Origin of the sequence: Propionispora sp. 2/2-37 (assembly GCF_001298735.1) — a bacterium.
Classification (GTDB): Bacteria; Bacillota; Negativicutes; order Propionisporales; family Propionisporaceae; genus Propionispora.
In genome coordinates, this window is the sequence record NZ_CYSP01000002.1 from 173015 (window position 1) to 335380 (window position 162366).

Genomic DNA, 162366 nt, shown 5'->3' on the forward strand with positions numbered 1-162366 from the left:
AGCTTTTCCCCGGCTGCCAATTGCCCCGCCTTGCGCACCGTTTCCACAAACAAGCCTACCGGACGGATAATATGATCAGACGGGGTGACAAACAATACCTCATCCGCCGCCGTTCCCAGGTTATCCAGACAATACCGCACCGCCAGGGCAATGGCCGGCGCCGTATTGCGCGCCACCGGCTCCAGCACAATATGGGCGCCATCCGCGCCACACTCCACCAACTCATTTTTTACATGGTGGATATATTCCTGATTGGTAACCACAACGATATCCGCAGGCCGCACCAACGGCAAAAACCGCATGACGGTCTGCGTCAACAACGAATCCTTACCCTCGATTTTCAAAAACTGTTTCGGATATTTCGTCCGTGACAATGGAAACAGCCTGGTTCCGCCACCCCCGGCTAAAATGATGATTTTCATAATCCGCCTGCCTTTCTTCCAACAATATTTATTTCCTGTATTCCTATAATATGAATCTGCCCGGAAGTTGTAACGGCAGCAGGTCAATAAGTCCAGCGCAGCCCAGCACTGGCAAAATGATTGGTTTGCTTGTTGCCGGGAACAAACCCGGCATTATCCAGCCTGGCTAAACCAACAGCCATATCCAGGAACATGGTTTTTTCCAACTGCTTTTTATAACCTACCCAAACAGAATTAACCTGCTGCTGTACGTTTTGATTCTCGCCCATATCGGTCCGTCCCAGATTAAAGGACACCTGAGAGTTATTATCCAAATACCGGTTAATCGCTATATAATATTGCGTAGCGGCAGTCCCCATCGGGTCACCAATAATATTTCCCTTATAAATATAACCGCTGGTATATAACTGGTGCACATACCAGGCATACGTAGTATGCGCGTATTCTATCCGCATATCCCACGCCCCGTCCCGGCTGAGGCGGGGAATGACAATCCCGGCCCGTTCAGCTACCCGTGACGGCATATAGTTAGCCTGATCTTCGCCGTATAACTCTCCATATAATTGTACCCCGCCCCATTTAGGCAGACGCCATTTAAAATCCAAACCGGCAATATTATTCCACTTGTCCCCGGCAGCGTCGGCATTACGGCCTAGAAGCCAGTCCCAATAGTCGCCTCCTGCCAACGCTCTGCCGTCCCCTCCCAGCATCGAAGCAAAGGACAGCCCGAAGGTGAAGTTTTTCTGCGGAGTAAAATCACTGCGCAGCGCAAAAAATGAAGGACTGTTGACTTCATGCGGTGTGTTATCCGTCCTGTCGTCTTCCAGTACGCTGTATAACCCGGTGACATTCATTTCCCCTAAAAACCGGAAAAAGCCCCGTGTTTTATAAGGTTCCAAATTACTGATTTTAACGGAAGTAAGCGGTTCCATGTTGTTGCCCAAAAGCAAAGAGCCCGTAGCACCATGTCCCCAAAATACCGGATCTTTGCCAATTTGTATGGAGGTGCCGTTCCATCTGGTTTTAATGTAGCCGGATGTTATATCAGCCTGCCCTCTCTGCTCTTCATCATAGCTGAAACGCGGTTCAACAACGGCTACCAGATTATTATCGAGCTTTCCACCCAACCAGGCTGAAGCAACAAAATTGCCATTTTCACCATACCGGTAGCCGTTATTGTTAATATTAAGCGGCTGATAGCCTGCCTTGGTTCCCTTATAGCCGAAAGCAGCGCCGTCATAGTAGGCAGCCTGCAGGCGGACCTCTTTAAGGCCAACCCCCGTATCGGCCTTCTCTCCCGCCAGTACGTTCAGCTCCGGCTCCAAGTCCCGTTCCATTTCCTTCAAACTGCCGGCTAAATACTCCGGCAGGGGCAGTTCCTGAGATTTTGTCCTGATTTCCTCCACCCACTTTGCCATTTGCATGCGGGTATACGGTTTTGTTCCCGTTGGCAGCGACTCCAGATAGCCCATACCGTCAAATTTCTCAATGTACTCATAAAACGGGCTGGATAACGGCACATTGGGAGACACCCAGTCAGCCGGTGAGGCTTGGACACTGGCCGACAAAACCGTCAGCAGGGCACCTGTAATTACCGATTTCCGCCATGACATGAATGGTCACCTCCATCTATTCTAGTCCTGTGCCAGATATTCCTGCAACGCTTCCTGCCATGAGCGCATCGGATCGCCAATCGTCATCTTCAGCATGTGATTGTCCAGTACGGAATGGGCCGGCCGTTTGGCAGGACGTGGAAACTGCTCTGTCAGGACCGGTTCAACCAAAACCCGTTTTCTATCCTGACGAAAAATCTCGCAGGCAAATTCATACCAGGAGCATTGCCCCTGGCAAGTGGCATGATAGGTGCCATAGGCATCGCTCTCCAGCAACTTATAAATCACCCGCGCCAAATCCACAGTAGAAGTCGGCGTGCCCACCTGGTCATGCACTACCTTCAGAACCGGGTTGCCGGTTGCCAGCTTACGCATTGTCCGGACAAAGTTATTTCCGTCGCCGTACAGCCAGGCGGTCCGCACAATATAGTGGCGCCCCAGAATCTGTCGTACGATTTCTTCCCCTTGCCATTTCGTACGGCCATAGACGGTTTGAGGATTGACCGCATCAAATTCGCGATAAGGCTGCCGCTTGGTGCCGTCAAAAACATAATCGGTACTCACCTGTACCAGGCGGGCGCCAATCTCCAGACAACTGGCCGCCAAATTCTGCGACCCGATGACATTGACAAGAAATGCCCCGTTTTCGTCGGTTTCCGCCCGGTCCACCTGTGTATATGCGGCGCAGTGAATGACCGCATCCGGTTTATGCGCTTTCAAAAAAGCAGTTACAGCAACCCGGTTAGAAATATCCAGAACATCCCGTCCTGCCAGAAGCAGTTCATGCTTTCCCCCTTGCCTTGCCACTTCACGCCCTAACTGACCGTTGGCACCTGTCACTACTAATTTCAATATCACTGCACCTCCTTTTATTGCGCGGCTGTCCAACCAGCAGCGAGGGGTTTTCCACTGCCTGTTGCTGGCTGCTTGCCGTATACCGGAAGTCTGTGTTGCGGCACATCGCCAAGGCAAGGATATTTCGTATCTTTTTCAGAAAGGTTCACATCCGCTACCGGCCATTCAATACCAATTGCCGGATCATTCCAAAGAATGCCCCCTTCCGCCTGCGGCGTATACAAAGCGGTGCACTTGTAGGCAAAATACACAGTATCGCTGACTACGCAAAACCCATGGGCAAATCCCGGCGGAATCCAGAGCTGCCGGTGATTTTCATCCGATAAGTACACACCTGCCCATTGACCGAAATGCGGCGATCCCACACGGATATCCACCGCTACATCAAACACCTCACCCTTTACCACCGCTACCAGCTTACCCTGACCATGGGGGTTTTGGTAGTGAAGTCCTCTCAGTACGCCCCGCGTCGAAAAGGACAAATTATCCTGTACAAAGGTATCGGTAATACCGGCCTCTTCATATCTAACCTGATTCCAGGTTTCCTGAAAATATCCCCTGGCATCGCCAAATACCTTGGGTTCTATAATCAGTACACCCGGCAGCTTTGTTTCAATTACCTTCATCTTTCTTCCCCCGCCAGCTGCAGCAAATATTGTCCGTACCCGTTCTTGTTCATATCCGCTCCCAAGGGAGCCAGTACTTCCCGCGATATATAGCCCATACGGTAGGCGATTTCCTCCGGGCAGGCCACCATCAACCCCTGACGGTTCTGGATGGTGGCAATATAATTGGAAGCCTGCAGGAGCGATTCATGCGTCCCGGTATCCAGCCAGGCATAGCCGCGGCTTAGAGTTTCAACCCGCAGAGTTTTCTCCTCCAGATAGATCCGGTTCAAATCGGTAATTTCCAGTTCCCCCCGCGCCGAAGGTTTTAAGGTTTTTGCATACTCAACCACCTTACGATCATAAAAATAAAGGCCGGTTACCGCATAATTCGATTTGGGCTGAGGCGGCTTTTCCTCCAGACTTACCGCCCGTCCGGCAGCATCAAACTCAACCACGCCGTAGCGTTCCGGATCTTTGACCCAGTAGGCAAATACGGTGGCGCCCTCTTGTTGGGCTGCTGCCTGCTGCAGCTTTTGGTTAAACCCATGGCCATAGAAAATATTGTCCCCCAGCACCAGAGCGCAACTATCACCGGCAATAAAAGACTCACCAATGATAAACGCCTGTGCCAGCCCATCCGGCTGCGGCTGCACAGCATAGGAGATAGAAATGCCCCACTGCCTGCCGTCCTCCAGCAAATTCTCGAAAATCGTCTGATCCTGTGGTGTGGTAATCACCAAAATTTCCCTAATCCCGGCCAGCATTAACGTCGTTAACGGATAGTATATCATCGGCTTGTTATACACTGGCATCAGCTGCTTGCTTACTGCTTTCGTCGCCGGGAAAAGGCGCGTGCCTGCTCCAGCGGCTAATATAATCCCCTTGGTTATTGACATTGGCATTCCCCTCCTAATTTTCCAAGCCTAAACGCTCACGCCGGTAGCTGCCGTCTGTTACCCGTTGGCACCACTCCATATTCGCTAAATACCACTCCACCGTTTTTACGATACCGGTCTCGAAGGTTTCAGCAGGTACCCAGCCCAGTTCGCGTTTTATCTTGGAAGCATCGATCGCATAACGCTGATCATGACCTGGCCGGTCTTTTACATACGTAATTTGTTCCCGATAGGATTTTCCATCCTGACGGGGCCGTTTTTCATCCAGAATCTCACACAAAGCATGTACAATGCCCAGATTTGTTTTTTCATTGTGACCGCCAATATTGTACTTTTTACCGGCTGACCCTTCTTCCAGCACTCTCAGAATTGCCCGGCAATGATCCTCCACATACAGCCAGTCCCGCACATTAAGCCCATTACCGTATATGGGAAGAGGCTTTTCCTCCAGCGCATTTAAGATCATAAGAGGGATTAACTTTTCCGGGAACTGGTATGGTCCGTAATTGTTAGAACAATTGGTTATTAATATTGGCAGGCCGTAGGTATGAAAATAAGCCCGGACTAAATGATCAGCGGAAGCTTTTGATGCCGAATACGGCGAATTCGGCGCATAAGGAGTGGTTTCCGTAAAATACCCCGTTTCTCCCAGCGTGCCATACACCTCATCCGTGGATACATGCAAAAACCGGAAAGCGTCTTTCCTTTCCCCCTCCAGACTGCGCCAGTATTTTCTGGCTGCCTCCAAAAGAGCGAAGGTCCCATTGATATTGGTTTCAATAAACGCCGCCGGCCCTTCTATCGAACGGTCCACATGTGACTCGGCCGCAAAGTGGACAATAGCATCCGGCCGGTACTCGGAAAATAGCTGCTCGATCAATGGCTGGTCACAGATGTCGCCCTGCACAAAAGTGTACCGCTCCTCCGTCTCTGCCTCCCGCAGCGAATCCAGATTTCCCGCATAGGTAAGCTTGTCCAGATTCACGATCCGGACCGCATGATTTTTTAAAGACAATTGAATAAAGTTACTGCCGATAAACCCGGCACCACCGGTAACAAGTAAAGTTCGCATGATGACCTCCCGCAAATTTCTTAGGGACATATTTTATTGTAGAATTTTTGACAAATTTTTTAAGTTCAGGTAAAATATTATCTAGATTTTACGTATCACTTCCTTTTACGACATGATTTATTACAGCACTTTTTTTGCTTCAAGCCGAGGCTGCCGTCGTTAGCTTCTTTCTGCAGTCTCCGGTTGAATAACCAGATGAACATAAGAATGGCTGCGGAATCGAGAAGAATATCCCCCAACCGGCTGGTACGCCCTGCGGTAAAAGACTGGTGAAATTCATCCAATACCGCATAGCTGATAGCCAGCCCGGCTCCCCAGGGAAAGGAATATCTCGTTGCTATAAATGTGGCAATGCCCAGCATTCCAAAAAACAAAATATGCCCGGCCTTATGTAAGATAAAGTTAGGGTCCAGGCTCATAGCATAGGAAAAAAAACCACCTTCCCCTATTTGCAGGCTATATTGTTGTATCCATACTTGAATGTTCCTCGGCAACCAACTATTGCTAATGGGATGCAAACCGGGAATGCCGGAAAAAATATAAATTGCCAGCATTACGGCAAGTGCCGGCAGCCATCGTAATAAATCCCTCATTTACTATCCACCCATATTATTTCCTGGCGTTTTCAGGCGATTTTCCCCTTTCAAAATGCAGGAATTCTGTTGCCAATAACGACGGTGCATGCTCAATCGCAGCTTCAGGAATACAGGTAATGTTTGTTCCTGCATTCCTAACCTATAGCCCAGATACTTCAAAGCGGTTCGAATAAAAGCCGAAGGCAGTAAATACCAATTTCCGGTATGGAATAAATATTTCAGCTCGGATAGTACGAACCTTGCTCCTTCGCCTTCTGCCTGACCAAATTGTTCTCTTATCCACGCCTCTTTCGCGTGAAAGACACCAATATCAAAATACCGTTTGAACTCTTGAAGGTAGGTATAATCATGCGAATGATACACCCTGGCATCGGCACAATAGGCAATTTTCCAGCCTGCTAACAGCATTTTGGCTGCTACATACGTATCTTCACTTAAAATGGTATTGCTCGGAAATCCTCCGACTTTTAGTAAGGCGGTACGACGATAAGCAGCAAAAGAATTCGATATAAACGCGGCTTTTATGCCCAGTTGTTTGGCATCTTCTCGCGATTTGACGCTGCTTTTATCAGGATAGTTAAAAAACCGGGCATGCGCCCCTAACGGGCCGGCGCCGCGATGCGGCAATTGGCGCCCGAACGCAGCTCCAACCTGAGGATCGTCAAAAGCTCTGATCAATTCCTCCAGGGAAGCCTGATCAGCTAATATGGCATCTTGCGTAAGAAATATAATAATCTCTGCATTCGGACACAACGTTACACCGTATTGTCTTGTAGCACCGTGATTAAAATCCGGTCTTTTAATTTCAACTATGCGTAAGCCCGCTTCTCTGGAATCGAAAACCGTATTATCATCGGATTCCGAATCCAATACTAAAATATCCTCGATAGCTCTCTTCTGAATTTTTATTCCTTCTATCCATCGTTTCCACATAGTACCGGCGTTTAAAGTCGGGACAATTAAAGTACATTTATGTTTATTTCCCATATCCCATCCTCAAGTTTCTTTATAGAGTAAGAGCTGCAAACTTATTTATGCAGCTTTCGGCATCATAACATGTACTGATCCACTCTTTGGCACGCTGTGCCTGTTTCCATGCTTCCCGGTAATTGTCGTGGATCCTAAGCAGGCTGTTGGAAAAATCATTAATCTCATCATTAATCCACACCAGACGCTGAAGCTGATCATCGGTTCCTTCAATTCCCACCGAGGTGGTTACCAGGGGTTTGCCCCAGGCAATGGAGTCAATCACTTTTATTTTTACGCCTGCGCCATTTTGTATGGGAACGATCAATACATCCAGGCCATTTATAAATTCATCTAGATCCTCAACAAAACCGTGGGTATAGACGTGTTCATACCCTTTAAAAAGCTCACTGTTATGCCCGGCTATATGGAGTTCAGCATATTTCACCGCCTTACAAATAGTAAGCCAGCCGGAGTTTAAAAACCATTTTAAGCCTTCTACATTTAACGCAATATTGAGATCTCCAAAATATCCTATTTTGTAATTTTGCCGGTTGATGGGTAGCTCTTTATCGGTAATTGCCATATTATTTCTGCCGTCTTTCTGTTCTTTTATATCTACTAAGGGCGGAACCCATCTAAGTTTATTGGCAATTTGGGGATACAGGTCAGTTAAAACCTCGATCTCCTGACGGGATATTACATGGATCTCATCAAATAGAGGAAAAACTTTTGCTTCAAACCACTTGTATTGCCAGCTTGTCAGAAGGTGAATATACCGGGTGAAGTCCATTACGGTATTTGCCAGCGCTTTATGATAGTTGCTTTCGATATTATGAAGCCTTAGGATTGAATAATGCTGCGCCCGTACGCGGTGGGGAATTCCCAGCCACAGTAAACAACTTTGTAAACCTTCGATAACGTTCACTTGTTTTTCATCAGTTTCCAGCCGCTCCTTTAATTCTTTTATCAACGAAGCGTTATATCTCGTAAAAACCGGGATCGGCATCAGCCATTTCGCTGGATTTAATATAGTTTTTCTCGGGTAAATGGTTAAATTTATCTTCGGTGGAACTTTTCTGTGTGGAGTTTGCTCACTGATATTATCAACTGCCAGCACGTCCACATCATATTCACGGGCAACTGCCGCTATACGCCTGCGGATATCTTCGCTCCCTCCGGTAACAATTTTTCTATAGGGATTAACCAGTGAAATAAAATTGATTTTCATCGTACCAAACCACCTTTGCAAGAAGCACTGTTCTTCTCTGTTCTGACATAATACCAAGCCACGCCAAACGTTATCCAATATTCGAAAAACCGGAATGAGTCAATATTAAATCCCGTTAAAAACGTCCCCACTATACTTACCAGCAGGGAAATCCCCAGTACATCAACTTCTTTCTCAGAAGAATATTTGTCTTTGATCTTCCTGTAGCATAAATGCAATAGTGTTATCCAGATCAGAGCCCAAAGCACCAGCCCTATACCCCCGGTTTCAGCAAAGATCCGCGAATAAATACCATGTACCGGAGGCCACTTGGAGCCGGTAGCGTTGGTCATCCAGTCCTGGATTTCATAGCTTTGATAAGCCCAGTCGGGCATGTAATCAATCGAATAGAAGCCATAACCGCCAAAACCTACTCCGAACACAGGATTGCTGAGCCCCATATGGATTGCCGCGACCTGAGAGCCGTACCGGGCAACATTGGAAAGATTATCCGAAGAATAGATGGACATGAGTACACCGGAAAGCCCTTCAAAATCCATATTGAGTTTAGAAGTCAAACCCAGGGCGATTACCAGCAGAACAATAAAAACACCGTACAAACCAGATATTAATTTCGCATTTTTTGAAGAGTAGAATTGTAATACCAACACCGTATACACAATGAATTCGAAGATGGTTATCAAATACGCCGTACGTGACAGGGTGAAAATCAATAGCATAACCAGGTACCCTACACTTAAAAACGCGATGAATTTATGTTTTGTTGTAAAAAGATACGACATCAGCCAGGGGAACAAAATACTGCAGTAATTGGCAAACCACGATGCTTCTGCTGAAACCGATCGAACTTTGGCGTATAGCCCCGGCATATTGGGATCGCGTATCCACTCATTAATCACCAGGAGAACATTTGCGGAAACGCTGTTATGCGTGAATATATAGGATAATTCAAAAATGGAATACACGCATACCAGGATAAAGGCATATAAATGAAATCGTCTGATGCTGGTTAGTGGCACATTCTGTGATTTCATAGCGTAATAAATTGCATGAGAAGTACTGGCAACAGTTAAAAACAATAGGATTTGAAGGATATTTTTTTCAATTCCTACCCTTCCTTTAAATTCCGCAGTTAAAAGTTCGGGGAAATTAATTAAGGAAGAAATCAAAATCCATATAAAAAAAGCTTGAAGAAAGTAGGTACTGGCATTACGCGGGATAGTAAGCTTTCCCCTCAGCGCCATGGTAAATGCCCAAATGCCCGTAAGGATGATCAGCGGATAAAACGCTCCTTCACCAGCTATTTCATTAAAAATATTTTGGAAATAGGGCAACCCGTTAAACGGAAGCAATACAATGGATAAGCCTAAAAAGAACTTTATAAAATTAATTTTCATTTAGCCTGACCTCATCATGTATACAGGATTCTACTCATGCAGCATGTACTTAACAGGCAATCACCTCCTTGATTTCAGCCATTCTTTTATCCTCAAAAACCACTAAGGTTTACGGTATAGCCTGACTTTTTCGCAGGCAGTCCATCATGATCTTAATAATCATAGGTATTCGATTCCACTGCCTTCTTCTAATCCGGTTAAGCAGAGCCAGGACTATGCCGATATATACCGTCACTAGCTTCCTGGGATAATACTTCCGCGTAAATACGATACGATTTCGAATGATATAATAGTCGGCAATGCTGCTTTGCTCCTTAGGATCGCTGGCCGACCCGATACTGGCGCCTTCTTTATGGTACACAATGCTTTGGGGCGAAAATGCTAATGTAAACCACTCCTTGCCTCTTGTAGCCCAATCGATTTCTTCATAATAGAGAAAGTAAGCCTCACTCATTAAGCCCACAGTATCAATAAAGGCTCTGGAGACAATCATTGACGCCCCCATTACATAATCCATCGTCTCTTCTACCTGTTGCTGATTCAGGTTTTCATTCTTATACTCCAGGAATGTCCCAATGTGTTTTGAGGTGCCAAAACTCTTGTTGTAGGTAGCTCCCCCCAACGCTTGTATTTTGTCAGGACAATGGTAATATAATATGGTCGACCCACCTATTCCGGCTGTCTTTTTCGCTGTCATTTGCCCGACCAAATTAGTTAACGCATCCCCTTCAACGACAGTGTCATTATTTAAAAACCAGATATACGCAAAATCCCCTCTGGCCAAGGCATATCTGATCCCTACATTATTTCCCCCCGCAAACCCCAGATTGCCGCCTGTTCGAATTAAAACAAGCGGGGAATCCATTTCCCCATTCCCTCCGGCTTCCGCAGTGCATCTATCATATTCAACATAAGGAATCGGTTTGGGTTTATAAGGATATGTATTGCGGGCGATCCTGGAATGACTGCTTACATGGGCAAATTCCTTACCGTCTGCCCACCGCTTTATATGGTCCAGGGAATGGTCTCCCGAAGCGTTATCGCATACCACAACGGTATAGTTGGGATAATCACTGCGGAAAACGCTTTCCAAACACTCGATGGTATCTTTCCAGCCATTCCAATTTAAAATCACTATATATACCTTTTTATTGACCATTCATTGATTCTCCCAACACTTTTCCTGGATAGACTTTAAGCCTGGTACAGAAACCACCTGAATAGTACGGCAGCTAATCAACCGCTAAGCTCTCAGCAATTGTCCTGATTTTATAGGTGACGTTAAACATATTCTCTTCCGTTTGCTCCTTAATTTTCTGGCGTGTCTGTATTCCGCTGCGAATCACCTGTAAAATTTCTTCGCTACTTTGCTTGCGCGGGTCGGCCACCCAGCCATCCAGAGAAAACATTTTCCAGACGCCAATAAACTTTCTGCTATACGCAATGGGCACGGTTGGAATCCGCATCGCAATGGCACCAATACAGGAATGCATCCGTGATCCAATAAAAAAATCACATTGTCCGATAATGGCTTTTATTTCATTTTCTTTATAGGCTTTTTCCAGGCAATATACTTTGCCTGGATATTTTTTTTTCAGCTCCTTTTGCAGCTGCCGGCAAACCGTTAAATCGTCCTCAACCCATTCTTTCCCGGAGGTAATGACATGAGGTATAAATAGTACTGCAGCATTGCGGTTTTCATTTAAAATCATAGCTACCGCATTCCTAACCAGTGTCTTGTAATCTAAATTAAGGCCAAACATATTATTTTTTGTGTAACCGCCATTCCAGAGCAGCCCGCTAACGTTAAAACCAACCAATAACTCCTTTGACGCTTTTATTTTATTTAATTGCTTATTAAAATCTGTCGTAAGGTGCGGTTTCATGAAAAAAGCCATGTCGGGCACCAACGTTACTTGATTGTGATCGATCCCCAGAACATCACAACTAACCCTAAAGCTTACTTCATCTCTGACATACGCATGCTTTGATCTGGACAAAAGATAGGCTGCGATTCTCTTTATATACCCCCGCTTAAACGGCCCGATAGTTTGGGGTAAAATGACTAACGGTTTTTTCAACAGCAAAACAAGGTATTTATTCACAGAATGAATCAAAAAGCGTTTTATCCCATAAATGTCGCTAAAACTATCCCCCTCGCTCAAATCTAGTACGTAATCCGCCTGCTTCATTACGTTGATGATTTGATTGTGCCTTAGAAAACGCATCCCCAGCGATCCCAAAAAGTATTTGTTAATAAACACCAAAAGCGTCAATAGCAACAGGTTCTTCCCGCGAATCACCTCATCTTTGACGGCTATGCGGTTGCCTTCAGTCTCGATATAAACCGTTTCGCTTTTCATGTTGGATACTTTCAGGACCGTTATATCAAGCTCTTTAAACTGTGATGCCAACAATTCAATAGTTCCTCTGGTCAAAGCATTAACACCCAGGTTGCCGGAACGCAACGACCCACCCATCAGCAATATTTTCACATGCTCCTCCTCTTTTCCATTAATATGAATACTTTTTTTAATACACTTAGTTTTTTCTGCAGGGGTATTTCTCCACTCAGCAGTATCTCCCTCAAGGTTCGGTTTAGCTTGTTTTTACAGATCAGATAGGCTGCTGTCCACAGCTTCTTTGCTTGCACTTTTTTCGACAAATTCTGTTGATACGCCAGCAAACCGTTTTTATCGATTGCCCTCCCCCGGATTTTGCCGCTAATGCACAAAGAGCGATAGATGGCTTCAGCCTTACGGTTTTTTATGATGATCAGGGAATAACCATCTGTTTCCGACTTAAATTCTTCTCCCCAGGGATCGCCAACCGTAATATCAGCCTGCCCGGCCCAAATATCCCCACACAATAAACAGCGGGTGGGAACATACTTTATATTGGAAAAGTACTTATCCCAGGCTTCACGATAGGGCAGAGTAAAAGCTTGCCCGTTTTTTAACTTGACAGAAAACTTTCCCGGCCAGCCGTCACCGCGATAGCGCAGGGAAGCAACCTCCGACGCCGGTATTGCATTTCGCTGCAATAGATCATATAAGGCAGTTCTTGAGGGTGTATGGTGACAAAGAATTCCAATTTTGATATATATTTTTTCTTTCAAGACCGGAATTTTTTGTTCTAACCGAACGATTCCATCCAGATCGCAGGGTTTTCCGACAATCATATATTGTCCCGGCAAAGTCAGCAGCTCTTTCATGATTAATGATCCGGAAACCGGTGAATAACGCGACCCCATCGCTTTATTTAATTCCTCTTGCGTTCGCGCAATGAAGCATTCGCTTAGCAATGGCTGCTGTACGTTCTGACGTACACAAACAACGCCTTGAATTTTTTCCGTTTCCAATAGCTCTAACGCCAGAGCTGTAATAAAACCGCCGGATGCAGCTTGTCTTTGTATTGTCTTGTCTGCCGCCTTACCTACATAGCAGCTTAGCGCTCCGGCGGCCATTTGCTCATTCCCGCCGGCTCCGGCCTGATGAATATCCTGATAATAACGATACCCGGAACATACCTCTAAGCATTTTTTACAATGTACACAACGACTGCCGTCAATGGCCGGTTTGTTGTATTCTGCTTGAAAATCAATCCGGATACACTGCCGGGGACAAATGACCGCGCACGCACCACAGCCGCAGCATAATAAATCATCGACAATGGAATGTATATTGTGCAAACTTTTCCCCTTCCCTCATTTTCACGTAAATTCCGCAGTTGACGTTAGTTCTGTAATATTTCTTCCAGATTTTGTTTTTCTGCAATCAATTTGCTTCGATCGTATTGCCACCACCGCTGTAGTTCCAGTTTATTCAGCTTTTCATCCGCAAACCTTACACCAATCACTCTGGCAGGATTTCCGGCTACAATATGATAAGGCGCAACATTCTTGGTAACTACAGACCCGGCGCCGACAATGGCCCCATTGCCAATTTGATTTACTGCCGGTAAGATGATGGTGTTTGCACCAATCCAGACATCATGCCCTACTGATAAACTGTTACGCTTAATCCTGTCGGCTTTCACATATCCCAGCGCCGGGTTGTAAAACAGCGGATGGGTTGAAAAATATTCTTTAGGATGGTTTCCATTAAAAACCCAAACATTTTTTGCAATCGAACAGTAGCGGCCAAACGCTGTGCCCGGCGGGATTTTTTCCAAATCAAAGGCTCCCCCGTAGGTACCATAGCCAACCGTTATCCCATGATATGTCTTATAAAGCCTGCGAATGGCCTTAGACCAATACCAGCCACCATCCAGCCTTACAATAACAAGACGACAAACGTTTCTTACCATAGGGATAGCGCTTATGCCGTATAGGAGAAAAGCAAGTTTTATCATCAACTTCTTTATCATTTGCCGCACCTTCTACCATAGTTTAAATTTGTACACGCCATAGCTTCTATGGCACAAAACTATAACTTGTGACAAAACGGTGACTATGATCAAACTAACTACATTGAACTCCCGGTAAATCATTGCCAGGCTTATCAGATAGAAAATAAAACCTATTATATTGCTGCCGTTAAACCACTTATAATGTCCGAAAGCCACTAACAGGGGAAGACCCAATAGGGCTGACGGAATAGTAACCAGAACTTCCAATAAAAACAGCTTAAAAAGATAAGAGCTATGCAGAAACGCATGTCCAAAAACAAGCCCGAATAGGGAATCGCTTACGATAAACACGACAGCTACCATAAGAACGGTAATGGCAGTCGCCCTTTTTATCATTTTTTTTATAAAGGCTTTGTTGCGGGTACGTGCCATATACGGATAGACGGCATCCGTTAAAGGCTGCACCAAGCCTTCCATCGCGCGAACCAGTTTTTCTGCTACGGCATAGTATCCCGTGACCTCATTCGTCGTCACAAAACCTAAAAGCACGGTATTGGCTACCGTATACAGCGAAAGGCACGCTCTTGACAAAAACAGGTGGAAACTGTCTACCAGATACCCTTTCAACACAGTAACTTTCGGAATAAAAAACACAATATCAAATTTCGTAAAGATAATGTATAAACTGACCGAACCAATAATGAACTGCCCCAGCGAATTAAACAGAGGAACAAGCAAATAATCGGTTTCCACTCTTACAACCAAAAAAATCAGTAATGTAAAAATAGTTTTGGCTACGACGTTCAGAATGGTAATATATTGCATTCTTTCCTGGCCCTGAAAAAACCACACCGGAAATAGAGCATTGCCTACTACCATTCCGTAGGTATATAAGTGTATTAAGTAATAACTTCGGAATTTATCTATCGAAAAAACCATGCCACACAAAACTACGAAAAAAACCAACAGTAAGCTCATTTTGATAATTAATACACTACTGACGATTTCCGACAGCTTTTCCTTATTGCTGCGGTATATGGAAACATCTTTGGTAGCGGACAAATTAAAGCCAAAATCCACGATTATGATGAAATATTGAATAAACGCCTGTGAAAATGCTACCAGGCCAAACATTTCGGCATTTAAGACGCGTACTAAATACGGCATGGTCAGCAAAGGCAGCAGATAGTTAAACATTTGCAAAATGGAAAGATAGCTTACGTTCTTATATACTTTTTGCTCATCCCTGTTTTTCATGTTGATTTAATAGGCCCCTTTTTTCCCTGCTACAACCCCAATCGTCTTGATTAATAACACGATATCCTGCCACAACGACCAATTGCGCACATACCAGGAATCCATCTGCAGTCTTCCTTCAAAATCAATTTCATTACGCCCGCTTACCTGCCAAAGACCGGTAATTCCCGGCACGGTTTCCAGAATGGTAGGTGCCATATAACCCATCCGTTCCTTCTCACGGGGCAGGTAAGGCCGTGGTCCTACCAAGCTCATATTGCCGATTAATACGTTTAGAACCTGCGGCAGTTCATCCAGGCTGTATTTACGAAGCCATCTGCCCGTTTTGGTCACCCGGGGATCGTAGCCTTTTAGCTTGGCGTATTTGTCCCACTCTTCTTTGGCATCCGGATATTTCGCAAAATACGCCGCCAGCATACTGTCGGCATTGGGATGCATAGTCCGGAACTTGAAGCAGAGAAATTCTTTCCCTCCCTTGCCTAAACGCTTGGCAATATATAAAACCGGGCCGGCCGATTCCGCTCTTATCAATATGGCTAAGAGGAATAAAACCGGCAAAATCAGGACAAAAATCATACTGCCCAGCGCCATATCAAACAGGCGTTTTAAAAGACGATTACGCAGTTTTGCCAAGTTGTTTTGGATTTTTAACATGACGGTTTTATCTTTATAGAGTGTTTCCACTTCCATATTGCTCAGGGGAATGCCAAACAAATCCGGGACAACAGTCAGGTTACGCACATAGGGTTGAATCCGGTATATAAGGTTCAACATGGTCTGCCGGTCAAGACCCGGTGCCGCAATAAATACGTCCTGCACACCGCTCCTTTGAATAGCCTGTTCGGCATGGATAAACTTACCAATATTGGGATACTTATTTACCAAAGGACGTTCTCTGCCATGGTCTTCAATCAACCCGACAATTTGGTAACCCAACTGCGGCTCTTGCGCAAAATTTTCCGCCAATATTTCTGCCGTCTTTCCCGCACCGACCAAAACTACCGGCTTCTGCCATAGTCCCAGCCGGATCAGGAACCGCTTCGCAAAGTAACGGAGGAGTACCAGGTAGACAAAGGCAAACACTCCATTAAACAGGATAAAAGCATGGGATATTGGAATCTCCTTTTTGGTGAAAAACAAAATACCGGCAATGACCATGGTGGAAAATATCACGATTTTAAAAATGGCTTCGGCGCATTGATCCACCGGAAGTCTTTTGTGGTACATTCCGCTGTATATCAACAATAATAAATAGATGAACGGGACAACGATATAGACCAGCTGTTCAGGCAAAACAAGCGGCGCTGCCGGCATAAACCATCTGACCACAGTATCCCAAAGGAAAAAAACAGTAAGCAATGCAGCAACAATGGCAACATAGTCTAAGCTAAACAGAATGACCGTGGAAAACCATTTACCAATACGGGTGCCGAAAAAATCGCTCCGGCTGATACCCTTGAGCGCTGTTTCACTTACCTCTAATGACATGCCAACCCCCCCTTAATCACTCATTACCATAGTAGTAGTAATAATACGCATGTTCCGCCTCGACTTCCACCCGGTTCATAATCACCCCCAGGATCTCCCCCTGTGCTTTTATCAGAAGTTCTTTCGCCTTCCGCGCCATGTCCGGACGCACCAGCCCCGCGCCCAGTACCAGGATAACGCCATCTACTTTGGAGGCCAGTACACAGGCATCGGTTACGGCAATTGCCGGCGGAGCATCAATAATGATCACATCGGCTGTTTGTTTAAGCTCTTCCAACAGCTTCGTCATGCTCTGTGAGCCTAGTAACTCCGAAGGGTTTGGTGGAATCGGGCCACTCGGCAGCACCCTCAGGTTAGGGATTGTCGTATCTACGATAAGCTGGGCAGCCGTAATATTCTCCTCAATTAAAATATCTGTCACACCGCGATTTTTCTTGGCAAATATCCGGTATTGCACCGGTTTTCGCAAGTCGCAGTCAACAATGAGTACGCTTTTGCCCGACTGCGCCAGCGCAACAGCCGTATTGGCCGCCGTTGTCGACTTTCCCTCATCCGGACCGGCACTGGTGAACATGATCACCTTCAGTTCTCCATCCAGTTTGGCAAATTGCATATTGGTCCTGAGGGTACGGTACGCTTCGGCAATAGGCGACTTCGCATCCTCATGTACGACAAGTTTTTGTTCCATCTATGAGTACAACCTTTCTCTTAGGTATGGTGCTGCTTGTTGCGGCTGAAACGGTTGTTAATCCGCATGAACAAGCCCTGCTTTTTCCGTTCCTGCTTCTCAGCAAAATCCGGGATACTTCCCAGTATCGGCAAATCCAGGTACTGCTGTACATCTTCCGCCGTCCGGATGGTTTTATTCATATGCTCCAGTACAAAGGCCAGACCCGTACCAAGAAACAGCCCCAGGACTGCTCCAACCAGGGTATTCAGCATTTTTCTGGGTTTAACCGGTTTTTCCGGCATAATGGCAGCATCCACAATCTGTACATCGGTTGGTTCCATGACTTCGCTGATGCGGGCCTCTTCATGGCGTTTGGCAAGCATGATATAGATCTCCTGGGCTACATTCGCGTCCCGCATTGCCTTGACCAAACCGTGCTGTTTGGCCGGTATGTCCGCCAGCTGTTTTTCATTGTCTCCCAATATCGCATCAATGGCATTTCTTTGGGCAGAGTATACGGAGGTTTCCGCTTCAGCCTCCAGCTTAGTCTGCAGCAGTCCCTGATGAACCGGATTCACGGAAGGCGCATCCGCACTCACTACCCGGGCTATTTCAGCATTGAGCCGGCTGTGCGCCTCGGCAATGGCCGCATTGACCTCCTGTAGCTTCGGATGCTGATCGGTGTAGTTTTGCATCAGGCCGACCCGCTGGATTTCCAGATCGGCCAGCTTGCTTTTATATTGCTGAATGACGGCATTGTCAGCGATAAAGCCGTCCTTCTCCTCCCCTAGCTGTTGGTTGGCACTGGCCAATTTGGCTTCGGCTGCTGCCAGGGCCACCTTATTATCCGCCGACAGCTTGTCTATCGTGGCCATTCTATCCACCAGCGCCTTGCTCTCCGCATCGGCATCTACAATCATTTGCTCCCGCTTATATTGTTCCAGCGCAGCTTCGGCCGTTTCCAGCTCCTGCTTGGAATCGGCGAGGCGCTCGCCGATGAACTGACGTACTGCCCCCTGCTCGGAACGAACAAGGGTTGTGAGTCGCTTTAAAAAGGTATCAACCAACACATTGGCCACATTTTGCGCTTCTTCCGGAGTGCTTGCCTGGACACTGACATCCAAAATTTCCGTATCTTTTACAGGTTTTGTCGTAATGGTTTTTATAAAGTCTTTATACTCAGGAATTTCTTGTTTTTCCGACTGGGTTTTATCAATGACTTCCTGAATCACGGTACGGCTCTTGATGATTTCCGCATAGGTAGACATCAGTTGTTTTGTGTTCATGGGGTTGATTACCGCAAGATCACTAAGGAGCGAGTCGGATAAACCCTTGGACTGTTTAATTCGCAGTGTCGTTTCCGCTTCATAGGTTGGCGGCAAAAGAAAACTTATTATCAATGCCACCAGGCTAAACCCGGCGAAGATACTTAGTATCAAGCGGCGGCGTTTTTTTAGTACTTTGATTATGTTGCGTAAATCAATCGTTGCTTCATCCACAGCGAAGTCCTCCACTAGTTAATTTGTCACGCATCTATTCAATTCTGGTCATGTAGTATAATGAAGAAACCCATGGCAGGATATCCCTGGCTATATCAATGCGTCTATTTTTGCTCAAATACACGACATCTCCGTCCCGCAATGCGTAGTTCTGGGTCATATCTCCCTTTTGCATCAACTGCAGCAGATTGGCCTCCAGGGGTTTGCCGCCCTGATTATCCTTACGGATGATAAACACTTTCCTCTTAGCGGCATCTTTCGTGTAACTTCCGGCGGAGCCGATGGCATCCAGCAGATTGTGCTGCTTCGTAAGCTCATACATCCCCGGCTTGGCCACTTCGCCGAGAACATACACCCGGGTGGTGTGATATTCCTCTATATTCATTGTCACCTTCGGATTCTTCACATAGTTGCTTAATGCTGCCGTAATATTCGCGACCACAACTGCCGAAGAACTGCCGGAAACCGAAAGTTCACCCACCAGGGGAACAGCAATTTTGCCGTCCGGACGGACCACCACTTTTTCTACCCCAAGCTCGTCCATACCCCAGACCCGGATACTCAGGACATCACCCGGCGCAATTAAATACTCTTGTTCCTGTGCGCCGGCAAGTCCTGAAACTGCAAAGAAAAAGAACAAAAATAAACTAAGAATGCTGCTGAGTGCCTTCACTTATATACCTCCCAAAAAGCTGGCTTCTCCATAAAAAACAGAATAGACCAATTTATTTACCGGAACGCAGGCATCTTTGAGCAAAACTGATGTGGTATTCTAAAGCGGAAACGATAACGTCTAGTTCTTCCTGTTCTGCCTTTTCCATCATGTCGCCGTCGATTATGTCATTAATTATTGTTTGAATCTGAAAGGTATGGTAGCCCATACTTTCCAGTTTTGTGGTCAGCTGTCGAATTTGGTTTAAATTTTTGGTCACCATAACGCCTCCCCTGGGATTTGTTTTTAATATTAGCAAATCTTTCCTGTTAGGATACCTACTTTAGGGATAGGCCATGAAAAGAAAAAAGCATAGCCGTTTGCTATGCTTTCAGGCAGTGTCAACTATACTTAAGACAAGGCAATCAAAAGAAAAAGTATAGTCGGCACTATACTTTTAGCTAGTGCCGACTATACTTTAGACTAGTATCTTGTCAACCCTTCCGTGACGCGTAGGCAATCAACTGGGTACGGTTAGTCAAATGCATCTTGGTGATCATTTCCTTAACGTGATACTTTACTGTGACTTCCTTCAACTCCAGCCGATTGGCAATCTCCTTGTAGGTCAAGCCTTCGACCAGTAATTCCAAAACCTCTCGCTGCCGGTCGGTCAATTCCTGCTGTATCCCGTCAGCGGCCTTATCAGCGCTTTGCCTGCGGCGGCTAATTTCCTGCAACATTCTTACGGCCAGGCCCGGTGCAAACGGCGGCTCACCGGCAGTCAGTCCCGTAAGCTGCCGGATAAAGGTTTCCGGCTCCATGCTCTTTAACAGATAACCCGAAGCTCCCGCCTGAATCGCCGCAAAAAGGCTTTCATCATCCTCTCTGGCTGTAAGCATGACAACCTTCACTTCAGGATGCTCTTTTTTAATCATTTGTGTAGTCTGTATCCCGTCATACCCCTCCATCCGGATATCCATTAGTATCAAATCCGGTTTCAACATCGCAAATTGACTCAAGGCTTCAGCCCCATTTCGAGCAGTTCCTACAACCTCAATGCCGTTGGCCATAAGAAAATGCCGCAATCCTTCCAGGACCAAAGCATGATCATCCACCAACAGCGTTTTCAATGCTTCCACCTTACTTTACACTTTTTTTAAGTAAATGGGATTATCACCTTTGTTCCTTCGCCTGGTTTTGATTCTATCCACAAGTATCCTCCTGTCCCGCTCTTTCGGCCAGAACCTTTAAGCCACAGAGCGTTCCCGTCTCAGGGAATGACCGCCCGGTTGACCCACAGCTTTATCCTCAACAATGGCCGTTGTCTCTCTATCCGTTTTTTTAAAACTCAGCTTTACTTGCCGGATTTGTCAGAATAATTCATTCTATATTTTTGTTTAATTTTAACAATTTTTCCCTTTTTTAACACCTACCTTAAGGATAGTCGATAAAAAGAAAAAGTATAGTTAAACACTATACTTTTAGCTAGTGTTTAACTATACTTAGATCAACCTGGAAACGAATTACTATGTATCTACCCGTTTATCTTTTGTCAAACCTTGTCGCGATGCGTGCGCAATCAATTGCGCACGGTTAGTCAAGTGCATCTTGGCGATTATCTCCTTGACGTGATACTTTACCGTGGCTTCCTTCAAATCCAGCCGACTGGCAATCTCCTTGTAGGTCAAACCTTCGACCAGTAAATCCAAAACCTCTCTCTGCCGGTCGGTCAATTCCCGTTGTGCCCCGCTGATCTTGCCACCACTTTGCTTATGGCGGCTAATTTCCCGCAACATTCGCTCGACCAGGCCCGGCGCGAGCGGTGTTTCTCCCGTGGCCAGTCCTGTCAATTGCCGGATAAAGCTTTTAGGCTCCATATCCTTTAACAGGTAGCCCGAAGCTCCCGCCTGAACCGCCGCAAAAAGGCTCTCTTCATCCTCCTTGGCAGTGAGCATTACGATTTTTACTTCAGGATACTCTTTTTTGATCATTTGTGTAGTCTGTATTCCATCATACCCTTCCAACTGGATATCCATTAATATCAGGTCCGGCTTCAGCATCGCAAATTGATTCAAGGCTTCAGCCCCATTCCGGGCAGTCCCTACAACTTCAATGCCGTTGGCCATAAGAAAATTCCGCAATCCCTCCAGGACCAAAGCCTGATCATCCACCAACAGCGTTTTCAATGTTTTCCACCTTACTTTCCATCTAGTTAAGAAAAATTGACTATCACTCTTATTCCTTCGCCTAGTTTTGATTCTAGCTGCAGGCGTCCCCCTGCTTTCTGAGCCTGTTTTGGTCATGATTTGCAGTCCAGGTATCCTCTCCCTTCAGAGAATACCTATCTGTCCCGCAGCCATCATCCTCAACAATGGCTATTATCTGCTGGTCTAGCTTTTTGATTATAATTTTCTTTGCCGGGCTTAGGCTATTCCTGATTACCCCAATCATGCCACACACTTCACTTAACAAGAAATTTAACTAAATTATTCTTGTTTGCCATGACTCAATAGCCTGTCGGTAGTGACAACAACATGACTGGATAAGATTGTCCTATGTTAGTTCGCAATGGCCCCCCTGTTATCGGTATTCAAATTGTCGATTGTCTTCATCACCTGTCCAGTTGTTCCCAATCTCAATCCGCCAGCCGGTATTCGTAACTCCAAGTTAAGGTAATCCCATAGCTGCAAACAACCATTGGTGCAGCCTCTCCCCCATTAATTCATCTAAAATGGACACTTCCGCTTGGAAGAACTTCCTGCCATCGATATTCAAATCGACGACTATCGCCTGTTCGGCCCTAATTTCTCAGTCTGCCAGCCTCTATTCGCAGCCCAAGATTAAGATAAATTCTATAACTGCACATAACCGGCATGCAGTTTCTCCCCCATATGTTCCCTGCTCGCCCAAGATGGACGGCATTTTTTATTTTCAGTATTTTACCTGCTTCTATTTCTTACGTGCAATGCCCTTAGACACGTAACCTTTCTCTCGGTGGCCCCCATATGCAATAAAATTACACCCACTTGCCAATAACCACTACCTTCAGGAATTCCCACACCACTTCTATTGAATCCGGGGCCGGAATTACCGCCAGCTTCGGCACTGGCCAGACCAAGCAATTGCCTCAAGGTTACCGTCTATAAAAGGCGTCAACCTGCTGCAATAGTATAATTTTACCATTAAAGGAAATTAATTTCTAGTATTTTTGTCAACTTACCTACAATGCAAAAAAGCGACCCTTCATGAAAAAGGCCGCTCATTTATATTTAATCGTTTATCCCCATAACATCCGAAACATTTTTGTTATGGCTCCGGGTTTATGTGACTGGTCCGCAAGCTTTATTTCCGGTATGTCCACATCCCGGCTATGAATCATATTAGCAGGATTATGCCTGGTTAACCTGGCTACGTTTTCCTGACCCACTATGCTGCCAATCTTTTGCCGTACTTCCCCAAGCCGGGGATTGCGGGTATGGGCACTATGGGCGTCTGAGCCGATACAATGCACCATATTGCTTTTTAGCAGCAGTTCCGCCGTTTCCATTGCTTTTTTCCCAAAACGTCCGGTAATACTGGCTCCATTTACCTGAACTAATACACCGGCACGAATCCATTCCGCCAGCCTGTTAGGATTACCGGCAATCCGCGGATGCCGTTCCGGGTGGGCCAGGATTGGCGTTATTCCACGGGTTTGCAGTCTAAAAAAAAACTCTTCCGTAAATGAAGGAATTTCCATAGCCGGCAGTTCCACCAGAAGATACCGCCCGCCATTGATACAATAAGGACCCGGACCTTGAATTTCTTTCAGGATATCCATATAGACGGCTACTTCCCCGCCGGGATAAATCTCGATTGACAGACCTTCCTGCTCCGCCGCTTGTTTCACTTGCTCACATCCGGCAATAATCCGCTCCCAGGAAGGCAGCCACTTTCCCTCAATAACATGGGGTGTAGCGACAATATGCCGTGTACCGCTCTCCTGTGCCATCCTAAGCATAGTCAGCGACGTATCCAGGTCTTTGGCACCATCGTCAATTCCAGACAGAATATGGCTGTGCATATCAAACATAGCTTGTCCCTTCCCTTACAGCTTTCTGCTCACTTTATATACTCTTTTAATGCTGTTTGCCACTCCCGCATCGGGTCTCCCACCGTCATACGCAGCATATAATTATCCAGTACCGAATAAGCGGGACGTTTGGCCGGACGCGGAAATTCACCGGTAGCCACCGGAACAATCTTTACCTGCTTTCCTGTCTGGCGGAAAATCTCGCAGGCAAAATCGTACCAGGAGCACTGCCCCTGACAGGTAGCATGATAGGTACCATAGGAATCACTTTCCAGAAGCTGAAAAATAGCTTTTGCCAATTCCACCGTCGAAGTCGGTGTTCCTATTTGATCATGCACAATCCTTAGCGTATCCTGCTGCCTCGCCAGCCGCAGCATCGTCCGCACAAAATTGTTGCCTTCGCCATACAGCCAGGCGGTTCGCACAATGTAGTGACGTCCTAGAATCCGTCGTACCATTTCTTCGCCCTGCCACTTGGTACGGCCGTATACGGTCTGAGGGTTCACAGCATCGAACTCACGGTATACGTCCCGTTTTTCCCCATCGAAAACATAATCGGTGCTGACATATACCATCCGGCCCCCGGTTTCCAGGCAGCCGGCGGCTACATTCTGCGCCCCCACCACATTAACCCGGAAGGCTCCGTCCTCATCCGACTCAGCTCCATCCACATTGGTATAGGCTGCACAATGAATAACGGCATCCGGTTTGACCTCCCGCATAAAAGAGGAAACCTGTGATGTGTTGGTTATATCCAACTTATCCCTGCCAGCCAGAACGAGATCGTGTTGTATGCCTTGCCTGGCTACCTCACGCCCTAGCTGACCATTAGCTCCCGTTATTAATATTCTCATTAACATCATCTGCCCTTCAAATACATCCATATCATACCATACGATAGAAATATCTACAAATATGTAAAGAGATGGTTTTTACCATCTCTTTCATTTTCCATACAAAGGAAGTCTGTCAGGTTTTACATCTTTTAACTGCGGATATACTTTATCCTTATCTGAAAGTATTACTTCCTGCAAAGGCCACTCGATTCCAACCTCCGGATCATTCCAAAGAATACCGCCTTCCGCTGCCGGATTGTACAAACCGGTACATTTATAGGTAAAATAAACTGTATCACTCATAACACAAAAACCATGGGCAAATCCAGGCGGGACCCACAACTGGCGATGATTTTCACCGGACAGATGCACCCCTACCCATTCACCAAAGGTAGGTGAACCCCTTCGTATATCTACGGCTACATCGAAAACTTCCCCCTGTACCACCGATACCAGTTTCCCTTGCGTATTAGGATTTTGATAATGCAGCCCTCGCAGTACTCCACGCGTAGAAAATGATAGATTATCCTGTACAAACGGCTCTTTAATACCAATGTCTTCATAACGCATCCTTTGCCAGGTTTCCTGAAAAAATCCACGGGCATCACCGAAGACCTTGGGTTCAATAATAAACACTTCCGGAAGCTTAGTTTCTATTACCCTCATGCCTACCTATTCACTCCTAATTGTGGCGATACTATCACTTCTTCAGACAGTTCCAAGAGGTATTTGCCATAACTGTTTTTCTTCATTAAATCTCCTAATCTTTGAAGCTCACTTCGAGAGATATAGCCCATCCGATAGGCTATTTCCTCCGGGCAGGCTACCATCAAGCCTTGCCGTTCCTGAACTGTAGAAATATAGTTTGCTGCCTGCAGAAGAGACTCATGCGTTCCGGTGTCCAACCAGGCAAACCCCCGTCCCAGGATTTCCACCCGAAGCGTTCTCGCTTCCAAGTATAAACGGTTTAAATCGGTAATCTCCAGTTCGCCTCTGGCTGATGGCTTTAACATTTTGGCATATTCTACGACCTTATGATCATAAAAATAAAGCCCGGTTACTGCGTAACTGGATTTAGGCTGAGACGGTTTTTCTTCCAGACTGACAGCCTGTCCGACAGCATCAAACTCTACAACGCCATAACGCTCAGGATCTTTCACCCAGTAAGCAAATATCGTGGCTCCACTATCCTTGCAGGCCGCAGCCTGCAAGATCTGACTGAAGCTATATCCAAAAAAAATATTATCCCCTAAAATAAGGGCACAACTATCATCGCCAATAAAGTTTTCACCAATGATAAAAGCCTGCGCCAACCCATCGGGACTAGGCTGCACAGCATAGGATAAAGTAATGCCCCATTGTTCGCCAGTACCTAAAAGCTGATAAAAGCTCTCCCTATCCTCCGGTGTTGTAATAATCAAGATATCCCGTATACCTGCCAGCATCAAGGTGGTTAAGGGATAGTAAATCATAGGTTTATCATATACCGGCATGAGTTGTTTACTCAAGGCTTTGGTAATTGGATAAAGACGGGTACCTGAGCCACCAGCTAAGATTATGCCTTTTCTTACTGCCAACTTTCTTCCCCCTTATTCTCCAGTTCCTAGCCGTTCCCGCCGGTAACTTCCATCCGCAACCCGGCGGCACCATTCCAGGTTATTAAGGTACCAGTCGACCGTTTTAATAATCCCGGTCTCAAAGGTTTCCTGTGGCACCCAGCCTAGTTTTCGCTGTATTTTCGAAGCATCAATCGCATAGCGTTGATCATGGCCGGGACGATCTTTTACAAAGGCAATCTGCTCACGATAGGACTTACCGTCACTGCGTGGTTTTTTTTGATCTAAAATATCACATAATGTATGAACAATACTAATATTTGTCTTTTCATTATGTCCGCCGATATTGTATTTCTCCCCCGGCACTCCGTTTTCTAAGACAGTCAAAATGGCACGGCAATGATCCTCAACATATAGCCAATCACGCACATTCCGGCCGGTGCCGTAAACCGGCAACGGCTTTCCTTCCAGTGCGTTTAAAATCATGAGTGGAATGAGTTTTTCCGGGAATTGATAGGGTCCGTAATTATTGGAGCAGTTCGTTATTAATACCGGCAATCCATAGGTATGGTAATAAGCGCGGACTAAGTGGTCAGAAGAAGCCTTGGATGCTGAATAAGGCGAATTGGGTGCATAGGGGGTTTCTTCAGTAAAATAACCTGTATCTCCTAAAGTACCATATACTTCATCCGTTGAAACGTGCAGAAAGCGGAATTTAGATTTTTCTTCTTCGTTCAATTGCCGCCAGTATTTTCTGGCAGCTTCCAACAACGCGAAAGTCCCGTTGATATTGGTTTCAATAAAAGCGTTCGGACTGTCTATCGAACGATCAACATGAGATTCGGCTGCAAAATGAACAATTGCACTGAAAGAACATTGCATAAGTTTCTTTGAAACAAATTGTAAATTACAAATATCGCCTTGAACAAATTCATAACTGGAATTATTTTTTATATCTTTTAATGAATCAAGATTTCCCGCATAAGTCAGTTTATCAAAATTAACAATATTTATATCTTTTTGCAGAGCTATACGGATAAAATTACTGCCAATAAAACCTGCGCCACCGGTGACTAATATAGTATTCATATCTCCTCCACAATTCGGTCATAGCAATAGAAGTATCTCAATTCAAAAACAAATAATTTATTTCTGTGAAATTCATCGCTTTCTTTATTTTGGAAATAGCTTTTACTAGATTACTTCATTAATCTTCCAACATTAAATCAATTAAATTTTCATATTCCGCTTTAAACTTTTCATTGCCAAAATAATTATTGTATACTTTCCTATTCAATTCTTTCAACTGATTTATATCTGCAGATAGAATCTTTTTTGCAGTTTGCCGATAATCATGTTCATGGAAAATAATATTATCTTCTTTATTAAATTCTATATTTCCCCCAATGTTTGATAATACGATTGCTAACCCTTTATTCATAGCTTCTAATGTCGCCAAATCGAAAATAGAAATTCTGTGCAACATAATATAGACATCCGCAATCTCTTGTAAATATTGAACTTGTAAAAAGGAACATTGTTTTATATAAATAAATTTAAAATTATCAAATTCTTTTTCTAATCTCCTGCTGTATTCCAAAACTTTCTCTGAAAGAGGTCCTTTCCCAACTACAATCCATCTTATCTTTTTCTTATATTCTAATTTAACGATTTCCGCTATAGCTTTAAACGACTGGTCTGTCCCCTTTGCATAAGTCATTGTCCCTACTGATAATAGAGTTAAATATTCATTATCTCGTTCAATACCAGGAATTTTCTCCGGTAAAACTTCAGCATATAAAGTATTGTATAAAGTTGGTCCTAGTGCAACTTCACTCTCATTAATTATATTATATTTACTGGAAAAATAATAATCTTTAGCACCTATACTTGGAAAACAAACATATACCGCGTGTTGCAAAGCATACTTCTCACACCTTTGAATAACTTTCTTTTCAAAGATAGACATTTCTTCTCCCAAGTTTATCTTTTCTTCCACTCTTGGTCCTTGCGAATGTAAAACAAGTGTATACTTTTTCTTTAAGAGGGCTAAACCAAAGGCTGTTGCATAATCATGGCATACATATATAGCATCTGTTTCATCTTTCGTTTTCTCTATAGTAAATGCAATCGCCGCAAATAGCATCAATAGAAGAGTATTTTCCATAAAAAAATTCGGATATTTGTGTTGATTGTAATAAGAGTTCCTTCCCGTATGCCATATACCATCTCTTTCACTAAAGCAAAATTCCAATGCTAATCTTTTATACGAAGATCCCATAGTTTTTTTTAATGCTGATAATACAGCCCCAGCTCCTCCACGCCCGCCACTAGGCGCATATGGACGATACGATATAAATTTAACCTTGTTAATCTTTCTAAGATCTTTTATATGATGACCTGCCAAAGATTTAAATTTATATAAAGCAAGTAAATCACTTATCTTTCTAAATCCTCTGGTTTTCATAAAAAAGTTACGATTTATATGATATACTACCTTTTTAATCAAACCTATATCTTCATTCGCAATTAATCGATTTGTATTGTCTTCTAAATGCCGTATTCTTTCATCTAAATGCTTTTCTACTATTCTTACAGCTGGATCTAAAGGTGTCTGGCTCCAATAATCATTAAATGCAGCTCTAATTTTATTCGCTCTCGGCGGTAAAACAACATTGGGGCAATTTTCATTTACAGGAATCAAATCACTCAAAACATCTTTCCAAAAAATAGGATTTAAATATGCATCATATATAGATAAATAAATATCATCTGAAAATGTGCAATTTTTATCATAATTATAATTTAAATATCGCTGATGAAATGCTTCGATTTCTTTTCCAAAATACACCGACTCGTATAAAATACCGGAAGAAATTGCACATACTTTTTTAATATTATCATTAGAAATAATTCGATAAATATTATCATTTATAATTTTTATAAAATTAAACTTTTCTAAGAACTCATATACTTGTTGCAAATTTTTATTAAAAGGATGCGGCTTATAATATACGGTATTGTATTCTTCTCCCAGTCTTTCAATTTTATCCTCATAATCAAATATACTTAGACATCTTCCCTGAGAGTAAAGTGCTCTATCCACATCAATTTGTCCAGCAATTAAAACTGAATTCTCATCAATATTAACTGGCGCATGATCTGCAGCAGCTTTAAATAATCCTGCATAAACAAAAAATATATTATCATCAATTTGATATCTTTTCATTTTATCGAATAGACTTTTTGAGTTTGTAGCAAAACCATAAAAATTATCATCTAAAAACCTAATAGGATGAATAACTAAATCTATATAAGGAATATTTAGCAAATCATGGATCTTTTTTAAAATCAGGGGAATTTCTAAATAGATAACTAAAGAATTTTTTATATAATCTCTATAATATTCTATCGCTTTTTCAGGAATATTTTCTAAATCTAATATTTCTAACCATCCCATTGTATTAAATTCACTAATGCCACAGAGCTGATAAAAATATTCAACATTGAAATCAGTATGATCACAATTCAGTCTTTCAATTTTTATACTTGTAGCTTGTTGCAATTGCCAACATAAAAAATGAAAATATTTGTTAACTCTTGTATTATTAAAGACTTCTATCTTTTCATTTCTTATACTAGGTCTCAGTAAATCACTTGTTATAATTATTTTTTCAATCATTATATCTCCTTTTCAAAAAGTAATTTTACAAGATTTTTACAGCAACTTGTTCTTTGTAAGTATAACCAATATACTCAAACTTAATTTGATTTTCATTTATAAATTCTTGAAATGCCTTATATTCTCCATTTTGCCAATCCGGATAATTAAAGAATTCATCAAATACTATAATTGTTCCTGATTTAATTCGGTCTTTTAATTTTTCAAATATTGTCTTAGTTGATGAGAACAAATCACAATCAATATGAATAAAAGCACATTGCTGATCGTGTTTATTTAAAAAGTCAGGTAATGTCTGATTAAACCATCCCTTAATTAATACTACATTTTTATTAACTTCTGGTAAATTATCTGTTTTAAATGTGCCTATTTCAAATCCAGTTCTCCAATTTTCAGGCAGCCCCTCAAAGCTGTCAAAACCAAAAATTATTTCATTATTCTTGATAGCCGAAATAATATTAATTGTCCATCCATTATATACACCAAATTCTAAAAACAACCCATTTGTAGTAAAAGACAGCGCATGCGTTAATAAATCTTTTTTATTATTAAATACTAAAGCTTTAGGCATATTTTTAATAATAAATTCCGCAGTTTCAAGTCCTACAAAATTGATTAAATGCCTGTCCAAATTTTGGTTAGGCAAATTTATTTTTTTTTCTAATTTCTGCAAGCTTATTTCTATTTCATTATTTAATCCAGTTACTATTTTTTCTAACCTTTTATATTTTTCATCATTTTCCTGTCCTATTTTATAAATTTTCTCTTCTATTCGTAAAGTAACACGATAAGCAGGATTAATACTTCTCAGTATTTTTTTTATTATATTTATAAGCAAATTCGCTTCTCCCCCATTATATTAATGAGACCCTTACATTTGAGCTAAAAATTGTTCATATTGATTGCAAACAGCTTTTGTATCTCCAAAAGCCATTTGTTTTCCATGATCTAGCCAAAGAACTTTGTTACACATTCTGCGGATCTGTTCGATCGAATGAGAAACTAAAATCGTAGTTGCTCCCCCCTTAATAACCTCCAACATCTTGTTTTCACTTTTTTTTCTAAAGGATCCATCACCAACAGACAAAACTTCATCTAAGATCAAAATATCCGGATTGACCAAGCAAGCTATAGAAAAAGCTAATCTCGATTTCATTCCGGAAGATAATTGTCTAAATGGTCGATCTTGAAAATTTTCTAATTCGGCAAACTCAATAATATTACTATATTTTTCATTCATAAAAGAACGTGTATAGCCAAGCATTGCACCTCTAAGATAAGTATTTTCCTGTACAGTCAAATCGCCGTCAAAACCGCTTGCCAATTCCAGCAAAGCTGCAATCCTTCCATTAATGTTAACCTTGCCTTTAGTCGGAATCATAATGCCAGAAATAACTTTTAGCAAAGTAGATTTCCCTGCGCCATTTCCCCCTACAATTCCAAGCATGTCACCCTTGTTTAATGAAAAAGAAACATCTTTTACCGCCCAAAACTGTTTCTCTTGATATTTACCGTGTATGCGGCGCATTATATATTCTTTTAATCCAATTTCCTTAAAATCACCAATCTTATAGCAAATAGAAATATCATTCAGTTCAATGATCATATTATATAACCCCTAAACATAATATAGAAATTTGTAGTTATATTTTTTATATATATAACCACCAATTGCTAAAGACAGAAATGCATAAAAAAATGCTAACAAATGAATATATATATCGGGAATTATATTTTGAAGAACAATCATCCGGAAATAAGATATATACACATATACAGGATTTAAATAAAAAAGCCATCTAAGCTGCGCATCAAAAATTTCTATGTTATAGAAAATAGCAGAGCAATAGACCAGAAGCTGAGTAAAAACTGAGTATAAGTATTGAATATCCCTAAAAAAAATGTACAGGGCAGATAGAATCATTCCTACTCCAATATTAAAGGCAATTAAGCAAATAATCGGGAAGAGCAATAAAAAGATTTTCCAACTGAAGAACAAGCCGTCATATAAAGCAAATAAGAGAAAAATAATAAACGTTAATGAAAAATTCATTAAGGATGATATATTTCTGGATAATAGAAACATATATTTGGGGACATTCACTTTAGTAAATATATGTGAATTAGCCATTAAAGACCCCATTCCTCCATGAGTAGCATCAGAAAAATAAGAGAAAACAATCTGTCCGGCCAAAAGGTACGAAATATAGTGCGGAATAGTTCGTCCAAAAAACTGCCCAAAAACCATACTCATCACCAGCAAGGACAATAACGGCGATAACATACTCCAAAATACGCCCAGTACAGTTCGTTTATATTTATTTTTAAAATCTCTTTTTACTAATTCTTCGAAAAGAAATTGGTGTTCTAAAAAACGACGTATCATAGAATTCTCCCTTTAAGCTTCATTTAAATAATAGTTATTCAATTCTTCAATATGTTCATCTACCTTTTTTAAGATTAATTGCTCGTTCCAATATTCGTTAAGCAATTCTGGGTTCTTCACCAACATTTCAATCCGCTTATTAAAATCGTCAACATTTCCAGCTTGAAACTTAAACAAATCGCTTTTACTCAATTCAGAAGCTCCCCCCCTACTGCTTGCAAGTACAGGTATTCCCATACTTTTTAGCTCGATAGCTACCTGAGGAAGATTATCTTCCCATAAAACAGGAACAATGCCTAAATTAACCTTAGCTAAGATTTTGGGGATATCCTTATGGGTATAACCATCAAAAAGTATCATTTCTTTAAACTTAGTACGTAGCCCCCTGATTTCCTCAACTATTTTATCATCTCTAAAAGCAGCAGCAATAACCACTTCTAGACTCTTAGCAATATCATCATTTAATTTTTTTAGCGCATCAACAAAAAAATAGAATCCCTTATCTTTCCGCATATATCCCATATATACAATTCTTAACGATTCGTTATCAATAGGCGAACTCAAGGAAATTCGTTGGTTTTCAGCAAATTTTGTGCCAATATAGCTCGTAGAAACCTTGCTCCCTTCAATTCCCATGTTAATACAGATTTCTTTTACTCTATCAGAAACGGTAAAGATATGATCTACATATTTATTTATAAGCCGGATATTATTTTCACGGAATAAACGAAAAGCTGTATTTTCGTGGTACTCTTCTGTAAATGCAGTCTCTTTTTGAAATCGTAGCTTTTTCAGAATTCTATAAGCCATTTGAGCAGTACTTTTTATTTTGGAAAATAAAAAACTATCAGGATAGATATTCATTTTCCCTAAATAATAATGGAGAATATAGTATTTTAAAATGGAATTATAAGGCGGTATATACGGCAAACATGTTATACAGTCATTACCATTATGGAAATCTTCACAGTTCTCCTGTTCATTTTTCCACAAATTCACTTGAGGGCAAAAATAATGATAATTATGGACTGATAATATAAATTTAGTCTCCGCAAATTCTTCTTTTAATTCTAAAACTTTACAAGTTAATCCTTCTAATACCTGGAAATGGATAATATCAAATGGTCCATTTTCTTTTAAAAATTCTCTTAGAATTTCTTTTAAAGAAATATCTTCAAGAAAAACGTTTTGTTGATTAAACGAACATCCGCTAGGAGCCATCATGGGAGAATTTACTATTCTATATTGTCTTACATTATCTTTTTCTTTTATTTTTTCTATATACGTACCTTTCCGTAAAGAATAATCCACTCCAGAATTCAATGTATAAATTTCTATATTTTCTTTATTTGAAAAATATTGTATTAAATTTTCCAAATAAACTCTAACTCCGCCACCTCTTCGTTCTTTGTCATCATATTGTACCCAATAATAATAAAGGATTTTCATTTTTTACTCCTTTTTTTATCTTTTCCTATATTTTCTTTCCAGAAATAGGTATCCTTTTTTTAACCAATTTTGATGCTCCATAAATACAAAATCAATTTCTTTATACGCAAACTGATTTTTCTCTATCCAAACATCTAGTAATAATTCACTAATAAAACCGAACACTCTTGCTTGATAACTATCATAAGTTGAAATATCTATGCGTTTTTCCAACGTAAACAGTATAGAGAATAACCATTTGCAATAAGCATGGAATTTTTCTCTTTCCATAATAAACATATTAAACATATGCGCCCAAGTTCTATTCATTACAATATGGAAATAAAGTTTATAATCAGGATAAAGTTCTTCAATAATTTGTTCTGTCATATCTAAGTCAAGCTTATTATGGGCATGATTATAATGCGAGCGATTCGTCTCAATATAATATTTTCGCTTATTAGGTAGAACAATATCTGTTCTCAACAATACATTTTCAAGCTGACCTCGTGATAAAACTGTATTTCTTTTGCTTTCTACAGACAAACCATATCTTTTAGCAGCAAAATGCCGTCGATAATGTACCAGACCTATATACTTTGCCTCTAAATTTTTCCAAGCCCAATAAGCCGCTGTTAACTCGCAATAATTGGGATTCTTATAAGATATATGATCTCCAGTATCATCACCCATATAGCCAATACTCTCCTGATTAGCCATTCCTACATGAATGGGCAAATACATGTCTTCCTGCGGCATCCAATATTCTTTATGTGAAGCTATAAGGATTTTTATATCCAAACTAATTAAGCTCCCTTTGACACGTTTCTAAGGCTGACTCAATTACTTTGTCCATGTCATAATACTTGTATTCTGCCAACCGACCGCCAAAAATAACATTTTCTTCTTTTCGTGCTAATTTTTCGTATTCTTTATAAAGGGCTTGATTTTTAACATCGTTTACAGGATAATAAGCCTCCTGGCCTTCCTGCCATTCACAGGGATATTCTTTTGTAATATAGGTAACAGGCTGTGTTCCGAAATCAAAATGTTTATGTTCAATAATCCGTGTATAAGGTATCTCTCTTTCTGTAAAATTCATTACCGCTATTCCTTGGTAGTTTTCTATTTCTAATCTTTCCGTTTCAAATCGTAATCCACGATACTCCAGCTTTCCTAGAGCATAATTAAAATAAGCATCAATTGCACCGGTGTAAATAATTTTAGGTGCTAATTTTTTATAATACTCTTTTTTTAGATTGAAGTCATCATTCAGAATAATTTCGCAATTATTAATCATCTTTTCAATGATTAAATTGTAACCACCAATTGGAATTCCCTGATAGCGATCATTAAAGTAATTATTATCATAGGTATAACGTACAGGTAAACGTTTAATAATGAAGGCTGGTAATTCTCTACAATCACGTCCCCATTGTTTTTCCGTATATCCTTTTATCAATTTATTGTAAATATCCATACCTACAAGACTAATTGCTTGCTCTTCTAAGTTCTGCGGTTCTTTGGTAATAACAGCTCTCTGTTTTGCAATTTTTTCTGCCGCCTGCTCAGGCGTCGAAATTCCCCACATTTTACTAAATGTATTCATATTAAAAGGAAGATTATAAATCTCCCCTTTATAATTTGCTACGGGCGAATTGATGTAATGGTTAAATTCTACAAAAGTATTAATATAATCCCAAACTTTTTTATTACTAGTATGGAAAATATGGGCACCGTATTTATGAATATAAATATTGTCTTTTAATTCACAATAAATATTGCCGCCAATATGATTACGCCGTTCAACAATAAGTACCTTTTTCTTTTTTCGCATACATTCATATGCAAAAATAGAACCAAAAAGTCCGCTTCCTACAATGATATAGTCGTATTGATAATTCATTTCTACCTTCCTTTTTCAAATAATTTATGTTAATATGCTCCTTTTCCTTCAACCACTACTTTTAACGTTTTTAAAAGAATCACTACATCATGCCATAAAGACCAGTTACGTACATACCAAGAATCTAGTTGTATTCGTCCATTAAAATCAATACTGTTCCGCCCGCTTACCTGCCATAATCCGGTAATACCTGGAACAGTTTTAAAAATTGTATGTGCAGCATATCCCATACGTTCCTTTTCACGTGGCAAATACGGACGCGGCCCAACTAAACTCATATTTCCTAACATCACATTAACAATTTGTGGCAATTCATCTAAACTGTATTTTCTAAGCCATACTCCTACTCGTGTAATGCGAGGATCATAGTTCTTTAATTTAGCAAATTTATTCCACTCAGCTTGTGCTTCCGGGTTATCAGCAAAATATGTTTCTAATATACGATCTGCGTTTAGAAACATAGTTCTGAATTTATAACAGTTGAATTTTTTCCCATCTTTTCCCAATCTTTTTGCAATATGCAAAATAGGTCCGCGGGAATCCAGCCTAATCGTCAATCCGACAGCTAAAAAAATCGGCAGACTCATCAATAAAATAGCCGCTCCAACCACTACATCAAATATACGCTTGATTATGCGATTTCGTAATGATGTGAGATTATTGCGCATTTTAAGCATCACTGTTTTTTCATTAAACAGAGTTTCCACTTCGATGTTACTTAAAGGTATACCAAATAAATCCGGAACAATCGTCACGTTTTTAACATGAGGTTGTATTCGATATATCAGTGCAAGCAAATTCTCACGTTCTAGTCCAGGTGCCGCAATAATAACATCCTGTACTCCACTCTTCAAAATGACATTTTCCGCATTTGCAAAAACACCAATATGAGGATATTCTTGTATTAAAGGCCTGTCCATGTAATTATCTTCAATCAAACCAACAATCTTATAACCTAAATAGGGTTCACTGGCAAAACTGGTTGCAAGAATTTCAGCGGTTTTCCCTGCACCTATCACTACTACCGGTTTTTTCCATAGACCAAAATAAGTTAAAATATATTTTGAAAAATACCTGGAAACAGCTAAATAGAAAAAACTAATACTCCAGACTAATAGTACAAATATCCGGGATACATCATTACTTTTTTCTGTAAAATACATTATCACAATGGTTAAAGCACTGACATAACTGCATATTTTAAAAAGCAATTCAGCACTTTTCCAAAATGGCAAACGTTTAACATACAATCCTTCATATGCTAAAAAAACAATATATGTGATCGGTACAATAAAATAAAGGTATTTATTGCTGAGATGAAACGGATCTAATGACTCGAAAAATCTTGGTAATAGATTCGCGCGTAAATACCAGGATGTTATGATAGCAAAGGTTATAGAAACATAGTCAGCACCCAATAATATAACCGGTGCTAAATATCTCCCGATACGCGAAGTAAGACTGACTGTAGGGATTTGGTATTGCTCGACAGATACACTTTTAACAGAAGAGGGCATATTTGTCACTCCTCAAAACCGACAATAAAAGTTAATATTTATATAAATTCGACAATATAGGGGGAATTCCCTGCCTTTATCGTAATATGGCAATACTTACATCAAAGAAAAAGCTCTTTTTTTAAAAAAAGGTAGCGTCACAAGACTTTTTCGAAAATTAGTTTGCAGCCGGGTTTCATGCATGATTTTCTGCACGTTCATTGATAGACTCCCTTCGATTTTTTTATCATCCAAAACAATTCGGACTTTCTATCCGATTGTTTTGGATGCTTTTCTCATATGAAAGTCGGTTTGCATACATGTGCTGGTTTATTTGACGCTTATTTTGAAAAAAAGGTCATCCAAAGGGTTTGGGCGACCTCTTAACCTACTATTTAACTTTTACGGCTTTCATATTCTGAATTCATTGCCGAAAAACTGAGTCCTATAAGGAACCAATACATGCGAGTCACTGCAGAGTTTCCCGCATTATACTCAGTCAGTCCCTGCAGTAAAAGGCTAACGGTAACTAAAAAAATTCCTATTGCCCATAGATTTTTAGTCTTGGAATAATTCCTGTAAGAACTATATAGTATGTATCCAAATAAATAAATAAAGCCTAAAAAACCGATAATTCCCCTATCTGCCAGCACTTGTAAAAAATTATTATGCGCATGGCTTTGTTTTCGTTCTTTAGCGTCCGGTGAAATATATTGCTCCTGATATGCTTTTTCGTAGTTTCCTATCCCCACCCCGGTAATAGGATGATCTAAAAACATATTCCACGCACTATGCCACATCAAAAGACGTTCCGAGTTGGACTGGTAATGCTTGTCAACAATTGAGTCAATTCGATGTTTTAAACTAGGAACATTAAACGCAATGATCCCTATAATCATCAGCAAAGCTATGAATCCAAATAAATATTTCGGATTTCTTTTTATATTAAGAAGCCCATAAAAAAATAATGTTAAGCTAACGGCAATCCAGGCCCCTCTTGTCCCGTTAAACAATAAAGCAACGGTAGACACACCTAACACAATACCAAAAAGGGTACGATATTTTCTTGGCAATGTTTGATCCTCAATAAAAAAGACCAAAAGCAGTGGGATCATTTGAAGCAGATACCCAGCCAAAGTCATAGGGTGCTCACTAAATGCAGCAGCTCTAAAATTACCATAAAAACCTTGCCAAATTGCGTACAAGTCAGCAATAAAAAGCGAAACAGCCATAGCAACAAGTATACGAAGAAACTGTCTGCGTTGTTTAATAAAGCCTACTACCAAGATGAACGGGAGCACCATACGTTGAAGCAAGGTTGCTGTCATGCCAACACCTTCCATTGGTCGCTCGGAGAAAATAATAGAAATAAGAGCAGTTAAAAAAAATAGTGCAATTGCCCTTACTAGACTTTTATCGGCTGCAAATATTATAGGTTGTTTAAAATGGTGAATGACAGCACATAATGTTGCAAGATACAAGGAAAAAGCAGCTACCTCCTTGATTGTGGCTGAAAACAACGCATAAAATAATAGAAGGGAATAAACGCTATAATCCAAACTATAAATTTTCAAATGTGTTAACTCCTTTATTTAGTTAAGAATCAAATATCGGGAGATACTCTTCTCTATCCCAAGTCGAACTGAAAAACGGTATTATTCAATGTCTGGCTTTACCTGCTGCGCAAACTATCCCAAACCGTCAAACTATGTATGAGAGTTCTATCACTATATCCGAATGAAAAAAGGTCTTCTGTATTTGTTTGTGTTATCGAGTGATATAGCCGCACATTGTGGACTATGAACTAACTGGCAACGGGCTAGATTTGGCTTATCTGTACTCATTATTTTTTCTTCATCAAGCTTCTTCCATTCACCAAAATTTTAATTCTACCGAAAAATTCCAAGATTGTAGTATATCCTATTTGTCCATGTATTCGTCCATACTTTCCCAAAAAGATTAATCTCTTATTGAGAATCAAAATATAGATAAGGATATTTTTGAACTAAAGCTTTTACCGATTCAGGAGAAATTTCAGCAAAGTCGATAAATTCATATTCGTGCTCCTGGCCTTTACGTCCATAAATGTCTAATCCGTTAGTTATACATTGTTTTACATAATCTGCTGAATATGCATTAGTCTTTGATTCAACAATTGAATTCATTTTAAGGAGTATTTTATCAACTCCCCCTAAATAAGAGAAATGCCAACCACTATTTCGGATCCGAGGAAATTTGTCTCTTCTATTTCTTAATTTTTGAGGAGTGGAAAGATTTTTGGCTTTAGTTATAACCGTTCCGTTCCAGCTCCCTTTAGAACGACAATTAACAAAATAGTAAAATAAAGTTTGTTCTAAGGCAAGAGGAGTTTTATCTAATAATTTCATTCCATGATATCTAAGCATACTTTCCGGAAACTTTAGTACTTGGATGAGATCCAGCTGAAATCTGCCTCGAGTCTTGAAGGTCACACAGCTTTTATTGTTGTTTAACAAAACTAAGACGTTAGGATCTGGAATTTCATCTATATCTGAGATAAAAACAATATCGTCAGGATCAATATTCTGTAGACCTCTTACAATACAATTACGTTGGTAATTTTCAAGTTTCCACTCATTGTTCGGATCAAAAGCCGGCATATCATCCACTTTGATATAAATTATTTTATTGAGATATTCCATAAATCTATTTTTATTTTTTTCGAAATTAAATTTCTTAGTTTCATTTTTATGAGTTTTATTTGCTTCAACCAATACAAAATAGTCAACAACATTGTTCAGTAAATTTATTCTTAATTCCAATAATTCAAATTCGTTAAAGAAGGTAAAGCAATCGTAGACTTTCATTTAGTAAACACCATCCACTGCTTTTTTCATTCACTCAACTGCCGATAAGATTACGCCATAATTACGATAATCGGATTCATTTAAAAAGATTTTCTATTCCCCCCAATTGTCAATATTGTTCTATAAACACTTCCTTAAACTTTTCCATAACGACTCTGGCATTAAATTTTTCGGAATAAGCATCCCAATTTTTACCGACTTCCTTTTTGAACTCTAATATTACTTTTTTTAAGGTTTTGTAATCAGAATAATATATGCCTTTATCACCCAATATTTCAATATGACTACGTTCTTTTATATAAGGAGCATCACAGGTAATCACCGGCTTATTACAAATAGAAAATTCGCCACAAGTAAGACCAAAGCTTTCCCCCTGCCGCCTTGCATGAAGCATGGCATCACAAGTTTGAATAAATTTTCTTTTATATGTTAAATCGGCTTGCCCGGCTAAAAAAATGATGTTATCCATTTTAGTTTTTGGGAACATCATCGGACTTACAATTTTATTCAACCATTTGTTACGAAAGAAGCATTTCTCTTGCAAAAAATGCTCAGTATTCATAAATAAAAAATAAATATCTTTTCGTTTTTCAGCTATTTCATAAATTAACCGTTTAACAAAAGGAAGATCAAAAGTATCTTTACCACCGTACCGTCCAAAGACAATGGCACGTTCCGGTATTCCCAGTCGAAAACGTAAATCACCATCTACTTCGGGAAGTTGTATCATATGTGGTACATATGGGCTTCTTCCCTCTGTCATCTCTTGGCTTAGCCACTCAGAAACATAAGCATATACATCACCATGAAAATCGCGATGCTTAAATACTGCATGAATGCAGCTCTTTATACAATTAAGGACTACACCATCATTTTTTCTTAATTGCATAAAAGATATCTATTTTTTCATCCTTTGCATATTGCTGCAGTTCTATCAAATTATCATAATAAATCACTTTAAATCGTTTTGCGAATTTTTCAACCACCATAGGATGATGATTTCCAACTCGTCTTGTCGCCACAACAGACTCATTATTTAAATACACTTCATTAAAATGAGCATAATCATATAACGCTATTTCAGTCCCCCGTAATGATAATTGATTGGAATGAAATAGAATTTTCATTATTGTGCCTCCCTAAAAGAGCAAACAAATTACTCCGTCGAGCTATAAGCTTGTTCAATTTAATAATATAAAGCCGATATTTTTTCGGAATAGTCTTGCAAATTAATCTATCTATCATACCGATTAAAATATTTCTTTATTAAAACATGATAGTCTAATGGATATATTTTTTTAGCCATTTTTAGGCTTTGAAGAAAATATCCTGTTCTTATGCTCTTGACATTGCTAAAGCTCACTTCTGTAGACATATGTTCCTTATGGAAAATATGGGTTATATGGACAAATTTTTTTGCCAAACCTACTTTATGAGTCAATGTAGTAAGAATTTCCTCTTCAAAGTACAGAAACGTTTCAGGAAAAAGATAAGGGTAATATTTAAAGTAATCCCTGGTAAGCATAAAGCATGCTCCGTGTAACACCATACCTAGAGAGGTAACAGTAGTAAGAGCTAGCTCATTATGCTTGATTTTGGGTTTTCTTATCTTTCTAAATACATTAATTTTCCTTAATATTCGATAATAACTAGTTTGTTTAAATTGTACCTTTATAATTCTGCGTGTATAATGCCAATTCTGCCGCCTTTTACTCCTAATTACATCGTATTTTGCAGGGTTTTGCTCATAACCATCGGCGGTTATAATGCGCGGGCCCAATACGCCTACCCCCGGCTCATAAGCTTCCATCAAAGCGGTTATCATGCGGGGATCCCTAAATAAAGTGTCATTATTCACAAGTAGCACAAAGCTACACCCCAAAATAACCGTTGCGTAGCGAATACCCAGGTTGTTTCCCCTGGCAAAACCTCCATTTTGCTCACTAAAAACTAAATGAATGCCCTCGCAATTTCTATACTTTTCTTCAAGCCGTTCTCTTGAGTCATTAGTCGACCCGTTATCTACAATAACTATTTCTTTTTCTGGATATTGATCAACAGAAATGCTCTCAACACATTCAATTGTATCATTATAATTAAGGTAATTTAATACAATAATCGCGACTTTATCCATAATGCCTCCTCTCATTGAGTCAGCTAGATTCGAACTAGATGCCAGACCAGCAGAATCATATATTCACTACTCCCAAATTATCTTCCCTATTGCTCTAATCGACAATAGCTTGATACAGTATATCATGATAAATTTTCCGGGTATTTACCACCATATTGTTAATATTATATTGCTTTGCCCGCTCTATTCCGCCTTCTTTTAATTTAGTTGCCAATTTGCCATCGTTCAATATCTTTGCCACAGCTTCCGATAACTTTGCAGGAGTCTCAGGAGGGATAAGCAAGCCACTTTTGTCGTCAAGTATGATTTCCGCAGTCCCCCCCGTGTTAGTTGCCACAACAGGTGTACCTGCAGCCATGGCTTCCACTGTCACTAAACCAAATGGTTCATTCTGCGATGCCATCACAAAAACATCCAGATCTTTCATGACTTCCGGAATATCACTGCGTTTACCTAAAAAATGCACATCACGATTCATTTCTTTCAATTGCGAAATATATTCGCCGCCCCCAACAACGACGAAAACTGTATTGGGATGCTTAGATAATATTTCCGGAATACTTTGAAGGAAAGTTTCATGCCCTTTGCTCGGGTGAACGCGGCCTACCATACCAACGATTTTTGTCGCAGCGGGGAGATTCAATTCTCTCCGCAATGTGCCCGTCTCTGCTTCAGAAAACTTGTCTATATCTATTCCATTATGAATCACGGTTATCTTTTCGGGAGGAAAGACCGAAATTCTATTTCCTACAATATGAGATACAGCAATAACCTGATCGATTTTTTTATATAACCAGCGATGTAGAATACTGTCTTTTAATGGACTTAGTATATGCCTGGTTATGACAATTTTTACCCTAGGGTAAAAAAACTTAGCCAAACTTGCTAGCCAATAATCCCGCCCGTTATGCGCATGAATAATGCCAATAGAGTTTTCTTTGCAGTAGTTGGCTATTGCCCAGGCACTCTTTATATCAATGGCTCCCTTAAGTGGTAAATTGAAAACCGGAATATGATCTTCTCTTGCCTTTTGGTCAATAGCGCTGCCGGAACGACAGACCAATACCACGTCATCTCCTAGTGACATCAAATGCCTGCATAGCAAAAGGACATGCACTTCGCCGCCGCCCCAGATTTTCATAGAGTTCATCTGCAGCACTCTTATTGATTTAGTCCGTCCCACGAATATTCCTCCTATTTTTTATTCGTTTAACATCCCTGTATACAAACGGACACTTCGCACCATTCTCTATTTGAAACTCGATATTTCACTAAGCGCTGCGCTTGTGGCTTCTAACACCTGTTCGACACCGATATCTTGTATGACATTTCCACTTTGCGGCCTCACCGCCCATTCCGGGTGTTGATAGGGACCAATTCTTTTGTAATTCGTAGGGCCGACAAGCATGACCGTTCTCCGGCCTGTAGCCAGCGCCGCATGCATTAAACCGGTGTCGCCGCCCACCACGATCGAAGACAAAGATGCCAGACCAACGGAGGTAACAAAGTCAGCCTGACCGGCCGCAACAGGATACTGGGCGGCTACAGTGTTTAATTTGTCCCTCTCCGACGGTCCTCCCCCAAAAACTACTTGCAATCCACGTTCTTTCCAATAATCCGCAAGAGCCACATAACGTTCCAGCGGCCATATTTTACCGGTTACACCGTTACCGGTAAAGGGTTGAATAAATAACGTAGGCTCTTGAAGGGAAAGCCCCCAATGTTGGAACAGCTTTTTGGCCTTGTCCATATGTTCACGTGGTACAACATATTGATTCTTAATCGGTAGCCGGGTCAGCCCGCCTTTTTCCAGCAGCATTAAATGTTGATCAATAAGGTGAACATTATCTAACTCTCTTATAAAATAATTGGTGTAAAACCACTGTCGCAATGGTTTTCTAGTTTTAATCGATCCCCAGCGATGTTTTATTCCACTAAGCCATAGAAAGAAAGCCTGTTCTCCATGCCCGACAAAATCAATGGCTAATTGATAATTATTCCGTTGAATCGTGTGATACAAATCAGAACTCATTGCCCATAGCTTGGCTATATTTTTTGACGCAAGATCTTTCTTTTTAATAATCAAAATTTCATCAAGATTAGGAAACCCTTTTAGAACCTCAGCATAATTATCCTTAACCAAAAAACTGATTTTGCTGTTGGGGAAATTAGCCTTAAGCATATAAAAAGCAGGAAGAGTGAAAATAATATCACCGATAGCTCCCCGTCTGATCATTAAGATGTTTTGTATATGATCTTTCACAATAAATATCCCCTTATGTTAAGCATTCTGAAGCACATATTACATCCAGTTTTTTTTATTGTCAAGCTAATTCGCATTGGTTATCAGGAAAACTTTTCTAGAAAAAATCGGCACTATTATATGTTAAATAACCAAAATAAAGATTCTATTTTAACCGGTAATACTCACAATACCAATCAGCAAATTTTTGAAGCCCCTCTTCAATCGTCGTGGTAGGCCTAAAACCTGTGGCCTGGTACAATAAATCGGTCGACGCATAGGTAGCAGGTACATCGCCAGGTTTCATCGGCTCAAATTTCTTATCAAATACAACCTCTCTGCCAATGGACCTGCTCAGGCATTTTTCTAGTGTTGTAATAAATACCATCAGTTTTTCCGGCCGGTTGTTTCCAACGTTAAACACTTGATGCGGTGCCTCATTCTCGCCGCCGGGAGGAGGATTACATAAAAGGTGTTCCATCCCTTTTACAATATCATCAATGTAGGTAAAATCACGATAAAGATCGTTTGCAAAATCACCGTTATTAAAAATTGTAATCGGTTCACCGGTAAAATATTTCTGTGCGAATCCAAAATAGGCCATATCCGGGCGCCCTAATGGCCCGTACACAGTAAAAAAACGAAGGCCGGTAGCCGAAATGTTATAAAGATGACTATAGGTATAGGCCATCAATTCATTCGATTTTTTAGTCGCTGCATAGAGTGAAACCGGATGGTCGACAGAATCTTTTTCCGTAAATGGCACTTTTTTATTTGCCCCGTAAACCGAACTGGAGGATGCATAGACAAGGTGTCCTACAGAATGATGCCGACAGGCCTCAAGAATATTGAAAAAACCCACTATATTACTCTGGATATATGCATCCGGATTCTCTATGGAATACCGTACACCGGCTTGGGCTGCCAGATTGACAACAATATCCGGTTTATACTCTGCGAAAATCTTAGTAATCATATCTTTATCAGAAATGTCCCCATGGACGAACACAAATTTCTCAAAAATCTTAAGTTGATTCAAGCGGGCATATTTGAGATTAACCTCATAGTAGTCATTTATATTATCAATGCCGATTACACGACAGCCTTTTTCCAAAAGGTTACGGGATAGAAAACAACCAATGAATCCTGCTGCTCCGGTAATAAGGTATGTTTTACTAATATCTAATGATTCGCAGGCTGGCATGTAGCCCCGCCTCCTTTCACGCTATTTCCTGCCAACAGAGCAATACTCTACTCCTGCATCTTTCATCACATCAATTTCATAAATATTTCTTCCATCATAAACTAAAGGCGTTCTCATATATTTTTTATATTCTGCCGGCTTCACAGCCTTTATCTCACCCCACTCGGTGAAAATGAAGCAGACATTCGCCTCGGACAAAGCTTCCTCTGGTTTGTTAACATACCGTATAGTTCCCCTGCCGTTTCTCCCTTCCGGGTATTTCCTCTTGAAGTTATTGATACCAACAGGGTCATATGCGTAAATTTCGGCTCCCTGTTCCAATAATAACGGTACATTTTCTAAAGACGGAGCTTCCCGCAAATCGTCCGTTCCCGGTTTAAAGGTCAGCCCAAGAACAGCTACCTTTAAACCATGAAACGTAATGAGTCTTCTACTTGCTTTTTTAAACAGTATTGTCTTTTGATCTGTATTGACATCAATAGCGGCTTTTACTGTCCGCAGTTCATAGCCATTTTGCCTTGCCAAATACTCCAGTGCTTTAGTATCTTTCGGGAAACAGGAGCCACCATAGCCGATACCGGCATTGAGGAACTTCGCTCCAATGCGCTCATCAAAGCTCATGCCTTTTGCGACATCCTGAATATCCGCGCCGACCAATTCACAAAGGTTAGCAATATCATTCATGTAAGATATCTTAAGTGCTAAGAAATCATTGGAAGCATACTTGATCATTTCTGCCGAACGGCGGGTAACAGAAACGATCGGAAGATGAAACGGTTCATATATCTTCATAAGTATATCTTTAGCCCATTTACTCTCCGTACCGATGATAATTCTTTTGGCATGCAAAGTATCATACACTGCCGTGCCCTGCGCTAGAAACTCCGGATTGGAAGCTACTTCAACCTTTACGTCATGCACTAGAAAGTCTTTAATAAATTGCTCGACTTTATCATTCGTCCCTACAGGAACAGTGGATTTTACTACAACAAGGCAGTCTTTTTCAATATTTTCCGCAATTTGCCTTGCTGCCGTCGCTATATAGGATAGATTGGCAGAACCATCAGGCTGCTCAGGGGTTCCCACACCAATAAAAATAGCATCGGCCTCTTTGTATGCCGAAGCATAATCCGTCGTATAATGCAATCTGCCGGCTTCATAATTCTTTCGCATCAATTCTTCGAGACCGACCTCAAAAATAGGAGAAATCCCCTGTTTCATACTTTGTACTTTATTTTCATCAATATCCACACAGGTGACATGATGACCAACTTCCGCGAAACAAACCCCGGCAACTAAGCCGACATATCCGGTTCCTGCCACTGATATCTTATACATAGTTACCTTCCCTTTAATTTAATTTATTGCAAATTTTGACTTAACACTGATATTAAACTATACCAAACAACAACCTTTTTTTCTCCTATGGCTAAATTATACCACTTGTGTATCCATGCTTGTAGAGAATAGTTATCTTCAACCTTCTTTCTTCCCGCTATAGCGAAAGCTTGGCGGAGTTTACGATCTATGATAAGATTTCGCAACCTCAACACCCATTCTTCATCCGTAGAAGCCAGATACCCACTGATTCCATCCTGCACCACTTCCGTATTCATGCCAACCGGAGAGACAACTACCGGGATTCCTAATGCCATATACTGAATGGCCTTAAACGAACATTTCCCCCTGGTCCACTTATCCTCAACCAGCGGCATTACTCCGATATCCATACTGAGCATATCTTCAATGTACGTTTCTCTTCTCCACTGCTTATTTACAGTAAAGTCATCCAAAACAAACGGCTTATCACATATTACAAGCAACTTTAACTGAGGAAATTCCTGTCGAAGTACCCGTAACGGCTTCACAAGCATTTCTAAAAATACTAGGTTTTGCGATGTACCAATCCAACCAATTGTATAATTAAAGTATTGAGTGTTTTTTAACGCACAATAATTATCCAGATCGATTACAGTTGGAGTTATTTCACAATCAGGACGAAATTGAGTAGCATATTCCCCTAGCACCCGGTTACCTGCCAAAACTGTATTAGCATGCTTCAGCATAAACGCCAGAGCTTGAATTTTACTTTTCCTTTTTTTCTTAATTTCTGAGAAAGAAGCATATATAGCATCATCAAAGTCAAAAAGGAAGGGAATATTACGAAATTTAATCAGCCTAATAATAAATTGAGGAAGAATAGTTTTTTGGATAAATACACTGTCCGCATATCTAATAACATAATAGCATATGAGATAATAAAATTTAACCAAATTCAATGCATGTACCAAGCCACGCAATATTTTCGGATAATGTCTTACCGCGGGCTTTTGCGGTGTAGTAAGCATTTCATATACAAAGTCCTGCTTCGACTCATGTATTTTATTAAGAAATTGTACGACCCTATAGTACGTACTTGGTTTATTAACTCCGCCAAATACAATAAACAACACTTTTTTCATAAGCAGGTTCTACCCCCGTTTTATTTTTTGCTACATACACATTTATGATATACATTCTCTAACGTTCTATGTTAATATGTTTTTGTCACCCTATATTGGAGGTTTATTATGCATATCTGTATGATCGTAACTAGTTATAAAGAACCGGGAAGAACCCATACCGGCGCAGAACTGCAGGCTGATACCCAGCTTCACGCCTTGCAAGATTTGGGACATTCTATTACGGTTATCGCAAAAAAGAAGGTAAAAGAAAGCAAGTTTCATGAAGAAATAGACGGCGTGAACGTCTATCGGGTATGGCCTACTGGATTTCGCAGTATCATTACGGCTTTCCTGTTGTGGCGAAACAAGGAACACTTCGATATCGTTCATCTACATGGCCAGCATGTATTTACTGCAGTAGCCGCTTTTATCTGCAGGCTGTTAAACATTCCTTCAGTAATGAAAATCACGATTGGCGGTCAAGTCTTCTCTCCTACTTCTTTGGACAGGATTTTGCCTAAGAGTTTCATTCCTTTTCGAAGGTTCATCAATTTGCTTTCCCGTCAGGCATCCGCCTATATTACCATTAGTAAAGAAATTGCGGACGAGCTTATTCACTGCAAATTTTTACCGGAAAGAATTCATTCCATCACCAACGGTGTAGATATGAAAAGATTTCACCCTGTTTTAGCGGAGGAACGGCATGCACTTCGAAAAAAACTGGACTTGCCTGAAGATCAATTAATTGCACTATTTTGTAGCCGTCTGATTCATCGGAAGGGATTTGATCTGCTCGTCAACGCCTGGCCAAAGATATGGGAGAAACATAAAGACCTTCATCTTGCAATAGTCGGCGATGGCAGTGCGGAAGCACAGTCCCATATTCAGGCATTAATGGAACGTACTTCGCCTACTGCCATCACTGTTTTTGGTCAGGTTCCCGATTCCGCGCCGTATATGCAAGCGGCCGATATTTTTTTGTTTCCCTCACGGAAAGAAGGCTTGCCCAATGCACTCATAGAAGCCATGTCCTGCGGCTGCGCCTGTATCGCTTCCGACATCGGCGGAAATACCGATCTCATATCTCCTGAAAAAGCAGGCTTGCTGTTTACCAGCGGCGACTATCACGATTTTAGCCATAAGCTGACCGAGTTATTAGACAACAGGGATGAAATCGGCAAACTTGGTGCAACAGCCAGCACTTATATGAAAAATCATTACGATATTCAGGTAATTGCCGCAAAGCTTGATCAGTTATATCAACATATCTCTAACTGAAAATAGCTACTTATACATAACGCAGCAGCCACCACAAAAATTTATTCCTGGATTTGACTGCACTGCATTTCAGGCGATGAATAAACTTTACTCTGTCCACTTCCAGTTTTTCCAGTGACCGAACATTTTCTTCGTCATTCATTAATTCCAGAGCCTCTTGTTCATATCCGTTTTTTATCATTCGCCACAGCAGTTTATATAGATTAAACGCCTCCCGCACAGCCAAATCCCGGGCCAGCTGCTGCTTATCATAGTGAATCAGACTCTGCAACAGAATAAACTTTGCAGAACGGCGAAAAGCATATACTCCATGGATATGCTTCTTCCAGTCCCATTTCGCTCTTATTGCCGAACCGGTACGAATCCGGTAAATCATAAGTTCCCTCGGAACTGCTCTTACCGCTACAAGAGAAACCAGTTTTTTGACAAACTCCTGGTCTTGCGCTACTAAGCAGCCTTCAGTAAAACTCAGATTGTGCTGGTCGATAACGCTCTTGTCAACGAGTATAGCACCAATGTGAATTTGTGTCTTTTTATTGATCACGTCATGCAATATATGTCCATTTACATAGGGGTATGTGAATTTCCGCCTTATCCCGCCGGTATACAAGTGAGAATAGCCGCAATACACCATAGGCACATGATATTTCTCTTTTGCCGCGATCATTTCTTCCAGAAACTCAGGCTCCCACATATCATCCCCATCAAGAAAAGCAATATAAATACCTGACGCCTCTCTTATCCCCGTGTTTCTCGCACTGGATACACCGGCATTTTGCTGATTAAATAAATGGATGCGGGAATCCTCCGCCGCCACTTTCTCCACAATAGCAGCGGTAGAATCCTTTGATCCGTCATTTACCACCAGCAGTTCCCATTCCGGATAAGTCTGCTGTTGTACCGAGCGAATGCAATCCTCAATCTCCGTCTCTACGTTATAAGCCGGAACGACGATAGACACTAACTTTTTCAAAATATTGTCATCCTCCAACATGCATTAATCAACTATAGTCACACTTCAACCCATTGAGCAATAATTGTTTTTAACGAATCATATACTGCATCAACCGGAATTTGTGCCAGGCAGTCTATATTCTTCGGGCATTGCCGCCGCCAGCAGCCGGCACAGTCGGCGCTGATGGTGATGGACTGATGACCGGTGCCGTAAGGGCCATTCCGGTTGGTATCAGTGGGGCCATACAGTGCCACCACCGGTGTTTCCAGTGCCGCCGCCAGATGCATCGGCCCGGTATCGCCGCCGACAAAAGCCCGGGCTGACTTTATAATGGGTGCCAGTTGCTTCAGTGTCGTTTTGCCAACCAGATCAACCGGCGGGATAGAAGTTTTAGCGGCAATCTCCTCAAAAGCCTGGCGCTCCTTGGGGCCGCCGATGATTACCGGTATAAGCTGCTCGGCATATAACCGGTCGACCAACTCTGCAAAATAGGGGACAGGCCAGCATTTATTCGGCCAGTTTGCTCCCGGCGCCAGAATCACGTACGGATTATCCGGCGTAAACCCTGACTGAGCGGCAATCGCTGCCGCCTGCCCGGCTTCTTGGGGAGTAATATGTACTGGGAATCGTACTTTTCCCACCTTACACCCTAAAAAACGCGCAACATCCAGATAGCGTTCCACGACATGGCCTGAACTATATTTCCCGCATACACGCTTGCTCACCAAATGACTGCCTTCCCGGGCATTGCAGTATACCAGCCTCTCACGGGCGCCGCTCAGCCAGCTTATCATGCTGCTTTTGAACAATCCCTGCAAATCAATGGCCAAATCAAAACGATGCTGTTTCAACTGTTTGGACAACTCCGGAGCATGGCAAATTGCTCCCTTTAAGGATTTAAATTTGGGTTTATCAAATATTATAATGTCATCAATATCCGGATTATTCGTCAATAAATCGTAAGCCGGTTTTTCAACAACCCAGGTGATGCGCGCTTCAGGATAAGCTTGCTTTAAAGCGTAAGCTACCGGCAAAGCGTGGACCACATCACCAATGGCGCTTAGCTTGACGATAAGAATATTGCGGTAGGACATTTTTAACCAACCTTTTCTGAACCACAGAGTACGCAGAGAACGCAGAGTTTTTCCGTGCAATAATATCGCACCGTACCAATTTAACCTTGTATCCTCTGCGTACTCTGTGGTTGATCATTATGCTTTTATTTTATTAATAATATTCGTTGACGAACTGCCCTCCACCATAGGGACGAGGACGGTTTTGCCGCCATGCTCCGCTACAATTTTGGCTTCCGGCAGGTCTTCAATCACATAATCGCCGCCTTTGACATAAATATCAGGTTGAATCGCACCGGCTAATTCACAGGCCGTACTTTCTCCAAACAGCACCACATAGTCAACGGCAGACAAGGCAGCCAGCACTTCGGCCCGGTCATTTTCGTTGTTAACCGGACGTGACGGACCTTTCAGCCTGCGTACAGAGTCATCCGTATTCAGCCCTACAATCAAACAATCCCCCAGCTTACGGGCCGCAGTCAGATAGCGGACATGACCAACATGCAATATGTCAAAACAGCCGTTGGTAAATACAACCGTTTTACCAGCGGCTTTTAAGTTAGCCGTTATTGATTGGACTTGATCGCGTAATATAACGGACATACTGAATTCCCCCTGCGCTGCTGTTAAGCTTCGTGATTGCCAATGGCCTCTTGCAGTTCTTCCGGATTGGTCGTAGCTGTGCCGGGTTTCCTGACAACAATACCGGCGGCAAAATTGGACAGTCTGGCGGCATCACGATACGGCGCCCCGGCTGCCAATGCTAAAATCATGGTCGCAACCACCGTATCCCCGGCACCGGTCACATCATATACATCACTTTTATTAGTTACCGGAATATCACTTATCTGACCATTCTTTTCGAAAAGCAGCATCCCATCCGGGCCGCGCGTAATGAGGACAGCCTCGGACCCTAACCGTTCCAGTATGGTCCGGCCTGCCTGCAGCAGCGTATCCGTATCCATTGCTTTTAAGCCTAAGGCAGCAGCAGCCTCGGTTTCATTTTGTTTTACCACCGTCACCCCGGTATAGGACATGACATCATAGCGGGAATCAACCATACAGGGAATCTCCTGGGAACGGCAATAGCCGATGACAAACTCCCTGATACGCGGCGATACGGTATGACTGCCATAGTCACTCAGGACTACGGCAGTCATATGCTGTATGGTCGCCTTTATATATTCCAACAATGTGTTTTCTGTTTCCGGCTGGACGGGTTCTTTGCTTTCCTTATCAATACGTACGATCTGCTGGCGTACAGTAGCCTGCCCACCGGCCATAACCCGGGTTTTTGTAATGGTCGGCCGGACGGTGTCAGTCATCAGACCATCGGCATGGATACCCCTGTTTCTTAAATCTTTCTGCAGTTGGCTGCCGGCATAGTCATTTCCGACTATCCCCACTGTGTATACATCACCGCCCAGAGCGGCGGCATTATACGCAGCGTTGGCCGCTCCACCCGGCAGCACCTGTTCTGCCGAGTGCTCCAGAATCAAAACCGGCGCCTCCCGGGAAATGCGGGATATTTTCCCTTCCAGGTATACGTCGGCTACCATATCGCCGATGACCATAATATTTTTATTCTTTAACTTAGGCACAAGGCCTAACAATGTCTGCAACGAAACCGTCTCCTTTAAAAGTGAGCCATGTCAATCTCGAACTTGATTTGATCCCTTTTTGCCCGGTACGTAATATGCGCATCCCAGCAGTGCAAATTGTGGGTCCAGGTATAGTCGACATCCTTCACTCTATGACCGTCAATTTCATAGGTGTAGTTGTACGCAATCGCGTTTAACCGGTCGATTTTATAGTTGAACCCGGTACGCAGTTCCTGCTCCGAATTCGGCTGGTTATAGCTAAAGGTAGTATCATAGTCATGATTGTAGGAATAGCCGACCCAGGTTGAAAAGCGGTCGGATACCTTCTTGTTAACACGGACATCAAACCGAAATGGTGTCCAGGTAGAGTCATCGTAGCTTTCTTTAATATAGCTAATGCCTGTCCCAAAATTGAGGGTCGTAGAATCACTGAGCTTAATGGGATCCCGGGAAAAATATACATGGTAATCCTGCCGCCAGCTGCTTTTACGGGAATCTTCCCACTGACCATAGGAAGCACCGTACGTATAACTGAAAGGAGAACTTCCCAACCGTTTACGTGCCGTGTTAAAACTCAACTCCGGTTTTACTTTGATCCATGAATCGTCATCGTCTTTCAAATAACCTTGCTGTAATTTTATTTCATAATCCTCTTCCACATCCCTAAAGCCGTACAATGGTCTAAACCCTTCATTGGAATAATAACGCAAATCAGCAAAAGCCAATAGCTTATTATCGTTTCCAATGGGAGCTTCTAAGTGTTGTTTTAACGTGATGCCGTCACTATCATAGCCGATTTTGGGAAATTCCATCCCTCCTTCACCCTTCTTGAGTGAACCCCGATAAGTCGGCATCGAATAAATAACCGTATTTTTGATCCAAAACTTTGCGTTATAGGCAATATAATGATCCCCGGGCCAGATTTCGATGCGTTCGGCACTCATGCGGTAGTCGGGGACTTTGGCCGGACAGCGGGTCATATAGCCGTTTCGTATGACATTCATTTCCGGATCCAGCTCGATCTGGTTGCCATATACGTGTTCGTCGCCAATTTTCCCCTTGGCCTCTTCAATATGGCCGGTATGGTCCTGATAGTTATAATCTAGCGCATGACCTTCCATATAAAGGCCCGGCTGCATAAAGAGAGCATTATCCTGGACCCACACTTTAAACTGCTGGGAATTGCCCTGCACTTCATTAGCCAGAAGCTTGCTTTCGAGCTGAGTCACATTGACATTGCCCTGGGCCAGAAAATCACCTGTGGAATCCACATATTTCAGTTGATCGGCGTCAATGACAATAGGAGCCTTTTGTTCCGCTTTTTTATTCTCTTTCGTATCCGCACTTGTCTTGTCCTGTTCCTGATTATCCGCAGCGAAGGCCGGGAGATAAGCAGCGACAGCCAACAGTATGCCTGCTGTGCATGCTGCCAAGTGTTTTTGCTTTTTCATGTAAAAGTACTCCTGTCTATTTGTTGGCATTTAACTCTATTATAGTTTACTCTACAGCCTGGAATAATACAATATCCTTCCAGAATTTTGCAATAGCGACATATTACCTCAAATTTCTTTACTATTATGTATACTATTCTACATCATTAGCCTTACTCCTGCCGGAAAACCGGCGGGAAAATATGCAAGGACCCGCAAGGTCTGCGGGTCCTTAAATAAAAACATATTGTTATTGCGCACTAATCCCTGTTACACCAGCATCTTCCCGGGTTTGCACATACATGAGTGCTCCCGGTTTAATCGTAATGTCTTTTCCCTTGATAAACGCACCGCCTACAACCCCAATCGGCCCTAAAATAACCATGCCGGCCACACTGGCTCCGGCGGCTTTCGCCAGGGACTGCGTCTCGGCTTTTGCCTTCTCGCCAACATAGGTAGGCAACAGCGAGCCGTCAATGGCCGTAATACTGTCAAACGACATCTCCAGTTCGGCATCCCGGCCAAAATTTCTCGACCGTTCTACTTTCGTAACTTTGCCGGTGCCCAAAGCGCCTTTGGCAACAATCAGTACACCGCCAAAATAGACATCCTCGGCCACCTGAAACACCACTTCATCCCCCACCCGGCTGGACTTGGAATTCAGTTCTGAAACCATCTCAATTTTAATCAGCGAATCTTTGTTAACTGTCGTGGTCACGGTATTCAGTTGACCTGACGTATAGGTCATATTTAACAGTTTAGCCAGCCGCTCGTTGATGCCGCCTTGTTCATTGGTGCCATAAATCGACCGTTCCAAATTATCCAGACGCTGCAGTGCCGGTCCCGAGGTGACGGCATGGCTGACACTCCATTCCGCCGCATTCAATTTTAAAAGCAGGGAAGGTTCAGCAACCGAAGCGCCATATACATAATCATATAGTTTATCAATCTTGACCAGCAGGGCATCCTCTGTCTCCATGCCATAAATATCGGTTTCCAGTTTTTTAACCCGGTCCAGCAGCGCACCGGTCTGTTCTGCACCATATATCATTTTTTCCACAGCTATTGTTCTATCCAGAGAGTTCAGTTCCCGCGGAATTTCTGCAGAAACAACAACAGTGGACAACATAAAGACAACGACAAGCATGGCAGATAATATTTTGCGAAGCATAATCATCCTCCTTGGTATGTGATCTTAGTTATATTCTCGCTATAAGAAAAAATATCCTGCCGGACGGCAGGATAAAGAAAAAGTCTTTATATCTTTACGTCAATCATAGCCGATACGCCGACACCCTGCACACGGGAAAACTTAACCGCATTCTTGCTGTCGATCGGAATCAGCGCCTTAACCCGGAACTGACTGCCGTTAAAATTTCCTTCGATCTGTACAACCGCCTGCACTCTGTTCACCAAATCCTGAGAACCGGTTACCTGAGCGGCGCCGACATAGCCCCCGCTGCCGAAGGACAAGATGGGAACAACCTTGGTTGCATAGTCATTGCCCGCCCCATGCTGCATGGTTAAGGTATTGATAAAGTTGTTCAGGGGTCCGGCGAATTTGTTGATGACAAAGCCTATGCCACCCACCTTCAAAATATCTCCCAGCCCAAACGCCTGTGCAGCGGGAACTAAGCCGACGGATAACATACAGATAACTAGCAAACCGGCAACAAATTGCTTTTTCATGTGTTCATTCCTCCCTGTTTTTTTCTTACAAACTATTTGATAATCCGATATGTATATCGGGACCGATTTTTAATAAAATACAGCAAAAATAGCGCTGTCAGTATAGCCAAAATCAAATAGGGGACGTTGGCACCTGTAACACTGAGAATATCCACGTTGGAATATGGCGTAGCCGGTACGGCTACCTTCCGCCCAATCCGTGACGCAAATACTATGCCGGCATGTATGCCAATGGGAACATACAGGCTTCCCGAATGTTCATAGCCATAGATAAGAAGCAGCCCCAACGTGGTAATGAGCAAAAACATGCCCACAGAATCAAGGGTCAGAAACTCCAATGACATGGCTTCCCTTATGATGCTTTCCTGTCCCCCGGCCCAGCGTAACAGCCACTTGAAGCTAATCCAGTGCAAACTGCCGAAAAAAGCTGCCGCCATAATGGCCGCCGGAAATTTCCTGCGAAAATCCTGCCAAAACGCTTTATAGACAATCCCGCGAAAAAATACTTCTTCAAGAAAAGCAACGGTAAGTGCCCCCACCAGATACCATAACACATTACGAAAAAAACGGTCATCAATAAAACGGCCCCACTCCATGATTCCGTCTCCGGAAAGCCATTTTGCTATGTAATATACTATAACGGCCGCACAGCCGGCTGCAAAACTATATACGAGCAGTTTTATGCGCTGCCGGTTTATGCTGCCAAGCTGCATGGAGGGCAGCTCCATGCGCGGATATAAATACCATACCAGCAAAGCAACTACCAACATGACCACACGTGATAATACGTCATCCGTATCGGTATGGGCTAATGTCGGGAAATAAGCAAGCAGTATCGGATATATCCAGGTAAATGGCCAAGCAACAGTAAGCAGCGATCCAAACACAATCAATAGCAAAAAAAATCCCAATACAGCCCCTCCTTATTGACTATATAGTCCATTTTACCATAAACCTCGCAAAAATGTGAAGTAATTCACCAATTTTTTGGATTACTGTTTGAATGCAAAGTCTGATAAGCAAAGAAGCAACAGAACCGTCCCCATTGGCAATGAAAAAACTAACCAAGCATGCCTCTGAGGGTACTTGGTTAGTGCTACCGATCTTAAAATGGACTATGTAAGGGTTGCCAGTCGTATAGTTTACCTTCCAAGGCCCGTTTGGCATTGTAGGCGGAAAAGCGTTCGATGGTAAACTCTTTGATATAGGTATCGCCGTTGATCATGTCAGGGTGATTGATAAATTTCCCCTCATTTTGCACATTGAAAGCAAGCAGCGTAAAATAACTGCCTTTTTGTTTTGCGTTCTCCTTAACAATTACGCCTAAGCTTACCGGCGATTGTGGTTCGAAGAAATTATTGGTAATTTCTCTTTTCGATGTAAAGCTTTGTGCTTCTGCAGAAGTTGCCAGTTCATAGGCTTCCGGGAAATACGTTTTCAGATCCTTTATTTTTATGGCATAGTTAAAACTAAAATGCTGAATTTGGACATACGCACCGGGCTTATTGTTTTCGTACATGACCGACATGCGTACCGGGAGATCTTGCGAAACAAAAGAATATAGATAAGTCGGCTCCTTGGAGTATTTATGCCCTTCCTTATCCCACTCTTCCCTCGTCCAGTGATTTTTGCTCTCATCAATGACCGTGCTGTATTCGCCGTATTTAGCGGCAATGATCGCTTGCGTATCATTCAGATTGGCGTAAGCAGCACCACTCAATAGCGTGGTTGCCAGGGCAAAACATAGCCATATTTTTTTCAAAGTTATCCCCCCATGACTTATTTTTAAAGATAAATTGAAACCAAGTGCCATAAATATTACTTTGGTATAATTCTCCTTTCGCTGACTAAACCCCTTCAAAGAAGAATAATTTATTTGAAAATACAAAGAAAGAGATGAAAAAGATCCATTCTCATTTTATGACACAAAAAGACCGCTAACATAAGCTAGCGGTCTTTTGCAGTTTAATCTTAGAAGAAGAATTCAACCTGAGTTTGGAAGAATTTGGATTTTTCACTACCAGCGCCATCAGTGGTCGGTTTCAAGTTTACATACTGTACTTTCCACAAAGCGTTTTCGATTGGAGCATAACCGAAACCAACTTCAAAGCCTTTTGCACCATTTGCTTGATCATTAAAAGCATATGCACCATCAAAAGTTGTTTTAGGTGCAGCATATTGTTCTAAATGACGGTAGTTAACCCAAGCACCGAAGGAACCTACATTTTTAGCGCTAGCGCCTTTATAGCTTACTTGAGTAAACCAGGCAGTATCGTCGTCGTTAGCATCGGATTGACCATAAGAAGCTTGTAACCCAAAGTTTTTACCAAGCTTAGTATCAAAGCCAGCTTCCCATACTTTTACGGAATCATCGCCAAAATCAGTTTCTACATAGTCGCTACCTTTGTTGTCCTTAAATTGATAGTAACCAGCATTGATATTAGACTTATCAGATAGTGCATAAGTTACATCAGCACCCATAACTTGGAGCCTATTTACCGTACCGTAAGAACTCCAAATATCATCATTATTATCTTTACCATAGAAAACATTAGCTTTTACTTTGTCGCCGCCAAAGGCTAAGTTAGCGCCATTCAGTGTGCTATCAATCATCAGACCATAGCCTTTGAAATAGTCAAATTTACCGGCAGTAAGAGTAGCACCACCAATAGGACCCTGTACATATACATTGTCCATGGTAACACTATCTTCTCCACCATTGCCATTCAATCTGTTTTCTGCCTGTAAACGACCATAGTAGGACCATTCGTCATTAATTTTGCCGTTTACATGCAAACGAGTACGAAGTTTCAAGCTGTTACGATCAGCAGCAGGATCAGCGACTTCATCCCAATTATTGTATCTCAGACGAGCTTCACCAGTGATGTTTACGCTGTCAGCAGCAGCTTTCTTTTCCAAAGCGCCAACTCTTACGCCAAGGTTGTCAAGTTCTGCGGAATATTCAGCAGCCAGTTTTTCGATTAAAGCTTTTTGTTCGGCATTGGCTTTGTCTTCTTTAGCCAAAGCTTTTGCTACGATAGTAGCCATTTCATAACGGGTGATGGTTTTGTCACCTTTGAAAGTGCCGTCGCCATAACCGTCAACGATGCCATCAGCAGCCAATTTGGATACTGCATCATAGGACCAGTGTTTTGCAGGAACGTCTACGAACGGGTTAGCAGCAAATGCAGTGCCAGCAACGCTGAACGCAAATGCAAGAGCTAAAGCGAGTAATCTTTTTTTCATTCTTTTTCTCTCCTTAGGTTTGTTTTTTGTTTTATACATGAGCACTCCCCAAGGAAAGGAAACAGTAGTGAGTTTCCACGTTGCCTCAATCATATTTCCTTTTCAAAGAGCTTTGCTCACATCTATCACTTACTTCGAGAACTGCTTTGCGGGTACCTAAGGTTGCACCTCCTTTCTTCCCATTCAGCCCTCTTCAGTGAGAGATCCATTTATATCAAGTATAAGAAAATAGCAAGTAAAAATTTCCTACGTATGTAGTATATTCTGCTTTAGCAAAATAATTCCTGCCTGATTGTTAAATTTTTCTGCTGTTTTTTTAATAATTTTTAATGTCGTGTTAACAGGATTTTCAACTGTTCTCATTATATTCCAAGCCATCAGACCTGTCAAGGGAATATCTGTAAGCAGTATTGAAAAATACAGAAACCACTGTGGATGCCTACTACTCAATACATTCGGCATCCCTTTAGATAACAAAAAACCGCCGGCAGCATTTGCCGGCGATTCCAAGTAATGAAGTTGTTTAGAAAAAGAACTCGACCTGAGTTTGGAAGAATTTTGTTTTATAGTCCGATCCGTCCACAGTCGGTTTCAGATCGACATATTTCGTTTTCCAGAGAGTGTTTGCCACCGGTACATAGCCAAAACCGATTTCATAGCCTTTACCACCTTTTGCCTGACTGTCATTGGCATAAGCACCGTCAAAGGTAGTCTTAGGTGCTACGTTGGCTTCAAAATGACGGTAGTTGACCCAGGCACCGAAAGATCCGGCCTTTTTCTTGTCGGCTTTTTTGTAATCCAATTGCGCAAAATAGGCTTTATCCTCGTCATCCGCATTGGAAGATCCATAAGCGGCAGTAAGCACCAGATTATCTACCAGCTTGGTATCAAAGCCAACTTCCCACAGTTTACCGGAATCGTCCGTACCGGTTGCAAAAACCGCTTCATCATGATTGCTTTTAAAGTTATAGTAACCGGCATTAATATTGCTGTTGGGGCTTAAAGCATAGCTGGATGTAACTCCGTACATTTCCAGTTTTTCAAGACTTTCACTACGTCCAAATAGTTTATTATTATTGTCTTTTCCATAGAATAAATTCGTTTTTAACTTATCGCCAAAAGCAAAATTCACCCCATTGAGCGTGCTATCGATAAGCATGGCGTAATTGGGTTTATAATCAAACCGGCCGAAAGTGACCGTGCCATTAAATAAAGGTCCCTGAACATAAACGTTATCCATGCTGAGCGATTTCTCTTCTTTGCCGTCGCTGCCGTTACGCAGGTCATTTTCAGATGCCAGTCGTCCGGTATAGGTCCACTCATCGTTGATTTTACCGGTTGCATACAAACGGGTACGCAATACGTTGCTTGTTTTGTTTTCTTTGGCGGGGTCATCAAAATCAAAGGTTTTAAAACGAAGCCGTGCTTCGCCTTTAAAGTTGATGCTGTCGGCAGCCGCTTTCTTTTCCAGCTTGCTCACGCGCACGCCTAAGTTATCCAGTTCCTCGGAGTACTCGGCCGCCAGTTTTTCGATCAGGGCTTTCTGCTGGGCGTCAGCCTTGTCTTCTTTGGCCATGGCTTTTGCCACAATGGTTGCCATTTCATAACGGGTGATGGTTTTGTCGCCCTTGAAGGTGCCGTCGCCGTAGCCGTCAATAATGCCGTCGGCAGCCAGTTTGGATACCGCATCATAGGACCAGTGTTTTGCCGGAACGTCGACAAACGGATTGGCGGCCAAAGCCGTGCCGCCTACGCCCAGCGCTACCGTCAGCGCCAGGGTTACTGCCAGTTTCTTCTTCATGTTCATTTTCGCATCTCTCCTTATGTATGTTTTAAACCCTTTGAGAGAAGAACGGGCAGCAAAGTATCCAGGTTTCCTTTACCATGTTTCTTCCCTCCGGCCTGCTCCTATTCCGCGTATGCAAGGACCGGTTCCGTCCATGCCCGCGATAAGAACGAAGCCGGAACGGATTCTCATCCATTCCGGCTTCAGCATACCATAAGTATTTTCCCTAATCCAGCAAGTTAACCAACTCTTAATCTACTGTTAACTTTACCCTCGTTATGTAAAAATTTCCTAACAAAAACCCCACTTCCGGTTAAGGTACTAGTCTTACATCCCTAAAAACCGTTCGGCCAGAATAACGGCCACATAGTCATCCACCGGCACGGGCGGCACCTGCATGGTTACCGGGATCAGCCGTTTCCAGCCGCGGGGCGGATGTTCCTGCCAGTACCGCTTCCTGGCAGCGTCACTGGAGCGATGCTCATCGACGGCAAGGATATCCGGCTTATTGCCGTTGACGGTGATTTCCGCCAGCCGTTTCCGGGCGCTGCGGGACGAGGTCCGGTCACCTACGATCACCCGGTTCAGTTGGTGCTCAGCGATAAGACGTTCTACCGTTCCGGCCAGTTCCGGTGTCGGCACAACCGCCTTATACAAAATTCCCTTTTGTTTATGTACTACAGCCACCCCGCATTTTTCGCTTCCCGGGTCCACAGCTACCACACAATCCTTCAAACCCCACACCCCTTAGGTTAGACTTACATAGTATATTCTGCCAAAAGCAACCAATACCTGCTGTTTACCCGGAAAAGGAAAAGACGCCCCAGCGGGGCGCCTTTCCGGTTCAGGATATTAGAATTTTACGCTAACAGTAGCAGCGGTACGGTGTGCCATGTTGTCAAAGTCTTGGTATTTAACATTCAGGTTCACGTTTTTATCAAGATCTTTGTCGTATTGGTATTCCATGCCTTTAATAGCACCGGTAGCATCGAAATCGACCAAACCTTCGTTAAGAGTGGAGTAGCTGGTGAAAGCACCGGCTTCAGCATCTCTATAGGTTGCGCTTAAGCCCAGCTTGTTCAGTTTGATGCCATAGGCTTTAGCGTCTGCACCTGTGGTATCGTTTTTCACATATTCGACGTTAGCCGATACGTTTTTCCCTACACCAAATTCTGCGTTAGCACCATATTGTTTTTCGTCAGTGGTATCATTTTTCAGGAAGTCGGCAGTCAATTTGGTACCCAGAATTTCAGTGCCATATTCAGCGGCATATACACGGTCGTCTTCTTTGGTGTTACCGGCAAATACGGTTAAACCACCTACTTGGGAAGCAATACCATTTAAGGTTCCATCCATGATGGCGCCTGAACCCAGGAAGATGTCCTGACGGCCAATGGTATTATCCAGGCCGATCGCATGGAAGCCGACATTAGCGGTATCCAGGGCAATGCTGGTAGAAGAATTGTCTTCTTTGGCATTAATGTTGCCGGTAGTCAGACGGGCATTGAATTTTATGTTGTCATTGATCTTACCGTCAACACCGAAACGGGCACGGTAGTCAAGTCCGCTCACACCATCTTGCACGTCTCCGTAACGGACACGGGCATCACCGGAAAGCTTAGTCATGTCTTCCATTTTGTTTTCCAGAGTTTCCACTCTCACACCCAAAGTATTCAATTCACTGGCAAATTCCTGAGACAATTGATCAACAGTTGCTTGTTGATCGGCATTCAGATTTTTGTTCATCGCTTTAGCAACGATTTGGGCCATTTCATAACGGGTCATAGTCTTGTCACCTTTGAAGGTGCCGTCGCCATAGCCTTCAACAACACCGGCCTCTGCCAATTTGTTTACGGCATCATAAGCCCAGTGTTTTGCCGGAACGTCGGCAAACGGGTTCGCAAAGGCAGGAACTGCGAAAGCTACTGTCAATGCTGCAGCAATAGCTGCTTGTAAGAGTCTCTTTTTCATCTGAGAAATCCCCCTAAATATGTTTGTTACGCGGGTGTTGCCACCGGCTTTCCATTCATAACCCGAACGGGAGGAGGATGTTGATGAGTATCCACGTTTCCTCACGGTCCTGCCTCACTTCCGGCTTATTCCTGTTATTGCCCCTGCCGCTTCCGCAGGTTTTATAGTTTACATAATTCTACGTTTCTTTTCGTTATCCTGCTTGATATTCAGGTGTAAATTTTACCATAAATCCCTTATTATCAAGCATAGACTGATCAGTCACGCAGACTGCAAACCATAAATACATTTTACATAATGTATTTATAAATCATTATTTCGCCACATAAAAAAAGAATCCTGCTTATATAGCAGGATTCCCGGCAGGTATATTATGTTAATTAACTGCCCGTACCCGGATATCAATCTTAAGTGGCCCCATACTGGAGATATCGGTAGTAGCCACCGCCGTCATTTCGATTTTACCGGAGCTGTATTTTTTTACTTTGTTAACGGTATCGTAGAACTGAGCCCCGCTGATGGAACCCACCGTTCCCTGCAGCGGATCGGCCAAAATTCCTTGCTTAGTCGCCGCGGCATTTACCTGTTGCAGGAAGTGCAGCACCAGTTCCTCGGTTCCTTTTCCCTCTTCTTCCGGAGCCGTGAAGACCTGGCTGTACACTACGGCACCGCTATCGTACAAGTGGCGGTTGGGGAAAGTATCAATGCTGGCAATAATCGGCTCTCCATATACCGTATTACCGGTAGAAATAATGCGTACTACAACGGTCTGTTTGTCGGCAACAATGGTGTCTACGGCATGATCAAAGTCCTTCTGGGCAACCCAGAGCAGACTAACGTTTTTCCCGGATAGCCCCAGCCTGCTTTTCAGCATTTCATCGGTATTATACATGATACCGCGCAGGTTGTTCTCAATGCTGGCCCGGTCGGCATTGCCGGAAACCATGGCCGTAGCCAGCACTTCGCCGTTCTGGAAGAGAATGGATCCCTCCCTGACCATCTGAAGCCCTTCTTTCAGGTTGCCGGTAAGCTCGTTGAGGCGGTCTACATCATGTTGCAGGGTGGTTTTCGCCTCATTAAGCGAAGTGATGCGGGTATCCAGTTCCTTTTTGGTCGCCTCCAGTTCACGGATTTCCTGGGCCGCTTTGGTCAGATCGCCTTTAGCCGCAGCATAATCAGCCTGTACCTTCGCCAGTGAGGCTGCCGCCCGGTCGCGTTCGGCAGTGACACTGGCCAGTTCGCCGGTGATGGCGGCCAACTGCGCCGTAGTCTCTTTAATCTTGGCGGTCAATCCGCTGTACTCCCGGGTTTTAGCCTCCAGCTCAGCCCGGCTGGCTTCCAGTTCCTGATTTTTGTTCGCCACATCAGCGGATAAGGCGGTCAGTCTTGCCTTTAACTCCTCCATGCCGAATAAGGCCGTACGCACATCGCGGGATACCAGGCTAAGCACGCCGAGGGTGGAGGAAACAATGAGAATGCCGGTAATAATGGTTACCAAAATGGAAGTATGCTTGGGGCGCAGGCCGAATATTGTCAGCTTGCGCTTCCCTACCTTTGTTCCCAACCGGTCGCCAATATAAGCAATCGCCCCTCCGGTAACCGCTAATACGGCAATCAGCACAATACCGTACATACTGCTTCCTCCTTCCCTCTGCACTGCTCTACTGTTATACCGTCATTACCTTGAAGCCCTGCGCACCAGATAAATGCCGGCAGCCAAGGCGATCAGGTTCGGCAGCCAGGCACTGAACAGCGGCGGCAGCGCTCCGCCCTGGCCAAGTGCACCGGATATCGTCATGATAATGTAATAGATAAAGATAATGATGATGCTGATTCCCAGTCCGATCGAGGAACTGGAACGGTTTGGCTGCAACCCCAGCGGTGTGCCGACCAGCGCAAAAATAAAGCTGGCCATGGGTATGGAAAACCGCTGATGCATTTCCACTTCATATACACTGGTGTTTACATATTCCCTCTTTAATGCTTTGATGTTTTGCCTCAATTCCCGGATGGTCATTTCGTCCGGTTTTTTCTGCTCCTGGGAAATGGCCTTCGGTGTTTTGTCCACAGGCATCAGCTGCTGGTTAAAACGCATGGTTCTCTCCACATTGCCCTCAGCGCTAAGATCATTGATGACTCCATTATACATGATCCAGCGTCCGTCTTTCCACTCTGCTTTTTCCGCACTTTCTACGCGGACCATCCGGCCATTGTCAAATTCCTGCATGGAAATTCCCTGCATGCTTTTGCTATTTTCATCATAACGGCGGGCATAAGTTAACCGCTCAATGGTATCTCCCTTAAGATCCTTGATAATGATATGCTCCTGCGACTTAGGGGTTGTGTTTTTCATAATTTCATTTTGGATGATCTGATTATAAGCCACTGTCGACTGCGGAACCACCAGTTCGTTAAAAGCCACCGAAAATAGGCTGACTCCCAGCGCAACCACCAGTACCGGCGCCGACAAACGGAAGAAGCTGATACCACCTGAACGCATGGCCGTAACCTCGCTGGCTCCGGATAAGCGTCCAAAAGCCAGCAGGGACGCCAGCAGCATGGACATGGGAAAGGTGAGAACCACGATCGACGGCAGGCTGTAAAAAAACAGCTTGGTCACCGACAGCAGCGATGCACCGTATTTGGTCACATACTGGGCAATACGGAACAGCGTGCTTGTCCCGATAAAAATACTGGAAAACGAGGCGACACCAAAAAGGAAGGGTCCCAGTAGTTCTTTAATAATATATTTGTCGAGTATCTTCATGCAGTTCTCCTTTTGTCTGTCCGCACCGGCAGCGAATCACTAATATAATATAAACCGCAGAGTACGCAGAGAGCGCAGAGTGTCTTTATTTTTTATAAAATTCTCTGTGTCCTCTGCGTGCTCTGCGGTTCAAACTCTTAATCTATTCTTAGCCTTTATCGTAAGGAAGGCATCTGCTTAACGAAAGACGTGGTATTATCTTCATAATACCACGTTGCCTGTCCGTTTACTCTTCTATTATACCATACCTTTGGCCAAACGCGTCTGGCAATGTGTTCCTAAAGGGCAAATTTTTCACCTAAATAGAATTTTTTAGCAATTTCGCTCGAAGCTATGGTATCCCTGTCACCGGCCACCAGAATCCGGCCTTCGTTGAGAATGTAGGCATGATCGACTATGCTCAGCGTTTCGCGCACATTATGATCGGTAATGAGAATGCCGATGCCGCGTTCCTTCAGATAACTGATGATGGCCTGAATATCGGCTACCGCAATCGGGTCAACCCCGGCAAAAGGCTCGTCCAGCAAAATAAACTTAGGGTCCTTGGCCAGACAGCGGGCAATCTCCACCCGGCGGCGCTCACCGCCGGAAAGTTCCGATCCCTTGCGCTGCCGGACATGAGCAATATGAAACTCCTCCAGCAAACTCTCCATTTTGTCCCGGCGTTCTCCAGCCTTTTGATCCGTCGTCTCCAAAATAGCCAAAATATTTTCTTCTACCGTCAATTTGCGGAAAATGGAGGCTTCCTGCGGCAAATACCCCACACCATGGCGGGAGCGGCGATACATGGGCATCGCCGTAATATCCTCGCCGTTAAGGATAATCCGCCCCGCATTGGGCTGCTCCAGCCCGACAATCATATAAAAGGTGGTCGTTTTGCCGGCGCCGTTCGGCCCCAGCAGGCCGACAATTTCGCCCTGGCTGACTTTGACCGTAACCCCGTCGACTACATTGCGTCCTTTATAGGTTTTCACAAGGTTCGTCGTTTCCATATACATGCCTTGTATATCCTCATTTCCTGGTTTATTGCGGTGTCACGACCAGCCGCGGACGACCCGTGGCTGACATGGCCTTGTCACCCATAGTAATGGTAAGTGTGCTGCCGGTCAGCACATTGCCCTCCTGCACCGCCCGGGCATTGCCGGTCAATACGGCCTTGCTATCCTCGCCGCCGTAATATACGGCATGATCGGACGTTGCATCCAGCTTGCGCGCCTCGCTGACAATATGCACATTGCCTTTCCCTACCGCACGGTTTTCCTTAATAAAGGCTTCCAGATAGTCTGCGGTCATTGTGCCGTCAGGCGTGGTTAGTGTACCACCCGCCGGCACAACGGCGTAATCCTTATCGGAATAATAATCCACGCTGTCACCGGTCAGGCGGCTGTCCTCCTTGGTCAGCACGACATTGCCGCCGGAAGCCACCAGATGATTGTCGCCATAGGACCACACCTCCGGTGCGGTAAGTGTGGCCGTGTCTTTGACCACATGTACGCCGCCGGTGATATGGCCCTCCTTGGTCTTGGTGTTATATTCGGCCCGCTGACCGGTCATCACGGCGTTTTCCTGGATAAATTTAACCCCGCCGCTGGCCTCCATAAGCCCGGTCGTGGAATTGTATTCAATGGTATCGGCTTCCATCTCCACCGGCTTTTGCGGCGCCGCATCCGTCTGCAGCACCGCGCCGGAGAGTAAAAGCACTGTTACAGCGGTTACGATACCCTGTTGTAGGCGATATGGTTTCACGGTGCCACTCCTCCCTGCTGTATGCGGGCATTGCCCGATACTTTTATTTTTTCCAGATTGACATCACTGTCCAGTTGATCACCGGTAAGCACGGTGTCATCACGGGTCACCCTGACACCGCCCGACCCGTGGTAACGCTGTTCCGCCGCCAGCCAGTCCACGCGGGCCGCAGTGAAGGTTGCCCCATCATCGGCAACGGCCTTTACCTCGGTTTCAATGCGCACATCGCGGGTCTTGCCGTCCATCCAGCCCTGCTTGGCGGTCACTATGATTTTGCCGCCGTCCCTTTGATAAAAAGTACCCTGCAGGTTTTTCAGCGTAACATTTTTCGTTTCCGGGTCAATTTCTATCGTCTCGGCAGACAGTTCCCATAACCGTTTGCCGTCATGTTCCTCCACAATGGAACTGCCGGAATACGACAGTTGATTTCGTTCGCTGCCGGCCTCGGCCGCCGGCTCCTGGGAAGCAGGCGGCGCGCTTAGCAGATAGTAGATGCCTCCCGCCAGCAGCAGGGCGACACAGGCTGCCACGGCAACTATTTTTTTGTTCAAGCCTGTTCACCCGCTCCCTTGTCTTTATTATCGTCAGCGTTATCCTTGGTTGCCGCAATCTCACGCCCGTCCAGACTCTCGTCGTCAGGCTTTGTATTCCAGCGCTTTTGAAACCACAGCCACTCGTCCGGATAGCTTCGGATAAATGTTTCCAGATGGTTGGTCATGGTCACGGTAAGGCGCCGGATATCTTCACTCTCATTACCGGTATCTTCATAATAAAACGGTTTATGGATGATCAGGCGATGTCCGCCCTCTTTCTTCCTCACAATATAACACGGCACCACCGGCGCTTTAAAGCGTCTGGCAAAAACCGCCGGTCCGATAGGCGTCGAAGCCGGTTTGCCAAAAAAATCAACAAAAATTCCGCTTTTACCGGCATCCTGGTCGGCCAGGAAACCCAGTCCCTTGCCCTTTTTCATGGCCTTGGCCGCAGCCACCAGTTCGGTTGTACCGCGGGCAAAAATTTCTATGCCGACCATCTCGCGGTATTCGTTCAAAAGCCGGGTGTGCTGATCATTCGGCTGCCGCTTAATGACACTGGTGATAGGCAGACCGGACAAAGCCAGTCCGGCGCCCAGCCACTCCCAGTTGCCGACATGGGCGGTCAAAATGACCACTCCACGCCTTTCAGCCAGCGCTTCTTTAAAATAATGCATATTTTCAATGCTGACATATCGCTGAAAGTTTTGCGGTGTAAGCGCCGGCGTATACATAATCTCCAAAAAGGTCTGTCCGATTTTGGTGAATAAGCTTTTGATAATGGTTTCACTTTCGGCTGCCGATAACGACATGCCTTCCATAATCTGGGCAATCGCCCTGTTGCGCTGGCGCCCGGCCAGCCGGTAATACAATTTTCCCAGCCATTTCCCTGCCTGTAAGACAAAGGTGTACGGCAGCGACGAAATCATACGGCTCATTGTCTTTAAGGTATGATATTGCCAATTTGATACCACGCACCGCACCTCCGTTTCCCTCTGAGTCGCTTTGCTGCTACTGCGTCATAACTTCATTGCCTGTCGCCACGTACGTGGCGACAAGGGCTTCCCATTTGCCTTGTGCTTTTAAAATCATCTCGATAATTTCCCGCACTGCGCCCTGGCCGCCGGAATGCGTGGCCACATAGTGCGCCCGTTTCTTCACTTCCGCCACGGCATTGGCCGGTGCACAGCCGAGCCCTACCCTGGTCAGTACCGGCAAATCATTAATATCATCACCCACATAGGCGATTTCCTGCAAGTCCAGTTTGTGCTTGTCTGCCAGAGCTGTCAGCGCCTCCGCCTTGTCGGCGGCCCCCTGATATACATCCTGTATTTTTAATTCTTCGCCGCGCCAGCTCACCATAGGGCTTTGGCGTGCCGTAATGATCGCCGTCCTGAGCCCGGCCTTATGCGCCAGGGAGATTCCCAGTCCGTCATGGCAATAGAACACCTTCATGACTTCCCCTTCCGGCCCTACCGGAAGGGTCCCGTCGGTAAGTACACCATCCACATCAAAAATCAGTAATTTGATATGGGCTGCCCGTGACCTATAATCCATTATACCACTCCTTGGCGTAATAAGTCAGTAAGGTGAATAATACCAATTGCCCGGGCCTGTCCATCCACTACCGGCAGTACGGTAATCGGACGCGGCTGATTTTTTTCCATGATATGCAGCGCCTGTGCCGCCAGTTTGTCCGCCGTAATGGTGCGCGGAGTTCTCGTCATCAGCTCTTCTACCGGCTTATCCAGAAATTCATGCCCCTTTTCCAGCCCGCGGCGGATATCACCGTCGGTTATAATTCCCAGCAGTTTCCCGGAGCCGTCCACTACTGAAGTGGCGCCAAGCCCCTTGTCGGTAATGACAAACAAGGCTTCTTTCACTGTTTTATCCGGAGCGACCACCGGGTTGTCCTCCCCTTGGTGCATAACGTTTTCCACCGTCAACAGCAGCTTCCGCCCCAGAGCGCCGCCAGGATGATAAAGGGCAAAATCTTCCGGTGTAAACTTGCGGGCGGACAACAGGGCTACCGCCAGGGCATCGCCCATCGCCAGGGTGGCGGTCGTACTGGCCGTCGGTGCTAACCCCAACGGGCAGGCTTCTTTTTCCACACTGACATCAATAAAGAGGTCGGCGGCATTGCCCAGGGTGGATTTTTCCCGGCCGCTCATGGCAATCAGGGAAGCACCGATGCGTTTAATGGCCGGTAAAATATTGATGATTTCCTGTGATTCACCGCTGCTGGAAATACCGATGACAATATCCTCCGCTGTAACCATGCCCAAATCACCGTGGATGCCCTCCGCCGGGTGCAGGTAAAAGGCCGGTGTACCGGTGCTGGCCAGTGTTGCCGCCATTTTCCGGCCGATAATCCCGGATTTGCCCATACCGGTGATCACAATCCGTCCCCGGCAGGCTAGAATTTTATCCACAGCGGCCATAAACCGGTCGTCAATGCGCGGAATCAAATTTTCCACAGCCGCAGCTTCGATGGCTAACACCTTTTTGGCTTCTTCCTGAATATTCATGCTGATACCTCCTGATAAGTTAGGATAAAAGCTTGTCTCTGCGGTTTATCTTTATATTTTTTAATGGCACTTATGCCGTTTAACAATATTGTCGATGGCAATGACGTCTTTTAACAGGTCTTCCAGCTGATCGACGTACAGCATGTTGGGTCCGTCGGACAGTGCTTCCTCGGGATTATCGTGGATTTCCATAAATAATACGTCAATACCGGTGGCAACCGCCGCACGGGTAAGGTAGGGCACGAACTCCCGCTGTCCGCCGGAGGAAGTACCGGCGCCGCCCGGCAGCTGCACGCAATGCGTGGCGTCGAAAACCACCGGGTACCCCATAGCCCGCATCATCGGCAGCGAGCGCATATCGGCTACCAGATTGTTATAGCCAAAGCTGGCGCCCCGTTCGGTCAGCAGGATATTTTCGTTGCCGGCTTCCCTTATCTTATTGATGACATTCTTCATATCGTTCGGGGCCAGAAACTGGCCTTTTTTTACATTAATTACCTTGCCGGTCAGGGCCGCTTCATGCAGCAAATCGGTCTGGCGGCTTAAAAAAGCCGGAATTTGCAGAATATCCAGCACCTCGGCGGCGGCTTCAATCTGGTTTACGCAATGAATATCGCTCAGCACCGGTACATTCAGTTCGTTCTTAATATGCTTCAAAATCTTAAGGCCTTCCTCCAGGCCCGGCCCGCGGAAAGAGCTGTGGGAAGAACGGTTGGCCTTATCAAAGGATGCCTTAAAGACATAGGGCACCCCCAGATGCCCGGCGATGGCTTTAATGGAGCGGCCAATTTTCAGCGTGCGCTCCGGATCTTCGATCACACAGGGTCCGGCAATTAAAGCAATTGGATTTTGTCCGCCAACAGTGATTGGTCCGATTTTAACAATATTCATCGATTAAGATGCCTCCTTATTTTTCCCGTTGCAGGATATGTCTGACTTTTTCCAAATCTTCCGGCGTATCCACTCCTACCGGACGGAACGAGGTCTCCAGTACCTTGATGCGGTAACCGTGTTCCAAAGCCCGGAGCTGCTCCAGCGATTCCGCCCGTTCCAGAGGCGTGGGCGGCAGTTTGGCATAATGCAGCAAAAAATCGCGCCGGTAGGCATAGATGCCGATATGCTTATATACCTTGTAGCCTTCATGCTTTACCCGCGGATACGGCAGCAGCGAACGTGAAAAGTACAGCGCATAGCCGTCCAGCCCGGTGATCACCTTAACGGCATTGAGATTATCATACTCATCCGCTGCCGCTTCCGTCATCAAAGTCGCCATGACCAGGCCGGAATCGCCGGTAAAAGCCGCGGCCAGCTGATCGATTACTTCCGGTGCAATCAGCGGTTCGTCGCCCTGTACATTAATGATGACGTCCACCGCCGGAAAAGCCGACGCCACTTCGGCCAGCCGGTCGGTTCCGGTGGGATGATCGGGCGATGTCATCATAACCTTGCCGCCGAAACGGTTCACGGCTTCCACTACCAGCCGGCTGTCGGCGGCAACCAGCACTTCCGACGGGGAAACAGCCCGGCTGGCCCGTTCATAAACATGCTGAATCATCGGTTTGCCGGCAATATCGGCCAGCGGTTTGCCCGGCAGACGTGTGGAAGCATAACGAGCCGGAATTACACATAATATATTCACTTGCTAACCCCCTCATTAATCGGTAACCGTCTCTCCCTGCACAAAGGCAGGAGTAGTTTGCTGATCAGCCACCCGGTTAATTAACTCCATCATTTCCGGGTAGCCCTCGGTAAACCTTAGTTCAATATCCAGCATATATATTGGTAAGGGACGCTGGGAATGAATAAATTCGGCCGGAATTTTCACGGCATCTTTTCCGGTGGTGATCACGGCATATACGCCATTTTCCACAGCCCGCTGCATGACCTGCTGCATTTCCACCATAGTATAGCTGTGATGATCGGGATAACGGGCGGAATACACCACTTCGGCCCCAATATCCACAATCGTTTGTTCAAAGGAAGAGGGATTGCCGATAGCCGACAGGGCCATGACCTTTTTCCCCCGGACGGTTTCCAGCGGCTCCATGTTTTTATAAACATCGCCCTTATACCATTCCTCCACTTCGATAAAGCAGCGCGGACTATGAAGGCTTTCCACCACCAGGGCATGGGGGTTATAGTGCCGGACAACGTCGCGAATACTGCTCCGGGCATCTTCGGTGGACTGATCGGCCTTGGTCAGCAGGATAGCCTGTGCCCGGTCCAGATTTTCCAGCGGCTCACGCAATGTACCGCGCGGAAGCAGAAAATTATTCCCAAAAACATTAATGGTGTCAATAAGTACAATATCCAGATCACGCTCTAACTGCCAGTGTTGATAGCCGTCATCCATAATGATCACTTCGGCCTGAAAATGCTGAACGGCATAATTACCGGTTATGGCCCGGTCTTTACCGATTAATACCGGTACTCCCGGTAAATTCTTGGCCAGCAGAAAAGCCTCATCACCGGCTTCAGCTGCCGACATATAGATCTTGCTGCCGTCGGACACCAGCCCGATTTTCCCCTTATATTGAGCCCGGTAACCCCGGTTCAGGATAACCACCCGGTGTCCCGAATCCCGGATGATGGCCGCCAGACGTTGTGCCGTCGGTGTTTTGCCGGTTCCCCCCACCGTAATATTGCCCAGACTGATCACCTGGCATGGCAGTTTATGGCGTTTTAACAGATTATAGCGGTATAAGGCCAGTTTGACGTCAACACCCAGGCCATATATGAAGGAAAGAAACCGCAGCACGGAGAGCAGCACGTCTGCCAAGGGGCCCTGTTTTTCGCCATGAATTAACTTATAAAAATAGCTATAGAGATAGAGTTGCGATGTTTCACGCGAAAAGGCAGCGGCCTTGCCGGTCTCTTTCTTTTTCCGGGCGTCCTCCAGCAAATCCCGCAAATGCAGGGCACTTTTGCGGGCCGCTCCCTGATTTTCTTCAATAATCGCCAGCGACCGGCGCGACATATCCTCCCGCAGCCCCTCGTCCTTAAGCAGTTGCAGCATGCTCTGCTGCAGTTCTTCGGCATTTTTGACGGTAACACAGGCTTCCCGTTCGGAGAACAAGGCATAGGTGTCTTTAAAGTTAAACATATGCGGCCCGGTGAGAATGGGTTTGCCGTGCGCTGCCGGTTCTAAAATATTGTGCCCTCCGCGCGGAACCAGACTGCCGCCCACATACACGATATCACCGATGCCGTATATTTTACCCAATTCGCCAATAGTGTCCACCAGGACGACATCATGGCCGATGCCGGGCTGCTCCTTAAGGACGGTGCGCTGCGCCGCCTGCAGCCCGTATTGGACAGCCAGGTCGATAATTTCCTGAGTCCGTATGGTATCACGGGGAGCAATGATCAGTTTGGCAGCCGGAAACTCCTCCCGTATTCCGGCAAAAGCGGTAAAGAGCGGTTCTTCTTCTCCTCTATGCGTGCTGCCGGCAACGACAATGGGCGAACTGCCGGCAAGGCCCATCTCCCGGAAAAGTTTCTCCTTCTCTTCGGCGCTGACTGCGGTATAAGTCTGATCATATTTGGTATTGCCGGTGATAATAACCCGTGCCGGATTGGCACCTAACCGGATAATATAGTCGGCATCCACTGCCGACTGCATGCAGAACCGTCCCACCGTCCCCATCATATCCCGCAGTATTCCCAGCAAATAACGGTACCGGACGACGCTCTTATCGCTAATGCGGCCATTAGCCATCATAACCGGAATTTGATTTTCCCGCATGGTCTTTAAAAACTCAGGCCACAATTCGGTTTCCACCGGAACAAATACCTTCGGCTGGATTCTCGTTACCACCGACCGGCTGATCCAGGGTAAATCCAGCGGGAAATAGATAATAGCCGTCGCATCTTTGACAATTCGTCTGGCCATCTCATAGCCGCTGGAAGTTACCACCGAAACCAGAATCGGCGAATCCGGCATCTCCCGGTGGAACTCCTTGACAATGGGGCTGGCGGCCACAATTTCCCCTACTGAAGCCGCATGCACCCAGATGCAGTCCTTATGCGCCACCTTATTAATTTCTTCGCTTGGCAAAATGCCCATACTTTGACGCAGCCGCTCCCCAAACCCTTTTTCCCTGACAGTCCGGAAAATAAAAACCGGAGTAGCAGCCAAAACGAGCAATAAGCCAAGTATATTATACAAAAAATGCATAGATTAACCTCTTTCCCATAAAGTGGCGGCCCTATTACTTACGTTGTACCGCAGCCGCGTTGCCGGGATTGCCGGAAAACTGCACCTGGTGCAGCTTATGGTAAACCCCGTTTAATGCCAGCAGTTCGTCATGCGTTCCCCGTTCCACAATCCGGCCTTTCTCCAGGACCAGAATCATATCGGCCCGTTTAATGGTGGACAGGCGGTGGGCGATCACAAAGGAAGTACGCCCCGCCATCAGTTTGTCCAGGGCTTCCTGAACCAGCTTTTCACTTTCCGTATCCAAAGCCGAAGTGGCTTCATCTAAAATCAGCACCCGGGGATTTTTCAAAATAGCCCGGGCAATGGCAATGCGCTGGCGCTGTCCGCCGGACAGCTTCGAACCGCGTTCCCCGATCTGCGTATCATATTCTTCCGGCATCTGGCTGATAAAATGATGCGCGTTAGCCGCCTTGGCAGCGGCAACTACTTCTTCCTCGCAAGCATCCAGCCGGCCGTACAGAATATTTTCATAAACCGTACCGTTAAACAACACGGTTTCCTGCGGCACAATGCCAATTTGTTCCCGCAGGGAGTCCAGGGTTACTGTCTTAATATCGATGCCGTCGATGCTAATGTAGCCGGAACCGGGATCATAAAACCGCGGAATCAGGTTGGCCACCGTGGTTTTGCCGGCACCGCTGGGGCCGACAATGGCCACCATCTGCCCCGGTTTAGCTTGCAGCGATACCTCCTGCAGGACCGGTTCACCGGTTTTATAAGAAAAATTGACCTGGTGAAACTCCACTTCGCCCTGAATCCGCGGCATGGACACCGCATCCGGCATGTCTTTAATGTCCGGTTCGGTGTCCAGCACGGCAAAGATGCGCTGAGCGGCTGCCAGCGACCTTTGCACGCCGCCGTATACCCGGCTGAGACGTTTAATCGGGTTGGACAGATTGACGGCGTAAATCAAAAAGGCAACTAATGATCCGGCTGTTAGATGGTCATTGATGACTTCCCAGCCGCCATACCAGATAATCAGGGTAACAGCGACGGCGGCCAAAAATTCAATAATGGGTGTTAACAGTGCCATTAACTGCGCTGTTTTCATCTGGGCCCGGAAGTTTTTATAATTTTGTTTATCAAAGCGGTCTATTTCATGTTCTTCACGTACAAAAGACTTAATCACCCTCGCGGCGGAAAGTGTCTCCTGCAGAATGGAGGTGATATCCGCGGCCCGTTCCTGCATTACATGACTGGCTTTTCTCAGTTTTTTTCCGAATATATTAATAGTCTGCGCCACCAGCGGCACAGTGACAATGGTAAGCAATGCCAGTTTCCAGTGAATATAAAACATAGCTCCCAGTGAACCAATCAGCGTCATGCCTTCCGTAACGCCCTCAATGACATTATCCACTAAGGCATTTTGCAGGGCAGCCACATCATTGGTGATATAGCTCATCAGCGTACCCGTCTGCCGCTTTTCGTAATATGACAAAGGCAGACGCTGCATATGACGGTAGACAGCCCCCCGGATATCAATGATCACCTTCTGGCCGATATAAGCCATCAGGTAGGTTTGACCGTAAAAGAAAATTCCCCTTAAAACAAACACTACCACAATCCCGCCGGCAATGATATTCAGCATGGTCATGTCTTTTTCAGCCAGCACTTTATCAATAACGTCCTGCATAATCCAGGGTATATACAAATTGGTGCCGGCAGCAAACATAATACAGAAAACGGCCAGGATCAGCCGGGGAATATAGGGACGGATGAAGTTGAGCAAGCGTATATAGGTATTCATGAATGTCCTCCAGCATGGGTATGGGCAACCTGCAAAATGAGTTCGGCCGTTCTTTGCACGGCTCCGCTATCACCTAATTTTCTGCGCATATCCGTCAAATCCTGCAACATTCGCCCGCGAACACCGTCATCCTGCAAAATAGCCAAGGCCCGCTCGGCAGTCTTTGCCTCATTGGCATCTCCCTGCAGCAGTTCCGGCACAATCTCCCGGCCGGCAATAATGTTGGGCAGGCTGACATGGGGAATGCGGATTAAAAATTTCCCCAGAAAATAAGTGAGCGGTGACATTTTATAGACGACTACGGTAGGCAGTTGCATCAGCGCGGTTTCCAATATGGCCGTTCCAGACGCCGCAATTGCGATATCGGCAATATTCATCAAATCATAGGTATTTTTGTCGGTCAGGGTTACCTGAATGCCGGCATGGTTTATTTTATCCTGCAACATTTCCCGGGAAATTGTCGTAGCCACCGGCAGGAAAAATTGACAGCCGGGCAGCTCTTCGCTAATTTTTTCCCCGGCAGACAACATGATGTCGGTCAGTTGCTCCACTTCCTGCTTTCTGCTGCCGGGCATAAATAATACCAGCGGGCGCTGCGGGTCGGCTCCGAAATGGCGATACGCTTCCTCCTTGCTTAGCGACGGTTTTACAATATCCAGCAAAGGATGACCGACAAAGGTCACTCTGGCTCCCGCCTGCCGGTAGACTTCCGCCTCAAAGGGAAAAATAGCAGCCACCTGCTCGGTAATTTCGCCAATATCTTTTGCCCGGCCCTTTCGCCAAATCCAGACCTGCGGACTAATATAGTAAACAACCGGAATGCCCAGCTTTTTGGCTTCTTTCGCCAGACGCATGTTAAAATCCGGATAATCAATGACTACCAGTACATCCGGCTGTTCCGCCGCCAGCACACCGGCAAGCATATTTTTTAGCCGGAATAAGCGGGGCAGGTTTTTCACCACTTCCACCAAGCCCATGACGCTGATGTCGGCAATATCATAAAGAATATCCACACCCTCGGCCCGCATGGCCTGTCCGCCCATTCCCAGCAGCCGGATATCCGGCTGCAGTTTTTTCAGAGCCCGGACCACACTGGCCCCATGCAGGTCACCGGATGCCTCGCCAACGGAAATCATGATTTTTTGCATAAACAGTGTCCTCCGTAGTGTGCAAATACATGATTAGTATAATTCATTGATATAATAATAAACCTAAAAGATAAATGTAGACTTAATTCAGCTGGACTTTGATCCCGTCTGAAGTTTAGCCGCTCCTATCCCGGGACTTATCCTCTTACAGAGGTATAACTTCCACTTGTAGAAGCCGGGAGTCTTAAAGCGGGTAAATCACCGGCTAAAAAAGTTGCCTGCCCATACGACAAAAAGGCGCTTACGCGCCTTTGGGCTGCCTGCGGCACCCGTTTTACCAGAATTATATGGCTACAATAACCAAATTATGGCTGTTGGCCAAATCCAGCACGGCATCTCGCTCAACCAGAAGGGTTTTACCGGCTTCAATCGCCAATGCCGTTGCACCGGCCTCAATCATGGAACGGATGGTGGCTAAGCCGACGCCGGGCACATCAAAGCGCATATCCTGCCGCGGCTTGGCGGTTTTAACCACCGTAACGCCGCCGCGGCCCAACTGACCGCCGCGTTTAATACAGGCATCGGTGCCTTCAATGGCTTCAACCGCCATAACGGCACGGTTCTTGACAACCACCGTCTGTCCGATATCCAGCCCGCCGATATGTTTGGCCATAGTAAAACCGAAATCCATATCGGCCTTTTCCTGCTCCGACGGCTGACGTTTCGTCAACACGCCGGGAGCCGGCATCAGCATTCTGATCAGTGCGGTCTGATCCAAAACCCCGATTCCCTCGGCCGCCAGTTCCCTGACAAAAGCCAGCATTAAGGTATCATCCTGGTGGTTCTCCAATCCGGCCAGCAGTTTTTGCATGCGGGCATCCGGACGCTGTGTCCCGTCAAAAACAAGTTCTTTGGTAACTTTGCCGATCATAGTGGCTTCCGTAACCCCTTCGTTTTTCAGGGTGGTAATGATCCGGTCCAGTTCGCCGACGTTAATGGGATGCGTAGCAGTCGCCGCCGTGGAAAGTTCCGCATCAACCTCCGGCAGCAAGGCTATAGCAATCACGGCAAAGCCCATGCCGCGAGCGGCACGGGCAAATTCTACCGGCAATTTCCCTAGACCAGCCAATAAACCAATTTTTTTCATCAGCCATACCCTCTCTATTCCGCTGTGTCCTTGCGTCCGCGGCAGATGCCCCGTTCAGCGTTACGCAAAAAACGCATAAAATGTTCGATTTCCTCACAGGATTCCAGTTCCTGCTCCATCACGGCAATAGCCTGATCCAGGCTCAAGCCCGAACGGTACAGCAATTTATAGGCTTTCTTTAAGTTGCGGCGCGCCAGCAAACCAATTCCGGCACGCGACATGCCCACATTATTCAGGCCGGATACCTTAGCCGGATGACCGTCGACAGTTACATACGGCGGTACGTCCTGCACCACTTTGGAGGCACCTCCGATCATGGCGTTGCGGCCGATTTTCACAAACTGGTGCACTCCCGACAAGCCGCCGATAACAGCCCGGTCCTCCACCGTCACATGTCCGGCCAGCGTGGCGGCATTGGACATAATCACATTATTGCCCACAACACAGTTATGCGCCACATGAGTGTAGGCCATTAACAGACAATTGGACCCCACCCGCGTCTCCTCGTTTTCACCGGTAGCCCGGTTTACGGTGGCAAATTCACGGATTTTGGTATTATCGCCAATAAACACATAGCTTTTTTCACCGGCAAATTTTAAATCCTGCGGTTCGGTACCAATGGAGGCGCTGTGAAAAATCACGCAGTTCTTGCCAATACTTGTCCAGCCGTCAATTACCGCATGAGCCCCAATGACCGTACCGTCACCGATCAATACGTTTTCACCGATCACGGCATACGGCCCGATTTCCACATCTTTGCCTAAACGGGCTCCGGGATGAATGACTGCGGTTTCATGTATTTTACGTAATGAAATTACGACAGATTCAGGTTTCATCCTATATCAACTCCTTTAAAAATGAGTACAATGTTGTACATCGTCTGTACTGACCACTCTATACCTATAATCCGACTATGCAGTCACAGTATGGCAGTCCGTTTTAGAGCAAAAACAGTCTTTATTCAGATATTTTATCACTTATGACGATTTTTCAAACAACTTTCACCATTTTACTCATTAATACATCATGATCCATAAACAATCCGTAACAATCCGTTTGATTATACATTACCGGCTCGACAGCGCAAATAAAAACTCGCCTTCCGCTACCAGTTGATTGTCCACGAACGCTTCTGCCCATAATTTGCCCATGCTGCTGCGTACTTTCAACAATTCGGCCACCATTTGCAGCTGGTCACCGGGAACAACCGGTTTCCGGAATTTAACCCGGTCCATGCCGGCAAACAGCGCAAGCTGCCCCCGGCGGTCATCCGGGCACAGCAGGGCCACACCGCCGACCTGCGCCATCGCCTCCAGAATAAGCACACCGGGCATTACCGGTTTACCGGGAAAATGCCCCTGAAAGAAGTTCTCGTTAAAGGTTACGTTTTTAATGCCTACAGCACGCTTCATAGGCTCCAATTCAGTGATACGGTCCACCAGCAGAAACGGATAGCGGTGAGGCAGTATTTTTTGAATATCGGTCGAAGATAACATTTGTATAATCACTCCTAAACTAGAGTCTGGTAAGTAGTCCATCAATCCTGATCCTTTGGATACCAGCGGGTTATTTTCCGTATAGCTTCGTTGTCGTCAGCCGGCATACGTCCGGTATGACTCCCTCTCCGCCTTGCTATACGGAAAATTCCCGCGCCACTATCCTCACAGTTTTAGAGTTGACGGCCTACTAGCCTCCAGTATTTTCTTGGCTAACGCCGTATTTAGAGCATGGCCTGATTTCACAGCAATTACGTGTCCACGCACAATCCCGGCCAGGGACAGGTCGCCAATGACGTCCAGTATTTTATGCCGGACCAGTTCGTCGGAAAACCGCAGCGGATTGAGTGGTTTCCCGTTCTCATACACCAGGGCATTATCCATGCTGCCCCCCAGCGCCAGCCCTTGCTCCTGCAAAGATTTGATCTCATGCATAAAACCAATGGTCCGGGCCGGGGCAATTTCCCGGATAAAGGTATCCGGATTAATTTCGTAATCCCCGAATTGCACCCCCAGCTCCGGATGGGGATTTACGGAAGTAAAGCTGATACGCAGACCGTCATAAGGCAACAGGGCAATGAATTTATCCTCCACCCGTATACTATATTCCCTGTCTACCGCAATAACCCTGCGTGGCGCCGCCAGTTCAAGCCTGCCCGCCTGCTGCAGCAGGTTGACAAACGTAAGTGAACTGCCGTCACCTACCGGCGGTTCAGCGGCATCCAGCTCCACCAGGCAGTTATCCACTTCCAGCGCCGAAAAAGCAGCCAGCAGATGTTCCACGGTAAAGACCCTGGCTGCACCGCCTTCCAGCGTGGTTGCCCGCTGGGCATTGGTGACATACGACGCGCTGGCTTTCACTCCGGGTCTGTCCGGCAAGTCGGTCCGGACAAAAACAATGCCGGTCTCAGCCGTTGCCGGGTTCAGCGTCATGGTTACATTCTGCCCCGAGTGCAGGCCGATACCGGTATATGATATTTTCTGGGCAATTGTAGTTTGGTTGTGCATAACAGTTAGACCTTTCTGACATAATTAACCTTTACTTATTCTACAGAAATTTACTGTTTCCCGCAAGAGATAGCGAAATATTTTTTACTCCGGCGGAAATTTGCCCGCAAAAATAGGACATAGCGGCTGCATAGCCTGCCGCTATGTCCTCAGGCTTTAGGCAATCCGTTTTCCTGCCAGCGTTAACGCATTGGTGTTCATCTGGTACTGAATCAACTCCTTATACTTTTCGCCGATATCGGAAACCGGATGAACAAACACTTCGGATGGGATTCCCTCTTCCTTGATGCGGCCTTGATCCATCAGCACAATGCGGTCGGCTACATGCAGGGCAAAGGGAATTTCGTGGGTTACGACCAGCATGGCACTGGCACGGTATTTAGCCAGTTCTTCCATAACCACCAGCACTTCGCGTACCAGTATGGGATCGAGCGAGGCCGTCGGTTCATCCCACAGCATCAAGTCCGGCTCAAAAGCCAGGGCTCTGGCAATGCCCACGCGCTGCTGCTGACCACCCGACATTTCCCCCGATTTATGCCCGGCATGGCTCTCCATGCCTACTTTGCGCAGCGCTTCCTTCGCTTTTTCCTCCGCCGCATCCCGCGGCATGCCGCCCATAACCAGCCCCAGCATGACATTTTCCAGTGCTGTCAGGCGGCCGATCAGGTTAAATTGTTGAAATACAAAACCAATCCGCTTGCGAATCCGGCGCAGCTCATCATCATTCATGGCAACAATATCCCGGCCGGCAAACAGGATGCTGCCGCCGTCCGGTTCAATCAAACGGTTGACGGCGCGGATGGTGGTCGATTTACCGCAGCCCGACGGCCCCATCAGCACAACGGTTTCTCCGGCAGCCACTTTTATGCTGACATCTTCCACCGCCGTTACCTTGCCAAACCGTTTACAAAGATGGCTGATTTCCAACATGCCTGTTCCTCCTTACTTAAATTTAATCTTACGCCGATTCAGTTTCTGCATTAATCCGGGACGTCCGCCGGGCACCACAATCTCCCGCATGATCTCATCAAAAGACAGCCCCATGGCTTCACCGGCCATGACCTCTTCCGTGGACACCGGATTAATTTTCTCCGCATAGCCGGCGGCAATTAGTCCCAGCAGCGCTCCAATCACCGGTACGCCCAGCCAGGGCAGATAGGGGATGCCGCCGTCTGCCAGAATAAACATGGCAGTCAGCATGACGGCTCCCACGGCCATACCGTACCGGCGCTCCACAGCGGTAAAGGTAATCATAACCCGGTAAACCACCCCGCGCCAGCCGGAATGCGTCGTTTTGACCGCCAGCCGTTTGCGGCGCATAACCGCCATAACTGCCGTATGATCCAAAGCCAGAAAAACCAGTGTGGCAATCATGGCCATCAAACCGGCCAGAATAGCCCGCACCTCATTGAGTACTTTATATACCTGGCCGCGGGTATCCGGCTCAATGACACCCAGGTCGCTGGAATAAAGCGAGGCGTTGCTGTGCCCCACCTGCGCTTCCACCAGCGGTGCCACCGCTTCAGTACCGATATTGCGGCTGGTGAGAATTTGAATCCGTTCTCCCGGTATAACCTGTCCGTCAATAAAGTTATCGAGCAGTTTTACCGAACGGCCGATTTCCTCGTCTTTTAGTGCCGGAACGGCCTGTGCCATATACTGTAACTGCGCGGTAACCAGCGGAACATTGATATGATTTAATTTGTCCAGTTGTTCGCTGGCACCGGCCAGGTTTTGTTTTGCCCCCTGGACATCAAAAGACCGCAAGTTGGCAATGCTGTCCTGCCCGCTAACCGTAATCGTATTGATCAGGCCCTGCACCTGCTTTGCCTGATCAGACACTGTCTCCAGCGCCCCCAGGGTCTCACTGAGGCCGGTCAGGTTTTGCTGTGCCCCGTCAATTGCATTGACTGTATCTTTCACTTCGGGATTAATCAGCTGGACCACCTGCAGCCCGGTACTGATTCGGCTTAAAGCCTGGCTGGAGTTATCCACCTGCGTCCGGATCCCTTTGGTGTCCAGTCCGGCCAGATTGCCGGTAACCGTCTGAATGGTGCCGCCGGCTGACTGCAGACTGTCCAGCGTTTTTTCCATGGCGTCCACGCTGTTGTCGTAGTTGTCCAGCGCCCGCAGCGAAATTTGGGCCAGATTGCGGCTGTTTTCGGCAAATTCCGGCACCTGTTCCACCAGCTTTGTCGTTTCATTCAACGCCTGCCCCAGCTCCTGCCGCGGGTTGCGGTAACTTGCCTTCCCGACCGCATTACCGACAATACTATTGGATACTTTGTAACCTTCCGGGTTGAGCAATGCGGAAGCATCCCCCTGGACAATCATGCCTTTTACCGTCCCGCCGGTTTCTACTTCCGTAACCTCCACCAGCACATTGGCCGGGTCGACCGGTCCGCCGGTCGCCGGCGGCGTCTGAGCCGTCCCCTGGAAGGCCACCATGTCGCCCTGCAACAGCCTGGTTCCCTCGTTAACAGCGATCGTTACTTCCGAGGCATACGCCTTCAAAAAGCGCTTTAGCTCCATCATGGTGCTTACCGTATAAGTCATATTATCGTTTTTGCCGTCAACGGATACATTTTCCGCCTCTGTGGCTTGCAGTTTTTCCTTCATTTCGGCGGCAATCGTCTCGCCCAAACGAATGGGATTGTCCGGTTCGCTGCCTACCGGAAAGCTAATCTCAATCACCTGATATTGCTGTAATAATGCTTTAATTTGTTCATTGACCGCCGCCGATTGTTCCAGACTGGATAAAATCACCCCAACAGACGAGCCGTCATGAAAAGCAAAATTTACGCCCGGGATGCCGCCGATCTGTTCAATCAGTTTATTCCGGGCACCTTCCGGCACACCCCGGATGGTAAGGCGGGGCTCAGTCATCACACCGACACCGGCACCACCCGGTATTCCGCCGAAGGTTTTCCCTAAATTGTCATATACTTCTTTCGTCCGGTATTCCGGTGGTAAAGCAATAAAAAAGTTTGTTTTGCCGGTGATGGTCGGTCCTTCTTTTAACGTCGCTCCCGGAAAAACATCCGCAATAATATTTTGAATTTGTGTAGCCGTATCTTGTTTCATTTCTTCCCGCGCCTGAATAATCAGATCGTATTCTCCATAGTCACCGACCATGCTGGAAAGTGTCTTGGAAAAATAGGCATTAGCCGATAATGACAAGGTACTGGAAAGCAATGACCCAATCACTATGCTTACAACCAGCAGCACGATTATGTCGCGGTTGAACGTATCGGTAAACAGTCTCTGCCCTATTCTTTTTACTGTTTTAACTGTCTCGGTTCCTGTCACTGACATGAGTCATCACCTCATTTCCGGGTTATATTATATCATGTATATCAATAACCTGTCTATTCGTATATACTTTTTAAAGCAAATGTATATACTGGAAGTTGTTCCACATAAAAAAAGAATTGCGGCACCATGGTGTACCTGCAACTCCTGTTCAGCAGCTTTATGTATTTCCGTCCGGGGAATGCTTCCAGCGGTTATGTAGCCAAAACCATTCCTGCGGGAACCGGCGGATATGGTTTTCAATAATGGTTGTCAATTGTTGTGTCGTTGTGGCAATATCCTGCTCCCGGTCTGCTGTTTTTTGCATCCACAGCGGCGGATGAATAATAACCGTATGTGTACCGTCCGGCTGTTCCGTAATAAATGCCGGTACGATCGGTGCTTCCTTCAGCCGGGCCAAGGCGGCCGCACCGGGCGGCGTCGATGCCTGCCGGTCAAAGAAAGTCACAAATACACCGTCATGGCCGGCATCCTGGTCCATCAGCAGGCCGACAATCTTTCCCTGCCCCAGCATCCGTACCATTTCCCGAACACCGCTTTTATAAGTGACATGCATACCGGCCATGGTACGGTATTCATTAATAAAGCGATCCATGGCGGCATTTGTCTGTTTCTGGGCAACGGCAATAACCGGAAAACCGTTCATGGCCAGTGAAGCCCCTAATATTTCCCAATTGCCACTGTGTGCTGTCGCCAACACCACGCCCCGCTTATGGGACAGGGCTTCCGTCAAATAATCCTTGCCCTCCATCCGTACTTTTTGCCCGATATTCTCCGGATTGAGTTTTGGCAGGCAGAGCACTTCCATCAGCATGCGGCCAAACCGTGTGGCACTTTGCCGGGCTACCCGCTCTGCCGACCGTTCATCCATCGCCAGGCTGCGGCTGATATTCTGCACTGCCATCCGACGCCTTTTCTTAGGAACCAGCGGCCAGCACACCTCTCCGAGCAGGTTGCCGAGGCTCCGCCGGCAGCCCGCCGGCAGGGCACACACCAAACGGCTGCAAAGTTTAACACTATGATAAAGCATGCCGTTCTCCCATCTCTTTTCTTCCATTTAGTTACAGACTCCTTAATAAGTATAACTCAGGCCAAAATAAGTATGATGGTCCCGCCAGCCGGTATCAATCTTCACAGCCGGATTGACCATAAACCGGATACCGACATTCATGCTGCTTCCATCATATTCCGCCATTAGCGCTGCGGCAGGAAAAGTTTTCCCCGGCAGCACACTGACCCGCTTCAGACGTTTTTCCACCCCGGCAAACAATCCGTCAAAACGTCCGTTTCCCGCCCCGATATGCAGCCTGATGCCATCCGGCAGCGATTTGCTGGCTACCGCATACCAGGAACGCTGCTGCTCGCCGGTAATGTCTTCCACGCCCAGAGCAACGGCAGGCGTCAGCATGGCTTCCGGCAGCAGGGAAACTTTCGCCTGCAGGCGCATACCGCCCGGCCCCTGTTCGGAATAAGCGGCCCCCACTTCCATACCGGCAGCGGCATGAAAGGTCAAAACTCCGTGATCATGAGGCCCTATATGATAATAACCGGCAGCAGCCTGGCCACTGCCCAGCACATCGGCGGAAGGGATAGCAATCAATCCGGTAGCCCCCTGCAGGGAAGGAGCAGCGCTTGCATAACCGCCGCACAAAAAAAAGAACGCCACTCCCAACAGCCAATTCCGCATGAAAGCTCCCCCCTGCATCTTGCTTTATAGTATAATTCCGCATTTCGACAGCAAACTCCTGCCAAACTCACACAGAAAAGGACGGCATTGCCCAGCCGAGCTTTTTGCTCAGCCGCAAAGCCGTCCCCTCCGTGTTTCTATTCGGTTATTTAGTGCGTTACCGGCAATTCGGCCAGCCGTTTTTCCAGCTCCCGCACTCTTTTTACCAGGTCAGGCAATTTATTGATATAAGCCTCCGATTTTAACCACTCTTTGTGTGGTTTGGCCGGAAATCCGGCGTAAAAAGAGCCGGCTGCCACATCGCCGATAATCCCGGTACGGGCCGCAAATACACAATTATCGCCAATGGTAATATGGCCGGTGCTGCCCACCTGCCCGGCAAAAGTCACATGATTGCCCACCTTGGTGCTGCCGGAAATGCCCGTCAGCGCCACGACAAAGCAGTCTTCACCAATGACCACATTATGTCCCAAATGAACGAGATTATCAATTTTTGTTCCCCGTTTTACCACCGTACTGCTAATGGTTGCCCTGTCAATACAAGTATTGGCCCCGACCTCCACATCATCCTCAATAATGACGTTACCTACCTGCGGTACTTTGTGATGACGCCCCTGAACGCTGACAAAGCCAAAACCGTCGCTGCCAATAACTGCACCATTCTGCAAAATAACCCGGCTGCCGATACGGCAGTCCTCCCGGACGGACACATTGGAATAGATCAGTGCATCACTGCCGATAACAACGTGATTGCCAATATACGCGTTCGGATAAATCACGGTATTATCACCAATCGCCACATGATCGCCAATCACCGCATTGGCCATGATGGCCACATTGTCACCCAGCTTCACATCTTTCCCCAATACAGCCGTGGCGTGAACTCCTCGTTCCACATCCGGCGGCGGCATAAAAAACTTCAGCAGCTTAACAAACGCCACGCGCGGATTCTCCACCCGGACGGCGGGTTTGGCAAATTCCGTAGAATCAAGAGGAATAATAACGGCAGCAGCCCGGGAAGCCGCTGCTTTTTCCAGATGAGGCGGTACGGCAAAGACAATATCCGAGCTGCCGGCTTCTTCTATATTGGTAATACCCGTTATCTCCACCGTGTCGTCGCCCAGAACGCTGCCATCCACCAATTCAGCAATTTCGCGTAACTTCATGTTTCAAGAAAGCCTCCCCGGACACTATTGCATTTTACTGATTACCTCATCGGTAATATCCGTCCCACCTGATGCCACGCCGTTTTTGTACAACACAACGCCCATCTTCTTTTCTTTGGCTACCTGTTCCAGCGTTTGCTTAATGCTGGCATCAATTTGGGATTCCATATCCTGTTTCATTTTCAAAAACTCATTGTATGCGGTTTCCTGACGTTTTTGGAATTCCTCTGCCGAAATATTCGGCTTGTCTTTTTCCAGCTGCTCGCTCAGTTCTTTTCCCTTGGCATTCAGCTGCTCCTGAAATTGCTTGACTTTAGGACTGTCGGTCATGACCTTGTTTACGTCCAGTACACCAACATTCTGCGTCGGACTGCAGCCGCCCAGAAGTACGCTGCCCAGCACGACCATTCCCAATACTAAAAGCATGGTAAAAATACGTTTCATTCTGTTTCCTCCGTCCTTACACTTTCTCCGTTTTTTCGACTGCCAGTGAATGAAATACTTTGCTGTTTCATTCTTACTGATAGTATATACCGGTCCTTTATTTCTTAAACTCGGCAATCACATCGGCAGTGATATCAACCGCGCTGATATTCAGTTTTATATTCGTCAGCACCGAATCCAGCCCCTTGGCTACGGCCACTTTGCCGGTCTTATCCCGGATATCCGCCATAATGCTGTTTTCCAGGGCACTGAGTTCCTGCTCCTTGGCCGTCAATTGCTGCTCCAAATTGCTGCTCGGGCCGTCACCGGTTGCAGGAGCAGCAGGATTTAGCGTTGCCAGCCGCTGTGAAAACTCAGCCTGTTTGGCTGCCGCCCGGGATGCCATCTCGGCATTGAGCTCTTGTGAATAAGCCTGAAGTTCCGATTCGGCTTTCTTTTTCTCCGGAGCCATCAGCTGCTCCATACGTGCTTCCAATTCTTTATGCTTGGCATTTATTTTTTCATTCCGTTCCGCCTGCAGTTTTTCCATTTCCTGCTGCAGCGGTTCCATTTCAGCCTGACTTAACTGAACGGTTTTAAGTTTCAGCTGCAGATTAAAAATCTGCGGCTGATACGTTTGATCAATTTCCGCCGTATAGCTTTTCAGTTCTTGTTCAAGATTTTGCCGGAACTGGGCTGCCTGCTCCTCCAAACGCTGATTTATGGCCGCATGCTTGGCCGTCATTTTCTGATTGAATTCCTGTCCCAGCGAAGCCTGCACACCCGCCATATCCCCCCCTGCGGCAGATGGAGAAGGCGTTTGGGCAGCGGCCGGATGATAACTGGCCAACTGCTGCTTCAGCGTATTGATTTCGGTTTGCAGTGCTTCATGAGCTTTATATTGGGGATGAGCCTTAACCGCCTGCTGCATGTCGATAATACCGACCGCCGGCGTTTTATCCGCAGGTTCATCCTGAGGGGAAGACTTGGAGCTGCAACCGGCAACCAGAAACGCGATCAACATCAGAAACAAGAACGCTTGTATTTTTCGGTTCATACTGCCAGTCCACCCTTTCTTTCGAAAAAATCTCTCGCCGTGCCGACACGTTCATGAAATCAGCGGTTTCCTAATGAAGAACCGAGCTGGGATCACCTGCTCGGTTGCAACAAGGCGTTTATTATTTACCGCTGACCTTTTTGATGACTTCATCGGTAATATCCTGACCACCATATACAACATTGTTTTTATCTAAAACCACGGATAAACCCTTGGCAGTAGCCACTTCCTGAATAGCAGCCCTTACCTTGTCCAGCACCGGAGCCATCAACTCCTGGTTTTTCAGACTCAACCGCTGTTGAAGCTGCATATAATACTGCTGTTTTTCCTGCTCGTTCATATTGGCACTTTTTGCCTCAAAGTCCTTTTTAGCCTGTTCTACTTCCGTTTTCATGGTTTCCTGAACTTTAGCCAGATCCGGATGCTGCTGCATGATCAACTGATCGTTTACCACGCCAATATTGGATTGGCTGGCGGCCTTGGCCGCAAATGATGTATTGGTTTGCGCTAATGCCAGACCGACAATACCTAGTACAAAACACACGGCTATCGTCACAGATATGACCTTAACTTGCTTTTTTTCTAATTTTAGCAATTTATAACCCTTCTCTCCTGCCTTGCGGCATCAATTTATTCTTTTCTATTATAGCAAGGAGCACCCGCTTGTTCAACCTACAAATTCCCAACCAGCCGCAGCCACCTGTCGTTTTCGCTGAAAATATATTCCAGGCTGACAAAGTCATGCAGCTTATAGCGGATTCCCAGCTCATTGCTTTCATCCTGCAGATTGTACTCAAACCGCATCCCCCAGACCGGCGTCAGCTGCTGTTTAAACCAGAAATAACTTTCCGAATGCGTCAAATCGTATTTAAAGCCGCCGGTAGTCCCTTTTGCCAACGTATAGCCCCAGCCGGGCGAAACCTCCCAGGATACCGTGCCGGGTACAAACCCCACTTCAAGAAAGGCCTCGTTGCGCTTGTTGAGATATTTGCCGGCATGCAGCTTGGCCGACGTATTATTGTCCTCCTTGCCCACATCCAGATACCCTTCCAGCCATAAGTGATAACGGTCGGTTTCCACCTGCAGGTTGATTACGGTATCCTTGCCGGCATCAATGGCCGGTTTGACACTCAGACCGTATTTTTGCACGATCGAACGCTTTATCGCCACTTCTTCAAGCTTTTCGGTAAAATATTCATTGTGTCTTTCCACGAAGGCTACCGGCAACCCGGTCAGCTGCTTGCTCAGTTCTTCCACGGCCGGACGCATTTGTAAGAGAAGCAGGTTGGGAATACTGTCCGAACGCAGGGAAACTCTGGTATCCAATACGGTAGGACCGGCCGGGGCTAACGACAGCTTCACCACCGTACGCCGCCCCGGAATAATATCAATACCGGTACGAAATTCCGGCAATTGTTCGGCCAGAATATCCCGGATCATGCTCTTGCTTACCATACTTGCCCAGTCTACCGCATCAATGGGCAAGCCTAACAGTACGGTATCGGCTTTACTTTCCAGATCGCCGATATCCTGTTGGACCAGCTTTACCAGTTCCGGCGAAAGATTGCCGAAATCATATTCCCAGGCTATGTCCTGTACGGTATCTCCCCAGGGCGCTACCTCTACGGTAATGGTGCTGTTCCTGCCCGGTTCAATGCTGACCCGCTGGATAATATAGCCGATGAGCACCCGGTCAAATACTTCCTGAATTAGTTTTTCATAAGCTGCCCTGCTGCCGGCAATATCGGCCACGTTTCGTCCTGCCAGCACATGTTCCCCGACAGTTTTTACACTGGCGGCCATCCGTTTGGCAATCAGCGCCGGCGGCCTGACCGTCCCGGCCTCCGGAACGACATGAACCGTAATGGTATCAACCGATTCCATGGCGGCCTGCACCGCGCCAAACGGCAGCAAACACATAACCAAAAGCAGGCCTATTGTGATTGTCCCCCGGCGCCAAGCTGCTGCCCACATCATACGTTACACCCCCGGCATATCTTGAAGCGTCATCGGTCACCCGGTGTATATAGCAAGAGTCAGGCCAAGACCTGACTCTTGCGAGGCCAAAGCAATCCGCTCACGCGTTTTTGCCTGTTATTGTGAATCTAGAATTGTCCACCAAAGCTAAAATGCGTTTTCCCGCCTTCCGAACCTACGGCATAATCAATGCGTACCGGTCCTAACGGGGTAGTAACACGAACGCCGAGGCCGATGCTGCTCTTTAAGTCATCCAGTTTATAGCCTTCACCTTCCCAGGCATTACCAAGATCACCAAATACAACACCCTGCACTTTTTTGGCGATCGGCATACGGTACTCTACAGAGGTCAGCAGCATCTTATCGCCTTCAAACTCATTGTCTTCGTATCCGCGCAATGTATCGCTGCCGCCCAGGCTGAACTTGCCGCTTTGCGGCATTCTGCCGTCGGCATACCCTACTTCGGCGCGTACGGCAATGGTGTGATCGCTGCCGACATCGAAATACCGGCGGGTTTCAGCCGTGTATTTGTTGAAGTTGAAATCGCCGCCCAGAGCCCGTCCGGCAAACTCCGCCGACAGGGAGTAATAACTGCCGGTGGTGGGATTAAACACGTTGTCGCGGTTGTCAAATACTCTGGACAAGGTCACACTGCGGGTCAGACCGAAATTATCATACAAATATTCTTCATCTGAACTCACGTCCGTATCGTCCACATGTTCCACATAGGTATCCTTACGGTTTTTCAAGGTAATGAAGTTTTTCATATATTCGTTTTGCGGCCGGCCCAGCGTAAGATTCCAGCCCTTGCGGTTTCTGTCATAAGTGGAATAGGCATCGCCATTCTCATAATCGGTATATTCGTTGGTCATGTCGTAGAACTCAAATCCCAGCGAGGTTTCCTTGCTGTCCAGCCAGGGACGGGTATACCCGATACTGTAATTCCGGTCGCTGGCTTCACCGCCAAACTCCCAGTGCAGCTTGACCTTATCGCCGGTCCCTCTGAAGTTGTTATCGCCCAACTCAATGATCCCGATCATGCCGTCACTTTCACTATAGCCGCCGCCGATGGCAAAGGTACCGGTTTTTTGTTCCACCACATCGGCTTCCAGTACAACGGCATTCGGCTCCTTACCCGGATTGAGTTTCATGTTGACATCCTCAAAATATCCCAGGTTGTACACTCTTTGCATACCACGGCGAGCGTCCTTGGCATTGAACGGCTCTCCGGTTTTAAGCTTCATTTCCCGTGTAATAACATAATCTTTCGTCTTGTCATTACCCTTGATCTTAATGTCCTCCAGTACACCTTCATTAATGGAAACGGTGAGCACACCGGCCGGACTCATGGAAACATCGCTTACCTTGGCCAGAATATAGCCCTGGTCACGGTAATACTGTTCAATCCCTCTGGCATTTTCATTCAATGTTTTGGTATTTAGTATTTTTCCCTTCTCCAGCTTCAGTATCTCTGTCAGCTTGTCCGTCGGGACCTTGGTGTTCCCCTGAATCACAATATCGGTGAGAACGGGGTTCTCCAGAACCGTGTACACAACTTTGACGCCCTCGGGCACTTCGGTAAAATTGGTCACAACGTCAAAAAAATAACCTAATTCATAGATGGCCTGCATATCCTGTTTAACGGCATCCGCGGTTAGTGCATTCCCTGGTTTCACTTTGACCACTGACATAATGTCGCTGTCGGCTATCGTTGAATTGCCTGTGACCGTCACTTCAGTAACCGTCTTACCGTTAATGTCGGCCGCCCCAGCGGGAATGGCAGCGGAAAAAACAATTCCGAGGCTAAATGCAGCAGCTACTAGTAACTGCCCATAATAGCGTCGCAGCTTTTCCATGAATGACCTCCTTATCTAGTTTTCCAAAAACTACTTGTAAATAGCTACTCTTCCGGATACCTGCCGGCTACTGTCCACGCAGCGATTGGCCTGCTACCCGAACCAGTTTTTGCATTTCAGCCGGTGATACCACTTCGGCATGAACCGGAGCGGCTGCGGAAGAGTTGTTGTCGGTACTGTTGTTATGGGTGACTTGCGGAGCTACAGGCCGGTTTTGCGGCGGCTGATAGGCAGTCTGTCCTGCAGGCTGTTCCGGCGGCTCTTCACCGTCGGACGGTAAAACCTCCGGCAGGCTCTTACGCTGCTCAACAATCTGGGGTACGGCAGGACTGACCGGCAGTTCCGCCTGCTGGTGGACGGCCGCCGGCACGGGATACACGGCTTTTGCCTCCTGCTGCCACCAATAAGCTCCCCCCGTACCGATCGCGCCCGCCATCAAAGCCAGGCTTAAAGCCAGACCATGGCGCAGCAGCGGATACTTATAACGCCACTGGGAAGAACGGTGTTCTTCTTTCACTCGCTGCAGTTCGGCCTGAGCCAGCAGCAAATCCAGTTCGCCCCTGATGTCCCGTTCTTTATCAAACGATTCTTCGGCCCGCACCAGCCAATGGCGGGCCGACCGCAGACGCGCAAGCATATGCTTTTTCAAATCAGCCATTTCCACCACCCCTATTATAACCACAATTCTATAGTCATGAGAAGAGGCCAGATTTTGGTCATGCAAAAAATGCTGAAAATCAGTGAATTTACTGTTATTAATTCATTTTTCATTCATTATCTGGCCATATTGGCTAAAATCCGCCTCTTTAAAAAAACTTACTCGTTTTTTCTTACCAGTTTTGCATGAATTTGGACAACATGCCGCGTATCCGCCGAATGCCTTGTTTTTGCAGCCGGTAAATATGGGAAATGCTCATATCCAGCGATTCCGCCAAATCCTTGGGTTCCTGCTCTTCGAGATAAACTCCGCTTAACACCAGCTGCTCTTTGGCCGGCAAGCGTCCCATGGCCTGTTTGACCTGTTCCATTAAATAATTGTACTCGGCCTGCTGGGAAACGCCGGGAGCCGTATCAACCAGCGTATCTCTTAACGTATTGCTGTCGTCTCCGTCTTCCGCCGGGCTGTCGATGTACGTCCAGTTTTTCTTGCCTTCCCGCTCCAGGTAGTTCATAATCCGGCCCTGAATCCGGTACTTGGCATACAGGCTGAAAGCGACACCCCGGGTGTGATTGTAGTTTTCCACCGCTTCAATTAAGCCTACGGTGCCTTCCTGAATCATATCCATAATTACCGGCTGGTCCACGCGAAACCGCATGGCAGCTTTAAATACAAGCGGCTGATAATGTTCTATGAGCTGCCGCCGGCTATCGAGATCGCCCTCGTCCTTAAATTGCTGCCACAACAACCGTTCTTCGTCTGGCGCCAACAGGGTAATCTTCCGCAGTTCGGCAAGATAATCCTCAAGTACCATGCAAACCATTCCTATCCTTATAGTATTCCTCTGTGCTTTTGCACTTAAAACCGGTATCGGTATTCCATACCCAGCCGGTGGTCGTTCTCATTATCGGTGCCGCCGGTCAGACTGATTCTCCTGCTGAGATCGTAACGAAAATCCCATTGGTATTCGTCATGGTCAACACCTATGGTATAGGTAATAAGAAAACGGTCGGTCAGATATTTGGTCATCTCCAGGTTGTAGCCTTCACGCTCCGCCGTTGCACTCCCCGTACTGCTGGAACCGTCCGTAAAGGTATCACGCACAAAATGGAACTCATCCACGCCTAACGCATTTTGCAGCATGCTTTCCAGTTCGCTGACAAAACGGATCTGCAGCCCGGCATCCAGCATGCCGAGCAGTTCATCCCGGCCGAAGTCATTATCCTGTCCGTCGTTTTGCCGCTCAAAATAACGGCTGCGCAGCGTCAAAAGCGACAGGATTTCCTGCTGGCTCATGGCCGGCTCGGAGGTCAGGGAAAAATTCATTTCATCAACCGGACCGTTGATGTCCAGATTCACTTTGGTCCTTTGCAGTTTGGTCTCGGCATTCAAATGAATTACCGGCACCAGGGAGCCCACCTGCGTAAATTCGGCAACCGCCTCTTTAATTTTAAACTGCGTGCGCAGATAACTTACCGAGCCGCGTTTGGCAAAGAAGCGTCCGGAAACATCCGGCCAGCGGGTCGTCCCGCCAAAGTGCACATGACCGCCCAGTTGCATGTCATAGAGATATGGATTGTAAAGGCGCACTTTATTTTTGGCGATTACCTCCAGGTCCATTCCGAGCTTTAAATCGGAAGGCTCCAGATCCGGAAGTGCCGGGATATCAATTGTATCATTTTCGAGTACAATACGTCCAGACAAAACCGGCCTTTTCGGTGTACTGACCAACGCCAGATTGCCATTAAGCGGCCCTTTGAAGTATTTGCTGTTAACCCCCAGGTTTTCCATGGCGGCCGTTAGGTTATAATCGGCCAGCGTCCATCCCTGCAGCCGGACCGTGCCGGTTAAATGGTAGGAACCGGCTCCCATATAGCCTTCAAAGGTATTTATATTTATTTTATCATCTTCAAAACGAATATCAACCCCTACATTCTGGATGGGATCATTTAGGAAAGAAGGCTTAACTACTCCGCCCTGAACGGAAAAGCTGCCGTTGATCCGCGGCTGGGCCAGCGTTCCCTGAATGGTCAGTTCCCCCCGGGTTGGTCCCTGGGCCCAGGATATTTCTTTGCTCAAAACCGGCAAAATACTTAAATCGGCTTCATCCAGGCGGAGCTTTATATCCATTTGGTCAGCCGCCGTTCCCTGCTGGCGTCCGGCGGAACTCAGCGCTGCCAATGGAATCACGCCATAGGCACTGGCCCGGTACGGGCCTTGGGTCAGCAGCAGCTGATTCACCTGAATCTTGCCGTCATCCAGCATAAATAATCCGTATAGGGAGTCAACTGTGGCGTTTCCCACACTGCCTTCCGTTATTTCCATCGACATATCGGCATGCAGGTTGCGGGTTTTTCCGGATATCTGGGCCGCAAAGCCAAGCTTTCCCTTTACCGGCAGCGCTACATCGGATAACGCCGTTATTAACCCGGCATCAATATCCCTGCCGCCTACTTCCATATTGATGGCTCCGTTGAAATCGGCCGTACCGCGGGCGGCCAATACGCCCATTCCCTGCCGTGCGTCAAGCTTGTTTACCGTCAGCACATCATTCACCAATTGCAAATCCAGCTCGACACTGTCCAGAGGATACTCTTTTATTTTACCGCTGCTTAGGCTGCCGTTCAGCCAAATATCCGGTTTGGGCAATACCCCTCTGACCTGGATGCGCCCGTTGAGCAGGCCGTCCACGTCATGGGCCGGCACGTTGAAAACCGACAGCAGGGAGGGCAGACGTCCGTTAGTTACTTCCAAACTGCCATACACCTCATTGGAGGTCAGATTGACACCGCCGCGGAAATTAAAGCTGCCGGTATCCTGCTGAAATTTTAAGTAATAGATAGTAAGTTGGTTGTTTTGGTAATCCAGCCGGGAATCAACACCTGAAATCGTTTGTCCGTTAAATTCCAGTGCCGCTGCCGCCAACTGTCCGTCAAACAGCGGATTGTCCATCGTCCCGGTCAGTTTGCCGGTAAAATTTGCCTGCCCGCTAACCGGATAGGGAAAATTCACATGCAGTTTCGCCAGATCAATATCCTGCGCCGTAACGTCAAAATTCAGCTGATTGTCCGGATTAACGGTGCCGGATATGGCAATTTTGGTATTTAGCGAATCCACCAGAAAATGATTAACGGTGGTAACTCCATTTTTTCGCTGATAGGCTCCTTCCGCCCGGGCAATGAGCTGCCCGCGGAAACTGCCTTCCGTCAAAATCAGGCTGCCCTCCATATTGATGTTGTTTACCGGTCCGGTTACCGTAAGGTCATTGTCCACATTACCAGTTAAGTTTTCTCCGGGTGCCAGCAGTGCAACCAGATTTTCCGCCCGGACCTTACGGGAAACAATGTGCATATTCACCTCTTTATTCCCGGTAAGGGCGAGAGAACCGTCTATTTGATGACTGCCTGCCCCGTTAAATAATGCGGTCTTATGTAACTGCAAACTGCCCGTGGTAAGCACCAGCCCCCCCTGCGCACTGGTAAAGGGCTGCTGAAAAACCTGCCCGTCTGCAGCCGTAAAGTCACAGGTAAATACCGGATCCTTCAGCGAGCCGGTAACCTGGCCGGTAAAATCCGCTGTTCCGTCCAGGTTGATTTCATTGTCCAGATTTCGCAGCGCAGCAAGCGGCACCGCCTGGCCGCGTACCGCGACCGCCAGGGCATTTCCCTCCAGCGGCACCACGCCACTGGCGCTGATGCTGCCGTCACCCACCTTGGCATTCAGGTAATCCAGCGTCAGCACCTCGTTTTGATAAAAGAAACCGCCGGCCAGGTTGCTAAAGCCGATTCCCCCTGCGGAACCGGACGCCATCTGCAGACTTCCGTTGATTACGGCCCCCTGTAAAGCACCCTTTCCGGAAATACCAGCCTCAAAATCAGCCCTGCCGGACAGACCGGCAACGCCTGCCGGCACAGCCGAACTGTCTATATTCTTTCCTCCCACCTGCAGCTGGTATGCGGTATTCGGAATATCCACCGTTCCGGTTGCCGTCAGATGCCCCCCCCACATATCGGCCTGGACATCATATAAAGTAACCAGTTGATTTTCCATCCGTAATCTGGCCTTGCCATTGGCAATGCCAAACCCGCTGTAATCTCCCTGCGGTAAACGGAACTCTCCCTCCACAACCGGATTATCCACCCGGCCGGACACCGCAGCCTGAAAAGCAACTTTTCCCTGCAGGGGGATGGCTAACTCCAGCGCAGCCGGGTCAAACCCGTCCGAAGCCACCGTCAGATCGACCACCGGCACCGCAGTATCAAACACGACCTTGCCATTCAGCTTAAGCGGCTGATCCAAAACCCGGGCCGTGGTGGCAAACAGATATAGATTTTCCTCGCTGAAAACGACCCGTCCATTGATGTCCCTTACCCCGACACCGTCAATATCCAGCGCGGTATTTTCCAGCACCGCTTCGCCGGCCAGTTTGTTTTTTCCGTTCTGCTGCTGCCAAATGGCAGTAGCCTGTTTTATCGTTCCGTCAACAGGACGCAGCGATCCGCCGGACGGAAACAACACCTTAAAATCGGCCAAAGCCAGCTCTTCAGCCCAAACTGTCAGCATGTTGCCGGAAGGACTGTTCACTCGCCCTTCTACCTTGACCGGTTGTTCACGGTAAAGGGCCGAACCCTTTACCTGTATGGCCGGCTGATCGGCAAAATCCGCCTCGCCCTGTACACTGTCAATTTGCCAGGTCTCTCCTGCCGTCTGGATGACGGCCCGGCCGCCAACAAGCTCTATTTTGCCGCCAAAATGCTGCTGCTCCTCCTGTTGTTCTTTGACCAGATCTTCCACATTCCAGTCGCCGGCCGACCGTTGTATCAGATATACGGACGGCTTGTAGACCGTAACCCGTTCCACTGCCTCTGCTGCCGATTTCCCCGTAATAAGTGACAGCAGGCTGAAGCTTACTGTCGCCATATCGCTGTTTGCCAGTAAAACTTGCTGCTTATCATAAACCGACAGGTCATGGATTGTCAGAGAATGAAATGAATTCAATTCCAAAGTGCCGACAGTGACAGTCGTATCCAGCGCCTGCGAGAGTTCAACAGCCAACCTGTCCTGGAAACCCGCCATCACCATCCGGCTTTTATTTACCACAAGAATCCCGGCGGCTATTACCAACAAGCCTGCCGCCAGCAGTACTATTGCTTTCCCCTTCACCGCAACCACCTGCCCTGTCACTTAATCTGTTCAGTGCCGCAATAAAGCACTTGCCTGTATACGCTACCAAAAAAGCATAGGAATTTTTTTTACTTCGACAAAGACAGACCATCTTCCTGTATGCAGTTTTTGGAATATTATTCTCCATAGTGCGGTGACTTATGACCGCTTAGGGCCAGGCACCGGAATAGCCGTAACAAAAACCTCCAGGTCCGGTGCCGTTTACTTTACACGAACCTGGAGGAGTACACAATTTTTCGTGCTGGTCCATTTTAAAGAAATTTTTTACAGTTTCTTTGATAAAAGCGACTGTCTTATCCTATACCCAATCAAAAAAAAGAGATGTCTCAACCGGTGTATCAACCTAATTGAGACATCTCCCTGGCTTACAAAGTACTGCTCTGTTACAATAAGAAACCTCCCGGCTCTATTGAACAGGTACACCCATCGCCATCTCGAGATCGGCTTTGTTGGTATTGTAGTCATATAAAGCCTGGACATAGTTGGTTTTGGCTTCCGTCAGCGCCACCTGCGCATCCATCACATCCAGATTGGTGCCAACGCCTGCGGTATAGCGAACTTTGGCAATTTTAAAATCCTCTTCCGCCTTGTCGACCGTTACCTTGCTGGTTTCAATCCGTTTTTCCGCCTCCCGCATGCTCAAATAAGCCTGGCGGACCTCCAGCTGCACATTATCTTTGGTCTGCTTGAGGGAATGACCACTCTGTTCATAGGAGGCCTGAGCCGCTTTCACCTTGGATTTGGTAATGCCGGAGTCAAAAAAGTTCCAGTCGGCGCTTACCCCCACATACCAATGATCTCTGGTATCTCCCGGGAAATCGGTATCTTTCCATTCATATGTACTTGTCACCGCCACGGTGGGACGGTACCCGCTCTTGGCTCCCGTAATAGCTTCCTTGGCTTTGTCCTGGGTAACACCGGCTTTCACCAGTTCCGGCCGGTTTTCCAGAGCATAGCCGATACACTCTTCCATTGGCAGCGTATATTTCTCATACGCCAGTTCCTGCTTTAACTGCAGTTCGGTATCCAGCGGCAACCCCATTACATTATTAAGATTGGATATGGCCAGTTGATAATTATTTTCAGCTTTTATCAACTCCTGCTGGGCATTGGCCAGCTCCACTTCCGACCGCAGTACGTCGGTTTTAGCCACCGTCCCCACCTCATACTGGGCCCGGACATTGGCCAAGTGGGCAGACAAGTTTTCCACCGATTCTTTATTTACCTGCACCAGGTTACGTGTTTCCAGCATGGCGAAGTACTTGCTGGCGGCATTATATTTCACCTGCTGCCTGGCGCTGTCCAGATCCAGATCGGCTTCTTTCAGCCCTAATTTAGCCTGTTTAATCTCACTTTCCAGAGACCCGCCGGTGTAAGGTTTCCAGGTGAGCGTCACATCATTGCCAAAACGATTGCCATCGGCCGTAGGGTACGAATAGGTATAGCTGGCATGACTGGACGTGTGAGAGAAAGTACCGGTGACCGATTTACCGGCTTCGGCCCCTTTTACCTGCCAGACGGCATTTTCCCTGCCTGCAGCGGCAATTTTAATCGCATCGTTATTTTTCAGAGCCAAAGCAATACTCTCTTCCAGCGACAATTCCATCGGCGCAGCCAGTGCAACGGCTGTATTGAAGAAGAAAAAACCCCCGGCAGCGACAGCGGCCAAACGCTTTTTCCATAATTTGTTCCCTGCCATAACATACTTCCTCCTTAATTCTATTACAACGGCTTGACTATACAGTCAAGCTCTTTTATTATAGTGGAAAATCAAGCCAATTGTCAATCATAAGACGATTGCCTGCAAAGGAAGAAAACTCCGGCAGACAGCTAACCACAAAGCACCTCAGAGACTTTCCACTCTGCGTACTTTGTGGTTAGTAAACATAACCCTATATCATTGCAGCAACACCCCGTGAATCTTCATTCCATCCGGCAAGGTGCTCATATCGCCCGTCTGAAACCATTTATCGGGCATATTGGCCAGCGAAACCTCCAATTCAAATAACAGCCCCGCTTCCTGGGCTACGGCATACAGCGACTGGTCAATTTGCTTGATGCCGTTTAAGACCCCGGCTTTGCGCATATCCCCCAGCGTGGAGCCGATACCGATGCCGTCCCTGGTTTGAAAACGCTCATCATAGACCCTGATCCCGTCAATGGCTTGCCGTTGTCCCTGCCGGCTGATCGAAACACTCAAAATCATAGCCGGCGCTTTCCGGTCATTGGCAAACACTTTAACGACGGGGTACGGTATTCCGTCACGGTTTTCCGCTTCAAAGACCACTAAGCTGCGGTCATAGTTAAGATACAGACTTTCTACCGTTTTCCCAATCCCTGCGTAACCGGCCCTGCCGCTGTCCAGCAAATATTCCGGCGCAATGGCCGCTTCAGACGCTTTACCCGCTGAGCCCGGTTGCGCTTTGTCCGCGGTCCGCAGTTTCTCCAGCTCTTCCGCCAGACCGGGAGTACCTGCCTTGAGCAGTGCATCAATAATTTGCCGGTTTTTATGAATTAACGCCAGTGATGTTAAGGAATTCCCGTACAAATCCCGTGTGTTGACATTCGCCCCGGCCTGCAGCAAGGCCGTAACCACCTCGGGATAATTGTATTTTACAGCCAGCAGCAGTGCCGTACCTTCATCCGAGTTTTTAGTATTTACTACGGCTCCCTGTTCCAGCAGGGTCTTGACCATATCCAGCCGGCCGAAGGAAGCGGCCGCCATCAGCGGTGTGTAACCATCACTTTTCCGGTGCGAATCAACCGGCATACCGGCTTGTAAAAATAAATCAACCACTTGCCGGTCTCCTCTTCCCGCATATTTAACAAAATCATCTTCAGTAAAAGCGACCCCCATAGCATCCAGTTGACGCTCAAGCGGAGACTCACTCCGGCTTACATTTTTATACGAACTGAACCCGAGAAAGGTAGCCAGACTTAAAACCATAATCAGCACAACCCCGCCAGCCAGTGCCAGGACGTAGCTGCGGCTAAAGCTGCCCGGCATAACACCCGCCAGTGATGCCTGTCCTTCTTTTTTTACCCTGCTTCTGCTTAAAAACGGCAGGGCAGCAGACAAAGTTTGAAAAAACCGGGAAAACCAGCCGGCGGCCGGCTTGGCCTGTACCGGTGTATTCCCCCCAGCCGGCACTGCTACTGCACTATTTTCTCCCGCGTCTGCTGCAGTTGCAGGCGGCTTGTCCGTCTCCGTCGTCATTTCTCCATTCCCGGAGGCCGGACCTTTCTCTTCCGTAACGTCCGGCAACGGCGAAACAGGCTGACCCGCCGGACCAGCCGACGCTGTTTCAGTTGTTGAGCCGGCAACCGGACCGGCAGCGTTTTTGCCGGCATCCTTCGGATCGGCAATCATGTCCAAAAATTTCTCGATTTCCTCCTGGCTCATCGGCCCGTCGGCTGCACGGCCGTCAGGCCGAGGAGCTTGTACCGGTTCGGTATTTTTTTCTGAAGAAGGATGATTCATGGAAGACATTAAGGCTTCAATTTCCTCTTGGGTCATCATTTCATTGGAAGAAGGCATAGTACGATCCCGCCATTTCATTTTTTTGCCACAAAATTTTTGTCACAAATACGAAATATATGTTTATATTTCTTTTTATCTGACAAAATCCCTGTATTTTCTTCAAAAATCCTTTGAAAAAAATCCTCACAACAGTATCAATCGTACCTGTATGGACGGTCAGTGTTGACAACATCCTGGCGGTATGGTACTATTTTTACAGTTTAACAATACAAGGGGAGTAGCCTTACAGTATATGTCGTCAATCACGGATGTTGCATCCCGGCAATGCTGGCAATTTTCTTGTTGTAAGCCAGACCTTGACTCTATTTGATGAGGAAAGGTCTTTTATTTTTGGAGGCGATAGCCATGGAAGACTACCTGCACTATCTGAACCTGCAGTGGCTGCTGGGTCTCGGCAGCATCATGCTGATCGATTTAGTGCTTAGCGGTGATAATGCCGTCGTAATCGCTCTGGCAAGTAAAAATCTCCCACCCCGGGAACGCAAGCTGGCCATTCGCTGGGGCAGCGCTGCCGCCGTCGGGATGAGAATCATTCTGACCTTTACCGCCGCCGCCCTGCTCCATATTCCCTATCTCCGTTTCGCCGGCGGTCTGGCACTGTTATGGATTGCCATCAAACTTATGGATAAAAATAGCGGGACGGTAGCCTGTCACAAGGCATCCTGCCTGCGGGAAGCCATAAAAATGATCGTGCTGGCCGATGTAATCATGAGTCTTGACAACGTGCTGGCACTGGCCGGCGTTGCCAATACGGTACCGGAAGGCACGTATGCGCTGATCATCCTCGGGTTATTGGCAAGTATCCCCCTGGTTATGTTCGGAGCACAGCTATTGACCAGGCTTATGGATAACTTCCCGGTAATTATCTATGCCGGTGCCGGCATTTTAGGGTATGCGGCATCGGAAATGATTATCACCGATCCGGCCACACAGCATTTCGCCGCACAATATCAAACCCTGCTGCAAATCACATTGGTTATGCTCGTGCTGATTTGCGGCTATTTCCAGAAACACCGGATCATACGCTAACACAAAAAGCAGAATGCCGCCCCGTGCCGGGGCGGCATTCTGCTTTTTTACTCCGGCATGCAGCATGTCTGTCTGCCGGATGATCTAAGGGAGTAAAGTGAAATAGCACTCTATATCAATGCGCTTATATTAGCTGCTCCAGGAAGCACTGTCCCAGGCAGTACCCGTGTTCTCATAGGACTGAACCGCCATATTCAGCACCTGCTGTAACAGGGAAGTGCTGTTGGTGGTGTCTTCCGTATCCTCGCTGCTGCCGGAAAGGCTTCCCATATCGTTCGGAGGAGGCGGCATCATACGTGACATGGTGTCCTGGTTTTTCTCTGTCGCGCCGGAAACCGTATCCCCGGTTTCGGCCGACGTTTCCGCAGGCATGATCATTGGAGGTGCCGGCGGCATCATAGCTAAAGCCGTCAAGCCTGACACGGCATCCTGCCCGCTATCATCCAACTGGGTTTGCAGTGAGTTTTCTTCCATACCACTTTCACTTGTGGCCACCGGAAGAATTCCCTGGCTCATTACACCGCTGAATAAAGACTGAGCTGCATCGCTGTCCAGCGTCGTGCTTGTTTCATCGGAATCGGCTATTCCGCTCGTAAACTGGGCACTGCCGGCCTGCGTATTACTAAAACTGTTCCGGTAGTAGATCTCATATAACCAACTACTATCGTTAACGGAAGAAATCGACATATCCTTATTCTCCTTTACTGTTTGATTGTCACTCTGAAACTCCCTCATTGCCTATTGTCGGACTGCAGAGTTGGAACGCCCTTTGAATATGCTGTTCTTTTTTCCGGACCTCCATGACGCAAAAATAAAAAGGGTATTTCAAACTAGGCTAACGCCTGTTGAAATACCCTTTGATAGCTTAACAACAACATATTGCCAAATACCCACTTGGTACTTTTGTCGAAACAAAAGTACCAAAAATTCTTCGGACCGTCTTTTTCCAGAACGGACGGGTAAGACCGGAGAACGAAACAAATCCTGATTACCTAGCAAACTGCCGGCAATCTGTCTCAGCCTTGCAGTAAGATATGCTTTATCTCGCTGGGTTGGGTTGCTTCCAGCAATCTTGCCAGGATGCCCTCGTCGGTAAGCTTCGCCCCCAATTCCTGAACGATCTCCTTTCCGTTGGTCGCCACCGCCATTAAGCAAACGACATTAACCCGGTAATTTTCCCCCCAGGGAACAGCCTCGGGAAAGATGGCCAGGGCGATAGCCGTCTGCTTGACATAGCGGGGATCCTCGCCATGCGGAATGGCCACCCGCAAGCTGAGAACCGGCACGCCGATCAATTCACGCTTGACAACATCAGTGGCAAATTCCGGCTTAACCAGATCCCGCGAAAGCAGGTTTCCGGTCAATAGTTCAATAATTTGCGGCTTGGTCAGTTCCGGATCGGGGAAAAAAATCAACTCTTCCTGAAGGACTCCGGCCAGGGTCGCCCCGGGGCCCGTCACCGGCTGCAGCACAGCCGGAAATTTGCCGTTCAGCACCTGATCCACCGTAATAAAAGGAACCCCTGGAAGCCCGGGATCCAGCGTGCCAATCACGGCTTTGATCGTACAACTGCGGGTAATATCACGGACTTGCCGGATAAAAGCCTGCCGGTCGGCCAACCCCAGACAAATAATTTCCATGCCGGACTGCCGGGCGGTCAACCGGCGCTCCAATTCCCGCTGTAATTGCACGGCCGCACCCTTCCCGGTAATACAGACGGCTAACATAACGGCTTTATTTTTATCTGCCGCCTGGCCGGCCAACGCTTCCAGGCCAGGATTTTCATTGTACAAATACTGCGGAGCCAGCGTATCCGCCAGTTCGTCCAGATCAGCCTCCGGCAGCAAAGCCCGCCGGACGGCTTCGATCACCATCATGGTACATACCGGTCCCACGGAACGAACCGGGATACCGGTCAGTTCGGTAATCTGAGAGCCGAATTTAGCCAGCGACCCCATATCCACCAAAAGCAGCACGCCTTTTCCTTCATCAATCTGCAGAACAATCTCGATGGTGCGTTCCAATGCCGTCTCCGGCCTTTCATCCAGCGACATTTCCACCGCTCTGGCGTGATTGACTCCCAGCAGCCGGTTGGCAACCTCCGCCATTCCTGCCGCCACATGCCCGTGGGACAGGACCAGGATTCCAACCCGTCCTTCCACATCCTGCCGGCAATACATCGTCAGATACAGGGTAATAAATCCGATTTCCTCTTCCGGCAATTTGATGCCGGTATGCTCCCGGAAACATTCCGCCATCTCCCGGGCAATGGCAAATTCTCCGGCATACTCCTCCCTGGTCTTTTCCAAATGAGGATTGATAATCAGTTTGTTTTGTTTCAGCCGTTTCAGCGTTTCCGTCAAATGAATCGCCAACCCGACAACAATGCGTTCTTTAGGACGGGTCAAAATACCGGCAGCCTTTTCCAGCATGCGCTCCACAATGTCTACGATCGGCTGCCCCACCACTTTATATAAGTCCGCCTTGATGACCGGTTCGGAAGATTCATCCGCCCGTTTAATCCATTTCCAAAGTTTAGCCTCCAGCTCCGCGCCGATGATCCGGTTGATTTCCTTCTGGGAAACGCCCTGGCGTGACAGGCTTTCATATTGCTCTTCAATATAAGAATAGATTTCCCGCGGCAGGGAATACAGTTCATCCATATAGACCATATTCTCTTTTCCCGGCAGGATTTCACAGTTGGCAATACGCAGTTTATCCAGCTTGTCGTGTTGATGACGTACTTTTAACAAACCGCGGCGGGCATGGGGCGGCAGATCGGCCATAGTAATGCTGATGGTTTGACTGCCGCTGGTGATTAAATTCAAAAATCCCCGTGCACAGGCAACCTGTATATCGGCCGACAGTTGTCCGATATTGCCGACACAGTCGTACAACAACAGTGATTTTAACACATCGGCATCAATGCTTAACGCATTGCCGGTGCGCTGGGCTTCATGTTTAAAGAAATACTGAATGAGAGAAAGACGTTCCGCCAGCGGACGTTCCTGTAGACTCGGCAGTTCAATCACCATCGGGACGCGCCGGCGAAAGGTGGCCAGCAAAGCCGCCGACTGTATCTCCGTTGTGGCCATGACCAGCATCACACTGACCTCCCGCAGGCTTTCGGTTTCTCCCATCCGTCTGAAAAATCCCTTATCAATTAAATAAAATAAAATTTCCTGTCCTTCCGGCGGCAGCCGGTGCACCTCATCCAAAAAAAGGATTCCGCCATCGGCTTTTTCAATCAGTCCGGCTTTAGGACGGTCGGCACCGGTAAAGGCCCCTTTGGTGTGTCCGCATAACTGTGAAAGCAGCAATTGCGGATTATCCGCATAATCGGCACAATTAAAGACGACAAACGGAGCGTGGGCCGGGAGTTTTCCCGAATCAACGGCAAACCGGTACATCGCTTCCGCCAGATCACTTTTGCCAACCCCGGTTGCCCCCAGCAGCAGAGTATGGAGTCCTCTCGGCGGATACAGGATAGCGGCTTTAGCCTGCTCAATGACAGGAAACAGGCTTCCTTTCTGGCCGATCAAATTGCTGAAAGCCCGTCCGGCAAACTCCCTGCCGGACGGTTCCTTCTGCCCGCATGAAGGCAACTGGGCGGCAGGTTCACTGGTTAATGCCGCCGGCTGATGCAGCAGCTGCTCAATCGTAAACCGTGACACGGAAAACCCTAAGTGTTTCAGCTTTTCGGTTACACCCCGCTTGGATATTTCCGGATTACTCGCCAGAATCTGCCGGATGCCGGCATACAAAAGCGGGCGCCGGCGTTCGCGGGAGTCAGGGATGTTCAGCTTCTGCCGCAATAGGGTTACTTCACTGCGTGAGATTGCCAGCTGCTTGGCCAGGATTTCATCGGTATATGGATTTTTCTTATCTTCACTGTCAATCAATCTGCACAACCGTTCTTCCTTTACCCCAACAGCAATCTCCCCTTTGCAAGCTTAGATATTGTAACTAGGATTCCCCATTCTATGTTATCATGTTTATGTAAATTACGTAAGCATATAGCTTACTGGTTTTGCCCGTAAGTGTACAAAAAGACGTTGCGGGCTTTATCAATTTCCGCTTGTTCCAGCGGTATCGGCTCTCCCTTGCATTTTGCCAGATGATAGACTTTAGCGCCGTCCTCCAGCATGACCGCCGCTACCAGAGCGTGTCTGACCGATTTGCCGACGGCAATGACACCGTGATTAGCCAGCAGGCAGGCATTTTTATCACCGATCACTTCCATGACTGCCGGGCCGATAGCATTTTCCGCTACCGGGGTATACCTGGCAACGGGCACACTCCCGCCCACTTCATTGGCCAGCGTGGTGCTGCAGCAGGGTATTTCCTGATGCAGCATGGCAAAACTGCAGGCATAGGGAGAATGGGTATGGATGATGCCATACAGGCTGGGTTTATGCCGGTACAGATAAAGATGGTCCCTGGTATCAACCGAGGCTTTCCATTTTCCGTCTACCGTATTGCCGTCACCGTCAACAATTACAATATCTTCCGGCGCCAGTCCTTCATAATCCATTCCGCTGGGAGTGATGGCAATATACCCGGTTTCCGGGTCACGTCCGCTTACATTCCCCCCGGTGAGGGTTACCAGACCGTAGCGGATCAGTTGCAGTGAAGCCTCCAGCACTTCTTTGCGAAGATTTTCCAACAACATAATCTTTTCCTCCCTTTTCTTTGCTACAGGTGTTTCCCGGTCTTTCTGCCGGAAAACACCTGTAGCGTTACACTTCCATATTTTGTTTATTGTTCCGGCGTTTGGTTATTTTGATATTCAGATAGGCCATAGCGGCAATGACCGCTGCCAGGACGGCCACACCGGCCCCTTTGAGTCCGGTGAGCTGCAGAATCACCCAGGTCAGCGGGTTGGCACCGTCACAAATGGAGGCAATCTGCGTAGCTCCGCTGGGCATCTGGAAATTGGCGTTGATGGCCAGTTGGGTATGCAGCGGAGCCATATCGGTGGCGATCAAAAGTCCCACCGTTACCATAACCAAACCGACAATAAAGGTGCGGAACACATTTCCTTTCGTAACCGGAACCACCATGGCCAGCATAAACGGCAGAACGGCTAAATCGGCAAAGGGCAACACACGATTGCCGGGCAGTACCGCCGCCAGCACGATGGTGATCGGCACCAGCACCAGTGCGGCCGCCATACAAGCCGGATGACCGATGGCTACGGCCGAATCCAGGCCGATATAAATTTTACCGGCATTTTTAAACCGTTTTTGGATAAACTGCTGGGCTGAGTCGGATATGGGCAGCAGTCCTTCCATCAGCATGGCTGCCATTTTCGGAATCAGTACCAGACAACCGCCCATGGTAATACCTACGGTCAGAATGGTTTTTACGTCATAGCCGGCCAGAATGCCGATGATTAAGCCCAGCACACTGCCGATAATGATCGGCTCACCGAATATGCCGAACTTTTCCTGCAGCGTCTCCGGATCAGCCTTAATATCCCTTACGCCGGGAATCATATCAATGAGCTTATTAATGACAAGGGCAATCGGAACATAGGCGGCCGAAAAGCCATGCGGCAGCGAAACACCGGGCAGCTTGTTGTATTCTTCTACACCGGGAGCCGTCCAGTCCGCCAGATAAAAGACGATGATCATGTTCACGACGGCAGCAAAACCACCCCATAGAATACTATCCGTCGCGGCTGTTACCAAAGCACCGGTAAAAGCAAAATGCCAGTAATCCCAAATGTCCACATCAATCGTTCTGGTTTGCTTGGTAAGCAGCAGGATAATATTGACGGCCAAACCAATAGGAATAATAATGGCTCCCACGGTAGAGGCAAAGGCAATCGCAGCGGCTGCCGGCCAGCCCACATCAATCACGGTTAAATGCAGCCCCAGCCTTTCCACCATAGTATGCGAGGCCGGCCCCAGCGTACTGGTCAACAGTCCGATAACCAGATTCAGGCCGATAAACCCCACGCCAACCGTAAGGCCGGAGCGGATAGCCCGGCTCAGTTTCGCTCCCAGACACACTCCCAGGAGGGTAATGATGATCGGCATCATTACACTGGCACCCAGGCTGACAATATAATTGATAATTTCCATAACCCCATCCCCCTTATTAAATCTTGAGAAGGCCAATGATTTCTTCTACTACCTGATCAACGCCGACTCCGGTTAAAAACGCCGTCCCCAGCACAACCGGAATATTGATTTTGGCCGATACCTGTGTCGTTGCCACTACCAGATCATTTTCTCCCGCCATGGAAGCAAGCTCGGCAATTTTGCATTGATTAATTTTTACCAGTTTCAATTTTCCTCTCTTATCCAGTGCATCTTTCAGTTTGTTAATTGCCATTGTCGAAGTACATACTCCCGTTCCACAAGCCACCAAAATTCGTTTTTCACCAGCCATTTTCATAACCCCCTCTTATTTTTCCCTACTTTTTTCATCCCCGCCGGTTCGGTCGTAACTCCCCTCCCTTCCTTTAACCTGCCAGTGCGGCCAGCAGCAGCCGATAGGCTGTCTTCACATCTTTTGCTGCTGACAGTGAGCGCAGCAATACTTTATTCCCGAATAAAACCACCAGCTTTTCGAGAAATTTAGGCTGATCATGCGCATTTTTTAAAGCCAGCATAAAAATGATGGAAACATCGATTTCTTTTTGCGGATTGTCCATACTGGCAACGCGGACCGGTTTTTCCAGCACCCCCACCGCGATGGCCGGCTGCAGAACATGCTCAACATCGGTATGCGGCAAAGCCACATTGATTTCACCGGTACACAATCCGGTAGGGAAGGTGCTCTCCCGGTTCAGCAGTGCCTTAAAATAACTGTCCTTGACATAACCATAGTGCTGTAAACCCTGCGCCAGTTGGGCAAAAGCTTCTTCCCGCCCGTCCGCCCGCAGGGGGACTTGCATTAATTTTTCATTTAGTAATTGACTAAAATTCACTACGCCTAAACCCTCCTTTGACCGTTCGTTATTTTCCATTGTGCAGCCGCTGTGATGGCCTGAGAAAAAGTGCTGCTGTCAGCGATTCAACTATATTTATTGCAAATATCATGCCAAACAAAATATACTCTGACCGCAAGGCACTGCTTACTTTCTCCCCGCTTTTTCCGGCAGTACGGCAAGCCCGCTTTTCAAATTCAGATAATTTTAACAATTCATGCCACCCTGTCCTCGTTTAACATTATCTGCCCGCTGTAACCCGGTTTGGCATTTTTGGTTATATTCCGCAAAAAACAGGAGAGGGGCTCCAAACGGTAAAAAACCATTTGAGCCCCTCTCCTGTCTTCCGGTGGACGCAGGTGCGGCTAATAACACAACCGGGATTAGCCGCGAAAATAAGATGGACGAATATGCCAGATGCCGTCGGCATATTCCTTTACGGTGTAGTCACTGGAAAAGCGTCCGGCCTGAGCAATGTTAGTAATCGCCATTTTCCAGCGCTGCCTTTCGTCACGAAACAGCTGATCAATGGTTTGCTGCGCCTCAACATAGGCGGCAAAATCCTGCAACTCCAGAAAATGGCCGCTAGGCTGCAACAAATAATCATACAACGGCTTGAATTCATCGCCAATGACCGGCAGGCTGCCGTCAATCAACTGATTAACGCATTGTCTCACCCGTTCGTCCTGCTGATAAATAGGTAAGGGATTGCACCGTCCTGTACGGTAGCACTCCGCCGCTTCCCCGGCCGTCAGGCCAAAAATGATAATATTGTCCTCTCCTACCGCTTCCCTGATTTCCACATTGGCGCCATCCAGCGTCCCCACGGTAATGGCACCGTTCAGCATGAATTTCATGTTGCTGGTGCCGGAGGCTTCCTTGCCGGCGGTAGAAATTTGTTCGCTGACATCGGCGGCGGGTATGATGCGTTCCGCCAGTGTTACTCCGTAATTTTCCAAAAATACAATTTTGATCTTGTCTTTTATCGTTTTATCGGCATTAACCTTTCTCGCCAGGACATTGATCAACTGAATTATTTTTTTGGCCAGGTAGTAGCCGGGTGCGGCTTTTCCGGCAAAAAGAAAGGTCCGGGGCAGCACATCCAGATTGGGATTATCCCGCAGCCGGTTATACAGTTCCATGATCCGTAAAACGTTTAATAGCTGGCGTTTATAAGCATGAATGCGCTTAATATGAACATCGAAAATAGAACGGCAGTCCAGGGCTACGTGGTAGGTTTCATTGATCAGCCTGGCTAATTGCTGCTTGCGCTCGGTTTTGATTGCTGCTACTTTTTCCTGAAATGCCGCGTCTTCGGCATGGGCCTGCAAATTCTTCAACATTGCCGGTTGATGCAGCCAGCCGGGTCCAAGCGTATCGGTTATCAGGTCGGCCAGGCCGGGGTTGGCGCCAAGAAGCCAGCGGCGGTGCGTAATCCCGTTGGTTTTATTATTAAACTTTCCGGGAGTGTGCTGATAAAAGAGGTGTAAGAGGTCTTTTTGCAGTATGGAGCTATGTAATGCGGCGACACCGTTGACGCTGTAGCTGCCTGCAACTGCCAAGTGAGCCATTTTAACAAATCCGTCGGCAATTACAGCCATGGCGGCAATCCGGCCCCATTCACCGGGATAATGCTGCCAAAGCTCGGCGCAAAACCGTTCATTAATTTCATGGATGATTTCATAAATACGCGGCAGCAGGCTCTGAACTTCAGAAACAGGCCATTTTTCCAGAGCTTCGGGCAGAACGGTGTGATTCGTATAGGATATAGTGCGCGTGGTAATCCGCCAGGCTTCATCCCAGCCCATGCCTTCCTCGTCCAGCAAAATCCGCATAAGTTCCGGAATGGCTAAAGCCGGATGCGTATCATTGATATGGACGGCAACCCGGTCGGCCAGGGTGGAAAGATCAGTGCCCTGTTTCCGCCTGATATGGCGGACAATGCTCTGCAGGCCGGCCGATACGAGAAAATATTCCTGCACCAGCCGGAGGATGCGTCCTTCTTCATAACGGTCGTCGGGATACAAAATTTGCGAAATAGACTCCACCCAGTTCTTATATTCCAGTAATTTACGGTAATCATCAGGAGCCAGACTAGAATAGCTTAAACCGGAGGTGTCTTGTACTTCGGCACTCCATAGCCGCAGGGTATTCACCGTACTATTTTCATAGCCAATAAGCGGAATATCATAAGGAACTGCTTTTACAACGCCCAGCGGTGCCCCAAAGCGCACTTCGACCGCTTTATTGGGTTTGCGGTATTCCCAGATATTCAGGTCTTTTAACCAGGTATCAGGCTTTTCAATCTGCATGTCGTTGATAATGGACTGCTCAAACAAACCGTAGGTATACCGGATGCCGCAGCCGTGTCCGGGCAATCCGAGCGATGCCATGGATTCGAGAAAGCACGAAGCCAGCCGGCCCAGCCCGCCGTTGCCAAGGCTGGCATCATGCTCGGCATCAGCCAGTTCCTGGTAATCAATGCCGAGTTCGGCAAGCACGTCAATCCACAAATCCCGGAGGCCCAAACTGCGCAAATTACTGTCCAGGAGACGCCCCGGCAAAAATTCAATGGAAAAATAATAAACCTGTTTTTGTTTTTCCACATCATAACGACGCGTGGTATCTACCCAGTGCTGTCCGATATGGTCCCTTACCAGGCTGGCCAGCGCTGCGTATTTTTCATAAGTAGACGCTTCGTCCAGACCGGTTCCCGCCAAAGCTAACAGCCGCTGGCGAAAGACCTGTTTATACTGCTCTTTGGTTAACAATAGACTCCCCTCCTTATTTTGACTATAGACTTGGACGCATCCGGCTCCGCCGGGCCTCTTGCCTAATGTCCCCACCTCTCTTTTCAAGATATTATTTTTATTATTTAAATATATTTAAATAATATGGGAGAAAAAGACCAGTGGGTTACCGGTCATGTATATGGCGTCTATTGATTTATTTACGGCTGGATTCATGGCTTGAAATCTGCATTGGTATATTTACATTATAAATCATACAGAAGCTGTTATAAAGGATTAATCTCTTGTTATCCGTATTAACCGGCGCCAAACCCATGTTGTGAAACGACATCGTATTTATGCCCGGCAATTACCGAGAAAGGTTAGCCTGCGCTGGGCCAGTTTTTTACGGTTACCTCCTGTCCAACGAAGAAAAAACTGAAACAACTGCTTCGTCTTACTATATCGGTTTTTCTCCCCAAACAAAAACAGCTTTCCCGCCTTGTGCCCGGAAAGCTGTTTTTGTTGTATGCATTGTCCCGTACTACGCCTGCCCGTAATAGGCACCGCTGCCGTGTTTGCGTAAAAAGTGCTTATCCAGCAGCGACTGCTGGATCGACCCCGCCGCACTGTTCAGGTGTACAGTGTGGTAAGCCATATGACAGATCTCCTCCAGAATGACGGCATTATGCACGGCATCATCGGGATCTTTGCCCCAGGCAAACGGGCCGTGATTGCAAACCAATACACCGGGAATAGCCATAATATCCTTCTGACCAAAAGTCTCAATAATGACATGGCCGGTTTCCTTTTCATAATCACCGGAAATTTCCTGGTCAGTCAGGGCACGCGTGCAGGGGACCTTGCCGTAAAAATGATCGGCATGGGTCGTTCCCAAAGCCGGCAGGCTCTGACCGGACTGCGCCCAGATGGTAGCCCAGGTTGAATGAGTGTGCACGATGCCGCCCAGTTCCGGATAGCGTTTATATAATACCAGATGGGTCGGCGTATCGGACGACGGTCTAAGCTTGCCGTCAACCTGTTTTCCTTCCAAATCCAGCACCACCATGTCCTCGGCCGTCATTTTTTCATAGTCAACCCCGCTGGGTTTAATGACGACCAGCCCTTTTTCACGATCAATACCGCTTACATTTCCCCAGGTGAATTTAACCAGACCGAACTCCGGCAAAGCCAGGTTGGCTTGCAGGACTTTTGCTTTTAACTCTTCCAGCATAGTAATCCCCTCTCTCTTTTTACTATTCTTCGCCAGACGATAGAACGAACCGGTGCTACAGTGCGACCAAAACCTTATTGAAGGAAATTCTGCGATTGGCAATATCGTCTAAATACCGGGCCAGCTCTTCCAGTTTGATTTTATGTGAAATCATCGGTTTAAAGGCCAGTTTACCCTGAGCCATAAATTCCACGGTAGCTTGCCAGGCCTTGCCGGGATACGGCGCCGAATAGGAGTTCCAGGAACCTTGAATGCTGATTTCCCCTCGCAGTACCGCCTCGATGGATTTTTCCTGCAGCAGCAGTTCCGAATGGGAAATTCCTAAAAAGACAACTTTGCCATGTTTTTTTACCGCCAAAATGGCCTGTTCCTGCGTAATTTTGCTGCCCGCCGTTTCCAACGCCACCTGCGCTCCGCCGCCGGTTATTTCCTTAATACGCTGTACCGGATCACATTCCCGGGCATTGACGACGATGTCGGCACCCAGTGTTTTGGCCAGTTCCAGTTTTTCCGGGAAAATATCCACCGCAATCACCCTGGCGGCACCAAACAGTTTGGCCCATTGCAGCGTAAGCTGGCCGATCGGGCCGCAGCCCATCACTACTGCCGTATCGCCGGCCGCTATACCGCTTTTGGCCACGCCATGATAACCGATGGTCGCCGGCTCAATTCCGGCTGCCGTTTCATAATCCAGACTGTCGGGCAGCGGTAAAATATGACGGGCCGGAACTTTCGTGTATTCGGCAAAGGCTCCGTCACTGCCGGTACCGATAATATTGTACTGCTCACACAGGCCGAAATTTCCTCCCCTGCAATACTCGCAGGTGCCGCAGGGAATTAACGGTGCCACTGCTACCCGGTCGCCAACGGCAAGTCCGGTTACTTTCGTCCCCACCTCGGCAATCTCGCCGCAAAACTCATGCCCTAGAATAAGTGGATATTTCCGCGCCCCGCTAATCATAGCCCGCGGTATATCCGAACCACAAATACCGGCATATTTGACTTTTACCAAAACGTCCTGACCGCCGATTGCCGGAATATCAACCCTTTCACAGCGGATATCTTTCAGGCCGTGAATTACAGCGGCTTTCATTTTTCCTTTCATGCCATCTTCTCCTTTCGCCAATAAGCAAGACAATTCCAACATATATACATCTATGCAAAACCTGTGCCAAACAAAAAATGATTCTATCTTCCTGGCCGACTCCGTAAAATCAGGCGTTGGCGGCTGTCCTGCTACATTTTCCAAACCAAGACTTACATTTTGTGAATGATGTACGAATTGTGTGAGGCCACCGAGTGCAACAAAAATATCATCCGTGCTATATGCAAACAGGCCGCAGAACAACAAGTGCTGTCCTGCGGCCTGTTTGCAAAAATTCAATTGTTAAGCATTGACCGGATTATTGGAGTTTCCATTATCCACAGTATTTTTCATCGCATTTTGATCTAAATAATCATACACGGCTTCTTTATTCTTCCTGAACAGGAAGTATAATACCAGATACACGGCAACTGAAAGTGCAATCAAGAGCGGCGACTGGCTTAAGAAGGCCAGGAAGACCAGGCCCATAAGCGGTTTGCCCAGAATATTAAAGCTGGTAATGAGCAATGCGCCTACCGGCAGGTTAACCCCTACTGTCGAGCAAATCTGAGTAAACAGCGGTGCCGTATAGGTGCACATGTATAGACCGGCACTAAACCAGATGGCCCCTGTGATTAAAACCTTAAAGATGTTGCCGTTCACCAGTGGCACAATTCCCTGCACCATGAAAGGCAGCGCCAGAAGGTCGACAACCGGCAGCACCTGGTTGCCCGGCAGGGCAATAGCCAAAAATACCATGATGGGAATGAGGATGATACCGGAGATTAAAGTAGCCGGCTCGCCATACCCGGTAGCGTCATTGACCCCCAGGAACCACTGACGGGCTTTGGTATCTTTTTTGATGGATTTTCTGGCTGCCTCGGTAATCGGCAGGAAGGCTTGGGCAAACAGGCCGGCTACCCTGGGGAAAATCGCCATGATCGAACTGGTCGCAATCCCCATAACGGCCACCTGCCCCCAGGCTGCCAAAGTTCCCAGATTTTTGAAATTACCCATAATACCGATAAAGATACCCAGTAACAGCCCAAGAGAAACCGGTTCACCGAAAAAGCCCAATTTTTTTTGCAGTTCCTGCGGGCTGAGTTTCACCTTATTTAATCCCAGCGCGTTCATAATCGGATCAAAAACCACGGTAAAAATGGCGGCTTCGATGTTATGCATGGCTATAATCGTGCAGTTCGGATATTTATAGTAGGTCGACCAGCGTTTGGCCATCAGTTCGGCAATCAACAGGCTGTACATATTGAGCAGAATCATGCAGCCCAGTGCCAACACCATGTTTTTCGTTACCAAATATACCATGGAACCCCATACCATATAGGAATAGTTGTTCCATAAATCGCCCGGCTGAAAAACCGAAGTCCATTTGGTTAAAAACAACACGGTTTGCACTACCAGCCCGATACCTAGGAAAATCATCCCGGCTTCCGTGGAGAACGCCACCAGGGCGGTTGCCTGCCAGCCTACATCAAAAACGGGGAGCTGGATGCCCGTGCCTTCCACCATCTTTTTGACAACCGGTGTAATAATCGGAGTAAATGCATTTAACAGCATGGTAAAGCCTTGCAAACCAACCCCGGCATACAGGGCGGAAAAGAACGATTTCTTCGTGTCCACTTTGAGTATTTTTGAGATAATGAAAATGATGACTGGGACAAAAATTGGAGCCCCAAACGTATCAAATACCGCTTTTAGTGTTTCAAGAAACATGTTTTTTCCTCCTTATTTAATAGTTTTTTATTTGTTTTCCAATTTTTCGATAACACTCATCACCTCTTCCAGAAACTCATCTTCTCCAAAACCGGTTAGAAAACCAAAGGCACTAATGGTGGGAATGCCATAATCGCCGTCCGGCAACGGACTGGTATGGGTAATAAAATCAAATTTCCCGCTCTGTGCCAGGTTTAACGCTTCCGTTGGCTTAGCCTCGGTGGCCATGATGGTAATACCTCTTTCTTCCATAGCATCTTTCAATTTTTCCGCAATCATGGAAGATGTCACTGTCCCGGAACCACATACCGATAATACATTAAAGCTTCTCATCATTTACACGCTCCTTAAGTTTAATTCATGCTCCGCACTACACAGCAAGGCAATTCAACAATTCTGCCGCCTGTTCTTTGGATTCCGCCGCTTTGATTTTCATTAACAATTCCTTGTTCTGAAAGATGGCCATTAGGTTCTTCAGCATCTTCACCTGTAAAGCGGGATCTTTGACCGCCAGCAAAAATACCAGTTCTACCTCCAGTTTTTCTTCCGGATTAATCATTGACCGAAATATCACCGGTTTTTTTAATGCCGCCAGGCCAATTGTAGACTGATTGACATGATTAGAATCGGTGTGCGGTATCGCCACATAGAAATTTCCTATCGACAGCCCGGTAGGCAGCGTCGTTTCCCTCGTCAGAACAGCATCTACATAACTGTCCTTTACATACTGTTTTTCCAGCATTAATTTGCCTAAATGTGTTATCACTTCATCTGAGGTTTTCGCCTCCATCCCCAGTACAAGTAAATCCAAATCCAACATCTTGTGCCCACTCCTTGATTGTAGTTTTTAAGTTTTTGGTATAGCTGGCTATTTGTTGCCTTTCATTTCTGCATAGAGCATTTGTTTAAACTGAACAATGTCCTGGCTATGCTTTAAGCCGTCAAGCAACTGCATATTTAGGAATGGCCGCAAAAGTCCTTTGACAATCTTTTTGTCATTGACCTTAAATGCCGGTAGGCAAACTAGCTCGGCTATCCCGTTTCCCCAGGCAATAGGCTGCGCAAGCCGGGCCACCACAACGGCCGATTTGTTTACAGCCAGCGAATCTCCATGGGGGAACGCAATTCCGCCCTTCATAAAAGTTGGTGCAATCTCCTCCCGCTTAAAAACCGATTCGAGAAATTCTTTCTTGACATACCCCTCATTAATCAGCAGGGAACACATCACTTCGATCAGCTCTTTTTGCGACCGTGCGTCAGAATCAAACACGAAAAGGTCGTCCGCCGCAAAACCGGCTAAATCGTCAAAATGCTGAGCATGAATGATATGGTCGAATTCCCGCAGACCGCTTTTTAGCAAATGAGGCTCATAAACGATAAAATTGATCCCTTCAATTTCCGGATTAATAGTCCCGATCATGGCCAGAATTTTATAACTCTGCTGAATCTCCCGGACTTTACCCTTTAGCTGTTCGTCCATTACACTGAGTTGAAATATGGTCACATTGGGGTATTTTTCCTCCAGCGTTTTGCGGATATGGCTGGCCGTACCTTCACCGGTCAGGCATAACGCTACCAAAGCCAGGGGTTTACTGCTTTCATCAATGGCCAGCAGCGGATAATTAAAGCGGGATTTCACCAAGCTGGAGTAAATTTCATCCAGTTCATTTTCCGGAATGGATGCCTTGCGGACGGCTTCAATGACGGTGAGCAAATCCACCCGGTCCAGTGTTCTGGTGGGAATCCCCAGATTATCGGCAACAATTTTCCCTACATTGGTCAGGGAACCCATATCCACCAAAAACAGAATACCTTTTCCTTCGTCAATAATTTTGGATATGCCAATGATCTTTTCATAAATAATGGAAGGCATTTCATTTAACGGCATGTCAATTGCCACCGGAAAATTTACACTCAGCAATTCTTTGACAACATTAACGATTTCGGTAGCAATGCGTCCATGGGAAACGACTACTACACTCACCCGATTTTTAAAGGGTTTTTTCTCAATTGCGGCTTTGATATACATCGCAATAAAGCCGATTTCGTCATCTGTTATATCAATTTGCTTGCTTTGCGCCAATTGTGCGGCAAATTGCACGGCTAAATGGTATTCTTTGGGGAAGTCCTGCTTGATTTTAGCAAGATTAATATTGATAATTTGCTGTTTCAGCCGGATGCGTTTAATGGTTTCATCCAGGTGGATGGCCAGGTGAGTAAAAATGCTTTCATTGACGTCATTGTACAAATGCTCCTGAATCAACTGCAGCCGCAGGTTTTTCACCAAATCGATAATATCCTTATCCACAATATTGACAAGTTCATTAAGTGAAAAGTATTTGTTTTTGGTATTGACATTGAGTTCCAGATTGTTAAATTTGTTAAGAATAAAGGTCCACAGTATTTCTTCGATTTCGGCATAGTCCATATTGAATTTGTTCAGTTCTTTGTACTTTTGCTCGATCTGCCGGTAGAAATCTTCCGGCAAAGAATGGGAACCATCCTGCATATTTTTGATGAAGTTTGCTTTACTGTTGACGAACGGGATAAACATCATGTCCTGAATGTACTTGCGGACTTTTACGATGTTTACGTCTTCCAGCGCAAAATCGTGCTGCATGCTGTTGGTCTCCAGCACGTCTTCATAACCAATGCTGATGACTTCACTGTCCTTGCCGATATATTTCATAAAGGCTCTGGCGCAAATCACCTGGACGGTGCTTTTTAACTGACCGATATTGCCGCTAAACCGTTTCAGGGACAAGATCTCGATGACTTTGGCCTCGACAAAAATCTTCTCGTTTACCCGGTTACATTCTTGCTGGAAAAAATCATAGATAATTTCCACTTTTTCAGCAAAAGAACGCTGTTGCAATGATGGAATGGAAATGATCATGGGTATGCGCCGTCTGAAGCTTAACAGCAGGCTGGATTCAATATTCTCGGTCGTCGCACCGATAAACATGATATTTACCTGGCGCTCGTCCTTGGTTTCCCCCAGTCTGCGAAACCGGCCGCGATCAAGTATAGAAAAGAGGATTTCTTGCCCTTTAGGCGGCAGCCTATGAATTTCATCTAAGAAAAGCATCCCGTTGTGCGCCTGCTCGACCAACCCTTCGGTATCACTGTCGGCACCGGTAAACGCGCCTTTTTTATACCCATATAACAGTGATAACAACAGCTGCGGATTATCGCCATAGTCTGCACAGTTAAACACAATGAAAGGTACCTGCTCGGCAATGACCTTCTTTTGCTTGGCAAAATTATACATACACTCGGCAAACTGCGTCTTACCTACACCGCTTTCCCCGATAATCAGCGTCGGCAGCCCAAACGGCGGGTACAAAATGGCTGACTTTGCCTGATTAATATGTTTTTCCAGACTGCCACGGAAACCTACCAGTGACTTAAACGGATCTTCCTGCGGTTTGACCTCCCGTTCTTCTTCCGCAGTCTCAATCAGCAGGTCCGTCTCTTTACAAAGTTCTTCCACCACATGACGGGAAATATCAAACCCCATCTCCATCAGCCGCTTGGTTATATCGGCAATCGTAGCCCTGCCGTTTTGCCGCAAAAGCTCTTCAATCGCTTTTTTCAAATGAGGTTTACGCCGTTCCCGTGAATTTCCCATATTCAGTTCTTTGCGAATCACGGTAACAGTTTCCCGCGTGGTTGACAGCATCTTGGCCAAACGTACATCGGTAAACGGATCCTTTGGGTTTTCCGAGCGTACAATATTGATCAGCTTTTCCTTTAACTCCATTACATAACCTCTCTTCTGCCTACTATAATTGCAAGTGCCGTGCCATACAAAAATACAAATTTCAAATTCCCGCCGACAAGCCATTTTTCAAGGCTATCCAAACGGCAGCTTACATTTTCCGAAATGTTCATACAGTTTTAACAATTGTATGATTACAAAATTAATATGGACCTCTGTCGAATTACACATTTTACCAGATAAATGAATCCATCCTCATTATATCAATTTATTGTAAACTGATGAGCGGTAAATAAAGGCAGACAAAACCTGAAAGGTGCTCCTTACGCTTATTCCATCATTTGTTGGATATTGTGCGCATATTCAAGTAAAAAAACAAAGGATATTGACGAATTTTGTAGGAATATGGTCTTAATATGAAACTGTGGTTTCGAAAACGGAGGTGTTGTTGTCCAAGCAGTCCTGTCATTTTTTTTGCACTTATACCATCATCACGCAACAAAAACTTTCAATCTATAAGGAGGAAGAGTCTCGTGAATTTTTTAATAAATCTGAAAACAAGCGTAAAGCTGGTCGTTCTTATCTGTGTTGCCTTGGTTTCTCTGGTTTTGGTAGCCTTTACCGGATATTATTTTTTAAATCAATTGTCAGACACTCTGTCCACTATCTACAGTGACCGCCTCATACCCGTAAAATTGCTGAGTGAAAGCCGGGCCAATCTGAATCGCGCCAATTCCGCTCTATTGGAGTTAATGCTCACAACCGACCCGCAAAAAAGCCAGGAACTGCAAAAGATTCTGGAAGACCGCTCTGCTAAAATTGCCGCTAATCTGGCAGCAGTAGAAAAGACTCATCTGGATACACGTGCACAGGAATTGCTGGAAACAACCAAAACGGGCCTGCAAAAATATAACACCGCCAGCCAGCAGCTGATCAGCCTGGCGATGGCAAACAAAAATGCCGAAGCCTATACGCTCTATGTCAGGGAAGTTGATCCGGTTGCCACTGCGGCTTTCGACGATTTACGGGATTTTGCCGACTATTATGCCCAGTTGTCCGAAAAAATGAACGCTGACAGCCGGCATGCGCTAAGTACGTCCGCCTATATCATGCTTGGCATTTTTATTTTTTCGTTCATTCTGTTGATGCTCAGCGGGCTGTACATCGCCCGTCTCATCACCCGCCCGCTCCATACTATGGTGTTAATCTGCCGGGAACTTGCCGGCGGTGATTTTCGGGATAAACCGCAAAGAATATTTCGTAAAGATGAAATTGGAGAGTTAGCCGACGCCATGGTAAATATGCGCCTTACGCTCCGGCAGCTTTTAAAGCAGGTCAATGAATCAGCCGAACAACTGGCCGCCTCTTCCGAACAATTAACCGCCAGCGCCGATCAGTCAACGCAGGCTGCCTCCCAGGTTGCCGAATCAATCTCGGTTGTAGCCAAAGGCGCGGAACAACTGCTGGATGTGGCTAACACCACCACCACGGCAATCGATCAGACATCAGCCGGAATCCAACAAATTGCCATCAGCGCCGTAGATGCTTCCAGCCAGTCCGATCAGGCCGTTGATAAAGCATCAGACGGCAGCGATTCCGTAAAAAAAGCAATTGACCAAATGCAGCAAATTGGCGACAGTGTCACCGCTTCCGCCCAGGTCGTAACTAAATTGGGCGAACGTTCGAAAGAAATCGGGCAAATCGTGGATACGATTTCCGGCATTGCCGGACAAACCAACCTGCTGGCCCTAAATGCTGCCATCGAAGCCGCCCGTGCCGGTGAACAGGGACGCGGCTTCGCCGTAGTGGCGGAAGAAGTTCGCAAACTCGCCGAGCAATCCCAGGAAGCCGCCAAACAGATTGCCAATCTGATCAGTGAAATTCAACAGGATACCGATCAAGCAGTGGCATCCATGCAAACGGGGACGGAAGAAGCGACGCTGGGAATTGATTTAGTAAACCAGTCCGGCCAGGCTTTCCAGGATATCGCAGCCCAGGTATCCGCAGTATCCGGCCAGGTACGGCAAACTACGGATGCAATCGAACAAATGGCCATCAACAGCCAGCAAATTTTTGACGCCGTTAAACAAATTGATGAATTAAGCAGAATGACCTCCAGTGAATCGCAGACAGTGTCCGCCGCCACCGAAGAACAACTCGCCTCCATGGAAGAAATCTCGTCCGCCAGCCAGTCCCTGGCCAAAATGGCCATGGATTTGCGCGATGCGGTCGGGAAATTCCAGGTATAATTAGTCAGTTTACGCGAAAGTATTTACCAAGACCATACAATATAAACATATGGAAGGGATGTCTCAAGTGCTTTAAAACACATTTAGACATCCCTTCCATATGTTAAGACGAAAACAAAATAAAATTCCAATACCTACTTCGTACTTTTGTCAGGAAACAAAAGTACCAAAAATTCTAGGCCTGTCTTCCAAAAGACTTGGAAAACCGCCAGCTTACTAAAATCCGTAAACTCGCTTTGTTCAAACAAACGGATTTCTTAACGTAAGCCGGCGGTTTTCCATCCTTCGGACCGTCTTTTTCCAGAAAGGCCGTCAAAACAACGCCCCGAGATAATTCAGCAATCATGAATCGAACCTAGCAAGAACTATTGATCCAACCGCCCCAAACAGCCGGGAAGCATATCTTCCAAAAGTATATCTACCATTTCTTCCGGGCTGTGCTCCCGGCTGCGGAAAATATCCGTACCACATACCAAAAAGTCGGCGCCGAGCGCTGCAGCCGCCGCGATGGTTGCCCGCTTGACTCCTCCTTGAATCTGAATGGCCCCGGAAAACTGCCGGCGAAAAAAAGAAATATATTCCCGGACCGGTTGGGTGGCCAGCGCTCCCTGAGCGGAGGTTGACCGGGCCGCCGTTTGCTCTGCCTGAAACGTCAGCATCGCCAGTTCCGAGAAAAACGGTTTTATCGTGGCATACGTTTTTTTCCTGGGAACTGCGGCGCTGTTTCCCGGTCCGAAAATTTCAAGAACCGGACTGGCGCAGCTTCCCTGCCGCTCTATCAAGCGGAGGAGACGCCGGTGAACAGCGTCATCCGCCAGGACTTCCAATTGATAACAAATAGCGCACTCTTCCAGTTTGCGATATTGCTCCAGTTGTTTCAGCGGATCGTTGGTCAGAAAATGGACGTTCAGATAGCCGTCACAGCGTCGTATTTCCCGGTTAAGTTCCGCTAAAAAGTCCGGGTCAAAAACGGCCGTGTTATCACCGGGCCGGTTATTGCCAAAGCCCGAATAGTCACTGACATTGATATCCACATGAAAGGTTTTGATCTTTTTCTGTTGGAGCAGCTTCCGTACCTGAAGAAATACCTCGTCCTGCAGTTGCCGTACCGGAGTCGTATCCAGCCGGCCATCCAGCAGAGTAACCAGTGCCGGGTTAATCCGGACAATTCTCCCGGCAAGTACATGCTCTGCCGTAACCGGCAGGGGAGACACCGTATAAAAATCCTGAACCTGTTGAACCATACCAACAACTCCCTCAAGCGGAATTATCGTTATTTTTCAATGCCTGGCGCGTGTCGCAGGAGATACTGCTCGGCCTCATAACACCACAAACCGCGATTGGCCTCGACAATGTTTGCCAGTTCACGAAAAAGCGGATTGTTTTTCCCTAACTCACCCAGTTTCTCAACCGGCGTCAGGTCCAGCTCGATCTGGCTGTAAATCAGCTTCTTTCCCCCGCCGATGGACGGCAGGTTTAAAATGGTATCCCGCGCACTGTTTAATCCGCCAATGTGAGTGACAATAATTGACGGGTCAATCCTTCTCTCTTCAATCAGGGCCAGCGCGTCGCGCATATCCTCGGGATAGCCGCCACTGGTCCCGACAATATGGTTGGCGGCATAATGGACCTGATAGTAATTCAGTTCGGCTTTAAAATTTTTATCGGTCGGGCCGGCAAAAAAGTTTAAACAACCGTCCTGCGCCAGCAGGTCACTCCCCAATTCCGCACTTGCCTTTAACGGTGCATACACGAACACATCATCGTACCCCCGGCCATCTGTCAAATTAAGCAGATACTCTTTCTGATCACCGACATCTTTGGTATTGACATAGCGAAGGGTAATCCCATATTGGGCCGCCTTTGCCACCGGATTATATTTTTCAGCCCGGGCCAGTTTCTCCTCACTGGTGCCGGTGACTACCAGCAGTTCCGGTTTCCGGGCGGCCGCCATGGCGTAAGCGACAGCTAAAAATCCCATCGGCCCCGAGCCATTTAAGATGATCATATCGCCCCGGTTTTTGATCCCCATCTCATGGGCATAACTGCCTCCCACCGTGTGATAGCTTGCTTTGCAGGCGGCCACAATGGACGACAGCGGTTCGGCCAGCGAACCCTTGTAATAGGCCTGCCCGTGATAAGGCAGGAGACAATCCTGCAGCATCACTTCATTGGGAATCACAATATAAGTGGCATTGCCGCCGATATAGCGGTAAGAATACCCCGGGCCAAACGGACTGCCCTGATAATTTAGAGTAGGCTGGATGGCAAATTTCATGCCCGGCTGGAACTTTTCCTGCCATTTGGCCCCCACTGCCAGGATTTCACCGCAGAATTCATGGCCGACAATGACCGGATGCTGCGCTATATCATCAGGAACCCGCCGGTGTTCACTGCCCTGCAAAACCGTTTTATAGGTCGACATGCACACTCCGTCGGTGATCACTTTCGCCAGAATCTCATTTTCCTGCATAGCGGGCAGTGCAAACTTTTCCAGCCGCAAATCCTGTTTCCCGTACATACGTAATGCCCTGGTATCCACTAAACCGTTCACTCCTTACAGACCGCCATTGGAGTTCACTGCCAGGTATCGCCCAGCATCAATAGTCAGCCTTCTGGTATTTTTCTTCCATTCCACACCACCAGCATAAGGGTATGTGACGGCCTTGTCAAGGCATGCCTCGTTTGCAAAAACACACTTTCGAAAAAGCTTCTCTTCTGTCAGCTTCTGAAGATAGCTATCTCATCACCGATTTCAATTTCCGGCATAACTTTGTCTTCAAGATAAATGCTGCCCCCCAGCCCTTCCTTCGCACCATTAAACCGCAGGGTTATATGCCCCAGGTTGCTAAGATTGGCCTCCACTTCATCCCCTACATACAGAATGGCATACTCCTGATTACCTATCCGCAGGATATCGCCCGCCCGTACGGCCTGCAGCACCTGGTTGCCGCTGTGTAAAATGCAGTAGTCGGCTAATTCTTCCGGAGCGTTGTCCTTAAACAAAATAATCATCTTTTCACCTAAAAATGCAGTGGCCGAATTGCCAATATTGGTTACCCGGGTTTGATAAATCAGTTTCATTCTACGACCTCCCTAGTTAGTAAAAAGGCAATGCAAGCAGCAGCACTGCTTGCATTGCCCTAGCGGATTTTAGTTGGAATAAAGACCAAAGCTTGCCAGCCAGGCAACCAGTACCGTTGTCGGCCCGGTAATAAAACGGGAATACAATACGGCAGGAACACCGACTTCTACCGTTTCCGCTTCGGCTTCCGCCAGTCCCAGACCTACCGGGATAAAGTCACAGGCAGCCTGGGAGTTGATGGCAAATAATGCCGGCAATGCCAGATGAGGCGGAATGCTCCCCCTGCCGATTTCCACCCCCACCAGCACGCCGATAACCTGGGCAATAACGGCGCCTGGTCCTAAAAACGGGGACAATACCGGAAACGAGCATATTGCCGATATGATTAAGAGTCCCTGAATCGTTCCGGCCAGCGGGGTTAGCATGTTAGCAAACACATCACCCACACCGGTGCTTAACACCAAACCGATCAACATGCAGACAAAGGCCATAAACGGCAAAATCGTTCTCATAACGGTGTCCACGGTATCACGCCCTGCCTGATAAAAAACACCAACTACCGAACCCATGAATTTGCCGACTTTAGCCATAAAACCGCCGCTTTGCTGGCTGATTTTCTTGGAGGTATCATATTTAGGCTGTTTGGCGGTGACGGCTTCATAAACCGGCGCCGGCGCCCCTTCGCCGCTCAGCTGCACATTCGCTTCCTTCACATCCGATACATAAATATCGGCTTTTATGTGTTCCGCCAGCGGGCCACTTGGTCCGGAAGGCATTAAGTTAACCGTGGGAATACGTTTTTGCGGGTAAATACCGCAGCGCAGAGTCCCCCCGCAGTCAATAACGACGCAGGCAATTTCCTCATCGGGAACCTTGGTTTTAAAACCGTCCACCAGGGTGCAGCCGGAAAGTTCGGCAATCCGTTCGGCTACCGGCGACATAACACCTCCGGTAACATTTACCACTTTATTTCTCACTTCATTCGGGGTTATGACCAGAGGACCTCCAAAGCCGCCCCGTCCGGCCGTAATGGTAATAGAATGATAATTTGCCATCTTTTCTGCTCCCTTCTACGCATTTATGCTTGACTGTGTCGTACTGACTTCGCTTTTCAGCCGGATTCCCTGCTGTTTTTCCACATAAGCCGTGGTAAAGTCGGTAATCCAGCCGCGGAAGAAGTTGGTAACCACACCTACAAGAAAGTAGCGGACAGCCAAATCAACGGTAGGCAGCCCCAGCTGCGTGATTCCGGCGGCAATCCCCAGGAATACGAACAGCTCGCCCGGATTTACATGCGGAAATAAGCCGTTTAACGTATGGCAGGAAAAAGATCCTGCCGCATAATAGCTTGGTTTGTACTTTTCCGGCATAAACTTGCCAAGCGACAAGGTCATCGGGTTACAAAAGAAGAAGGTTCCCACTACCGGCAGTATCAAATAACGGGATATGGGATTGCCGGCACTCTTATAGGCAAAGCGTTCCACCTTTTCCTGTCCGACAAACCGTATCAACGCGTTCATGGCCACCAACAGCATAATTAACTTAGGAACAATACCAGTAAACATACCGACAAACGTCTTCGCTCCCGTCTCAAATACCCCATTGAAAGCGGTTGCAAACCAGATTAGAGTATCCATTTCTTTTTCCTCTCTTTCTTATTGAATATAAAAGTTCTGTTAGACCGGTACCTTGACCGGAATTTTCAATCCGTCAAGGTAATAGGGCACCTGTCTTTGCCGGTATCACCTCCATGGTCGTATTTGCCTGAATAAACGCCCGGTAGTTATCTACCGCGTTTAAAACAGCCCTGGTCGTTTGCCTGTCCAGTCTGATGTATTCACAAATGGTTTCGTCTATCTTGTTTAACTGATTGCCCTGTAAGGCAGGGAAGGGGTGAAAACGGGCAAAGCTGGAAACTCCGGACATTCGCTCCCCTGTCAGAATCGTACCGTTGGCATCAATGCAGAAAAGCACCACCACGCCGGCTACCATCCGGCCTTTCGAGCGGCCGGCCACAACCCTTCCGCGCTGCCGCAGCGCCTTAAAGCGGCCGTTGAAGTTTCGCATTTGAAAAAAGCCCAGCACACCTTGCAGTCCCCAGAGTCCGGCAGCCAGCAACAGCATTTCCCACATACAAATCCCCCCTTCCTATACTTACCTGATATTTAATGCATGACCTGGCCGCCGGTGATGTTAACGGCCTGGCCGGTAAGATAACTGGCCTGATCGGACGAATAAAAAGCCACGGCATTGGCTACGTCCTCTACCTGACAGCCCCGTTTCAGCGGCACTTTTTCGATATATACCTTCTTAACCTCGGATTCCGGTATGCCCAGCTTGACGGCATATTGCGGGATCAGGCTTTCAAACATTTCCGAATCCAGCATATTGCCCAGCATCATCGAATTGACGCGGATATTGTGTTCGGCCAAATCCAGAGCCAGGCTCTGCGTCAGGCCGACAACACCGAATTTAGCGGCGGAATAGCCGGGATTGAATTTACTGCCGACTTTACCGGTCTTGGAATTAATGACAATAATGGAACCCGGACCGCCCTGCTTTATCATTTGCTTAGCGACTTCACGGGCACAAAGGAAATACCCCGTTAAGTTTACATCCAGTAAAAACTGGAAGGTTTTTAATTCAAACTCCGTAATTTTTGCACTAATGGTAGCGCCCACATTGTATATCAGAGAATCAATCCTGCCAAATTCCCGGACGACCGCTGCAACCAGTTCCCGGACATCCTTTTCCACGCAGACATCCACTGTAAAGGCCATCGCCCTGCTGCCGGCGGCCGAAATATCCGCCGCCACCTTCCTGGCATTTTCCCCTACCAGGTCGGCAACCGCAACTTCGTAGCCCTCTCGTGCCATACGCTTGCTTAAATGTGCGCCTAGTCCTCTGCCGCCGCCAATAACCAAAGCTATTTTTGCCATGTTCATTACCTCCTGAGATACATTAAAATTATTGCTTATGGAATACGATTTGCCAGGATAAGAAAAAGCCATGGTATAAGCAATCAGTGCTTAGCCCATGGCTCTTACATGCTGACGAAAAGTATTGTCATACGTTTTGTTATCATCCGCTACTTTTTCAATCCGGATTAAAAACTGTTCCTGCTTTCCCTTGATCATAACTTCCTTATATGCAAATAAGCTGTAAATCTTATCTCCTGGCTGCAGAGTCTTCATTTCATTTGCCAAATCCAACCCTCCTAAACCATGTTTATTTAGAATGAAACACCCGCAATTACCTGTCATCCCCCTGCCTTTCGTTTTTAAAATCCAACAACAGCTTTGCGGTTAGTTCATCCGTGATCAATACATTAATAAACTTTCCTTTCAAGGCCCCGTAAATAGCCGGCACCTTTTCCGGCGAAGCGGCCACTCCGATAGAATAATTCACTCTTTTAATGGTATCGGGATGAATGGCGATGGTCCGGTCGGTTAAGACGGTATCCACCACATTGCCATGCACATCATAGAACCAGGAGCAAACATCACCGACAACTCCTGCCTCCTGTAACGCATCGGCATATTCCCTGCCCAGCGCGCCCATCCAAACCAGATTGGAAGACTTAAGCGGTGTTCCCACCCCAACAACAGCAATGCTGACTTGCTCCCACATGGTAATCACCTTGCGGCAATTATCATCCCGGATCATAATGTTCCTGGCTTCCGCGGACCCGGCTATCGCCGGCGCATATAGGTAATGGCTTTTGGCTTTAAAGGCATTGGCCACCTTATAGGTTATTGTATTGACATGAAAATCACTGTCAACATTTCCCGGTCCGCCAACCAGCGGAATCATTTCCACATTCAGTTTTTCGCAGGGCTCCATAGCCGCGGCATTAGCGATCGAAGCCATGGTCTCCCCCCAGGCAAAGCCAACCACGTCACCGTCATGAATGATCCGTTTTAAAAACCGGATACCGGCTTTTCCCAAATCTGCCGCGGAAGAAATGATATAAACTTCCTTCAGATCAAACTTCTCTTCCAGTTTGGCTTCCAACTCTTCGAACTCATCATTTACGACCGATATCTGGACCAGCCCGGCCAGCATGGCTTTTTTTAAATATTTACTGACCGTGGTACGGTTAATGCCCAGTTTAGCGGCGATTTCATTCTGATTTTTATTTTCCAGGTAATACATGCGTGCGACTTTTATTAACAAACGTTTATCTACAGCCAACATACGATAACCATCCTGTGCCGAATTTGTCATTCATCGTCACATTTGTGACGGTACGTAACTTTTGTTGCTTCGTCTTTATCGTAATATATTTTTTAGAAAATTGCAATATATAAAATCAAAATTTTTTAGCTTATTTTAATAACATGGCCATATATTCTGACAAAAAAAAGACTCATGTGCTACAGTACCAAGACCGAGCCGTGAATCTTTTTTATAAAGGCCTTATTGTCGGTTAACCAGTTCGCCAATCACTTCCGTTTCGTTAAGCCGGGGCAGCTGTTCCAGAAAGCACTTCTTGACCACGGCCAGAACGACCGTACTGGGACCGGCCGATTTCTGCATATCCACCGCAATCTTCTTGGCCGGCACAAAAGTCAGCCCGTTAAGGGCAGCCAACTGCCGTATTTCCGCCAGAATGCCCTGTGATCCTACCGGTAAAAGCTCATAAACGTTTTTCAGTCCTGCCAACCGGGTTACTGTTGCATAATCAATCAGCCGTGCCTGCAGGACCTCCTGTCCGACCCTGGGCTTTCCTATGGCCAGCACCGCTGCCCCGTCCCGGCAGGTGTTCACCTTTAAGCGGGAACTTTCGGCCAGGCCGACTGCCGTAATGCCCAGTCCGGTAGCAATCGTCGGGAAATTTTCTTCCGTGCTGCCAGTCAGCACAACCTGGTCAATACCGGCTAAAGCCAGTTCCTCTTCAATACCCTGTATAATCCCTTTTCCCGTCGGTTCCATCTCATTACAAACGGCATTGGCCAGACAGACGACTTCCGCTCCCGCGCAGAGAATCTCCAGCAGAACCACTCTCGCCGTATATTTTCCGGTAACGACGGGGGAAACCTTGAGTGTGTCGCCGTCTTTTAAGCCGGCGCCGCCACAGCTGTCGCAGGCAATCACCATGGTTTTCCCTTGTCCGATATCCACCAGGGTCAGGTCTCTTACCTTTCGTATCTTCATCGCTTGTCCTCTATCTGTGTTGTAAGTGTTTTGATAAAATCCGGTACAATAAAAAAGCCAGAACGATATTTAGCAAGGCTGCTCCGGTCAAAACCGGCAGCAAGGCCAGCATACCGCTCCGCCCCATTGCCGGCAAAAGCCAGGGAGCCAGCAGCAGCAAGGCCAGCGGGCCGTTAACCGCCGTACCGGCCATCATTGCCAGGAGCCGTGCCGTATAGGCATTTCCCTGTCGTGCACTTATGTGCCGGTAGATCAGGCCAAACACCGCCATAGCCGCTGCCATATCGGCCATAATCAGCAAATGAACAGGCAATGACAAAGGAAATCCCGACAACAGAGCGGTAAAAAAGTGTCCGGCGGCACCGATGAAGGCACCTTCAACCGGTCCTAACAGCAGTGCGCCCAAAAAGCCCGGCATGGAATCAAAAGCAATGGTTCCCATAATCTTCAGATTGGCACCTATATAGCTTACCGCAACAAACAAGGCAAGCAAAACCAGTCGTTTGGTATTCACTAGTCTCCCCCACAACAAAACAAGCTCTACATATTAGATTATACTATCAGCAGCGGACTTTAATCAAATTTTTAATTCAATGCCGCTTTTTTTCTCCTGCATCATCAATTTTATTAAATGGACAATTTGCGCCCCGGCCTCCACCGGCGGCGTACCTTTTTTATAGATGTTGGATATGACGGTCCGCTGGTGTTCCGGTTTTAGCGGACTGGATTCATACGCCATATAGGAACTCATACTTTCTCCGGTTGCCAGTCCCGGACGCTCGCCGATCAGGAGCACCGTCACTTTGGCATTAAGGGCCTGGCTGATTTTGTCCATAGTCGCCACACGCCCGTACTTAATAAATATGGGCGTGCCCACCCGGTATCCTTCGGCCCGGGCACCATCGACAATAACCGGATAAATGTCCCGGATATTGGCCGTAATGGCATGGGAACTCAATCCGTCGGCAACCAGTATCTGTACTTCCGGGGCATAAATACACTGTTGTTTTATTCTGTCCAGCGTCTCGCCGGAAAACAGCCGGCCCAGATCCGGACGGGTAATATATTCTTCTTTGTCCTTTACCATGGTCTGCACTTTAAAAAAACCCATTGCATCCATCAGGCTTTCGTCCACATACGACCAAACCGAATCCACCGCTACCGCATGATCGGCACGAAAGCGCAGCAGCGTTTCCGTTTTCAAACGGTCGGCTGCCCTTCCGACGCAAATACGGGCATTGGTTGTCTTCTTCAGGCGTTTGCAAACTTCCTTATCGGCCGGATGATCAATCGTCACCCGCTCGCTATAATCAATGGCCGCTATATCGTTGATTTCTTTTAACTTCATAATCTTCACCCCGCAATTGTAAATATGGACGGATCACCCGCTTTTTCCGTCAGACAGTTATCCTTCATAATCCCCAAAGCTTCCATGCGGTCGGCAAATTCCTTGATCGGCCTTTTACCGGTAATGGTCCGGATGGCGGCAACATCATGATGGCTGGTCGTCTGATACATTAACATAACATCATCACCACCGGGAATCCCCATAAAATAAGTGCAGTCGGCAGCAGCCAGCAGCAACGCCAAATTTTCCAGATCGTTCTGGTCGGCTTTCATATGGTTGGTATAGCAGACATCAACTCCCATCGGCAGGCCGGTCAGTTTACCCATAAAATGGTCTTCCAGCCCCGCCCGGATAACCTGTTTGCCGTCATATAAATATTCCGGGCCGATAAAACCGACAACCGTATTCACCAGGAAAGGCTTATACCGTTTGGCAAAGCCGTAGCATCTGGCTTCCATGGTGAGTTGGTCGGCCTGATGGTGTCCTTCGGCCGAAAGTTCGGACCCCTGACCGGTTTCAAAATACATAAAATTAGGACCGGCCGAGCTTTTTCGCTCCTGCATGAGGGAGTAAGCCTCATCCATTAACGGCACGCTGATGCCGAAAGCTTCATTGGCGATTTGCGATCCGGCAATGCTTTGGAACATTAAATCCATAGGCACCCCTTTTTTCAGCACTTCCATTTGGGTGGTCACGTGCGCCAGAACACAGTTCTGCGTAGGAATATCCCACGTGATCATAAACTCTTTAAACTTGCATAAAATGTTTGACACACTGTCCACCATATCGGCAACAGGATTTAGCCCAATCACGGCATCGCCCACACCATAGCTGATCCCTTCCATCACCGAGGCCATGATACCGTTTACATCGTCAGTGGCATGGTTCGGCTGCAGCCGGGATGAAAAGGTTCCCTTGCGTCCAATGGTAGTGTTGCAGGTTGCCGTATTTTCGATCTTTCTGGAAACATATACCAGATCCAAATTGCTCATCATTTTCGCAACGGCTGCGATCATTTCCGCCGTCAAACCACGGCTGACCTCTTTGATTGTTTGACCATCAGCCTTTAACAGATATTCCCGGAAGTCACCCACCGTCATGGATTTGATTTTTCGATACTCCGACATCGACACTGCATCCTGGATCACCCGGGTAACCTCATCTTCTTCGTAAGGTACAACCGGATTATTTTTCAAGTCTTCCAGGGTCATTTCCGACAGGACCACCTTGGCGGCCACACGTTCCGCCATGTCCTGAGCCGCAATACCGGCCAGGCTGTCACCTGATTTTTCTTCGTTGGCTTTCGCCAGCACCTCTTTAACATCTTTAAATTGATAGCTTTTACCAAACAACCTCGTCCTTAATAGCATATAGACACCTGCTCTCTTTTTAGGTAAAGATTAATGTTTTAATCACCACCGGCACAACCTGGGCTATCGGCTTGCCCACATCCACGTATTCACCGGCTTTAACCCGTATTTTATCAATACAAATCACCGGTTTTTCCTGGTTTACCAGATTGCGAAGGGTCTGCCCCAGTGCCTTGGCAAAATCATTTTCCACAATGACGACGATTGGCAGCCGGCTATAGGCCAAACCGTCCACGATTCCCCGGGCCATGTCTTTTATCTGCTGGTAGGAGGGAGATATCGGCCCCTGAAAAGCAATGGCAACCTGCTCCTGACCGTAGACCCGGCTGCGCCGGGCAATGACTTTGGCCATCGTGGAAACTTGTTCTTCTCCGGAACATAGTTTGATAATCGGGATATTTTTCAGCGGCAGTACGGTTTCATCATAGGCGATGGTGCTGCCGCTGATGGTAACCGAATGGCTGCCGGCGCCAATTACGGTGGCCCGGATTTTTTCCCTTGATTCCAGCAGCTTGCCGGGACAGCCGGCAAACGCGTTGCGGATGGCGGTACCAAGCAGCGGGCCCATATCGCCGAATACCAGCATATCGCTCAAAGTGCGTATTTCCTGATCACCATAAATAAACTCCGCCACTCCTCCGGAAAACATAATCCGCTCTGCGGCAATGCCCTGATGAGTATGATCAATAAATAACGTTTGGCTGGCCGGGGTAAGCCGGCGGTTATCCTGAATCGCCCGGAAAATTCCGGCAAAAACGGCTGCCAGCTTTTCTAATTGTGCCAATTCGGGAACCGTACCCACCTTAAGATCCATTCCCAAAGAATGAAGCAGTGGCTTTATCCGCTCGGAAATATAGGTAAGCTGGCCCTGCCGGTCCAGCCGGATAACTCTGGCCCCAATATCCAGCGCAAAAGCATCCAGCACTTCACCTTCCCAGAACACCGCCGCATTGCTGGTCCCGCCGCCAATATCCACATTGATGATTTTTGCCGCCATTTCTTTCGACATTTCGCCGGCACCGGCGCCAAGACCGGCCAGCACCGCCTCCAAATCCGGTCCGGCGGTGGCTACCACGAAATCACCGGCAAAATCCGCCAGGGCCGTCAGCACTTCTTCGGCATTTTCCTTTCTGGCCGTCTCACCGGTAATAATCACCGCTCCGGTGTCAATTTGCTCTTTCCCTATGCCGGCACGGCGATATTCCCCGGCAATGATTTCCTGCAGCTTTGCCAGATCAACCCGGTCGGCCGCCAGCAGGGGGGTAAAATGCACCATACTGCGGTACACAACCTGCTTAGCGGTAATTTTGACTTCGGGCAGTAAAAACGGTCCGGCAGTATTCTCTATTGTCATCCGGCTGAAAATGACCTGTGTCGTCGTCGTCCCAATGTCGATCCCGACGCTCAGCATCGTTTGATTCACCGCTTCTCCCCTCTCCCTTGCTTTATCAAAAGAAAAACGCCCATATAAGGACGTAACTCCATACATACTTATATAGGCGCTTTTGCCGTCAGCTATTCCTTTTTACTGCCTGCGTTCTCTCTCCTGATCAATAATCCTCCGGGCAATCTGCGCCACAGTGACCTGATGACGCATGGCCTCCCGCAGCATCCGTTTATGGGCTTCCTGCGCCGAAAGGCCCAGATGATCCTGGACAAAGGCCCGTGCTTTGGCAATCAGCTTGTGATTTTCCAATTGTTCCCTGGTCTCCTTAAGTTCCTGATTCACCTGACACATATCCTGCCAGCGGCCATAAGCAATTTGCAGTGTGGCCAACAGGTTTTTCTCCGATACCGGTTTGACCAGATACCCGTAAACATGCACGGCTTCTGCCCGTTTAATCGTGTTGGGCTGGCTATAGGCCGTAACCATCACCACCGGAATATTCAGGCCATGCATGACCTTCGCTGTTTCTATCCCGTCCAGCCCCGGCATCATCACGTCAAGGATGACCAGCTCCGGTGCCGTCTGTTTGGCAAGCTCAATGGCTTTCAACCCGTCGCCGCATTCGGCACACACAATATGTCCGGCCTTTTCCAGCATTTCCTTGATATCCACGCGAATCAACACTTCATCTTCGGCAAGTAGTATCGATAATGGTTTCACAATGCGTACTCCCTTCTGCGCGAGGGAAATGAAATTGTGGCAATCGTCAAACCGTTTTGGCGTTTCAGTTCAAATTGCCCCCCCAATTGTTCACAGATTAATAACTGTACAATATATAATCCCAGTTTATTCCCTGGTACAGAACGAGGTATGATTTCTTCGCCGCCGCTGTCAATCACCCGCACCGTAATATACCCGGCCGTCTCCGTAATCACAACCCGGATCTCGCCATAAGACCGGTCCTTGATCCCATGCTTCAGACTGTTGGTAATCAATTCATTCAACACCAGAGCCACCGGTACACTTTGCTGGGCCGCCATGGTGACATTTTCCCCCTGTACCGGAGTGTGAATGACTTGTTCCGACAAACTGTAGCCTTCCACAATATTGGATAAAATATATTCAGCCAGTTCTTTTAAGTTCACCGTTTCCCAGGATTGATGCGCCAGCACCTCATGTACTTTGGATATGGACAGTATCCGGTTCACACAGGTGGCAAACTCGGTCTGAACCGGCTGTGATTTCGAACGGTTCATCTGCAGCCGCAGCAACGACACCACATTTTGCAGGGTGTTTTTCACCCGGTGATGAATTTCCTGGATAACGGCACTTTGTACATCCAGTTCCCGTTCTTTCTGCCTGAGTTCCGTCACATCCTGCACCGATACCACACAGCCGCTTAACTCTCCGTCCGTTACCAGCGGATGGGCCTGAAACATATAACTGGCATTAGCGAATTCAAAATTAGCCGGTTTTTTTAAGCCTTCCACCAATTCTTCCAACGACCCGTACGACAAAGCCGTAATAAAATTGCCGCCCAGTGCCTCCGTACCGTACAAAGCAGCGGACATCCGCACCGCATGCTTATTGGCATACGTGGTTTGCCCCTTACTGTCCAGTACAAAAATACCGCTGCCCAACCATTCTTCCCAGCCCCAGCCGGTCATAGTAAATTCCATCAGGGTACGGCTCAAATGTTCGGCCGTCTGGCTTAAAAATTCCACTTGCTCCTCCTGGCGTATTTCTGCGGAAATATCCTTTTCCATAATTAACACGCCAATGATTTTCCCCGAAGGGTTGGTAATCGGTACCACCGTTTGCGCAATCGGCAGTCCCTCCTGGCTGATACCACGGATATCCCGCATAATGACTTTGCCGGTCAATGCCTTGTAAACGGCCGGCTCTTTTTCCGCATAGGCCAGCTGTCCGACCACACTCTTGCGGTATAAAGAACGGTTGGCGGAAGAATGGGCCCAGGCCAGCACAATGGAATCACTGCCGTTTTTGCAAAGCGAGTCGATAAATACGTCGGTTCCGGTTAATTCTGCCGTTATGCCGATCTGCCCGGCTATATTTTCCAGGATCATAATATCCGGCAGAGTCAATTCCGTATGTTCAATACATAATCGCCTCAGTAATCCCGTTGTATTTGTCATTTGCCCATCCTCCGCTGCCCCTGCTACTACTTTAGTTAAGCATACTTTTTTGAAAGAAGTCAATTCCTTCTAGCTTTTTGCGGTATCCTGTGTTTTATGAGTCCAGCTCATCCAATACGCCGAATTCTTCTTCAAACGGCCGGATATTTTTATTTCCCCAAATGAAGTAGTAAATGACGGCTAGGGCATATACTCCCAAAACCCAGGTTAAGGCTTCACTGGAAGTATATACTAAGCTGCCCAGGCAAAAGACGGCCATCGCCACACTGATAACCGGCACAACCGGGTAGGCTACTTTAAACGGGCGTTTTAAATCCGGCTCTTTGGACCGTAAAACAAATAAACTGACCAGACTGATAATGTACATGATGACCGAACCGAAAGCGGAAATGGTAATGACCACGTTGGTCAGACCGGTCAGGGCAGCCCCCAGGCCAATAATACCCGGTAAAATCAATCCCCATACCGGAGTCCGGTGCTTAGGATGAATATAAGCTAAAAACTTCGGCAGATAGCCGGTACGGGCCATGGCGAAAGTCTGCCGGGAATAACCGAAAATAATGCCGTGCAACGAAGCAATCAGGCCAAACAAGCCGATAAAGTTGATCAACAGCACCAGGAAAGAACCTTCGCCGTAAATGCCGCTTAACGCCATCGGCAGCGGAAAATCAATAGAGTCAACCAATTTGGTGTCGGTAATGCCGGCGGTCAACAGCAACGTCGCAAAGGCCATAACCATTAACGTGCCCATACCGCTTAAAAAGCCAACCGATATATCCTTTTGCGGATTGACCATTTCTTCCGCCGACATGGCACCGCCTTCGATGGCCAGATAAAACCAGATGGCAAACGGTACGGCGGCCATAACTCCCTCCATGCCGTTAGGCAGCAGCGGTTCGGCCATCAGCCGCGAAAGCTCAAAATGCGGTAAAGCCAGCGCCCAATACAGAACCAGACCTACCAGGGCAACAACGGTAACAATCAGTTCAAAGGTTGCTGAGGTTTTCATACCCCAATAATTAATAAAGATGAATAACAGAAAGGCAATGACGGTGGCTGTAAGCACCGGTATGCCCGGCAGCATATTATGAATGTAGCCGCCTACCGCCAGGGCAATGGCCGGGGGAGCAAACACAAATTCAATTAAGCAGCTGATGCCGTTCATGTAACCCCAGAATTTACCCAGCCCGCGCCGGGCATAAGCCGACGGCCCACCGGCATGGGGAATGGCGGTCGCCAGTTCGGAATACGATAAAATAAACGTAACATAGAATATTGTAACCGGAATCAAGGCCAGCGCCAGACCAATCGCTCCTCCTGCCGCAAAACCATAACTCCAGCCGAAATAATTGCCGGAGATAACCAGTCCCACCGCCAAAGCCCACAGATGAACGGGTTTCAGCACCCTGGTTAATTTCACACTTTCCTCGCCTGCCGTACGGACTGCAGTGCTTTTAATACTAGTTTCCATATACCAGATCCTCCTTAAAACCTTAGATCAAACTAAAAAAATAAAGCCCATCATAACCATAAGTGTTTTCCCGCATAGTTATGATGAGCTCCCTTGCTCAGCAGCTATTATATTTTTTCCCGCTTGGACTTTCTTTACGCTTTCTTTTTCCCTCAGCCTCCTATGCAAAAAAACAAGAAGCCCAACGCGAAATGCTGCACAAACAGCATCCCGGTCAGGCTTTATTGCCCAGTATTTCTTTGTTAAAACCTATCAATAAATAAATCAGCTGAACATTTATTGTTTATATAATAACCAAGTTTGGCGTAAATGTCAAATGGTAATTATCCCTTAAGCTGTTTCTTAACATTCGGCATAATCAGGCGTACACTGCGGTCATAGAAGAAGTATTCCCAGGCCCAGTTGATCATGGTTATAATCCGGTTTCTTGCACCAAGCAAGCGGATAACGTGAACGATGAGCCAAAGCACCCAGGCGATGAAACCGTTCGGTTCCCAATTTCCCATTCTGGCTACCGCCACATTGCGGCCAATGATCGCCATAGCTCCGGGATCTTTATACACGAAGGTTTCCTGCGCTTCGCCCTTAATCGCATGACAGATGTTTTTGGCCGCCACTGCAGCACCCTGGGTTGCCACCGGCGCAATCATCGGCAGCGGACGCCCGTCCTGTTCAAAATGCGAAGAATCACCAATGACGTATACTTCCGGATGAGTCTCTACCTGCAGCGTGGAGGTGACCGCTATGCGGCGCATGCTGGCCAGTTTCAAACCGCTTTCGCGGGCTACGCTGGCAGCCTGCACACCGGCTCCCCATACCAGGGTATGCGAAGGAATAACCACATCGCCGTCCAGCAATACGCGTTCGCCGTTAAAATCAACTACCTTGGCTTCCAGGCGCACATCGACGTTCTTTTTACGCAATACTTCCACCGTATAATCCCGGTGCTTCTGGGGCATAACCGGCAACAGGCAGGTAGCCGCCTCCAGAAGAATGACATTTACTTCTTTCAGGTTTAATTTCGGGAAGTCTTTAACCAGCACCATGCTCATCAGTTCGGAAATGGCTCCCGCTGTTTCTACACCGGTAGGACCGCCGCCAACAACCACAAACGTTAACAGGGCCTTACGCACTTCCGGGTCCTGTTCGTATTCGGCCCGTTCCACCATGCTTAAAATGTGATTGCGCAGGCCAATAGCATCTTCCATATCTTTTAAGCCAAACGCATTGTCTTCAATGGATTTCATCCCGAAGAAATTGCTGGAGCCGCCGGTGGCAACAATCAAATAATCGTATGCAATATCCTTGCCGTCGGTTGTCAGCACTTTCTTATTATCTGCATCAATCTTGGTTACCCTTGTCATGCGAAACTCAAGATTTTTCTGATTACGCAAAATATCCCGCAGTGGATAGGCGATATCGGACGGCTCCAGTTCGGCAGTCGCCACCTGATATAACAGCGGTTGAAACAACTGATAATTCCGTTTATCAACCAGCGTTACCCTTACCGGTGCATCGGCCAACGATTGGGCAGCTTTTAATCCGCCGAAACCTGCTCCTACAATGACTACATGTGGTCTGTTATTTTCTCCCATAAACTAAACATCCTTTCGCTTTAAATGCTGATTCTGCTTTCAGTATTTACCATATGTGATTTTTTTCACTCTTTTATCTGTGATTATTTTCACTCTTTCAAACGCATAAATATTGTAAAAGAATACACAGATGTATTGTGTGTTATTGTACCAGAATTATAGCATCAATTTCAAGTACCTTTGCGAAAAAAAGTTCATTTTTTCACATATTAAAGAAAATAAAAAAGATTTACAGTCACATTCTGGAATATAAACTGTAAATCTTTTCAAATAACACTTTCAAAGGCAATTCACAATTTATATTGGCATTAAGCCTATTCTCTTAGCACCATTTGGTGTTTTCTATTTCGGCAAGCAAATCCAGACGCTTTTGATGATGAGCCCCAGCATAGTTTGCTTCCAGCCAGGTATCCACAATCATCAAAGCCAGACCTTCGCCAATTACCCGTTCCCCTAAACAAAGAATATTCGAGTTGTTGTGTTCTTTGGTCATCTTAGCACTATACACGTCGCCTACTACGGCCGCCCGTATGCCCGGAACCTTGTTCGCCGCAATGGAAATGCCTATTCCGGTACCGCAGCAGAGTATCCCCTCACTGCATTCACCGGATTTTACGCTCTTTGCCACTGCCAGCGCAAAATTAGGATAATCCACGCTCTCCTTCGAGTTGGTCCCAAAATCCTTGCAGGCAATGCCCTTGCTCTCTAAATGCTTTTTAATTGCATTTTTGAGTTGAAATCCCCCATGGTCGGCACCTAAAGCTATCATGCCAACTCACCTCCTGAATAAATCATAGTATATAGAGTGTAACAGGCATGATGATACGGTTGCTTTATCATTTCAAGGCTGCATAAAAGGCCTGTACATTCTTTTCTATAGAGCCGCCGCTGAAAATAGATGAACCAATAACAATGTCACTGGCCCCCTGCCGTACTACCTCGGCAATATTGGCAAGATTAATTCCTCCGTCTACCTGAATGTCAAAAGTCAGTCCCTGCTCCTGCTTCCAGCGGGAAAGGCCGCTGATCTTGTCCAGCATCAACGGGATAAACTTCTGTCCGCCAAAACCCGGCTCCACAGTCATAATCAAAACCCGGTCCAGCATGGATGCCACATGTTTAATGGTATCGGCCGGAGTAGCCGGATTTAAAGCCACACCGGTTTTCATGCCCAGTTTTTTAATAGTATCCAGCGTCCGGTATAAATGCACGCAGGCTTCCGCATGGACGGTAACGGAATCTACCTTTGCCTCTGCCAAGCGGCTCAGCAGGGCATCGGCATCAGTGACCATCAAGTGGGCGTCAAATTCCATAGCCGAGGTAACGGAACGCAGCATTTTGATCTGATCCGGTCCAAACGTAATATTAGGAACAAAATGTCCGTCCATAACATCCAGATGCAGGACAGGTACTGAATTCTTTTCCAGTACCTTGATGTCCTGCTCCAGATTGCAAAAGTTAGCTCCTAATATTGACGGCGATATTTTTATCGACATCATGAATCTCCTTATTTTTAGAAAGACTTAGCCGTTTTGGCAATGCATTCGGCCGTCAGGCTGTGGCATGCCAGCAAATCAGCCGGTTTTCCTGAACTGCCGAAGCAGTCGTTCAGACCGATCATTTGCACTTTGGTCGGCAGTTCCTGCGATAATAATTCACAAACGGCAGAACCCAAGCCGCCGATAATGCTGTGTTCCTCCGCAGTAACCACTTTACCGGTTGCTTTTGCCACTTTTAATACCAATTCTTTATCCAGCGGCTTAATGGTACCGATATTAACAACCGTTGCCTGAACACCTTCTGCCTGCAGCTTGTCGGCAGCTTCCAGAGCTTTGGCAACCATGATGCCGGTAGCAATGATGGCCACGTCTTTGCCTTCACGCAATACTTCGCCCTTGCCCATTTCAAACTTATAATTGTCACCGTGAATGGTCGGCGTAGCGGCTCTGCCCAATCTTATGTAGACAGGTCCCACATATTCCGCAGCAAAATGGATGGCCTGTTTTGCCTCCACATCGTCGGCCGGGTTTAAAACAACCATATTCGGTACGCTTCGCATCAGGGCAATATCCTCCACTGCCTGATGGCTGCCACCGTCTTCGCCAACCGTTACGCCGGCATGGGTAGCTGCAATTTTTACATTAAGTTTCGGATAGGCAACCGAGTTTCTGATTTGCTCGAAAGCACGACCGGCAGCAAAGATAGCAAAGGTGCTGGCAAAGGGAACTTTACCACAAGTTGCCAGGCCGGCAGCAGTTCCGATCATATCTTGTTCAGAAATACCCATATCAAAAAAACGTTCCGGGCATGCTTTTTTAAAGTCAATAGTTTTCGTGGCTTTAGCCAGGTCAGCATCCAATACCACTACATTCGGGTTTTTGCTAAGTTCTACTAAAGCCTGACCATAGGCTTCTCTCGTTGCAACGCTCATGCTTACAGGCTCCTTTCCAATTCAGCGATTGCTTGATCTCTTTGTTCTTTATTCGGGGCACTGCCATGCCAGCCGACCTGATTTTCCATGAAGGAAACGCCCTTACCTTTTACGGTTTTGGCAATAATGGCCGTCGGTTTGCCTTTTACCGTTTTGGCTTTATCAATGGCAGCACTGATTTCGTCCATATTATGGCCGTCAATTTCAATTACGTTCCAGCCGAAAGCTACAAATTTGTCGGCAATCGGATTTACATTCATAACTTCAGTATTCGGCCCGTCAATTTGCAGACCGTTAAAGTCAACAAAAATTGTCAGGTTATCCAGTTTGTAGTGCGCCGAAGACATGGCGGCTTCCCAAATCTGTCCTTCCTGCAGTTCGCCGTCACCAAGGATGGAATATACACGGTAGTCTTTGTTATCCAGCTTACCGGCAATAGCCATACCATTAGCCGCCGACAGTCCCTGTCCCAGCGATCCGGTTGACATATCTACCCCAGGAGTCTTTTTCATGTCCGGATGCCCCTGCAGAGTGGATTCAAACTTCCGCAAGCTTTTTAACTTCTCAACCGGGAAAAAGCCCCTTTCCGCCAGTACCGAGTACAGGCCGGGCGCTGCATGGCCTTTCGACAGGACAAATCTGTCCCGGTCAGCCCATTTCGGGTCTTCTGTACGAATATTCATTTTTGTGAAATATAACACAGTCAATATGTCGGTCATGGACAAAGATCCGCCTGGATGTCCGGAACCGGCTTCAGCTAACATGTCAACGATGTTAATTCTTACTTTTTGCGCTATTTTCTTTAGCTCCATAGTATTCATCCGCATTCACCTTTCGTTTAAAAGTATCCATTCTAATTGCAGTTGAATGTACTGCCCGGCACTAACGCCAGTATGGTTGGTTAATGCTCTGCCAGCGGCCTTACGGCCTACTTGCGCCTTAAAGTCTGTTAAGATTTTCACATTGCATCTATCCCCATGAAGCAGTTGCCTGCCATAGACGCAACTCACTTAACCAGCTTAAGGAAAAATCCAGCAGATCACATATATTATATACTATATATTCAGATAAAAAAACATGCTGAAAAATATTTTTTATGTATCATGAATACCAGTATTCTGCTTTCCATCTCTTTTCTGCCTGGCACAGGGCGGGAAAAACCAGGCAAAATGCTTTTATTCCTCAATCGGAGATAAAACGACTTTTATGGCTTCGCCTTTTTTAATGGTATCATATGCCTTGTCCCATTCGGTGATTTTAAATTGATGTGATACCAATTCATGCGCTTTTACTGCGCCAATATTCATCAAATGCAGGGAAGGTTCCCAGTCGGCGGGTTTCTGGCTGCGGCAGCCCATCACCTTGATTTCTTTTTGGATAATCTTTTCAAAGTCTGTGGAAATCTCAGCCTGCGGGAAAATACCTACCTGAACATATTCTCCCTGTTTTCTTAACAGATCCAGTCCGGTATTCAAAGAGGGAGGTGCGCCGGTGCATTCAAAAACAATATCGGCACCATAACCGTCAGTCAACCCATTAACCACTTCTTTTAAATCCTGAGTCTGAATATCCACGGCCTTGTCAATCCCTAAGCGGATAGCCTTGTCCAACCGGCTTTTATCTTTGCTCAGACCGGTAATGACAATCTTCGCTCCATAATGTTTCGCTATCTGGGCAACTAAAAGACCAATCGGTCCGGGCCCAAGAACTACGGCCACATCACCCGGTTTTACACTGCTTTTCATAACGGCATGATGGGCACAGGCCACGGCCTCCGTCATAGAGGCAGCCAAATAATCCACGTTTTCCGGAAGTTTATGTACACTTTCCTTCCGTGCGATCAGGTAATTGGTAAAAGCGCCGTGTACCTGAGATCCCAGTCCTTTACGCGAACTGCATAGATTATAATCCTGGGATTTGCAATACCGGCATTCACCGCAAATGTGGAAGGTGGTTTCGGAAGTAACCCGGTCACCCACTTTAAATTCGGTAACACCCTCACCTACTTCAACCACTTCACCGGCAAATTCATGTCCTAACGTTACCGGAACGGCCACCTTATACTTGCCTTCATACGTATGTAAATCAGAACCGCAGATACCGGCATATTTGATTTTAATTTTCACTTGATTAGGACCTACCACCGGTTCTTCCCGGTCAACGACAATCAGGTTGCCATGCCCTAACTCCTGCTTTACAAGTGCTTTCATCAGATACCGCCTCCATGTTTTTTATGCGCCTGTTGGGCTGGCATTTCTAAATGCCAGCCCAACAGAAAGCTTATTCAATTCAGCTATTAATTAAACAAAGCAAATAATTTATAAATCACCCAGTGAATCAGGTTACCACCTTGGTCGATACTGGAGATAAGATTGGTTCCTTCCGGCATTTTGAAGTGTGCGTCCACAGCCATCTGGGTATGGAATACGGCCACGTCGGTTGCCATGTACAGCGACATTGCCAGCACAACCGTACCGGCCAGCACGGAGTGAACGATATTGCCCCGGGCGGCACCGACGATGAAGGCTACGACAAACGGAATAGTGGCCAAGTCACCGAAGGGCAGCACTTTGTTGCCGGGAAGAATAACGGCCAGGAAGATGGTAATCGGAACCAGGATTAGTGCCGTAGCGATAACGGACGGATGACCGATAGCAACCGCAGCGTCCAGACCGATATATACGTCGGTTCCGCCAAATTTCTTATTCAAGAATTCGCGGGCCGACTCCGAGATGGGAATAAGACCTTCCATCAGGATTTTTACCATTCTCGGCATCAGGAACATTACAGCCCCCATGGCTACGCCCACTTTAACGATTTTGCCTGCATCATAGCCGGCCAAGGCCCCAAGTATGCAACCCAGGATTAACCCCATGAAAATCGGTTCACCGAAGATACCGAAGCGTTTTTGAATTGTATCCGGATCAGCATGCAAATCCTTAATTCCAGGAATCTTCTGAATCAGCCAAACCAGCGGAATACCAATCGGTGCGTAAGAAACTGTACTTCCTGTAGGAGTAGAAATACCAGGCAACTCAAAATAATTTTCCAGCAGAGGAGCAGTCCAGTCGGCAATTTTCAGAACGATAATTTCGAAAATAACTGCTGCAATCAGCGCCTGTACCAGGCTGCCGCCGCTTAAGGAATAAACGAATGCACCAATAAAGGTAAAATGCCAGTAGTTCCAAATATCAATATCCATTGTCTTCGTTAGCTTTGTTACCAGCAAAAGTACGTTAACAAGCAAACCAACAGGCAGAACCAGCGCTGCTACCGGTGATGCCCAGGCGATACTGGCGGCACCCGGCCAGCCGATATCAATGACATTCAGACCGATGCCAAAGCGCTGTACCATCCCCTGCGCGGCCGGCGCCAGGTTGGAAACCAGCAGGTCAACTACCATGAATACACCGGTAAAACCAACACCAATAATAAGACCTGAACGGAAAGATCTACCGGGTGTCTGCCCGAACAGCATGCCCAGTAAGAAGACGGCCACCGGTAGAATAACGGTAGGGCCTAAGCCTAAAAACGCCTGAAACATAGGAATTAAATTTTCCACTGCAATCCCTCCATCTATTTATTCTATTATTTCTTTAACTCTTCCAGTATCTGGGCTTTTACAGCATCCAGACCAATGCCAGTTAAAAAGGCCCTGGCATTAATGACCGGGAACGGGTATTCCTGTTTAACAATGGTGGTGGTAACCAGAAGCGACGCACGGTCAACATATCCGGGGACTTCCGTGATTTTGCACTGTACAACTTCCACATCCAGTTTGTTGTCTTTCGCAATTTTGTTAACTGCTTCGGATACGACTGTCGAAGTTGCGATACCGGTACCACAGGCAACCAATACTACTTTTTTAGCCATCAATTATTCACCTCCTTCCAAGCCTAACTTTGCGCTGACGATTTCTTTTATTTTTGCCTTGGAAGCAGCATTTGCCAGCGTAGTTAACGCTTCTTCATCCTGGAAAATCTGCATAAGTTTTTGCAGCAATTCCAATTGCGCATGAGCTTCTTTCATGGCCAGCATAAATACCAGTTTAACAGGCACATTGCTGTCTTCTTCGCCCATGATGCAAAAATCCACGGTGTTTTTTAAAACACCCACACTGATAGAGGCCTGATTCACATGCTCAATATCGGTATGCGGTATAGCCACGCCTACGCTGGACGTAGGCAATCCGGTAGCAAAATTCTTCTCTCTTTCTTTAATAGCCTGTTTATAGCTTTCTTTTACCATACCCTGTTTGCAAAGGTTATCGGCTAAACAGTCCAACACTTCCATGTTAGTATTTGCTTCCACATCTGTTAATATTAACGCTTCTGTAAAATTAATCTTGCTCATTTAATAAGACCTCCCTAATTTCCTGTTCACTTTGTGCTTGTTCCAGTTGTGCGACAATGTTGTCATTTTTAAATGTATTGTATAAATACCGCACACCGTCCTTGCCGTTAATGTCGAGTGCCAGCAGACAGATAATGGATACGCTGCTTTCCTCGTCCCATTCAATAGGTTCCGGTGTTTTGGCTATCACAACTACAGAGTGGTTTACATAGCTGCTGTCGGCGTGAGGCAGGGCCACTTTTTGCCTGATTACATAGCTGCCCATATTCTCCCGTTCCAATACAGCTTCATAATATCCGGCATTCACATAGCCTTCACTGATAATGCCGTCACACAGGAGGCGAAGCAGCTCCTGTTTATTCTTTCCCGCAGGCGCCATGATTATTTTAGCTTCACGCACCACATTGGGAATCAATTTGTGATAATCGCTAATTAAACTGAACTTACTGCCATGATCCAGCAGGTTGATGATCTGCTCTTTTCCGTTGTTATTCAGCAGATCCTCCATGGAAACATAGGGGATACCATAATATTTCGGATCAATGCTGCCGATGATGGCAACAATTTCATACCGGTCCATGGTTTCCTGAATCTGCTTATAAAGATCGCGTCTGCCGATAACGCCCATGTGGATGAGATCGATTTCTTTTAATTTATCGCCCAGCATTTTTTTCAGCAAACGGCTGCAATGCAGGGCCATGCCCTCGCCGGTCAGACACAATGAGATAATGGCTTTTTTCCGCTTGGGAAGGTTTTGACTGACACGGGTTTTCTTAAAGGTATAATTCAAAGTCTCGATGGCATAAACCACATCGCGCAAATTGGCTCCCGGCAGGATACTGCGGCGAATGGCTTCAATCACCATAACCGTATCCACCCGGTCGACCGTTTCAACAGTGATGCCGGTCCGTTCATAAATCATTTCACCAAAGGTCAGCAGCGACCCCATATCCACCAGCAAAAGCACGCCTTTTCCCTCATCGGCGGTATGCACCACCGAAATCAAACGTTCCAGCACTTCATGGGGATTCTCATCGAGGTTCATTACCACAGCCTTGCCGTGATTCACATTCAGAAGCTTGTTGGCAATTTCCACCATACCGCTGCCGGCACTGCCGTGAGTTACCACTACGACGGCCACTTTGCCTTCATCTTCTTCTTTATTGCCATGTAAATACAGCGCAATAAAACCAACTTCATCTTCAGGCAATTCAAGGCCATAGTATTTTTTTATATAATCGACCATCGCCAATGCAACGGCATATTCCTCGCTGCATTTTATCTTGATTTCCTCCAGATTGGGATTTACAATCTCCCGCCCCTGTTTCATCCGGTTAAAGGTCGCATTTAAATGAATGGCTAAACAATAAAATATGGATGAATCCATTTTGCCCAGAGACGCTTCGGCAATTTTTAGAATTTCCTCCACCAGGGCAATGGTTTCGGTCCCCACCACTTTGGCAACCTCGTCGTGGGAAATCGGCGACAAGCTGCCTTTTACATGCTTAATCACATTCTGCAGTTTTTTTTCAATCTGGCTTCCCAGAATACGGCTGATTTCATGAGTGGTCAAACCCTGCTCCAGGTACTGCGAATAGGTTTTTTCGATATAGGCGTAAAACTCTTTGGAAAAACTGTAAATATCATTTTCAATGCCATCGGCAGCTTTGTTACGCTCCGGACTGAAGGTAAAATCCTGCCAGATCAGAGCATCAATTTCCTGGCGCTGGCTGTTGATTTTCATTAATCCTTTTTTTACGTGCACATTCAAATCCCGGACATCAATGTTGACACACTCATCTTTATCCATAACAAAAGCAAGAAAGCTTTTGGCACAGATCACCTGAATGTCGCTTTTAAGCTGTCCGATATTTCCCAGGCATTCATAAAGCAAAAAGGACTTCATTACATCCATGGAGACATGGATGGGCGCATTCATGCGGGTTGATTCATAGCCAAAAAAAGCTTTAATCAGCTTCAGCCGTTCATTGAGCGGCCGTTCCCGCAGGGAAGGCATTTCAATGATCATGGGAATACGCCGTTTGAATGTGGCCAGCAGATTGGTTTCAATATTCTCCGTTGTCGCCGCAATGAGCTGAACCTGCACTTCCCGTACAAATTCCGACTCACCCAGCCGGCGAAACCGCCCCTTATCCATCAGATGGAAGAGCATTTCCTGGCCTTCCGATGTCAGGCGGTGGACCTCATCCAAAAATAAAATACCGCCATGAGCCTGTTCAACCAGGCCCTTGCGGTCACTGGTCGCACCGGTATAAGCCCCCTTCACGCTGCCAAACAGGTGTGAAATTAATAACTGGGCATTGTCCGCATAGTCGGCGCAGTTAAAGACGATAAACGGTGAGTCGGGTGAAAGGCGTTTACTTTCCACTGCAAATTTATACATGGCTTCCGCCATTTCACTCTTACCCACGCCGGTTTCACCTAAAATCAGCGTGTGCAAACCGTTTGGCGGATATAACATGGCCGCTTTAGCCTGCTGCACCTGCATTTCCAAACTGCCATTTATCCCTATTAAATTGCCGAAGGCCGCATAACCAGTCTGCTCTTGTTCTTGCTGCGCCTCCGCCAGGGCACCGCGGTTATCCGCCGTCCTGAGCATATGTTCCGGTGTTTGCTCCCTGACTTCCTGTAAATATTTATCCAGCAAATAGCGCGAAACCTGATAACCTTCCTGTTTTAGAAGCTGGCTTAGCTCCCGGTAGGTGATGTGCCTGTGACTGGCGAGCAGGTTGCTGATTTCCTCGCAGATATACTTTTTTTTGCGTTCCCGGGAATCGGCAATATTCAACTCTTTCCTGAGTAAAGTCACATACTCCCGGCTTACGGACAGCCTTTCGCTCAACTCCATGTCAGTCAAAGGTTCTTTGCGATTTTCTTGCAAAACGATGTCGTGGAGTTTTTCTTTCACTTCCAGCCCTCCTGCCTTTTAATATTGCAAAAAGTATGCCAACATTTTGCTAAAATTGTTACAGAAGTCCGCAATCCCAGTATATTCAGCCTTCACATGACGAATCGCAAAAAAAACATTTACATTTTTCATACGTATCTTTACCTTTTTTGATAATTTTAATTACCTTTTTTTAAAATTCCTTTCATTCAATTACATTTTTTTATATTTCATTTGTGGGTTGGGGGATTTTGAAAAATTGTAACCAGCTTTAGCTTGTATAATTAGCTAAAAACAATCCAACTCCTCCGCCATATGTAAAATATTGTAATTTATTTTTTAAAAATTGTAATGCTATCATTCTGTCATTGTAAAAAAAGTAAAGAGACCCTAAAACCAAATATAGGTTTCAAGGTCTCTTTACTCTATTACCGCTGTTTCAAATTTACATCTTTTAATAACTGATTCAGCACCTGATATTTAGCATTCTGATAAATTTGGTCCAAGTCAACAATGTACCATTCCCCCTTGACCTTTTCCAGGCCCACAGGCGTAACCGAAACTTTTAGCGTACCCTGTTCCTGCAGCGTTGCGGCTACTACGGCATAATTATCTTGCGCAGCCACCTGCTGCAACGAAAGCAAGTTCGACTTTTTGAGTTGTTTAAGTCCCGCTTCCCCGGAGATAAACTTGGCTGCCGCCCGTGCGTTGTTCCTGGAAGAAGAAGAAACATACAGGCCCGCTTCCTCCATTTTGCCGGCTTTAGCCAGATTAAAAAAGGTATCCACTACTGCCGTGGAGGATAACCCTTTTACACGGCTCAGGTCCGATCCGCCGCCACAGCCGGCAATAACGGCTACCAGTAAAAATAAAGTAAGCGCGGCAAATACCCGTGTATACTTTCTGCTGTTCATGTTTCGTGACGCACCTTTCTCTGTTATTGGAGACATAACAAGTATATCATAATATTTTCTGGTCCGTCACATCCAGTTTATACCAAACTGACCTTATACTCTTTCAGCCAGGCATCCAATTGAATCAAATAAGCAAACAGCTGGGGCCCGGACATAAGCTGCCCAAACCACGGCATATGAAAGCCGTTATCGGCCTGCTGCACCATATTCCGGACGGTTTGTTCATTTACCAGGTACCGAAGTTCGGCTGACGATGTATCCAGTATCGCCAATACCTGTTGTTTGACCGCCTGTAAATAGGAAGGATTATGCGTTTTGGGATACGGACTCTTCTTCCGCCATAAAATATCGTCAGGCAGCAAACCGGTAAGCGACTGGCGCAGCAATCCTTTTTCACGGTTTTGGTGGTTTTTGAATTCCCATGGTACATTCCACACGTATTCGACAATACGGTGATCACAATAAGGCACACGGACTTCCAGGCCGAAAGCCATACTCATCCGGTCTTTCCGGTCAAGCAAAGTAGGCATCCAGCGAGTCAGGCTGAGATAAAAGATTTCCCGCATGCGGGCTGCATAGGGTTCTTCTCCCGGCAAACGCGGCACTTCCTGCAAAGCCTCATGATAACGTTCCGCCACATACTGCAGCGGCTTCAAGTTGGCTGTAACAGAAGGAGACAGCCATTCCAGCCGTATTTCGGGTTTCATGGACCAAGGGAAGGTATCGGCCTGAATCATGTCTTCCCGGCGGAACCAGGGGTAACCGCCAAAGACCTCATCGGCACATTCCCCGGACAGCGCCACCGTCGCCCCTTTTTTTATTTCCCGGCAGAACAGGTATAGCGAGGTATCCACATCGGCCATTCCCGGCAAGTCACGGGCCACCGTAGCCGCTGACAGGCTTCCCGCCAGTTCGGGAGTATCTAAGAGTACCCGGCGATGATCGGTTTCAAATTTCTCGGCCATCCGGACTACCCAGGGAGCATCGTCATTGGGCTGAAAACTGCTAGCCTGGAAATATTTGTCATTATCAAGATAATCCACCGAATAGGTATGCAGGGGATGTAAGCCGTTGGACCGGTATTCATTGGCGGCCATAGCCGTCAATGCGCTGGAATCCAGCCCTCCCGACAGGAAAGTGCAAACAGGCACATCGGCAACCAGCTGTCTTTTAACCGTATCTTCCAGTAATTCACGGACGGTACGGACAGTCGTGTCAAAATCATCGGTATGCGGCCGGCTTTCCAGCGACCAGTAACGCTGTATATGAATACCATTGCGATCATATCTCATGCAATATCCCGGTTTAAGTTCCTTAATCCCTTTAAAGACACCGTGCCCCGGGGTGCGTGCCGGACCAATCAGCAGGACTTCCGCCAAACCTTCGGCATCCACCTCCGGTTTTAACAGCGGATTGGCCAACAGGGCTTTAATCTCCGAACCGAAAAGAAAACTTTTAGCCCGTTCGCTGTAAAACAGCGGTTTCACCCCAATACGGTCCCGGGCCAAAAATAGTTGCTGTTCTTTTTCATCCCATACGCCAAAAGCAAAAATACCGTTAAGTTTTTCCACACAGCCCGGACCCCATTCCATATAGGCAGTCAGCAGCACTTCGGTATCGCAGTTGGTGGTAAACCCGTATCCCCTGCTTTCCAATTCACAGCGCAGTTCAAGCGTGTTATACAATTCACCGTTATACGTAATTACGTATGTATTGCCGCCACGCTTTCTCGTCATAGGCTGTGCACCGTTGGCCGGATCCACCACACTCAGGCGCCGATGGCCAAACGCCACATGATTGCGGATATACATACCTGCCGCATCAGGCCCCCGCGCCGCTAATGTTTTCGTCATAGCCGCCAGAACATCACGTTCCCGGGCCAAATCTTGTTCCCAGTCAACCCATCCGGTAATACCGCACACGAATTATCATCTCCTTGGATTGTCAATCTTTACTACCGGTTTTTTAAGGCTCCTATTTTATTCTTGCTATATCAATGAATGGTTTTCCCTTGTTTTGCCTGGGAGCGGCATTGCCGCCTCAAGCTATAAAATATATATATGTAGCCCCCTATTCATTTGACACACGCGCTCTTTTTTCCAGCCATTGTGATATCCGTCACGGTAATCTTCTGCAGTAAAGGATATACTAATACTAAACTAATCTGCGAGTTACTATACAAGGAGTGAATAGAATGGAAAAAAAGTTTATCAAAAATATCGAATTCGGCACCGCATTGCCCCTGGCTGATCTGGTCAGCTACCAGCCCGGCCAGGTTGTCAGCCTGACGCTGGTACAAAACCCGGCAACCAGCATGACTGTATTTGCCTTTGCCCAGGGAGAGGGCTTAAGCCCCCATTCGGCCCCCGGCGACGCCATGGTATACATCCTGGACGGAGAAGCCGAGATCACAATCGGTTCCACTACAACAACCGTTAAAACCGGAGAAACCATCGTTATGCCGGCCAATATTCCCCACGGGCTGGAGGCAATAGAAAAGTTTAAAATGCTGTTGATTGTAATAAAATGATGTCCACTGTTGTTCAGCCTTCGGAGCAACGAGGTAAAACAGGCACAGCCAACCAGGAGTTTCCACTCCATAGTTTGCTGTGCCTGTTACCTTTATAAACCTATATCATGCCAATCAATCCATTTTAAGTTTTATTATGACAGGATTAAATCCGGCAGCATGCTTCCATTACTCTGCCGTTTCCGTCTTTGCAGCATCAACCGGCCATTTGACCTCAATATGCTTTACCTTCCCCAGCAAGAATAGATAGTTCAAAATGCCAATAACCAAAAGCAGCGAAGAAAGGAGCAAAGCCATTGTAAATGAACCGGTAGCTTGCAAAATGGCACCGGTAACAATAGGACCGACCACTCCGCCCATATTAGAAACCGAATTTTGCAGTCCGGCAACCACCGAAGTCATATTTTTAGGTGCAACATCGCCGGGAAGTGCCCACACCTGGGAGGCAGCCACCGTAGTGCCGGACTTGGCAATACATAAAAGCACTACGGCGGTTATCGCCGACTCGGCAAAAGCAGCCAAGCCTATACAAGAAGCCATAAGCAGACCGCCAACCAAGAAGACCTTGCGCGTAGCAGTTAGCGAGAGCCATCCTTTGGCGTATACTTTATCGGATGCCCACCCCGCAGCTACTTCAACCACCATGGAGATTAACAGGGGCAACATGGCTGCAAAGCCCATAGCCAGCATTCCCATGCCCTTTTCTTTGACCAGATAAGTCGGGAGCCAGGTGATAAAAAAATAGGACGTATAATTAATCATAAAAAACCCGATGCACATGGCCCAAATATTTCTGTATTTTAAAAGTTCGTACCATTTCATCGGCTGTTCCTTGTCGAGACCTTCTTTCTTTATCTGCCCATCACGAATGTACTTCAGCTCAGCGCTATTGACACTGCTGTGCTCTTCGGGAATTTCCTTAAAATACAGGAACCAGATGATTGACCAGACAACTCCCGCCAAACCGATAATGACAAACGTCAGCTTCCAGCCAAACATCGCAATAAGCCAAACAATCAACGGCATGGCAACCGCTCCGCCAAACTTGGAACCACTGTCAAAAATTCCGCCAACCGTTGCCCGCTCTTTATCCGGAAACCATTTGGCGGAAATCCCGGCATTGCTTGGATAGGCAGCCGCCTCACCAATACCGAGGGCCACACGGAATCCCAATATGGATTTAAATCCGGTCGCCAATCCGGTTAAGGCTGTTGCTACCGACCACCAGGCAACGGCAAAGCCAAGCGTTATTTTCTGCCCAAGTTTGTCGGCAAACCAGCCCGCCGGAATCTGAAGCAGAGCATATGACCAAAAGAACCCCGACATGATAATCCCCATTTGACCTGGCGTTATATTAAAATCTTTGGTAATATAAGGTGCCGCGGCTGCAAGCACCGTCCGGTCAATATAATTAATGGCAATTGCCGTCCACATTAGCGCGGCAACAATCCAGCGTACATTTGTTTTTTTCTCTGCCAGCAAGACAATCCCTCCGCATTACATATTATTCAGTCTCTTGCCACTTCAGGGTTAGCAGATATTGCCTCAGCCCTACACTACAGCTGATAGATATTTGCAACTATTCAGAAAATAAATGGAAGGCCGCTAATTCTGCCCTTTCTATGGTTTGCTATATAAGGCAATAATTGATCACTGCTTTGTCGGAACTTGCGATAGCTATTCTCCTGAGCCGCCCTGTTAACACAAGGTGATTTCCCTATATTCTCCATAATTTAAAAATCTTCAACATCAAAATTATAACTAATATTACCTGGCTTTAACGGAATTTACAGAACAGAAATCAGAAGATTTTTGTTCATCAGCCTCTTTTTTGGTAAAACCGGCAGTGACCGGGGGTAGCAACATGGTAAGCAAAGCTCCCAGCAATAACATGCCGATTAAGCCGTAAAGCCCAATCATCATATTCCCGGAAAACGCCGTGAGCCATCCCACTAACGTCGGCCCTACAAAACCACCTAAATTGCCGAAGGAGTTAATAAAGCCCCTGGCCCCCCCGGCAATACCGGGTGGGAATAAAGAGGGAGCCATAGACCAGAACGGACTGTTCATTGATTTATTAAAAAATCCCGTTACAACTAAAAAGGAATAGGAAAGCCAGATATTATCTGCAGACAATACTGCCAGCAATAAGCAGCAGCCAAAGCCGCAAAACGAAACTGCCGTGTACATCCGGCGATTTCCCCTTCTGTCCGATAATACCCCAAACAGGTATAACCCTATTAAGGCGATAATGAAAGGAGGCGAAATCAAAAAGCCCACCGCAGTCAAATTGGTTTGGGTCAGCTTTTTTACCAGTGTGGGCAGCCAGATTGAATAACCATATTGTCCCGTATTGTGGCATAAATAGATTCCTGTCATTAACCATAGATTTTTATTGAAAAGCATTTGTTTATAAGAGAAGCTTTCCGTTCCCATTTGCTTTTTGAAACGGTTTTCCCGTTCCGCTTTCTCTTGCTGCAGTGTGGTAATTAAATATTCCCTTTCCTCTGCGCTAATCCATTTGGCATCCTTCGGATGTTCACTGATGAGCGGCATCCAGATAAATATCAAGGCTAACGAAATCATACCTTCAATATAAAATAACCAGCGCCAGTCAAAATTGGAAACGATCCAGCCGGATACCACATTCGTAAGAATGGCAGCAATCGGCAAGGACAGCATAAACATGGCATTAGCCCGCCCCAATTCTTTACTGGGAAACCAATTGGCAATAATAATAAGGATAGACGGGTATACACCACCTTCCGCAACTCCAAGCAGGAACCTCATTACCAGTAACTGCCATGAATTTTGTACGAATCCGGTTAACAGAGATATACCGCCCCAGGCAATAATCGTACACAAAATATACTTTTTGGCCATGCCGCGCTCGGCAATATGACCGGCCGGAATCTGGAGCACCAGGTATCCGAAAAAGAATATCCCAGCCGCCAGACCGGATATGGTCATTGATAGACCAAGAGCCTCGTTCATCCCTCCGGCCATTGCAAAACTGACATTCATCCGGTCCATATAAGCAATAAGGTTTATGATAATAGCTGGCGGGAGTATGTGAAACCATCGACCTTTGGGAATCTTCCTGACCATGACCTCACTCATTGTATCCCCTCCTAAGTCAGACTTTCAGACAATATTGCAATCCATTACTCTTTTACTTGTATAACTCAAAAGCTTTCAAAAGTGCCTCATCAATTTTAGGACTTGTACCACTGGCAGGTTCCCGCGCCGGACCTACGTTGTACCCTAACAGATTTAGAGCCCTTTTAACGACAGAGTTCGGATTGCCCATTTTCATAACATCCCGCAGCGGGCGGATACTGCTTTGCCGTTGGTTGGCTTCCTCAATATTCCCTTTTTCCCACAATGTATAGATGCTTACCAGTAACCCGGGATATACATTGGACCAACCGGCAATCGCCCCCTTGCCTCCGGCCAGCAACGTCCAGAGAATCAATGAATCGTTTCCTGCCAATACGGATAAGCGTCTGTCGGTATTCTCAATATACCGGAGCGTGTTATCAAAGTTACCGCTGCTATCTTTAATCCCAACAATATTTCCGTATTCTGCCAGCCGGCAAACCGTTGTATAATCGATATTGTTTCCCGTCCGTGCGGGCATATTGTAAAGCACAATCGGCAGACTGACAGCCTTTGCTACTGTGCTAAAATGCCGGTATAGATCCTCCTGTGAGACGGCAACAAAATAAGGAGAAACGATCGATAACGCATCGACCCCAATTTTTTCGGCTTTTTGCGACAATAGAATAGTTTCCCTGGTACTTACGCAGCCGGTACCGGCATAAACAGGAACTCTGCCATTAGTTTCCTCGACAACAATTTTTAACACTTCCATTTTTTCTTCTGTAGACAAAGCATATACTTCGCCGTTAGTTCCTAAAGCAAACAGCCCGTAAATTCCACTGTCGATTAAACGGTTCACTTGCAAACGCAATTCTTTTTCATTAATTTTTTCGTCATCGGTCATCGGTGTGACGATGGGACAAATGATTCCTTTTGGTTGTAACATGTTTTCGTTTCCTCCATTCTAAAGATCAAATATATTTTGCACCGGCCGGTGTCTAACTGCTTGATTCAGCGTAGCAGCTTACAACAGCTTTTCATAAATGGCCCTCATATCTTTTTTGGTTACCGCTTTAGGATTATTATCCAGCAAGCGGGTAACCTTCGCGGCGGCTTCCACCAGTTCATCCAGAACTTCTTCATTAATGCCTTTTGCCCGCAGATCACATTTAATCTCCAGATCGTTAACTAAAGCATACAAATTACCGATCATTTCCTCAGCCGCTTTTTTAGCGGTTTTGCCGGCAACATCAATACCCATCGCCATGGCAATATCCTTGAATTTTTCTTCGCAGACATTCAAATTGAACTTCATTACATCCGGCAGCAGGATTGCATTGGATAGGCCGTGTGGAATGTGGTATTTTCCGCCCAGCGGATATGACAGGGCGTGAACGGCAGTCGTGCTTGAAGTGGCGATTGAAACCCCGCCAAACATGGCACCTAGCAACATATCTTCACGAGCAGCCAGGTCGTGCCCGTCATGATAGGCCTTACGAATACTCCGGGAAATTAAACTGACCGCTTTTAAGGCAAAGGTATCACTGAAAGGATTAGCCTTTTTAGAAATGTAACATTCAATCGCATGACACAAGGCATCCATGCCGGTGTTGGCAGTAATATGTTTTGGCAGATTCACCGTCATTTCCGGATCTAAAATCACGCAGTCCGCCACCATCTTTTCGCTGACAATGCCCACCTTGAGCTCTTCTTCCGGCACCAATACAATGGCATTGGGCGTTGCTTCAGACCCTGTGCCTGCCGTAGTAGGAACCATCAACGTAGGTACGCCGCGTTTCTTTATTTGTACTTTGCCTTTAACCAATTCCCGTAAACCGATATCATTGGTAAGCAGCAAAGAAACAATTTTTGCCGTATCCATCGAGCTGCCGCCACCGATACCAATAACCATTTGACCTTTAAACTCCCTGGCAGCCTGGAAGATGGCCTGTACCTGGTCGACAGACGGTTCCGGCGGTGTATTATTGATTACACAAACCTGGATGCCGGCCTGTTCCAGTAATGCTTTCGGCTTATCCACCAAACCGGAATTCCACACCCCCTGATCGGTAATGATGATCACCTTACCGGCTTCATAAGCAGTGACGATATCTGTAATTTGCCGGACACTGCCTGCGCCGGCGACAATTTTCCCGATATTTAATAACGAATACAGGCTACTCATAATCCATCCCCCTCACTCTTTTATGATGAAAACCGTCCCTTCCTTCATACTGCAGTTTACCTATTGATTCCAGCGTGGGTGTTCATACGCTTGCGGATTGCATACATGCTGCCAGCGCCGTCCGTTCATTACCGCCACAACGCCCTCGGCAGCCATCGTCGCCACCCCGGAGGCAGCCTCTTTGGTTTGTCCCGCCATATGTGGCGAGACAATAATATTGTCATACTTAAACAACGGTTCATCAGCGGTTACAGGTTCATGGCTGAATACATCCACCGCCGCACTATGCAGCCGGTTCTCTTCCAGCGCTTTTGCCAATGCAGCCTCATCAATAATGCCCCCGCGCGAACAGTTAATTAAGACGGCACTGGATTTCATGGTTTTTAACTCCGCTTCGCCAATTAGATGTTTGGTTTTAGGTGTTAATGGCACATGCAAAGAAACCACATCCGCCTTCCGCAAAATCATACTCAAATCAGCGGCGTATTGAAACCCCTGCCCGGTAATCGCTTCCGGCTTGACATAGGGATCATAAACAATGATCTTCATACCGACTCCGGCTGCCATGCCGGCAAGAATGCTGCCAATCTTGCCATAACCAACCAGTCCTAGTGTTTTCCCAAATATCTCAAACGCTTTATAATTGCTTCTTATATTGAAATTGCCCTTACGGAGTTCCCTGTCACTATGCAACATATCTTTGGCGGCAGCAAACATAAAAGCAAAAGCATGCTCCGCTACCGAACGGGTATTGGCTCCCGGAGCAATCACCACCGGAATACCAAGCTCAGTGGCGGTTTCCACGTCAACATCGTCAACGCCAACTCCCGGCCGCCCGATGACCTTTAAATTTTTTGCGGCAAGCATCGTCTTTCTGTCGATGGATCCAATACGGATAATCAATCCCTCGGCATCCAAGAGTTCGGACAACATCGCCCGGGGATCGCCATTATTGGTGATAGCGACTTTTATATTGGCCTGTTCTAAAACAGCCATCCCATCGTCATGTAACCGATGTGTCAAAACCACTTTTTTCATATTCAGCACCCCTTGTATACAGGCAGGACTAGGTGTAGCCTGCGCTTTCCTTTTCAGTTATTCTCAGACGATTACTTTCTCGTCATATATACCATCAGATATCTGAACCATACTCTGGCTCTACATATGAAAAACCTCGTTTTTTAACGATCATTGAACAAACCGGCAAATTTGATTTTTGTCATTTGGGCCCCAAGCAGCAGAGATTCCGTCATGCTGCGGCTGTCCGCAACGCCCTGTCCGGCTATGGCAAAGGCCGTACCATGATCAACCGACGTCCGGATGCAGGGTAAGCCGACCGTCACATTGACCCCTGTTTCAAATCCCAGCAGTTTTACCGGAATATGCCCCTGATCGTGATACATGACTACGACAATATCGAACTCCTTTTTCACTGCAGCCTGATAAAATACCGTATCGGGCGGTACCGGGCCGGTAATATTCATGCCCATTCCCCTCGCCGCATCAATCGCCGGTGTAATCTCCAGTTCTTCTTCCCGGCCAAACAGGCCGCGTTCTCCTGAGTGCGGGTTCAGTCCGGCTACCGCTATCCGGGGAATTGGTTTGCCCATCATTTTAACCGCTTCATTGGCCAGCTTGATAACCCTGAGCACACGATCCTTCTTTATCAAAGAACTGACTTTATTCAACGCTACGTGCGTTGTCACGTGAATCACGGTAAGGGGCCCGCTGACAAGCATCATGGAATAATCTTTCTGTCCCGTCAAAGCTCCCAGGATTTCCGTATGTCCCGGGAAGTGCTTGCCCCCCAGATTTAGCGCCTCTTTATTCAAGGGTGCTGTAACAATGGCATGAATTTCCTGTTTCAGGGCATAGCCGACAGCTTTTTCAATGTACTCATAAGCCGCTTTTCCCGCCCTGGCATCCACCTGGGAAAAAGGCAGATCCACCGGTAAATTATCCAAATCAACCACATCGATTCTTCCAAAGCATTCACCCGCCGAACCCGGCTCCTGAACGGCCCGGCAGGTTAAACCGGCACCGACAATCCGCATTGCCCGCTCCATTATTTTTTTGTCGCCAAATACTACCGGTCTTGCAACCTCGTAAATTTTTTCATCCGCCAGTGCCTTTACAATGATTTCCGGTCCAATTCCTGCTGCATCCCCCATCGTTATACCCAATATCGGTTTCATGATTTGCTCCTCCCTGCGAATAATTCTGTTTTTTCATGCCCGGGACCCTTTACTGCGGCCTGTTCATACTGCCCATCACCCGCACTCCGCAGTTTCTGCAACGCCAGCACAAAAGAATCTTCACTCCCGAAGGCACCGGCTTTGGTAATCACCGGCAGGCCGTCACAACAGCCTCCGACCAGGCGGCCAAGCGGTATGCCTACGGCAACCTCTTCTACAATCTCTATCGCTTCAGCACCTAAAGACCGGCAAACATGTATGGCCGTATCACCTCCCGTAAGCACCATGCCTGCCAGCCGGCAGTCCGCCAGCTGGTTCGCAATATCTCCCAATGCAGCCGCTATTAACCCGCTGACCTCGGTATGGTTGAAACCCGCTTTTTCCGCCGCCCGGTCCATCGTCAGCAAATCGCTGTCAATACCCGAACTGGCAAGCACAACATCTTTGCCTTCCAGCAAAAACGCTCTGCCCTGTTTAATGCAACGCTTGATTTCCAGTTTGTTGTTCCTGAGCAGACCGGCCACATCCAGCTTGATTAATTTGGTGCCCGGCAATTGTAGCGCCGCCGTGATCTGGGCTTGCGTAATCCGGCTCACACTGCCGGCAATAACCAATACCGTCCCTTTTCCCAAAGCCGCGGTCTCTTTCCGGGGCTCCACAGCCCACTGATAAAAGTCGGCCAGCCGTTCCGCCAAACCTGCCGATCCCACCCATAACACGTGGGTGTAGGCTTTAGCGGCTTTGGCAATACTGCGTAAATGTTTATCCAAAACCGCATCGAAAACAACCCATTTCTTCCCCTGTTTTACACAGTTTTCAATGGCCTGCCCGATCGCTTGTTCTCCGTTCATAACTGTATGCAAAGGAACTAAACCAATCTTACGATCGGTCTGGCGTTGCAACAATTCGACAATCCGCGACTCCTTCACCGGACTTTTGGGGGCATAAGCAAACTCCGTTAACTCCAGCGGCATGCTCTCTACCAGTTGATAGCCGCCGACAGTAACACGGCGATTTTCCGGAAATGCCGGTGCTATCGCCACCAATTCCGGTTGAAAAACGGTGGCCGCCGCTTCAATTTCAGCACCGAGATTCCCCCGCAGTGTCGAATCTACTTTTTTATAAATGTGTTGTACATTCGCAGTTCGTAAAACCTCACAAGTTGCTTTCACCTTGCGGTAAGCTTCCTCCGGCGCCAGATCCCTGCTGTCCGTATCAATAACAAGGACTGCAGCGGTTTCCTGCAATAATTTTTTTTGATCAAAATCAATTCTTACGGAGCTTCGTACATTACGTTTGGCAAATTGCAGGGCCGTATCGTTTGCGCCGGTTATATCATCGGCAATTACTACAAGTTTTGTCATGACCTCACCTTCCCTTGGCAGCACCCGCTTCTTTAATAATGCAAATACCATGCCAACATGATAGAATCTGCTAAACCGGCTTTATTCCCTTAACCCATAAAAAATACGTTGCAAAATGCAACGTA

The 162366-nt window shown here is 46.7% G+C and carries 145 protein-coding genes (1 of these 145 running past the window's edge); 4 read left to right on the forward strand and 141 right to left on the reverse strand.

Going from position 1 to position 162366, the window contains the following annotated elements; genetic code table 11:
* The 46 genes from P22_RS02655 to P22_RS02880 form a co-directional block, all read right to left on the reverse strand.
* Positions 1 to 422, reverse strand: partial view of a mannose-1-phosphate guanylyltransferase/mannose-6-phosphate isomerase gene (locus P22_RS02655; protein ID WP_054258659.1) — the start only. The gene continues 961 nt to the left of window position 1, outside the view; the window shows 422 of its 1383 coding nt (coding positions 1-422); its start codon is at positions 420 to 422; the stop codon falls past the left edge of the window.
* A gap of 83 nt (positions 423 to 505) precedes the next feature.
* Positions 506 to 2035, reverse strand: coding sequence for a capsule assembly Wzi family protein (locus P22_RS02660; RefSeq protein ID WP_054258660.1), 1530 nt, complete (start codon positions 2033 to 2035; stop codon positions 506 to 508).
* Positions 2036 to 2056: 21 nt separating this feature from the next.
* Positions 2057 to 2893, reverse strand: a complete 837-nt coding sequence (gene rfbD / locus P22_RS02665) for a dTDP-4-dehydrorhamnose reductase (RefSeq protein ID WP_235814532.1) — start codon at positions 2891 to 2893, stop codon at positions 2057 to 2059.
* Positions 2894 to 2904: 11 nt separating this feature from the next.
* Entirely contained in the window at positions 2905 to 3516 is a 612-nt protein-coding gene (gene rfbC, locus P22_RS02670) for a dTDP-4-dehydrorhamnose 3,5-epimerase (protein WP_054258662.1), read from the reverse strand.
* Complete coding sequence (gene rfbA, locus P22_RS02675; protein WP_054258663.1) at positions 3513 to 4394, reverse strand: glucose-1-phosphate thymidylyltransferase RfbA; 882 nt, start codon at positions 4392 to 4394, stop codon at positions 3513 to 3515. Before rfbA (P22_RS02675) ends, rfbC (P22_RS02670) begins: the two co-directional genes overlap by 4 nt.
* Before the next feature lie 13 nt (positions 4395 to 4407).
* Complete coding sequence (rfbB, locus tag P22_RS02680; protein WP_054258664.1) at positions 4408 to 5466, reverse strand: dTDP-glucose 4,6-dehydratase; 1059 nt, start codon at positions 5464 to 5466, stop codon at positions 4408 to 4410.
* Between the two features lie 95 nt (positions 5467 to 5561).
* Positions 5562 to 6059: a VanZ family protein gene (locus P22_RS02685; protein WP_054258665.1), complete on the reverse strand. Its 498-nt coding sequence runs from the start codon at positions 6057 to 6059 to the stop codon at positions 5562 to 5564.
* A 3-nt stretch (positions 6060 to 6062) separates the two neighbouring features.
* Positions 6063 to 7049, reverse strand: coding sequence for a glycosyltransferase family 2 protein (locus tag P22_RS02690; RefSeq protein WP_054258666.1), 987 nt, complete (start codon positions 7047 to 7049; stop codon positions 6063 to 6065).
* A 19-nt stretch (positions 7050 to 7068) separates the two neighbouring features.
* Entirely contained in the window at positions 7069 to 8259 is a 1191-nt protein-coding gene (locus tag P22_RS02695) for a glycosyltransferase (RefSeq protein ID WP_054258667.1), read from the reverse strand.
* Positions 8256 to 9656, reverse strand: a complete 1401-nt coding sequence (locus tag P22_RS02700) for an O-antigen ligase family protein (protein WP_054258668.1) — start codon at positions 9654 to 9656, stop codon at positions 8256 to 8258. The genes P22_RS02695 and P22_RS02700 overlap by 4 nt, the downstream gene beginning before the upstream one ends.
* Positions 9657 to 9765: 109 nt before the next feature.
* Positions 9766 to 10815 carry a glycosyltransferase family 2 protein gene (locus P22_RS02705; protein WP_054258669.1) on the reverse strand — a complete coding sequence of 350 codons (1050 nt, stop codon included), beginning with the start codon at positions 10813 to 10815 and terminating at the stop codon, positions 9766 to 9768.
* Between the two features lie 73 nt (positions 10816 to 10888).
* Positions 10889 to 12151: a polysaccharide pyruvyl transferase family protein gene (locus P22_RS02710; RefSeq protein ID WP_054258670.1), complete on the reverse strand. Its 1263-nt coding sequence runs from the start codon at positions 12149 to 12151 to the stop codon at positions 10889 to 10891.
* On the reverse strand, positions 12148 to 13347 hold the full coding sequence (locus P22_RS02715) for a Coenzyme F420 hydrogenase/dehydrogenase, beta subunit C-terminal domain (RefSeq protein ID WP_054258671.1): 1200 nt from the start codon (positions 13345 to 13347) through the stop codon (positions 12148 to 12150). The genes P22_RS02710 and P22_RS02715 overlap by 4 nt, the downstream gene beginning before the upstream one ends.
* A 44-nt stretch (positions 13348 to 13391) precedes the next feature.
* The gene (locus P22_RS02720) at positions 13392 to 14024 is read right to left on the reverse strand and encodes a CatB-related O-acetyltransferase (RefSeq protein WP_054258672.1); all 633 of its coding nucleotides are present in this window, start codon (positions 14022 to 14024) and stop codon (positions 13392 to 13394) included.
* A 12-nt stretch (positions 14025 to 14036) separates the two neighbouring features.
* Positions 14037 to 15263, reverse strand: coding sequence for an oligosaccharide flippase family protein (rfbX, locus tag P22_RS02725; RefSeq protein WP_054258673.1), 1227 nt, complete (start codon positions 15261 to 15263; stop codon positions 14037 to 14039).
* Between the two features lie 6 nt (positions 15264 to 15269).
* On the reverse strand, positions 15270 to 16751 hold the full coding sequence (gene wbaP / locus P22_RS02730) for an undecaprenyl-phosphate galactose phosphotransferase WbaP (protein ID WP_054258674.1): 1482 nt from the start codon (positions 16749 to 16751) through the stop codon (positions 15270 to 15272).
* A 16-nt stretch (positions 16752 to 16767) separates the two neighbouring features.
* Positions 16768 to 17439, reverse strand: coding sequence for a CpsD/CapB family tyrosine-protein kinase (locus P22_RS02735; RefSeq protein ID WP_054258675.1), 672 nt, complete (start codon positions 17437 to 17439; stop codon positions 16768 to 16770).
* Between the two features lie 20 nt (positions 17440 to 17459).
* Positions 17460 to 18920, reverse strand: a complete 1461-nt coding sequence (locus P22_RS02740) for a GumC family protein (RefSeq protein WP_054258676.1) — start codon at positions 18918 to 18920, stop codon at positions 17460 to 17462.
* 34 nt (positions 18921 to 18954) lie between these two features.
* Complete coding sequence (locus tag P22_RS02745; protein WP_054258677.1) at positions 18955 to 19593, reverse strand: polysaccharide biosynthesis/export family protein; 639 nt, start codon at positions 19591 to 19593, stop codon at positions 18955 to 18957.
* Positions 19594 to 19645: 52 nt separating this feature from the next.
* Positions 19646 to 19855 (reverse strand): hypothetical protein, encoded by a 210-nt coding sequence (locus P22_RS02750; RefSeq protein ID WP_054258678.1) that lies wholly within the window; start codon positions 19853 to 19855, stop codon positions 19646 to 19648.
* Between the two features lie 211 nt (positions 19856 to 20066).
* Complete coding sequence (locus P22_RS02755) at positions 20067 to 20702, reverse strand: response regulator (RefSeq protein ID WP_054258679.1); 636 nt, start codon at positions 20700 to 20702, stop codon at positions 20067 to 20069.
* Between the two features lie 396 nt (positions 20703 to 21098).
* Entirely contained in the window at positions 21099 to 21758 is a 660-nt protein-coding gene (locus P22_RS02760) for a response regulator (RefSeq protein ID WP_054258680.1), read from the reverse strand.
* A gap of 73 nt (positions 21759 to 21831) precedes the next feature.
* Positions 21832 to 22023 carry a hypothetical protein gene (locus P22_RS20970; protein ID WP_054258681.1) on the reverse strand — a complete coding sequence of 64 codons (192 nt, stop codon included), beginning with the start codon at positions 22021 to 22023 and terminating at the stop codon, positions 21832 to 21834.
* A gap of 826 nt (positions 22024 to 22849) precedes the next feature.
* Positions 22850 to 23644, reverse strand: coding sequence for a tyrosine-protein phosphatase (locus P22_RS02770; RefSeq protein ID WP_054258682.1), 795 nt, complete (start codon positions 23642 to 23644; stop codon positions 22850 to 22852).
* Between the two features lie 29 nt (positions 23645 to 23673).
* Positions 23674 to 24498 (reverse strand): dTDP-4-dehydrorhamnose reductase, encoded by an 825-nt coding sequence (gene rfbD, locus P22_RS02775; protein ID WP_054258806.1) that lies wholly within the window; start codon positions 24496 to 24498, stop codon positions 23674 to 23676.
* Between the two features lie 90 nt (positions 24499 to 24588).
* Positions 24589 to 25146 carry a dTDP-4-dehydrorhamnose 3,5-epimerase gene (gene rfbC, locus P22_RS02780; RefSeq protein ID WP_054258683.1) on the reverse strand — a complete coding sequence of 186 codons (558 nt, stop codon included), beginning with the start codon at positions 25144 to 25146 and terminating at the stop codon, positions 24589 to 24591.
* A 2-nt stretch (positions 25147 to 25148) separates the two neighbouring features.
* Positions 25149 to 26057 (reverse strand): glucose-1-phosphate thymidylyltransferase RfbA, encoded by a 909-nt coding sequence (gene rfbA / locus P22_RS02785; protein ID WP_054258684.1) that lies wholly within the window; start codon positions 26055 to 26057, stop codon positions 25149 to 25151.
* 12 nt (positions 26058 to 26069) lie between these two features.
* Positions 26070 to 27125 carry a dTDP-glucose 4,6-dehydratase gene (rfbB, locus tag P22_RS02790; protein ID WP_054258685.1) on the reverse strand — a complete coding sequence of 352 codons (1056 nt, stop codon included), beginning with the start codon at positions 27123 to 27125 and terminating at the stop codon, positions 26070 to 26072.
* Positions 27126 to 27243: 118 nt separating this feature from the next.
* On the reverse strand, positions 27244 to 29718 hold the full coding sequence (locus P22_RS02795) for a glycosyltransferase (RefSeq protein ID WP_054258686.1): 2475 nt from the start codon (positions 29716 to 29718) through the stop codon (positions 27244 to 27246).
* A 25-nt stretch (positions 29719 to 29743) separates the two neighbouring features.
* Entirely contained in the window at positions 29744 to 30556 is an 813-nt protein-coding gene (locus P22_RS02800; RefSeq protein WP_054258687.1) for a class I SAM-dependent methyltransferase, read from the reverse strand.
* A gap of 33 nt (positions 30557 to 30589) precedes the next feature.
* Positions 30590 to 31324: an ABC transporter ATP-binding protein gene (locus tag P22_RS02805; protein WP_054258688.1), complete on the reverse strand. Its 735-nt coding sequence runs from the start codon at positions 31322 to 31324 to the stop codon at positions 30590 to 30592.
* 12 nt (positions 31325 to 31336) lie between these two features.
* Positions 31337 to 32104, reverse strand: coding sequence for an ABC transporter permease (locus P22_RS02810; RefSeq protein WP_054258689.1), 768 nt, complete (start codon positions 32102 to 32104; stop codon positions 31337 to 31339).
* Between the two features lie 12 nt (positions 32105 to 32116).
* Positions 32117 to 33553, reverse strand: a complete 1437-nt coding sequence (locus P22_RS02815; RefSeq protein WP_054258690.1) for a glycosyltransferase — start codon at positions 33551 to 33553, stop codon at positions 32117 to 32119.
* Positions 33554 to 33568: 15 nt separating this feature from the next.
* On the reverse strand, positions 33569 to 34333 hold the full coding sequence (locus P22_RS02820; RefSeq protein ID WP_054258691.1) for a DUF4422 domain-containing protein: 765 nt from the start codon (positions 34331 to 34333) through the stop codon (positions 33569 to 33571).
* A gap of 1 nt (position 34334) precedes the next feature.
* Complete coding sequence (gene glf, locus P22_RS02825; protein ID WP_054258692.1) at positions 34335 to 35438, reverse strand: UDP-galactopyranose mutase; 1104 nt, start codon at positions 35436 to 35438, stop codon at positions 34335 to 34337.
* A 29-nt stretch (positions 35439 to 35467) separates the two neighbouring features.
* Positions 35468 to 36955, reverse strand: coding sequence for an undecaprenyl-phosphate galactose phosphotransferase WbaP (gene wbaP, locus P22_RS02830; RefSeq protein ID WP_054258693.1), 1488 nt, complete (start codon positions 36953 to 36955; stop codon positions 35468 to 35470).
* Between the two features lie 374 nt (positions 36956 to 37329).
* A complete protein-coding gene (locus P22_RS02835) occupies positions 37330 to 38508 on the reverse strand; it encodes an O-antigen ligase family protein (RefSeq protein ID WP_054258694.1) in 1179 nt (392 codons plus the stop codon).
* A 393-nt stretch (positions 38509 to 38901) separates the two neighbouring features.
* On the reverse strand, positions 38902 to 39780 hold the full coding sequence (locus tag P22_RS02840; protein WP_054258695.1) for a glycosyltransferase family 17 protein: 879 nt from the start codon (positions 39778 to 39780) through the stop codon (positions 38902 to 38904).
* Between the two features lie 109 nt (positions 39781 to 39889).
* Positions 39890 to 40669, reverse strand: a complete 780-nt coding sequence (locus P22_RS02845; RefSeq protein WP_156318834.1) for a glycosyltransferase — start codon at positions 40667 to 40669, stop codon at positions 39890 to 39892.
* Complete coding sequence (locus tag P22_RS02850; protein ID WP_054258697.1) at positions 40650 to 40907, reverse strand: hypothetical protein; 258 nt, start codon at positions 40905 to 40907, stop codon at positions 40650 to 40652. The genes P22_RS02845 and P22_RS02850 overlap by 20 nt, the downstream gene beginning before the upstream one ends.
* Positions 40908 to 41014: 107 nt before the next feature.
* Positions 41015 to 41914, reverse strand: a complete 900-nt coding sequence (locus P22_RS02855; protein WP_054258698.1) for a glycosyltransferase — start codon at positions 41912 to 41914, stop codon at positions 41015 to 41017.
* 94 nt (positions 41915 to 42008) lie between these two features.
* Entirely contained in the window at positions 42009 to 43097 is a 1089-nt protein-coding gene (locus P22_RS02860) for a glycosyltransferase family 4 protein (RefSeq protein ID WP_054258699.1), read from the reverse strand.
* Positions 43098 to 43163: 66 nt separating this feature from the next.
* Positions 43164 to 44177, reverse strand: coding sequence for a glycosyltransferase family 9 protein (locus P22_RS02865; protein ID WP_054258700.1), 1014 nt, complete (start codon positions 44175 to 44177; stop codon positions 43164 to 43166).
* 145 nt (positions 44178 to 44322) lie between these two features.
* Positions 44323 to 45360: an SDR family NAD(P)-dependent oxidoreductase gene (locus P22_RS02870; protein WP_054258701.1), complete on the reverse strand. Its 1038-nt coding sequence runs from the start codon at positions 45358 to 45360 to the stop codon at positions 44323 to 44325.
* 21 nt (positions 45361 to 45381) lie between these two features.
* On the reverse strand, positions 45382 to 46698 hold the full coding sequence (locus P22_RS02875) for a UDP-glucose dehydrogenase family protein (protein WP_054258702.1): 1317 nt from the start codon (positions 46696 to 46698) through the stop codon (positions 45382 to 45384).
* A gap of 23 nt (positions 46699 to 46721) precedes the next feature.
* Entirely contained in the window at positions 46722 to 47822 is a 1101-nt protein-coding gene (locus P22_RS02880; protein WP_054258703.1) for a glycosyltransferase family 4 protein, read from the reverse strand.
* Between the two features lie 108 nt (positions 47823 to 47930).
* Here P22_RS02880 and P22_RS02885 point away from each other — a divergent pair, with 108 nt between their 5' ends.
* On the forward strand, positions 47931 to 49082 hold the full coding sequence (locus tag P22_RS02885; RefSeq protein WP_054258704.1) for a glycosyltransferase family 4 protein: 1152 nt from the start codon (positions 47931 to 47933) through the stop codon (positions 49080 to 49082).
* 10 nt (positions 49083 to 49092) lie between these two features.
* Here P22_RS02885 and P22_RS02890 read toward each other — a convergent pair whose 3' ends face one another.
* The 45 genes from P22_RS02890 to P22_RS03115 all read right to left on the reverse strand — a co-directional run bounded on the left by P22_RS02890 (position 49093) and on the right by P22_RS03115 (position 101991).
* Positions 49093 to 50055, reverse strand: coding sequence for a glycosyltransferase family 2 protein (locus P22_RS02890; protein ID WP_054258705.1), 963 nt, complete (start codon positions 50053 to 50055; stop codon positions 49093 to 49095).
* A gap of 38 nt (positions 50056 to 50093) precedes the next feature.
* On the reverse strand, positions 50094 to 51131 hold the full coding sequence (gene waaF / locus P22_RS02895) for a lipopolysaccharide heptosyltransferase II (protein ID WP_054258706.1): 1038 nt from the start codon (positions 51129 to 51131) through the stop codon (positions 50094 to 50096).
* A gap of 117 nt (positions 51132 to 51248) precedes the next feature.
* Positions 51249 to 51713 carry a D-glycero-beta-D-manno-heptose 1-phosphate adenylyltransferase gene (rfaE2, locus tag P22_RS02900; protein ID WP_054258707.1) on the reverse strand — a complete coding sequence of 155 codons (465 nt, stop codon included), beginning with the start codon at positions 51711 to 51713 and terminating at the stop codon, positions 51249 to 51251.
* A 23-nt stretch (positions 51714 to 51736) separates the two neighbouring features.
* On the reverse strand, positions 51737 to 52684 hold the full coding sequence (locus tag P22_RS02905; protein WP_054258807.1) for a bifunctional heptose 7-phosphate kinase/heptose 1-phosphate adenyltransferase: 948 nt from the start codon (positions 52682 to 52684) through the stop codon (positions 51737 to 51739).
* 62 nt (positions 52685 to 52746) lie between these two features.
* Positions 52747 to 54162, reverse strand: a complete 1416-nt coding sequence (locus tag P22_RS02910; protein ID WP_054258708.1) for an LPS-assembly protein LptD — start codon at positions 54160 to 54162, stop codon at positions 52747 to 52749.
* Positions 54163 to 54391: 229 nt separating this feature from the next.
* Positions 54392 to 55312, reverse strand: coding sequence for a hypothetical protein (locus tag P22_RS02915; RefSeq protein ID WP_054258709.1), 921 nt, complete (start codon positions 55310 to 55312; stop codon positions 54392 to 54394).
* An 86-nt stretch (positions 55313 to 55398) separates the two neighbouring features.
* Complete coding sequence (locus P22_RS02920) at positions 55399 to 55830, reverse strand: hypothetical protein (RefSeq protein WP_054258710.1); 432 nt, start codon at positions 55828 to 55830, stop codon at positions 55399 to 55401.
* A gap of 32 nt (positions 55831 to 55862) precedes the next feature.
* Positions 55863 to 56741 (reverse strand): CPBP family intramembrane glutamic endopeptidase, encoded by an 879-nt coding sequence (locus P22_RS02925; RefSeq protein WP_054258711.1) that lies wholly within the window; start codon positions 56739 to 56741, stop codon positions 55863 to 55865.
* Positions 56742 to 56935: 194 nt separating this feature from the next.
* Positions 56936 to 57592: a hypothetical protein gene (locus P22_RS02930; protein WP_054258712.1), complete on the reverse strand. Its 657-nt coding sequence runs from the start codon at positions 57590 to 57592 to the stop codon at positions 56936 to 56938.
* 209 nt (positions 57593 to 57801) lie between these two features.
* Positions 57802 to 59076, reverse strand: a complete 1275-nt coding sequence (locus P22_RS02935; protein ID WP_054258713.1) for an S-layer homology domain-containing protein — start codon at positions 59074 to 59076, stop codon at positions 57802 to 57804.
* Between the two features lie 523 nt (positions 59077 to 59599).
* Positions 59600 to 60877 carry an S-layer homology domain-containing protein gene (locus tag P22_RS02945; RefSeq protein ID WP_054258808.1) on the reverse strand — a complete coding sequence of 426 codons (1278 nt, stop codon included), beginning with the start codon at positions 60875 to 60877 and terminating at the stop codon, positions 59600 to 59602.
* A gap of 312 nt (positions 60878 to 61189) precedes the next feature.
* Complete coding sequence (locus P22_RS02950; protein ID WP_054258715.1) at positions 61190 to 61597, reverse strand: RuvC family protein; 408 nt, start codon at positions 61595 to 61597, stop codon at positions 61190 to 61192.
* A 117-nt stretch (positions 61598 to 61714) separates the two neighbouring features.
* On the reverse strand, positions 61715 to 62833 hold the full coding sequence (locus P22_RS02955) for an S-layer homology domain-containing protein (protein ID WP_054258716.1): 1119 nt from the start codon (positions 62831 to 62833) through the stop codon (positions 61715 to 61717).
* Between the two features lie 376 nt (positions 62834 to 63209).
* Complete coding sequence (locus P22_RS02960) at positions 63210 to 64466, reverse strand: DUF3084 domain-containing protein (protein ID WP_054258717.1); 1257 nt, start codon at positions 64464 to 64466, stop codon at positions 63210 to 63212.
* A gap of 45 nt (positions 64467 to 64511) precedes the next feature.
* Positions 64512 to 65600 (reverse strand): LPS export ABC transporter permease LptG, encoded by a 1089-nt coding sequence (lptG, locus tag P22_RS02965; protein ID WP_054258718.1) that lies wholly within the window; start codon positions 65598 to 65600, stop codon positions 64512 to 64514.
* 278 nt (positions 65601 to 65878) lie between these two features.
* Positions 65879 to 66598, reverse strand: coding sequence for an LPS export ABC transporter ATP-binding protein (gene lptB / locus P22_RS02970; RefSeq protein WP_054258719.1), 720 nt, complete (start codon positions 66596 to 66598; stop codon positions 65879 to 65881).
* A 25-nt stretch (positions 66599 to 66623) separates the two neighbouring features.
* Positions 66624 to 67346 (reverse strand): LptA/OstA family protein, encoded by a 723-nt coding sequence (locus tag P22_RS02975; protein ID WP_235814533.1) that lies wholly within the window; start codon positions 67344 to 67346, stop codon positions 66624 to 66626.
* The gene (lptC, locus tag P22_RS02980; protein ID WP_054258720.1) at positions 67343 to 67897 is read right to left on the reverse strand and encodes an LPS export ABC transporter periplasmic protein LptC; all 555 of its coding nucleotides are present in this window, start codon (positions 67895 to 67897) and stop codon (positions 67343 to 67345) included. The genes P22_RS02975 and lptC overlap by 4 nt, the downstream gene beginning before the upstream one ends.
* The gene (locus tag P22_RS02985; protein WP_069972741.1) at positions 67894 to 68853 is read right to left on the reverse strand and encodes a lysophospholipid acyltransferase family protein; all 960 of its coding nucleotides are present in this window, start codon (positions 68851 to 68853) and stop codon (positions 67894 to 67896) included. Before P22_RS02985 ends, lptC begins: the two co-directional genes overlap by 4 nt.
* Before the next feature lie 37 nt (positions 68854 to 68890).
* Positions 68891 to 69436, reverse strand: a complete 546-nt coding sequence (locus P22_RS02990; RefSeq protein WP_054258721.1) for a KdsC family phosphatase — start codon at positions 69434 to 69436, stop codon at positions 68891 to 68893.
* Positions 69436 to 70407, reverse strand: coding sequence for a KpsF/GutQ family sugar-phosphate isomerase (locus tag P22_RS02995; protein ID WP_054258722.1), 972 nt, complete (start codon positions 70405 to 70407; stop codon positions 69436 to 69438). Before P22_RS02995 ends, P22_RS02990 begins: the two co-directional genes overlap by 1 nt.
* A 60-nt stretch (positions 70408 to 70467) precedes the next feature.
* Positions 70468 to 71298: a 3-deoxy-8-phosphooctulonate synthase gene (kdsA, locus tag P22_RS03000; RefSeq protein ID WP_054258723.1), complete on the reverse strand. Its 831-nt coding sequence runs from the start codon at positions 71296 to 71298 to the stop codon at positions 70468 to 70470.
* A 16-nt stretch (positions 71299 to 71314) separates the two neighbouring features.
* Entirely contained in the window at positions 71315 to 72046 is a 732-nt protein-coding gene (gene kdsB / locus P22_RS03005; RefSeq protein ID WP_054258724.1) for a 3-deoxy-manno-octulosonate cytidylyltransferase, read from the reverse strand.
* A gap of 15 nt (positions 72047 to 72061) precedes the next feature.
* Entirely contained in the window at positions 72062 to 74584 is a 2523-nt protein-coding gene (gene lpxK, locus P22_RS03010) for a tetraacyldisaccharide 4'-kinase (RefSeq protein ID WP_054258725.1), read from the reverse strand.
* A gap of 34 nt (positions 74585 to 74618) precedes the next feature.
* The gene (gene msbA, locus P22_RS03015) at positions 74619 to 76373 is read right to left on the reverse strand and encodes a lipid A export permease/ATP-binding protein MsbA (protein ID WP_054258726.1); all 1755 of its coding nucleotides are present in this window, start codon (positions 76371 to 76373) and stop codon (positions 74619 to 74621) included.
* Positions 76370 to 77521: a lipid-A-disaccharide synthase gene (lpxB, locus tag P22_RS03020; RefSeq protein ID WP_054258727.1), complete on the reverse strand. Its 1152-nt coding sequence runs from the start codon at positions 77519 to 77521 to the stop codon at positions 76370 to 76372. Before lpxB ends, msbA begins: the two co-directional genes overlap by 4 nt.
* Positions 77522 to 77804: 283 nt before the next feature.
* Positions 77805 to 78608, reverse strand: coding sequence for an LpxI family protein (locus tag P22_RS03025; protein ID WP_054258728.1), 804 nt, complete (start codon positions 78606 to 78608; stop codon positions 77805 to 77807).
* A 14-nt stretch (positions 78609 to 78622) separates the two neighbouring features.
* Positions 78623 to 79444, reverse strand: a complete 822-nt coding sequence (gene lpxA / locus P22_RS03030) for an acyl-ACP--UDP-N-acetylglucosamine O-acyltransferase (RefSeq protein WP_054258729.1) — start codon at positions 79442 to 79444, stop codon at positions 78623 to 78625.
* Positions 79445 to 79675: 231 nt separating this feature from the next.
* A complete protein-coding gene (gene fabZ, locus P22_RS03035; protein ID WP_054258730.1) occupies positions 79676 to 80104 on the reverse strand; it encodes a 3-hydroxyacyl-ACP dehydratase FabZ in 429 nt (142 codons plus the stop codon).
* A 165-nt stretch (positions 80105 to 80269) separates the two neighbouring features.
* On the reverse strand, positions 80270 to 81112 hold the full coding sequence (gene lpxC, locus P22_RS03040) for a UDP-3-O-acyl-N-acetylglucosamine deacetylase (protein ID WP_054258731.1): 843 nt from the start codon (positions 81110 to 81112) through the stop codon (positions 80270 to 80272).
* 156 nt (positions 81113 to 81268) lie between these two features.
* Positions 81269 to 82042, reverse strand: a complete 774-nt coding sequence (locus P22_RS03045) for an amino acid ABC transporter ATP-binding protein (protein WP_054258732.1) — start codon at positions 82040 to 82042, stop codon at positions 81269 to 81271.
* A 12-nt stretch (positions 82043 to 82054) separates the two neighbouring features.
* Positions 82055 to 84427 carry a hypothetical protein gene (locus tag P22_RS03050; protein ID WP_235814534.1) on the reverse strand — a complete coding sequence of 791 codons (2373 nt, stop codon included), beginning with the start codon at positions 84425 to 84427 and terminating at the stop codon, positions 82055 to 82057.
* A 157-nt stretch (positions 84428 to 84584) separates the two neighbouring features.
* Entirely contained in the window at positions 84585 to 85481 is an 897-nt protein-coding gene (locus P22_RS03055; protein WP_306341163.1) for a lysophospholipid acyltransferase family protein, read from the reverse strand.
* Positions 85482 to 85496: 15 nt separating this feature from the next.
* On the reverse strand, positions 85497 to 86111 hold the full coding sequence (locus P22_RS03060; RefSeq protein ID WP_054258733.1) for a YjbH domain-containing protein: 615 nt from the start codon (positions 86109 to 86111) through the stop codon (positions 85497 to 85499).
* A gap of 149 nt (positions 86112 to 86260) precedes the next feature.
* A complete protein-coding gene (gene lpxD / locus P22_RS03065) occupies positions 86261 to 87277 on the reverse strand; it encodes a UDP-3-O-(3-hydroxymyristoyl)glucosamine N-acyltransferase (RefSeq protein WP_054258734.1) in 1017 nt (338 codons plus the stop codon).
* A 24-nt stretch (positions 87278 to 87301) separates the two neighbouring features.
* Positions 87302 to 87721, reverse strand: a complete 420-nt coding sequence (locus P22_RS03070; RefSeq protein ID WP_054258735.1) for an OmpH/Skp family outer membrane protein — start codon at positions 87719 to 87721, stop codon at positions 87302 to 87304.
* Between the two features lie 97 nt (positions 87722 to 87818).
* Positions 87819 to 88757 (reverse strand): hypothetical protein, encoded by a 939-nt coding sequence (locus tag P22_RS03075; RefSeq protein ID WP_054258736.1) that lies wholly within the window; start codon positions 88755 to 88757, stop codon positions 87819 to 87821.
* 121 nt (positions 88758 to 88878) lie between these two features.
* Positions 88879 to 89352, reverse strand: coding sequence for an OmpH/Skp family outer membrane protein (locus P22_RS03080; protein ID WP_054258737.1), 474 nt, complete (start codon positions 89350 to 89352; stop codon positions 88879 to 88881).
* A 77-nt stretch (positions 89353 to 89429) separates the two neighbouring features.
* The gene (locus P22_RS03085) at positions 89430 to 90734 is read right to left on the reverse strand and encodes a hypothetical protein (RefSeq protein ID WP_235814535.1); all 1305 of its coding nucleotides are present in this window, start codon (positions 90732 to 90734) and stop codon (positions 89430 to 89432) included.
* A gap of 128 nt (positions 90735 to 90862) precedes the next feature.
* Positions 90863 to 92590: a BamA/OMP85 family outer membrane protein gene (locus P22_RS03090; RefSeq protein ID WP_054258738.1), complete on the reverse strand. Its 1728-nt coding sequence runs from the start codon at positions 92588 to 92590 to the stop codon at positions 90863 to 90865.
* Between the two features lie 67 nt (positions 92591 to 92657).
* Positions 92658 to 93248: a hypothetical protein gene (locus tag P22_RS03095; RefSeq protein ID WP_054258739.1), complete on the reverse strand. Its 591-nt coding sequence runs from the start codon at positions 93246 to 93248 to the stop codon at positions 92658 to 92660.
* Positions 93249 to 93420: 172 nt separating this feature from the next.
* Entirely contained in the window at positions 93421 to 94062 is a 642-nt protein-coding gene (locus P22_RS03100; protein ID WP_054258740.1) for a sigma-70 family RNA polymerase sigma factor, read from the reverse strand.
* Between the two features lie 44 nt (positions 94063 to 94106).
* Positions 94107 to 98411: a translocation/assembly module TamB domain-containing protein gene (locus P22_RS03105; protein ID WP_054258741.1), complete on the reverse strand. Its 4305-nt coding sequence runs from the start codon at positions 98409 to 98411 to the stop codon at positions 94107 to 94109.
* Between the two features lie 427 nt (positions 98412 to 98838).
* The gene (locus P22_RS03110) at positions 98839 to 100131 is read right to left on the reverse strand and encodes a TolC family protein (protein ID WP_054258742.1); all 1293 of its coding nucleotides are present in this window, start codon (positions 100129 to 100131) and stop codon (positions 98839 to 98841) included.
* Between the two features lie 198 nt (positions 100132 to 100329).
* A complete protein-coding gene (locus P22_RS03115; protein ID WP_082378379.1) occupies positions 100330 to 101991 on the reverse strand; it encodes an ankyrin repeat domain-containing protein in 1662 nt (553 codons plus the stop codon).
* A 327-nt stretch (positions 101992 to 102318) separates the two neighbouring features.
* Between P22_RS03115 and P22_RS03125 the strand changes: the two genes are divergently transcribed.
* Positions 102319 to 103002, forward strand: coding sequence for a TerC family protein (locus tag P22_RS03125; RefSeq protein WP_054258745.1), 684 nt, complete (start codon positions 102319 to 102321; stop codon positions 103000 to 103002).
* A 129-nt stretch (positions 103003 to 103131) separates the two neighbouring features.
* On the opposite strand, the gene P22_RS03130 is transcribed toward P22_RS03125, so the two are convergent.
* From P22_RS03130 to P22_RS03195, 14 genes are all read right to left on the reverse strand, one after another.
* The gene (locus P22_RS03130; RefSeq protein WP_054258746.1) at positions 103132 to 103689 is read right to left on the reverse strand and encodes a hypothetical protein; all 558 of its coding nucleotides are present in this window, start codon (positions 103687 to 103689) and stop codon (positions 103132 to 103134) included.
* Between the two features lie 329 nt (positions 103690 to 104018).
* Positions 104019 to 106913, reverse strand: a complete 2895-nt coding sequence (locus tag P22_RS03135) for a sigma 54-interacting transcriptional regulator (RefSeq protein ID WP_235814536.1) — start codon at positions 106911 to 106913, stop codon at positions 104019 to 104021.
* Positions 106914 to 107023: 110 nt separating this feature from the next.
* The gene (locus P22_RS03140; RefSeq protein ID WP_235814537.1) at positions 107024 to 107674 is read right to left on the reverse strand and encodes a class II aldolase/adducin family protein; all 651 of its coding nucleotides are present in this window, start codon (positions 107672 to 107674) and stop codon (positions 107024 to 107026) included.
* 67 nt (positions 107675 to 107741) lie between these two features.
* On the reverse strand, positions 107742 to 109091 hold the full coding sequence (locus P22_RS03145) for a PTS galactitol transporter subunit IIC (RefSeq protein WP_054258748.1): 1350 nt from the start codon (positions 109089 to 109091) through the stop codon (positions 107742 to 107744).
* A gap of 16 nt (positions 109092 to 109107) precedes the next feature.
* The gene (locus P22_RS03150) at positions 109108 to 109401 is read right to left on the reverse strand and encodes a PTS sugar transporter subunit IIB (RefSeq protein WP_054258749.1); all 294 of its coding nucleotides are present in this window, start codon (positions 109399 to 109401) and stop codon (positions 109108 to 109110) included.
* Between the two features lie 73 nt (positions 109402 to 109474).
* Entirely contained in the window at positions 109475 to 109942 is a 468-nt protein-coding gene (locus tag P22_RS03155) for a PTS sugar transporter subunit IIA (RefSeq protein ID WP_235814539.1), read from the reverse strand.
* Between the two features lie 28 nt (positions 109943 to 109970).
* A complete protein-coding gene (locus P22_RS03160) occupies positions 109971 to 110156 on the reverse strand; it encodes a hypothetical protein (RefSeq protein WP_054258751.1) in 186 nt (61 codons plus the stop codon).
* A 169-nt stretch (positions 110157 to 110325) separates the two neighbouring features.
* Entirely contained in the window at positions 110326 to 112713 is a 2388-nt protein-coding gene (locus tag P22_RS03165) for a glycogen/starch/alpha-glucan phosphorylase (RefSeq protein WP_054258752.1), read from the reverse strand.
* Between the two features lie 502 nt (positions 112714 to 113215).
* On the reverse strand, positions 113216 to 113905 hold the full coding sequence (gene araD, locus P22_RS03170; protein ID WP_054258753.1) for an L-ribulose-5-phosphate 4-epimerase: 690 nt from the start codon (positions 113903 to 113905) through the stop codon (positions 113216 to 113218).
* A gap of 55 nt (positions 113906 to 113960) precedes the next feature.
* A complete protein-coding gene (locus tag P22_RS03175; protein ID WP_054258814.1) occupies positions 113961 to 115010 on the reverse strand; it encodes a galactitol-1-phosphate 5-dehydrogenase in 1050 nt (349 codons plus the stop codon).
* Positions 115011 to 115292: 282 nt separating this feature from the next.
* Positions 115293 to 116720, reverse strand: a complete 1428-nt coding sequence (locus P22_RS03180; RefSeq protein ID WP_054258754.1) for a PTS galactitol transporter subunit IIC — start codon at positions 116718 to 116720, stop codon at positions 115293 to 115295.
* 27 nt (positions 116721 to 116747) lie between these two features.
* Positions 116748 to 117053, reverse strand: coding sequence for a PTS sugar transporter subunit IIB (locus tag P22_RS03185; protein WP_054258755.1), 306 nt, complete (start codon positions 117051 to 117053; stop codon positions 116748 to 116750).
* A gap of 37 nt (positions 117054 to 117090) precedes the next feature.
* A complete protein-coding gene (locus P22_RS03190; RefSeq protein WP_054258756.1) occupies positions 117091 to 117540 on the reverse strand; it encodes a PTS sugar transporter subunit IIA in 450 nt (149 codons plus the stop codon).
* Between the two features lie 48 nt (positions 117541 to 117588).
* The gene (locus tag P22_RS03195; protein ID WP_054258757.1) at positions 117589 to 120483 is read right to left on the reverse strand and encodes a sigma 54-interacting transcriptional regulator; all 2895 of its coding nucleotides are present in this window, start codon (positions 120481 to 120483) and stop codon (positions 117589 to 117591) included.
* A 491-nt stretch (positions 120484 to 120974) separates the two neighbouring features.
* Between P22_RS03195 and P22_RS03200 the strand changes: the two genes are divergently transcribed.
* A complete protein-coding gene (locus P22_RS03200) occupies positions 120975 to 122690 on the forward strand; it encodes a methyl-accepting chemotaxis protein (protein ID WP_054258758.1) in 1716 nt (571 codons plus the stop codon).
* Between the two features lie 365 nt (positions 122691 to 123055).
* Here the strand turns inward: P22_RS03200 and P22_RS03205 are convergent, their stop codons facing one another.
* From P22_RS03205 to asnB, 29 genes are all read right to left on the reverse strand, one after another.
* Positions 123056 to 123934 carry a hypothetical protein gene (locus P22_RS03205; protein ID WP_054258759.1) on the reverse strand — a complete coding sequence of 293 codons (879 nt, stop codon included), beginning with the start codon at positions 123932 to 123934 and terminating at the stop codon, positions 123056 to 123058.
* Positions 123935 to 123963: 29 nt separating this feature from the next.
* Entirely contained in the window at positions 123964 to 125244 is a 1281-nt protein-coding gene (locus P22_RS03210; RefSeq protein WP_235814541.1) for a zinc-binding dehydrogenase, read from the reverse strand.
* 167 nt (positions 125245 to 125411) lie between these two features.
* The gene (locus P22_RS03215) at positions 125412 to 125774 is read right to left on the reverse strand and encodes a PTS glucitol/sorbitol transporter subunit IIA (protein WP_054258761.1); all 363 of its coding nucleotides are present in this window, start codon (positions 125772 to 125774) and stop codon (positions 125412 to 125414) included.
* 69 nt (positions 125775 to 125843) lie between these two features.
* The gene (locus tag P22_RS03220) at positions 125844 to 126830 is read right to left on the reverse strand and encodes a PTS glucitol/sorbitol transporter subunit IIB (protein WP_054258762.1); all 987 of its coding nucleotides are present in this window, start codon (positions 126828 to 126830) and stop codon (positions 125844 to 125846) included.
* Between the two features lie 15 nt (positions 126831 to 126845).
* The gene (locus tag P22_RS03225) at positions 126846 to 127412 is read right to left on the reverse strand and encodes a PTS glucitol/sorbitol transporter subunit IIC (RefSeq protein WP_054258763.1); all 567 of its coding nucleotides are present in this window, start codon (positions 127410 to 127412) and stop codon (positions 126846 to 126848) included.
* A gap of 73 nt (positions 127413 to 127485) precedes the next feature.
* Complete coding sequence (locus P22_RS03230) at positions 127486 to 127908, reverse strand: transcriptional regulator GutM (protein WP_054258764.1); 423 nt, start codon at positions 127906 to 127908, stop codon at positions 127486 to 127488.
* A gap of 32 nt (positions 127909 to 127940) precedes the next feature.
* Positions 127941 to 128714 (reverse strand): sorbitol-6-phosphate dehydrogenase, encoded by a 774-nt coding sequence (srlD, locus tag P22_RS03235; RefSeq protein WP_054258765.1) that lies wholly within the window; start codon positions 128712 to 128714, stop codon positions 127941 to 127943.
* Between the two features lie 90 nt (positions 128715 to 128804).
* The gene (locus P22_RS20885) at positions 128805 to 128981 is read right to left on the reverse strand and encodes a hypothetical protein (protein WP_172675799.1); all 177 of its coding nucleotides are present in this window, start codon (positions 128979 to 128981) and stop codon (positions 128805 to 128807) included.
* 46 nt (positions 128982 to 129027) lie between these two features.
* Positions 129028 to 129972, reverse strand: a complete 945-nt coding sequence (locus P22_RS03240) for a sugar-binding transcriptional regulator (protein ID WP_054258766.1) — start codon at positions 129970 to 129972, stop codon at positions 129028 to 129030.
* Positions 129973 to 130194: 222 nt separating this feature from the next.
* Positions 130195 to 130932, reverse strand: coding sequence for a hypothetical protein (locus P22_RS03245; RefSeq protein WP_054258767.1), 738 nt, complete (start codon positions 130930 to 130932; stop codon positions 130195 to 130197).
* A gap of 10 nt (positions 130933 to 130942) precedes the next feature.
* Entirely contained in the window at positions 130943 to 131446 is a 504-nt protein-coding gene (locus P22_RS03250) for an ECF transporter S component (protein ID WP_054258768.1), read from the reverse strand.
* A gap of 63 nt (positions 131447 to 131509) precedes the next feature.
* Positions 131510 to 132280 carry an ethanolamine ammonia-lyase subunit EutC gene (eutC, locus tag P22_RS03255; RefSeq protein ID WP_072169770.1) on the reverse strand — a complete coding sequence of 257 codons (771 nt, stop codon included), beginning with the start codon at positions 132278 to 132280 and terminating at the stop codon, positions 131510 to 131512.
* A 5-nt stretch (positions 132281 to 132285) separates the two neighbouring features.
* A complete protein-coding gene (locus P22_RS03260; RefSeq protein ID WP_054258769.1) occupies positions 132286 to 133650 on the reverse strand; it encodes an ethanolamine ammonia-lyase subunit EutB in 1365 nt (454 codons plus the stop codon).
* Positions 133651 to 133669: 19 nt separating this feature from the next.
* Positions 133670 to 135073: an ethanolamine ammonia-lyase reactivating factor EutA gene (locus P22_RS03265; protein ID WP_054258770.1), complete on the reverse strand. Its 1404-nt coding sequence runs from the start codon at positions 135071 to 135073 to the stop codon at positions 133670 to 133672.
* 102 nt (positions 135074 to 135175) lie between these two features.
* Positions 135176 to 135757: an ANTAR domain-containing response regulator gene (locus P22_RS03270; RefSeq protein WP_054258771.1), complete on the reverse strand. Its 582-nt coding sequence runs from the start codon at positions 135755 to 135757 to the stop codon at positions 135176 to 135178.
* Positions 135754 to 137193: a sensor histidine kinase gene (locus P22_RS03275; RefSeq protein WP_054258772.1), complete on the reverse strand. Its 1440-nt coding sequence runs from the start codon at positions 137191 to 137193 to the stop codon at positions 135754 to 135756. Before P22_RS03275 ends, P22_RS03270 begins: the two co-directional genes overlap by 4 nt.
* Positions 137194 to 137287: 94 nt before the next feature.
* Complete coding sequence (eat, locus tag P22_RS03280) at positions 137288 to 138664, reverse strand: ethanolamine permease (RefSeq protein WP_054258773.1); 1377 nt, start codon at positions 138662 to 138664, stop codon at positions 137288 to 137290.
* 323 nt (positions 138665 to 138987) lie between these two features.
* Positions 138988 to 140259 (reverse strand): NAD(P)/FAD-dependent oxidoreductase, encoded by a 1272-nt coding sequence (locus tag P22_RS03290; RefSeq protein ID WP_054258775.1) that lies wholly within the window; start codon positions 140257 to 140259, stop codon positions 138988 to 138990.
* A 322-nt stretch (positions 140260 to 140581) separates the two neighbouring features.
* Complete coding sequence (gene rpiB, locus P22_RS03295; RefSeq protein WP_054258776.1) at positions 140582 to 141028, reverse strand: ribose 5-phosphate isomerase B; 447 nt, start codon at positions 141026 to 141028, stop codon at positions 140582 to 140584.
* Between the two features lie 67 nt (positions 141029 to 141095).
* On the reverse strand, positions 141096 to 141755 hold the full coding sequence (gene rpe, locus P22_RS03300; RefSeq protein WP_054258777.1) for a ribulose-phosphate 3-epimerase: 660 nt from the start codon (positions 141753 to 141755) through the stop codon (positions 141096 to 141098).
* A 17-nt stretch (positions 141756 to 141772) separates the two neighbouring features.
* Positions 141773 to 142690, reverse strand: a complete 918-nt coding sequence (locus P22_RS03305) for a transketolase family protein (RefSeq protein WP_054258778.1) — start codon at positions 142688 to 142690, stop codon at positions 141773 to 141775.
* 2 nt (positions 142691 to 142692) lie between these two features.
* On the reverse strand, positions 142693 to 143502 hold the full coding sequence (locus P22_RS03310; RefSeq protein ID WP_373432664.1) for a transketolase: 810 nt from the start codon (positions 143500 to 143502) through the stop codon (positions 142693 to 142695).
* A gap of 363 nt (positions 143503 to 143865) precedes the next feature.
* Positions 143866 to 144900, reverse strand: a complete 1035-nt coding sequence (locus P22_RS03315; protein ID WP_054258780.1) for a zinc-binding dehydrogenase — start codon at positions 144898 to 144900, stop codon at positions 143866 to 143868.
* 86 nt (positions 144901 to 144986) lie between these two features.
* Positions 144987 to 146234 carry a PTS galactitol transporter subunit IIC gene (locus P22_RS03320; RefSeq protein WP_054258816.1) on the reverse strand — a complete coding sequence of 416 codons (1248 nt, stop codon included), beginning with the start codon at positions 146232 to 146234 and terminating at the stop codon, positions 144987 to 144989.
* Positions 146235 to 146278: 44 nt separating this feature from the next.
* Complete coding sequence (locus P22_RS03325) at positions 146279 to 146563, reverse strand: PTS sugar transporter subunit IIB (protein WP_054258817.1); 285 nt, start codon at positions 146561 to 146563, stop codon at positions 146279 to 146281.
* 3 nt (positions 146564 to 146566) lie between these two features.
* Positions 146567 to 147043 carry a PTS sugar transporter subunit IIA gene (locus P22_RS03330; protein ID WP_054258781.1) on the reverse strand — a complete coding sequence of 159 codons (477 nt, stop codon included), beginning with the start codon at positions 147041 to 147043 and terminating at the stop codon, positions 146567 to 146569.
* The gene (locus tag P22_RS03335; protein ID WP_054258782.1) at positions 147030 to 149972 is read right to left on the reverse strand and encodes a sigma 54-interacting transcriptional regulator; all 2943 of its coding nucleotides are present in this window, start codon (positions 149970 to 149972) and stop codon (positions 147030 to 147032) included. Before P22_RS03335 ends, P22_RS03330 begins: the two co-directional genes overlap by 14 nt.
* 407 nt (positions 149973 to 150379) lie before the next feature.
* Positions 150380 to 150865 carry a hypothetical protein gene (locus P22_RS03340; RefSeq protein WP_054258783.1) on the reverse strand — a complete coding sequence of 162 codons (486 nt, stop codon included), beginning with the start codon at positions 150863 to 150865 and terminating at the stop codon, positions 150380 to 150382.
* Between the two features lie 77 nt (positions 150866 to 150942).
* Complete coding sequence (gene asnB / locus P22_RS03345) at positions 150943 to 152787, reverse strand: asparagine synthase (glutamine-hydrolyzing) (protein ID WP_054258784.1); 1845 nt, start codon at positions 152785 to 152787, stop codon at positions 150943 to 150945.
* Between the two features lie 272 nt (positions 152788 to 153059).
* On the opposite strand from asnB, the gene P22_RS03350 reads away from it, so the two are divergent.
* The gene (locus P22_RS03350) at positions 153060 to 153395 is read left to right on the forward strand and encodes a cupin domain-containing protein (protein ID WP_054258785.1); all 336 of its coding nucleotides are present in this window, start codon (positions 153060 to 153062) and stop codon (positions 153393 to 153395) included.
* A gap of 168 nt (positions 153396 to 153563) precedes the next feature.
* Here the strand turns inward: P22_RS03350 and P22_RS03355 are convergent, their stop codons facing one another.
* The 7 genes from P22_RS03355 to P22_RS03385 form a co-directional block, all read right to left on the reverse strand.
* Complete coding sequence (locus P22_RS03355) at positions 153564 to 154877, reverse strand: MFS transporter (protein ID WP_156318837.1); 1314 nt, start codon at positions 154875 to 154877, stop codon at positions 153564 to 153566.
* Between the two features lie 285 nt (positions 154878 to 155162).
* A complete protein-coding gene (locus P22_RS03360) occupies positions 155163 to 156515 on the reverse strand; it encodes an MFS transporter (RefSeq protein WP_054258786.1) in 1353 nt (450 codons plus the stop codon).
* A 52-nt stretch (positions 156516 to 156567) separates the two neighbouring features.
* Entirely contained in the window at positions 156568 to 157443 is an 876-nt protein-coding gene (gene dapA / locus P22_RS03365; protein WP_054258787.1) for a 4-hydroxy-tetrahydrodipicolinate synthase, read from the reverse strand.
* Positions 157444 to 157521: 78 nt separating this feature from the next.
* Positions 157522 to 158682: an iron-containing alcohol dehydrogenase gene (locus P22_RS03370; protein WP_054258788.1), complete on the reverse strand. Its 1161-nt coding sequence runs from the start codon at positions 158680 to 158682 to the stop codon at positions 157522 to 157524.
* Positions 158683 to 158742: 60 nt separating this feature from the next.
* Positions 158743 to 159720 (reverse strand): hydroxyacid dehydrogenase, encoded by a 978-nt coding sequence (locus tag P22_RS03375; protein ID WP_054258789.1) that lies wholly within the window; start codon positions 159718 to 159720, stop codon positions 158743 to 158745.
* 143 nt (positions 159721 to 159863) lie between these two features.
* Entirely contained in the window at positions 159864 to 160877 is a 1014-nt protein-coding gene (gene pdxA, locus P22_RS03380) for a 4-hydroxythreonine-4-phosphate dehydrogenase PdxA (RefSeq protein ID WP_054258790.1), read from the reverse strand.
* Positions 160874 to 162241, reverse strand: a complete 1368-nt coding sequence (locus P22_RS03385) for a four-carbon acid sugar kinase family protein (protein WP_054258819.1) — start codon at positions 162239 to 162241, stop codon at positions 160874 to 160876. The genes pdxA and P22_RS03385 overlap by 4 nt, the downstream gene beginning before the upstream one ends.
* Positions 162242 to 162366: the final 125 nt, after the last annotated feature.

What these genes read in the sequence shown, in the direction of transcription:
- P22_RS02845 (WP_156318834.1), bottom strand. Translation starts at nt 40,669, where the DNA reads ATGCAATTAAGAAAAAATGATGGTGTAGTCCTTAATTGTATAAAGAGC.
- P22_RS03330 (WP_054258781.1), bottom strand. Translation starts at nt 147,043, where the DNA reads ATGAGCAAGATTAATTTTACAGAAGCGTTAATATTAACAGATGTGGAA.
- P22_RS03310 (WP_373432664.1), bottom strand. Translation starts at nt 143,502, where the DNA reads ATGGAGCTAAAGAAAATAGCGCAAAAAGTAAGAATTAACATCGTTGAC.
- lptB (WP_054258719.1), bottom strand. Translation starts at nt 66,598, where the DNA reads ATGTATATGGAAACGACGAACCTTGTGAAAACCTATAAAGGACGCAAT.
- P22_RS03050 (WP_235814534.1), bottom strand. Translation starts at nt 84,427, where the DNA reads ATGTCAGTGACAGGAACCGAGACAGTTAAAACAGTAAAAAGAATAGGG.
- rpiB (WP_054258776.1), bottom strand. Translation starts at nt 141,028, where the DNA reads ATGATAGCTTTAGGTGCCGACCATGGGGGATTTCAACTCAAAAATGCA.
- P22_RS03315 (WP_054258780.1), bottom strand. Translation starts at nt 144,900, where the DNA reads ATGAAAGCACTTGTAAAGCAGGAGTTAGGGCATGGCAACCTGATTGTC.
- P22_RS03145 (WP_054258748.1), bottom strand. Translation starts at nt 109,091, where the DNA reads ATGGAAATTATCAATTATATTGTCAGCCTGGGTGCCAGTGTAATGATG.
- P22_RS02870 (WP_054258701.1), bottom strand. Translation starts at nt 45,360, where the DNA reads ATGCCAGCCTGCGAATCATTAGATATTAGTAAAACATACCTTATTACC.
- P22_RS02810 (WP_054258689.1), bottom strand. Translation starts at nt 32,104, where the DNA reads ATGATACGTCGTTTTTTAGAACACCAATTTCTTTTCGAAGAATTAGTA.
- P22_RS02855 (WP_054258698.1), bottom strand. Translation starts at nt 41,914, where the DNA reads ATGGATAAAGTCGCGATTATTGTATTAAATTACCTTAATTATAATGAT.
- P22_RS03055 (WP_306341163.1), bottom strand. Translation starts at nt 85,481, where the DNA reads ATGGAAGAAAAGAGATGGGAGAACGGCATGCTTTATCATAGTGTTAAA.
- P22_RS03185 (WP_054258755.1), bottom strand. Translation starts at nt 117,053, where the DNA reads ATGAGAAGCTTTAATGTATTATCGGTATGTGGTTCCGGGACAGTGACA.
- P22_RS02660 (WP_054258660.1), bottom strand. Translation starts at nt 2,035, where the DNA reads ATGTCATGGCGGAAATCGGTAATTACAGGTGCCCTGCTGACGGTTTTG.
- P22_RS03385 (WP_054258819.1), bottom strand. Translation starts at nt 162,241, where the DNA reads ATGACAAAACTTGTAGTAATTGCCGATGATATAACCGGCGCAAACGAT.
- P22_RS03205 (WP_054258759.1), bottom strand. Translation starts at nt 123,934, where the DNA reads ATGGTTCAACAGGTTCAGGATTTTTATACGGTGTCTCCCCTGCCGGTT.
- eutC (WP_072169770.1), bottom strand. Translation starts at nt 132,280, where the DNA reads ATGAAGTTAAAAGAAATCAACGATATAGCGGCCATTGATTATAGCGAG.
- P22_RS03070 (WP_054258735.1), bottom strand. Translation starts at nt 87,721, where the DNA reads ATGAAACGTATTTTTACCATGCTTTTAGTATTGGGAATGGTCGTGCTG.
- rfbC (WP_054258662.1), bottom strand. Translation starts at nt 3,516, where the DNA reads ATGAAGGTAATTGAAACAAAGCTGCCGGGTGTACTGATTATAGAACCC.
- P22_RS03150 (WP_054258749.1), bottom strand. Translation starts at nt 109,401, where the DNA reads ATGGCTGGTGAAAAACGAATTTTGGTGGCTTGTGGAACGGGAGTATGT.
- P22_RS03320 (WP_054258816.1), bottom strand. Translation starts at nt 146,234, where the DNA reads ATGTTTCAGGCGTTTTTAGGCTTAGGCCCTACCGTTATTCTACCGGTG.
- rfbD (WP_054258806.1), bottom strand. Translation starts at nt 24,498, where the DNA reads ATGAGAATATTAATAACGGGAGCTAATGGTCAGCTAGGGCGTGAGGTA.
- P22_RS02795 (WP_054258686.1), bottom strand. Translation starts at nt 29,718, where the DNA reads ATGATTGAAAAAATAATTATAACAAGTGATTTACTGAGACCTAGTATA.
- P22_RS03360 (WP_054258786.1), bottom strand. Translation starts at nt 156,515, where the DNA reads ATGAGTGAGGTCATGGTCAGGAAGATTCCCAAAGGTCGATGGTTTCAC.
- P22_RS03045 (WP_054258732.1), bottom strand. Translation starts at nt 82,042, where the DNA reads ATGTTGGAAATCAGCCATCTTTGTAAACGGTTTGGCAAGGTAACGGCG.
- P22_RS03340 (WP_054258783.1), bottom strand. Translation starts at nt 150,865, where the DNA reads ATGAACAGCAGAAAGTATACACGGGTATTTGCCGCGCTTACTTTATTT.
- P22_RS02935 (WP_054258713.1), bottom strand. Translation starts at nt 59,076, where the DNA reads ATGAAAAAAAGATTACTCGCTTTAGCTCTTGCATTTGCGTTCAGCGTT.
- P22_RS02960 (WP_054258717.1), bottom strand. Translation starts at nt 64,466, where the DNA reads ATGTACGGTATTGTGCTGATTGCCGTATTAGCGGTTACCGGAGGGGCG.
- rfbA (WP_054258663.1), bottom strand. Translation starts at nt 4,394, where the DNA reads ATGTCAATAACCAAGGGGATTATATTAGCCGCTGGAGCAGGCACGCGC.
- P22_RS02880 (WP_054258703.1), bottom strand. Translation starts at nt 47,822, where the DNA reads ATGAAAAAAGTGTTGTTTATTGTATTTGGCGGAGTTAATAAACCAAGT.
- P22_RS03075 (WP_054258736.1), bottom strand. Translation starts at nt 88,757, where the DNA reads ATGAACCGAAAAATACAAGCGTTCTTGTTTCTGATGTTGATCGCGTTT.
- P22_RS03190 (WP_054258756.1), bottom strand. Translation starts at nt 117,540, where the DNA reads ATGTTGGATTTGGATTTACTTGTACTGGGGATGGAGGCGAAAACCTCA.
- P22_RS02905 (WP_054258807.1), bottom strand. Translation starts at nt 52,684, where the DNA reads ATGGTCATCGGCGATATGGTAGCCGACGTATACCTGGAAGGGAAAATA.
- srlD (WP_054258765.1), bottom strand. Translation starts at nt 128,714, where the DNA reads ATGGCAAAAATAGCTTTGGTTATTGGCGGCGGCAGAGGACTAGGCGCA.
- P22_RS02915 (WP_054258709.1), bottom strand. Translation starts at nt 55,312, where the DNA reads ATGCTTCGCAAAATATTATCTGCCATGCTTGTCGTTGTCTTTATGTTG.
- pdxA (WP_054258790.1), bottom strand. Translation starts at nt 160,877, where the DNA reads ATGAAACCGATATTGGGTATAACGATGGGGGATGCAGCAGGAATTGGA.
- P22_RS02995 (WP_054258722.1), bottom strand. Translation starts at nt 70,407, where the DNA reads ATGAATATTCAGGAAGAAGCCAAAAAGGTGTTAGCCATCGAAGCTGCG.
- P22_RS03375 (WP_054258789.1), bottom strand. Translation starts at nt 159,720, where the DNA reads ATGAAAAAAGTGGTTTTGACACATCGGTTACATGACGATGGGATGGCT.
- dapA (WP_054258787.1), bottom strand. Translation starts at nt 157,443, where the DNA reads ATGTTACAACCAAAAGGAATCATTTGTCCCATCGTCACACCGATGACC.
- rfbC (WP_054258683.1), bottom strand. Translation starts at nt 25,146, where the DNA reads ATGAGGGTAATAGAAACTAAGCTTCCGGAAGTGTTTATTATTGAACCC.
- P22_RS03175 (WP_054258814.1), bottom strand. Translation starts at nt 115,010, where the DNA reads ATGAAAGGAAAAATGAAAGCCGCTGTAATTCACGGCCTGAAAGATATC.
- rfbB (WP_054258685.1), bottom strand. Translation starts at nt 27,125, where the DNA reads ATGAATACTATATTAGTCACCGGTGGCGCAGGTTTTATTGGCAGTAAT.
- P22_RS02700 (WP_054258668.1), bottom strand. Translation starts at nt 9,656, where the DNA reads ATGAAAATTAATTTTATAAAGTTCTTTTTAGGCTTATCCATTGTATTG.
- P22_RS02885 (WP_054258704.1), top strand. Translation starts at nt 47,931, where the DNA reads ATGCATATCTGTATGATCGTAACTAGTTATAAAGAACCGGGAAGAACC.
- P22_RS03240 (WP_054258766.1), bottom strand. Translation starts at nt 129,972, where the DNA reads ATGTTGGCTGTAGATAAACGTTTGTTAATAAAAGTCGCACGCATGTAT.
- P22_RS03195 (WP_054258757.1), bottom strand. Translation starts at nt 120,483, where the DNA reads ATGGAGTTAAAGGAAAAGCTGATCAATATTGTACGCTCGGAAAACCCA.
- P22_RS02685 (WP_054258665.1), bottom strand. Translation starts at nt 6,059, where the DNA reads ATGAGGGATTTATTACGATGGCTGCCGGCACTTGCCGTAATGCTGGCA.
- P22_RS03225 (WP_054258763.1), bottom strand. Translation starts at nt 127,412, where the DNA reads ATGGATACTCTAATCTGGTTTGCAACCGCTTTCAATGGGGTATTTGAG.
- P22_RS03100 (WP_054258740.1), bottom strand. Translation starts at nt 94,062, where the DNA reads ATGGTACTTGAGGATTATCTTGCCGAACTGCGGAAGATTACCCTGTTG.
- P22_RS03025 (WP_054258728.1), bottom strand. Translation starts at nt 78,608, where the DNA reads ATGAAAAAAATTGGTTTATTGGCTGGTCTAGGGAAATTGCCGGTAGAA.
- P22_RS02945 (WP_054258808.1), bottom strand. Translation starts at nt 60,877, where the DNA reads ATGAAGAAGAAACTGGCAGTAACCCTGGCGCTGACGGTAGCGCTGGGC.
- P22_RS03220 (WP_054258762.1), bottom strand. Translation starts at nt 126,830, where the DNA reads ATGGCAAATTATCATTCTATTACCATTACGGCCGGACGGGGCGGCTTT.
- P22_RS03230 (WP_054258764.1), bottom strand. Translation starts at nt 127,908, where the DNA reads ATGTGGGAAATGCTGTTGCTGGCTGCCGGACTCTGGGGACTGCAAGGT.
- P22_RS02705 (WP_054258669.1), bottom strand. Translation starts at nt 10,815, where the DNA reads ATGGTCAATAAAAAGGTATATATAGTGATTTTAAATTGGAATGGCTGG.
- fabZ (WP_054258730.1), bottom strand. Translation starts at nt 80,104, where the DNA reads ATGTTATCTTCGACCGATATTCAAAAAATACTGCCTCACCGCTATCCG.
- lpxC (WP_054258731.1), bottom strand. Translation starts at nt 81,112, where the DNA reads ATGCACAACCAAACTACAATTGCCCAGAAAATATCATATACCGGTATC.
- P22_RS02690 (WP_054258666.1), bottom strand. Translation starts at nt 7,049, where the DNA reads ATGGGAAATAAACATAAATGTACTTTAATTGTCCCGACTTTAAACGCC.
- waaF (WP_054258706.1), bottom strand. Translation starts at nt 51,131, where the DNA reads ATGTCCTACCGCAATATTCTTATCGTCAAGCTAAGCGCCATTGGTGAT.
- P22_RS02735 (WP_054258675.1), bottom strand. Translation starts at nt 17,439, where the DNA reads ATGGAACAAAAACTTGTCGTACATGAGGATGCGAAGTCGCCTATTGCC.
- P22_RS03060 (WP_054258733.1), bottom strand. Translation starts at nt 86,111, where the DNA reads ATGCGGAATTGGCTGTTGGGAGTGGCGTTCTTTTTTTTGTGCGGCGGT.
- P22_RS03275 (WP_054258772.1), bottom strand. Translation starts at nt 137,193, where the DNA reads ATGACAAATACAACGGGATTACTGAGGCGATTATGTATTGAACATACG.
- rfbX (WP_054258673.1), bottom strand. Translation starts at nt 15,263, where the DNA reads ATGAAAAACAGGGATGAGCAAAAAGTATATAAGAACGTAAGCTATCTT.
- lpxK (WP_054258725.1), bottom strand. Translation starts at nt 74,584, where the DNA reads ATGCATTTTTTGTATAATATACTTGGCTTATTGCTCGTTTTGGCTGCT.
- araD (WP_054258753.1), bottom strand. Translation starts at nt 113,905, where the DNA reads ATGCTGGAAGAGTTAAAAGCAAAAGTCCTGCAAGCCAACCTGGCTTTG.
- P22_RS03260 (WP_054258769.1), bottom strand. Translation starts at nt 133,650, where the DNA reads ATGCTATTAAGGACGAGGTTGTTTGGTAAAAGCTATCAATTTAAAGAT.
- P22_RS03125 (WP_054258745.1), top strand. Translation starts at nt 102,319, where the DNA reads ATGGAAGACTACCTGCACTATCTGAACCTGCAGTGGCTGCTGGGTCTC.
- P22_RS03350 (WP_054258785.1), top strand. Translation starts at nt 153,060, where the DNA reads ATGGAAAAAAAGTTTATCAAAAATATCGAATTCGGCACCGCATTGCCC.
- P22_RS02770 (WP_054258682.1), bottom strand. Translation starts at nt 23,644, where the DNA reads ATGTTTGATATGCACAGCCATATTCTGTCTGGAATTGACGATGGTGCC.
- rfaE2 (WP_054258707.1), bottom strand. Translation starts at nt 51,713, where the DNA reads ATGTCCGTTATATTACGCGATCAAGTCCAATCAATAACGGCTAACTTA.
- P22_RS02955 (WP_054258716.1), bottom strand. Translation starts at nt 62,833, where the DNA reads ATGAAAAAGAGACTCTTACAAGCAGCTATTGCTGCAGCATTGACAGTA.
- P22_RS02695 (WP_054258667.1), bottom strand. Translation starts at nt 8,259, where the DNA reads ATGAAAATCAATTTTATTTCACTGGTTAATCCCTATAGAAAAATTGTT.
- wbaP (WP_054258674.1), bottom strand. Translation starts at nt 16,751, where the DNA reads ATGTCATTAGAGGTAAGTGAAACAGCGCTCAAGGGTATCAGCCGGAGC.
- wbaP (WP_054258693.1), bottom strand. Translation starts at nt 36,955, where the DNA reads ATGCCCTCTTCTGTTAAAAGTGTATCTGTCGAGCAATACCAAATCCCT.
- rpe (WP_054258777.1), bottom strand. Translation starts at nt 141,755, where the DNA reads ATGTCGATAAAAATATCGCCGTCAATATTAGGAGCTAACTTTTGCAAT.
- P22_RS03215 (WP_054258761.1), bottom strand. Translation starts at nt 125,774, where the DNA reads ATGAAACTGATTTATCAAACCCGGGTAACCAATATTGGCAATTCGGCC.
- kdsA (WP_054258723.1), bottom strand. Translation starts at nt 71,298, where the DNA reads ATGAATATTGTTAAAATCGGACCAATCACTGTTGGCGGACAAAATCCA.
- P22_RS02750 (WP_054258678.1), bottom strand. Translation starts at nt 19,855, where the DNA reads ATGGTGACCAAAAATTTAAACCAAATTCGACAGCTGACCACAAAACTG.
- P22_RS02805 (WP_054258688.1), bottom strand. Translation starts at nt 31,324, where the DNA reads ATGATCATTGAACTGAATGATATTTCTATTTGCTATAAGATTGGTGAT.
- rfbB (WP_054258664.1), bottom strand. Translation starts at nt 5,466, where the DNA reads ATGCGAACTTTACTTGTTACCGGTGGTGCCGGGTTTATCGGCAGTAAC.
- P22_RS02875 (WP_054258702.1), bottom strand. Translation starts at nt 46,698, where the DNA reads ATGTATAAGATATCAGTGGCAGGAACCGGATATGTCGGCTTAGTTGCC.
- P22_RS03290 (WP_054258775.1), bottom strand. Translation starts at nt 140,259, where the DNA reads ATGGGAGAAAATAACAGACCACATGTAGTCATTGTAGGAGCAGGTTTC.
- P22_RS02990 (WP_054258721.1), bottom strand. Translation starts at nt 69,436, where the DNA reads ATGGATTATAGGTCACGGGCAGCCCATATCAAATTACTGATTTTTGAT.
- msbA (WP_054258726.1), bottom strand. Translation starts at nt 76,373, where the DNA reads ATGAATACCTATATACGCTTGCTCAACTTCATCCGTCCCTATATTCCC.
- glf (WP_054258692.1), bottom strand. Translation starts at nt 35,438, where the DNA reads ATGAATTATCAATACGACTATATCATTGTAGGAAGCGGACTTTTTGGT.
- P22_RS02910 (WP_054258708.1), bottom strand. Translation starts at nt 54,162, where the DNA reads ATGAAAAAGCAAAAACACTTGGCAGCATGCACAGCAGGCATACTGTTG.
- P22_RS02815 (WP_054258690.1), bottom strand. Translation starts at nt 33,553, where the DNA reads ATGAAAATCCTTTATTATTATTGGGTACAATATGATGACAAAGAACGA.
- P22_RS02920 (WP_054258710.1), bottom strand. Translation starts at nt 55,830, where the DNA reads ATGAAAAAGCAATTTGTTGCCGGTTTGCTAGTTATCTGTATGTTATCC.
- P22_RS02840 (WP_054258695.1), bottom strand. Translation starts at nt 39,780, where the DNA reads ATGAAAGTCTACGATTGCTTTACCTTCTTTAACGAATTTGAATTATTG.
- P22_RS02850 (WP_054258697.1), bottom strand. Translation starts at nt 40,907, where the DNA reads ATGAAAATTCTATTTCATTCCAATCAATTATCATTACGGGGGACTGAA.
- P22_RS03095 (WP_054258739.1), bottom strand. Translation starts at nt 93,248, where the DNA reads ATGGCTGATTTGAAAAAGCATATGCTTGCGCGTCTGCGGTCGGCCCGC.
- P22_RS03180 (WP_054258754.1), bottom strand. Translation starts at nt 116,720, where the DNA reads ATGTTTCTTGAAACACTAAAAGCGGTATTTGATACGTTTGGGGCTCCA.
- lptG (WP_054258718.1), bottom strand. Translation starts at nt 65,600, where the DNA reads ATGAAGATACTCGACAAATATATTATTAAAGAACTACTGGGACCCTTC.
- P22_RS20970 (WP_054258681.1), bottom strand. Translation starts at nt 22,023, where the DNA reads ATGATTGGGGTAATCAGGAATAGCCTAAGCCCGGCAAAGAAAATTATA.
- P22_RS03085 (WP_235814535.1), bottom strand. Translation starts at nt 90,734, where the DNA reads ATGATGTGGGCAGCAGCTTGGCGCCGGGGGACAATCACAATAGGCCTG.
- lpxD (WP_054258734.1), bottom strand. Translation starts at nt 87,277, where the DNA reads ATGAAGTTACGCGAAATTGCTGAATTGGTGGATGGCAGCGTTCTGGGC.
- lpxB (WP_054258727.1), bottom strand. Translation starts at nt 77,521, where the DNA reads ATGCAAAAAATCATGATTTCCGTTGGCGAGGCATCCGGTGACCTGCAT.
- P22_RS03245 (WP_054258767.1), bottom strand. Translation starts at nt 130,932, where the DNA reads ATGAAGATACGAAAGGTAAGAGACCTGACCCTGGTGGATATCGGACAA.
- P22_RS03305 (WP_054258778.1), bottom strand. Translation starts at nt 142,690, where the DNA reads ATGAGCGTTGCAACGAGAGAAGCCTATGGTCAGGCTTTAGTAGAACTT.
- eat (WP_054258773.1), bottom strand. Translation starts at nt 138,664, where the DNA reads ATGGAAACTAGTATTAAAAGCACTGCAGTCCGTACGGCAGGCGAGGAA.
- lpxA (WP_054258729.1), bottom strand. Translation starts at nt 79,444, where the DNA reads ATGAAACCTGAATCTGTCGTAATTTCATTACGTAAAATACATGAAACC.
- P22_RS03110 (WP_054258742.1), bottom strand. Translation starts at nt 100,131, where the DNA reads ATGGCAGGGAACAAATTATGGAAAAAGCGTTTGGCCGCTGTCGCTGCC.
- P22_RS03090 (WP_054258738.1), bottom strand. Translation starts at nt 92,590, where the DNA reads ATGGAAAAGCTGCGACGCTATTATGGGCAGTTACTAGTAGCTGCTGCA.
- P22_RS03370 (WP_054258788.1), bottom strand. Translation starts at nt 158,682, where the DNA reads ATGAGTAGCCTGTATTCGTTATTAAATATCGGGAAAATTGTCGCCGGC.
- P22_RS03325 (WP_054258817.1), bottom strand. Translation starts at nt 146,563, where the DNA reads ATGGCTAAAAAAGTAGTATTGGTTGCCTGTGGTACCGGTATCGCAACT.
- P22_RS03140 (WP_235814537.1), bottom strand. Translation starts at nt 107,674, where the DNA reads ATGTTGTTGGAAAATCTTCGCAAAGAAGTGCTGGAGGCTTCACTGCAA.
- P22_RS03130 (WP_054258746.1), bottom strand. Translation starts at nt 103,689, where the DNA reads ATGTCGATTTCTTCCGTTAACGATAGTAGTTGGTTATATGAGATCTAC.
- P22_RS03115 (WP_082378379.1), bottom strand. Translation starts at nt 101,991, where the DNA reads ATGAAATGGCGGGATCGTACTATGCCTTCTTCCAATGAAATGATGACC.
- P22_RS02720 (WP_054258672.1), bottom strand. Translation starts at nt 14,024, where the DNA reads ATGATAAAGAAGTTGATGATAAAACTTGCTTTTCTCCTATACGGCATA.